Source organism: Microvirga lenta, from assembly GCF_020532555.1.
Classification (GTDB): domain Bacteria; phylum Pseudomonadota; class Alphaproteobacteria; order Rhizobiales; family Beijerinckiaceae; genus Microvirga; species Microvirga lenta.
Window position 1 is genome coordinate 1 of record NZ_JAJBBR010000007.1, and the last position, 226386, is coordinate 226386.

Genomic DNA, 226386 nt, shown 5'->3' on the forward strand with positions numbered 1-226386 from the left:
GCCTGTTCGGACACGCCTTCTCCTGGCGCGACCTGATCCTGATCGGAGGCGGCCTCTTCCTCGTCTGGAAGGCCACGAAGGAGATCCACCACAACGTCGACCCCACCCCGAACGAGGACGTCTTCGACACCGCGAAGGCCACGATGACGTTCGGCTCAGCGATCACCCAGATCCTGCTGCTCGATCTCGTCTTTTCCCTCGACAGCATCATCACGGCCGTCGGCATGACTGACGTGGTGATGATCATGGTCATCGCGGTGGTCGTCGCGGTGACGGTGATGCTGCTCGCCGCCAATCCGCTCGCCAACTTCATCCACCACAACCCCACCGTCGTGATGCTAGCACTCGGGTTCCTCCTGATGATCGGCATGACGCTGATCGCGGAAGGGTTCGGCGCCCACGTTCCGAAGGGCTACATCTATGCCGCGATGGCCTTCTCGGCCCTGATCGAGGGGCTGAACATGCTCTCCCGCCGCGCCAAGCGGAAACCGGCTCCGGCCGCTTCGGAGAACTCTCCGCGCCACTGACGCCTCTGTTCGCATCGAAGAAAGGCCCTGCCGGTTTTGGACCGGCAGGGCCTTTTTCGTTTTCCAGGCGATTTGTTTTTCAGACGAGGAGGCTGGCGGCGAACCGGGCGCAGACCAGGAGGAGAAACAGCCCGAAGGCCACCTCCAGCCGGCGCTTGGACAGCCGGTGCGCCAGCCGCGCCCCCACCGGCGCCAGCCAGGTGCTGGTGGGAATGAACAGCAGGAACCCCACCAGCGAGATGTAGCCCAAGGCCAGCGGCGGCTGCAGCGCCACCACGTCGGGAAACTGCGCCGCCCGCGGCCAGCCGGCATAGACATAGCCGATCGCCCCCGGGATCGAGATCAGAATGCCCAGGCCCGACGAGGTCGCCACCGCCTGATGGATCGGCCGGTTGTAGAAGGTCATGAACAGGTTCGACAGCTGGCCGCCGCCGATGCCCATCAGGGCCGAGAGCACGCCGATGACCCAGCCATAGACCACCATCACGGCCTTGCCCGGCATGTCGAGGCCCAGGCGCCAGGTGTCCTTGCCGAACAGGAGCCGCACCGCCGAGATGCCGGCCACCGCCACGAACACCGCCTTGAACAGGTCGGCCGGGGCATGGCGGGCGACCAGGCTGCCCATGACCACCCCGACCACCACCGGCACGGCCCAGACCCGCAGGATCGACATGTCGACGGCGCCCTTGGCGCGGTGGGCGTTGAAGGAGCGGATCGAGGTCGGGATGATGATGGCCAGCGAGGTGCCCACGCACAGGGGCATCCTCACCTCCTCGGGCACGCCCACCAGGCGGAAGAGCTCGTAGAGGATGGGCACGGCCACGGCGCCGCCGCCGACGCCGAAGACGCCGGCGAGCAGGCCGGTGAGCGCGCCCGCCAGCAGCAGCGCCACCGCCAGCCACGCCAGATCGAACAGGGGTATGCCATACATCGCGATTACTTCTCACGGCACAAAAACGGCCGCTGAAAAAGGCAGGAGCCTCCCCGGCGGGAGGCGGTTCAGGGAGTTCAGGCGGAGACGGAGTTCGTCGCTTGCGCGCGCTCCTGGATCTCCCGCGCCCGCTGGTCGATCCAGCTCCGGTCCGTGATGCCGCCCGGATTGGTGCGGGTCGCCATGGCGTCCATGAAGGCGAGGTAGCGCTCGTGCGCCACGCCGTAGAGCCGCCGCAGCTCCTGCAGCGGCTCGGCGTGATCGTCGACGCGCAGGTCGAGGATCGGGTAGGGCTCCGTGCGCCAGATCTTGAGAGCGGCCGATTGCTTGCCGCGCTTGTCGCCGCCCTCGGCCTGGCCGGCATCGAGGGCCGCCATCAGACGATCCGGCAGGCGGAGATCCTTGCGGCGCTTGAAGGTGTCGAGGGTGGCCTCGATGACCGATGCGCCGGCGAGCATGTTGCCGGCCACCGAGACGCCCTCGTCCGTCAGGTGCCCGCACCAATCGACGCATTCGCGGCCTGTATGGGCGGCGGTGCGCCCCTCGCGGTCGATCACATGGAGCTGACGCGCCTCCCGGCCGGGATCGCCCGCCGTGAGGATCGCCACGATGTCCTCGGCGCTGCGGCCCTCCGCCAGCAGCTTGAGACCGTCATAGCCGTAGAGCGGATTGACGAGCGCCTGCGTGGCCAGCGCGCCGATGTGGGCCGCGCCGTAGGGGCAGAGCGCCCCCACGGCGAAGAACTTGGTGGTGACGGCGACGCCATATTCGCCCGTCTGCGGGTCCTTGGCGATGATCGACCAGGTCATGGCAGCACCTCCTCAGCGACCGATCGCATAGGCCTGCATGAGGCGCGGCGTGGCCGCACCGTGCAGGAGCCCGTCCTTGTCGCGGCTGGCCGCCACGAGGCGGCCCACCGTCCAGGCAGGCGCGACCTCGACGTCGTGGCCGCGGGAGCGGAGGTCGTCCAGCACCTCTTCGCCGAACGTCTCCTCCGCCATGAGATGGCCGGGCTTCTGCTCGCGCGGATAGAACGACGACGGGAAATGCGCCGTGTGCGACATCGGCAGGTCGATGGATTCCTGCAGGTTGAGCCCGTGATGGGCGTGCCGCAGGAACAGAAGAAGCTGCCACTGCTCCTGCTGGTCGCCGCCTGGGGAACCGAAGACCATGTAGGGCTCGCCGTCCTTCTCCGCGAGCGTCGGCGTGAGCGTAGTGCGGGGACGCTTGCCGGGCTCCAGGCTCGCCGGAAGCCCGGGCTCCAGCCAGAACATCTGCGCACGGGAGTTGAGCATGAAGCCCAGTTCCGGAATGACGGGCGAGGATTGCAGCCAGCCGCCGGAGGGCATTGCCGCGATCATGTTGCCGTGGCGGTCGACCACGTCGATATGCACCGTGTCGCCGCGCCGCGCAGAGCGCATGGAGGCGAGGGTCGGCTCGCCGCCGGAGACCTTGCGGTCCGTGGTCGAAAGCTCCCGCAGGGCCTTGAGCGTGCGCTCGACCTGAAGCTCGTACCCGTCGATGCGGCCGGGGCGCAGCTCCAGGGAGGCCTTGTCGGTGATCAGCTTGCGGCGCTCGTCCGAATAGGCGTCCGAGAGCAGCGTCTCGATCGGCACCTTCACGAAATCCGGGTCGCCGTAATAGGCCTCGCGGTCCGCGAAGGCGAGCTTCATGGATTCCGTCACCGTATGGATGAACTCGGCGCTCGTCGGGCCCATGCTCGCCAGATCGAAGCCCTTGAGGAGGGCGAGGGTCTGCAGGAAGACCGGGCCCTGCCCCCATGGCCTGATCTTGTTCACCCGGAAGTTATGGTACTCATAGGTCTGCGGCGCGTCGTAGCTCGCCGACCAGGATGCCATGTCGTCGCCGGTGAGCACGCCGCGATGGCGCGAGCCGCTCTGGTCCATGGCCTCCGTCTTGCGGACGAAGTCGTCGATCGCCTCGGCGACGAAGCCCTTATAGAAGGCGTTCCGCGCGGCCTCGATCTGCGCCTCCCGGTTGCCGCTCTTGGCTTCCGCCTCGCGCAGGATGCGCCTCCAGGTTTCCGCGAGCTGCGGATTGCGGAAGAGTTGGCGCGGCTTCGGCGCCTCGCCGCCGGGCAGATAGACCGCGGCGGAGGTGAGCCACTCGGTCTCGAAGAATTCCTTCAGGTCCTTGATGGTGTTGGCGACGCGGGGCAGGAGCGGATGACCCTGGTCGGCATAGTAGATCGCCGGCTCCAGCACGTCCCTCAGGGACAGGGTGCCGTGGTCGCGCAGAAGCAGCATCCACGCGTCGAACGCGCCGGGGATGACGGTGGCGAGCAGGCCGTTACCCGGAATCAGCGTCAGGCCCTCGTTTTTGTAGTGCTCGATCGTCGCGCCCTTCGGCGCCGTGCCCTGGCCGCAGAGCACTTCGACCTTGCCGGTCTTGGCGGAGTAGAACACGGCCGGGACCTCGCCGGACGGCCCCACCAGGTGCGGCTCGACCACCTGCAGCACGAAGCCGGTCGCAACGGCGGCGTCGAAGGCGTTGCCGCCCCTTTCGAGCATCGCCATGCCGGAGGCCGAAGCCAGCCAGTGGGTCGAGGTGACGACACCGAAGGTGCCGAGGATTTCAGGCCGTGTGGTGAACATGCGTTTCGTCCGGGGTTGGAGTTCTTATTGTTCGCGGGGATCGAGCGCGTCGCGCAATCCGTCGCCGAGGAGGTTGAAGCCAAGCACGATGAGGAAGATGGCCGAGCCGGGGAAGATCGACATCCAGGGGGCCTGATCCATGAAGTTCTTGGCGGTGTTCAGCATGGAGCCCCAGGAGGGGTTGGGTGGCTGCTGGCCCAGCCCCAGGAAGGACAGGCTCGCCTCCGCGATGATGGCGGTCGCGATCGTCAGCGTCGCCTGTACGAGGATCGGCGGAAGCACGTTCGGGAAAACGTAGCGCAGCAGGATCCAGAAATCGGGGAGCCCGATGGCCCGCGCGCCCTCCACGTAGTCCTCCGCCTTGACGGTGAGCACCTGAGCGCGGGTCAGACGGACGAAGATCGGCATGGCGGACAGACCGATGGCGATCATCGCATTGGTCAGGCTGGGCCCCAGGAAGGCCGCGAGCGCGATGGCGAGGATGAGGAACGGAATGGCCAGCATGGCATCCGTCGCGCGGGAGATCACGGCATCGACCCAACCGCCGAAATAGCCGGAGATCAACCCGAACGGCACCCCGAGCACGACCGCGATGGCCACCGACACCACGCCCGCCATGATCGAGGCGCGGGCGCCCAGGAGCATGCGCGAGAGCATGTCGCGGCCGAGTTCGTCCGTACCGAACCAGTGGAGGGCCGATGGAGCCTTCCGGATGGTCGTGAAGCTCGGCTTGATGGGGTCGTACGGCGCCAGATAAGGGCCCACGATGGCGGCGAGGACGAAGAAGAGCACGACGGCGCCGCCGATGACGGCGCTCTTGTTCTTCAGGAACTTCGAGAGGACGCGGCTGCGCTTCTTCGGCAGGGCGACGTCGTCGGCAACGGCAATGGCGGCGGTCATGCTGCGTGCCTCAGGCGTGGGTTGACGAGAACATACAGGACGTCGGCGAGCAGGTTCATGAAGATGAAGCCGACTGCGGTGCAGAGCACGACGCCCTGCACGACCGCGTAGTCGCGGTTGAAGACGGCATCGACGATGAGCTTGCCGAACCCTGGAATGGTGAAGATCTGCTCGGTGAGAACGGCGCCGGCCAGGAGTTCGCCGAAGAGCAGGGTGGACAGGGTCACGATGGGCACGAGAGCGTTGCGCAGAGCATGCTTGAGGATCACGGTCCGGGAAAGCAGGCCTTTGGCCTTGGCGGTGCGGATGTAGTCGGAACGCATGACGCCGAGCATGGCGCTGCGGGTGTGGCGCATGAGGCTGGCCGCCAGCGCCGTGCCGAGCACGATGGACGGCATGATCATGGTCTTGATGTTCAGCCAGAGATCCTCCGTGGGCGGCACGTAGCCGGAGGCGGGGAGGAGTTGCCAGCGCACCGAGACCAGCATGATGAGAATGATGCCGAGCCAGAAATTGGGGATCGAAAGGCCGGACAGCGCGATCACGTTCGTGGCGTAATCGACGGTCGTGCCCTTCCTCACGGCGGAGATGATGCCGGCCGGAATACCGATGGCCAGCGCCACGATCATGGCGAAGATGGCAAGCTCGATGGTGACCGGAAGCTTGCTGAGAACGAGTTCGAGCACCGGAATGTCCGTGCGCAGGGAAATACCGAGGTTGCCCTGCAAAACCTCGCCCAGCCAGGTGATGTACTGCACCGGAATCGGGTCGTTCAGGCGGTACTTCTCGCGCAGATAGGCGAGCACTTCCGGGTCCCGCTCCTCGCCTGCCATGGTGAGGACCGGGTCCCCGGGCAGAAGCTGTTGAAGGGCGAAGACCAGCACCGACACGATGAGGAGCGTCGGAATGGCGATCAGGATACGTCGAGCAATGTAGCGGAGCATTAAGCCGGCCACCCGCAATGTGAGAGGGCAGTGCGTGCCCGGATCTCGCCGGGCACGCGGGTTTTCAAAGGGTTAGGAGGCGAGCTTCACACCCTGAAGACGGATCATGCCGTCCGGGTAGGGCTTGAAGCCCTGAACCTTCTTGGAGTGGGCGAAGGGCCAGGTCTGGTAGTAGACGTAGATGATCGGCAGTTCGTCCTGCAGGATCGCCTGGGCCTGGTCGTAGAGCTGCTTGCGCTTGGCCTCGTCGTTGGTGACGCGGGCCTCGTTCAGCAGGCGGTCCACTTCCGGATTGCAGTACCGGCCGTCGTTGAGGCCGCCCTTGCAGGTGACGAACTGGTGGATGTTGCCGTCGGGATCGACACGGCCCGACCAGCCGATCTGGTTGACGTCGAAGTTGCCGGCCTGAGCCTCCTTCTGGAGCGCTGCGAACTCCGTGGGGCGCAGGGAGATGTCGAAGCCTGCCTCAGCCGCCATGGCCTGCACGATCTCATTGACCTGCTGGGTCGTCGTGCTGTTGCCGAAGGCGATCTCGAACTTGACCCGGTCGACCCCGGCCTCCTTCAGAAGCTGCTTGGCCTTCTCCACGTTGCGCTTGCGGGCCGCATACTTCTCGTTGTTGTAGATGCTCGCGAGCGGGAAGGGCTGGCCGGCGGGCGTGAAGATGCCCTGTCCGACGACCTCGTTGATGACGTCACGATCGATCGAAAGCTCGAAAGCCTGACGGACGCGCTTGTCCTGGCCCAGGGGCCCCTTGGCGCGCTCGCCGTTGTTCGTGTTGATCGTCAGTCCCTGATAGCCCAGGCCGGTAACGGGGGCGAAGACCAGGTTCGCGTCGCCCTTCACGGCCGGGATGTCGCTCGGCGCCAGGCGCTCGAGCATGTCGAGGTCGCCGGAGCGCAGGTTGGCGAGACGGACGGTCGTGTCGGGAATGGGCGTGAAGACGACCCGGTCGAAATGATAGTCCTTGGCGTTCCAGTATTCTTGGAAACGGTCGAGAACGATGCGGTCGTTCTGGACGCGCTCGACGAACTTGTAGGGGCCCGAGCAGACCGGCTTCTGCGCGAAGTCGGCGCCGGCGATGGCCTTCGGCGACATGATCATGCCGGCACGGTCGGAGAGCTGCGAAAGCAGCGTCGCGTCCGGGCGGGAGAGGTTGAGCTTCACCGTCAGATCGTCCACGACCTCGACGCTTTCCACCGAGGTGAGCTCGCTCTTGCGCAGGCTGTCCGGAAGGGTCCGGGCCCGGTCGATATTGGCCTTCACGGCTGCAGCATCGAGCTTCTCGCCGTCATGGAACGTCACGCCCGGACGGAGCTTGAAGGTGAGCGCCTTGCCGTCGTCGCTCCAGCTCCACTCGGTCGCGAGCTGGGGGGCGAATTTCAGCTCGGGCGTGATGTCGACGAGCTTGTCGCACAGCGAGGTGAAGACGATGCGCCCGACGAAGGTGCGTGCCCGGTGCGGATCGAGCACGTCCGGGTCCTCCTGCAGGCCGATCCTCAAGGTTTGCGCCGAGGCCGCGGTGCTCATCAGGAGCCCGGCGGCCAGCGCCATCAAAGTAAGACGCTTCATTGTTCTAGTCCTCCACTTCTCTCTGGATCATGGGCTCGGCGCGACGGCAGTGTCCTGTCGCTCGCGCCAAGTTCGGTACAGAGCCAGGCGCTTGCTCAGCGCCGGGCTCGGGGGCGGGGCGGTAATCGAACCGGCGCCCGCTCCCTGGATTTCTCGCCAGAAATGACAGGCCACCTTCCGGCCGTCCGGAGTCGTTTCCAGCGCAGGATGCTGATCCCGGCAGACCGGTCGGGCGTGCGGACAGCGGGTGTGAAAGCGGCAGCCGGAGGGTGGGGCGGCCGGGCTCGGAATGTCGCCCTGAAGCAGTGCCTTCGGCTGGCGGCGGGCCGGGCTCGGCACCGGGATGGCCGCGAGCAGCGCCTGCGTATAGGGGTGGAGCGGGTTGTCGAAGAGCGCATCCGTCTCTGACAGCTCGACGATCTCGCCCAGATACATGACCGCGACCCGGTCGCTCATGTGCCTGATCACCGCCAGGTCGTGGGCGACGATGACGAGGGTGAGGCCGAAGCGGTCTTTCAGGTCCTCGAGCAGGTTGATGATCTGGGCCTGGATCGACACGTCGAGCGCCGAGACCGGCTCGTCGCCGATGATCAGCTTCGGATCGCCCGCCAGGGCGCGGGCGATGCCGATGCGCTGGCGCTGGCCGCCCGAGAACTCGTGCGGATACCGGTCGGCATGGGCCGGCAGAAGACCGACCGTGCGCAGAAGCTCCGTCACGCGCTCGCGCTTTTCGCTGCCCTTCGCGAGGCCGTGCAGCCAGATCGGCTCGGCGACGATGTCGCCCACGCTCATGCGCGGATTGAGCGAGGCGAACGGGTCCTGGAAGATGATCTGCAGCTCGCGGCGCAGCTGGCGCAGCTCGCGCTGGTTCAGGCCCAGGATCGAACGGCCCTTGTAGAGCACGTCGCCGTCGGTAGGCTCGATCAGGCGCAAAAGCAGGCGCCCAAGGGTGGACTTGCCGCAGCCGGACTCGCCCACGATCGCGAAGGTCTCGCCGCTTTGGACCGCGAGCGAGACACCGTCGACGGCCCGAACCACCGTCGAGGACGACAGCAATCCGCCGCCCCCGAAATGCTTCACCAGGCCGACGCCTTCCAGGATGGTGTCGTTGGACGGGGTGTTCGCGCTCATGCGGCGGCTCCTCGTTTTTCTTCGAGCGGTGCGTACCAGCACCGGGCCCGGTGTCCCGGCCTGATCTCCCCGAGCGGAGGCGGCTCGTTGGCGCATTTGGCGTCGGAGAAGGGGCAGCGCGGGGTGAACCGGCAGCCCTTCGGCATCAGCTCGACCGGGGGCACGGTGCCGCGGATCGTGGCGAGGCGCCCCTCGCGACGACCGAGCGATGGCACCGACCCCATGAGGCCGATGGTGTAAGGATGCTGCGGGTCTTCGAAGATCGCCTCCACGGGACCGGTTTCGACCACTCGGCCCGCATACATGACGGCCACCTCGTCGGCGACCTCCGCCACCACCCCGAGGTCGTGGGTGATCATGATCATCGCCGTGCCCGTTTCCTCCTGCAGGCGCTTAACCAGGGTGAGGATCTGGGCCTGAATGGTGACGTCGAGGGCGGTCGTCGGCTCGTCCGCGATCAGCAGCTGAGGATCGTTGGCGAGCGCCATGGCGATCATCACGCGCTGACGCATGCCGCCCGACATCTCGTGCGGATAGGCGCGAAGGCGCTTTTCAGGGGCCGGAATACGCACCTTGCGCAGCATCTCGAGCGCCCGTTCCATGGCCTCGGCCTTCGAGACCTTGCGATGGCGGACGATGCCCTCGGCAATCTGGTCGCCGATGGTGAAGGCCGGGTTGAGGGAGGTCATCGGCTCCTGGAAGATCATGGCCATCCGGTCGCCGCGAAGGTCGGCCCGCTCGCGCTCGCCGAGCTGCAGGAGATCCTGCCCCTCGAACTCGGCCGTGCCGGAGACGATCCGGGCCGGGGGCGTCGGCAGCAATCCCATCAGCGCGAGCGCCGTGACGCTCTTGCCGCAGCCGGATTCCCCGACGAGGCAGAGGGTCTTGCCCTTTCCAACCGAAAAGGAAACGTCGTCGACCAGATTGATATCCTTGGGGGTTCCGTCGAACCGGATCGACAGCCCCTGGACATTCAGGAGCGGCTTCTCGACCGAAGGCGAAAGCTGGCCGGAGCCGCCCACCTCCCTCGCATGCTGAAGCGTCGCCTCATGTGCCATGTCGAAGCTCATCCTTGGTATCGTTGAAATCATTTTGCGAAAGCGAGCCGTCGGGCTGCGCCGGACGTGTCATCACCGTCAGAAGACTTTGCCGCACGAGCTCCAGATGCTCGCGCATCGCGCGCTCCGCCGCGTGGGCCTCGCGCTGGGAAATGGCCGCGATGACGCGCCGGTGCTGCTCCACATAGCGGGACAGGCGATCCTTGGAGCGGGCCCGCTCGCGCAGCACCTGCCAGTTCACGTCCTGACGGATGCGGTCGACCATGTCGAAAATGGCCAGGAGCAGGCTGTTGCCTGCGGCCTCGGCAATGGCGCGGTGGAGGGCGCTGTCCCACAGCTCGTACCCGTCCGCGTCCGAGCTCGATGCGGTCTTCTCGGCCAGATGCAGGAGGCGCTCGACATCCCCGTTGGAGGCGCGCAGGGCTGCGAGGCGCGCAAGGATCGGTTCGATCTCCAACCGCACATCCATCACTTCGAGAGGATTGGTGCGGCTCGACAGCTCCTCCAAACCAGTCTGCGGATCGACCGGGCGCGGTCCGACGAAGGTCCCCTTGCCCTGGTGGCGCCAGATCCGCCCCTCCGCTTCCAGCACTTCAAGGGCCCGCCGCAGGGCGCGCCGGCCGATGCCGATCTGCGTCGCCAGGACCCGTTCCGGCGGCAGCCGCTGGTCCGCCGCGAAGCGACCATCGTCGAGGAGAGCGCGCAATCGCCCAAGGGCGAAATTCGAGCTGTCCGATAAGGTCTCGATCTTGGTCATTCCGGTCCTGCTGGGCGCGATCCAATCTTGCGATTGGTCCGCAAGATTATGAAAGTTTGTTGCTAATTCCGGCATATCCACGAAATCAAGCTAACTCACACCCGAACCAATTTGCAAATGGTTTCATGCCGAATGATTGGACAGGGGTGCGGATTTGATGTGCAGGGCGGTCCCTCGCGAGGCACCGGCACGCGGCGGCGCCGATCCGGGCGAAGGGCCGGCGGCTCTCATGATCAGGGCAGTTTTCGGGAGGTGGCCAGTGCCGGATGCGCCTCGGCCTTCGCCAGTATTTCCGCTGATGCAGTCCAGGGGAGCGAGTGGCGAGGCAGCGTTCAAGCGCTTGCTCGAATGCAGAAGTGTCCGCCACCCGCCGCAGCTTTCAAAGCGCGGCCGGTGGCGGGTCGGCGTTTCCTCTGTCGGTTTTTTTGTTCTAGGCCGCAAACGAAATGCGGTGCTGCTGCTTGCGGAGTTCGGTCAGGAGATTGATGTAGGGCTCGCGCCGCTCCCGATGTCTCGCCAGCAGTTTTTCCTTGATATAGTTCTTCAACTCGTCGTCGGTTGTGCTGTGCTTCAGCTTGTCCATCTCGGCTTCATGCTGGAAGTCGATATTCGCCAATGTTCGCAGGAGTTCCTGCATCATGTTCTGAAGATTGGGCGAATACGTGCGGTACTCTTTATTGCGTTCTTCGGCGTTAGTGTCATGAGCTGGATTCGTCAGCATAACCCCTCCGGTTGCGAATCGCATTACGTAGCGTAAGCCTTGTCTCCGATCGGCCGTCCCGGATCACTTCGTAGAAATACTACGGACGATACCGCACCTGCTCAGGGAGCGCCTGTTTCTCCTGCGGGTGCGCAGGTCGTCCGCCACAGAAGCTATGATGTGTGGAGCGTATTCCGGATGGTGCAAAGTGAATCATGTTGCTGGAGCAGTATGTTCTGGAGCTGCGAGCCGGTCATCAGGCAGAAATTTCTTACGATCTAGAAGAATGTGATAATAAGCCCTCCTGCTGATAAAATCGTCCTACAAAATCTTATAATCTACTCCCTAAGAGTTGTTACCGCACGTTCTGCCCCATTCAATAATCTTCGCATTGCAATGCGAGGGTTTTGATGGTGGCTGTTGTTCCGGTCGAGCCTACCGGCAATCAGGATATTGACGGTCTTCTAACGGGGCTGCGGTGGAGCAGCCTGAATCTCACCTACAGTTTTCCGACGGCGGCCGCCCTCTACGGCGCCGGTTACGGCTGGGGAGAGCCCCTCAGCAATTTCGCAGGGCTCAACCCGGCGCAGGCCGCGGCCGCGCGCGCGGCTTTCGGCATGATCGCATCGGTCACGAATCTGGACTTCGCCGAAGTGACGGAGACGGCGCGCGCTCACGCGGATCTGCGTCTGGCGCGGTCGGATACGCCCGGCTCCGCGTGGACCTATACGCCGGACGGCAGCCATGAAGGCGGCGATACCTGGTTCGGCAATTCGGTCGGCTGGTATGACGCTCCCGTGCCGGGGGGGTACGCCTTCTACACCTTCCTGCACGAAATCGCCCATGCGGTCGGACTGAAGCACGGGCATGAGGCCGGTGGGCTGGGGGTGATGTCCGCGGACCGCGATTCCATGGAGTATTCCGCCACCACCTACAGATCCTATGTGGGCGCTGCGGGTCAGTACCTCGAGAACGAGGCGAACGGGCATGCGCAATCCCTGATGATGTACGACATCGCCGCCCTGCAGCACATGTACGGCGCCGATTATTCCACCAACAGCGGCAACACCTCCTATTCCTGGAGCCCTGCGACAGGCGAGATGTTCGTCGGCGGCCTCGGACAGGGGGCGCCTGCCGGAAACCGGATTTTCCTGACCCTTTGGGACGGGGGCGGGCTGGATACCTACGACCTGTCCAACTACAGGAGCGACCTGACCATTGATCTGCGTCCTGGCGCATGGACGAAGACATCCGGCGAGCAGACGGCCTATCTCGGAGGAGGGAACTACGCCCGGGGCAACATCGCGAACGCGCTCCTCCATCAGGGCGATCCTCGATCTCTGATCGAGCAGGCCCTCGGGGGATCCGGTGACGACCGTATCCTGGGCAACACGGCAGCCAATCTTCTGGCCGGCGGAAGCGGAGCCGATTGGCTCTACGGTTTCGAAGGCAACGATGTCCTGCTGGGAGGGCGAGGCAACGACGTTCTCGCGGGAGGGGCGGGGAGGGACAGCTTCCTCTTCGACACCAAGCTTCACAGGAGCGCCAACAGGGACCGGATCCTCGATTTCTCGCCAGCCGACGACACGGTTCGCCTCGACAACTCGGTCTTCACCAAACTCGGCAAGACCGGCAAGCTCCCTTCGTCAGCGTTCTGGACGGGCAAGAGCGCTCATGACCCCAGTGATCGCATCGTTTACGACAAGGGGAAGGGCGCCTTGCTGTACGATGCCGACGGCTCGGGCCGGAGCGCTCCGGTTGTGTTTGCAACGCTCGACAAGAACCTGAAGATCACGAGCGCGGATTTCCTCGTGGTCTGATCGGCGCAGATCCGTCGTACGGAAATGGAAACGGGGACGGCGGTACATCCGCGCCATCCCCGCTTGGTGAAGCCCAGCCTTGAAGCGGGCCTGATTCATCCTGGGCTTTCGTGGTTGATAAAACGTTAACGCCCCGGTTTTTCTGCCCTAGCGGAAGGGGGCGGAAAACTGCTTGGCCGTGGCGTCTAGAGCGACGGGGTGATGCCGATCTGCCGCGCCTCTTCCGCCTGATGCAGAAGGGCAATGGCCGCGCGAGCGTATTCGCGGAACGGCTCCTTGAGGACCTCCGGCTCCCGGTCCCACCCACGGGCGCCGTCCTGCAGATCGTAGAAGGCCTTGGCCACGGCCTCGACCGGATTGATCTTCTCGTTCATGGGATGCCCCGGCTGTTTCTGTTTGGTCTTATTAACAATATAACCATACATTACAGAGCTTGCCTAGAGCTTGCGCCATAAGGTCCCGGTTGCCGAAACGCTATTTTGGGTGAGGTGCGGGTGCGACCCTAAGCCGGAAGTCTAGTCCCTTGCAGACGGTCTCCGGTTCGGGTGCGTCATTGTAGGCAGAAAGGCCGCCGGTTCGTCCGCTTTGGCAGGCGGCGGCCGCAGCGGGATTGCTCACCCGTACGGGGAGCGGATCGAGACATCCGTGGCTTGAACAATCGGGGCGACGATCAGCGTGCGGCCGGGCTCCGCCTCGACCGCGATCGCCGCAACAGCCTTCCGGTGCACATGCTCAGGAAGCGCCGATCACCTGCGCCGTGCCGATGCCATGAGTCCGCAGATGCATCCTCTCCCGTTCCATAGGGGCGAGCCCGTTGCTCTCAGGATGATTTTGCGACGGAAGGGCCACTTGGTCCGGCAACCGTTAACATAGTTAGGTTCGTGCTCGGCCGAAATTGTAAAGAATCGGAAAAACGGATCGCAAAACCTCCCGCCTTCTCTGGGGCCGCACGGCTCTACGGATGTTCGTACATGAGGGGAATTGATGCCTCGTACAGCGCCGCAGGATACCAGGTTGACCGTGCTGGTGACCGAAGACGACGCGATTATCGGATTCGATCTGACGGATGCGCTCGATGCTGCCGGCTATGCGATTGCCGGTCCCACAAGCACCTGCACGGCTGCGTTGGCGTGGCTCAATGACAATGCTCCCGATCTCGCCGTTCTCGACGTGACACTGAAGGATGGTCCCAGCACCGAGATTGCACGGGTGCTTCGAAGCCGCGGTATTCCGTTCGTAGTCTATTCGGGGCGCAGGCAGTGCGAGGCGGCACCTGAATTCCGGGAGGCGCTCTGGCTGGAGAAGCCGTCAGCCCACCGGGACCTGCTGTGTGCGCTGCATCAACTTCTGGCGCGATCGGAGTTGTAAGAGCCTGAAGATAGTCGGAACAAGAGGAGCGCACCGTCGTTCAGATGTGGCTTCAGGAAACGGTACTGCCACATGAAAACTTTGCTTTCGGTTCTCTTGCTCGCCGGTGCAGGAACTTCTGCATATGCGCAATCCGCCGGAATGACCCAGGCCATGAGCTGCAACGAGGCCGCCGGCCTCGTGCGTTCGCAAGGCGCTGTCGTCCTCCATACCAGTCCGACGACGTATGACCGTTATGTCAGCGGACCCGGCATGTGCCTGCTGGACCAGACCACCGAACCGGCCTGGGTGAGAACCGCCGACTCGACCCAGTGCTTCGTCGGCTATCGCTGCCGCGCGATCGAGCTCGAAATCGGCCAGTGAGGGCATGACATTCGGAGCGCCCCGGTGGGGGCGCTTGAGCCGGCCGGTGCCTGACCTGCGCCTCAGAACCCTTCTTCCCTCTGCAGTGCCGCCCGCGTGATCCTGTCGGCTCCGATGTCCTCTGCCTCCTCGATCCCGAGGATCTCGGACAGTCGGGTTCGGGCGCGATTGATCCTGCTTTTGATCGTTCCCACCCTCGCTCCGCAGATCTGCGCGGCCTCCTCGTAGCTGAAGCCCTCCGCAGCAACGAGAAGCAGCGCCTCGCGCTGGTCGAAGGGGAGTTTCGCAAGGGCGGTCTGGAGATCTTGGATGTCCAGCCGGCCGTTCTGCTCGGGAGGGCTGCTCAGCCTGCTCGCCATGGCGCCGTCCGGATCCTCCACCTCCCGCTTTCCTTTGCGGTAGTTCGTATGGAACTGGTTTCGCAGGATCGTGAAGAGCCAGGCCTGAATGTTGGTTCCGGGCTCGAAACGGTGGAGGTTGCTCAGACCGCGCAGAATAGCCTCCTGCACCAGATCGTCGGCCTGGTCGATGTTTCCGGTGAGGGAAATCGCGAAGGCGCGAAGGCTCGGGATCGATTTCAGGATATCGTCGCGCAGCTCGGGGGTTAACGTCATTGGCCGTCGTCCCGCTGCGGCTGATCCAGCTTCTTGAGCAGTTCGAGTAGATGGTCCGGGATCGGCTCCGCCTTCAGGCTGTCGTACATGGCTCTGAGGCCCTGGCCGATGACTTCCTGGATACCGGGACCGACCTGGGGCTCGTTGCCTGAGGATTGAGTCTTGCCCTGCTGTTTCTCAGGGTAGTCCGATTCATCTTCAGCCATAAAAGGTTCCGGCACAGATCGCTCACAGAAATCACAGGGAACTCGAAGCAGGGGCTGTGGGCTCTCCACACCGACACTACTAGCTATTCCCGACGGCTGGAAGTGCATTCACATAGGTTAACCTTCGGGGCGAGGAAGGAGCGTGCGTCCCGGGGAAAAGGGGATCAGGATCCTGAATAAAACCAAAGCCGTATTACTATTTTCCTAAGGCTGCTCCAGGATCTCTCCAGGCGTCACGGTCCCGGACAACGCTCCCGGAGGCACGTGCCTTAACCCGGCATTCTTGACAATGCCTGCGCTCACCGTAGATCAGCCAAGGCCCCCGATCCCAGAGAACCGCCCTTGTTTCTCACCGCCACACGCGAAGCCGTCACTGTCTCGAAAGCCGGTTCGAACAGCTTCCCGAGCCCCGGCACCTTAACCGGCTCCTGTGTAGCGGGCCGGAATGCCCGCGATTGCGGCGATGCTTGCTGGCCGGCGCTGCCGGCATGCTCACGGGCCTGCCTGTGAATCCCGTTCTCAGGGCCCGCGATGTTCTCGCAGGCGGAGGCGAAGCGGGGGCGTTGATGCGGTCCATCGACTGGGCCGCTTCGCCCGTCGGGCCGGTCGAAACCTGGCCTCAGAGTCTTCGCAGCGTCGTGAACCTCCTGCTGCACTCCAAATTCCCGATGTTCGTGCTTTGGGGCCCGGCGCGAGTGTTTCTCTACAACGACGCTTACGCGCCGATCCTCGGCAGCAGGCATCCCGATGCCATGGGACGTGCTTTCTTCGAGGTCTGGCCGGAGGTCAGATCCGAGATCGAGCCGATCATCGACAAGGCCTTCGCCGGTGAGGGAACCTACTTCGAGGACATGCCGGTGGTCCTGGAGCGGGACGGTTATCCGGAGCTGACCTACTTCACCTTCGCCTACAGTCCCGTCCACGGCGAAAACGGCGCTGTCGCGGGTGCATTCTGCACCTGCAGCGAAACCACCACGAAGGTGCTTGTCGAACGGCGGCAGACATTCCTGCTGGAGCTCGAAGGCCGTCTTCGCCTCCTCTCCGATCCGCTCGATATCATCGCCACGGCCGAAGAGGCTCTGGGGCGGCATCTCGAGGTGAGCCGCGTCGGCTACGGCGACGTGGACGAGGCGGCCCGGTTCTTCACCACACCGCGGAACTGGACCGACGGAACCGTTGCGCACAGCGCCGGCACTCACGATCTGGCAGCTTTCGGCGACGAGATCCTCGATGCCATGCGCCGGGGCGAGACGCTGGTCGTGGGAGATGTGAGAGCCGATACCCGCTGCAACACGCCGGAGCGGCTGGTGGCGTTCGACTTCATCGAGGTCGCGGCAGTGGTCACCGTCAGCCTGATCAAGAACGGTCGCCTGACGGCAGCGATGTATGTCCACAACAAGCTGCCGCGCTGGTGGACACGAAGCGAAATCAAGCTGATCGAGGATGTGGCCGAACGCACCTGGTCCGCAGTCGAGAGAGCTCGTTCCGATACGGCACGACGGGCGGCGGAAGCGCAGGTCGCCCGGGTTCTGGAGAACATCACTGAAGGCTTCGTCCTTCTGGATCGGAATTTCAGAGTTCTGCAGATCAACGAGGCGGGCCTCAGGCTCGAAAGGCGGCCGGCTTCCGAAATCGTCGGCCGTACCCATTGGGAGGCGTGGCGGAATTCCGAGTCGAGCGAGGTCGGCAGGCTCTATAAGAAAGCCATGGCGGAGCGCGTTCCGGTGAGTCTCGAGCACGGCTACACCTATCCGGATGGCCGCACCGTCTGGGTCGAAATGCGCGCCTACCCGTCAGGAGACGAACTCGCGGTCTTCTATCGCGATGTTACCGAACGGAAGATGGCGGAGGAGAGGCTGCGCGAGAGCGAGGAGCGGCTGCGCACGCTGGCCGACAATCTCCCGAACGGAATGGTCTACCAGGCCGTCCGCGACCCCGATGCGACGGTGCGCTTCACCTATGTCAGCCAGGCAGTCGAGCGCCTCCACGGGTTGAGCGTGGAGCAGGTGCTCGCCGACCCCGCCGCGCTGGACAGGCAGGTTCTTGAGGAGTTTCGACCTCACCTCCACAAGCTCCGGGAGGACGCCGACGAGGACAAGAACTATATCAGCATCGAACTTCCGATGCGCCTGCCTTCCGGTGAGATCCGCTGGTTTCACCGGTCCGCGGCTCCGCGGCGGCTGCCCAACGGACAAGTGGTGTGGGACGGTGTCGAGCTCGACATCACGGAGATGAAGCGGGCGGAGGAGGCCCTGCGCGAGAGCGAGGACCACTATCGCCATACCGTGGAACTGAACCCCCAGGTCCCCTGGACCGCCACGCCGGACGGGCTGCTCGATCATGTGGCAAGGCGCTGGTTCGAGTTGACGGGAACGAGCGGTCTCGGCTCCACCTGGGGCGAGGCTATCCATCCCGAGGATCTTCAGCCTTCCATTGACGCCTGGACGCGCTCATTCACCACCGGCGTTCCCTATGACATCGAGCACAGGGTGCGTCTGCGCAACGGCGAATACCGATGGATGCGTTCTCAGGCCTTCCCCCGTCGCGATGCTCACGGCCGCATCGTCAAATGGTACGGGACCACCGAGAATATCCACGAGCGCAAGCTCGCCGGCGAGCACCAGCAGCTTCTGATCAACGAACTCAATCATCGGGTGAAGAATACCCTCGCGACGGTTCAGTCCATCGCATCACAGACCCTTCGGAACGCTCAGTCGGTCTCCGAGGGGCGGGAGGCCATCGAGCAGCGTCTGATCGCGCTCTCGCGTGCCCATGACGTTCTCACCAAGGAGAACTGGGAAGGTGCTTCCTTGCGGGAGATCATCGCGCAGGCGCTGGAGCCCTACCGAAGCTACGGCGAGGGCCGCATCCGGCTGGACGGTTCCGACATCAGGCTGTCCCCGCGCATGGCGCTGGCGCTCTCCATGGCCTTCCACGAACTTGCGACCAATGCGGTCAAGTATGGCGCCCTGTCGAACGACACGGGGCGAATCCTGATCGAGTGGTCGATCAGGGCCGACCGGACGCCCTCGCGCCTGCTCCTCCGCTGGGAGGAGAGCGGCGGTCCCCCGGTCCAGCCTCCGACCCGGCGTGGGTTCGGATCGCGTCTCATCGAGCGCAGCCTTGCGCACGATCTCGGCGGGGCCGTGAAGATCGATTTCGCTCCCTCGGGCATTCTCTGTTCCGTCGATGCGCGTCTGGGGGACGAAGACCTCTTCGGCTAAATGGCCGGGTACTTCTCGATCACGACCCGAACAACGCTCCCGTGGTCAGGGCTCCCACCAGAGCGCCTCCAAGCAATGCGCCGTCATGGATCCCGAGGAGCCACCGGGAGGGTGTTCCATTCCTGTGGATCCACAGCGTGGTGCCGAGGGTCGCAAGCGACCAGCCGATGCCGAGGAGGATAGCCGAGGTGGAGAACGCCCCCGTACTTCCCGACAGAGCGAAGACAAGAGTCGCAAAAGCGAGGAGAACACAGCCGACAACGACGGTCGGAACGGGATTGGCCGATCTCGGAAGACAGGAGAGGACCAGGGACGGGGCATACATGGCCATCACGTGCCAGGCGACGGTTCCCGAGACCGCTTCCGACAGGCCGCATCCGATCATCGCGATGGGAGTTGCTCCCATCAGCCCCGCCATGAGAGCCCAGGCGAGGGCGCCAATGGCGGTCGGAAGAGCGATGGCTCGCCAAGTCTGCGGATTTGTACCGTGTTCGAGCGGTGCGCGCAGACGCCGATAAGGCAGAGCCGAGGTGCAGGCGAGGGCCGCCACATGGGCCAGGGCCGCAGCGGCGGCCATGCCGACGAAGGCGTGAGGCGTGGCAAGCCATTCCGCTTGGGTCGCAACCGTCGGGGCGGCCAGCGCGGCCAACGTGGCCGCCCCGAAGACGGCCAGCATACCGCTCCTGCCGCTGCCCCCCATGGGGACGGCGGCATGGCGGTAGAAAAGGCTGAAGCCGTTCGCGATCCCCAGCCAGAAGGCCCCGAGCGTCAGCGCGCCGAAATGGAGGTTCAGGAGAGCCCAGACGAGGACCAGGCCGCCCGCGACGCCAAGGCTTGCGCCCAGGGAGAAGGCCGCCCGGCGCCCGAACGAGTCGAGCAGGAGCGACGCCGGCAGGCTGGCCATGGCGGCGCCTGCATAGAAGGCGGTGAAGGGCAGGGTCGCCAGGGCGCTGTCCGGAGCGAGAGAGAGGCCCGCCAGCGGCAGGATGCTCAAGGTGAGCACCTGCGACAGGATCGAGAGCGCGAAACCGGCGGCAAGGAGCGCCACGCCCGTGCGGTCCGAAGCCGTGCGCTCGAGGCCACCGGGTTCGCAGACACAATCGAGCCTGCCGGCCCGAGGGATGGCGGCGGATGCGGTCACGACCGGAGATCGTCGTCAGAGAGGACGCGGACCGCCGCACCCTGTACGTCGTCGTATTGGCCGTTCCTGAGCGACCAGAGAAAGGCGGCGAGCCCGGTAAATCCGAGCACCAGCGCCATGGGAACGAGGTAGATCAGCACGTTCATGGGTCAGGCTCCTTGCACGGCCAGCTCTTGCGGCGGGGCAGCGGGTTCGGCAGGGGCGCTGCGCCCCCGCGCCCGGAGGGCATTGAGGGTCACGATGGTCGACGAGCCCGACATGGCGAGGGCGGCGACGAGCGGCGTCACGTATCCGAGGAAGGCGAGGGGCACTGCGATCAGGTTGTAGACGAGGGCGATCTTGAGGTTCTGCTGCATCAGGCGGTTCGCCCGTCGGGAGATCTCGACCGTATCGAGGACCGGCTCGAGCTTGTCTCCCAGGAAAACCGCATCCGCCTGCGCCTGGGTCAGATCGGCGGCCGAGATGGGGGAAAGCGACACATGAGCGGCTGCCAGCGCAGGCGCATCGTTGAGGCCGTCGCCCACCATGAGAACCTTGCGGCCTTCGGCCTTCAAGGCATCGAGCGCCTCGATCTTCTCGGCCGGGTTGCAGCCGCCGCGCCACATGTCGATGCCCAGCGCCTGCGCGATGGGCGCCACCGCCTCCGGCCGGTCGCCCGAAAGGATCCGGCAGTCCAATCCCTGTTCACGCAAGCTCTTCACAACGGCGATCGCATCGGGGCGCAACGCCTGGCGCACCAGCAGGATCGCTCTTCTCTCTCCCCAGGAAAAGGCGATGAGGGAGGCGTCGGCACGCTCGCGCACGGCGTCGTGCGCGAGCGTGGTCGCGCCGCAGAAGGCCGGGCTGCCGAGGCGCATCTCCAGGCCGTCGACAATGGCGCGGACACCTTGGCCTGCCTCCTCGACCGCACCATCGAAGGGGCGGCGGTCACGCGCTTCCTGGGCGACCGCGGCCGCGAGGGGGTGATGGCTCGACAGACCAAGACGTGCCGCCGCTTCGAGGAGATCGGGCGCGATCCCGCCCGCGTTGACCACGCGCATGTCCGGCAGCGTCAGGGTGCCGGTCTTGTCGAAGACGATCGTGTCCGCCGTCGCGAGGCGCTCCAGGGCGTCGCCCGCATTGAGGAAGACGCCGGCCCGGAAGAGAGCCCCGGACGCCACCACCTGCACCACCGGAACGGCAAGGGCGAGGGCGCACGGGCAGGTGATGATGAGGACCGCAACCGCGGTGATGATCGCATCGTGAACTGTGGCGCCCGTCGCGATCCAGACGATGGCGGTGAGCGCCGCAGCAAGGTGAACGACGGGCGCATAGGCGCGCGCCACCCGGTCCGCCAGCTGGACGTAGCGGGACTTCGCGGCGGCGGCGTTCTCCAGAAGGCGCTCGACCTCGTCGAGCAGGGTACCCTTGCCCGCCGCGGTGACCTGCAGGGTCAGGGTGCCGTTGTAGTTGAGGCTCCCCGCATAGACCCGTCCGCCGGTCGTCGCCGCCTTGCGGGCGGTCTCTCCCGTGACGAGGCTTTCATCGATCTCCGATGCGCCGGATAGGACCACGCCATCGACGGCGATCCGCTCGCCGGGGCGGACGAGAACCCTGTCGCCGGCATCGAGCGCCGCGGTGGGCACGAGAACGACTTCCCCGGTCTCGCCGATGCGGTGGGCCACCTCGGCCTTCAGCGCCGCCAGATTGCCGGCGACCGCCCGCGTCTTGCGGCGCATCGCCTGGTCGAGATATCGGCCGCAGAGCAGGAAGAACAGGAGCATGACCACCGAGTCGAAATAGGTGTGCTCGGCATGATTGATGGTTTCCACCACCGACATGACGAGGGCGAGCATGATGCCGATGACGATCGGCACATCCATGTTGGTCCGGCGGTTGCGCAGGGCGCCAAGGGCGCTCTGGATGAAGGGCTGCCCGGCATAGGCCACCGTCGGCAGGGCGATGAGCGCCGAGAGCCAGTGGAAGAAATCCCTGGTTTCCTGGGTGATGTCCGTCGCATTTCCGGACCATACGGAGACAGCCAGGAGCATGATGTTCATGGAGGCGAAACCGGCCACGGCCAGGCACTTCAGGAGCCATTGGGCCCGCCGGGTCTCCTCCTCCTCCACCAGGCGGGACTGGAAGGGGTGTGCGCGGTATCCGAGCCGGCGCAACTCCTCCACGACGGCGGAAGGGGCGATTTCGCCGTCGCGCCACTGCACCGAGAGGCGATGATTCGTGTAGTTGAGGCGCGCATCCACGATGCCCGGGAGGCGCTCCAGCCCGTCCTCGATCTCGTCGATGCAGGCCGCGCAGTCGATGCCCTCCACCGCGAGATCGAGATGTGCCGTCCCGTCGTCCTGACGTTTGACGAAGACGGAGAGGTCGATGGTTTCACTCATCGCAACATCCTCAGAGCGTCACGCGGTTTCTCGACCGGAACAGGGTTGCGCCGTCGCGGCTGAACTCGATCACGAGATCCCACTGGCCCTCGGTTGCGGCAGCGAGGCCTTCGAACCGTCCCGGGGCGGTCTCGGCGAGGTCGAGCACCACGTCCCGTCGCTTGTCCGTGGGGTGGGAGAGGCGCGCCGAGCTGACGAGACCCTGCACGGGCTGCGAGCCCGCATCGCGTGCGGTCACCACCACCCGGGTGGCGCCTCCCGCCTTCCGAAGCCCCGCCTCGACGGTCCAGTGCAGGGCATCCTGCGCCTGGGCGGCGGCGACGTCGTTCTTGAAGGCCAGCCCTGCCTTGTAGGAACTCTCCGTCTCCACCCCGCCGAAGCTGGACAGTGCCACGCGAACCAGCACGACGTTCATGGCGAGGATGATCCCGAAGAAGGTCAGGAGGCAGGCCAGGACCATCCGTCCGGTGATGGGGCGCGGGGAGCGCCCGGCAGCAAATGAGGCCGACATGAAATTGTCCTCTCAGGGAGCCTTGAAATGATCCCTCGCGCGGGCGGTTTCGCCGCTAGCGAGATCGGTGAGGATGAAGCGCAGGTCGGTCGAGGAGGCAGGCGCATCGCCTGCCGCCGTGACGAGGACGCGCATTTCCAGGGTTTGATCCGGTCCGACCGACAGGATGGGCTGCCCATCCTGGTCGATGCGCCCGCCGACGATGTCGAGCCTGGCGCCGTCGAGGCCTTCCACGTTCAGGGTGTAGCGGCGCTCTTCGAGGTGCTTGTTCGCCATACGGATCGTGTAGGCGTTGCGGATCGACCCGTCCGAGAGGCGCACGAAGATCGGGTTGCGGTCGTGCATCACGTTCAGATCGATGTTCTGGCGCATCGCGAGCGCGGCGATCATGACGATGCCCACCAGCGCGATGAGCCCTGCATAGAGGATGGTCCTGGGCCGAACGATGCGGCGGACCTCGGGCTTGCCCTCGATCCTGGCCTGCACGTTCATGTCGGTGTCATAGGCGATGAGGCCGGTGGGACGGCCGATCTTCGTCATCACCGAGTCGCAGGCATCGATGCACAGGCCGCACTGGATGCAGTCGAGTTGCAGGCCCTTGCGGATGTCGACCCCGGTCGGGCACACGGCGACGCATTGCACGCAGTCCACGCAGTCGCCTGCGGGCAGCCCCTGCTTGCGCAGCACCTCGGCCTTCTTCACCGAGCCGCGCGGCTCGCCCCGGTCATAGCGGTAGGTGACGTTGAGGGCATATTCGTCGGTCAGGGCGGCCTGAATGCGGGGCCAGGGGCACATATAGGTGCAGACCTGCTCGCGCATGAACCCGGCGAGGGTGTAGGTCGTGAAGGTGAGAATGCCGATCCAGATATAGGCCATGGCGGGAGCCTGGAACGTTGCAAGCTCCTTCACGAGAGTCGGCGCGTCCGCGAAGTAGAGGACCCAGGCGCCGCCTGTCCACCAGGCGATGAGGATCCAGATGGAGTGCTTGAGAACCTTCTGCGCGAGGATTTCGAGGGTCCACTTTTCCTTCGCCTTCTTCATCCGCTCGCGCCGGTCGCCCTCGATCAGGCGCTCGACGGCATAGAAGAGATCGGTCCAGACGGTCTGCGGGCAGAGATAGCCGCACCAGACGCGCCCCGCGACGGCGTTCATGAGGAACAGCACGAGGGAGGCCAGCACGAGGAGGCCCGTGAGGTAATAGACCTCCTGCGGCCAGATTTCGATGAAGAAGAAATAGAAGCGGCCGTTGGCCAGGTCGACCAGGATGGCCTGATCGGGCGCGTTGGGGCCGCGGTCCCAGCGGATGAAGGGCAGGAAATAGTAGATGCCGAGCGCGATGGCGAGCACGACCCACTTGATCGTCCGGAATCGGCCTTTCACGGCCTGGGGATAGATCTGCTTGCGCGGGACGTAGAGAGGCGCCTCCTCGGCGGAGGCAGGTGCCGGAGCTGCAAGAGATTTGGCAAGGGGGGCGTCAGCCATCGAATCCGCCGCAATCGTTCAGGATCGGTTATGCTTCCTCCATACGGAGCAGGTCGGCCGAACGCCTTGATTTGGGTCAAAGCAAAGCAGCCGGCGGATGATCCGCCGGCTGCGTGCCGTTGCTCCCCAGGAGGTGCCGTCAGTGCGGCTGAGCGCCTCCCAGCGAGTTCACGTAGAGGGTGAGGGCCTTGATGGTCGTGTCGTCCAGACGGTCGTTCCAGGCAGGCATCACGCTGCCGCGGCCGTTCCAGAGCCCGTCCATGATGACGACCTTGTCCGACCCGTAGAGCCAGATCTGGTCCGAGAGGTTCGGCGCGCCGAGTTCCCGGTTGCCCTGGCCCTTGTCGCCGTGGCAGGCCGCGCAGTTGTCGGCGAAGATCTTCGCGCCGCCGGCAATGTTGGCGCCCTTTTCCACCGGCAGCCCGGAGAGGGACCGCACGAAATCCGACACCTGCGAGAGCTCCTGGCGCTTGAGCATCCCGTCGCGGCCGAAGGCCGGCATGGTGCCCTGATGGCCCTTGTCGAGCGAGGCGCGGGCACCGAAGCGGATCGTCTGCTCGATCTCCTGGAGCGAGCCGCCCCAGAGCCAGTCGTCGTCGTTCAGGTTCGGATAGCCCTTGGCCCCCGCGCCGCCCGCGCCGTGGCAGCCGGCGCAGTTGTCGCCGAAAGCCGCCTTGCCCTGAGCCCGGGCGAAGGCGAAGAGCTCGGGATCCTGGCGGATCTCGTCGAGCGAGGCCTGCGCCAGTTTGGTGGTCATGCCGGAGCGCTGCGCCTTCAGGGCATCCAGGTCCTGAACGATGGCCTCCCGCGAATGCCACCCGAACACGCCGGTGGTATAGGAGGAGACCAGGGGCCAGGCCGGGTAGGCGATGCAATAGGCGATGGCCCAGACGATGGTGGCGTAGAAGCTCCAGAGCCACCAGCGCGGCAGGGGGTTGTTGAGCTCCTGGATTTCGTCCCAGCTATGGCCCGTCGTGCTGACGCCCGTGACGGCGTCAATCTGTTCGTGGGTGTCGTGAGCCATGGATCAGTCCTCCTGGAGAGGCATGTGGGCGGCCGCGTCGAAGCGGCTCTTCCGCGAAGGGGCGAGGGCGTAGACCAGGACCGCCAGGAAGACGGTCACGAAGTAGAGCAGCCCCCAGGTCTGGGCGAAGCCGGCGAGGAATTTGTAGGTTTCGAGCATCTTTCTCTCCTCAGCGCACGTTCGCCTTGTCGTCGTAGAGCTTGAAGTCGACCTGCGTCCCGAGCATCTGGAGGTAGGCGATCAAGGCGTCCGCTTCCGTGATCCGGTGCGGGTTGGCGTCGTAGTCCCGTGCCGCGGCCTTGGGATAGCGCTCGGCAAGCGCAGTCGCGTTCGGGTCGTCGTTGGCGGCCTGGGTCTTCAGGTCGGAAGCCGCCTTGGCGATCATTTCGGGCGAGTAGGGCACGCCGAGCGTGGCCTGCACCTTCATGTCCTCGGCGACGCGGGCGACGTCGATCTCCCGTTCCGCCAGCCAGGGGTAGCTCGGCATGATCGATCCGGGCACCACCGCGCGGGGGTCCTTCAGGTGGTCGCGGTGCCACTCGTCGGAGTACTTGTTGCCGACGCGGGCGAGGTCGGGGCCGGTACGCTTGGAGCCCCACTGGAACGGCCGGTCGTACATGCTCTCGGCTGCCAGGGAGTAGGGGCCATAGCGCTCCACCTCGTCGCGCAGCGGCCGCACCATCTGGCTGTGGCAGTTGTAGCAGCCCTCGCGGACATAGACGTTGCGGCCGGCCAGCTCGAGCGGGGTGTAGGGCCTGATGCCCTCCACCTTCTCGATGGTGCTCTTCAGGTAGAAGAGCGGCACGATCTCCACGAGGCCGCCGATCGCGATGACGAACAGCACGCCGATGATGAGGATGATCGAGTTGGTCTCAAAGATCTTGTGACGGGACCAGAGTGACATGTTCGTTCCTTTACTCCGCTGCGATGAGCACGGGCTGAGCGGGAAGGGCGGCTTCTTCCTGGATCTCCTCGGCGCTGGAGATCGTCTTCCAGACGTTCCAGGCCATGATCAGGCTGCCGGCCACGAAGAGGGCGCCGCCAAGTGCGCGGATGACGTAGAAGGGATGCATCGCCTCGACGGTCTCGATGAACGAGTATTCGAGGAAGCCCAGGCCCGTGTAGGCGCGCCACATGAGGCCCTGCAGGATGCCCGCGACCCACATCGACGTGATGTACAGGACGATGCCGAGGGTCGAGATCCAGAAGTGCCAGCTGACGGCCTTCATCGAGTAGAGCTCCTTCTTGTTCCACAGCCACGGAACGAGGCAGTAGATCGCGCCGAAGGAGATGTAGGCGACCCAGCCCAGCGCACCGGAATGGACGTGTCCGATGGTCCAGTCGGTGTAGTGGGAGAGGGAGTTGACGGCCTTCACGGACATCAGCGGGCCCTCGAAGGTCGCCATGCCGTAGAAGGCGACGGACACCACCATGAGGCGCAGCACCGGATCCGTGCGGAGCTTGTCCCAGGCGCCCGAGAGGGTCATGAGGCCGTTGATCATGCCGCCCCAGGAGGGCATCCACAGCATGATCGAGAAGGTCATGCCCAGGGTCTGCGCCCAGTCGGGCAGGGCGGTGTAGTGCAGGTGGTGCGGACCGGCCCAGATATACATGAAGATCAGGGCCCAGAAGTGGATGATGGACAGCCGGTAGGAATAGACCGGCCGCTCGGCCCGCTTCGGGATGAAGTAGTACATGATGGCGAGGAAGCCGGCGGTCAGGAAGAAGCCGACAGCGTTGTGGCCGTACCACCACTGCACCATGGCGTCCTGCACGCCCGCCCAGACGATGTAGCTCTTCGGCGAGAAGACCGAGACGGGAATCGTCGCGTTGTTGCCGATATGCAGGACGGCGATGGTGAGGATGAAGGCGAGATAGAACCAGTTCGCCACGTAGATGTGGGGCTCCTTGCGGCGCATGACCGTGCCGAGGAAAACCAGGAAATAGGCGACCCAGACGACGGTCAGCCAGAGATCCGCGTACCACTCGGGCTCGGCGTATTCCTTGCCCTGCGTGATGCCGAGCAGGTAGCCCGTGCCCGCGATGACGATGAACAGGTTGTAGCCGAGCACCACGAACCAGGGGGCGAGATCGCCCACGAGCCGTGCGCGGCAGGTGCGCTGGACCACGTAGAACGAGGTGGCGATCAGCACGTTGCCGCCGAAGGCGAAGATCACCGCGGATGTGTGCAGCGGGCGCATGCGGCCAAAGGACAGCCAGGATGTGTCGAAGTTCAGCGCCGGAAAGGCCAGCTGCAGGGCAATCAGAAGACCGACAGTAAAGCCGGCGATGCCCCACACCACGGCGGCGATGGTCCCGAACTTGACCGGCCCCATGTTGTAGTTCGGCTTGCCGTTGATCGTCAGGGGCGGCAGCGCCGCCGGGCGGTCGTAGTACCGATCGACGATCTTGAAGGCGGCTGCCGCGAAGGCAGCCGTAAAGAGATAGGCGTGGAAGGCGTATTCGGGAGTATGCGCCTTCGCTGCAATGATGAGGCTTAGGAAAGCCAGGACTGCAAAGGCGAGGGTGGAGCCCGCCTCGCCGAATGTCATACTTTTAGGGGCTGCTGCCGCGTGAGCCATAGGCCAGAACCTTCTATGGGGGGAGCAAGGCAGAAAGCTTCGCTCTTAAGAAAAGGCTCTAGGAGGCAGGGGGTGGAGCGGCATTGATTCAGATCAATCCACCCCTTCCGGGTCCTCGGGCTTTCAGGGGAGCAGCCCGAAACCGCGGCTTCTGCAGAGGGCGTTCCGACCGGAGCGGAACATCTTCAGGGTGTCGGGGCTTTCCGCTGGGAGATTTTCCATCCCGCGACCAGGATCTTCCCATGGCCCTTTTTTCCACGAAACGCTCTCGAAGCCCGGATGTCGTGGTGATCACCGGAGCCTCGAGCGGCATCGGGAGAGCGACTGCCCACAGCTTTGCCGCACGGGGCGCCCGTCTCGTCCTCGCCGCAAGGCGGGCGCAGATCCTCAGGGAGGTGGTCCACGAGTGCGAAAAGCTCGGAGCGGAAGCGATTGCGGTTCCCACCGACGTGACGGACGCCGAGGCGGTATCGAACCTCGCCCAGGCGGCCATGGACGCCTTCGGGCGGATCGACGTCTGGGTCAACAATGCCGGCACGGGCGTGTTCGGCCCCTATACGGAAGCTCGAATCGAGCTGCACCGGCAGGTGATCGAGATCAACCTGTTAGGCACCATGTACGGTGCCGCGGCGGTCGTGCCGATCTTCCTGCGGCAGGGGCACGGGGTGCTCATCAACAATATCTCGATGGGTGGCTGGGCGCCCACCCCTTTCGCGGCGGCCTACACGGCGAGCAAGTTCGGCCTGCGGGGCTTCACGGCGAGCCTCCGCCAGGAACTGAAGGACCACGCGGACATCCATGTCTGCGCGGTGTTCCCCTCGATCATCGACACTCCGGGCTTCGTCCACGGCGCGAATGTGTCCGGCCGGGCCCTGGAGCTCAGCGGGGTCGTCTATCCTCCCGAGGACGTGGCCGAGAAGATCGTCGGTCTCGTCGATTGGCCGAGGGACGAGGTCGCCGTCGGATGGCCGGCGCGGGCGGGACAGGTGGCCTATGCCCTGCTTCCGGGGCCGACCGAGCACATCATGGGCGCGGCGATGCGCCGGTTCCTCCGGCACGCTTCGCCCGCCCCTCGGACGGAAGGTGCCGTAATGCGGCCCGTGGACCGGGGCGCGACCGTGAGCGGGGGATTGCGGGCAAACGGTGGGGCGCGCGGTCGAGGCGGCCGCTATCTGGGCCTGGCGCTCGCCGCAGCCGCGTTGGGCATCGGGGCCGCCGTGACCGCCGGAGCCCTGCCGGCACGCCAGCGGCGGTAGCGGTCAGGCGTGGAGCATCAGGCCGTGCGGGCCTGGGGCGCCGCGGCTTCGCCGCGCCATGCGTCGAGATCCTGAAGCGAGACGTTGGAGCCGCAGAGCACCAGCCCGACGACGGCATCCTGGGGCAGGGTGGGGGCGATGCGCTCGGCTGCGGTCAGGACACAGGCGGCGGCGGGTTCGCAGAGCACCTTCTCGGTTTGGAGAATCCAGCTCACATCGTCGATGACCGGCTGGTCTTCCACGAGCACGATCTGCTCGAGGAAGCTCTTGGCCGCAGCGATGGTGCGCGGCGTGGCGAAAGGGGCGCCGAGGGTGCGGGCCACGGACGTGGCGCGAATCGTCACCGGCTTGTCGGCCTTGAGCGCCTCGGTCATCGTCTGCGCTCCGACCGTCTCGACTCCATAGACGGTGAGGGCGGGTCGCTTCGCCTTCAGGGCCGCCGCGACCCCCGCCATGAAGCCTCCGCCGCCGATCGAGACGAAGACGTGGGTGAGGTCGGGAATATCGTCCAGAAATTCGAGGCCGAGCGTACCGTGCCCCGAGATGATCGCCGGATCGTCATAGGGGTGGACGAAGACCTTGCCCTCGCTCTGATAGGCTTCGGCCTTGGCGAAAGCTTCCGCCGCATCGTCGCAGAGCTCCACGCGCGCGCCGAGCTTGAGCGTCAGGTCCACGTTGAACCGGGGCGTGACCTTCGGCATGAGCACGAGGGCATCGATCCCAAGGGTGCCGGCCACGTTCGCGACGGCGATGGCATGGTTGCCGCCGGAGACCGTCACGAGACCGCGCTGGCGCTCGGCGTCCGTCATGGTCATGACCTTGTTGAAGACGCCTCTGACCTTGAAAGAGCCGGCCATCTGCAGCGCTTCCAGCTTCAGGGCCGTGCGACGTCCGAGCCGGGCCGACACGTCCGGGCTGGCGAAGGCCGGAGTGCGCCGCACCTTTCCGGCGATGCGGGTGCGCGCGGCTTCGATGTCGGACAGGGTTACGTCAAAGGCGGTCATGCGGTTTTCCGTTCTGCAAAGGCGATGCACTCGATTTCGATGCGCATTCCGGGAGGAAGTCGGCCGATCTCGATCGTCGAGCGCGCGGGGTAGGGCGGGGCGAAGTTCGCGGCATAGATCTCGTTCATGGCGGCGAAATCGTCGATGTCGGTCAGGAAGACGGTGGTCTTGACCACTTGGTCGAGGGAGGCTCCGGCTGCGTCGAGAATGGCGGCGATGTTGTCGAACACCGCCTGCGTCTGCGCCCGAATGTCGCCCTCTCCCACGAGAGCGCCATTCGCGTCGAGCGGCAGCTGTCCCGAAACGAAGACGAGGTCGCCTGCGCGGACGGCTTGAGAATAGACACCCTTGGGCGGAGCGGCGCGGGCGGTGAGAACAGCGTTGCGTGTCATGAGACCGATGATGAAAGGCGGCAGATCATTGTGGGGTGAACCGCCCGCGTCAACCGATCTTGTGCACTCCACGCCCAGAAATGAAGCTTGACCACCTGCTCCCGAGAATCGGATGCTGCGGGCCCTTCAAGGAGGTTTCTCGATGTCCCTGTCCTCTCGCGAGATGCTCGCGCGTTTGATTGCCTTTCCGAGCGTCTCGACCAGCAGCAATCTCGATCTCATCCACTTCTGCCGTGACTGGCTGCAGAGCCATGGGGTGGAAAGCACCCTCGTGATGAGCCCCGAGGGGGACAAGGCCAATCTCTATGCAACAATCGGTCCGCGTGTCGAAGGCGGCATCGTGCTGTCCGGCCATACCGATGTGGTGCCGGTCGAGGGGCAGGCATGGACCAGCGATCCGTGGACTCTGACGGAGAGGGACGGCCGCCTGTATGGGCGTGGCACCACCGACATGAAGGGCTTCGATGCCCTGGTCCTGGCTCTCGTGCCGGACATGGTGCAGGCTCCGCTGAAGCGCCCCATCCACATCGCCCTCTCCTACGACGAGGAGCTGGCCTGCCGCGGCGCGCCGTCGATGGTGCGGGCCATGGCGGACACTATTCCCACTCCGGCTGCCGTCATCGTGGGCGAGCCCACGCGCCATGCGGTGGTCACCGGACACAAGGCTTCCGTGCAGTTGCGCACCCATGTGACGGGATATGCCGTCCATTCGAGCCGCATCGATCAGGGCGTCAGCGCCGTCATGAACGCCGCCCGCCTGATCACTTGGCACGAAGATGTGATGGAGGAGAACAGGCGCCGGGTCGATCCCGCGAATCCGTTCGAGCCGCCCTATACGACCCTGCATTGCGGCATGATCGTCGGCGGCACCGCCGCCAATATCGTTTCGTCCTCCGCCTGGTTCTTCAGCGACATCCGCGCCATCCCGACCGAGGATCCGGTGGAGTACATGGAGCGCTATAAGGCCTATATCCGCGACGTGATCGAGCCCCGGATGAAGGCCGTCGTTCCGGAGACCGGAATCGCCGTCGAGCTGATCGCCGAGGTGCCGGGCCTACGGCCCGAGACGGACGGCGAGGCGGAGCGCCTCATGCGGCGCCTGACCGGCGACAACGGGACCCATGTGGTCTCCTACGGCACCGAGGCGGGCCTGTTCCAGAAGGTCGGGTGGTCCACGGTCGTCTGCGGCCCGGGGGACATCGCCCAGGCGCACCAGCCGGACGAATACATCGAAATCAGCGAGTTTGCGGCCGGTGAGCGGGTGTTGCGCCGCCTGGTGAGCGACCTTTGTGCCTAAATCCTGACCAAGATATTCAAAGTCAGGGCTAGACCATGGCACCTTTTCCTGCCTAACCTTGCCCTCCCGGGAGGAGACTGCCTCAGGCCGAGCTCCTCCATGAATAAAGAACATCGCGCAACGACGCGGGACTTCCAGTGGAGAACGATACGCAATGACGATGCGAACCAAAATTCTTGCAGCCACCGCTGCCGCGCTTCTGGTGGGCGCAGCTGTGCCGGCCATGGCCGTGACCCTGCGGTACGCCAACCAGGGCGACCTGAAGTCGCTCGACCCCTATACGGTGAACGAGACGACCACCAACGCCCATCTCGGCCACGTCTACGAGGGCCTGACCAAGCGTGGCAAGGACCTCGCCATCCAGCCCGGCCTCGCTGAGCGCTGGGAGGTCAGCGAGGACGGTCTGACCTGGCGCTTCTTCCTGCGCAAGGGCGTCAAGTTCCACAACGGCAACGACTTCACGGCCGATGACGTGATCTTCTCCGCGAACCGCGTGCGGGCGCAGGGCTCCAACTTCCAGACCCGCGTGCCGAGCAATGCCGAGTTCGTGAAGGTCGATGACCACACCATCGACGTCAAGCTCAAGACCCCCAACCCGATCCTGAACTCCCAGTGGGATACCTGGTACATCCTGGACAAGGAATGGGCGGAGGCGAACAATGCGACGGCTCCGACGCCGGCGGCGGCCACCACCCCCAGCTACGCCGCTCTGAATGCGAACGGCACCGGTCCGTTCAAGATCGAGAGCCACCAGCCGGGCGTGAAGACCGTCTTCAAGGCCAACAAGGAGTGGTGGGACAAGCCCGAGCACAATCTGGACGAGATCGTCTTCACCCCGATCGGCTCCGATGCGACCCGTGTCGCCGCGCTGCTCTCAGGCGAGGTGGACGTGATCGAGCCGGTTCCGCTGCAGGACATCCAGCGCGTGAACAGCAGCCCGAACGCCAAGGTTCTGTCCGGTCCTGAACTGCGCACGATCTTCCTCGGCATGGACCAGACCCGCGACGAGCTCCTCTTCTCGAACGTCAAGGGCAAGAACCCGTTCAAGGACAAGCGCGTCCGCGAGGCGTTCTACAAGGCCATCGACGTCGAGACCATCAAGTCCCGCGTCATGCGCGGCTTGGCTACGCCGTCGGCCCTCATGATCGCGCCGGAACTCTTCGCCCATTCCAAGGACTTCGAGCGTCCGAAATACGACCTCGAAGGCGCCAAGAAGCTCCTGGCCGAAGCCGGGTATCCGAACGGCTTCGAGGTCGGCATGGATTGCCCGAACGACCGCTACGTCAATGACGAGGCGATCTGCCAAGCCGTCGTCAGCATGCTCGCCCGTGCCGGCATCAAGGTGAACCTGATGGCCCAGCCGAAGGCGCAATACTTCGCCAAGGTGCTGAAGTCCGGCAACTACAACACCTCCTTCTACCTGCTGGGCTGGACCCCCGGCACCTTCGACAGCCACAACGTGCTGCACGATATCGAGGGCTGCCGCGACAACCCGCAATCCGCTCGCGGCGAGTCGAACCTCGGCAACTTCTGCAACAAGAAGCATGACGAGCTGACCGACAAGATCCTGGTGGAGACCGACAAGGCCAAGCGCGATCAGATGATCAAGGAAGCCTTCCAGATCACGTTTGACGAGTACGGCTATATCCCGCTGCACCAGCAGGCTCTGGCCTGGGGCGTCTCCAACAAGGTGAAGCTCAACCAGCGTGCGGACAACTCGGTGCTGCTCTACTGGGCGCAGAAGACGGAGTAATCCGCGCCTGATCGCTCGTCCCGGGCAGCGTGCTGCCCGGGACAATTTATTGGTGGACGCTCGAGCCAAACGGCTTGGCTCGCGGCGCTGCGATCAAGAGACCTTTCATGCTTGCTTTCATCGTCCGAAGGGCTCTCCAGGCCATCGGTGTTCTTCTGGCTGTCGGCATCATCGCCTTCGCGATGTTCCGCTTCGCCGGCGATCCGGTGAACCAGATCGTCTCCATCGATACGCCTGCGGCGGAACGGGAGCAGGTGCGGCGCTCTCTGGGCCTCGACGATCCGGTCCCTGTCCAGATGGCACGTTATCTGGTCCGGACGGCCCAGGGGGATTTCGGCGTTTCCTACCAGTTCCGCCAGCCGGTCTCGGATCTTCTGGCCGAGAGAATGCCGGCCACCCTCGAACTGGCGCTCTGCGCCACGATCTTCGCGACGGTGTTCGGCGTGCTGATGGGCGTCTATTCCGGTCTGAAGCGCGACAGCGTCCTGGCGAAGGTCTTCCAGACGATTTCGCTCATCGGCATTTCGCTGCCGACATTCCTGATCGGCATTCTGCTCATCTACCTGTTCGCGGTCACGCTGGGATGGCTCCCATCCTACGGACGGGGCGACACGGTGCAGCTGGGCTGGTGGTCGACCGGGCTCCTGACGGGTTCGGGCCTGAAGGCGCTCATCATGCCCTCCATTACGCTCGGCCTGTTCCAGATGACGCTGATCATGCGCATCGTCAGGGCCGAGATGCTCGAGGTGCTGCGCACGGACTACATCAAGTTCGCCCGGGCGAGGGGGCTCACGACCCGCGCCATCCACTTCGGCCACGCCCTCAAGAACACCCTGGTTCCGGTCATCACCATCGTGGGCCTCCAGTTCGGCTCGGTCATCGCGTTCGCGATCATCACCGAGACCGTGTTCCAGTGGCCCGGCATGGGGCTCCTGTTCGTCCAGGCCGTGCAGAACGTCGATATTCCGATCATGGCGGCATACCTCATGCTCGTCGCCCTGATCTTCGTGGCGATCAATCTCGCCGTCGATATCCTCTACACGGTAGTGGACCCGCGCCTGAGAACCACCATCCGTCAACCGACCTGAGGAGAGTACTTTGGCGGAAGCAATCCAAACGGCGCCCACGACACCATCGGAGCCGGCCTCCTGGGTCGGCCGGTTCCTGGACAGCGATGTCTGGGCGAGTTTCAAACGCTCCAAGCTGACGATCGCGGCGGCGTTCCTGACGGTGCTCTTCATGGCGGCGGCCGTTCTCGCAGGGGTCCTTGCGCCGCAGGATCCCTTCGATCCGGCTCAGCTCGACCTCCTGAACAGCCGCCTGCCTCCCATCTGGAATGCGGAGGGTATGGCGCCGTTCCTCCTGGGGAGCGACGAGCAGGGGCGCGACATCTTCTCGGCCATTCTCTACGGTCTTCGCATCTCCCTTGCGGTCGGCATTCTCGGTGTCGCCTTCTCGGCCACCCTCGGGATCGCGCTCGGTCTCATCGCCGGTTATGTCGGCGGAACCGTCGATGCCGTCATCATGCGCATCGCCGACGTGCAGCTCACATTCCCGGCCATTCTGATCGCCCTCCTGGTGGACGGGGTCGTGAAGTCGGTGCTGGGCGGGCAGCTCGATGCGGGGACGACGCTCTCGGTTCTGGTCTTCTCCATCGGCCTGAGCTTCTGGGTGCAGTATGCCCGCACCGTGCGCGGCTCGGTGATGGTGGAGAAGAACAAGGACTACATCGCGGCCGCGAGGCTCATCGGCCTGCCGGCTCCGGTCATCATGTTCCGGCACGTTCTGCCCAACGTGCTGGGTCCGGTCCTCGTGATCGCCACCATCAACCTCGCACTGGCCATCATCACCGAGGCGACCCTGTCGTTCCTGGGCACCGGCATGCCCGAAACCATGCCGTCCCTCGGCACCCTGATCCGCATCGGCAACAACTACCTGTTCTCGGGGGAGTGGTGGATCGTCGCGTTCCCGGGTATCGCTCTGGCGCTTCTCGTCCTCTCGATCAATCTATTGGGTGATTGGCTGCGCGACGCACTCAATCCACGGCTGAGGTGAGGGAGAAAGCCATGTCAGTACTGCACCCGGTTCTCTCCGTCCGCGACCTGCGCGTCGAGTTCGTCACCCGGCGCGGAATCCTCAAGGCGATCGACGGGATCTCCTTCGATATCGCCAAGGGCGAAGTGCTCGGCGTCGTGGGTGAATCCGGCGCGGGCAAATCGGTCACGGGTTCCGCCGTCATCGGCCTCATCGACCCGCCAGGTAGGATCGCCGGGGGCGAAATCCATCTCTCGGGCATGCGGATCGACAACCTTCCGCCGGAGGAGATGCGCCGGGTGCGCGGCAAGCGCATCGGCATGATCTTCCAGGACCCGCTGACGAGCCTCAATCCGCTCTACCGGGTCAGCGAGCAGCTGATCGAGACCATCCGCACCCACACCAATCTCTCGGCCTCGGCGGCCCGCAAGCGCGCCATCGACCTGCTGGCCGAGGTCGGCATTCCGGCGCCGGACAAGCGGATCGACAGCTATCCCCACGAATTCTCGGGCGGCATGCGTCAGCGCGTCGTCATCGCCCTTGCCCTCTGCGCCGAGCCGGAGCTCATCATCGCCGACGAGCCGACCACGGCGCTCGACGTCTCCGTGCAGGCTCAGATCATTTCGCTCCTGAAGCGTCTTGGGCGGGAGCATGGAACCGCGATCATGCTGGTGACCCACGATATGGGCGTCATCGCCGAGACGGCGGACCGGGTCGCCGTCATGTATGCGGGGCGGATCGCCGAGATCGGGCCCGTGCGCGACGTGGTGCAGAATCCGCTCCATCCATACGCCAAGGGGCTCATGGGGGCCATTCCGTCTCTCGAGAACGACTCCTCGGAGCGTCTCGTGCAGATCCCGGGCTCCATGCCGCGCCTCTCGGCCATTCCTCCCGGCTGCCCCTTCAATCCGCGCTGCCCCAACGTGTTCGACCGCTGCAGGGTCGAGCGTCCGGACCCGATCCAGCACAGCGAGCACCGGGTGGCCTGCCATCTCTACGATCAATCTCCCGTCCGGTCGGAGGCTGTTGCGTGACTGAGCGTCCCTATGTCGAAGTCAAAGACCTGCGTCGCGTTTTCGACGTGTCGAAGCCATGGCTCAACCGGGTCCTGGAGGGCGGCGAGAAGCAGTACCTGAAAGCTGTCGACGGCGTTTCGTTCAACATCGCCAAGGGTGAGACATTCGCCCTGGTGGGCGAGTCCGGCTCCGGCAAGTCCACGGTTGCCCGCATGGTCGTGGGCCTGCTGCCGCCGACGAGCGGCGAGGTCATGATCGACGGCATCTCCATGTCGAGCCAGGCCGCGTCCAGTGAGCGCCAGCGTCTCCGGCGCCGGATCCAGATGATCTTTCAGGATCCCTATGCCAGCCTCAATCCGAGGTGGTCGGTCGACAGGATCGTCGCCGAGCCGATCCGGGCCTTCCGCCTGATCGAGGACGAGAAGGACATCAACGCACGGGTCGGCGAGCTTCTGTCCTTCGTGGGGCTCCATCCCGCCGACGGCAAGAAGTATCCGCACGAGTTCTCCGGCGGCCAGAGGCAGCGCGTCGCCATCGCGCGGGCGCTTGCATCCGATGCCGAGTTCATCGTCTGCGACGAGCCGACCTCCGCCCTCGACGTGTCGGTTCAGGCGCAGATTCTCAACCTCATGCGCGATCTGCAGGACCGCCTCGGGCTGACCTACCTGTTCATCAGCCACAACCTCGCCGTCGTCCGCCACATGGCGAGCAGGATCGGCGTGATGTATCTCGGCCGCATCGTCGAGATCTCGGAGGGGCGCGAGCTCTTCACCCATCCGAAGCACCCCTATACGCGGATGCTTCTGGACGCGGTGCCGGACGTGGGCATGACCGGCCGTCAGCGCATTCCCGTGAGCGGCGAAATCCCCAATCCCATCAGTCCGCCATCCGGCTGCACCTTCAATCCGCGGTGCCCCTTGGCCAACGAGCGGTGCATCGAGCAGGCGCCGCCGCTGCTGGGCGGCGTCGCATGCCATGCGGTGCACGAGGGACGGACGACGACCCACGCGGCGGCTTGATCCAGATGATGCACGGTGCGGCCACGACCGTGCATTATACTTAATATCGTGGGATATCGTTTCCCGGCCGCTTGAGGGAGCGGGGAAGGTGTGATCAAAGATTAACCCGCGTTAACGTTTTCGTCGGGTTGTCGGATGAAGCCGGTCGGTTCCAGAATTCCAGGCGTTGGCAGGCTGAATCTCCGGCGCACGAGGCGGATGCGGGTGCTTCAGCAGGCGAAGATCGTCATCGGCACCGAGGTCATGCTTCATTGCGAAGTGCGGGATCTCTCGACCGGCGGCGCAAAGATCGCCATCAAGCAGCACGTGGCCCTGCCCGAGCAATTCGACCTTTTCATCTGCGCGCACGACATCCGGGTTCACCGGGCGCGTATGCGCTGGCGGCAGGGTGATTTCGTGGGCGTATCCTTCGGTGCCGACGAGGCGGATGAACAGCCACTTGCTCTCCCGGCGCCTCAGTCCGCCCCGGCTCAATCCTATCCCGTTCTCGTCCAGTCGAACTCCGTCGGCGCCAGGGGCTCGGAACCGCGCCATCTCCGCCCGGCGTCGGGTGAAGCCGGGTTTCTCATCGTGGAGGGTGACCGCGTTCCCTCAGCCGAGTTGAGGCCGGCGCGAACCGTCATCCGGACCGGGCCTTATGGCTGGGAGCGAAGGCGGTTGAGAGGCCGTCGAAGCGCCGTTTAGGGGCAGGTCGCTCTCCTGCAAGAGTTCCCCGCCTGACACGCCCGGCGCGACGGATCCAGCTCAGGCCGAGACGGGGGCTCCGATGGAGCTCTTCCGGAATGCGTCTGCCTGGTGGATGCGCCGAACCAGTTCAGTCACGTCTTCCGGCGTCTGATAGATCCCAAATCCTAGCCTGAGCCGGTTTCCCCTGACATCGGTGACGACCCGTTGGGCTTTCAGGCGGTCATAGACGGCCTGAGCATCCGGCCTCTCGAATGTGAGAAAGTTCCCGCGCCTCGACTCCCGGACAGGCACCACGAGCGATGACGGGTCGAAGCCGGCGCAATGGGCCGCCTGCCGCACGAGGTCCTGCTGCAAGGCCGTGACATGGTCGTGGATTGCTTCTGCCGTCATGCTTGCGCCGACGAGCCACCGCATCACGGCATTGAAGCGATAGAGGCCGGACGGGTCGAACGTGGCTCCCATGAAGCGCCAGCCGTCCTCGCTATAGGCAACCTGGCCGCCCTGCGCCTTTGACAGGTCGCCGAAGGCGGCAAACCAGCCGGTGTCGCTTGGCCGTGCTCCCCATCCGGGAGGGCAGTGCATGAAGCATGCGCCTTCGCCCGCCATGGCGTATTTGTACCCGCCCGCGACATAGAAGGCCCGGTTGGCCAACCCGCTCAGATCCGTCGGGCGGGCCATGAACCCGTGATAGCCGTCGATGACGAGCATGGCATCGCCAGCAATCTCTGCGATCCGTTCGATGTCGGCGACAAAGCCGGAACTAAAGAAGACCTGGCTGACGAAGACGAGGTCGTGCCCTGCTGCCGCCGCTTGCTCGAACCGGTCCTCAAAGCTGGCAAGGGGCTCGACCGGAACGCGGGTCACAAGAACATCGCCGTCTTCTTCGAGCCGCGCGATCTGCCGGCTGAACGAGTGGAATTCACTGTCGGACGTCAGAATCCTGATGCTCCGCCCGGCCGGGAAGCATGAAAGGATGCGTTTCAGGAATTCATGGGTGTTGGGTGCCACCGCAAGGGTTGTCGAATCCGGCAGGCTGAGATTTCGCGCCACATGCGACCTGAATTCCTCCAGCACCGGCCCGAGGACATGTTCCCACTTGTCGTCCATCAGGCGTGCCGCGTCGTCCCACGCCTGGAGATGGGCGTCCCGGGTCACGTCGGGCCATGGATGGTGGCTGTGAGCCGCGAAATGGAGACGACCGGGTTCTGTGTTCAGGAACCGGGAGAAGTGAGCGCGCAGATCGAGCATGGAACCTGTTTCGTTAGAGCTTCGTCCGGACCGACCAGAGTTCGGGGAAAAAGGATTGTTCGAGAGCCCTGCGCAGGTACGCGACCCCGGCGCTGCCGCCGGTGCCCTGCCGCATGCCGATGATGCGTTCGACTGTTTTCATGTGCCGGAAACGCCATTGCTGGAATGCGTCCTCGAGGTCGACGAGTTCCTCGGCGAGCTCGTAGAGGTCGAAGCGCTCGTCCGAATGCCGGTAGATCTCCTCCCACACGGCCTCGACGGCCGGATGGGCTTCGTAAGGCCGCGTCACGTCGCGGGTGAGGATTTCGGCCGGAATGGCATATCCGCGCCTTGCAAGCAGGCGCAACACCTCGTCGTACAGGCTCGGGGCATGGTAGACCCCCTCCAGCAGATCCGCGATTTCGCCACGATGCCGATGGGGGGCGATCTTCATGGCATCCTTCGCGCCGAGCTTGAACTCCACGAGGCGGTACTGCCATGACTGGAAACCGGAGGAGCGTCCCAGAGACGGCCTGAACCTGAGATAGTCCGAGGGCGTCATGGTCGACAGAACCGTCCAGGCCTGGATCAACTGCTCCTGAATGCGGTTGATGCGCGCGAAGCACTTGAAGGAGGGCTGAAGCTCGTCCGCGCGTATATGGGCGAGTGCCGTGTCCAGTTCCCGGTTCAGGAGCTTCAGCCACAGTTCCTTCACCTGATGGATGACGATGAAGAGGAGTTCGTCGTGCTCGTCGGAAATAGGGCTTTGGGCCGAGAGCAGGACGTCTAATCTGAGGTAGTCGCCGTAGCTCATGCCTTCGGAGAAGTCGGTGTGTATGTCGTTCGTTTCTGTCGACATGCCATCATCTCCTTCTTATCGGCTGCCAGGTCTTCGCCCTGAGAGCATTATGAAATTCGAGCGAAGATATTTCAACCTTAAAGCAATTGCATGTGGTCAGCGGCCCGCGGGCGGGTCGGGTGCCGGCTCGAAGAAGGCCCGGAAGTTCTCGAGCCAGGACGCCAGCCACAGCTCCATGGCTCTCTTGGCGGCGCCCTCCGTTGGGCCGTAGCCCCAGGCATCCTCCTGGAGCGGGCTCGACCAGATCCAGAACCGGTTGCTGCCGTCGTATTGAACGGATCCGACCTCGACGGTGCCGACGAACCCGACGTGCCGCTGAAGCGGCACCCCCGCCACGCTGTCCTGCTCCCATGATATCCGACTCATCGACCTCGAATCCGAAAACGTTCGCGCCTGCGCATCTAGGGCAGGGAGGGGGCGTTGAAATGGCGCCCGCGACGAGACTAGAGTTGCGGCGGCAAGGAACCTACGAAGCGAGCGCCTGATGTCTTCCCTCACCGCCATCGGGTTCGATGCCGACGATACCCTCTGGCAGAACGAGACCTTCTATCGGCTTACCGAGGAGCGCTTCACATCTCTGCTCGCGGAGCATGGAGAGGCGCAGGATATCTCCCGGCGGCTGCTCGATGCCGAGAGGCGGAACCTGCGCATCTACGGCTTCGGCATCAAGGGATTCACGCTTTCGATGATCGAGACGGCCATCGAGGTGACGGACGGCAAGGTGTCTTCACTGGTCATCCAGCAGATTCTCGCGGCTGGCCGCGAAATGCTCAGCCACCCCATCGAAACCCTCCCTTATGTCAGAGAAACCCTGGAGCAGCTCTCGGGTCAATATCGGCTGATCCTCATCACCAAGGGCGATCTCTTCGATCAGGAGCGCAAGCTCGCCCAGTCCGGCCTGGGCGACCTGTTCGATGCAGTGGAAATCGTCAGCGACAAGAATGCTGCGACTTACGAGCGGATCTTCTCCCGCTACGGCGACGGTCCAGGGTGCAGCATGATGGTCGGCAATTCTCTCAAATCCGATGTGGTTCCGGCGATACGGGCCGGGAGTTGGGGCGTATATGTTCCCCACGATCTCACCTGGGCTCTGGAGCATGACGAAGAGCCCGTCGGAGAGCCACGCTTCCGGCGTCTCGGCCACCTGGGCGAACTCGTCGATCTGGTTGCTCGGCTCTAGGGCAGTGGTTGGCGTGCCTCCTCGGCTCCCGACAGGGCAGTCGGGTTGAAGGCTTGCGAATGCGACCGCCGGTGTTATTGCGCCGCCTGTCTGGCGACGGCTCTGATGTCGGCGCGGCCGATCCCGAGGTCGGTGAGGTCGCGGTCGTCCAGACGGTCGAGTTCGCGAACCGTCTCCCGGTAGATAAGCCATTTGCGGAAGCGGTTGAGAGCGAGCGTGATCAACATGGAAAGCCTGTCTTCTCGGGTGGCAGGGCGCATCCAGCAGCATCAGGTCGAGTGAGCCGTTTGGCCGTGCCGCCTACGAGCGGTTCACTGCGACACCCGACACAGGCATGGGGCACCCCTTGATCGTCGTTGGCGGTAATCCCGAGCATTCCCGATTTTGTTCTTGATGATGAGTGTGCGAGCTTTCGCTGCGCTGCGGAATATGGGTCAACGAATATGACCTATGCGCGGGTCGCAGGGAACCTGCAGCAATGACTGAAAAAGCGGCTTCGATTTCGGCCTCCCTTCGGAAAGAGTAATCTCTTCAGATTCTTAATGAGCGACAGAAAGGGCGGATGGGCCTGCCTGCTAAATCAGCATCGGGCGAACTTGCTAATTGTGCAATGCAGCATAAACTTCTCCATCTCATGAGCAGCGATGGAGGCTCCTGTGCAGTCCGTCTTTTCCGTGGGGCAGTTCGTGCGCTTCAGGAAGCTGACCGGTGGAATCTACGAGATCGTCCGCGTCCTGCCTCTGGTTGACGAGGGCGCGGCCCTGTACCTTCTCAGAAGCACGCAGGGTGCCGAAGCCATTGCCCGGCACCATGAAATCGAGAAAGCTTGAGCGGCAGGGGAGCGCTTCCCGTCGCCGCCAGAGCACGCGTTATGTGCGGACGGATCTGCCACGCACCCGCTAAGGCTACATGGCGCCTCTTTTCTTCAACCAGGCCTGCATCTCGGCAATCTCGCGCTCCTGCTCGCGGATGACGTCGGTTGCCCATCTGCGGACTTGCTCATCCTTGGCATGATCGAGAGCAATCTTCGCCATTTCGATGGCGCCCTGGTGGTGGGGAATCATGCTGCGGACGAAGTCGACCTCCGCATCTCCCGTGAACGGGATATCCATGCCTCGGTGCATTTTGGCGTTCGCATCACGGAAGGCCTTCGTTGCGGGCGCCTCGGTGGTCTGCGCAGCCGCCGGGGGCGTGGCATGGCCGGAATGACCACCATGATGGGCACCCTGCGCCGATGCGAAGTTCGGCAGGACGGCCATTGCGAGTCCCAGGGCGAGAACGGGCACTTTCATTGAAATTCTCCTTCGTCAGGGTAACGGGAAAGGGGGGATATGAGCGGTGTGGCTCTACTGGGCGTTAGGTTGTACCGGCTCAGCGGGGTAACCTGCCTGACTGAGAGTGGTCAGGAGAGCGGATTCCGTGGCCTCTGACGAAACGTCGATCTCGCGGGTGTCGAGGTTGCCTTCGATGTGAGCCGCGGGGTCGATGCTCCGGATGGCGCGGGTGACGGCGCCCAAGCAGCCGCCGCACTTCATGCCGGGCACGTGAAAGCGATGCATGGTGAGGATCCTTCTTCATCAGGGTCCCAAAGGGTTTAGAGGTTCCCATGGTGGTAAGGTCAAGCCGGAAAAATGCGGACGGCCTTCAAGGCAGGATCGACTGTCCTTGTTCTTTGTAAAGAACGAAACGATTGACATAAAGCACGTGTCGCGGCATCTGTGTCGGATCTCGGATAGGGCCGATCCGTAACGGGCAGTGCCTGCCCGAACCAATCCTGTTCGTCCTGACCCTAGCCCTCGTCTCCGAAAGGCATATTCACATAGGTTGGCATAGCGATGACTCAGCGCATCTTTCCTGTTCCCTCCGCTTTGGAAGCGGCAGCACACGTGAGCGCTCCGGTTTATGAGGAATCCTATCGCCGTTCCCTCGACGATCCGGAGGCCTTCTGGCGCGAGCAGGCACAGATCCTGGATTGGAGCCACCCCTTCTCCCGGGTGAAGAACACGCGCTTCTCGCCGGACGACGTGACCATCGAATGGTTTGGCGACGGCAGTCTCAATGCCTCTTTCAACTGCCTCGACAGGCACGTGGCGCGGCAGGGGGACCAGCCTGCGATTCTCTGGGAGGGCGATACTCCTGGCGACCGTCGGCAGGTCACGTGGAGAGAGCTGCAGCGGGAGGTCTCCCGCCTTGCCAACGTTCTGAAGGAACTGGGCGTTCGCAAGGGCGACTTCGTCAGCGTCTACCTGCCGGTCATTCCCGAGGCGATTGCCGCAATGCTGGCCTGCGCCCGCATCGGCGCCGTTCACTCGGTCGTCTTCAGCGGCTTCTCGGCAGAGGCCCTGGCAGGTCGGATCGAGGATTGCCGCTCGCGTGTTCTCATCACCGCCGACGAAGGAATGAGGGCGGGGCGGCGCGTTCCGTTGAAGGGGAACGCAGACGCCGCTCTCCAAGGCCTGCCCTTCGTCGAGCATGTGCTCGTGGTGCGGAGAAGCGGCGCGGCCGTTCCCATGACGGCAGGTCGCGACCGCTGGTACGACGAGGCTCTCGCCGCAGCTTCGCCGGACTGCGCGCCGGTCGAGGTCGGAGCCGAGGATCCGCTCTTCGTGCTCTACACATCGGGCTCGACCGGTAAGCCGAAGGGCATGCTCCACACGACCGGCGGCTATCTCGTGCACGCTGCTGCGAGCTTCAGGGCGATGTTCGACTATCGGCCCGGCGACATCCATTTCTGCACGGCGGATGTCGGCTGGGTGACAGCCCACACCTACCTGATCTACGGCCCCCTTGCGAACGGAGCCACGATCGTGCTGTTCGAGGGCGTGCCGAGCTGGCCTGATGCGTCCCGGTGGTGGCAGATCGTCGAGGAGTACAAGGTCAACATCTTCTATACGGCTCCGACGGCGGTCCGTTCTCTGATGAGGGAGGGCGAGGCACCGGTGCGGAAGCACGATCTTTCGTCGCTGCGTGTCCTGGGCTCCGTAGGCGAGCCGATCAATCCGGAAGCGTGGCTCTGGTATCACGAGGTCGTCGGTGGCGGGCGCTGCCCCATCGTCGATACCTATTGGCAGACCGAGACAGGGGCGGTTCTCCTTTGCCCGATGCCCGGTGCGATGGCCCTGAAGCCGGGCTCCGCCGCAAAGCCGTTCTTCGGCGTTCGTCCGGCGCTGCTCGCGGGCGACGGGAGCGTGGTCGAGGGTGAGGGGACGGGCAATCTGTGTTTTGCCGATTCATGGCCAGGACAGGCAAGGACGATCCTGGGAGACCGCGAGCGCTTCCTGAACACCTACTTCAGCACGTTCCCGGGATTCTATTTCACAGGCGACGGCGCACGCCGGGACGTGGATGGCTATTATTGGATCACGGGTCGGCTGGACGACGTCATCAACGTCTCGGGTCACCGGCTCGGAACGGTGGAGGTCGAGGCGGCCCTTGCCTCCCATGCGTCGGTCGCAGAGGCGGCCGTGGTCGGATTCCCCCATAAAATCAAGGGCCAGGGCATTTTTGCCTTCGTCACCTTGAAGGATGATGCGCAGGAGACGGAAGAACTTCGGGGGGAGCTCGTGCAACTGGTGCGCACCAGGATCGGCCCCATCGCTACGCCCGACCGTATCGAATGGGCGCCCCAGCTTCCCAAGAACCGTTCGGGCAAGATTCTGCGCCGGATCCTCACGCGCATCGCCGCCGGTGATTTCGAGAACCACGGCGACACCTCGACGGTTGCCGATCCGACCGTTGTCGCGGATCTCGTCAGAAGGATGCGGCCCTGACGCCCCTGTCACGGTGATAGCTGAATCCCGAACCGGCTACAGCGAGAGATGCACGGGCACGGCAGCCTTCATCGAGCGATCGGGCCCGAGCTCCTCGCGACCGACCCTCAGCAGTTTGGCGAGGGTGCTGCGGGCGCGATTGACCCTGCTTTTGATGGTGCCGATATTGGTGCCGCAAATCTGTGCCGCCTCCTCGTACGACATGCCTTCGGCCGATACGAGGAGGAGGGCCTCGCGCTGGTTGAGCGGAAGCTCGGCTAACGCACGTTGCAGGTCGCAGAAGTCGAGATGCGACTCCTGAGAGGGTGCCACGGCGGCCAGCTGAGCCCAGACGCCATCCGGGTCCTCCACCTCACGCTTGCGCTTGCGATACTCCGTGCGGAACCTGTTGCGCAGGATCGTGAACAGCCACGCCTGGATGTTTGTGCCGATCTGGAAGGTGTGGATCTTGTCGATCCCTGTCAGCAAGGCTCCCTGAACAAGGTCGTCCGCGCGATCGAGATCTCCCGTGAGGGAGACGGCGAAAGCGCGTAGGTGCGGAATAGCAGCAAGCATCTGCTGCTCCAGAGAGGCCTCAACCGGCACGCATCACCTCCACGTCGATCTCAAGACTTACAGGGAGCCACGAGAGGAGGAGGGATGCATTAACCTATGATGAGATGAAGACGTTTCAGCTCAGAATGCGGGTGGCTTCAGCAATTTATCTCGCCACCCAATAATTGCCAAGTTTCGAGATCGACAAACAACAGACGCAATTGTGGAACTACAGGGTAGATCTCCGCGATTGGCTACGTTTGTTCCGTGTCTATCCTGTTGTTCTGTGCAAATCCGTGCCATCTCCAGCCCGTTGCGTTACTGATTGCTCCCAACGCCCGGCTGTGGCGGAGCCTTTCCGGTCCGCGCGGGATCGGTTCCCTGCGGAGCGTCCTCTGCCGGTTTCACCTCATCCGTGTTCGTAATTCCATGGCTGGCGGCCTCGCGCGACGGCAGGTCCCCATGCGGTGGAGCGCCTGCCACGGCCGCTCCTGCCATGTACGAGGGCGGATCGCTTGCGGGAAAGGAATATTCCGAGCCGGCATCGACCAGGTCGTCCTCTTCTTTCTTCACGCTCATCAAACACCTCCCGTTCCGGATCAGAATCCACATTACAAGAATGCGCCACGAGGCTGCCTGTTCGGCGAAGCGACAAATATTGCTGAAGAGCCGAGCGGGTGTACGGCTGTCGTCGCCCGGATCTTCGGTGAACGGTGCGCCTCGCGTCGGCCTCTTGGCGAGGAACAGGATGCCTAAAAAATCAGCTCAAGCCGGCCGCAGAACTCGCGAACTTTTCATCTGACACATTGTTGAGCTTACAGGCTGGCGGGTCCCGAGAACGCTTTTCCGACAAGGAGACAAGCATGGAACACAGGCCCCTGTCTGAGCTCAGTAGCGTCGCGGATCTGAAGAAACCCGTTCGAGTGCTGTCGAGGCGAGAGCGCCTGGACCGTTGGGCCGAACTCCTGGAGCGCGAGCCGGATCGCCTGCTGAGAACGCTCGACGAGATCGAATGGAAGCCGAAAGCGGAACGCCGTGCCTTGCGGGCCGACGATTCGGCCCTGACCATTGCCTTCAACGACCCGGTGCTTCGGTCCGACGGCTTGGGAAGCGACAGGTTCGGCGACGCTGTCGATTTCTTCCAGATTTCCGAACACGACGCTCACATCGTCCTCTGCTCGTGTCACGGGGGCGAATCCATGAGGTCCGAGGAGGCTGCACGCCGTGTCCGCGGGATCCGGTCGCCCAGCCTGTGGGCGCTCTATTTCGGCTGGTTCCGGTAGTCCGCAGCCGGTCTCGCCGGAACCGTGACGTGGTGGGCGGGGCCCCCGCACATGGGTTGATGCGCGCCGGCCGACTTGAACCTCTTGCCGCTTGGACCCACTGTGCCGCAAAGAAGCGGTGCTGAGGTTCAGGTGGCAAAGGGGTAGGCGACATGATCGTGGTATTCGGGTCCATCAACATGGATCTTGTCGCGAGGGTACGAACCATCGCGCGTCCTGGGGAGACGGTCCTGTCGCGTCGCGCCGACAGTTTTTACGGCGGCAAGGGAGCCAATCAGGCCGTTGCTGCGGCACGGATCGGACGCGGTGGACCGGCGGCGGTCGCCATGGCAGGCGCCGTGGGAGCCGATCCGTTCGGGAGCGCTTGCCTCGACAATCTTCGTGACAATGGAGTCGATGTCGAAGCCGTCAGGATCCTCGACGAGCCGACAGGGTGCGCCTTCATTACCGTCGACGAGAGCGGCGAGAACGCCATCACGGTCGCCAGTGGCGCGAACATGGCCGTTCGTGCGACCGATATGCCGGAACAGCTTCTTGCCCGGGCGTCGGTCCTCGTCCTGCAGATGGAGGTGCCTGTTGCTGAAAGCCTCGAAGTGGCAAGGCGGGCGCGCCGGAGCGGAGCCGTCGTCGTGTGGAATTTCGCGCCTGTCCCAGCCATCGAAGACCATGCCCATCTGGTTGAACTCCTCGCCGCCACGGACGTGCTGGTGGTCAACGAGCACGAAGCCATTTCCGTGGCGGAAGCGCTGGGCGAGGCAGTGGCGGGAGAGTATCTGAAGGCGGCCGGCGTTCTGGCGCGATCCTATGGCCCCGTCTGCATCGCCACGGCAGGAGCGAGGGGCGCGGTTGCCGTCAATCCCGACGGTACACAAATTCATGCCGCCACGCGGCCGATTACGCCCGTCGATACGACGGGCGCAGGCGACACCTTCGTGGGCGTGCTTGCCAACGGTCTCGCGGAGGGACTGGAGGTCGGCGAGGCCATGCAAAGGGCGTGCCTCGCAGCATCCCATGCTTGCCTCACCGCTGGTGCGCAGGCGGGGATGCCTCTGAGACATGAACTCGAGAAGGCCCGCGCGCAGGGCTAAGGGGTCTCGCTTTCCTGCTGGATGACCCGGGTCAGACTGCCCGTCGAGGGAAAGAGCGGGATCAGACAGGCCTGAAGGGCGTGATAGAGATCCGGCTTGCCCGTGAAGAGGGTCGTGGCCGGCTGCAGGTCTTCCGAAAGCTCGGGATACCAGCCTCCATGACGGTGATCGATCAGGTGGCGATCCGCGAAGCCCCAGAGATAACGATACCAGGCCTCGTGAAACTCGCTGGGGCTATGCTCGGTCAGGAAGGACGCAGCGCCGATTGCCTCGGAACATGGCCACCAGAGCTTCTGGCGCAGAACAGGCTTGTTGTCCCAGTCGAGGGTATAGAAGAAGCCTCCCTTCTCCTTGTCCCATCCGAGTTCGACCGATTGCCTGAACAGCGCGCGCGAGGCCTCGGGGAGCCAGGCGTGGCGCTTGTCGCCGAGGGCCCAGAGCTGGAGCAGCAGCCGCGCCCATTCCAGCCAGTGACCGGGCGTAAGGCCATAGGGACGGAACACGTCGTAGCCGCGGTAGTCCTTGTCGAGCGCCCAGTCGGATGTGAAATGCTCGGCGACCCGGTGGTCGAGCGCGGCGGCGTGGCGGCCGATGATGAGCGATGCGATGCGCTCAGCCTTCTCCAGATAGGATCGGTCGCCCGTCGCCTCGAAGGCGGCCATGAGGGCTTCCGTCAGGTGCATGTTGGAATTCTGCCCGCGATACTGGCTAACGGGCGACCAGTCCCGGGCAAACTCCTCGGCCACGGCACCGTGCTGGTCTTCCCAGAAACGCTGTTCGAGAACCTGGGTGATGTCTTCCAGAACCCGATCGGCGAGCGGATGTCCGACGACCTTCGCGCTGGATGCCGCCAGGAGGACGAAGGCATGGCCATAGGCCTGCTTCGTGTCGTCTTTCGGACCGTTGTCGTCGAGAGACCAGACATAGCCGCCGTGCCTGGTGTCGCGATGGCCGTTCCAAAGGAACTCCATTCCGTGGTCGACGATGGCATCGCATCCCGGACGGCCCAGCAATGTACCGATGGCGAAGCAGTGCACCATACGGGTCGTGTTGTGAATCTGGCGGACGGGATTGCCGTCGTCCGTCCGCTGTCCGGTTTCGTCCAGATCGAAGAAGCCGCCCGCTGGATTGATGAGCCGGTGCTGGAAGAAGTCGAACAGGTTGTTCGCTTGGTCGGCCAGCCATTGCCGATGAAACGGCCGTGTCCGCCAGCTCGAGCCGGTGGGAGGAAGATTGGGCTGGTTGGCTTGCATGTCGAACTCCGGATCTTTCGAAACTGGCTTGCGGTTCCAGGAATGGGCGAGCTGCTATCGCGCCTTCATGAAGCTTTCCACCTCGTCCCAAGTCGGTGGGTTTGCGCCCCGGCGGGTGCAGACGATTGCGGCCGCCGCAGCCGCGAAATCGAGAGCTGCCTCGACCTGGGCGCCGTCGAGGCGGGCAACCTGCTCCGGCGTCAGCAGGGACTGGGCATCGAGCCAGGCGAGAAGAGCGGCATGGAACGTATCGCCGGCCCCGACCGTGTCCACGACCTGGATCTGCGGCGCCGGACGCTCCAGAACGGATCCGTCGAACACGGCCATGGGGCCTTCCGCACCGCGGGTGATGACGACGAGCTTCGGGCCTTGCTCAAGCCACTCCCGGGCGACGGCCACGGGCGCCTTGCCGGGGTAGAGGAGTTCCACGTCCTCGTCGCTGGCCTTGATGATGGTGGCATCGGCCAGAAGCCTCTCGAAACGCTGCCGGAATGCTGAGAGGTCCCCGACCACCCGTGGCCGGACATTGGGGTCGAGCGAGATGACCCGCGACCCGGCCTCGCGCCGGATAAGGGTCTCTATGGCGGTGGAAACGGGCTCCACGCCGAGGGAGTAGGACCCTGCCGCGATAGCGTTGACCGTCGCCGGGAGCGTTGAAGGCAGAGCGTCTGCCGTGAGCGCCCGGTCGGCGCAGTTCTCTGCATAGAAGGAATATTGGGGCGCTCCGGCCGCATTGGTCGCGATCACGCTCAGGGTTGTGTGCTTGGGGCTGCGGTGCAGAAAATCGGAGCTGACGCCGGCTTCGTCCAGACGGCTCGCGAGAAAGGAGCCGAAAGCGTCTTCCGAGAGCGTCGAAAGGAAGCCGACGGGGCAGCCCAAGCGGCCGATGCCGATGGCGACGTTGAAGGGCGAGCCCCCCGCCACGGCCTCGGCCGGCAGTCCTTCCGGCGAGGTCGCTCCGATGAAAAGGTCGATCAGGGCTTCGCCGCAGACCAGGATCATGGGAGGCCTCCAGGCATGAAGATGTTGGGCAGGACCGATATCATGCGAAGCCTTCGCAATTAAGCGGGAACCGGATCGGCAGGAACGGGCTGGGAGGGCATTGCTGCGATCCGTTTGAGATCGCGCAGCACGTGATCGAGCGAAACGGGGCCGCTGGCGCCGCCGAAACCGAAATACAGCTTCCTGTAGATGGCGAAGAGCTGCTCATACGTATCCCGGGTGGCAGGGTCCGGCTCGAAAGTGCGGAAGGGAAGGCAGATCGCCTCCTGAGCCTGGTTCAGGTCCGGATAAGACCCGGCGGCGAGGCTTGCGAAAATGCTGGAGCCGAGACCGGTCGGAATTCCTGCGGGCACCAGAACCGGCCTCCCAAGCACGTTTGCATAGACTTGGTTCAGCACATGGTTGTGCTGCGGGATGCCGCCCGCATTGATGACGCGCTCGACGGGGACGCCTCCTTCCGCGAGACGTTCGAGGATGATCCGGGTGTGGAACGCCGTTCCCTCGATGGCCGCGAAAAGCTCGTCCTGGGCCGTGTGCAGCAGGTTCCATCCCAGCGTGATGCCGCCGAGATCCGCCTTGACGAGAACCGTCCGGTCGCCGTTGTCCCAGGTCAGGCGCATGAGGCCGGTCTGGCCGGCGCGGTACTGCTCCAGCCCCTTCGAGAGCTCTTTGATGTTCGTATTGGCGCGGCGGGCGATGGCCTCGAAAATGTCGCCCGTCGCGGAAAGGCCCGCCTCGATGCCGACCAAGTTCGGGTCGACGCTTCCGGGGACCACTCCGCAGACGCCGGGGATGAGGCCCGTCTCAGGGGCCATCGCAATGATGCAGGTGGATGTGCCGACCACGTTGACGACGTCGCCCACGCGGCATCCGGCCCCGATGGCATCCCAGTGCGCATCGAACGCCCCGACCGGAATGGGAATGCCGGCCGAAAGGCCGAGGCGCTCGGCCCAGGCGGGGGACAGATGGCCCGCGACGACGTCGGACGTCTGGTAATCGCCGGAGAGCTTGTCGCGGATGCCATCGAACAGGGGATCGACCTTCGACAGGAAGTCCTGTGAGGGCAGTCCTCCCCAACGAGGATTCCACATCCATTTGTGGCCCATGGCGCAGACGCTGCGCTTGACCTCGCGCGGATCGGTCACGCCGGTCAGTGTCGCTGCGGCCATGTCGCAATGCTCGAGAGCCGTGACCAGCCGGTCGCGCTTTTCAGGGTTGTGCCGCAGCCAGTGGAGCAGCTTGGCGAAGCCCCATTCGTGCGAATAGACCCCGCCGCACCATTGGATGGCCTCGAGGCCCTCTCGGTGCGCCAGTGCGGTGATCTCCTCTGCTTCCGCCTTGGCCCGGTGGTCGCACCAGAGATAGTAATCGTCCAGCGGTTCGAGCCCTTCGCCGACCATGACGACGCTCGATCCCGTCGTGTCGATGGCAAGCGCGGCCACATCCTCGCCTCGTACGCCCGCGGAGGCCAGGGCGCCCCGCACGGCCTGCGCCAAGGCGTTCATGTGATCCGCGTGGGACTGCGTCGCATAGTCCGGGTCGTCCCGCCGCCTGTGGAGAGGGTATTCCGCCGTCGCGAGCCCGAGGGGCCCCTTGCGGTCGTCGACCAGGGTGACGCGTACGCTGAGAGTGCCGAAATCGGCGCCCGCTACAATGGCCATCTGAAGACCTCGTGAGACTGCTCAAGGAGTGGCTCAGGGAGCCAAGTTCTATGACCCGGACTGTCCATAGGTCGCCGTTTGGCCATGCTTCCTGAAGTAGTGCCTGTCAAGAAGGGCCTGAGGCACGCCGGATTTGTCGGGATGGAGCGAGAGCGTGTAGGTCGCCATGCGCGCGACCGCCTCGAGCACGACCGCGTTGTGAACGGCGTCGTCCGGGGTCCTTCCCCAGGCGAAGGGGCCGTGATCGGCCACCAGGGCCGCCGGAGCTTCCATGGGATCGCGATTGCCGAAGCATTCGACGATGGCGACCCCTGTCGCACGCACGTAGTCGCGGTCGATTTCCTCGGCCGTCAGCTCCCGTGTGACCGGCACGGGTCCGTAGAAATAGTCGGCGTGCGTGGTTCCCATGGGAGGAATCGGACGGCGCGCCTGAGCCCAGGCGGTCGCGAATTCCGAATGGGTGTGCACGACCCCGCCTATTTCGGTGAAGGACTTGTAGAGGTGAAGATGGGTCGCGAGGTCGGAGGAGGGGCGAAGTTCGCCCCACACGACCTTCCCGTCGAGGTCCGTCACGACGAGGTCGTCAGGGGTCATGCGCTCGTAAGGCACCCCGCTGGGCTTGATGACGACGAGGTTCTCGTCGCGGCTGATGCCGCTGACATTGCCGAACGTGTAAAGAACAAGCCCGCGGCGGACCACTTCCAGATTGGCCTCCAGAACCTGCTCCCGCAGCTGCCTCAGCATCGAATGCCTCCAATGCCCGATTGCCGGGCCAATTTGAAACGGCGGCCGCAATCCATCGATTGCGGCCGCCGCCTGTCACGTGGTTTTAGCGAACTGCCGTCCAGCCCTGGTACTGGCCGACATTCTCGGAAGTGATGAGCTTCGGCTCGAGCAGAATCACGTTCTTTTCGGGCTTCTTGCCGTTGAGGATGCCGGCCGCGAGTTCAAGCGACTGACCCGCCATGGTGTAAGGATCCTGGGAGGCGGACGCCTTGATCAGCGAGTTGCCGGACTTCAGCTCCTGCTCGATATCCGGTGCGCCGTCGACGCCCGTGATGATGAACTCGCTCCGGTTGAGCTGCTTTGCCGCCAGATTGACGCCGATCGCCGTCGGGTCGTTCACTGCGAAGATCGCATCGACCTTCGGGAAGCGGGTCAGAAGGCTCTGTGCGACGGCGAAGCCGCCCTCGCGGGAGCCCTTGCCGTCCTGGTTGTCGGACAGGACCTTGATACCGGGGTTCTTGTCGAACACGGACTTGCAGCCCTTCACCCGGTCGACGATCGACGAGACCTGCGGGCCGTTGACGATGATGACATCGCCTTTGCCCTTCAGCTGGTCGACGATGTACTGGCAGGAGAGCTCACCAGCCTTGACGTTGTCGGTCATGACGGTCACGTCGGCGCCTGCCGCGGCCACGTCGAAGGCCGCCACGACGATGCCGGCCGCTTGCGCGCGCTTCACGGACGGCTCGATCGCAACAGGATCGACCGCGTTCAGCATGATGACATCCACGCCAGAGGCAATGAAGTTGTCGATCTGCGTGAACTGCTTGTTGAGGTCGTAGTCGGACGAGACGGCGGTGACCCTGACGTTGGGATTGATGCCTTTCGCCTTGTCCTCGATGCCCTTGATCGTCGCGACGAAGAAGGGGTTTCCGAGCGAGCCGACGGAGATGCCGACGTTCTGGAGGTCCTTTGCGTAGGCAGGGCTCGCCAGTGCGGCCATGAGAGCAAGGCCGGACGTCAGTCTTGAAAGTTTCATTGCTTCCTCCTGGTATTGGGTAACCTATGACGCTTCGAAAGCGGGTCCGGCCTTCGAAGCTGCATATACGAGCGCCCGGATCCGGGCGCTGGTATTCCTGATCAGGTGCGCGTTGATCCCTTGAGCCGGTAGCGGTCGAGCGCCACGGCCCCGATGATCACGAGCCCTTTGATGATGAACTGCCAGATGTCGGACACGCCGACGAGGATCAGGCCGTTCGACAGAATGGCGATGATGAGCGCGCCGATGAGGGTGCCCCATATGGAGCCGATGCCGCCGACGAAGCTCGTGCCTCCCAGAATGACCGCCGCGATGGCATCCAGTTCGTAGGACTGCCCGAGCTGCAGCCCGTTGGCGGCATAGAGCCGGGCGGCCGACATCACGCCGCCCAGCCCGGCGGCGAGGCCCGAGAAGCAGTAGACGAACAGCAGGACCGCCCAGACCTTGATGCCCGTCAGCCGCGCCGCATCCGGATTGCCGCCGACGGCGTAGATATGCACGCCGAGCACCGTGCGTCGGAGGATGAACCAGGAAATCAGCACGACCGCGAATGCGATCCAGACCAGCCACGGTAGCCCGAAGAGGGTGCCGTTGCCGATGAAGGCGAAGGGGAGCTGCGGATTGAACTGGGTGGTGTCGCCGCCCAGAAGGCGCGCGAGACCGCGCACCGCCGTGAGCGAGCCCAGCGTGACGATGAACGGGGGCAGGCGGCCGAATGCGATGAGGGCGCCATTCACGAAGCCGAGGATGAGGCCGGCCAGGAGGGCGGCTGGAATGCCCATCATGCCCCATTCGGGAATGAGCGAGCCGAGAATGGCGACCATCGCGGCGGCGGCCAGGATCGAACCCACGGACAAGTCGATGCCACCGGTGAGGATGACGAACGTCATTCCGGCGGCAAGGACGATGTTGATCGACGCCTGCTGGGCGACGATGGACAGGTTCTGGAAACTCATGAAGCGGCCGGACATGAGCTCGAAAACGATGGCCAGGATGATGAGCACCGGCAGCATGCCGAGCGCCTGCAGGGTCGAGCGCCATGCCATGCGCCGCTGGTTGCTCTGCGCGAGTGCGTCAGCGCTCACCGCTCCGGTCCCTTGAACTGTCGTGCTGGTCTTGTCCGCGGGGCTCATGCAGCTGCTTTCCTCACACCTGTCGCGATTGCTACGATGTTCTCTTGCGTGATCGGCGGATGATCCGTTCCTCCGACCTCTCCCTCGATCCTGCCTTCGCGCATGACGAGCACGCGGTCGCACACGCCCACGATCTCCGGCAGCTCGCTGGAAATGACGATGACGCCGACACCACGGCGTGCCAGGTCGTCGATGAGACGATAGATCTCGGATTTGGCGCCGATGTCGACGCCACGGGTCGGCTCGTCCAGGATAAGGACGCGGGGCTGCGTCTCCAGCAGGCGAGAGAGCAGGACCTTCTGCTGATTGCCGCCCGAGAGGCTTCCGACGTTCACGAGATCGTTGCTGACGCGGATCGCCAGCGCCCGAATGGCCTCGATGGCCCGATCCTTGGCGGCCTTCAGGTTCAGGACGCCTCCGGCACGGGCGTCTCTTCCGAGGACGCTCAGATTGACGTTCTCCCTCACCGTCATATCGAGGAAGAGACCGAGGTGCTTTCGGTCCTCCGTCAGGTACACCACGCCTGCATTGATCGCGTCTTCCGGCCTGTTGATCGAGAGCGGTTGCCCATTGAGGAAGATTTCCCCGCTGGTCCGGCGGTCTGCCCCGTAGATGAGGCGGGCAAGCTCGGTTCTGCCTGCTCCGACCAGCCCGGCGATTCCGAGGACTTCGCCCTCATGCAGCTCGAACGAGCAGTGATGCACGCGCTTTCCGTCGCCGACGTCGCGAACCGCGAATATCACGGGCCCCCGGCTGCCATGAGCATTGTGCTCCTTCTTGTAGAAGGAGGACAGGTCGCGTCCCACCATCATCTGGACGAGTTTCTCGGCCGAGATCTCCTCCTTCGCGAGAGTGCCGACATAGGAGCCGTCCCTCAGCACGGTGACCCGGTCGGCAAGCTCGTAGATCTCGGCCATGCGATGGCTGATATAGATGATGGCCAGCCCGTCGGCGCGAAGCTGGCGGACAAGGCCGAACAACGCTTCGGTTTCTTTGGAGGAGAGGGAAGTCGTGGGCTCGTCCATGACGAGGATGCGCGAATTCGCGATCAGTGCCCTTGCGATCTCCACGAGCTGACGCTCGGCCATGGATAGTTCGCTGACGAGTGTCGTCGGCTTGAAGTCGACATTGAGCCGGTCGAGAACGGCACCGCAGGCCTCCTCCATGGAGCGGCGATCCACCATCGGACCGCTCTTGTGCTCCCTTCCGAGCAGCATGTTCTCGGCCACCGAAAGGTTGGGCGCGAGGGAAAGCTCCTGATAGATGATGGAGATGCCGTGCTGCCGTGCCGTCAGAGGGCCGTCGATAACGACTGGGCGGCCGTTGATGCGGATTTCTCCTCCCGGGTCGGCTTGGTAAGCCCCAGAGAGGATCTTCATCAGGGTCGACTTCCCGGCGCCGTTCTCTCCCATCAAGGCGTGGATTTCGCCGGGATAGACGGTGAGGGACACGTCCGTGAGCGCTTTTACTCCTGGGAATGTCTTTGTGATGCCGCGCATCTCAAGGATCGGGGAGGGTCCTGTCATGGACGGTTCCCCAATGATATTTCATTTAGATTGGGATCTAAACTTTCATATTCCCAAGCGGATATCATGCCAACGGACCATACTCGGACAACAACTGGGTCGAGTTCCCAAAATGCAGCGATGATGGCAGGTTTCAAGCCCTGACCGTTCTCGGCATGGCTTTGATGCACAACCTTTCCTCCCTGATATCAGCGTGTTGGGCGGTCACGGCTTTTCATTCAGGATAGTCAAAATACTATCGTTACGTTACGTCCTGTCAATTGAAGCAGCGCGGCCGAACTCCGGCTTCAGGGCCGAGTACAATCTGCGGAATGCCTCGATCCTCGGCCGGTATGAATCGACGAGATGCGCCTCGGGCTCGATGGTCTCGATGATTGCCGGTCCGGTGCAGACCTCCTCCGGACGTTCGCCCGTTGCCGCAAGCCGAGCCAGCCGGGCTGCGCCGAATGCAGGCCCCTTGTCGCTTCCCTCGTAGCGGATGAGCGATAGGTCGAGGACATTTGCAAGGATCCTGGTCCAGAAGGAACTGCGTGACCCGCCGCCGATCAGGCCCACATGGGACAGGGTCGTGCCTGCATGTTCGAGGCATTGCTTGGCATCGGCAAAACTGAACGCCACACCCTCGAGAACGGCCTGAACGAGATCGGTTTGTCGTGTCTCCGGAGACAGGCCGAAAAATACGCCTCGGGCGTAAGGATCGTTGTGAGGCGTGCGCTCACCGGTCAGGTAGGGCAGGAAGAGCAGGTCGGCCGGCTTCCGATAGGCAGCCTCCGTGCGCTGCAGGAGGTCCGCGATGTCGCCGCGGAGCAGGCCCGCGGCCCAGGCGAGGCAACTCGCTCCGTTCAGCATGGCGGCCATCTGAAACCAGCGGTCCGGCACGGCGTGACAGAAGGAATGGATCAGCGCTTCGGGCGCAGGGCTGAAGTTCCGGGTGGTGACGAAGAACTGTCCGGACGTGCCGAGGGAGATGAAGGCCGAACCGTCCTCGATCGCGCCCAGTCCGACGGCGCCTGCTGCCGCATCGCCTGCTCCTCCCGCGACGATCACATCGCTCCGCAACCCCCACTCCCGGGCAATCTCGGACCGTACGGTGCCGGAGGGTTGCGATCCTTCGATGAGCGTCGGCATCTGCGTGCGGTCGAGCCCCGTCGCTGCAAGAGCTTCGTCGGACCAGGAGCGTGCCGCCTCGTCCAGCCACCATGTGCCGGCAGCGTCCGACATGTCGGTTTCCCGGATGCCGGTCAGCTTCAGGCGAATATAGTCCTTCGGCAATAGGACCTTACGCACGGCGCGAAACGTCTCGGGCTCGTTGCGCGCAAGCCAGAGCAGTTTCGGAGCCGTGAAGCCCGGCATCGGGATCACGCCCATTACGCGCGACAGGCTCGAGTATCTGCTTCCAAGCTCTTCCGCCTCGCGGAAGGAGCGTCCGTCGTTCCAGAGGATGGCGGGACGGAGGGGTTTATCACTCTCGTCGAGCAAGACGGCACCGTGCATCTGGCCGGAAAGGCCGATGCCGCGAATGTCGGCGACGGCCGATGGCGCCTTCGTGCGCAACTGTTCGACGGCGGCGCAGACCGCCTGCCACCATGCTTCGGGATCCTGCTCGGACCATAGGGCCTGCGGTCGGGAGACGAGCAGCGGAATATCCGCTTCGGCAAGGACAACCTGCCTCTCATCCACGAGGATGGCTTTGACCGCTGAGGTTCCGACGTCGATTCCGAGATAACCAGGCACACTCTCGCTCCATGCGGGGCTGTCAGGCCGATGCTCCGCGCAGCTTGGCAATCTAGATCGGCCTCCCGGCTTGGCAATCTCGTCGGAGGATGACGTTACGGCAAGTGCAGGCGTGCTGTGGGCCTGGGGATATCCCGGTTCATGGGCGGGCAAGCGCTATTCGGGCAGGGTTTTGAGCCTTCTGCGGGTTGGAACCTCGGTCAAAGCGGGCTGTTGCTACTGGCAGCGACAGGAGGATGACGATGGTGGATACGCGCCAACGCAAGAGAGGTGTGTTCAACGACGATAACGGCTATGGCGATGTGCCGTCGGGTGCTGTCGGCGTGCGCGGTCTCCGGGGCCGCGAATACACGGGCGGTTACGGTGACGATACCAACGAGTTTACAGGCGGCACGGTCGATGACGGCCATGGCGGCCCGCCGGACGACGCCGGTTTCGCCCCCCGCTACAGTCACAATTCTGGATACGGCGCCTTCGGAACGACGGATCGGGACAGCGAGAGCCGGTCCGGCGAGGGGCAGCATCGCGGACGCGGCCCCAAAGGGTATCAAAGGTCGGACGAGCGGATCCATGAGGATGTGTGCGAACGCCTGACCGACGATCCTCTCATCGACGCGTCGGAGATCGGGGTTGAGGTGAAGGAGCGGGAAGTGACGCTCTCGGGCTCTGTGGCCTCTCGCGGGCTCAAGCACCGGGTGGAGGATATCGTCGAAACCGTCTCCGGCGTCAGCCACGTGCAGAACAACCTCAGGATCCGCAGCGTGCCGTGAGACTGCCCCGTTCGGGAGATTGCGCGCCCATAGACGTGTCTATGGGCGCGTTTCTGTTCGGGTCGACTCATGCTGGAGACGAGACGCCTGCAGCAGGCAGGGTTCGTCAATCCTTGTCCCGTTCGTGCTTGAGATCGTCGATGCGCTTCGAGGCCTCGGCCTTGTCGAGTTCCGGATCAAAAGCATCCGGGTGGTGCGTCTGTTCGGACAATGTCTTCAGGTAAGAGGCTTGGGCTCCGGTCATGGGTTCATCGCCGCTGACCCATTGATCCGGATCCTTGATCTGGTTGGACTCGGGGGAGGGCGTTGCCTTCGGGTTGGTGGCGCGAGCGTCGTTGTCACGGCGCGTCATGGCATCTACTCCATAATGTTCCTACTTTGTTCTAACGCCGGCAAGCGGAAGGCGTTCCGGTTTCTGGCGCCCGAGCGGTGAGAAGCGTTAGCGGGTCCGCTAGCGGACCCTGATGGAATGCGGGGTTAACCGGAGTCGCTCGTCGGTCGCTCGTGCACGAGCCGGGCGATCCGGTCGAGGTGGCGGTCGCGAATTCCGAAGCCTTCCAACCCGTGAATCGTATCGAAAAGATAATCGCGGCAGGAGCCCAGGATGCCAGAAGCGTCCCCGATGACGCGCGCCGTATCGGCCTCCGATGTCGGGCGCACGTAGTTCGGGGCTCTGCGATTGATCGTGAAGGCAATGGCATAGGTACCGGCAGGTACGCCGGAGCCCTGCAGCTCGACCCACCGAGGAACATAGGCGCCTGTCACCATTTCCCGGCGCCAGACCAGCTCCAGTTCCGTCTCCGCCTCGGATGCCGCAATGCGAAAGGCTACGCCCCGGCAAGAGCCGCCCCGGTCGAGGCCGAGCACGAGGCCCGGCCTGTCGGGAGTTCCCCGCCCGATCGGCGTGGAGAGGCAAAACTGCCGGTGCCATCCACGGATCAACACCGTTTGCTTCTCGACATAATGAAAGGCCGGGTTCCAGATCAGAGAACCATAGGCAAACAACCAGACATCCCCGGTCGACGGCCGTGCCGCCAGCGTTCCCTCAAGCGACGCCTGCCTCTCCTGATCTGTCAGGAGAGGCAGGGCGCTACCTGAATTGGCAATCATCTTGTGCACGAAGCCCTCCCGCAATGCCTCGCGGGTGAGGAGGTGTTCCCGTCTCTTCGTGCCTGATGCTTCCATCTGGTTCTCCGGCTCCGACGCGCGGTCTACCCGTGCTAAAGCTCGGCTTCCGGGCCGCGCCTCGATCGAAGCTTAGCTGGCCGGGCGGAAGGTCTGGCCGTCAAGGGTCTGGCAGGAGTTCTCAACCGACTCGAGAGTGAAGCCTTCACCCGATTCCACCAGACGGCAGCGCATCGGGAAAGACGCACCGCTCACGTCTCCGGTCGGATTCTGGAACGTCACGACGCCGTTGGCCATGGAGTACTGGCCGCTGACCTGCCCGGAGCCCTGGTTCTGGGTCATCTCGAAGTTGCCGCCGGGGTTGAGCGTGAGCGAGATGGCGCCGCTCGTGTAGGGGCGGCCCTGATAACGCTGCAGAGCCGCGTTTTCACCGCCGACCGCTCCCGTGGTCTCCGAAGGAGTTTCGCTGGGAGCCGTTGCATTGGCCGGAGGCATCGTCATCGTCGCCGGAGGCGCAGCATTCGGCTCGGCTGCCGTGACTTCGGTCGGAGGCGGAGCAGTGGTCGTCGCGGGTGCTGCCGTGGTGGTCGTGTCCGTGGTCGCGACGGGAGCCTCCGCGGTCGTAGGCTCTGCAGGCTGCTGTGCGACTTGATCTTCGCCGCAGGCAGCAAGACCGATGACGAGTAGGGGCGTGGCTGCCAAGAGCTTGAGCTTGGTCATGGTTCACCTCGTTCAGATAGTGATCGTGGGTTCTCCTACGCCAACGCATCAGGCTACGAGGCGTTCAGGTCCAAAATTTCCTCGATCCGTGTGGCGATCAGGGCGTGGACCGGTTTTCCCAAGCACGGCCTGGGTTTCAGCCTTGGCGGAAACGTACGGATTTTTCGGCAGGAGTCCGGTGGCGGAACCAGACGGCGGTTTGCACCTTTTCAACTGTTTGGTTGTTTGACGCGGAGGCCATCGCCCGCATGATCGCTGTCGGAACACTCATTTTTGTTCTGTTTTTGTCCCTTATCGTGGTCCGCATTGCTGCCGAAGCCCTCATCCTCACGGGTGTCTCGCGAGAGGCCGCGCGCTTTCAGGCCCGCTCCGCCTGGACCGGAACCGGCTTCACCACGTCCGAGGCCGAGCAGGTGGTGAACCATCCCGTGCGGCGGCAGATCGTCAGCTCCCTCATGTTCCTGCGGAGTGCAGGTCTGGTGACGGCGGCTTCGACACTGATGCTGTCCTTCGTCAGCGTCGAAGAAAGTGGCGATGGGTTGGTCCGGCTGCTCTTCTTGATCGTCGGCGTGGCCGCGCTCTGGTTCTTCGCCAAGAGCCGCTGGATCAGCTACTGGATGTCGCGCGTCATTGCCCGGGCTCTCAAGCGGTACACGGATCTAGACACGCGTGACTATGCGGGGCTGCTCCATCTCGCGGGCGAGTATGCGATCATGGAGCTGAAGGTTCAGGAGGGGAGCTGGCTTTCGAACCGGGCTCTGCAAGATCTGCGCCTCACCGACGAGGGTGTGCTCGTGCTGGGGGTCACTCATCCTGACGGCAATTATGAGGGCGCTCCGAGAGGGAGCTCGGTCGTGCACGTCGGCGACACTCTTGCTCTTTACGGGCGCTCCTCCGAATTGGCCAAGCTCGGCCAAAGAAGGGCTGGCGCGGAGGGCGAGCAGGAACGCAAGGTTGCCGTGGAGGTCGAACGCGGCATCGAGGGTGAGGCGTCGCAGGGGCAGCCACAGGAAAAGCTTGCCGGCCGGTCCTGAGGCGATAGTCACCTGTTCAATCTGTGGGAATGGGCAGTGGAGTCACTGAATGGCAAGCAGCAGGGCCGTATAGACGCCAGCGCCTAGAGCGAAGGCGGAGAACCAGCTCTCACGCTCCTCCGGCAGCTCCTCCTTGAGCACGTTGAGCACGATCCCGCCGGCCAGAAAGGCGAACAAGGCTGCAACTCCGAGAGCCGGAATCGTTGTTGCCGCCCCGATCCACCAGCCGATCAGCGGAGTCACGGCCAGGAGCCATCGCCCCTGCTTGTCATAGGTTGCGCCATGACTTTCCCGCAAGCCCTGATCGTTGACCAGGAAGTGCAAGCCCAGGGCGATGCCGAAGATCACCAGCCCCTGCCAGCTCGAGTCCTCCCGATGAAGGAGGAGGTAGCCGATCAGAACATTATAGATCGCAAACGAGCCCAGATGGACCCAAAAAGTTCCCTTCGAGGGCCGCCGCTCCCGACCCGCCGCCAGCTCTCTTCTGGCCGATCCACGGGCAAGGCGCTCAAGACCATAGAAAACCGCAAGGCCGATCAGGGCGATCAGGTAGGTGTGACTCTCGAGTTTCGAGAGCAGACTGGAGCTCTCCTCGGCCTTTTGCCGAAATGTCTCCTGATGCCTCGCGAGATGGGGCAGGAGGTGGACGAACACGTAAGCCACGGAAACTCCTCCGGCTATGGACAGCCAGGCGCTCCGTGGCGTGCGCCGGAGGAAATCCATGTTCTTTCCAAGGATGTGAATCCCCGCAAAGCCAAGGGCGATTAAGAATGACAAGACTGTCTGAGACAGCATCGGCTCCTGTCCGGACGTGAAATCATGTAACTCGGCAAACGTTCCGGCAGGGAAGAGGTTCTTAGATCCGCAGACAGACCCCTCTTCGGGAGGAGACGCGGAACAGCATGTCCGTAAGGCCGTTCACTGGCTAGGCGATTCAACGGATAGGAGACTCACGATGGACCTGTGGCAGATGGTTCTGGCAGATCATGCGAATATCAGGGAACTCTGCCGTGAGGTCCTGCATGCCACGGGCGGCGGGCCGAACAGCCGTGCTCACCTCTTCGAAGAACTGGACATAGAGATCGAGCGGCACTTCCGGGCAGAGGAAAAGGTTCTTTATCCGGCTCTGGCTCAGGACCAGCGCACGGAGCAATATCTCGACGAGCTCGAACAGGAGCATGACGAGATCCGTCGCCGCCTCGACGAACTTGCCTCCCGCCCCGACAAGGACAGCCGTAGCTGGGGGCTGAGCTTCAATGAACTCACGAGCACGATCAGGCTCCACTTCAGCCTTGAGGAAAACGGCATTTTGACCGTGGCCCGCGGCGTCGTGGACGCCCGCGAGGCGGAGGAGCTTCGGCGCGCCTATGAACGCGAGAAGATTGCCTCCATACAGGCACGTCGCTGGCACCTTCCGGCTGCCATTGTGCCGGAACGCTACGGTATTTCCACAGGCACTGCTCTCGGCGTACTCGCCGGCCTCGGGGCCTTGTGGGGTGTCGCTCTCGCGTGGCGCATGAGCCACCAGGGTCAGAAGCGCGCCAGCGCGATACGTCCCGTCTTTGTGCAGCCGGAACCACCATTCCCCCTCAGAAGCCGGATCGAGAAGCTCGGCGAGCATGGCGCGGCAGGCTCCTTCGCAGGCCGCCAGGCGGCGCAATCCACGACCGGGCCTGGAGGTGCGGCGGCATCGCACCAGGCCGCATCCGGTGACAGCGCGGACGGCTCGTCTCCCAACAACTGGTTTTCCTCGGCCAACCCGCCGCGGGCGCCTTCCGGCATCAGCTCGGGCTTGCAGCCGGGTGGCGTCGTTCCCGGCGGCGGACCAGGGGCTTCCGTAGGTTCAGTCGGGACAGGCGGAGCTCAGACCGAGAACCGGGATAGCGGCTCCCTGAAGCGGGACGGTCGTTAGCACGCCGGACGAGCTGCGGTGCCTGATGGGCGGATCCTCCGTCCGGTCGGCGTTTCACGCCCATCAGACCTGCGGGAAGAACCGCTCCGATGCGTGTCACGGTCTTCAGTGCCAAGCCTTACGACCGTCGCTTCCTGGGCAGGGCCGGCGACGGTTCGGGGCATGAATTGTCCTATCTCGAACCCCGCCTCTCCCTGGAGACCAGCGGTCTCGCGGCCGGTGCCGAGGCGGTATGCGCCTTCGTCAACGACGAAGTGAACAGGGACGTGCTCGCCAGCCTCCCGTCCCAGGGCGTCAGGTTGGTGGCGCTGCGTTCCGCCGGATTCAACAATGTGGATCTGGAGGCGGCTCGGGATCAGGGGATCACTGTCGCTCGCGTTCCCGCCTACTCGCCTTACGCGGTCGCCGAACACACCGTCGCGCTCATCCTGACACTGAATCGCAAGACCCATCGGGCCTATAATCGGGTGCGCGAGGGCAATTTCGCCCTCGATGGTCTCCTGGGTTTCGACCTGGCCGGCAAGACCGCCGGCGTCGTGGGGACCGGCAAGATCGGGGAGGTGGTGTCGAAGATCCTCCTGGGGTTCGGCTGTACCGTACTCGCCTACGACCCCCAGCCCAACCCGGTCTGCGAAGGCATGGGCGTCCGTTACGTCCCAATGGAGGAGCTTCTCTTCTCCAGCCATATCGTCTCGCTTCACTGTCCGCTCACGCCGGCGACGCATCATCTGATCGGTGCAGAGGCATTGCGGCACATGAAGCCCGGCATGATGCTCATCAACACGAGCCGTGGCGCCGTCGTCGATACACGCGCCGTCCTGCGGGGTCTGAAGGAGGGCATCATCGGGAGCCTGGGGCTCGACGTCTATGAGGAGGAGGGGGACCTCTTCTTCGAAGATCTCTCGCAACGCTTCATCAGCGACGACGTTTTCGCGCGTCTTCTGACGTTCCCCAATGTCCTGATCACGGGGCACCAGGCCTTCTTCACGGAAGAGGCCCTGACCAATATCGCGGAGACCACCATCGCCAACATCACGTCGTTCGAGCGCACGGGCCGTGCGGTGCACGAGGTCTCCGTCGAGAGGATCGCCCGGGAGGGCAAACCATCAACAGGTACGGCCGCATAGCCGTTCGACGGGTCTTGTTCCCGAAGCCGGCTTGGTCTTGAGTCCATGATCTCAGGTGGGCACGACCCCGCTTGTTGATGAAAGCGAGACGGAGACGAGGACCAGCATGAAGCCGATCGTGACATTGACCCTCAATCCGTCGATCGACGGCTCCAGCGAGGCGGAGGTTGTGCGTCCCATTCACAAGGTGCGCACCACGAATGAGCGCTACCACCCGGGTGGAGGGGGAATCAACGTCAGCCGCGTCGTGCAGGAGCTCGGCGGCCTCTCACAGGCATTCTACCTGGCGGGTGGGGCTACGGGCAACGTCTTCGAGAACTTGCTGACGACACGGCGCATCATGGGGCGGCGGATCGCCATCGAGGACCATACCCGGGTGAGTCACACGGTCTTCGAGCGTTCCTCGGGGCTAGAGTACCGCTTCGTTCCCGAGGGGCCGGAGATCCGATCTTCGGAGTGGCAGGAATGTCTCGAGGTGCTTGGCGGGATGGAATGCGACTATATCGTCGCGAGCGGCAGTCTGCCCCGCGGTGTGCCGACGGACTTTTATGTGCGTGTGGCCACGATGGTCCGCGCGAAGGGCGCCAAGCTCGTGCTCGATACCTCGGGCCCGGCGCTCAAGGAGGCCCTTTCCGCAGGCGGCGTTCATCTTGCAAAGCCCAGCCTCGGCGAATTCGAGCGGTTGGTCGGGCGCGAACTGAAGGATCCGGCGGCTTTGGAGGATGCAGCCAAGGACTTCGTCCGAGCGGGGCGGGTCGAACTGCTCGCCATCACGATGGGGCACGAGGGGGCGCTTCTTGTCCACAAGCACCGGGTCTCGAGATTGCCCGCATTGAATGTCGAGGTGCGGAGCGCGGTCGGCGCCGGCGACAGCTTCGTTGCCGCCATGACGCTAGCACTGGCGCGTGGCTCCGACGCTGAGGAAGCCTTCCGATGGGGCGTTGCTGCAGGAACGGCGGCCGTACTCACTCCCGGGACGGAGCTCTGCAGGCGTGCGGATGTGGAGCGGCTCTACAGCGAGATCGCCGGTGAGACCGTCTGATTTTTGATCCCGTCTCTCGCCTTCCTATATAGCCCCAAGCGAAAGCCAGGAGGGCACTGCTCTCAGGCTGGTCCCAGACCGAGACGGGAGGCGAAGCATGCTGGAGATCATTCCTGCTTCAGATCAAGTCGTAGCAATGCGCGCATCCGGGCGGATCGACGAGAGCGATATCGAGAGAAGTATTGCGGCCGTCGAGGCCGCACTCGCCCGCCAGGATCGCATCGCGCTCTATGCGGAGATCGACATTGCCGGAATTACGCCTGGGGCGCTGACGCGGGATATCGGCTACGGCTTGGGTAAACTGCGGGAGCTCCACCGGTTCCCCAGGGCTGCAGTTGTCACGGATCAGGAGTGGGTTCGCTGGATCGCCCGGGTGGAGCAGGCTATCCTGCCCGGCGTCGAGGTCAGGATTTTCCCGCCCGCAGAGAAGGACGCGGCGCTGGCATGGGCGTCGGAACCGATACCTCATTCGGCATCCGAGCTAGAACCAAGCGAGCCGTCGATCCGGCCCATCGGCACGACGAAACCGGGGGTCATTGCTTTCGAAGTGGGCGGCAGGGTAGGGGCCGACGATACGAGGCGCCTGATTACGCTCTTCAACGAGGCCATGGACGGCCACGAACGGTTGAGGGTTCTCGTGCGTGTCCGCAACTTTGACGGCGTTACCCTCGAAGCGCTGCGCCAGGAGGGCCTCATTGAGGCCAAGATGAAAGGCTGGCAGAGGGTGGAGCGTTACGCCGTCGTCGGAGGGCCTGCGTGGATGGAGGGATTGGCGCGAGGCGCTGCCCCATTCGTCGGAATACAAACCCGTCACTTCAAGCCGGAAGACGAAGCCCAGGCTTGGGATTGGCTGGGAGCGAAACCTTCCGGGCAGGCCGCCGGCAATGAAAATCGCTGAGCGACCTCGAATGCGGATTGTCGCTGCTGCCATCGGCATGGCGATTGCCCTGATCGCTGCCGCTGGCGTACCGGGCGCCGAGGCTGCGGCATCGCCTGTCACGATTCAGGAGCCGGAAGGAGAGCGCCTCGTCGAGCGCCTTCGCCGCGGAGGTCTCGTGCTGTTCTTCAGACATGCCGACACGACGGGGATGCCATGCGACCGCTCGTACAGGATCGGAGAGCGTTCGGGACAGCGCAATCTCTCGCCTGAGGGGCGTGAACAATCGCGCCGGATCGGTGAAATCCTGTCGGCTTTGGGTATTCCGATCGCCGAGCCAGTTCTTGCCGGTCCGGTTTTCCGGGCGCGCGACACGGCGGAAATCGCCTTCGGGCCGGAGCGTGTCCGCGTCACCGACAGTCTCCTCGCCGACGACTATTCCGGCAATCGACTGCAGTGGGTTCTCGCCGAGCACCGGCGGCTTTTCTCAGATCCTGTCCCAAGCGGCTTGAACCGTGTGCTGGTGGGCCATCGAACGCCGGCGATCATGGTGCTGGGGCCGGGCGTCGGCGGGACGGCACTGCCGGAAGGGGCGGCGGTCGTCATCGATCCGGAGCGTGGAGATCCCAGGGTCCTCGGCATTCTGGCACTGGCCCCGCTTCCAGATCGTGGCTTTCACAGCTGCTGAAACATTCGCCGAAGGCGTTCCATAGCACGCGCGATTTCATCGGGCCAGCCTCTTGTGGAACGTGAACCTGCCCCCCATATCCCACTTACCCCAGCGGACATGATGAGGACTTCGAAGCGGCAGGCGTCACTGCCCTGCTTCGCTGTGATCGTGGTCAGGACGGATGAACTCCGGCTCGATCTGTTCCTGCGCTTGCCTGACGATGCGAGCGCCCGTCCACTGGTACCGTTCAGCCCAGGCCCGTAGCTGGCGAGGAGTGGGACGCGAAGGCGTCTCGTCCTTCGCCCCGGAGCCTGGGCTTTTTCATCTTGGATGGCGTCAGTTTTCCGCCGGCGGATCTATCTCGCACGGGATTCAGGATGCGCATCTCGATGCGACCGGGCAGATGCATGACTACCGAACAGGTGCGGACATCGTGAGCGCATGTCGAGCAGGGGCGATGTTGCGGAACCGAGCTGAACCCCGCTCGTTACACCGGCTCAATCGGACATCTCCCATGAAAAAGCCGAGTGCCGGATCAGATACTCCCAACCCCCAGCAGGATACCGTGCCTGTTCTCGAAGAAAGCGTTCTTTCGGAGCGCAGGCCCGTTTCCGAGGAGGTTATTCCTCTGGCGGAGGAGATCGCGCGCGTCGAGAAGCGGGAAAAGGTTTCCGGAAAGGTGAGGGTGCGGACTCTGGTCGATACGGTGGAGGAGTTTGCCCGTGCTGCCTTGAAAACGGATGTCGTCGAGGTCAGCCGTGTTCCCAAGGATCAGGTCGTTGATGCGCCCCCCTCAATCCGCACGGAAGACGATGTCGTGATCGTGCCGGTGTTCGAGGAGGTTCTTGTGTTCGAGAAGCGCTTGGTTCTGAAGGAAGAGCTGCATATCCGGCGTAGTGTGACGACGGAAAACGTCGAAGTGCCGGTAAGCCTCAGAAAACAGCGTGCGGTCGTCGAGCGTGTCGATCCCGATGAAGAGAGCGACAAGTAGCATACGCTTACACCAGGAAAACGCGACGTCATGTGGAAGCCCGGCCGATCGGCCGGGCTCATTCTGCTACTGAAGTTAGCGCTTGCGCTCGGGGGATCCCGACGTGCCGGTCAATCGCCCGTCACGATCATCCTCGACATCGACTTCCGTGCTGCGGACGGTATCCGAGATGGTTTCGGTGCGTTGCTCCACATCCTTCCGAACGACGAGTTCCTCCTTCACACGAGCTTCCTTCGAGACGACAGCCTCTTCGTCGTGCTCTTCGACCTCGATAGTGCGCTCCTGGAAGGGATCGCCGCTGACCGATCCGGTCCGAGCGCCTCCGGAAACCGGACGGCGTTCGACCTCGAGAGTCTCATCGCGCAGGGTAACCTGTTCCTGAACAGGCCTCTCGACGACGTGGGAGTGAATGCGCACGCGGCCGTGACTGACCTCGCGCTTGCCGACGTGGAGCTCTTCCTCAGCGATCGGGATCACCTCATCGCGACCGCTCATCCCGGTCATGCCGCCGGTTCCGCCGGTGCTAAGGCTCCGGTCCTCCGTGGATCCCTGGCCAAGGCTCGCGATCGATCCCGTCATTCCCTGCCATCCCTCCGAGCGCCAGCTGTTCTGCTGCTCATCGAGATCCAGAGCGCCGTCGCCGTCCAGGATGCTGATCACCCGGTCGACTTCATCGTCCTCGCACCGTACGGCAATAAGGCTGCGACCCCGGCGGACGCCCTCGGCATAGGCATGAGCATCGGAGCGCGGCACGCCGGCACCTTCGAGTGCGTCGGACACATTGTCGGAGGCATCCGAGTAAACGGTAACGTCGCTGCGCGACAGGCCAGCCTGTTCGAGGCGGCTCACGATAGCCGACGCGGCACTGCGATCATGAAAGAGCGAGGTGACGGTTTTGGTCATTGAAACAATCTCCTGAATCGGCATGACATCAAACGGGTCATGACATCTGGATGAGCTGGAATGCTCGGCAGCAGAAGCTACCTAGAGCATATATGAAACGGCCGGATCGAACGCTCGGCCGAAGAAGCATGCGGCTCAACCTACTGGTCCTATAATGAGTTGTACTGCTGGGGGTTCCAGGCGTTAGAAGGCACTGGAGAGGACGATGCCGACCCTTCGTGCGCTAGCTAGGCAGCTTTGAGTCGTAGCGGGATTCCGTAGGCGAACATGAACGATGGAGCTTTCAGTGACTGGACCTCACCTGATTTATGTCGCTGACCCGATGTGCTCATGGTGCTGGGGATTCTCCCCCGTCATCAGTCAGATCACGCAGCAGTTCGGCAGCAGCCTTCCCATTCGGCTCATCATGGGCGGACTGCGGCCGGGTACGACCGAGCCACTCGACGAAAAGGGCAAGCGTACGATCCGCGAGCACTGGGACCACGTGCACAGCGCTTCCGGGCAACCGTTCGACATGGCATTCTTCGACCGTCAGGGGTTCGTCTACGACACCGAGCCGGCCTCTACGGCCGTGGTTGTCGTCCGCCGAAGCGGAATGGACGGAGCGCTGGCTTACCTGGAGAGAGTTCACCGCGCCTTCTATGCCGAGAATCGGGACGTCACCTCCATTGAGGTGCTCACCGAACTGGCGGAGCAGGCAGGAGCCGACCGAGAGGAGTTCTCCGATGCACTCCGGAGCTCGGAGGCGCAGCAGGAGGTCTGGAGCGATTTCACTATTTCGCGACAGGCTGGTATCACGGGGTTTCCGACGCTGCTGGCCGGTCCAGGAGGGAACGCTCCGTACGGTATTGTTACGCAAGGCTTTCAGCCACCGGAGCGAATCCTGCCAGTGCTCGCGCAATGGCTTGACAGGATGGAAAGCCCGCAGCCGAGCAGACCGGAGGAATGAGAACCGCCCCCTTAAGCAGCACCAACCGATCCTGTGGGCGGCGGAGCGGTAACGGCGCCAAAAGGGGTGCCGTTCATTTAGCTTTCTTGGCCGAACGCCGCGGACTGACCTCAAGAGGTGCCGAGACGAGCGTCTTACCCGTGCGCGGAATGGAGAGACTGAGGTAAACCGAGCCTTTCTCCGCCCATTCCGGGAGACGGAACGTCGTGCGCAGTTCACCGCTCCCATTCACACGGGCGCCTCGTAGAATAAGGTGATGCTTCGGCGAGCGGCTCTTGCCTCCCTTGATCCAGACGCGCATCCGGGGCGGCAGATCGGAGACCTCGATGGCGACCCGGTGCCCACGATCCGTCTCGGTCAGGCTCGCGACGATGCCGTCGCCCGTCTTGCTGGCCGTCTTGGTCGTCGCCTCGTCGTCCCCTGAATTGGGGAGAGCGAGCCTCGTCCCGACCTCGACGAGATTGGGATTCCTGATGCTCGGGTTTTCCCGAAGCAGATCGGAAACGGTTGTGCCACAGCGTCTGGCGAGCGACGACAGGGTGTCGCCGGGGGCAACCTTCACGGATTGCCCGCATTCCTCGCTCCGTTGGCTTGCCGCTTCGGCCGAGGGTGCTGCTGCCATCAGCTTCAGCACAAGCAAGCCATACGCGCCAACCCGTATGGTGGAGGCGAGAGCACGCCGGCAGGATTCCCTTAAGCTGAACTCTGATACGCTCATATCTTGGCAACGAGAGGAGTTCGCCGCGGTTCCGGAGCCTCACCGCCCATGGAAGGGCTCATGCAGCGGATTGCCGCTTTGCCGGCAGCGCTGCAGCCGACCCCCACAAACCCTCTGACAATGGAGAATGCCGGTTGATGAGGTACCTTTATTGCACGGCTATGATCTGCCTGTGTTCGCCCGTCAGCCTTGCTGCCGATGTCACGATCGCCCTTCCTGGCTCGTCGCCTGTCGAAAGAAACTATGTTTCGTACAAATGCCAGGGAGGTCTGCAGCTAAAGGTTGAATACATCAACGCGGGCCCGAACTCCCTTGCAGTGGTGCCTGTCTCAGGTAGCGTTCTGGTCTTCGCCAATGTCATGTCCGGGTCTGGAGCGCGCTATGCGGCAGGACCTTACATCTGGTGGACGAAAGGCACGGGGGCGGAACTTTACGATCAGCGCCAAGGCGGTGGATCCAAGCCGATCGCATGCACGGAAGTCGGGAGCCCTTGAAGGTTGCAGTGCCGGCGGAACTCGCGCTCCGCACGGGCGGAGCCATGTCATCCGGCGCCTGGGTTCCCTCCTGAGATGCGAACAGGTCTACAATAGGTCTGTCGCCATGTTCTTCATTTTCCCAGCATCTGCAACGCTTAGCGGATGAATTTGCCGATATTCGGTTGATTAATACGTGCCGCCGTCACCCAAATTCCCCCAGTTGTACCTGTATATTCTCCGAAGGTGGGGCTTCTGCTCCAACTTCCGGTGAACTATTCTGGCTGAATGAAACTGCGTCGCCCGATCGTTTCGGAACTAGCGAGAAAGAGAGACCATCGGGCTAATCGGCTCCTTGCCGCTTTGGAGCCGGAAGATCTGGCCTATTTGGCCCCGCACTTGGAAATCGTGGCCCTGCCGAAGGGGACGATTCTCTACCAGGCGGGCGAAACCTTGCGCTACGCCTACTTCCCACATGACACGATCGTATCGCTCGTCGCCGATATGAGTAACGGCAGTTCAGCCGAAATGGCGGTTTTCGGCTGCGAGTCCATGGTCGGTCTCATTAGCGCCTTCGTGACCCGACAATCGATCGGGCGGTATGTCGTGCAATTTCCCGGCGTGGCATCGCGCATCTGTCTGGATCGGATGCATGAGGCGATCAACGTCCGCCCCAGCATCCGGCAGCTGATCCTCCGCTTCACGGAGGCCCTCCTTTCCCGGATTCTTCAGAACGTTGCCTGTAATGCCATTCATAGCGTCGAGGCTCGATGCTGTCGCTGGATTCTCAGCACTCACGACCGCCTCAACCAGGATACGCTGCCCCTTACCCATGAGTTTCTAGCCGAGATGTTGGGCGTGCAGCGCTCGACCGTCAGCATTATCACGCGAGCGCTTCAGGCGGAGGGGCTGATCCAGCAGGGCCGCGGGTTTATAGCGGTGACGGACCGGTCGGGACTCGAGAGGGCCAGTTGCGAATGCTACGGAAAGGTCCGCCGGAATTTCGAGCGTCTCCTGCCGCACACCTATACCAAGACATAGCGCTTCCGCGCTCCCCTTTCCTGGTAATGCTTAAGCTTCACGGGAATGTTATCTCACTAACCCTTAAGGGGAGAGGAGCCGCCGGCTCTCTGTCGGTTTCCCGACAGACGGAGTACGTCGCTCTCGCTATCCTGAGCTTCTCTTAAAGCCAGGAGGAGGGACATGGCCAACTTGCAAAAGTGGACCTTACGCGAGACTACGCACAAATCTCCTGACCCGAGTGGCTGCACCCTGTCGGCGCGAGAGGCCGACATTCTGCGCTCCGTGATGGAGGGAGCGTCGCGTGGAACGATCGCTTCGGAGTTCGGTGTTTCCGAGCGCACCGTGAGAGATCACGTTAAGTCGATCCTGAAGAAAGTTCAGGTCATGCATTCAGATGCGGTGGTTTCAGAGGAGAAGGTCGTTAGCGCCTGATTGATTCGGCACGACTCCGCCAGGTCATGCAGAGCCGAGGAGGGGACTGGCCACTGGTGCAAAGAGGGGCTGCCAGACATGCCTCTCAGAAGAAAAAAGGCCGCTGTTGCCAGCGGCCCGAAGTCTAGGGAGGAAACGCCCAAAAGGGCAGCGATACGACGACGCCGTCGCCATATCGCACTAAGATAATTAAGGCTTGCGGCTTTCTCGAGCAAGCAGAAAAGGGCAGCATTGCTGCCCTTTTGCGTCTGAACAGGCATGCGTTCCATGCATGGTTTTGCAGTCCGACCTGCCCCGATGGAGCGTCCTCTCCGGCGGGCTCATGGATCTGTCGGCGTGAGCTCCAGGACGTTGTAGATGGGAATGGCTCGGCTGAGACCCTTCAGGGCCACGTCGCCGAGAGGGCGCAGAACTGCCGTTCCGTCCAATTGCGAGGCAACTCGTTGCGTGACGAGAATCTGGTTGTCTCGCGCCTCTGAGCAGAGGCGTGCCGCCACATTGGTAACGGTGCCGATGGCCGCATAGTCGAAACGCCCTTCGAACCCGATTCGGCCAAGGGTTGCGTACCCTTGCGCAATGCCGATCCCAAACCCGATCGAGTACCCACGAAGCTGCCAGCTCTGTGCCAGCGCGGTGGTGCGATCCCGCATTGCGATGGCAAGCCGGACGGCTCGTGCCGCCGGATCCGGGCAAGGAATAGGATCGTTGAAGAAGACCATCATTCCATCCCCGGCGAATCGCTCGAGAGTGCCCTCGGCCTGGTACACGAGCGGGCCAAGAGTTGCGTGATAGGCATTCAGAAGGTCCATGACCTCCTCAGGCTCCGCGAGCTCCGAGAAGCTGGTGAACCCGCGCAAATCGCAGAAGAGAACGACAATCTCGCGACGATGATGTTCCAGAATTCCAGCCTGGACTCCTTCGGAGACGATCATGTCGGCGACTTGTGGCGGCAGAAACCGCCTCAACTCCCGCATTCTCTCCAGTTCCCGCACCTGTCGCTGGATCCGCTCCTCCAGGGTTCTGTTCAGCGCGGCCAGTTCAGCGGCTTGGCGTTGAACAGTGTCGTAGAGTGTCTTGATCCGCAGGAGAGAGCGCACTCTCGCCACGAGCGTCGTGGGTTCGAAGGGCTTGGTGAGATAGTCGTCGCCACCGGCGTCCAAACCCGCCACGACATCCTCGACGCTGGACTTGGCCGTCAAAAGGACGATCGGGATCGCCCGCAGGGCTTCGTTTCCCTTGAGGCGGCGGGTCACCTCGATGCCGTCGATCCCAGGCATCATCACGTCGAGCAGGATCAGGTCGGGAAGAATCCGGGATGTTTTTTCAAGAGCCTCGTGACCATTGCGGGCCGTCTCGACCACGTATCCTTGAGCCTCAAGCCGTACTGTAACGATCTCGAGGTTCTCTTCGACGTCATCGACGACCAGGATGAGAGGGCGCTCACGCATGCAGGCTTCCCGGTTCAGTCCAGGAGTTCGCGAACCGTCGCGAGCAACTGGCGAGGGCTGAAGGGCTTCGCAACGTACCCGTCGCAGCCAGCCGCTCGCGCTTTCTCCCGGTCACCCGACAGGGCATAGGATGTGACGGCTATGATAGGAATGGGGTGAAGCGCGGTATCGGCTTTGATCTGGCGGATCGCCTCGTACCCATTGAGAATGGGGAGCTGAATATCCATCAGTATGAGGTCGGGCCGGAATTCCGCCGCTGCTGCGACAGCCGAACGCCCGTCATGCGCCTCCACCAGGTCAAAACCCGCGTTGGTGAGAAGGTCGCGCAGGATTTGCCGGTTGTCTTCGGTGTCCTCTACGATCAGGATCCTCTTTCGCTTCATGCGGCCTCCGTCACATCGCTCTGGCCGAGAGGAAGATCGATCACGAAGGTCGACCCACATCCGAGAGCGGAACGAAGGTCGATTGTTCCACCATGTTTCTCTACGATGCGTTTGGAGATGGCGAGCCCGAGGCCGGTTCCACCCTGCCCGTGAGTGGCTGGATTGGAGCCTTGCTGGAAAGCCTCGAATATTCGCCTTTGGTCCTCCGGCGAGATCCCGATTCCCGTGTCCTCGATAACGATCCTCAGCCGTCCATCCTCGACCCTGACGACGATGTCGATCGATCCTGCCTCGGTGAACTTGACGGCATTTCCGGCAAGATTGACCAGCACCTGCGTAAGGCGCCGTTCGTCACCGCACCCGGCGGGCAGTCCTTCGGGAACCGATGTGCGAAGGGTCAGACCCTTGGCCCGGGCGAGTGGTTCTATCGTCGAGACGGCAGCCTGCACCAGATTCTGGATTGAGTAGGATTCGGCCGCAATCGACAATTCTCCCGCCTCGATCTTCGAGAGATCGAGAACGTCGTTGATCAGGGAAAGCAGGTGACGACCATTCGCCTGTACGCGGCCAAGAACATTCTGCGCTCTGTCGGGCATGGAGCCGTAGAGGCCGTCGATCAGTAGTTCCGTGTATCCCAGAACCGCATTGAGGGGAGTTCTCAGTTCGTGACTCACGTTGGCCAGGAAGCGGGATTTTGCCTGACTGGCCTCTTCGGCGTGCTGCTTGGCTTGACGCAGCGCCTCGTCGCGGGCATGGCGCTCCGCAATATCCCGTACCACGCATATCAGGCCGCCGCCCTGGATCCGCGTCAGTGAGATGTCTTGGGGGAAAGTGCTCCCGTCCCGCCTCAGCCCTACAGCCTCACCGCTCCAGCGACCGTGCTGGAACACCGTCGGCATGGCGTCCCGCTCGATCCGGGCGCGCTCCTCGTCAGTGTAGAGTTTTCGCCAGCTTTTGCCTACCAGTTCGGAGGGATGCTCGTAGCCGAAGATCCGGAGATGGGCTGCATTCAGATATTCATAGGTCTCGTCGGGGGCGAGAATGGCCATACCATCCATCGCCGCCTCCATGGCGGCGAGATGACGGCGGAGAACCTCTTCGATTCGCTTCAGCTCGGTAATATCGAAGTAGGTGAGCATACGCCCTCCGTCGGGGAGCGCGGTGCATTGATACTGGATGATCCTACCGCTTCTGAGGCGCATCTCGCTTGGCGTGACATGGCCTCTTCTGATCTCGGCGATACGGCGCTCCTTGTAGGCCTCCCACTCATCATCCTGAATGTCGTAGATTTGGGAAACGCGGCTCTGCTCCATGTCCTCTTCGAGATTTCGCAGACAGTCATAGAACTCTGCCGGCATCTGCCACAATTCGCGATACGCTCTGTTGGCCAGGCGGATCCGAAGGTCGGGATCAAGGAAGAGGACGCCGTACTGAATGGTTTCCAGGACGGCATTGAGGTCGCGTAGTGCGGCTTCGGTTTCCTTCTTTGCGAGTTTCAGTTGCTCCTCGCGCTTCTTGAGTTCCGATATGTCGTTGAAGGAGGCTAGGAGCGCCGGCTGTGCCTCGTAGTCGGCGATGGCGGCGTTGATGAGGGCCCAATGCTTCGTTCCGTCAGGGCGCCGCATGACGATTTCCATGTCGCTGATGCGACCGTCGCGCGCCAGGATTTCGAATATGCGGGTTCGATCCGCCGGGTTGGCATAGTAGTCGAGTCCGGACGTTCCCTTCATTTCCTCGGGCGAGAGGCCGGTGACTTCCGCCGTGCGGGCATTCGCGTACAGGATCCGTCCGTCTGATAACCGGGTCACTGCAAGTGGGAATGGGGCGAGTTCCAGGAGGCGCCGCTGGCGCTGCTCGGCTGCCGCAATGGCATCGAGAGCTCGTTTCTGCTCCGTGATATCGACATAGGTGAGCATCCGCCCGCCATCGGGGAGGGAGACGCAGTTATAGCGGAGCACCCGCCCGCCGGGAATCCGGATTTCGACAGGTGCCTCGTCGCAGCCGCGAATGCGCTCGACGATATGAGCCATGCTCGTTTCGGCGGTAGATGGATCCACCTCCATGATACGGCAATGGTGGGCGACGAGATCGTGGATCGGTGTTCCATTGGCGATCAACCGATCGGGCGTATTCCACATCTGCTTGTAGGCGCGGTTTCCAAGCCGGATCCTCAAGTCGGGGCTCAGGAAGAGGATTCCGTAATCGATGGTGTCGAGGAGGGCGTTGAGCTCCCGGTGATGAGCCAATTCGCGCTCGGCCCGTTCGCGCTTGGTCAGTTCATGCGCCAGCTTTTCGTTGAGCTTGGAGAGGCTCGCACTTCGCTCGTTCAGCGCGGATTCGCGGGCGTCGATCTGCCGTGCCATCGCCGTAAAGGCTTCTGCCAGTTCTCCGATCTCATCGTTGCGGCGGAAATCGAGCGACGTGTTGAAGCGCCCCTCGGCGACCGATCCGGTGGCTCGCACGAGTTGGCGTAAGGGGATGGCGATCTGCGTCCTCAGGGTCGAGCTCAGAATGAAGAGCTCGAACAGGAGGGCCAAAGCCCCCATGATGAGGATAAGGCGTGCGGTATCCCAGGCGCTCTCAGCGGCAAGGGAAAGAGGGAAGACCGTTGCCAGCGTCCATCCCGGGCCGCCAAGCTTCGTGACCGCAACGACCTCATTGTGCTTTCGGTTGCGCACGACCGTCTGACCGGGATCGCGCTCGCGCACGAGTTCGTGGATCTGCTTGAGATGAGCGTCGTTCGTCTCAGCGACGGGAAGGGAGCCGCTCTTTGCCTGAATGGCATCCATATATCGGGGATGAGCGATGATCCGTCCCTCATCGGAGAACAGAACGTTGTATGTCCCGCCCGTATCAGCGCTGGCTGCCCGTCCGATCAGGTCGTGCATGAGGATGTCCTGGCCGATCTGGATGAGGGACCGGTCCTCGACAATGGTGGGGCGGGTGACCGAGACCAGCCAATCGTTGATACCGTAGTCGAAGTAGAGCTCGGACCAGCGCTCCCGGCCGGACACGAGTGCGGATCCGGCATTGGCGCCAGCGACGACGACAGCGTCCTTCCTGTCCGAGAGCAGGCTCAGCTTGCCTGAGATTTCCCAATCTCCTGCTCGCAGGGCCCAGGGCTGCCCCGGCCAATACATGATGACGGCGCCTTCCGGGGCGATGGCATAGAGGTTGGCAAATTGACTCTGCCAAGCCGGGCCGAACTGGGTGATCAGGTCGAAGGCGGCGATAAGGCGGCGCTTCAGGTCCCGATCTGCGACCACATGCTTGCCGATGAAGCCTGTTACTCCGTATGTGCGAAAAACGTCCTCGCTGAGCCGTGTGGTTCCATCGGGGTGCTGCTGGAAGAGGGCTGAGAAACGCTGTTCGGCTCCCTGAGGGTCCAGTTGGCTGATTTCGCGTTTGTACGCGTCCGCAAAGGTGCGGATGTTGCTGCTCGCAAGATCGAAGATCGCACTCTCACGCACTCGCCTTTGCTCGACGTAGCGCTCAAGGTTTTCCGTTGCCTGCTGCTCAAAGCCGGAGCGGACATGCCAGTAGCTCAGGATCGTAGCGATCGCGACAACGATGCTGATGCGTATGGTGATCTTGCGGAGCGTCTCGCGCGTGACCGAATGTTTCGGTTCCGTCGGTGACGACAGATGCTCATCGGTCGTGGTCATGGAACGGCTCGCGCAAGGGGAGGGGACGCCTTGATCCCCAACTGCTTGGCGATCCGCGCATTGAAGAAGAGTTCCCCCTCTCGATTGTAGGACAGCGGTATGTCGCTGGGCTTGGTTCCCTCCAGAATGTGGAGGCTTGCCTGAGCGACCCAGCGGCCCTGCTCTTCCGGGCTTTTGACGACGCCGAGGAGACTGACCTCCGTCAGCCATTCGAAATCGGTGCCGCTTGGGATTTCGCTGTGCTCTTCGGCCAAGCGACGGGCATCGGCCGGATCCCAGTCGGCGATGGCTCCGACGCCGAGGATCATGAGCATGTCGACTTCCTGCTGGGCGCGCAGGAAGGCCGCCTTCCACTCCGCATACGAGTTGACGAAATAGGTCTTCTCGTACCTGATCCCGAAGAGGCGCTCGTGATAGGCAAGTTCCTTGCGCTTGACGTCCGTGTCCTCCGAGAGGAAGCCGAGCCTTGGCCCGCGAGCATTCTGGCTCATGAGCCGGAGAATCTGCGGGATTGGCGAAACCTCGACCATTCCTGTGGTGTTGCGGTAGGGCAAGCCGTAGATCGAGGCGTCCCAATTGAGACCGCAGAACACGACCGGAACCGAGAAATTGCGCAGGTAGGGCTGAACCAGGTGCTGAGCGGCAGGATCGTCGCTGACGGTAATGACGTCGGGTTTGAACTCCTCGATCACCTGCCTGGCATTGTGAACGGAAGCGCTGATTTCTTCGTCTGCAGGACGTCGTTTGGTATCCAGATGGAAGACCCGCAGCTCGATGTCCCTGTCCTTCAGACCGTCGCGGAGCGCTGCCACGATGCGGTCGTTCCATTCATTTCCAGCATGATAGGAGTCGACATGAAGCACCTTTCGCTGGGCCTGCACCGGCTGACTGTGGATCAGAAGCGCCGCAATGCCGAGCAAGATCAGGTAAAGGATATATGGAATGCGTGGCATACACACCTCCCCATGCGAGGCATGGCCCAATGCCGGCGGCTTGCAACCGAACCGCGGCGGCGGGAAGGGCCCTCCAAGGATGAAGTGCGGTCGAAACGCTGAGGCATGGTGCGAACAGTCCGTGCGAACGTTCGGCTGCCTTAGCGGGAGGGTTGTTTCTCGGGCAGATCGCCTTGGACTTATGCCTCACTGCTGAGCTTTGCTTCACGCACCATAGTATGCGCTCATCCACCCGCGCTCAACTCTTTAGCATGTCGCAAGCCCCTTAAGTGGTACGAACAGGATGATCTTCCTGAATATTGAATTCGGTTTCCGAAACCTTCTCCATGGCAGCGGATCGCTGGTCCGGCTACCGCTCGGCCTTGATCATCGCAAAGGTAACGACGAGCCTCTCGACGACAGGTTTCCTCAGACCAGCTCAGCGGATGGTGCCGCATCAAGTGGGGCGCACGCTTCACAGATGGCTTGAATGTGCGTGTGGTCGGTTCCGCAGCAGCCGCCGATGACGCACAGATGCTTCATCCTCTGCCGGAGGGCTCTATAGTGGCCTCCCAGAGCGGCAGGATCTCCAGGATCCAGCTCCGTGGCGACGTCGAGTTCCGCGTGGCTTAATTCTGAGGCATTGGCCCGCAGACCGCGGATCCGCTCGATCCATGCTCCCGACGCATCGATAACGCTTTCGAAGTGGCTCGGGTGAGCGCAGTTGATCATGTAGTAGGCGGGGCCGCTGCCTGTCGCGGCATCAACCTGTTCGATGGCGCTTTCGAGCGTGTCGCCGGAGGGAAGCCGTCCATCGGTTTCCACGGTGAACGAGATTGCAACCGGCAAGCCATTGGCCTGTGCGCTTCGCACGATGCCGATGGCCTCCTCGGGATATGTAAGTGTCATGGCGGTTACCATATCTGCCTCCGTATCCCGGAAGACATCAATTTGTGCAGAGTGATACCGTTGGGCCTCTTCAGGACGCATTCTGGCGCCGACCCTATAGCCGTCGCCGCGCGGCCCCAGGATGCCGTTGATGACGATTGGGGTGCTGGGCGTCGTGTACCTGTCCCGCACATGGCAGGCGAATGCCACCGAACGCCGCTGAATATCTGCAAGATCGTCGGCCGAGTAGCCGATTTCGGCGCCCCAGTCCGCATTCGCCCGCCACGTGACCGTATCTAGAATGAAGCCGATGCCCTGCCGTCGAGCAATCGCCAAATATGGCCTGAAATAGTCATGAAGGATCTCCTTTCCGCGCTCGCTCATGATGAGGGGAAAGGCGGCAAAGCAGGGTAGGTCCAGACCTTGATGAAACACCAATGTGGTCTCGAGCCCGCCATCCGTGAGGAAATCGCCACGGGACAATTGCGGCAGCTTGGGTCGATGGAAAGCCATGACTGCTCCTCCTTTGCAGGGTATGGCGCAAGATTGGAGTGCCGGCTTCCTGGGGTCTGTGAGGGGAATCACACTGTCCCGTCCGGCTTCGTCCCGTCCTCCGAAGGTGTCGACAGGCGCGACGGCTGCAGGACACGGATGCGGTTGCGGCTCAGTTCCACCAGTCCTTGGCGCCGCCAGGTCTGGAGTTGCCGGTTCACGCTCTCGCGGGTCGCTCCTATGAAGATGGCAAGCTCCTCCTGGCTGACGTGCAAGTCACAGCCATAGTCTTCGCTGAGAGCCACCAGCCGGTGAGCCAAGCGGATCGGCAGTGGCAACAGAGCTCTCTCTTCCATCTGCCCGCTCATCCAACGGATGCGTTCGCACAGAAACTCGATGATACGAACCGCCACGTCAGGCTTGGTGGCAAGAAGATCGAGAAAGTCCCGGCGGCGAACCACATAGAGTTCGGTCGGCTCCGTTGCTACGGCGTCTGCCGTCCGCGGCCTTCCATCGAGAAGAGCGACCTCGCCGAAAACATCCCCGGGGCCGAGCAGGTTGAGAGTGAGGCGCCGCCCGGAGGCAAGCCCGGTGCCGATACGGATCTGTCCGCGGCGCACGGCATAAAGAGCATCGCCCGCATCTCCCTTGAAAAAGAGCACTTCTTCCCGATCGAGGTGCCGCGTCAGGCAAAGCAGGGCTATTGCTTGGATCGCCTCGGAACCAAGGCTGGCAAAGAACGGATTCGCGCCCAGCAGAGCAGTGAGGTTGCGCGGCTCAGCCATGGAATATGCCCTCCGCTTTGGGTGCCCGAGCTCGCGTGATCCTCGTCACAGACCGCGGGCGGCAAGTGCAGCAGTCTCGCCGGTGACACGGGCCGACCACACTGACGGCCTTCGTCACACCAGGGCCGAGCCTGCGGCCGGCCCATTCTAGCAGCCAACATGATTGGAGGCACGCTATGACGTACTTCACCGGTCTACTGATCGGCCCGGAGCGATCCGCTTCCCGATGGAATGTGAGAATCTCCTCGGATTATCTCAACCTTCTAAGGAGCCCAATCGCGCTCGTTCGCGGCATCATTGCCCGGGATCGAACCCGTCGCCAGCTGCTGGAGCTCGATACCCGCCTCCTTCGGGACATCGGCCTTGAGCCGTATGAGGTCTTCCACGGCTGGGCTGAATCCAAACATTCCAAGCGGTGAAACCGGGAGGAGCGGACCTTCGAATTGCACTCTCCCGAGCTGGGTCTTCAGGATCTGCATTCACGACAGAGGACAGTCATGAATCTTTATTCTCGCTATATCGGGCCGAAATTCGTCAGCTGTCTCTGCTCGATGAAGGACATCGAGGCTGAGCGGGAGCGGGTTGTTCCGCTGGCACAAGGGGTCGTTCTTGAAATCGGGATCGGTCCTGGGCTGAACCTTCCTTTCTACAATCCGGGGCAGGTCACGAAGGTGATCGGCGTCGATCCGAGCAGAGCCTTTCTCAATCTGGGCGAAGTGCGCCACCGGGCGAGCCGTGTACCGCTCGAAATCATCCGTGCCCAGGCGGAGGCGCTCCCACTTGGGGATGCCTCCATCGATACGGCCGTGGTCACCTACACGCTCTGTTCGGTGCAGGATCCGGTCCAGGCCCTTCGAGAGGTCAGGCGTGTGCTGAAGCCGGAGGGCCGGGTCCTATTCCTCGAACATGGTCTGTCACCAGAGCCCGGCGTGGCGCGCTGGCAATATCGGTTGAATCCTATCTGGCGCTCGCTCGCCGTGGGATGCAATCTGACGCGCCCGGTAGCGGAACTGCTGAGGCAGGCCGGCTTCCGGTTCGAGAACGTCGAGGAATATTACGTGGATGGTGCTCCCCGGCCAATCGGATTTCACTGCCGAGGTGTCGCCAAGGTCACCTGACAGGAGTGATCAGGCCATCCGGTCCAGACCTATGCAGTTGGCTTGCCTCCGCCGGCGGGGCAGTGCCGAGAAGGTAATTGAAATAATGTATCTTTTGGTTGCGTCGTCCCCCCTTGAAGCGACCTGGAGCCATTGGACGCAGGCAGGATTTTGCACCTAGTGCTTGCAAGGACTCAATGGAACGGTCATGGTTAATGAAAGCCTGCGTGATCCGCATCGAGGGTGCGCTGGGGCCAAGGGGGATGAGATGGGCGAGAGGCGCAAGTGCCGTGTCCTGATCGTGGAAGACGAGGCCATGATCTCGATGCTGATCGAGGACATGGTTCTGGATCTCGGATGCGACATCGTCGGTCCGGCCGCCCGGCTCGATCAGGCTCTCACGCTTGCGCTGCAGGCGGAAATCGACGTCGGATTGCTCGACATCAACGTTGATGGCTCCGTCGTCTTTCCGGTTGCGGACGTGCTGCGCTTTCGCGGGATCCCGTTCATTTTCTCGACGGGATACGACGCCCGCACTCTTCCGGAGCGTTTCAAGGGCACCCCGACTCTGACGAAGCCATTCCTTCACCAGAGCCTTGCCGAGATGCTGACGACCGCCCTGGGAGATGCAGTATCTCCCGAGCCGGCCTCGCTGGCCGGATAAGCTCCCGTTCGGGCGTGGAAAGTTCAGGCGTCTGGGCAGATGATCCCGATGGGGCGATCTGCCCCGCCGGTGCAAGCAGTTGCATTGCGTCAGCGGCGCTCGCCATGTGCCCGGAACCATCTGAATCCATATGGCTCCAGCTTGATCGGTGATGCAGCTTTCTTCATAGACCGATCGTCTTCGCTGCTGAGCAGGGGTCTCATCTGATCGATGCCATCAAGCTGCAGGCGGGCTTCGGCGGGGCGGTCGGCGAGATTGTGGAGGGTGATGACCGTGGCGCCTTCCCAATCGTAGCGAATCGCAAGCAGGCTTGTGTCTTCCGTCTGCAGTATCTCTCCCCGAGCCCAGCCGACTTCCGGGCAGGCACGGCGAGTGCGAACAAGCCGCTGCAGATGAGACATCAGCGACCCGTCCAAATCTCTCTGGGAGGCGACGTTGACCCGCTGATAGGCGAAGGGGCCATCGGATATCACGGGACGAACGAGTTTGTCGGCGGAAGCCATCGAGAACCCGGCATTCGGCTCATCGGCCCATTGCATGGGCGTTCTGACGGCATTGCGCTCTTTGAGAGAAAGATCCTCTCCCATGCCGATCTCGTCGCCGTACCAAAGGACCGGTGTTGCCGGCAACGCGAACATAAGGCTGAATGCCAACTTGAGCCATTGCTCATCGCCGTCGAGCATCGGTGCGAGCCGCCGACGAAGACCACGCCCGTAGAGTTGCATGTCGGGGGCGGGTCCAAATCTGGAGAAGACCTCCTGCCTTTCTTCATCCTTGAGGCGGCCGAGATCGAGTTCATCGTGATTGCGTAGAAAACTTCCCCACTGGGCCTTTAGCGGGATCTCCGGCGTATCTCGCATGATGTCGCGGATCGGCTTCGCATCGCCTCGGGCGAGACTCAGGAACACATGCTGGTTGAGCATGAAGTTCAGGATCATGTGCATACGCTCGCCGCTTCTGCCGAAATACTCGTCGACCTGATCCATCGTGATGTTCGCTTCGGCCAGCATAACGGCCTCGGCACGACGCCAGGACAGAACATCGCGCAGCTCGCGCAGATATTCGTGCGGGTCATGCTTTGGTCTCTCTCGCTCCGGGAGCCCCTTGTACTCGATCAGGAAGGGAACGGCGTCGAGGCGAAAACCGGAGACTCCTAGCTGCAGCCAGAATCCCATGACCTTCTCGATCTCCGCCCGGACTTCCTCATTGGCGATGTTGAGATCGGCTTGGTGCTTGTAGAAGCGGTGCATGTACCAGGCTTCGGCGACCTCGTCGTAGGTCCAGATCGAATCCTGGACGCCCGGGAAGACGACGCCCTCGTGGATGTTGTCGGGCTTTTCCTTGGACCAGACATACCAGTCCCGGTAGCGCGACTGAGGATCTCGACGAGCCTCCTGGAACCAGGGATGATCGATGGAGGTGTGGTTGGCGACGAGGTCGACGATGACCCGTAACCCCCGGTCTTGAGCGGCATGAGTGAAGGCGACGAAATCTCCAAGAGTGCCGAGGCGTGGATCGACGCCGTAAAAGTCCGTCACGTCGTATCCGTTGTCTCGGTTCGGAGACGGATAGAAGGGGAGCAGCCATATGCAGGTCGCGCCGAGTTCCTCGATGTGATCGAGGCGGTCGGCGAGCCCTTGGAAGTCGCCCACGCCATCGCCGTTCGAATCCATGAAGGTTTCGACATCGATGCAATAAATCACGGCGTTCTTGTACCAAAGGTCGAGCATCGAGCGTCCTGCCTTTGTCCTGCTATAGGGTTATGAAGACTCACATCCAAATGTGCATTTCATGGCCCTCAGGAAACGCTTGGCCATGGCAGAGCGACGTAGAAATATGTCCTGTCGCCTTCATCTCCTCCTTCTAGCAATATTTTCAGCGCCTCGAAGAGAAAGCGCTGGAGAGCCTTCGGTTCCTCAAGGTAGGATTCTTCAGAAGGCGACAGACCCTGTCCCCTCCGGCGTCATGGCCGGAGGGCGGAACCATCACCAAGGGCAAGCCATTGGCATTTGATCCACTTTCAGAGGTGTACGGACCACAAGAGCGAGCGGAGAGCATGTCCATGCCTGAAACCACCTGGTGGAAGCGCGGAATCGTCTACCAGATCTATCCCCGTTCATTTCATGATACGAACGGCGACGGCATCGGCGATCTTCAAGGGATCTCCCAAAGGCTCGATTACCTGCAATGGCTGGGAGTCGATGCTATCTGGATCTCTCCGATCTTTCCGTCCCCGATGGCTGATTTCGGCTATGACGTTTCAGACTATTGCGGCATCGATCCGATCTTCGGCACTCTCGACGATTTCGACAGGGTCCTTGAACAGGCACATTCCCGAAACCTGAAGGTCATTCTGGATTTTGTCCCGAACCATACATCCGACCAACACCCATGGTTTCTTGAGAGCCGCTCGTCGCGAACGAATCCGAAGCGGGATTGGTATATCTGGCGCGATCCGGCTCCGGGCGGCGGAGTGCCGAACAACTGGATCAGCAATTTCGGCGGACCTGCCTGGGAGTGGGACGAGGCGACGGGGCAGTATTACTATCATGCCTTCCTGAAGGAGCAGCCGGACCTCAACTGGCGTAATCCGGAAGTCAGGGAAGCAATGTTCGATAGCCTGCGCTTCTGGCTCCGGCGCGGTGTGGACGGCTTCCGGGTCGATGTCATCTGGCACCTCATCAAGGATGCCGAGTTCCGGAACAACCCTCCCAATCCCGGCTACCAGTCGCATCAGGCGGAGATCAACAGGTACCTCCAAGTCCACTCGGCCGACCAGCCGGAGGTCCATGACGTGATCGCTGCGATGCGCCAGGTTTTGGAGGAGTACGAAGACAGGGTGCTGATCGGCGAGATCTATCTGCCCCTGGAGCGCCTTGTTGCCTATTACGGTAAGGACCTATCAGGAGCGCATCTCCCCTTCAACTTCCAGCTGATCCAGACCGCGTGGAACGCGCACGTAATCGAAAAGCTTGTCAACGAGTATGAAGGGGTCCTGCCCGACGGCGGATGGCCGAATTGGGTTCTCGGCAATCACGATCAGCCGCGCATTGGTGCCAGAATCGGCAAGGCGCAGGCCCGGGTCGCGGCGATGCTGCTGCTGACCCTGCGGGGAACGCCTACCATGTACTACGGCGACGAAATCGGTATGACGAAGGTCGAGATCCCGCCCGAATCCGTGCAGGACCCATGGGAGAAGAACGAACCAGGTCTCGGCCTCGGTCGTGATCCCGCACGCACGCCAATGCAATGGGATTCCTCTCCGAATGCCGGTTTCACCCCCGGCGAGCCGTGGCTGCCGCTCGCGCCGGATTTCCAGACCTGCAACGTGGAAGTGCTGTCCCAGGATTCAGGCTCTATTCTATGTCTCTACCGGCGCCTCATCGATCTGCGCCGTCGCCACCTGGCCCTCAGCATCGGACAGTATTTGCCGGTGCAATCCGGTGGGCAGGTCTTCGCGTATGAGCGCCGACATGGAGCGGAGCGGTTGCTCATCGCGCTTAATTTCGGCCATGTATCTCAGGCTATCGACCTGCCTGACAGGGTTGGAAAGGCGCGTGTGCTGCTGTCGACGGTTCGGAGCGGAGAATGGCATGTGGAGGCCGGCTGCCTGGATCTGGCTCCGGACGAGGGGCTAATCGTTGCTCTTGAGGAAGGATAGGGCAGGGGCGGCCGCTTGGGCGCCTACGAGCCTTTCCAACTGCCCGATCCTCTCGTCGATATAGCGCTCCATCAAGCCGGGAGCTGATGTTCCGAACATCCTGATGCGGCCGGTATGCGCCAGAAGGAGCATTCCGGCCGCATGAGCGAAGGTGTCGACCATCATGAGGTCCGCCTCTTCTTGAGAAGCTCCCATTGCGCGGGCTGCTTCCGCGATCGGCAGAAGTGCGGCTGCGAGGCCGGCATTGAGCTGCTCGTCACGCTCGCGGCCCAGTCCCTTCGGCTTCATGCCTCCCCGGAACAGGTAGAATCCGAGGTCGAGATCTCGTGGATTGTCCGCATAGTACTTGAAAAAGGCCATGGCTGCGGCCCTCAGGCGTGGGGCAGGGCCATTGGTGTTGGCGACCGCCGTGGCCACGGCCTCCCTCAGATTGTTGAGCGAGGCCTGAAGCACTTCTGCATAGATCGCCTCCTTGGACTCGAAATGGAAATACAGCGCCGCGGGCGTGTAGCCCGCTTCCGCTGCGATGGCACGGAGCGAGGCGCCATCCAGACCTTCGGTCTCGAAAATCGTCCGCGCGGCCTCCAGGATAAGGCTGCGCTTCAGGTCTCGAACAGCCTGGGCTCGCCCTCGTTTGCGCGGTTCCGCTGTCATTCCGGCCTACTTTCGTCGATGCTTGACGGATTTTTCTAACACTGTTCAAATACCACAACAAGCTCAGAGGAGCCCGCCATGCTGATGAATGCCGCCGAGTACCGGGAGTCGCTACGTGCTTACAAGCCGCGCGTCTTCGTCAACGGGAGCGCTGTCGAGAGCGTTGCGGACGAGCCTCTTCTTGCGCCAGGAGTGAGCGCGGTCGGGATCACCTACGATCTGGCTCACAGGGTGGAGCATCTGCCGATCATGACAGCGCGGCAGGGCACGTCCGGCAAGATCGTCAACCGGATGCTACACATCAACGAGAGTTCGACGGATCTGCTTTACAAGCTTGAGGCGGTCCGACTGGTCTGCAAGATCTCGGGATGTGCCCAGCGCTATCTCAGCCACGATGCTCTCAACGGCATTTACCAGGCGACCAAGCGGACCGATGAGGTTCATGGCACCGATTATGCCCAGCGTTTTCTCAACTATCTTCATGAAGTGCAGGATCGAGACCTGACACTCGGTGTCGCCATGACGGACGCCAAGGGCGATCGTTCGAGGCGGCCGGGTCAGCAGGTCAATCCCGATGTGTACGTTCATATCAAGGAGCGTCGCCCGGACGGCATCGTGATCCGCGGCACCAAGGCTATCGTGACCGGTGCTCCTTACATGCATGAGTTCCTTGTCATGCCATGCCGGACGCATACGAGCGAGGATGCCGACTTCGCGGTGTGCTGTGCGGTGCCTGTCGATGCGCCCGGAGTGACTATCGTAGCGCGCCCTGCCGGTCGCCCGGGTGAGGCGGCCGCGAAGTTCTCCGCAAAATACGGACAATCGACCGGCGTGGTGATCTTCGATGACGTGTTCGTGCCCCATGACCGGGTGTTTCTTGCGGGTGAACATGAGGAGGGCGGCTTTCTCACCACGTCCTATGCCACCCATCACCGTCATTCCTGCATCGGAGCCCGTGCTGGCTTCGGGGACCTTCTGATCGGCGCCGGTGCGCTCATGATCGAGGCGAACGGCCTCGACCCCGACAGGCACGGGCATATCAGGGAAGCCATGGTCGATCTCATCACGATCACGGAGGGATTTTATGCCTGCGGTGTGGCCTCCTCCGTCTACTGCGTGAAGGATCCGGGTGGTTCCGTGATGCCGGATGCGGTGTTCTCCAACATCGGAAAGCTCCTGCTCGCCACGAAGATCTACGACATGCACAAGCTGGCTCATTATGTGTCAGGCGGGCTGATCGTGGCCTTGCCGGGCCCGGACGAGGACCACAATCCCATGACCCAGGCCTCCTTGTCGGCTGTTCTGGGCGGGCGGCCCGACATCCCGATGGAGCAGCGGATGGAGGTTTCCCGTCTGATCGAGGACCTGACCGTTTCCCACCAGGCGGGCTGGTATTCCGTGATTTCCTTGCACGGGGGCGGCTCGCCCGAGGCGATGAAGCGCGAGATCTGGCGCAACTATCCCGTCATGGAGAAGATGGAGCTGGTCGAAGGCCTGCTGGACCGCGGCGTTCTCGATGAAGGCAGGCGCATATCGAAACAGCCGGGACGCTGCTGCGCAACCGGCTGCGAGGTGCCAAGCGTGCCGACAGAAGGCTCAAGGATTGATGAACAGGTTCCTACGGCCGCCGAGTAAATAGTGGCACCTCGAGAGAGGGGCGGCAAGGGCACACGGATAGGGCCGTATGATAACGGCCTTTGAACCTTTGTCGGTGATGATGGCCGAGGTAGCGTGGGCCCTCCCGTCCCGAACAGGGGCACAAGGCCCGCAGGAGGCCGGCCCTCGGCCATCTGGCCTGATCGTGCAAGGAGCCGAACATGAACGATGACGCGGAATCCGTCGCGACGCGGCTATGGCGCGACCGCGCTCAGATCCGTGAGCAGGAGCGCGACGACGCGATGGCCCGCCTCCGGATCGCCGAGGAAAAAGTGGCGATTCTCCTGGCCGAGAATGACCGGCTCGCCTCGGAAAATGCCCGGTTGCGCGCGCTCTCCGGTCCTGACAGCGGCCAGGGCGAGACCGAACTGCAGATGGAGGCTCTGAGGGGCGCTCTCCTGCCTCTGCTGTCCCAACACGGCGGGATCATGAATTCGTAACGCTTTTCCTTCATATAGCGGTGCACTGGTCGAGGATACTCCTTTTGCGCCAAGCCCCATTAACCTTCCGCTAACCATGTTGGTCGTGAACTGATGTGCAGCGATACGTAGCAGTCGCGATAGCTGCAACCGGCTTCCGTCCACCAATCCCGCTCGCGGTTCTGCGCAGGCCGGCTGGTGATGCAGTCGCAAGGACAGCTCTAGACCCTTAGCGGGAGGATGTGGATGGCAAAGGTTCTCGTTGTGACGTCAGGCAAGGGAGGAGTCGGCAAGACGACTTCGACGGCGGCTCTGGGTGCGGCGTTGGCGCAGAACAACCAGAAAGTCGCTGTCGTCGATTTCGATGTCGGACTGCGCAACCTGGACCTGATCATGGGCGCCGAACAGCGGGTCGTTTTCGACCTGATCAACGTAATCAAGGGCGATGCGAAGCTGTCCCAGGCGCTGATCCGCGATAAGCGGATCGATACTCTCTCGCTTCTTCCCGCATCCCAGACCCGGGACAAGGACAACCTGACCGAGGAGGGGGTCGCCCGCGTCATCAGCGAGCTGCGCGAGCAATTCGACTGGATCATCTGCGACAGCCCTGCCGGAATCGAGCGAGGAGCCACTCTGGCGATGCGGCATGCCGATGTTGCCGTTGTCGTAACCAATCCGGAAGTCTCCTCTATCCGGGATTCCGACCGGATCATCGGTCTTCTCGACGCAAAGACGGAGAAAGCGGAGCAGGGCGACAGGGTGGAGAAGCACCTTCTGCTCACCCGCTACGACACGGCTCGCGCCCAGCGTGGCGAAATCCTGAAGGTCGACGACGTCCTCGATATCTTATCCATACCGCTGCTCGGCATCATCCCGGAGAGCCCCGATGTGCTGCGGGCATCCAATATCGGGGCACCGGTCACGTTGGGAAGTCCGAACAGCGTCGCGGCCCGCGCCTATCTCGATGCCGCAAGGCGTCTGAGCGGTGAAGTCATCGCTCCGCAGGAGAAGCGGGGCCTGCTGAGCAAGTTGTTTACACGGAGAGCCGCATGAACATCTTCAAATTCCTCAACCGCCGGACATCGGCGCCTGTCGCCCGCGAGCGTCTCCAGGTCCTGCTGGCGCACGAGCGCACGATCGTGGGAGGGCAGGACGATCTCGTCGCAACGCTCCGGGAGGAGATCCTGGCGGTGATCGCCAAGCACATGGCCGTGGAGCACGACAACGTCCAGATCAAAATGGATCGTGGCGCTTCCGTCTCGACGCTCGAGGTCGATATCGAAATCCCGACGGCTAAAACCGGAATGCGCCCGGCAGCTTGACCGAGGGCTCCTCACGCGGGGCCCAATGGAGGGGACCGGCGTGCTCCGGCCGGTCTCCCTGTTGGATCTCACATGTCGAATGATTGAGCGGCAGCATCGAGGCCCGTGAGTCATGGGGGGATGAGACTGCTGCGCAAGCTTGACCTGTGGATCCGGGAATGGCTCCACGCCTGCTTGAAATTCCTCTTGATCGTTGTGCGGAACTCCTGATCCGACGCGGCGTTAACGTGCCTTTCCAAATGGATTGGCGATGGCTCTTCTCGATTATGCCGGCTATGCCGCGGCGGTTTGCACGACCGGCGCATACATCCCCCAGGTGCTTCGCGTCTGGCGCACCCGATCAACTCAGGATATCTCGCTCAAGATGTTCCTGGTGCTGGTGACTGGCCTGTCTCTCTGGCTCGTCTACGGCATCTGGAAGAGTGAAATCCCGCTCATCATCGCGAACAGCATCACGCTCATGCTTGCGAGCACCATTCTCTATTTCAAGCTCAAGCATGGCTAAAAAGCTCCGCTTGCCTGCTCTTTCTGGTCAAAGCATTTCTCAGGAGCGCCAATGATCAAGGCGGTGATATTCGACGTTGACGGTACGCTGATCGATACCGTCGATCTGCATGCGGCAGCATGGGTTGAGGCACTCAAGCATTTCGGCTTCGAAGTGGCATTCCAGGACATGCGGGCACAGATCGGAAAGGGTGGCGATCAAATCCTCCACGGGCTTCTCCCGCCTGATCTCGTGAGCGAAAAGGGAGAGGAGATTCGGGAGTTTCGCACCAACCTGTTCAAGAGCGACTACCTGCCCAGGGCGCGAGCTTTCCCTGGCGTGCGGGATCTGTTCGAGACCCTCAGGGACAGGGGAAAGCGGGTCGTGCTCGCCTCGTCCGGCAAGGAGGACGAGGTGGAGCACTACAAGGAGATCGCCAATATCGCCGATCTTGTCGAGGACTCCACCTCATCAGACGATGCGGAGCGCTCGAAGCCTTTTCCGGACATCTTTCGCGCAGCCTTGGCTAAGCTCGGACCCCTGACGGCGGAGGAGGTCGTCGTTGTCGGTGATACGCCTTACGATGCAGAAGCAGCCCGTAAGGCGGGCATCAGGTCGGTGGGGGTTCTGTGCGGAGGCTTCCCGGAGGATGCTCTCCGGGCCGCCGGCTGCATTGCGGTCTATGATGGCCCGGAAGACCTCCTGGTCCGCCTGGACCGATCCGTGCTTGCCGATCGTTGAACGCGTTGCCGGACGCGGATGGGGAGCTACAATAGGCATTCATGCCATTACCGATCGTATCACACCCGGCCTATCAGGCTGCGCTTCCCGACGGGCATCGGTTTCCGATGCGAAAATACGGGCGCTTGGCCGAGATTTTGCACGGGAAGGGGCTTGCCTCCCATGGCTTTATCGTACCCGATGAGGCTGGGGCGGATCTCATCGCGCTTGCTCATCACCCGGTTTATGTGGATCAGGTCTGTACCTGCTCAGTCCCGCGCGAGATCGAACGCCGGATAGGCTTGCCGGTGGATGAGGGCGTGGTACGCCGCGCGCGAGCCTCCGCTGGCGGTACGCTGTTGGCCTCGAAGCTCGCCCTTCAACATGGCTTGGCCGGGAGCACGGCGGGTGGCAGCCACCATGGACAGCGCGAAACCGGAGCGGGCTTTTGCGTGTTCAATGATGTCGCCATTGCGGCTAAAGCCCTGAAACATGAGGGGCGGATCCATCGAGCGCTCGTGGTCGATCTCGACGTTCATCAGGGTGACGGCACGGCCGATTGCCTGCGTGACGATGCAGACTTGTTCACCTTCTCGGTTCACGCCGAGAAAAACTACCCGGTCCGCAAGATTCCGAGCGATCTCGATATCGGCCTTCCTGACGGCGTACAGGATGATGCGTACCTCGATGTGCTACGGGCGCATCTGCCACGGCTGCTCGATGCTCTTGCGCCCGATCTCGTGTTCCTGAATGCGGGTGTCGATCCACACCGCGACGACAAGCTGGGGCGCCTCGCTCTCTCCGACGAAGGCCTGCGCCGGCGGGACAGCTTGGTCATCGAAGAGACGCGCACCCGCGGCATCCCGTTGGTGGCGGTCATCGGAGGTGGCTATTCGGCCGATATTGATGCCCTGGCCCACCGTCATGCGATCGTGTTCGAGGCGATGGCGACCTGGCACGAAGCCAGCGCCTGAGGTCAGGACTCCGGATTTCGGATCGGACCTCCGCTGTGAAAGCGCAAAGCCACCCCGGCTTTCCTATGCTCGAAGCGCTTCCGGCTGCCGGGTGTCGAGAACGACCGCCTCCGTGGCGAGGCGCTTTACGCGCTGTTCGACGTCTGACTTGACCTTCTGTATCGCGGCTTCCTTGACCGGCCCATAACCCCGGATCTCCATGGGAGCCCTGGCAATCGCCACGAGATCGGGAAGGCGATCTGCGCTCAACCTGTCGAGGAACATGTCGATCTGCTTCTCGTACCATGCGATCAGCGCCCGCTCCGTCCGTCGCTCGGCCGTGTATCCGAAGATATCGAACGGTGTGTTTCGCAGGACCTTCAGGCGCGCCAGGACTTTCATCGGCGTTTGAACCCATGGCCCGAAAGCGTGCTTTCGCGGTCGCCCGCGCGCGTCGCGCTTCGTGGGCAGGAGCGGCGGCGCCAGGTGGTACTTCACCTTGTAGTTTCCGTCGAACTCCCGCTGCAACTCGTCAAGAAAGCCGGTTTCCATATGAAGGCGCGCGACTTCATACTCGTCCTTGTAGGACATCAGCTTGAACAGGGAGCGTGCGACCGCGTCGGTCAATGCCTCCGATCCGAGGGCGGCCTCGGCCGCGCGAACTCTGGCGACGGTGTCCGCGTAGCGTGCAGCATAGGCCGCATCCTGATATGCAGTCAGGAAGTCGATCCTTCGTGCGATCACTTGGTCCAAGGTCTCCGGTTCTTCCGGCCTGTCGCCGGCCGCGTGCCGCACGAACTCCGGATCGGCGCTGAAGAGACGGCCCCAGGCGAACGCTTCCCGGTTTTTCTTGACCGAGACCCCATTGAGCTCGATAGCCCGCGAGAGCGCCTCGAGGGAAACGGGAACGAGGCCCTGCTGCCACGCGAAGCCCAGCATCATGACATTGGCGTAGACCGTGTCGCCGAGCAGCGTTTCGGCCAGGGCATTGGCATTGATTGCCGCAAGGTTGCCGGAACCCAGTACCCGCTCCATCGACCGCAGGCGTGTCTTGCTCGCGAGGTCGGCATCTCGGAAGCGCACGACATCGCCTGTCGGCATCTCGGCCGTATTGACGACGGCGCGCGTTCCAGGACGATAGGTTCCGGAAGCCTTGGGCGAAGAACTGACGACGAGATCGCAACCGATCAGAGCATCCGCCGCCCCCTGGTCGATACGAACCTGATGAAGCTCGTCGGGACGTGCGGCAATGCGGATGTAGCTGAGAACCGGCCCGAATTTCTGGGCGAAGCCGGTAAAGTCGAGAACCGAAACTCCTCTGCCCTCAAGATGCGCAGCCATGCTGATGAGCGCCCCGACAGTGACGACGCCGGTTCCGCCTACACCTGTGACCAGCAGATCGAAGGGCTTCTCGAGAGACGGCAGGGCAGGGGCCGAAAGGTTCATGGCGCGTGCGCCGGCGTCTATCCCGCTCGTGGTTCTGGCGCGGCGCTTGGCTCCCTCCACTGTGACGAAGCTCGGACAGAAGCCGCCGAGGCACGAGAAGTCCTTGTTACAGGTCGAGAGGTTGATCTTGCGCTTGCGGCCGAACGGCGTTTCCTTCGGCTCGACGCTGAGGCAGTTCGAGGCGACGGAGCAATCGCCGCAGCCTTCGCAGACCAGATCGTTGATATAGGCGAAACGGGCGGGATCCTCCATTTGACCCCGCTTGCGACGGCGGCGCTTTTCGGTGGCGCAGGTCTGCTCATAGATCAGCACCGTGACGCCCGGAATCTCCCGCAACTCCTTCTGCACGGAATCGAGATCGTCCCTGGAATGGATGGTGACCCCGCCGGGCAAATCCGCAGGCACGAATTTGGACGGATCGTCCGACACCAGCGCGATGCGGGAGACGCCCTCGGCGCGCACGCTGTGGGCGATGGCATAGACGCTGACCGGGCCGTCGACCGGTTGGCCGCCGGTCATGGCGACGGCATCGTTGAACAGGATCTTGTAGGTGATGTTGGCGCGCGCTGCGATGGCTTGCCGGATCGCCATGGAGCCGGAGTGATAGTAGGTCCCTTCGCCGAGGTTCTGGAAAATGTGACCTTTCCCTGTGAACCTGGAGGACGCGGCCCAGTTCACGCCTTCTCCGCCCATCTGGATCAGCGACGAGGTGTCCCGATCCATCCAACTCGCCATGAAGTGACAGCCGATTCCTGCGAGCGCCTTCGATCCTTCCGGCACCTTCGTGGATGTGTTGTGGGGGCAGCCGGAGCAGAAATAAGGGGTGCGGGTCGCGCCCTGCACGGAGATCACCCGTTCGGAATCCGGTATGAGCGCTGCAGCGCGGTCTGCAAGGTTGAGGTCGGGAAAGATGGGATCCAGCCGCTTGGCCAGGACGCCGGCTAGGAAGCGCGGAGACAGCTCGCCCGTCCACGGGATCAGGCGCGCGCCGGTCTCGTCGTGCTTGCCGACCATGCGCTCGGGCTTGGAGCCCGGATAGTCGTAGAAATACTCCTTGAACTGGCTTTCGATGATCCCGCGCTTTTCCTCGATGACGAGGATCTCGCGCTTGCCCTTCACGAATTCCATCGCATCGTGCAGCGGGAGCGGCCACACCATTCCGACCTTGTAGATATCGATCCCGTGCTGCCGGCAGGCTCCTTCGTCGAGCCCGATCAGCCGGAGCGCCTCCATCAGATCGAGGTGGGCCTTGCCCGAGGTGACGATGCCGTATGTCGCCCAGGGGATGTCGTAGATGCGACGGTCGATCGGATTGGCCTTGGCGAAGGCATAGACCGCGTGCTTCTTGGCCTCCATCCGCTCCTCGATCTGGGGTCCGGGCAGATCCGGCCAACGATAGTGCAGGCCGCCGGGCGGGGGCGTGAAGTCCGGCTGGAGAAATGTCCGGGGAGGGCGCAGTTCGACCGAGGTGCCGGATTCCACAATTTCCGAAACCGCCTTGAAGCCGACCCACATGCCGGAGAAACGGCTTAACGCATAGCCGTACTCGCCGAATTCCAGATACTCGCTGACGCTTGCAGGATGCAGCGTCGGCATGAACCAGCTCATGAAAGCGACGTCGGATTGATGCGGCATCGATGAGGACACGCATCCGTGGTCGTCTCCTGCTACGACCAGCACGCCGCCGTGCGGCGACGATCCATAGGCATTGCCATGCTTCAGCGCATCGCCCGAGCGGTCGACGCCGGGGCCCTTGCCGTACCAGAGGCCGAAGACACCTTGGACCTGCCGGTTTGGGTCGGTCTCCACCTGCTGGGAGCCGAGTACGGCCGTCGCGGCGAGATCCTCGTTGACGGCTGGAAGGAACTCGATCCTGCTCGCTTCCAGCTGCTCCTTGACGCGCCAGAGTTCGAGGTCGAGGCCGCCGAGCGGCGAGCCCCTGTAGCCGGACACGAAGCCTGCGGTGTCGAGGCCTGCCGCCCTGTCCCGCCTGGCCTGATCGAGGAGGATCCGAACGATAGCCTGGGTCCCGGTCAGGAAGACCCGGCCCTTCTGGCGGGCGTAGCGGTCGGTGAGTTGATAGGCATCGAGCAACTGACCTGTATCCATCGACCTACCCCGGAACTATGAGCGAGCGTTGAGCTCGACAAGGATAACTCTGAACGCCTGGTAGGTGTTTCCTATTCTTTCCGCTCCGGAATGCCGATTTGGTAGAAAGATGCCGTGCGCTGCTATAGATGGTAGAAAATTCCAGAATCAGAGGATTTCATGATCGAAAAGCAGGACGAGCACATCCTTGCGCAGCTGCAGAAGGAGGGGCGGACGACGAACCAGCAACTGGCGGAAGACGTCGGCATGTCCACTTCGGCTTGCTGGCGGCGTGTGCGGGCTCTGGAGGATTCCCGGGTGATCGTTGGCTACTCGGCTCTGGTGGACCGCGAGAAGGCGGGGTTCGCCACCTCGGCAATCCTGCACGTTTCCCTGGAACGGCACGATGCGAAGTTCGTGGACGAGTTCGTTTCGCGCGTGACGGCGCGCGCCGAGGTTCTGGAATGCTTCGCGACGACCGGAGACGCCGATTACCACCTACGCGTGGTCGTGCGGGACATGAAGGCCTACAACGAATTCCTCGACGAGTTCATGTTCCGGCTGCCCGGTATCCGCTACGTGCGCACCAACGTAATCCTGAAGGAGATCAAGACCAGCGTGGCGCTGCCGTTCTGAAGAGCGGCCGGAGCCTTCGCTACTTGCCGTCGGGAAGCAGCGCATAAGCAAGTTGCGCCATGGCGACAGGGCGGCCATCCCCATCCGTCCTGAGCGTGACGCTGCCGAAGGCCATTGTGCGTCCGAGGCGGATGACCCGCGCCTCCGCAAGCACGTCCGCATTCGCAGCGGGGCGAAGGAAATGCATCGTCTGGTCGACCGTCGTCATGGGCCTGTAGGCCCTGGCTGCGGAGGACACGGCAAAGACCATCGCGGTGTCCGCCACGCTCATGAGTGCCTGTCCGCAGACCACCCCGTTGTCGCGACAGAGCTTATCGGAAAACGGCATGCGGAGAACGGCGCCGTCGGATTCCAGGCTTTCGATGCTCAGATCGAGATCTTGAATCCAGCGGGCAAAAACGCTGGTCAGCATCTGCTCCGCCGCCGCGCGGTCGAATTTGGTCATCGTTGCCCCCCTTTGTGATTTATCCGCCAAGGCTTCGCGCCTCATTCAATCGACATCCTTTGATGTCCCCGACGATAGCATCGTCAGAGCTTTTTCGAAGAGATGCCCGATCGCTTCGGCTAGCCGGCAATCTCGTTGATCTGCATGATCGGCTGGACATTGGTGAAGTTCGCGATGTCGGCGAAGATCTCCCGTCCGTGAGCTTTGCCCGCGTCCTTGAACTGCTGCAGAGAGCCGAATGTCAGCAATGCGATCATCCGGTACATCGGCGGATTGCCGTTCGGTTGTCCGACGCCGCTCAGGATCTGGACATCGGTCAGTCCGAGCTCGGTCCAGCGCTCCTTCACGAGCGGGATATGCTTTTGAAGGTAGTAATCCCTGTCGAAGGCGGCCTCCGCATCATTGGGATACATCACCGTAACCAGGATCATTCGCTTCCCCACCCGGTGGCATGGTTGTGATCGGCCGCCGGCGGGGCTCGCCCGTTCCGGCTGCCATGTTCATAAACCCCGAACCTAAACCGCTTCCAAGGTCAGGGCGATGCCTTGGCCGACACCGATGCACATCGTGGCCAGGGCGCGCCTGGCATTGCGGTGTCTCATCTCGATGGCCGCCGTAAGAGCCAGACGTGCCCCGGACATGCCGAGCGGATGGCCCAGCGCAATGGCGCCGCCGTTGGGATTGACGTGCTCCGGATCGTCCGGAAGGCCCAATTGGCGCAGGCAGGCCAGAGCTTGTGCCGCGAAAGCCTCGTTCAGCTCGATCAAGTCGAAATCCGAGACCTTCAGCCCCTGGCGCTCCAGGAGCTTGCGGGTTGCCGGAACGGGGCCGATGCCCATGATGCGGGGCTCGACGCCAGCCGTTCCGAGGCCGGTGATCCGAGCCAGCGGACGGAGGCCGAAGCGCTCGACCGCCGCCTCGGAGGCGACCAGAACCGCCGCCGCTCCGTCGTTGACGCCTGATGCGTTGCCCGCAGTGACCGATCCGTCCTTGCGAAACGGAGTCGAGAGCGCAGCGAGCTTTTCGAGGCTTGTCTCGCGGGGGTGCTCGTCCTTCTCCACAATGACGGGATCGCCCTTCTTTTGTGGAATCGACACCGGTGCGATTTCCTCGGCCAGTCGCCCGCTCCGCTGTGCGGCGGCGGCCCGTGCCTGGCTGCGGAGCGCGAAACGGTCCTGATCCTCACGCTTGATCTGGAAATCCTCGGCGACGTTCTCGGCCGTTTCAGGCATGGAATCGATGCCGTACTGCGCCTTCAGCACGGGATTGACGAAGCGCCAGCCGATGGTGGTGTCGTGGATCTCGGCCGAGCGTTGGAAGGCCTCCGTCGCTTTGCCCATCACCAGCGGCGCCCGGGTCATGGATTCCGTCCCGCCCGCGATGGCGAGGTCTATCTCGCCCGCCTTGATCGCACGCGCGGCGGCTCCTATGGCGTCGAGGCCGGAGCCGCACAGGCGGTTGATCGTCGTGCCAGGCACGCTGGTCGGCAGGCCGGCGAGCAGCGCGCACATGCGCGCGACGTTCCGGTTGTCCTCTCCGGCCTGGTTCGCACAGCCGAAGATCACCTCGTCGATGGCGTCGGACGCGACGGATGACTGCCTCTTCAGCAGTTCGCGGATGACATGCGCTCCCATGTCGTCCGGCCGCACTGAGGCAAGGCTGCCGCCATAGCGGCCGATCGGCGTCCGCACGCCGTCGACAAGATAGGCATCGGCCATGGTCCTAGCTCCTTCGTTGAGGTTTTCCGTATTAGGAATAGAAGCGTGCGCCCGAGGAGGCGCGGCTAACGAGGCCGGCAGCAGGCTCCCATCCCGGACCGTCCTGAGCGGCCCGTTCGGTAACCTTGTCGAGAATAGCCTGCAGACCGACGCGATCGGCCTCGAACAGAGGTCCGCCGCGCCAGGCAGGGTATCCGTAGCCGTGCATCATCACCACATCCACATCGAGCGGGCGCTCGACGATGTGCTCGTCGAGAATCTTGCTGGCTTCGTTGACGATGGCGGCCCGGATGCGCGCCTGAATCTCGTCGGCAGAGATCGGGCGACGGGTCAGCCCGCGGCGCCGCGACGCGTCTTCGACCAACTCCGTCACGAACGGATCGGGGATCCGCTTTCCGCCTTCGTAGCGATACCAGCCTGCACCGGTCTTGCGGCCGAAGCGGCCCGCCTCGCAGAGACGGTCGGCGACATCCACGTAGCGCTCGCGCGGGTCGCGCGTGGGCGCGAGGCGTTTGCGTCTTGCCCAGGAAATGTCGAGACCTGCCAGATCGGACACCGCGAACGGTCCCATCGGGAAGCCGAACGCTTCCATTGCCGCGTCGACCTCATGCGGCAGGGCGCCTTCCTCGATCAGATACTCCGCCTGCTGGCGATAGCGGGATAGGATGCGGTTGCCCACGAAGCCGTCGCAGACGCGGCAGACCACGGGCACTTTCCGCAAACGCTTCGCGACGGCGAGGCCCGTCGCCACCACGTCGGGCGCCGTCGTATCGGTCTTCACGATCTCGAGGAGCTTCATGATATTCGCAGGACTGAAGAAGTGCAGTCCCACCACGTCCGCCGGCCGTGTCGTGGCGTCGGCGATGGCACCGACGTCGAGATAACTGGTATTCGTCGCCAGCACCGTCCCGGGCGGGAGGATCCCGTCGAGATCGCGGAAGAGGGTGCGCTTGACCTCCATGTCCTCGAAAACGGCCTCGATCACCAAGTCACGGTCCGAGAGGGTCGCGAGGCCGACATCATAGCTGATCGAGGCCAGACGTTCGTTGCGGGTGGCGTCCGTGAGGCGACCGCTCGCAACCTGCTTGTCGTAAATGTCGGCAACCCTGGCGCGACCTGCCGCTAGGGCTTCTTCGCTCGTCTCGACCACCTTGATGTCGAAACCCGCATCCGCGAAGGCAACGGCAATTCCGGAACCCATTGTTCCGGCCCCGATGACCCCGACCTTTTGAACCGGGCGAGGTTCGACATTGTCGAGACCCGGCACCCGCGTGACCTCGCGCTCGGCGAAGAAGGCATGCCGCAGGGCGGCAGACTGCTCGGAGGAGCGGAGCTCCAGGAATGTTTCGCGTTCGCGCGCCATCCCTTCGTTCAGCGGAACGTCGGCGGCCAGCAGGGCAAGTTCGGCCGCCCTCACGGGCGCTTCTGCGCCTCTCGCTTTCCGGCGGATCTCGCCGAGTTTCGCGGCTGCGGCCTCTGCGCCCATTCGGGTCGCGGGCACGCCTCCCGTTCGCCGGAGCGGCTTGCCGATCAATTCCCGGGCGAGATCCATCGCGTCGGCGCGAAGATCTCCGGTCGAGATCCGGTCGGCCAAACCGAGATGCAAGGCCTCCGCAGCCTTCACGTTCCGGCCGCTCGAGACGAGGTCGATGGCGGCTTCCGTTCCGATCAGCCGGGGGAGCCGCTGCGTGCCGCCGGCACCAGGGACCAGGCCGAGCTTCACCTCGGGCAAGCCGAAGGACGCTTTGGCATCGACCACGCGCCCATGGCAGGCGAGGGCGATCTCGCATCCTCCACCGAGAGCCGTGCCGTGAAGGGCTGCGACGACAGGCTTGGAGCAGTCCTCGATCGCGTTGATCACGTCAGGCAGGTGCGGCTCGCGCGGGGGCTGTCCGAATTCCCGGATATCCGCGCCGGCCACGAAGGTGCGGCCCGCGCAGGCAATCACGGCAGCTTCGATCTCCGGGTCGAGATCGACCTCCCGGATTGCTTCGAGCAGGCCCGCCCGAACGGCCTGCGACGTCGCGTTCACGGGCGGATTGTCGATCTCGATCACGGCGACAGGTCCCGTCCGGAAGAGCCGAACGGGTTCGCTTGCAGTCCCGTCGGCTTGAGCAGGCGAGGGGGCTGAGATTGTCGTCATGGGCGCACCGCATTCATCGTGAGGAGCTCATAATTCGCGACTGTCTCGTCCTTGTCGGTCGTGATCTCCACGTCCCACCGCACCTCGCCATATTGCTCGTTGCGCGGCGACTTCGCCTTCGCCGTAAGACGCACCTTGATGGCCTCCCCCGGCTGCACGGGCTTGATGAAGCGCAGCGAGTCCAGCCCGTAATTGGCGAGAACCGGCCCCGGATCAGGATCGACGAAGAGACCGGCCGCGAACGACAGCAGCAGATAGCCGTGGGCCACGCGGCCCGGGAAGAACGGGTGGTCCTTCGTGGCTTCCTCGCTCATATGAGCATAGAAGGTATCGCCTGTGAATTCTGCAAAGTGTTCGATATCCTCGAGGGTGATCGTCCGCAGCTTTGAGACGAAGGTCTGCCCGATTTCGAGATCTTCGAAGTGGTAGCGGAAGGGATGCCGGTCCTTCTCGATTGCCGGCGCGCCCTTGATCCAGCTCTGCGTCACTTTGGAGAGCATGCCCGGCGAGCCTTGAAGGGCCGTACGCTGCATATAGTGATGCACGCCGCGCATGCCGCCCAGTTCCTCGCCGCCGCCGGCCCGGCCCGGACCGCCGTGGACCATGTGCGGCATCGGTGAGCCGTGGCCCGTCTGCTCCTTGGCGCAGTCGCGGTCGATCAGGACCAGGCGCCCGTGGAAGGCGCCGACGCCGAAGACGAGATCCGCCGCCGCGCCGGGGTCATAGGTGTAGAGCGATGCCACGAGACTGCCGTCGCCGCGGTTTGCCAGGGTGACGGCTTCGTCGAGCCCGTCATAGCCCATGACGGTGCAGACCGGGCCGAAGGCCTCGACCCGATGAACGTTGGTGGCGCGGATCGGATCCGGGCAGTGCAGGACGAGGGGAGGCATGAAGGCGCCGCGCTCGCGGTCCGCTCCCTCGACATTGAAGTTCTCCAGGTCCCCCACCACGATGTCGGCCTCGGCGCGGAGTTTCTCCACTTGGGCCAGCACATCACGCCGCTGTCCCAGACCGACCACGGGGCCCATGCGAACGTTCTCGAGTTCCGGATTGCCGATCTGAACCTTCGACAGACGCTCGCGCAAGGCGTCGATGACAGCCGGTACATGTGCGTTCGGAGCGATGGCACGGCGGATGGCCGTACACTTCTGGCCCGCCTTGACGGTCATCTCCTTCGCCACCTCCTTGACGAAGAGGTCGAATTCCGGCGTTCCGGGGCCTGCGTCGGGAGCAAGGATGGCGGCATTGAGCGAGTCGCGCTCGGCGATGAAGCGAACGGCCTCGCGCGCGATGACCGGGTGCCGCTGGAGCTTCTGGGCCGTGTCGGCCGACCCGGTGAACGAGACCACATCCTGACAGGTCAGGTGATCGAAGAGGTCGCCGGTGGATCCGATGACGCATTGAAGGGCGCCCTCGGGCAGAATCCCGGACTCCGCAATCATGCGGACGAGAGCGTGCGCTACGTAGGAGGTGATCGTCGCCGGCTTCGTGACTACGGGCACGCCGGCGAGCAGGGCCGGGGCGAGCTTTTCCAGCATGCCCCAGCACGGAAAGTTATAGGCGTTGATATGAACCGCGACTCCGTTCAGCGACGTCAGAACGTGCTGGCCGACGAAGCTTCCCGCCTTGGAGAGGGGCTCGACAGAGCCATCAAGAAGGAAGGTGGAGTTGGGCAACTCCCGCCGGCCCTTGGAGGCATAGACGAAGAGAGTGCCGATGCCGCCGTCCACGTCGATGAAGTTGTCGGATCGCGTGGTGCCGGTTTGGTAGGAAATCTTGTAGAGTTGCTCCTTGCGCTCGGTCAGATAGATCGCGAGACGCTTCAGAAGCTCGGCTCTCTGATGGAACGTTAGCCGCCGCAGATTGGGGCCGCCGACCTGCCGGGCATAGGCGAGGACCTCGCCCATATCCAGGCCGCCGCTGACGACCTGCGCGACGACGTCGCTCGTGACGGCGCTGCGAACTTCGGCCAGTTCCTGACCGGGAGCGGTCCAACTTCCGCGAACGAAGCTCTCAAGTCTCATATCGATACCCTGAATTGGTGTTCCCGCGCCCATGTGACGGCTGCGCTGTTTTCCGTATTATTAACCGACCGACCGGTTAGTCAAGGAATATTGGAAGCGCGGCTCCGGCCGTGCACGGCTCGACAGAGAAGCGCGGAAGAGGAATAGGTTAGCTGTGCAATATGCGAAAGGGCGCATGCCGCCCGAACCTGCAAAGGAACTGGAGTAGACCGCATGGCAGCGTTCGTTGAGGCCCTTCTGGATCGGTTTCACGAGAGGACGCCGATCAGGGCCGGTTCACTGATCGTGACGGTCTTCGGGGATGCGGTCGTTCCCCGCGGTGGGGTTCTGTCCCTGACCTCGCTCCATGAAATCATGAGGGCGTTCCGCATCAGCGACACGCTCGTACGGACGGCCTTGTCCCGCCTCGTCTCGGACGGCTGGTTCGAGCGGTGGAAGGTCGGGCGCAACAGCTATTACCAGCTCACCAGCCAGGGGCGGGGGGCCTTCGCCCAGGCGACGCAGAGGATCTATGCCGATCCGCCGCAGGATTGGCGGGGGGGCTTCGACCTCGTTCTGCTCGAGAACGCGCAGGATCGGCAGACTGCCAGGGCCAAGCTGTCGGAGGCGGGATATGGAGCCCTTGGACCCGATCTGTTCATAGCGGCAGCGGCGGCCACTGGCGGTGAGGGGGCGTTCCTGCGCCTGGCCGCGACACCGGCCGACCTGCCGACCGCCCGGCGGCTGGTGGAGCGGGCATGGCCGCTGGAGGAGATCGAAAGCCGTTATACGCGCTTCACCAACACCTATTCGGGAACGCTCAAGGCTCTCCAAAGCGGGGCCCCTTTCACCGATCTTGATGCGTTGCTGGTGCGGATCCTCCTGATCCACGACTACCGCCGGGCCGTTCTGAAGGACCCGCTGCTGCCGCCGCCGCTTCTGCCGGAACCCTGGGCCGGAACCGCGGCCCGGGCGCTCTGCGGGACGATCTACAAGACGTTGCTTCCTGCTGCGGAGCGCTGGATCGACGCCCATGCCCAGTACGACGAAGGAGCACTTCCGGAGGCTGACGGAGGTTTTCGCCAGCGCTTCGCAGCCTTCCCGGCGATTGCCGATGCGGGACTTCTCGGCTAATCCGTTACACAAATCTCTTGCATATCGTATTTTTTGTGACATATTGAGAGGGTTCGTAAGGTGCTCAAGCTCGGTTTGCTGTTCAATGTGGGCGCTGACGACCGAAACCGCGTTGTATTTCAGCCCTTGCGGGCACCCGCTCGATGCTGCCCGGGACCCGGTGATCTTCAACGGGGTCGTGGGGTGCGAAGTGAGGTGGCGACAAGGCAACGAAGGCAGGGAGAAACGCCATGTATGCACAGATGGTGAAAACGGGCGTCGATCACATCCAGTCCAAGGAGGAGATGTCTCCGGAGGAGCGCGCCTTCCAGGAGCGTGTCGACGCGGATATCAAGATCGAGCCCAAGGAATGGATGCCTGAAGCCTATCGCAAGACCCTGGTCCGGCAGATTTCCCAGCATGCCCATTCCGAGATCATCGGCATGCAGCCGGAGGGCAACTGGATCACGCGCGCGCCCACCCTGGAGCGGAAGGCGATCCTGCTCGCCAAGGTGCAGGACGAGGCAGGGCACGGCCTCTATCTCTATTGCGCCGCCGAGACCCTCGGCGTGACCCGTGATGAGCTGATGGAGCAGCTCAACAGCGGGAAGGCCAAGTATTCGAGCATCTTCAACTACCCGACGCTGACTTGGGCCGATATCGGGGCCATCGGCTGGCTGGTCGACGGCGCCGCGATCATGAATCAGGTGCCGCTGCAGCGGTGCTCCTACGGTCCCTATTCCCGCGCCATGATCCGGATCTGCAAGGAAGAGAGCTTTCATCAGCGGCAGGGCTACGACATCATGATGAAGCTCGCGAGCGGAACGCCCGAGCAGAAGCAGATGGCTCAGGATGCGCTGAATCGCTGGTGGTGGCCGTCCCTCATGATGTTCGGCCCGTCCGATGCGGATTCGGTGCACAGCGCCCAGTCGATGCGGTGGAAGATCAAGATCAACTCCAACGACGAGCTGCGCCAGAAATTCGTCGACCAGACGGTGCCTCAGGCCGAGTATCTCGGCCTCACCGTGCCGGATCCCGATCTCACGTGGAACGCGGAGCGCGGACACTACGATTTCGGCAAGATCGACTGGGACGAGTTCTATCAGGTGATCAACGGGAACGGCCCTTGCAACCGCCAGCGGCTGCGGACGCGGGTGAAGGCCTATGAGGAGGGGCGCTGGGTACGCGACGCGGCCGATGCCTATGCGGCCAAGAAAGCGGCGCGCGCCAAGGCTCAGGCTGCCTGAGCGGGAGGTAAATCATGACCGACAAGAAAGAATGGCCTCTCTGGGAGGTTTTCATCCGCAGCCAGCACGGCCTCGCTCACCGGCACGTCGGCAGCCTCCATGCTCCCGACGCCGAGATGGCGATCATGAATGCCCGCGACGTGTATACGCGTCGCAACGAGGGCGTCAGCATCTGGGTGGTTCGCGCATCGGACATCGCGGCCAGTTCGCCGAGCGAGAAGGGGCCGCTCTTCGAGCCTGCCAACAGCAAGGTCTATCGCCACCCGACCTTCTACGAAATTCCGGAAGAGCTGGGGCATATGTGATGGCCGAGCAGGAAGCCCTCTTCGAATATCTCCTGCGTCTCGGCGACAACGCCCTGATCCTGGGCCACCGTCTGTCGGAATGGTGCGGACATGCGCCGGCGCTGGAAGAGGATCTGGCTCTGTCCAACGTGGCCCTGGATCTGATCGGCCAGACGCAGCTCTGGCTGAATCTGGCCGGGGAGGTCGAAGGAAAGGGGCGGGACGCCAACAACCTTGCCTATCTCCGCGACGCGCGGGATTTCCGGAACGTCCTGCTGGTGGAGCAGCCGAACGGGGACTTCGCCGTCACGATGGCGCGGCAGTTCTATTTCGATGCCTGGCATTACCTGCTGCTGCGGGAGCTCATGAATTCCACTGACGGCCGCGTCGCCGAGATCGCCGCGAAAGGGCTTAAGGAGGTCACCTATCACCTGGAGCGGAGCCGCGAGTGGGTCGTCCGGCTCGGCGATGGGACCGAGGAGAGCCATGAGCGTATGCAGGCGGCTCTCGACGATCTCTGGATGTTCACGGGCGAGCTGTTCGAAGCCGACGAGGTGGATCAGGAAATGGTCCGCAGGGGGGTGGGGCCGGACCTCGGCGCCCTGCGCGAGCCGTGGCTCGGCCTGATGCGGGCAACCGCCGAAGAGGCCACTCTGACGCTGCCGCAGCCCGGATGGGCCCAGCGCGGCGGAAAACGCGGGATCCACTCGGAGCATCTCGGCTATATCCTGGCCGATCTTCAATTCCTGCAACGGGCCTATCCCAACGCCACGTGGTGAGGAGGCGATGACGAGCATCCTGGCGCGGCCGGACCCCGATCGGATCAAGAGCTGGCTGGAAGAGGTTCCGGATCCGGAGGTGCCGGCCGTCTCGGTCATGGATCTCGGTATCGTCCGGGATGTCCAGTGGGACGGCGATGAGCTCGTGGTGGCGATCACGCCGACCTATTCCGGCTGCCCCGCCACCAGCGTCATCGCCTTGGACATCGAGACAGCCCTGCGGGCGCGGGGGATCGAGCGACTTCGGATCGAGCGGCGCCTCTCGCCCCCCTGGACGACCGACTGGATCACGGAAGGCGGCCGGCGGCGGCTTGAAGCGTATGGTATTGCGCCTCCTGCGGAGAATGCCCGCACTCCCTCGCCCTTCGATCGCTTCCTGCGCAGCACGCCGCTTGTGATCGCCTGCCCGCGCTGCCGGTCCGAAAACACGTTCCGCGTCAGCGAGTTCGGGTCCACGCCGTGCAAGGCGCAGTATCAGTGCCGCGATTGCCTCGAGCCTTTCGACTATTTCAAGTGCATATGAAACGAGCGGACGCTCCATGACGAAGTTCTATCCGGTCACCGTCTCCGACATCAGGCGCGAGACCCGCGATGCCATCATCCTGACCCTCGACGTGCCGGAGGAGCACAAGGAGGCGTTCCGCTTCTCCCAGGGTCAGTATCTGACGCTGAGGACCAATATCGACGGAGATGAGGTCCGTCGGTCCTATTCCATCTGCGCCGCGCCGACGGATACCCGTCTGCGGGTGGGCATCAAGAAAATCGCGGGCGGCCTGTTCTCGAACTGGGCCAGCGAAAACCTGGCCCCCGGCCAGATGATCGAAGCCATGCCCCCGATGGGCAATTTCTTCGTTCCCCTCGACGAAAAGCGGAAGAGGCACTTCGTCGGATTCGCGGCGGGAAGCGGAATCACGCCGCTGCTCAGCATCGTGAAGGCGACGCTTCAAGCCGAACCTCAATCCTCGTTCACCCTGTTCTACGGCAACAGGGCTTCCAGCTCGATCATGTTCCGAGAGGAGCTCGAGGACCTCAAGAACGAGCACCTTGAGCGGTTCAGCCTCATCCACATCCTCAGCCGCGAGCAGCAGGATATCGACCTGTTCAACGGGCGCCTGAACAAGGAAAAGTGCGACCAGCTTCTCGACCATTGGATCGATGTATCGTCCATCGACACCGCCTTCATCTGCGGGCCGCAGGACATGATGCTGGGCGTTGCGCAAAGCCTCGAAGAGCACGGCCTCGACAAGCGCCAGATCAAATTCGAGCTCTTCGCCACCTCGACCCCGAGCCGCCGGCAGCGCAGGCCCGAGGAGGCGCAGACCGAGGACCGCAAGAATCTCTGCGAGGCGACGGTCATCATCGACGGACGCGCCCGGACCTTCTCGTTCGAGAAAGGCACGGCCTCGGTGCTCGATGCGGCAGCGGGCGAGGGGATGGAGCTTCCCTATGCCTGCAAGGGCGGCGTCTGCTCCACCTGCCGGGCGATGCTCGTGGAAGGCGAGGTCGATATGGACGCCAATTTCGCTCTGGAGGACTACGAGGTCGCCCGCGGCTACATCCTGACCTGCCAGAGCTACCCGGTGACTGACAGGATTCTTGTCGATTTCGACAAGTAACCGAGGGAGGATCCCATGGTCGATGAAGAGAGCCTCGTCAGCTTCGTCGCCGGCGGCGGTCGCCTGAGCGCTCCGGACAACGTGACGCCGCGCTACCGCGGCGAGCTCATGCGTCTCATGGCGATCTTCGTCGATTCTGAAATGGCCGGCGCATCCGGCTTTGCCGATTGCATCAACCTGGCTCCCGGTCTGAAGGAGCGCATCACGGCGACACGCATCGTCTTCGAAAAGTTCAATCATGCCCGTCGCGTTCTGGAGTTGATGGAGCAGTTCGGCGCCAATACCAGCCAGTATATCGGGGCGCATCCGTGGTCCTCGCGGCTCGACCGGAGCGTCAATCTCGGCACCCGTCGAATGGATGGGGACATGCGCCTCAACGTGTTCCATTACCCCATCAACGGTTGGGTCGACGCGGTGGTGATGAACTGGCTCATGGGGCAGGCGACCGTCGTGCAGATCGACGAGCTGACCCGAGGCTCCTATCAGCCGCTGGCCGATACGCTGTCGGAAATACTCCCGGTCGAGAAGCGCCATGCCGAACTCGGCGAGGAGGGGCTGCAGGTTGCCCTCGGCAAGGGGCACGACAAGGTCGATGCGCAGGCATCGGTGAACTACTGGTACCCGCGGGTGGCCGACACGTTCGGCCGCAGCCAGTCGGATCACTTCGACCAGCACCGGAAATATGGGCTGCGGCAGAAGAGCAGGGAGGAACTCCTCGCCCGGTGGCAGGAGGCCGTGCACCCTATCCTGCGCAGGCTCGAACTGAACGTGCCGCAGATCCGAGAGCCGGAAGAAGGATCGCCTCCTCCGAGGCAGCGGGTTTCGGCATAGGAGCCGACGCAGTCGCCGCTTCGAAAGCGTTACTCGGCCGCACTGGCGCGCTGAAGCATGCCGAACTGCTCCACATGGAGGTTGCGGGTGCCGTCCACGATCAGCTGCGCGACGATCTCGGCATAGTCGGAGCGGGTCACGTCTCCGTTGTTCTTGAACCATAGATAGTGCCAGTTGATCATGCCGAAGAGAGACATGGTCACCGGCTTGAGGAGCTTGGTTCTCTTCAGCTGGGGTGCAACGCCCGCCACGGCGTCGGAAAAGATCCGCACCAGGTCCCGCTCCATGGCCTTCAGCTCCGCCTGGCGTTCGGTCGGCAGCAGACGCAGGCCGTTGATCTGCACATTGTGCTGCGCATCCGCGTCGCGATAGGCCTCCAGCAGCGCAGCGATCAGCTCCTTGAGACGGGGTCCGGCCTCCAGCTCCGGACGGTCGGCCGCCTCGACCACCTCGAGCAGTTCCTCGAGATGGAAGCGGATGACGTCGAAGAGGAGCTCTTCCTTGTCCTTGTAGTAATGGTAAAGGTTCGCCTTGGAGACGCCGCAAGCCTCGGCGATTTTGCTCATCGACGCGCGGTCATAGCCGTGCTCGGCAAAGAGTTCGGCCGAGCGATCGAGGATCGCCCGGCGCTTGTCGTCGTAATCGTTGGCGCGTGTGCGTGCCATGTGGATCTTCTATTCTTTCGGTCTGCGGTCGATAACACGTCTCGCCTTGCCGAGCGAGCGCTCGATACCTTCGGGATCCAGCACATTGATCCGGGCCGTAATCCCGATCGTGTCCTTGATCGCCTGGCCGAGCCGGTCCGCAGCAGCCTTGCGGGTCTCTTCGTAATCCGCCTCGGGACGGATCTCCGCCCGGATCTCCATCTGGTCCATCCGTCCCTCGCGGGTCAGCACGATCTGGTAATGGCCGGACAGGGCCGGGATGGTCAGGAGCTTTTCCTCGATCTGGCTGGGGAAGACGTTCACGCCGCGAATGATCATCATATCGTCGGTGCGGCCCGTGACTTTCTCCATGCGGCGCATGGCTCGCGAGGTGCCGGGCATGAGGCGCGTCAGATCGCGGGTGCGGTAGCGGATGACCGGCATGGCCTCCTTGGTGAGGGAGGTGAAGACAAGCTCGCCCTCTTCACCGTCGGGAAGGACCTCTCCGGTGTGGGGGTCGATCACCTCGGGATAGAAGTGATCCTCCCAGATGTGCAGGCCGTCCTTGCTCTCGACGCACTCGCAGGCAACGCCCGGCCCCATGACCTCCGAGAGGCCGTAGATGTCCACGGCATGGATGTCGAACGCCTCCTCGATCTCCGTCCGCATGGCGTTCGTCCAGGGCTCCGCACCGAAAATGCCGATCTTGAGCGAGGATTTGCGCGGGTCGAGGCCCTGCTTCCGGAACTCGTCCAGGATGGCCAGCATGTAGGACGGCGTGACCATGATCACGTCGGGCTGAAAATCCTGGATGAGCTGGACCTGGCGCTCCGTCATGCCTCCGGACATGGGAATGACCATGCAGCCGAGACGCTCGGCGCCGTAATGCGCACCCAGGCCGCCGGTGAAGAGCCCGTAGCCGTAGGCGACGTGGACCTTCATGCCCGGGCGTCCGCCGCTCGCGCGGATGGAGCGGGCGACGACGTCGGCCCAGGTGTCGATATCGCGCTTGGTGTAGCCGACAACCGTCGGCTTGCCGGTCGTTCCGGAGGAGCCGTGGACGCGGGCGATCTGGTTCTGAGGCACGGCGAACATGCCGAACGGGTAATTGTCCCGCAGGTCGGCCTTGGTGGTGAACGGGAATTTCGCGAGGTCGCTCAGATCCTTGAAATCGTCCGGATGAACGCCTGCCGCATCGAATTTGGCCTTGTAGTGCGGCACGTTCTCGTAGGCATGGCGCAGGGACCACGCGAGGCGCTCGCGCTGCCATGCAGCGAGCTCGTCGCGCGATCCCAGCTCGAAACGGTCGAGTTCGGTCGGCTGGGGCTTGAGTTCGGAAAGCTTACGAAGCGGAATCTGAAGCAAGGGAACCTCCCATTCTCGATTTTTATCTATTGGCTATCGGCGGCATCGGTCGCGAGCAGCGTGCCGGCGATGGTTCGGGAATGTCCGCGGAATTCCGCGACCGTCCCGCCCTGGCCGTCGCGGACCGTCACGTCATAGATGCCGGAGCGGCCGGTGCGGGTGCGCTCCACCGCATGTGCCGTAAGCTTGTCGCCGCGGCGGCCGGGCTGCAGGAAGGTGACGGCGCAGTGCTGGGCCACGGTGCGCTGGTTGTAGGTGTTGCAGGCGAAGGCGAAGGCCGAATCCGCGAGGGTGAAGATGAAGCCTCCGTGGCAGATGCCGTGTCCATTGGTCATGTCGGGGCGGATCGTCATCGAGACCACCGCCTCGCCCGGCGCGACCCGCTCGACCACCATGCCGAGGCCCTGGCTCGCCTGGTCGTCCGCCCACATGGCGTCGGCACAGGCTTGTGCGAGCTCGTGCGGGGCGTTTCCGGAAAGCGTCCGTTGCGCGTCCATCACGCTCTCCCGGTGAATTTGGGCTGTCGCTTCTCAAAGAAGGCGGTGACGCCTTCGAGATAGTCCGGTGTGCGCCCTGCCTGTCCTTGGAAGTCGCGCTCGAGATCCAGCTGTTCGTCCAGGTCGTTCGTCTCGGAGGCGTCGAGTGCCTGCTTGATCAGGCCAAGTCCGACGGTCGGCTGTGTTGCGAAGTGGGCGGCAAGGCGGTGCGCTTCGTCCATTAGGCCGCCGTCATCGACGGCTTTCCAGATCATGCCCCAGGCCTCCGCCTGTTCGGCCGGAACGGGCTCGGCGAGAAGGGCGAGGGCGCGTGCGCGCGCCGGTCCGATGAGCCGCGGCAGGAACCAGGTGCCGCCCGAGTCCGGGACGAGCCCGAGCTTTGCGAAAGCTTGGATGAACTTGGCGGAGCGTGCTGCCAGAACGATGTCGCAGGCGAAGGCGATGTTCGCGCCGGCGCCGGCCGCGACGCCGTTCACGGCGCAGACCACCGGCATCTGCAGATCGCGCAGCTTGCGAACGAGAGGGTTGTAGAGCCGTTCGAGGGTGGAGGAGAGATCCGGCACCTGGCCGGGGCTGAAGACCCGATCCGAAAGATCCTGCCCGGCGCAGAAACCGCGTCCGGCGCCGGTGAGGACGAGGGCCCGGCAATCCTTGTCCGCCTCCGCATCGAGGAGCGCGGTCATCAGTGCCGCGTGCATGGCCTCGTTGAAGGAGTTGAGACGGTCAGGTCGGTTGAGGGTGATGACGCGATATCCCTCTCGCCTGTCCGTGAGGATCGGATCGTTATCCAACGTGGCCCTCCCGATTTTCGATTGCGAGCAGCCGCTCGTGGTGCCTCTTTACTATTGACCAACCGTCCGGTCAATTATATTGATGGGAGGAACAGCGTCAATCAGCGCTCGGGCCTAAGCTCAGGTCGCAGCGGTCGGCAGATCTTCAGTGGCCTGGCCCGCTGTGCAATAACAAGAAAAACACTCGCCAATTCAATCAGGAGGAAACAGATGAAGTCACCGTCCACCCTCAAATTCGTACTGGCCGCCAGCGCGCTCGGCTTCTCCTTCGCCGGCGCCGCGCAGGCCCAGGAAACGATCAAGATCGGCTCCGTTCTCTCCGCCACGGGACCGGCCTCGTTCCTCGGCGAGCCTGAAGACAAGACGCTCCGGCTCTACGTGGACAAGATCAACGAGGCCGGCGGCATCAACGGCAAGAAGATCGAGCTCGTGGTCTACGACGATGGCGGCGACGCCAACAAGGCGCGCACCTTCGCGACGCGCCTCGTCGAGGACGACGAGGTGGTTGCGATGGTGGGAGGCACCACCACCGGAACGACCATGGCGATGATCCCGGTCTTCCAGGATGCGGAGGTGCCGTTCATCTCCCTGGCGGGCGCCATCGAAGTCGTCGATCCCGTGCGCGAATACGTGTTCAAGACCCCCCACACCGACAAGATGGCCTGCGAGAAGATCTTCGAGGATCTGAAGAAGCGCAACCTCACCAAGATCGGTATGATTTCCGGCACGGACGGGTTCGGCGCTTCCATGCGGGCGCAGTGCATCAAGGTCGCGCCCAATTACGGCATGGAGATCGCCATCGACGAGAGCTACGGCCCGCGCGACAGCGACATGACGGCCCAGCTCACCAAGATCAAGAACACGCCGGGCGTGCAGGCGGTCGTGAATCCGGGCTTCGGACAGGGCCCGGCCATCGTGACCCGCAACTATGCCCAGCTCGGCATGACCGGAACGCCGCTCTACCAGAGCCACGGCGTCGCCTCGAAGAGCTTCATCGAGCTTGCCGGCCCCGCTGCCGAGGGCGTTCGCCTTCCTGCCGCTGCACTTCTGGTCGGCGACAAGCTGCCGGAGAACGATCCGCAGAAGAAGGTCGTCACGGACTACAAGCAGACTTACGAGAGCGCCACCAAGCAGCCGGTCTCGACCTTCGGCGGCCATGCCTATGACGGCCTCTTCATCCTCGTGGAAGCCATGAAGCGCGCGAACTCCACGGATCCCCAGAAGATCCGCGACGAGATCGAGAAGACCAAGGGCTTCGTCGGTACGGGCGGTATCGTGACCATGTCGCCGACGGACCATCTCGGCCTCGACCTCTCCGCCTTCCGCATGCTCGAGATCAAGAACGGCGACTGGAACCTGGCGCAGTCGGGAAGCTGATCCCTCGCCTCGATGCCTCCGGACCGTCACGGGTCCGGAGGCATCGCTCCCGTCTCATCACGATGGCAGGCTGCCTCCCGGCAGCCGGCTTCGCAACCAGGGGCCGCGAGACCGCGCAATGGCCGAGTTTCTTCAGTTCCTCATCTCCGGACTGACGGTAGGAGCCGTCTATGCGCTCGTCGCGCTCGGCTTCACCTTGATCTACAACGCATCGGGAGTGGTGAACTTCGCCCAGGGCGAATTCGTCATGCTCGGCGGCATGGTGACGGTCTTCACGTTCGCCGCCGGAGTTCCGCTGCCGCTGGCGGCGCTTTTCGCCATCGTCGTCTCAATCGTCGTCGGGCTGCTGCTCCATCGCCTCGCCATCGAGCCTGCCCGCGGCGCCTCGGCCGTGACGCTGATCATCATCACCATCGGAGCCTCGATCCTGCTGCGGGGCGTCGCGCAAATCGTCTTCGACAAGCAGTTCCACAAGCTTCCCGCCTTCACGGGAGATGCGCCGGTCGACATCATGGGCGCGGCCGTTCAGCCCCAGAGTTTCTGGGTTCTGGGCGGGGCAGGCGTCGTCGTTCTGGGCCTCTACGTCTTCCTTGAGCACACGGTTCTGGGCAAGGCGGTGCTGGCGACTGCCGCGAACCGGCTGGCCGCGCGCCTTGTCGGCATCAACACGACGACCATCATGGCGCTTGCCTTCGGCGGGTCGGCCGCCATTGGTGCCGTCGCCGGCATCCTCGTGACGCCGATCACTCTGACCAGCTACGACGTCGGGACGCTCCTCGCATTGAAGGGCTTCGCGGCGGCGATGCTGGGCGGCATGGGCAATCCGCTCGGCGCCGTCGTCGGCGGTCTTCTGCTCGGTCTTCTGGAGGCCTTCGGCGCCGGATATCTCAGCTCGACCTACAAGGACGCCTTTGCGTTCCTGGTCATTCTCATCGTGCTGTTCGCCGCCCCGCAGGGGCTGTTCGGACGGCGTGTCGTCGAGAGGGTCTGAGAATGCGTGCTTTTGCAAACCATCGTTTCCTGACCCTCGCGATCCTGGCGGCGGTGATTGCCGTTCTCCCGCTGGTCTTCCCGTCCAGCTACTATTTCCGCGTGGCCTCCCTCGTTTGGGTATCGGCACTCGCGGCCATCGGCCTCAACATTCTGATGGGGCAGGCGGGTCAGGTGAGTCTCGGCCATGCGGCCTTCTTCGGCATCGGGGCCTATGCGGTCGGCATCGGGCCGGCGCATCTGGGCATTCCATCATGGGCTGCCCTTCTCCTCGGCGCGGCGCTCTCCGCCGTTCTCGCCTATCTGGTCGGGCGGCCGATCCTGCGCTTGAAGGGGCATTATCTTGCCATCGCCACGCTCGGCCTCGGCGTGCTCGTGGCGCTCGTCATCTCGACGGAGAGCGGCTGGACCGGCGGCCCCGACGGTATGCCGGTTGCGAGACTGACCCTGTTCGGCTGGCGCGTGAGCGGATCCGACACCTGGTACTGGGTGACGGGCGGCCTCCTGCTCGTCGGAACCTGGATCGCGCTGAATCTCGACGAGACTCCGACGGGAAGGGCCTTCCGCGCCCTGCACGACAGCGAGGTCGCGGCGCAGGTGGTCGGGGTCGATATCGCCCGCTTCAAGTTGCAGGCCTTCGTCATCGCGGCCGTCTATGCCTCTCTGGCCGGTTCGGCGCTCGCCTTCATGAACGGCTTCATTACCCCTGATCAGGCGGGCTTCCTGCACTCGGTGGAACTCGTCACCATCGTGGTGCTCGGCGGGCTCGGCTCCGTGGTCGGCAGCATCGTCGGAGCGGCTGTCCTGGTGACGCTCCCTCAGGCCCTGACCGTGTTCCATGAATACGAGCATCTCCTGCTCGGTCTCATCATCATCGTGTCGATGATCTTCATGCGCAACGGCATCGTGCCGAGCCTCTCGGCCCTGTTTTTCCAGAGGGCGCGCTCATGACAATCCTGACGGCAACGGATGTCGGCATCTCGTTCGGCGGCGTGAAGGCGGTCGACGGGGTCAGCTTCTCGGTCAGCCCCGGCCAGATCCTCTCGATCATCGGGCCGAACGGCGCGGGGAAAACCACGCTCTTCAACGTCGTTTCGGGCGTCTACGCCGCCGGTCGCGGCAAGATCCATCTGTCCGGCGAGGACGTGACCGGTCTGCCTCCTCACGAGCTCGCGGCGCGCGGCCTCTCCCGCACCTTCCAGAATCTCCAGATCTTCCAGCGGATGACGGCCTGTGAGAATGTGATGGTCGGCCGTCACCTTCGCGAGAAGTGCAGTCTGCTGCCGGCTCTGTTCAGGACCCCTGCGGTGACGCGCCAGAACCGGGAAACCAGAGCCGCGGCGCTCGATCTCCTGGCCTATGTAGGCCTGAAGGATTCCGCCGATGTGCTTGCGGGCTCGCTCCCCTATGGCGCCTGCAAGCGCCTGGAGATCGCCCGCGCCCTTGCCGCCGAGCCGAAGGTGCTCCTGCTCGACGAGCCGGCGGCGGGATGCAACGCCGTCGAAACCGAGGAGATCGACCATCTCATCCGTCAGGTTGCGGATCGCGGCGTCGCGGTCGTTCTCGTCGAGCACGACATGAAGCTCGTCATGAAGATCTCGGACCGGATCCTCGTTCTCGAGCGCGGTCGCCCGTTGGCCGAGGGCACCCCGCGGGAGGTGCGGGACAATCCGAAGGTCCTGGAGGCTTATCTCGGACATCACGGAGCACGGGAGGCTGCCCGTGCTTGAGGTCAAGGGATTGCGAAGCGCCTATGGGCGGATCGAGGTGCTCAAGAGCGTCGATCTGGAGGTTCGCGCCGGTGAGGTCGTGGCCCTGGTCGGCTCCAACGGCGCAGGGAAGACGACGCTGCTGCGGTCCCTTTCGGGGGTCCAGCCGATTACCGGCGGCGAGATCCGCTTCAACGGCGAGCGCATCGACCGCTTGTCTCCGCACCAGAGGGTGGAGCGCGGCATCACCCAATCTCCCGAGGGGCGGCAGGTGTTCGGACCGCTCACGGTCGAAGACAACCTGCGGCTCGGCGCCTATCGACGCCGCGATAAGGAGATCGATCAGGATCGGGACCGCATCTATGCCATGTTCCCCATCCTGGCCGAGAAAAGGCACCTGCTCGCCGGAGGATTGTCCGGCGGCCAGCAGCAGATGCTGGCGATCGGCCGCGCCCTTATGGGGCGCCCGAAGCTTCTGCTTCTCGATGAGCCCTCGCTCGGGCTGTCGCCGCTACTGGTCGACCAGATCCTGGACGCCATCGTGTCGCTGAGGCGCGACGGCATCACGGTGCTGCTCGTCGAGCAGAATGCGAGCGCCGCTCTCGGCATCGCCGACCGCGGCTACGTGCTGGAGACCGGAAAGGTCGCGCACAGCGGTGCAGGTTCGGCGCTCCTGGCCGATCCTCAGGTCAAGGCCGCCTATCTCGGCATCGAATAGCCGAGATCCGGCTCCAGCACGATAGAGCGCGTAGGGCGCTGTTCAGCCGGACACCGCCTCCGGCTGCGCCATGCTCTGCTTGGCCAGGGCGATTGCCTCCTGGAGGACGGCCTGATCGCCGATATGGTTGGCGAGGATCAGCACCAGATGGCTGTTGAGGGCTGCGCTCTCTTCGTCCGACAACCCGCGATGCGCTTCGATGAGAGCCCGGTAGGCCCGGTCCGGGTCGGGGAAGCGGCTCTCGGTCAGAAGTGCGGTCATGCGTGTCCTTCCTCTCGACCATGCAGGCGGCGCGAAGCGCTCTCGATTGCCGAGGCATGCGGGTGCCGCCAGCGTGCGGCCAGGTGCTGATCCGGCCGAACGAGATAGGTGCTGCCGGGGCGTGAATCGAAGCGCTGTGCGAAGAGGCCATTCTCGTCGATGAGGTCCTCTCCGACGACGAGGGTGCGAGGGCCCGGCGGCGGCGGAGCGCCGTTCGGCACATGAAGCACGGTTTCTCGGTCGCCGAGCGCCTCCAGCAGCCACACCTGCCTGCCGTGGCGATCCCGCATGGGCGCATCGGGAAGGGGGGCTCCGAGACGAGCCGATCCGGCCCAGACGTCCTGGTCTGGGGTCGAGAGCGGAGACTCGTAGGTCGATGGCATTGATAGCCTGCCGGAGTTCACCATCCTTTTCGCAAAGGGCGTGTGGCGCGCCAGTGCAAGTGCCGCATTGCGGAAGCGCAACTCCTGAGCGGAGCGGGGCGCGATGAAGTCGGTCGAGCGGGTCGAGTGGCCGATATTCTCGTCGGCGGCGGCGGAGCGTTCGAGATCGTAGGTGTCGATCAGCCGCTCCGGAGCCTCGCCCTTGAGGACGAGCGCGAGTTTCCAGGCGAGGTTCTCCGCATCCTGAATGCCGGAATTCGCGCCCCGTGCGCCGAAGGGCGATACCTGGTGGGCAGAATCCCCGGCAAAGACGACGCGCCCGTGCACGAAGCGTTCGAGGCGGCGGCACTGGAACGTGTAGACCGAAACCCATTCCAGCGAGAAATCGTCATGTCCCAGCATCTGCCGCAGCCGCGGCAGGACGCGCTCCGGGCTCTGCTCGGCTTTGGCATCCGCATCGGGACCGAGCTGGAGATCGATGCGCCACACGTCGTCCGGCTGCTTGTGGAGGAGGGCCGAGCGGCCCTCGTGAAAGGGCGGATCGAACCAGAACCATCGCTCGGTCGGGAAATCGCCCTGCATCTTCACGTCGGCGATGAGGAAACGGTCCTCGAACACCTCGCCCTGGAATGCGAGGCCGAGTATTCCGCGCAGACCCGAGCGCGCCCCGTCGGCCGCCACCACCCAGTCCGCGTCGAGATCGTACGGTCCTTCGGGTGTTTCGATGGAGAGCGTCACCCCGTCGTTACGGCGCGTGAGGCCGCTGACCTTGTTGCGCCAGCGCAGTTCGAGGTTCGGCAGCTCAGCGGCTCGCTCCACCAGCGCGTGCTCGAGATAATACTGCTGGAGATTGATGAAGGCGGGCATCTTGTGCCCGTCCTCGGGCAGCAGATCGAAGGCGTAGAGCAGGTCATGGCGCTGGAACACCTTGCCGACCTTCCACGTCACTCCCTTGGCGAGGCAGGCCTGCGCGACCCCGAGGCGGTCGAGAATTTCCAGGGTTCGCTTGGCATAGCAGATGCCGCGCGAGCCTTCGCCGATCCGGTCCGCATCGTCGAGCAGCGCCACGGGCACGCCGCGCTGCGCCAAATCGATGGCGGTGCACAGACCGACGGGCCCGGCCCCGACCACGACGACAGGGTGATGGGCCGGGGAGGGGCGGTCCTGGTCCGGACAGCGGCGATAGCCGAATTGATAGAGGGCTTTGCGGGTATTCATGGCGTCTCCCTTCCCCTCGCGCTCGATGGCCGCCTATCCCTGGAGCGATGCCCACATTTCGCGATCCCGCTCCGCCGTCCAGATCACCGGATGGTCGATGCCGGACGCTTCGTCGAAGGCGCGGGAGACGTTGAAGGGAAGGCAGTGTTCGTAGATGGCGAAATCGCCGAATTTCGGGTCCATGACCTCGCGCGTCGCCGCGAATGTCTGCTTCAGGTTGCGCCCGCGCGCCACGGACAGTTCGGCTGCTCCGTAAAGCGTCGTCACGAAGTCGCGTGTCATCGCCAGGGCTTCGCGCACCATCTGCTCCCCCTGGAGAGCGTCCCCTCGTCCGGGCACGATGGCCTTGGGCTGGAAGTCGCGAATTTCCTCCAGGGTGCCGGGCCATTCCCGCAGGTGGGCATCACCGCAATAGCAGGCGGAGTGGTATTCCACGAGATCTCCCGAGAACATCACCTCCGCATCGGGAACCCAGGCGACGATGTCGCCCGCCGTGTGGCCGGCCCCGAGGTGGAAGAGTTTGACCTCGCGCTTGCCGAGAAAGACGGACATGCCGCTCTCGAAGGTCATGGTCGGCCAGGTCAGCCCTTCGGGAATCGTGTCCTCGCCGCGAAACAGGCGCGGGAAACGGCAGATCTCGGAGGCCTTGTCCTGCTCGCCCCGCTCCACGATGAGGTCGTAGGTCGCGTTCGAGGCGATGATTCCCTGCGCATTGTAGGCGGAGGCGCCCAGCACGCGCACGGCGTGATAGTGGGAGAGCACCACGTACTTGATCGGCTTGTCGGTCACCTTGCGCACGCGTGCGATCACGTCCTCCGCCATCGCCGGGGTCGCCTGCGCGTCGATCACCATGCAACCGTCATCGCCGACGATGATGCCGGAATTCGGGTCTCCCTCCGCCGTGTAGGCGTAGAGATCCGGACCTATCTCGGTAAAGGAGACGGTCTTGTCGGCAGTGTCGGCGGTGGAGGCGAAGGCCTTCTCAGCCATGGCATTTCTCCGTGGTGCGACGGGTGGCTGTCGTCTCCTCTCCGGTGCCGGAAGGCGGCGCCGGAGCCGACAGGTTCAGGGCGAGCGGGTCTGCGAACATGACAGGTCGTCCGCAAGTCGGCCTTGCGTAACGTTCTCTGAATATTGGTTGCATTAGCAACGGTTGTCAACGACCGCAAACAGCCTCGTCTCTCAGCTGTAGCGGCGGTCTCGGTCAATATTCGTCCGTCGCCGCAGGAACGATGGCAGTCGCGAAGAGTTACGGCTCGAGTGCGAGGCCGAGACGCCGCCCGGCGCCCTCCATTTCATCCTTGAGGCTCTCGCCGTGTGATCGAGCCGAACGGAAGGTCGATCACGAGTTCGAAATCCGGTCGATTTTCAGTCGGCAATCATTCCGAGAGGATAGAATCATGGACCCGAAGAATCCCACTGCGCCCCCGACACGCCGCCACATCGTGAACGGGTTGGGGACAGGACTGGTTGCTGCGCCTGCGCTGTTGGGCGTGGCGCAGGCACAGCAGGGGAATCCGCAGGGCTCCTCGGGTCAGGCCACAAGCCCGCCGCTGCTCCAGAACCCCACCGACAAGTATCCCAAGCCGCCTTTCCCGCCCCAGCAGCAGGACTGGCCCGGCCTGACCTCGAGAATGGAGCCGAGGCCCGATCACGGCGAGACGAGCTATCGTGGATCCGGCCGGCTCACCGGTCGCAGGGCGCTGGTGACGGGCGGGGATTCCGGCATCGGCAGGGCCGCGGTCATCGCCTTCGCCCGCGAGGGGGCCGACGTCGCAATCAACTATCTCCCGGAGGAGGAGCCGGATGCCCGGGAGGTGATCGCACTGATCGAGGCGGAGGGCCGCAAGGCCGTTGCCATTCCCGGCGACATCACTGACGAGGAGTTCTGTCGGCGTCTCGTCTCCGATGCCGTGCAGCAACTCGGCGGCCTCGACATCCTCGTCAACAACGCCGCGCGGCAGACCGCGCAGCCCTCGATCGAGGACATCACGACCGAGCAGTTCGACGCGACGATGAAGACGAACCTCTACGCGATGTTCTGGATCACGAAGGCCGCGCTGCCGCACCTGCCCCCGGGTGCGACCATCATCAACACGGCATCGGTGGTGGCTTACAACCCACCGGAGTCGATTCTCGACTATTCCTGCACGAAGGCCGGAATCGTGGCCTTCACCAAGTCGCTGGCAAAGCAGCTCGCGAGTCGCGGGATCCGGGTGAATGCGGTCGCGCCCGGCCCATACTGGACGCCCCTGCAGCCGAGCGGCGGACAACTGCCCGATGCGCTCCCTACCTTCGGCGCCGATTCCCCTCTCGGACGTCCAGGGCAGCCTGCCGAGATCGCCTCCACCTACGTTCTCCTGGCGGCGCCGGACTCGAGCTACACCACGGGCAGCGTCCTCGGCAGCACAGGCGGCAATGTCGGGCCGTGAGGTCCCGCAGCCGATAGGCCCGCTCCGACAGGGGCCTTCCAAGCGGCGGCCTAGTGCCGCCGCTTGATTGCCGCGCCGGGCGTCTGTCCGGCAACCGGTGACGACGCACGGGCGGATGGACGAGCCGTCATGCCTTCCCCGTGGGCGCTCCTCGCCATCCCGTTACCTCCGCCTCGGCCGAAGAAGAATTCAAGGCTGCCTTGCGGCCTGCCTCGCCGGGTAAACCGCGCGGAGTGCGCCGACACACGCCCGGTGCCTCGATCCGGCAGCTGTCTATGGACGGCGCCGGACGGGGTCCGCTAAAACACACATATCTCTGCCCGAACCTCTTGGAGCGCGACCCGCCGTGGAATTGCCAATCATCCTGTCGGTGCTCGCTGTCCTTCTGGTGGTAATCAGTCTGGCCCAGCCCCTGGCAGGCATCGTCCGGCTGCCCTTCAGCGTTCTCCTGGCGGTGATCGGCATCGTGATCGGCACGGGCGCCACCTTCCTCTGGTATACGGAGCTCACCGACGCCTTCAACGAAGTCGCCCGCGCGGTCCTCGACTTTCCGGTCGGCTCGACGGTCTTCCTCTATGTCTTCCTGCCGACCCTGCTGTTCCAGACGGCATTGACGCTCGATGTGAGGCGCATGGCCCCCGACTGGGTTCCGATCCTCGTCCTGGCCGTGTTCGCGGTGCTCATCGCGACCGTCATCATCGGTCTCGCCCTGGTGCCGTTCGCCGAGCAGCCGCTTATCGTCTGTCTCCTGCTGGGGGCCATCGTCGCGACCACCGATCCGATTGCGGTCGTCGGCATCTTTCGCGACATCGGAGCTCCCGCTCGGCTCGGGCGGCTCGTCGAGGGCGAGAGCCTCCTCAACGACGCGGCGGCCATCACCCTCTTCAGCGTCTTCCTGGCGGTGCTGGTGGCCGCGCAGCCGCTGAGCCTCGTCGAAGCGAGCCTCAGCTTCGCCCAAACCCTCTTCGGCGGAGCGTTCGTCGGCTATGTCGGGGCCCGCGCCGCGGCGTGGCTCATCGGCTCGATCCCGGACCACCGCCCCGCCAAGGTGTCGATCAGCTTCGCGCTGCCCTATCTCGTCTACATCGTCTCGGAGCAGGTTCTCGGCGTCTCCGGCGTCATCGGCGTCGTGATCGCGGGCATGACCCTCAACCTGCTCGGCCCGGCACGGGCCTCTCCGGACGGATGGAGCTACCTCACCGGCATTTGGGAGCAGGTCGCCTTCTGGGCCAGTTCTCTGGTGTTCGTGCTCGCGGCCATCCTGGTGCCGAGGCTCCTTGCGGATCCCACCTGGCTCGATCTGGCTCTCATTCTCGTGGTGGCCGCCGCGGCGTTGCTGGCGCGCGTCGTGGTGCTGTTCGGAATCCTGCCGCTCCTGACGGCCATCCGCCTGTCGCCGCCCGTCAGTCCGCCCTACCGCCTCGTGATCCTCTGGGGCGGCCTCAGGGGCGCCGTCACCCTGGCGCTCGCGCTTGCGGTAACGGAGAACTATGCCCTGACGGGGGAGGTGAAGCGGTTCGTGGCCATTCTGGCGACAGGCTTCGTGCTGTTCACTTTGCTCGTTCAGGGCACCACGATGCGCTGGCTCATCCAGTGGCTCGGACTCGACCGGCTGTCGCCCCAGGACCTGGCGTTGCGCGGACAGGTTCTGGCCGTGGCGCTCGAGAACGTCCGGGAGGCGGTCGAGGACGTGGCCGAATTGTACAAGGTCGAGTCGGCGACAGCCCTTGCCGAGGCCCGCCGCTACGCCGAGAGGATCGATCAGGCTGCGGCCCAGACAGAGCAGGGGCAGGAACTTTCGGATCGCTCCCGCCTCTCCCTGGGGCTGGTGACCCTGGCCGGACGCGAGCGCGACGTGGTTCTGGAGCATTACAGGGCCCGGACGGTCTCGGCAGGGCTCGTCCAGCCGCTCCTGGCACAGAGCGAACTGCTCCTCGACCGCGCCCGGAGCGGTGGCCGAACCGAGTTCCAGCGGGCAGTGAAGCAGACGCTGGCCTTCAACTGGCGCTTCGACATCGCCCAGTTCCTGCATCGCCGGATCGGCATCAGCGGTTTTCTGGAGCGCCTCCTCGCGAGGAGGTTCGAGATGCTGTTCGCAACCCGGATCATCGTGGAGGAGCTGGTTCCGTTCGTCGACCGCAAGATCGCTCCGATCCTCGGATCGAGGGTGGGCGAGGTGCTGGGAGAGATGGTGGACAGGCGCCGGGAGGCCATCGACCGCGCCCTTGAGGCCCTTCGTCTCCAGTACCCGACCTATGCCGAGTCTCTGGAGCGTCGGCTTCTGCGCAAGACCGCGCTGAGGCAGGAGGAGCTGGAATACGACGTTCTTCTCGCCGATGGCCTTATCGGCCCGGAGCTTCACGCCAACCTCCGCCGCTCCGTGGAGGAGGAGCGTCGCAAGGCCGAGATTCAGCCCCGGCTGGATCTCGCGGTGAATGCGCGGGAGCTTGTGGCGCAGTTGCCCCTCTTTGCCGAGCTTTCCGAGGCACAGATCGGAGCGCTGGCCAGGTTGCTGCGCCCGATATTCGCCGTGCCCGGCGAGCGTCTGATCCGGCGCGGGGACCCGGGAGACGCTGTCTACTTCATCTCCTCGGGGGCTCTGGAAGTGAACGCTCCCGGCCAGAAGGTGCGGCTGGGCCGCGGCGACTTCGTCGGGGAGATTGCCTTGCTCACGGGGCTTCCGCGCCAGTCGGACGTGTATGCGATCGGCTACTGCTTCCTGCTCCGTCTGGATGTGCGCGCCTTCCAGGCCTTCCTGGCGGATCACCCGGCCATCCGCCGACAGATCGAAGAGGTTGCCGCCCAACGCGTCGAGGCAAACGCTAGCTTTGAGCGGCCTGTGAGTCTGCAGCCGTCGTAGCGGGCTGCGGCTGGCGCTCCGAATGGCCTCGGCGAGGCTGGGGCGCTGAACGAGGAACATCCTCCATCTGCGCAGGAGCTCGTCTGCGCCGGCCTGCCGACCTGTACTCTTTCCTCCGGAGCGGCCGCTGGACCCGGGTCCGGACATGCTCGTGCGCGCTCTGCGGTTGCCCGTCCAGCGCTTTCACATGCGGCAAGGGAGGCGCATCGGGATAGCGCATGGACATCAGAGAGTGAAAAACCGGCGGGAAGGAGAGGACCGCGAGTCCTCCGGGCACCATATTCCCCAGAATGAACGGGACCAGTGTCCTCTGCATCTCCGGACCTCTCCCTGGTGATTGGCAACCGGCGAGACGAGCCGGTTCCGGATCGCTACAGTCTCGGAACCGCCGGGAGCTCTTCCTCGCGCAGGTTGAGGATCTCGATCAACCGGCCGACACGGCCCGATGGGATCGACCGGCCCTCATTCAGCATCGCCTCCTCGTTCTCGACCCAGGCCTGCGCCTCGGCGATTTCGGCAGGGCTGGGATCGAGGCGCAGGATCTCCGCCACCGTTCCGTCCTCTGTCGCTCCGATGAGAGCCTCCACTTCGCGACGCGTCAGTCTTTCCGCCATGTGAGATCTCCATGGTTGCGTGGAAGTCGCCCCAAATTTGGGATCGTTTCCCCGCCTATCAAGGTCTCTGAATGGGTGATCGGACCCTTGCCCGTGCAGCCAAATCGAGCTTCGGGGCGACCATTTCCCTGCTCAGCTCGAACCGGGTGACAAGACGCCGGTTGCCTCTCTACCCTGAGCGAGCGCTCGGGACCGTCGCTCCCGCGACATGAGCTGGAGGTGCCATGCCGGGCTCCCGCGGCACGGCGCATCATGAGGAGTAGAGCTTGGACGACTATCTCGACGATCTGAGGCGGAGTCTCGAACGGGATCTGGGCCTGGTCCCTTCCGATAAGGCACAGGACCGGCCCGCTGCGAAGGATGGCGTGTCGCTGATCATTACGAAGGAGCAGCGCGCCAGACTGCACGAGCGGGGTTTCTCCGAGGGTGAGGTCCGCAACATGACGCCGGCCCAGGCCCATCGGCACCTGGGGATCACCCATACCGACGAATAAGGGGCCCGGAACGCCGGATCGGCAAGATTTCGGTGACTTCCTTCGAACCGAACCTGCGTTTGGAAGCTTGTTCTCCAAGGCAAGAGGCACGATCTCAGCATGCCTTGGATGAAAAGCTGCCCATGACAGTCCATTTCCCGTTCAACAACACCTACGCCCGGCTGCCGGATCGGTTTTACGCACGGGTGGCGCCCACGCCTGTCTCGGGACCGAAGCTTATTCGGCTGAACCGCGAGCTTGCCGTGCAGCTCGGCCTCGATCCTGACCGGCTCGCCAGTCCTGAAGGTGTGGAATTCCTGTGCGGCAGGCGCGTGCCGGAGGAGGCCGAGCCCATCGCCATGGCCTATGCCGGGCATCAGTTCGGACATTTCGTGCCGCAACTCGGCGATGGCCGCGCCATTCTCCTCGGCGAGGTGGTCGACCGGGATGGCGTCCGCCGCGATATCCAGCTCAAGGGCTCGGGACCGACTCCCTTTTCGCGCCGTGGCGATGGCCGCGCCGCGCTGGGGCCCGTGCTGCGCGAGTACCTCGTCAGCGAGGCGATGGCGGCGCTGGGAATTCCCACGACGCGTGCGCTGGCCGCGGTACTGACGGGGGATGTCGTCGCGCGCGAGATGCCGCTCCCCGGAGCGGTTCTCACCCGTGTCGCCTCGAGCCATGTCCGGGTCGGGACGTTCCAGTTCTTCGCGGCCCGCCAGGATGTGGAGGGACTGCGCCTGCTGGCGGACTACGTCATCGGCCGCCATTACCCGCAGGCCGCCGGGAGCGACCGGCCTTATCGCGCGTTCCTGGACCTGGTCATCGCCGCTCAGGCGGATCTCGTTGCGCGGTGGCTGCATGTCGGCTTCATCCACGGCGTCATGAACACCGACAACATGTCCGTTGCGGGCGAGACCATCGACTACGGTCCCTGCGCGTTCATGGATGCTTACGATCCAGCCACGGTCTTCAGCTCGATCGACCAGCAGGGCCGCTACGCCTATGGCAACCAGCCGCGCATCGCCCTGTGGAACCTGACGCGGCTGGCGGAGGCGCTTCTGCCGCTCCTGTCCGACGACGAGGAAAAGGCGGTTGCCGAGGCGAACGAGGCGCTCGGTGCGTTTCCTCGGGACTTCGAGACCGCCTACCATGCAGGGCTCAGGCGGAAGATCGGATTGGCAACAGAGCGGGAAGAGGACCCGGCGCTGGCGGGAGATCTTCTGAAAGCCATGGCCGAGAACGGGGCGGACTTTACCCTGACGTTCCGGCGGTTGAGCGATGCAGCGGCCGGCCCTGAAGGCGACGAGGCCGTCAGGAACCTCTTCATCAATCCGCTTGCCTACGATGCCTGGGCCGCGCGGTGGCGGGAGCGGCTTGCTCAGGAGCCGCAGGACGGGGCAAGCCGCCGAGCGGCGATGCGGGCCGTCAATCCGGCCTTCATTCCTCGCAACCACAAGGTCGAGGCTGTCATTCAGGCGGGCCTCGAGCACAACGATTTCGCACCTTTCGAGGAGCTGCTGGCGGTCGTTTCCAAGCCCTATGACGACCAGCCTTCCCTTGCTCGTTATGCGGAGCCGCCGGAGCCGCACGAGCGTGTCCTGCGGACATTCTGCGGGACGTGAGGCGGCTGCGAGCCGTCCGGCCGGAAGGTAATCACTCGAACCGGAGGAACGCCTCTTCGCCGGAGGCGTTCAGTCCTCTTCAGGACACGCGGCACGGACCCGAAGGTGCAGCCCCGGGGGAGACAGCTTCATGAATCAGCTTATCGCGTCGATTGCGTTCGTCTTCATGGCCGCGTCCGCTGCTCGGGCGCAAGCTCCGGCAACTCCCGGTTCGCCTCCGGCCACTGATCCTACCGAAGTCGGACAAACCGGCGGCATCACGGACTACTGGTGGATCATCCTGCTGGTGATCATCGTCATCGGCGCAATCTGGTACTTCTCGCGCCGGAACAGGCGGACTTAGGAAAGCAGGTCCTGCAAGGGTGGGCGAGGCGCATCCGGGCCAGGGCGGAAGCAGCATGAAGTCTCGATTTCCAAGGGGGGTAGCATCATGCATCGCCTTGTCTGTTCCCTCATCGTCGCCGCAGCATTCACCCTCATGAGCTCATCCGTCCATTCCCTGGCAGCCTTCGATCGGATCGTCGTCTTCGGAGACAGCCTGTCCGACAACGGCAATGCCGGACGGGCCTCGAACGGGCCGGTCTGGGTCGAGCATCTGGCCGAACGGTTCGGCCTGACCCTGAAACCGAGCCGGACGGGCGGATCCAACTATGCCGTTGGCGGGGCCCGTCTCGACCCACGGTCCGGCAACACCAGCCTGCGGGCGCAGGCCAGCGCGTACCTGCAGGCGTCCAAGGCGCGCGGGTCGACGCTTCACATCGTGTATGGCGGGGGCAACGATCTGCTGGCGACCGTCGGTCAGCCCCAGGCTCATCGGATCGTGGACGCCGCCGTCGCCTCCCTGAGGAGTATCGTGGCCGATCTGGCAGGCGAGGGCGCGACCGATATTCTCGTGCCCAATCTGCCGGCCGTCGGGATCACTCCGGCGGTGCGCGCCCATGGCAGGCAAGCCGTTGAGGCCGCGAACACGCTCGCGGCACATTTCAACAGCGCCCTGGATCGGGCCCTCTCCGAATTTGCCGGCCGGGCCGGCCTGCGTTTGCACCGCCTCGATGTGTGGCAGATGGCGGAGCAGGTGGTCAGCGATCCCGCAGCCGCAGGCTTCACCGACATTGCCGCCCCTTGCGTTCAGAACCGGCGCTGCGAAGGGCACCTGTTCTGGGATGGCATTCATCCGACAACACAGGCGCATCGGCGTCTGGCGGAGGCCGCCATCCGGGTGCTGGAGGCGCAATAGAGCGGGAAGCGCAGGAGGGCCGGGAGGCGCCTTCGCCAGCTTTTCTGCGGATGCCGGGCCGCAATCGGCCCTGCGCCTCGAAGTTCCTCTCGGGTCGATAGGAAACAAGTTTCGCGGCCAGCATTGATATTCAGACAGGCACATAGGAGCGATCATGACCCAGGAAAAAACTGGTCCGGATGCAACACCCCGCATTGGCCTCGATCTGGGCCGTCAGGTGCTCGAAGGCCCGGGTGGTGGCGGCCGGGAGGAAAACGCGGGTGCGAGCGAGGAGATGATCCGCCAGAAAGCCTATGAGATCTGGGAGAGGGAGGGCCGCACGGGCGACCCGCAGGATCATTGGTACAGGGCGGAGCGCGAGCTGAGCGATGCCGCGCAGGAGCGCACGGCGGCAACCGTCGAGGATGCGCCTCCCGTGGCCGCCGTGAGCGCGAAGGAGGCGGTCAGCGATCAGCCCGCCGAAGAGGCCACGAAGCGGAAGAGGACCCAGAGGAAGGGCTGAGCCGGCGGCGGGAAAGCCAGCCGCCTGCGCCCGAACGGTTCAGGTCCTGAGATGGGCGCTGGCGGCCGCCAAGCCGGCCTCCGCCTCCGAGACGGAAATCGCGCCCGGCTTGAGCTTCTCGCGCACCATCCTGGCGCTCAACTCGACGAAATAGGCATTGGCCGGAACCGGCACCCCGTGGAGGCGGCCGAGCAGCACGATCTCGCCGTTGAGATAGTCGGTCTCGACGGAGCCGGCTCCGCGGGCGAGACTCTGCGTCGTCGAGCCGCCCGAACGGTCGACGCCCGGAATCGGCTGGTAGCGCATCAATTGCTCGCGGCGCGGATCGGAGGCCCCGATGTCCCGCCAGGGGATTCCGGCCGCCGCGAAGACTGCTTCGGCCTCGGCGCGGAGCAGGGCGCCGAAGTGCTTCAGGTCCGCATCCAGGCCGAGCGCGGCTTCGAGGATGTTGCGGAGGTTGAGCAGCAGCTTGCCGTACTTGCTCTGCATCACGTCGGGCGTGACGAAGGCGGCGATGTTCGCAGCCTCCAGGGCCTCGGCGAGATCGGTGTCGTGCCTGTTGCTGCCTCCCGGATAGCGTCCGATGTCGAATATGCCGTGACGCGGGGTCGAGAAGGCGCTGACCTCGCCGGGAGCCGAGATCGTCGCCGGCATCATGACGGTCACGCCATGGACCTCGGGGAAACGGCGCAGGGCCAGGCGCTCGTTGGTGACGCCGTTCTGAACGCAGAAGATCGGCTGCTCGACGACGCCCGCGGCACGAAGCCGTTCCAGGGCGGCGAGGGTGTCCTGCGTCTTCATCGTCAGCAGGATCGCGTCGTCCGCACGGAAGTCGATCTCGGCGGGATCGGACACGCATGGGGAATGGGCTCGCGCGGTCCGGTCGGGCGACCGGAGCAGCAGGCCGTCGGTTCTGATCGCCTCGAGCTGAGCGCCGCGGGCGATGCCGATCACCTGCTGGCCGGACAGCGCGAGGGCCGCCGCGACCGTGCCGCCGATTGCGCCGACGCCATAGACGATGATCCGCATGATGTTCCCCCCTGAGTGCCGGTGCCGTCGGGCCCGAAGTTGGGCCGCTGCCCCTCATAGCGCGCCGGATGCCGTTTCGGAAAGGGAGCTTGTCCTTGCGTGGGATCTTCCTGGATTCCCGGCCGTTAGGATCCGGTGGGCATCACCCGGAATCCTGACACGACAGGAGCCTGCTGCCTGGCAGCGGGCTTTTTGCTTTCCGGTTTTCGTTCGACACTGAGGAGGATTGGCATGAGCCGCGGATTTCCATCCATGACCGCCCTGTTGGGCCTGCTCGCGATTGCGGGATACCAGAACAGGGACGAGCTTGCCGAAATGCTCGGCGGGCAGGGTTCGAACGGCCCGGGGGGCCAGGGCCCCGGCGGTCAGCAGGGCCACCAGCAGCAGGGAGGGCTGGGCGGCCTCCTTGGCGGCCTGGGCGGCATGGCGGGCGGCGCAGGTGCCGGCGGATTGCTGAACGGCGGCCTCGGCGAGCTGGTGGAGCGCTTCAAACAGAACGGCCAGGGCGAGGCGGCGGAATCCTGGGTCGGCCACGGACCCAACAAGGAGATGTCGCCGCAGGAGCTCGAACAGGCCATCGGCCCCGACGTGCTGGACGACCTGTCCCAGCGGACGGACCTGCCGCGGGACGAGCTGCTCGCGAGGCTCTCGCGGGATCTGCCCAAGGCGGTCGACAGCTACACGCCCGACGGACGGCTGCCCGCATAGGACGGCTTCCGCCGCTGCCGACGAGGGCGGCGTCGGGCTGCAGGTCCTGGATCGGCCCTCGCGGCCCGGCTCCTGCCGGAACGGCCTCGGCGCCATGGCGTTCCCCTCCGAGGAGGATGCCATGCCGACGAAACTGCCAGACGAAAGACAGGTCCGCGAACCGGGGTCGATGGAGCTCGACCCCACGGGCGAGGGCATCGCCGTTGAGGAAACGCGGCGCCTGATCGCCTCCAGCAAGGTCGAGGGCACCCCGGTCTACAACCGGACCGGCGAGGAGCTCGGAACCGTGTACAACTTCATGGTCGACAAGGTCTCCGGACAGGTCGCCTATGTGGTGATGAGCTTCGGCGGCTTTTTGGGGATCGGCGAGAGCTATCATCCGCTGCCCTGGCGCTCGCTGACCTACGACACCCGGCTGGGCGGCTACGTGGTCGACATCGACAAGGACCGGCTTGCCGAGGCTCCGCGCTACGGGGCCGACGAGGATCCGTTCACCGACGACGAGTACGGCGCGAGGGTCGACGCCTACTACAGGACCACACCCACCGCCTGAGCGAAGAGAATTCGGCAGCACGGGCCGCGGCCCGGGACGTGAGTCATGACCAGGCATCACATCGGCTTCGGCGGCAGGCGTGTCGGTCTGCCGCGCTCGCGTGCCCTTCGGATCGGGCTCGGCGTTGCGCTCGTGGCGGCGGGCTTCGTCGGCTTCCTGCCGATCCTGGGATTCTGGATGATCCCTCTGGGCGTGGCCATTCTCTCCATCGATCTGCCGCTCGCGCGCAGGCTTCGCCGCAGGGTCGTGGTGTGGTGGGAGCGCCGCCGCCGGCCGCGTCCGGTCCGGACTCCGATGCGCCGCTAGAAGCGGCTCCGAGCGGCAGGCGGCTTGCCGGCATGGCGCTCATGCAAAAAGAACACTCGCGCCTCCCGGCCGCGACGGGATAAGGCGTCTCTTCACCTCGTCCGAATTCCGCCCTAGTTATCAGAGCGATAGGCGAGAGTGTGTTGGAGCACGTGTGGCGTGAATATGGGCGGGGATCAGTTCTTTGCGATCGGGATTTTGGCTGTGGCCCTGGCTCTGGGCCTGGGGCTGCTCTTCCTGATCGTTCTTCTCGGGCGAAAGCTGTGGGCTTGGATGACCGGTGCGCGCCGGCCGGCGCGTGACGAACCTCCTTCGAACCCGGCTCCGGCCGCTGCGGGCGACGGGGCCTATGCCCCCTCGCTCCTCGCGTCGGACCTCTACGCGATCCGATCCAACCTCAATGCCGTTTCCCGGCAGATCGAGGATCTGGAGCGCAAGCTCCGGCTCGGCTCATCGAATGCCAGCGTCATCGGCTTGAAGCGCAAGTAGTCCGCTGCCGTGCCGCATTTCGGGCGGTGCCGGCCGGCCTGACCCGCGCCCCTCTCCGCCGGCTGCCCAAGCAGCCGCCCCTCCCCACAAGGGGGAGGGAGGGGCCCGGGCCATGAACGGCAAGGGGTGGAGAGCCGGTCCGCTCGCGGCGCCTAGGACCTGCGCCGGCGACCGGGTCAGGTGCGGTTGATCGAGACCCCGCCATCGACCAGAAGGGCGGCCCCCGTCGTGAAGCTCGACGCGTCGGACGCGAGGTAGAGCGCCGACCGGGCGATCTCCTCGGGGCGCGCCCGCCGCTTCAGCGCGTGGAGACCTTCCACGAAGGCCCTCGCCTCCGGCGTGCTGACCCACGCCTCGGCCATGGGGGTGTCCGTGCCTCCGGGGAGGAGCGCGTTGACCCGGATGCCCTTGGGGCCGAACTCGGCCGCCAGCGATTTCGTGAGCCCGATCAGCCCGGCCTTGCTGGCCGCGTAGGACGCCACGCCCGGCATCCCGACCGTGTGGCCCACGAAGGTCGAGGTGAAGATCAGCGAACCGCCTCCACGGTCGAGCATGGCCGGGATTTGGTGCTTCGCGCCCAGGAAGGCGGCGGTGAGGTTCACCGCGAGCGCCTCGTTCCAGCCCTCCAGCGAGACCTCGGGCGTCGGGCCCATTTCGCCGTTCGTGCCGGCATTGTTGAACGCGATGTCCAGGCCCCCGAAGGCATCGACCGCCGTCTCGACCAGGGCGCGGGCAAGCCCCTCGTCCCGCACGTCGCCCGCGACCGCGACGGCCCTGCCGCCCGCCTGCTCGATCTCGGCGACGAGCGCGTTCAGCCCGTCGGCCCGGCGCGCCGCCACCACGAGGTTCGCGCCCTCGCGGGCGAAGAGTTTCGCGGTCGCGTAGCCGATCCCGGAGCTCGCGCCGGTCACGATGGCGGTCTTGTTCGTGAGTGTCGTCATGGATGGGTTCCTCTTTCGCATGGGCCCGATGCCCGGGAAGGAGATCCCAAATGGCGGCCTGCGGCGCGACCCGTTTCCGGCGCCCGATTTCTGTGGCGCAGCCGAACGGGGCGGACCCGCCGATGAGACAGGCCGCGGGCGGGCAGGGGCCTCCGGCCCCCGGCGCCGGGTCGCCGCGCACGCGCCCGCCACCGCTTGCCGGTGGATCGCCCCATCGCCCCGTGCTAAGCCTGACCGTAGAGCCGGGCGCACCCGGCTCCGGGGCGTCAGAACCTCTCCGCAAGCGGTCGGCATCGACCGCTAACGATGCCTCCCTCGCCTTAGGGCCGGGGAGGCGCTGTCGCATGTCCAGGGCGAAAGCCTAAAGGGCAGCGCGGTCGTCTTGCGGCGACTTCTGAACTCCCCGGCCACCAGGGCTCCTGGTGGTCGTCTCACCGGAGGAGTTCGTCATGGACCAGCCCTACAGCGTCATTGCCGATTGGCTTTCGAAGTTTCACACCTGGCCCGAATTCATTCAAGGAATGTGGCTCGTCGCCGTGCCGGTGACCGTGCTCGGCGTCACGTGGATCGTGATGCGGGGCCTGCGCGACCTCGCCGCCGCGTGGCGCGGGCGAGGGGAGGCGACGCTCTACGGCATCCCAAGAGATTGGCCCGGCCCGCCGCTGACCTATCGAGGCGGGAGGTTGCGGATCGCGGAGGGCGAGACGCCCCCGCCGCTCCCCGCGCCGTCCGCACCACCCCCGTCATTCCGGGGCGGTCCGCAGGACCGAGCCCGACCCGAAGGGCCACGCGAAGCTGGAAACCCATAGCCGCTGACGATGCCGGATAAGCCGCGACGAAAGCCGCAGCGCTCAATTCGGAGCGCGTCGTGTTTATGGTTTGCCCGCTTCGCGCGCCCCTTCGGGTCGGTTCCGCTACGCGGCCCCGGAAGTACGGAGCAGCGCACCCCGTCATGCCCGGCCCCGTGCCGGGCATCCACGCTTTGGAACCTCGGCGCCGAAGGAGACGGAGGCCGGGACGAGCCGGCCCCTCTGTCGACGACGAAACTGCTGCGCGGAATGTCAGCGATGGCAGTGGCGGTCGCCTGTTTTACGGCTAGTGTGGCAGCCATTCCTTTCGAGCCCGCCCCCCTTGGCAAGAGCAGAGGTGACAAAAATAGCCGTCAGAATGACGGCAAGCAGTGCTTTCATTAGTATGGGAGTCCATTGCCGTTGCCGGTACCGCCTATACTGTCTGTTATTGGTAACGAGTCCGGTGGCTATTTGGACTGGTGGGTCTCAAACTACGCTGAGCCCTACCCTCATTACTCGCCGTTACTGGCAGTTGGATCAACCTTAATCACTCTCCGCTTCAACTTCGACTTCCTGAGCAACAAGCGCGCTCTCGACATTCTCCGCCATAATGCGCCTGAACTCGTTGTAAGTATCTGCACCTGGGTCTAACGCCTCTAGCACCACTACGAAGCTCACCTGAGCCTGATGTTGGCGCATGAAGTCGTCACTATACTGGAACTGGTTTCGCCAAAACATACGAGCATAAACTTGCAATTCTGGTTGAGGACCAGTGAGCCTAGGCCCATTGTTAGCGGTAAACTCGCCCGAATAGACGCGAACAGGATCCCATTTATGATCGAGAACGCGCGCATCTAGCTCTCTTTCATTCGGGTTCACACATCCAAGCATCGTCGCATTTCTGAAGCCGCCACTTGGCTGTAACCGCCTATATTGAACCCCAGCTTCTAAGCGCGTAGAAATGTAATGGTGGCCCTCCAGCTGAGTAGTCGGGCTCAGGATCGCAACCATTTTAGCGCGTCCGACAAATCTTCCATTCTGGATTAGGCTTTGCGGCACTCTAATTCCTGTCCAGTAGTACCGCTGCATGGCGCTAATATCAGCTGTCCAAGCAATCACTGCTGCATTAGACGGGCAGGTCCAAGGCAGTTCTGGACGGATCGGTGAACCAAATCCTAGCTCATGGCTGTAAGCAGTTAGATCGCAAGAGCTGAGCAGAAGGGCTTTAACTAAGTCAGGAGATGGATCTGCGAGATTGTCCCAGGTGTGTGCGGCAAGACGTGAAACCAAGGGTGCGGCAAAGCTCGTACCCCGATCAGTACCACCTCCTAAAACTCTGTGCTCTGAAAACCAGCTTGTTTCTGGTTTAAGCATACCCTCAGGTCCGAGGCCCACACGAGACAACGAACATGGCTCTGAAGGATTGCCATTCTCATCATGTGTTCGGCCGCTGACGATTATAGCCGCTTCGCAATCTGCAGGTGGAGCAAGCCGTTCTGTCTCTGAACGATTACCGGCAGATATGACAAGGAGTTTGTTATAGCGACGGGAAAGCTCTGAAAGGCCATGCCCAAGACCACTTACATCGTACTCATCACATTCGCGATTAAAGTTCGCAGATAAGTTCCATTCTGGATGCTCAATGAAGGCTCGCTCGATATGAGCGAGCAGAACGCGATCTGGAACGCTGAAATTCGCACCTATTTCAGGTACTGCTTGAACAATCCCAAGCCTGCAATGAAGCTGAGGAAGCTGGAGCTGATTACTCCATAGGTGCCCATCGACTAAGATAGACGCGACTTTATTACCGTGTGCGCGGGCAGCAAATCCGTCTGATGCCAGCGGCTCCATTTCCCAAGCCACAGCGCCACGGTAGCGTGTGGCATGATAACCACCGTCGATGACACCAACAATCGGTTCATCATCAAGTGCCGGCAATACCAGTTCGGGCTCTGGTCCGACTCCAGGATTTGTAGGGCGCAAAGGGGCAACGGGCTCCCACCGGACAATAGCTCCGGAAGCCACCAATTGGTGAAGGACATCATTATCCCGGATGCCAACAGGCAAACTAGGGTTTGCCTGTGCGAGAGCCCTTGCGCCTTCAGCAAATCGAGATGCCGGAAGCCACTCATGTACCGCAGGAGAAGCAGTCTGCTCATAGCTCAAGAGATCCTCGCGCACGGCAAACGCTGGCAAAGCGACGCGATCTTCTTGAGCAAATCGGGCTAAAGTTTCGATGACTGAAGACTGTGCTTTATCAGATAAGAATCCTGGCAAACGAACGTTAAATGTTCGACGCCCACTATTGTCTTCCGAAGCTAAGGACCACGCAATCTCAATGCGGCTGGTATCCTTTAGTACATTTGCAAAGAGATCTGCGGCCTCAATCCGAAAAATGTCGCAGCGCTGAGGATCGGTCGATGGGTTTTGAAGACGCTTCCGAATCCGATCAAAAGCAGAAGTTGTAAACTCAACGATGTAGCCACTGCGCCAAGCCGCGATTAGTTGAGCGCCGACCTGTTGATTGAAGAGATCATGGGGTGTGTGCGTAGTCGCTTGAGAGGCTTTGTCCATCCTCACCCAAAGCAAGACCCTATCGCCGTGTGTAGCGGCCGCCGTCTCAGGTGCGTCCTTTATAGCAGCAAGGCTCGCTAGGAGGCTTTGACGCCGGCGCTGGTATACGTCGGGTTTGATTTTGCTCGCATCCTTTGAACGGCCTGTAATCCCCTGGCGGACAGGCGTCGTTCGCAGTCGAAGCAATGGATTTAATAGAACGTCACCCGTCCCAGGCATATTAACAGGCCCTTCTTACTCGCTATCGACGTTTCTCCTACGCCTCAGAGTTGCAATGACAGCCTGTTTGCTGACGCCAGTCAACCGCCCAATTTTTTCAAACGTTAATTCGTAGTCATCGCGAAGGCGCTTTTGAAGGAGAGTTTTGGTTTCTAGTTCCAGATTGGAAATAGGCGGCATATGCAACTTGCCCTCACGGCTGCCGATCACAGCCCAAGCCAAGCCTGCGAAGTCTATGCCACTACCTGTAAGTACTGCCGTGCGCCGTGCCGCTATAGCTAGTTCTCTAATATCAGAACAAGACAGCCCCTTAGAAATTACACTTAGTATGGCCGCTTCAGTACAATCCTCGGCACGGTCCAAATAAAGACGCCATAATGCCTCTCTCAAATCAAGCTCAGGCAAGCTAACCTCGATTTGATAAGGGAATCGACGAAATATTGCAGGATCAAGCAAATGGGCGTGATTAGTAGCTGCTACGATAACAGTTTTATCATTGATTAAGTCTAGTCCCTGAATAAGTGTATTAACGACGCGCTTAATTTCTCCAAGCTCTCTTTGGTCGTCGCGACGCTTAGCTATTGCGTCGACCTCATCAAGAAATAGAAATCCAGGACCATTTGATGCAAATTCAAATAAAGCGCGTATATTCTTTGCTGTATCGCCTAAAAGTGATGATACAACTGTGTCTAATCTGACTGTGTAGAATGGAAGACCTAAGCGCGCAGCAATATGCCCAGCTATGAATGTCTTGCCTGTGCCTGGCGGCCCAGAAAGTAAAAGATTTAATCGTGAGCCAAGGCCTGCCTCAGAAAGCTGTTTAGAATTTGCCGCCTCTGCAACGAAGCGCGACAGAGCAGCCCCGGCCTGCTCGTCTAGCAGGAGCGGCATAGTTGGCCAAGGCTGCTCTTCAATGAGGGGAACCCTTGATTTCTCATCGACTGGGAGCTGACTTACAGAACGTACATCATTGAGGGACACTAATCTGCGTTGAATCGCAGAACTGATCCTGCCCTGGACTTCACGTCTGTCAGGTCCACGATACTCACGGGCAAATAGGCTCCCGATGTGTCGGATTGCGTCTTGATTACCTGAGAGAGCAACGTCTACCAGGTCGGCAAACCACTTACCGACAGAAGGCGAATTTTCCGGCACATCAGGAGCATAGCTAGGCTGAAGCACATTACGGTTCATTTCGCCCTCCCAAACCGAATGCCCGGGAATCCTTTTCTGGTTACCGGGCAACATATTTCGCTTGGAATTTGCCATTATTGGCCTCCGCCGGCAACCAAAATGGTGCCTTGGGGTAACGTTCTTTGGTATATTTGGTTGCCATAGACCAGGCCAAGGCTTGGGTCCAGACTCTAGGACGCGACTACTTCACGTTGAATAGCTTTGGGAGTCTTTGGCGGCGCAAATCTGATGCAAGCTCTGTGCTGGGGAGGCAAGCACAGATGGAGAGGGCGTATTATCTTGATCTTCGCGAACGAGTGTTGCCCGTGTGCTGGCGGGGGAGCGTCGTGAACCAGTCGCAGCGGTATCGGACGGCTGCGAGCGCGGCTCCGAAGCCGATGGACTACGGTGCTGGCTTGCCCTGGCAGTCGAGCGTGCCTAGCTTTTGGGATGCAGCGCTCTCAAGCGATCTGTAACACTGCACTAGCCGCAGAAGTCGGCGGATTGCGACGTCGTAGTCAGCTATGTAAATTGACTCAATAATTTTCACCAGGGGCGGCTAAAACCCTTATTTTCTGGGACCTGACTTCAGCCTCTGACGCACTACCTCTTCGATTTGACTCACCAACACGTCATCGATTTTAGCCTCGAACGGGAACCCGGCACCCATCGTCAAGCCAACAAAAAGCCCCCGAGGAACTCCTCGGAGGCTCGCCGCCTGATCGTTGTGAGTGCGTTTAAGTCATGCGGGGACCGCGTCGCGCCGGAACAGCAGTGTCCTTTTCGCGGCCTCTATCACGATGGCCGGCTTTATGCCGCGCGCGGCAAGCATCCTTTGCAACGCCTCGCGCGACTGTTGCCGCTCCCGGGCAAGCCGCGACAGGGTGACGGTCTCGGTCTCGAACCGCGTCATCTCCGCCTCGGTCACCACCGTCTGGGGACAGCGGTTGACCGGGTTGACGGCAATCTCGGTTGCGAGATGCCCGCCCTCGATCAGACCCCTGATGGCGGAGGTGTGAACGCCGAGGCGCCGCTCGACCGCGCGCAACGAGAGGCTGCCGTGATCCGGACGGCGCACCGCCGCCCGGACTTCCTCCACATCCACAAGCACTGATAGGTAGCCGCGCGTGTCCGTCCTCTGGCCGACGAACGACAAGCGCCCCTCAAAGATCGCTGTCACGATTTCCCGCGCTGAGCAGTTCGCCCGCTTGGCGGCGTCGGGAATGGTGGCCATCCCCTCCAACGGCGCGGTGACCAGCTCGGCGTCGGCGAGCAAACGGGCGAGGAAGCAATCAAGCTCGGCGCGAGCAAACATCGGGCGCAGTTCCGAGCCCTTGCCGGAAAGCGGCTGGATGAGGCCGGCCTCATGCAGCAGTGCCATCTGCACCCGCGGCGCATTGAGGTAGTGACCGGCCCGCTTGAGGCTGAGCGCCCCGCTCACCTCAAGCGCCAGGTTCGCGGCAGCACCCGCCAGAAACACCACACGGTCATCGGACAAAGCGCGGCTATCGTCATCGATAAGTCCGTGACGCAGAAGCAGCTTTCGCAGGCGCTTCGGGTGCTCGCCAGTTTCCTGCGCCAGGGTGCGGATCGAGTGCAGGCGTCGCTCGGCGACGGGCATGCCGAAGATCTCATCCCCGGGACCGATCGCCGTGGTGGCGATCAGGTGACGGGCGATCCTGTCCCTGATGGCGGCGTAAGCGGGATCCTTCTCCTCGCTCGAGAGCCACTCGTACAGGCGGCCGAACTTGCGCCGGGGCCGTCCGTCCTCAACCGCCTGCACCTGATCGCGCAGACGGGTCAGGAGGTTCGTGAAGGCCTCGTCTCCGGCCACCGCGATGCGGTAGCCCTCGTCGCCGGCTGCGCGCCACTGCATCTCGCTGAGACGGCTGCGGCGCACCCGCGGGCCATGCAGGGATACGGCGCCGACCATCTCGCACGCGCGGGCGATTGCGTACCACGGCAAGCCATCGAGCATCGGCACGGTCGGTGCATGGCCCCACATCCGTGCGAGCAGGTCAGCCTCGAACGGCGAGGCCGGAAGCTCCTCGCCCTTGATCCGTTCCGTCGTGATCATCGCCCAGTTCGCCTGCACAGCCGCGGCGAAGTCGGGCACGCCCGGCTTCGCATCGGGCACAGGCAGACAGGTGAGTGCGAGCCCGTGCCGCGCGCAGGTCCGGACTGAGGCCAGCGTCCAGGCGGCGCGGCCATAGGGACGAAGGCGGTCGGGGCCGGAGCGGCTGTCGAGATCCTCGGCGAGACATGACAGGCACACGCGCACCCTGGAGCGGAACAAGCTCATGGGCCGTAGCACCTGCCCGTTGAGGCTGAACACCTGGGCCTCGCCCTGCGGCTCCTCGCGCCTGAGCGAGAAGCGGCGCAGAGCCTCGAGATCGGCTCCCGTTGCGGCACTCAGACGGGATAAGGCCGCTTCCTCACCGCAGGCCAGGCTCACGGCATTGACACGCAGGTCGCCGCAGAAGGTACCGAGGTCCAGACCGTACATGGCACCGTTGAGCGAGCCATGGCTGATCGCGGTCTCGCCGAGACCGAAGTCGACGGTGTAGCGCAGGCGCTTCGGAAGGGGCATGTGAGCACTCATGCGCGGCCTCCCTTGCGGCGGGAAGGCGTGGGGGCCTCGGGCTGCACCGCGGTAGGAACGAACCCGGACGCCACGAACTCCCAGTCGCGCACGGTGAACAGGTTTTCGTCCGGCGCGCAGCCCGTGCCGGCGGCGTAGGCGGATGCGAAGTGCTTCGGGGTAAGCTCCTCCGCTCCGGTTCTGATCGCCTCCTCGGCCGCCGCGCGGCAGATCTGGATCACCAGCCCGAACTGACCGCCCGCCGCCCGGCACAGGCGCGCCAGGAACTCGTCACCGAGGAGGTCGACAGGCGTCAATTCGGCGAGGCCTTCGCTCACCGTCCTGACGATCAGGCGCAGACCATCGACGTCCTCGGGGAACGAGAGCGGGGTGAAGCGCACGAAGCGGCAGCGGCGCTGAAGCTGGACGTCGGTCTTGACGAAGTCGACGAGCGCCGGCAGCCCCGAGAGAATGAGCGAGACTGGGTTCTCGGCATGCTGCATCAGATTCTTGAGCGTGTCGGACAGCTTCTGCATCTCGTGCGCGTTGTTGGCACTGAGCGCGTGCTGCATCTCGTCGATGTGGACGATCCTTACCTGCCTGACGCGGAGCTGCTCGCGCAGGCGGCTGTAGGCGACGTTCTCGCGGATGTCGCGCACCATGCCGTAGCCGAGACCCTGGTTCATCACCTCCATGGCCAAGGCCCGCGGGGTGAAGGGCGAGGGCGCGGTGATCGACACGATAGGCACAACGGGACCAACGGCGAGATTGCGCGGCTGGAGCTCGACCTGCGAGGCAATCAGGCGCGCGATCGCCGCCGACTTGCCGGCGCCGCTGTCGCCGACCACGACGAGGGCGCGGCCCTCGACACGGCGACCGGAGACGTTGAGCCCGTGCAGGTCCTTGAGGCGGGTGATCTCATCCTTGAGTACTTCGTACATGCCTGTGCGGATGAAGCCCGCGTTGAGCCGCTCGATGCGTGCGATGATGCGCTCGTGGCCCAAATCACGCAGGATCGTGATCGGACCGGACCTGCTCACACCTTGCGTGAGGTCGAGCACGGGCTCGGGCAGGATCTCCGTCGTGGGGAGGGTATCGGCGAGAGCGCCGCCCTCGCGCAGCGGCACGATGTTGTCGGAAACAGTAGCGGTCTGGGTCGTCATCGGTGTCTCGGTCTCCTGGTGCGGGGTGGCGGGGAAAGTCGTGGACGAGGTCATGTGCAGGTCTCCTGGTTGGGAAGGATCGGTCACGGAATGGCTTCTCTCGGGTGGGGGCATGCTTGGGTCTCCTTGCAGGGGTGAAGGGGTGTCCGGCTCACTTGTCGCTCTCCACGGTCCAGGTGCCGGCGGGGCCGTAGGGGGAGGCCGGAGCCGGGGCGGCGTCGCCGAGGATGTCGGCGTCGGCGCCCTCGGCAGCCGTGCCGGCGGTCTCGTCCTCGCCATCGGTCAAGCCGAGCAGGTCGTCGTGGCTGGCCGCGACAGCAGCGCTCTCGCGGATGCTGAAGGTGCGGAACAGGTCGCGCTCACAGCGGTTGAGCTCGGCGTCGGTGGCTTCCGGCGGCGCGATGCCACAGCGAGCGCGGGCTGCGTCACCGATGGCGCGGATCGCCGCGACCGCCTCCAGCACGATCGGGCGGGCAAGTTTCGCCTGGGTGGCGAAGCGATGGCGCAGGCGCTCGCCGGTTGCGATCCAGTCGCTCATGATCAGCCCTTGCGCGAAGCTCTCCACGCACGGCACCGCGATCCAGCGCTCCCCCGGCACCTTGACTGAGATCGCGCCGAGATCCTGGGCGTCGACCTTGATATGCACCTTCTGCTGCCGCACGAGACGGCGCAGGCGCTGAAGCTCCAGCGACTGGTAGCGCAGGCCGAGGAAACGCACGCCCTCCTTGCCGATCTTGCGCTTGACGACGCGTCCGAAGACCTCGCGCTGACGGCGCGGGCCAGGCTCGGGCGCCACCGCCCATTCCCGCGACAGCCGGGCCCAGGCGTTCGCCGGCGTCTCGCCTTTGAGCCCTGCATGCGGGGTCTGGTGGTAGATGTCGGCCACCGCCCGCACCGCGCACTGCAACAGCTCGTCGGCGGTGACGCACGCGTTGGCCCCCGGATCGTAATCGGCGCGGTCGACCGGATTGGCGAAGGTGCGCCCGCTCAGATCCGCGAGTGTGATCCCCTCCAGGGTATCGAACAGGCGCTCAATGGTGCCGCGCAGTTCGGGGTGTCCGCCGGGCGCCTGCTCGAACGGAATGCCAAGCTGCATCAGCAGCTCGCAATAGGCAGGGCCGAACGCGGGGCCTTGGTCGGTGACGATCAGGGAGGGCTTGCCGCGGTACGGCCACAGCATGCGGCAGCCGGCGGATTGGGCCAGCGCCGACTTGTCGGACATCATCATCCGCAGGGCCGCCGAACTGCTGTCGCGGGACGGCGCGTGGATCGACATGTGCAGGGCGAGGATGACCCGCGAGGCGCAGTCGATCGCTGCTGTGATCCAGCAGCGGCACTTTTGCAACTCCTCGCGCTGCTTGTCCGTGAACGTCGCCCACAGCTTGGTGCCGGCCAGCACCGTGACAAGCGGCACCTCCCACTCGTCCATCTCGACGCGTTCCAGCAGGCGCGTGACGGTCACGCCTTGGTGCACCACGTAGAAGTGATGCTTGGCGTAGGCCGCGCCCTTGCGCGCTGCCATGACCTTGAACGGGTCGAGCTTGTCGATGGCGCGGTAGACAGTGCGCAGGTTGGGCGCCTTGAGTTCGGGCTCGCCCTTGCCTTCTGCCTTGCGCTTGTCGTTCTCCTGGCCGATGCGCCGCTCGATCTCGATCAGCAGCTTGGGAGCCGAGGGCCGCAGGTTGCTGGCATAACCCTTGACCACATCGTTGAGGATCTCGCGCACCTTCGCGTCGAGACGGTCGGTGCGGTAGCCGCGGCGATGTTTGGCGTCCATCAGGCACGAGATGTCTCCATCGGTCTCCTGCCAGCGCTTGAGCCAGCGGCGCACCTGCCACGGTTCCGGCAGTTCGGGACGCTCCGGCTTGTCCGATCCGGGGCCGCGGCTGTTCTTGTAGTAGGCCTTCTCGTGCTTCCAGCGCTCGCGGGCTTCCCGGGTCAGCTCCTTGTCGATCATTTCGAGGACGTCGCGCAGCTTGTCGTCGGCGAGGCTCGGAGCCTCGCCCCTAGCGCGCTTCTCGATCAGGCGCAGGATGAACTGCTGGCGGGTGAACACCACCGCCTGATCGTCTTCGGGAAGGTCGAAGACGGTGCGGGCGCCGTGGATCAGGCGCAGGTTGGCCCTGTTGCGGGCGAAGTAGTTGCGCTCGACCTCGAGGCGGTCGGCCTCATGCAGGCCCCAGAGCTGGGCATGGGTGAAGGTCTGGTGCAGGCCCGCGCCGTCCATGCTCTTGAGCAATACGAATTGCGGGCGGATGTCGAGGCAGCGGTGCGGGGTGCCGTCGACCAGGACGCGGTCGTCGGGGAACAGCGCCATCATGTCCGTGCGGGTGGATTCCGGCAGCGGGGTGGTTTGGGAATTCGTGAGCTTCAGGGCAGTGGACATGCAAAACCTCGTGTTGGGGTGAATCGGAAGGGTTCAGTGGGCGCGAACGGGAATGACGGAGGCGCCCATGGTGATGCGGCCGTGGCGCGAGAGCGTGAGGAGGCCGTCGCCGATCAGGCAGGCGATGGCCGGCAGGGCATGACCCTCAAGCCCGCTCGCTTCCACGAGATCGGCAATGCGCACCGCGCCGGTGACGTCGTCGAGCAGGCCCAGTACCCGAGCGAGATGGGCCTCATCGCGGCGCTGGAAGGCGTCGAGGATCATGGGGGCGTTGTGCACCCGGTCCGCCGTAATGTGGGCTTCCGTGCGCAGCACTACGCTGGTGGCGAAGGCGGGATCGAGCTGGGCCCGGATGAGTTCGAGCACGCGCTCGATCCCGGTGCTTGCCACCTTGATGGCGGGCTTGACCGCAAACGCGATGCGGCGCCCGTCGTGCAGGACGGCGAGGTAGTCGAAGGTGTGCTCGTGCACGACGCCGTCCTCGTCGACGTATTCGACCGGCGGCGGCTGGTCCCAGATCCAGGCGACGCGCGGGTCGGTGCGCAGCAGCAGGTAGAAGCCGCCCTCAAGACCGCTTTCGCCGGTGACGACACGGTTGATCACCGGATCAGGGATGAAGGCGTGGAAGGAGCCCTTGAAGTTGCGCGGCAGATTGCGCGAGGCGACCGACGCCTGCGGCGGCGTCCAAGCGTCCGGGAAGGGATCGTTCGGGGCGGGCGCGGGCGGCTGGAAGCGCAGCGACAGCGGCTTGGTCCAGTCGGGCAGGTGGGCAGGGGTCTCGGGCGTGCGGTGGGGATTGGGCAGGGACAAGGCAAAGCTCTCCTGTGCTCCGGCGCGGCGCTCCGGAGCGATGGCAGTGGGATGGGACGAGGAGCGGCCGCTGATGGGCCGCGTCAGGTCAGGCCGCTATTCGGCGGAGAGCGCAGCCGAGGTCGGGAAAGGCCAATGTTGGGCGCTGGGGTGAGGCTGAGCGCATGGCCTGCTTCGACTCCACATAGTCGTCTGTCACCGCGGCAAAGACCGCGGCGGCAGAGACAGCGTGGGCGGAAACAGGACGGATCATCAGGGGCCTCGTTGAAACGGTCGTCCGCCTTTGCCAGGTCACGAGGGATGGCGTCAATCACGGCGGATGAGTCCTTGGAAGAGCCGATCACGAAGTGTTCCATGCTGGGTTCAGATGGCGGGCGAACCCTTCGCGGGGCCTGATTTTGCTGAAGTTTTCGGGCGCCTGCGGCGCGTGCCGGACGCGTCGACTGCGTTCGTCCCGGGGGCGGCGTTGAGGATTGGGTCGGGCCTGTGCGCTTGCACAATGGCGACGATGTCGCGAAAATGGATTTCACCTTTGTTCGCAAGCGCTTCCGTCAGCTCGAGCAGCGCCGCGCGGTGGCCGGACAACAGGGATTCGGCCTTTTCTCGGCAAAAGTGGAGAATGTTGTCCACACGCTCCCGCAATGCGGCGTCCGCGTTCAGCAGGTCGAGGAAATCCCGGTCCTGCATGCTGCCGCGATAGACGAGCGACGCGCCCATGCCGGCCGCGACCTCCAGCGCCAGCGCCCGCAATGTGGCATGGTGCAGGTCCGAGCCCACGCGGCTGCCCGAGCCGTCGCAATGCTCGCCCAGCAGCATCGTCTCTGCCGCCATACCGGCCAGCAGCGCCGCAATATCGCCGAGATAGGCCGAGCGGGTCAGCGGCACTGCGACCTGTCGCCCGAAGATCGTCTCGCCGGCAGGCAGTCCGGGCGGGGACACGCGGATCACCCGCGCCATCAGCGGCGGGTTGCTCGTCTCGGACATGACCAGGCAGCCGACGAGCGCATGCGCCGCCTCGTGCAGGCAGGTACGGTGATAGGCGTCCTCCGAGAGCGCAATTAGCCGCGGCGTCGAAGCATTCAGATCGTCGAGGGTTACCGGCCGCTTCTCCAAGCGTGCCTTGCGCCTAGCATCGCGCACGATCTTCTCGAGATCGGCGCCGGACAGGCCCTCCAGCCGCCGGCTCAGGGGCATCAGGTCGGCGCCTCCGAGAAGCTCAGCGAGATGGAAACGCAGGATCGCGGCGCGGGCCGTGGCATCGGGGAGCGGGATCGCGATCAGGCGTTCCAACCGTCCCGGACGCAGGATCGCGGGGTCAATCTTGTCGGGGTAGTTCGTCGCCCCGATGACCACGACGCCCTCGCGGCCGTCGGCGCCGTCGAGACATTCGAGGAGGCCGTTGATCACCTCGCGGCGATACTGCTCGTTGCGGGCATCAATGAGTTGCGACCGGTCGCCGAAGCTATCGATCTCGTCGAGGAACGGGATGCAGGGCGCGTTCCGCTTGGCCTCGTCGAAAGCCTTGCGCATGGCCTTCAACAGATCGCCGAGATGGCCCATGGCCTGCCAGCGGGCGAGCGAGTGGATGAAGATCGGCACGTTGCAGGATCTGGCGATGGCCTTCGCGGCGGTGGTCTTGCCGGTGCCGGAGTTGCCGTGCATCACCACGCCCTTGGGCATCTCGGCCCAGGTGATCTCCTTCGCCTGGTAAGCCAGCCAGTCGACGACGAGCGACTGCCCCCACTCGGCAACCTCTCCGAGACCGGCGAGTTCGGCAAGGGTCGGATCTGTCCTGGTATCGCGCACAGACTCGGTGGGAACCACGGGGGCTTGCGCCACGCGGCTTAAAGAAGCCAGCGCCCGGGACAGGCTGGCGCGGGTGCGCAAGGCCGCGGTGACCGCGGTGATCGACAGCCCGCTCACGTCAGGCAGCTCGTGGGTGGCCGGTGCCTGCCCGAAGAAGGCATACAGCACGCCGCGCAAGGCATGAGAGTCGCAGGGCGCGAGCGGCACCACTGCCTCCGCCGCCTGTCGGAAGAAGGACGGGATGTCGGCGTCCTCGGTGGCCAACACCAGCACGCGGCGGTGCTTGGCCAGCAGCGCCGCAGCGTCGGCATCCTTCCACCGCAGTTTCTCCTCAATGGAGATGATCCTCACGGCATCCGCATTGCGATCCTCGATGACCAGATCGAGGTTGTTCCATTCCCTGCGCGCCCGCAGCAGGAGCGTCTCGCTGGCTTCCTTGACGAGAGTAAGATCCTGGGCATGCCGCACGATGAGGGCGATTGCGCCGCTGCCGCCGCGCAGGAGGTTGTGCGCGCCGGCCTGGCGCACGGCGCGCACGATCAGATCCATGGCAAGACGCTTAGCCGGATCGGTGACGGGCGACAGGGCCTTGCGCTTGCGCCGTAACGGCTTGTCGGCGGGCTTGGGTTTTGGCGTGTGACGGAGGCGGCAGGATCGCTGCATGGACGAGCGGGACGAAGAAGGCATGGATCATCGTTCAGGCGCGCGAGGCTGCCTGTCCTTTGTGGGGTTCGGGATGGGTGGTAAGGGGGAAGGGCGCGAGCCGGCGCGATGCGGCCGGCCCGGCAATGGTGGGCTGTCAGCCCGCGGCCAGGCCGAGCGCGTAGAAGCGGCTGAGAGTGCGGGCGTAGCCGAGTTCGGGTGCGAGCACCCACAGGCCGCTCGTGACGGCGGGGCGCAGGTCGGCGATCTCGGGATGACCCTCGACGACCCCCGTCAGGCACGGCTCCGTCTGCAAGGAGAGTGTCCAGCCGTTGAGCAATGGAGCCCCGTCGAGAACGTCACGCCCGGGATGCCGGCCTGCCGCGATCGCCTCCATATCGGCGACGAGGCGCTTGAGGCGTGCGATCTCCGGTAAGAGCTGCGGCGCGGGGCCGTCACGACGCACGATCATGCTCATGCCCGGTTCTCCAGCCAATCAGTCGCTGTCGGCTCGGCCCTTCGAATGCGGGTCCAGGGATCGAGAGGGCCGGCATCGAGATCGGCGACGATGACGCCCTTCACGATCAGGGCGGCGAGCACTGCCACCGGTTGAGCACTTTCTCTCAGCACATGTAGACAGCCAGTCACGGGCAGCGAGCCATACTCGTCGAGGCAGGCGAGCAACAGAACGCGCTCGTGCAGCGCAACCGGATGATCGGCGTAAGGAAGAAGCTCGTCACGGGCTTCCTGGCAATTGGGCAAAGGCCAGGGTTCGCCGTCGCGGCCTGCGACGGCGGGAGAGGGCATGGGCATGGTCAAAACACTCAATCTGCGGGGACGACGCCCCTAGTGACGCTCAAGGTGCAAAAGACGATGCGCACCTTGCTCCTCCGATCCGTAAGTATCCGCCGGAGGCCTCTCAGGGCCGAGGGAATATTGATGGCATCGGAAAGCCTTCAATTGTTAGGATTTAATTGATCCAAAAGGCAATACGCGGAAGCGGCTTAAAATCTGATGCGGCAATCGTGCCGGCATTTGGGACATTCCGGCGGATAGAGCGCGAATTGTTGACAAGAACCTTGCAACATCCTGTGCGAATTCTTACGCCTACCACTTCGACGAGGATCCAATCCTGCCCAGGCAATTCGAGGCGCAGGATTCGTAGCGTGCGGCCGTGCCGGTGCGGTTGGGGCAGAGCATCGCGACGATCGGCGCTCCCGCCGAATACAAGCGGAAAGCGACTCGTAAAGAAAGTTATCCCGGGGCTGAGGCCAACCATGGTTAAAATTTTCTGCAAGCCCCTCGCTCAGCAGCGTTATTCGGCATTTTAGGGATGTGGATAATCCACAAGTGCGCAGGTGGCACGATGGGCGGGAATGGGGAGATCGAGAGGGTGTTGACCGGAGATCCAGCTTCGTCCCAGGTTGCCCACGTTGCATCACAGAGGGTGTGCGAGGCCGGCAATCTGGTCGGGCAAGGCTGCGGTTCGCACAACCTGCCAAGCCGCGTTGGCGCTATTTATCGCGAGATTAGCCCAGTTTTATCGAAGTTCGCTAAACCCGCCGGAGCGGCAACCGATGCCAAGCCTCCCCTTTCGCAGTGATCAGGGTATGGTCACGCAACCCTCGCCCTGGAATGCCTCGGCGGCTGAACGCCAGGGCCGGTGTGGCCCTGGCTCAAGCGTATAGGGAAGGCTCAAGCCGCCTTCCTCGACCCGATCCTCAGCTTTGCGATGGGAGCGTGCTCATCCTGCGGATCATCGTTCTCGTAAGCCTCGGTCATCTCCTTCGCCAAGTCCCGCATCCGCTTTTGCCGCGGCAGGTCGCGCCACTCGGCATGCATCCGCAGGGACAGCCGGATGTCCGACTTCACCGAGGCTGACAGGCCTGCGAATTCCTTGTTCTTCTCCAGCAGAGCGAGTTCGAGGTCAATGTCGGCTAGCATGCGCCCGTTCAGCAGCTTGCGGCCGCGGTTGAGATAAGTTTTGCGGTTGCGCAGAACCTGACCTTTCGCTTTCTTCGCCTTGGTCAGCCAAGTGACGAAGTCCGTCTCAATGGCTGGAATGCTGTGGCCCTCATCCCGTGCCTTGATGATGCGGCCGAGCGCTTCCGCCAGCTTCACCGGCACGGCATTGGCGATCATTTGGGCCTTGTTCTTCTTGGTCAGCCCACTCCAGTCCCAAGACTTGGGGAAGCCCTGGATCAGGGAGAGCTCGTCGACGGAGAGCGGTGGCACATCCTGCCCACGGGCGAGATCCTTCGCATGCTTGATATAGCGGCTCGATGCCGGTTCGTGCGAGGTCGTGATGATTGTGGGACATGGCAGATCGATCGAGCGCACGCCAGGTTGTAGGCTGAACGGGCGCATGTAGTAGACGCGGGTTTCGGGCGGGGACTTGCCGTCACCCGGGTGTACGCCGACGTCGTCGCCGAGCAGGTCACGTACGCTCATCGGCTTGTCGCTGCGGGACTCCACCAAGGCGCTGTCGAGGAAGCCATCGGCTTCGTCCAACCTGCCGATGACAATGAAGCGGCGTCTGGCCTGGGCGACGCCGTAGAAGCTGGCATCGACGATCTGCTCGGTGAGGCCGTAGCCAGCCCGCTTGAGGATCTTACGTGCGCGCTGGTAGGCCTTGGACTTCTTGGCCTCCGGCACGTTCTCCATCAACAGCCAGCGTGGTCGCAGGGCCACGACAAAGATGGCAAACGCCAGGGTAACGTCGGCTCGACTGCCCTCGATGCGCGCGCCGGCGGAAGAGAAATCCTGGCATGGAGGCGATCCCACGATGATATCGCACGACTTGGTGAGAGCTTCCGGCACCACCGCAAGCAGGTTGGCCAGATCGCCCTGGACGGCGTGACGGCCCGGACGGGCGAGCAGCGAAGGCGACTTGATGTTCTGGCGATAGATCTTGACCGCTTCGGACCAGAAATCGATGGCCAGTCCTATTTTGAATCCTGCCTTCCTCAGGCCCAGCGACATGCCGCCGGCCCCACAGCACACTTCGACTGCGTTCATCCTCAAAGCCCCCGAGTTCTTCATTGTCGAATCATTCGCGTCTAGGATGTTTCCGTTACGGAAGTATTGATGGGTGCCGCAGCAAGGATCTGCGGGCACACACACAACGGCGAAAGTCGCCTTCGGCGCCCATGTCCCCGCAAACAGGCCCGCAGTTCCCGGGGGGCTCAAAACAAGAACATTGCCCCTTGCAATCCAGGAACATGATCCTCATTTCTTGGCGAGCGTAGCAATAGAGATGATCGGTTATGGCTGGCTGGGACGAACAGGTCGAAAGTTTTCTTCAAGCCCTTGTTGAGGAGTTGGCGATACCGGAGACGCGGTATCAGCAGGCCGAGACCAGCTACAAGTCTTTGGGCGACTGGTTCCACCGGGACGACAGCCGCATCCGAGACTTTGATCCGGTCGTTCATGTACAAGGCTCATTCCGGCTCGGAACGGCGATCCGCCCCATCAACGAAGCCGAGGAATATGATGTCGACTCAGTGTGCGAGCTGCGAAAGCTCACCAAAGCCCACTTGAGCCAGTTAGAGCTGAAGCAACTGCTCGGGCACGAGGTTCATGCCTATCACGATGCCAAGGGCATGACCAAGCCCGTCCGCGAGGGACGGCGCTGCTGGATCCTCGACTATGCGGATGGCGCCCAGTTCCATATGGACATCGTCCCGGCGCTCCCGAACGGCGCCGAGCAGAAAGTTCTCCTCGAGCGGGCGCAACAGGATGCCCGCTGGGCCCTGACCGCGATTGCGATCACGGACCGCGAGGAACCGACCTACAGGTTGCGGACGCCTGACTGGCCCCGTTCGAACCCCAAAGGTTATGGTGAGTGGTTCAAGTCTCGCATGGCCGCCGTCCTGGCTCGCCGCAAGCGGATGCTTGTCGAGAGCCTCCAAAGCCGTGGCGTGAGGGCGAGCGTCGAGGCCATGCCCGATTATCGCGTGCGGACGCCGTTGCAGGCCGCGGTGATGCTCCTGAAGCGGCATCGCGACAGCATGTTCGTCCGCGATCCCGACCTCAAGCCGATCTCCGTCATCATCACGACCTTATCGGCGCATGCCTATAACGGCGAGGAGACCATTGCCGGAGCGTTGCTATCCGTTCTCGAGAACATGGATCGGTACATCCTTCGCAGTGAGACCAAGTACGTCATCCCGAATCCGAGCGATCCGCTCGAGAACTTTGCGGACAAGTGGGAGAAGGATCCTCGTAAGGCGCAGGCCTTCTTCCAGTGGCTGCGGCAGGCTCGTGAGGACTTCGGTCGAGCCGCTCGGGCGACAACGCTTCAAACCATGAACGAGGCCGTCTCGGTCCGAATGGGCACCGGCCTAACGGATCGCGCGGTGAGGCGAGTCGGCGGAAACGGCGGCCGATTGCTGCGGACCGCCTCGGTTGCCCCGGTCGCTGCAACTCCGGCCTTCGGCAATACACCCCGGGTTCCGTCGACGCCGAAGGGCTTTGCGTGATTTGGTGGCTCAGAGACACCGCCCGCGCCAGGTCCGAGCAGATTGCGCTGGCACAGTTGGATGAGCAGGCCGGCTGGCTGTCGGGCCTGACCTGGAACATGGGTGATAACCTTCAGCTCAAGGTCGAGTTCGACATCGCGCATGACGGGGAGATCTTCGGCCTCTCCATGGCCTATCCTACGACCTTCCCGGACACCCCGCCCATGATCAGCCCGCGGGACGGGGAACGGCTGTCCCGGCATCAGTACGGCGCCGGAGGCGAACTCTGCCTCGAATTTCGGCCGGACAACTGGGATTCCTCGATCACCGGATCGATGATGGTCGAAAGCGCCTACCGTCTCCTGTCGGGTGAGCGGCCCGTGGGAGACGACGGAGGCACCGTGCCATCCGCTCACCAGGCTTCGATCGGGCGCGAGCTGCGTAGCGAGACCATGAGGTTCGTGGTCGCCCGGGAGGCGGTCGATGTCCTAAGGGTCATTCCTCCCGAAGCAACTCTGCCGATCGATGCTTGGGAAAGGGGCGGTAAGTCGCTGTGGACGGCCTCTCTCGCCAGCATCGGTGACGAAGGCGCCCCGCTCTGGGCGGGGACCGCCCCGACCCCATCCGGTTCCTTCAATGCGAAGGGATTCGTTCTGCGCACCTCTCGGGATGTGGAACGGTTCCGTGACAAGGCCGATGGTTTTGCCGATGCGCTGCCGTCCGAATTTCCGGAGCTGGCCGAGCAGCTTCCCGAGAATCCGTTCACGGGCTTCATCGTGCTGGGCGAAGGTGATCGCTGGATCGTGCTGTATCTCTTCCCGTATAAAGGCAAACAGGCGGTCCTCCCATATAAGATGATCGTGGCTCCCGAGACGGTGAGACGGCTTCCGCCCGGCCACGACACGCTCGCCGACAAGCGCGTGGCCATCGTCGGATGCGGTTCCGTCGGGTCGAAGATCGCCGCCATGCTGGCCCGATCCGGCGTTCGCCGCTTTACGCTCGTCGATGACGACGTCTTCTTCCCTGCCAATCTCATCAGGAATGAACTCGACGCGCGTGCCATAGGGCTGCACAAGGCCGAAGGTTTGACGAGCCGTCTCGAGGACATCGCCTCGGACCTGGATATCACGAAGCGGCGTGTCGCGCTCGGCCAGCAGGAGAGTGCCGGATCCACCGAATGGGTCATGGAAGACCTGGCCAAGGCGGACCTGCTGATCGACGCGACAGCCGATCCACGGGCGTTTAACCTAGTTGCCGCGATTGCTCGCCGCCAGTGTAAGCCGATGGTCTGGTGTCAGGTCTATTCCGGAGGGATCGGTGGACTTGTGGCGAGAGCGCGCCCAAACCTCGATCCGCCGCCGATTCAAGCCCGTGCCCAGATCCAGGCGTGGTGCGATAGCCAAAGCATGCCCTGGACGGGATCTGCGGAAGCGGATTACGGCGCGCATTCCGGCAGTGGCGCGCCGCTGATTGCCGATGACGCGGACGTCAGCGTCATCGCTGCGCATGCTGGCAGGATGGCGTTGGATATCCTGACCCGGGATCATACTATCTTCCCATCCTCCGCCTATCTGATCGGGCTGGCGGCCGAATGGATTTTTCAGGCGCCGTTCGATACGTGGCCAATCGATCTGCGTCCGGATGGGGCATGGGGCAACCCGCAGGAAGCAGCGTCGACCGAGGAAATTATCGATTTGATGATGACGCTGTTCCCAAAGGGCGGCCAAGAGTGATCCAAGTCTCCCTGCCATTGCCGATACAGGACCGCATGCAGCAGGCGCTCAGGCGTACGCGGCAGCGCGAGATTGGCGGCATCCTGATGGGACGGCAGATCGCTGCCGGACGATTCGAGGTCGTCGACTTTTCGCTGGACGAACTCTCGGGAGAACGCGCGCACTTCGTCCGCGATGCCGATCATCACCGCGAGGTGCTGGAGCGCTTCTTCGAGCGGACGTGCCATGAGTACCAGAAATTCAACTACCTGGGCGAATGGCACTCGCATCCTGGTTTTCCTGCGGCGCCGAGCCTGACGGACCTACGGTCGATGCAGGAACTTGTCGAGGGCGAGCGAGAGATCGATTTTGCCGTGCTGCTGATCGTGAAGCTGGGATTCCTCCGCAGGTTCATCGCATCGGCAACCCTGCATAGGCGCGGACTCGCGCCTGCACCCATCCGATTGATTTCGACTGAAGAGAGCCACCCATGACCCGGGATACCCTTGACTTCGCAAGCCGCTCGGCCGTGGCGTGGTTGTTCCGATCCAGGAATGCGGAGAGCTGGATTTTCCGCGGGGCTGTGACCGTGCTCGTGATCTTGCACGGGGCGAACTGGTTCTTCAGGTACAATGGATCATTCGAGGGACGTCCTCTCTCCGTCGAGTTCGGGACGGCAGGAGCGATTCCGGAAAGCCTTCTCTTGGGCCTGTCAGGGCTGTGCGCCCTGCTGATGGCTGGGGCGGCCGGGTGGGCATGGACGCGATACGCGGCCGAGCAGCGCAGGTTGTCACGCAAGAAGGTCTTCGTGATCGAGGGACGCGGGTTGCGGGACGATGACGGCTCGCCCTTACTGGCTGCCGTTCCCGAGACGATCCCCGGCACCCGGGTCCCCTATCTTCTCGACCTTCGCCAGCGCAAGGACGGCGTTCTCGTTGAGCCAGGCGACCTGCTCCGGCCGGTCGAGGCAATGAAGATCTGGCTTCACCAGATGCAGAAGGGCAACGACCGGAGCGACCTCACGACCGTCTATGGTGGACTGACGGCCGTTCCCTTGACTTTTCTGACCGGGGTGCTCCTTGACGACGAAGGCGACATCGTCGTCATGGATTGGGACCGTACGAGCGAGCGGTGGAAATCGCTCAATGGACCCGACGATACGATGCGGTTCGAGGTGTCCGGACTGGAGATGGCCGCTGGTGCCTCGGAGGTCGTGCTTGCGATTTCTGTGTCGTACCCCATCCTTTCGGACAATTTGGAGACCACGTTCGCGTTCCCCGTGATCCGGATGACCATGCCGGACCTCCAATCGTCTCATTGGTCGAAAGTCAAGCAGGCCGCGTTGGCGGATCAGTTTCTGGGTACGCTGAAACAGCTCGAAGGCTTGGGCGTTCACCGAATTCATCTTGTGCTGGCTGCGCCAAACAGCGTCGTCTTCAATTTCGGACGACGGTACGACAGGAGAAATGTGCCTGCGGTAACGGTCTACCAGTTCGAACGCGCCCAGGATCCTCGGTATCCATGGGGAATCGAAATGCCCGTTGCCGGGGTCGATAGCGCCCGAGTTGTGTATACGACAAGATCCGTACCCGCCTCGCCATGATATGCTGCGACAAATCCGCGTGGCCGTAATCGGTGCACGATCAGACGCCACGAACCGGCTGCGACCCTAAACGCCGCAGGACCTGACTGCCCGAGACTGCATTAACTTCCGCATACAGTCCGGTGGCATCTACGCTTGAGAATTCGAGAGAGACGGTCTTGGATCGAAGGTGCGGGGCGACGGGCAGCGCGTGTTCAACAGTACCCTTACAGCTTCTGACGTAGCGGTGGCTGGATAGGGTCTGGTTTGCCTACTCGTGGATCAAGTTCAAGCGCGGGTCCTGCTGATGGACTTCTCGTCCAAGTGCTCGCCGGCTGGTGTCCGCCCCTCTCTGGCTATCACTTGTACAACCTAAGTCGCCGGCAGCCCACGGCGACCTTCATCCTGCTCGGGCAGGCGCTGTAGCATCGAGCGCGGAAGCCTTCATCATTCCACCGCCGGGTATCTCCCTATGGTTGCGAAGGGATTGAGCCAGATCCGAAGAAAGGCCTCTCCTGGCAGACATGCAATGTAAGAACTTGGTCCGCTTCGACACTGGATAGCTGACGTTCGTTGAGTGGTCGGAAGGTGATATTTTGACCCTGAGCAGCCCTTCAGCAGGCTGCGGACGTGCTCCGATATCAAATGAAAGCTCGGGGGAGCGGGAGCGAGCGTGTCACTAATAGGCAACACCCGAGTCCGTTGTACGCCTGAGACTCCAAAAAGAGACGCTCAGGACATGCATGTGAGATACCCAGCAAGGGCCTATAGGTGTTTTATGCTATGGGCGAATGAAACAAGAGGAGTCGCTTAGAAGGCTCCTGACGATCGTCAATGATATTCCGGGGCAATAATGATACATTCACTCCATTCACGCCGTCAGGATTTCCTGGGCAGCACAGCCATTGTGACGACGTTGCCATTGTTCAGAGCGCTGCCTGTTGCTCTCATTGCCTCTGGCCTGGCACTTGCAGCTCCGGCTCAAGCTGCCGACGTAATCATCACAGCACCAGGAACCACCATCATCGCTCCAGGGCAATCCGTTGAGTTCCAGGCGGAGAATGGAGCAACGAGCGGGAGCATTGCCCAAGTTAATGGTGGAGTCGTCATCGGAAGTGTCACTGCAACGGCTGCTGGTGTTGGCGTCCTCAACTTTGTGGGCGACGGAGCAGGTGTCGACGGCAACGTCAGCAATACGTTCCGTGTGACCATTGGCGGCACCGGCAGTATGGCCATCAGCGGCACAGTGACGGACACAGGAGCCTTCTATAGCCAAGCCGCAACGCTGACCATCGGCGGCGATTTCCAGAACTCCTATGTCAATTTTACCAGCAATCGGGATGGCACTCTGATCCTGAACGGCGCGAACAACTCCATCAGCACTGTTCTGACGACAGGCAGTACGGGCATTCTCGGCACAATCACACTTGGGACCGGAAGCAGCACGACGTTCACAGGGGCTGTCGGTGGAACGGCCAGAATCAAGCAGCTGAATCTCAACGGCACTCTCGCCACGTTCAACGGCAATGTCGCCGCGGCTGCTGTGAACTTCGGCGCCGATGGGATTGCTTCCATTCGCGGATCGACCTTCAACGCCTCTGTTACCACCTCGACTGACGGCGCGGGTACACTCAGCTTCCAGCCTAATGCCCAGACCACTGTGAACGGCACGATTGGCTCAGCAAGCCATGGGTTGAAGCAGATTCAGATGAATAGCGGGACTGGGTCCATCGTCCGCCTCACCCAGGCCGCCTATGCCGACCAGATCGCAATCAACGGCCTGGGCACCCTGATCCTCGATCCCGCATCGCGGCTCGATACCTCCGCCGGCAGTGCCAATGCCGCGACAGGAACTGCCGTGAGCTTCGGTGCGGACGGGTTGCTGTCGATTTCCAGCCCGGATGTCAGGATCGGGAAAATCACAACTTCAGGAGGCACAGCGGGGCAAGGCCGAGTAGCATTCTCCGGCAGTGGCAGTTACCTCCTTGGTGCAGGCATCGGCACCGAAGCTGACCGGCTGAGGCAGATCTCAATCAGCAACGCCGGGGCAACCGTCAGCACTGCCCCATTCTCATCCAACTACGTCTCCTCTGTGCGCTTTTCAGCCGATGGAGCCTTCCATCTCACCGAAGGAGCCAGTCTGACCGGCGATGTGACCACCGCCACCAATGGACGAGGAACGCTTGTCTTTGACGGCGGGAACGGCGCAACGATCAAGGGCGATGTGGGCTCGGGAGCAGCACAGATCAAAGAACTCCGGTTTGGTGCCTCCGGGAACGGAACCATCGACGGCAGCATCTATGCCCAGACGACTTCCTTTGCGAGTGACCCCAGCCGTGAACTGACCATATCCGGCAACATCTTCGGCGAGGTCCAGGGCGCTCCTGGCGGAGGCGGAAAGCTCACCTTCAGCGGCAACACATCGACTGGCGGCGACATCGGCTCGTTGTCGCCGCTGGGCTCCGTTGCGTTCAGTGGCACGGGTGTCTCCACGCTGCGGCACGATATCAATGCGAGCGCCGCGACCGGCTCAGGTGTCCTGATCGCGAACCCAGGAACGACGCTGCGGGTTGGTGCAACCGGCAAGACCATCACAGGGGCGCTCAACAACCTCGGCACCTTGGACGTGGGTGCCAATACACTCAACGTGAACGGGAATGTGAGCTTTGGCTCGGGCTCCACGTATGGAGTGCGGACGACCGCAGCCGGCGCTTCGGGACGCGTGGCGGCCACCGGTGCCGCGACTCTGTCCGGAGGTACCGTGGATGTTCTGGCTGAGGATGCCACCTATCTTCCCGGCCTCACCTACAGCATTCTCACCGCTCACGGGGGCGTGAGCGGTGAGTTTACGGATGTAAGGTCGAATTTCGCCTTTCTAACGCCGAGCCTCAGCTACGACGCTAACAAGGTGAACCTGACGCTGGTTCGCAAGACTGAGCCACAGCCTCCGACGCCAGACACCCCACAGCCTCCGACGCCAGACACCCCACAGCCTCCGACGCCAGACACCCCACAGCCTCCGACGCCAGACACCCCACAGCCTCCGACGCCAGACACCCCACAGCCGCAACCTCTGGAACCCAAGCCAGTGTCGTTCGACTCGGTGGCTGTGTCGAGCAATCAGGCCAGCGCCGCCAAGGCTGTTGAGGCTCTTGGCTCAGGCAGCCCCCTGTTCAATGCGGTCATTGGCCAGAGTCTGGCAGGGGCACGACAGGCCTTCGACGCACTCTCGGGTGAGGCGCATGCCACCGCGCCGGCAACGGCTGTCGTTGGGGCGGGGCTGGTGCAGACAACGGTGATTAGCCGTCTGCGCAATGCTCCAACACCAAGCTTTGCTCAGGTGCAGGGCACATACTCAGCCGCTTATGCCGCTGATGCTCCTGGGGTGGTCCCTGAGCCGGTGACAATTACAGTGCCCACCTTTGACCCGCGCCGCTTTGCCCTGTGGGGTCAAGGCTTCGGCACCTGGGGCACGGTCAAGGCCAGCCCCAACCTCGCCGGACTGGACACCTCCACAGGGGGCTTCATCCTGGGAGCTGAGGCTCGCATCGATCAGACCTACACTCTCGGCATCGCAGGCGGGTTTACCCGCACCACGTTCGAGGCAGATGCGCGTCTCTCGTCGGGCACCACAGATACATTCTTTGCGTCTGTGTATGGCTCGGCCGCTTGGGGCAATCTGAATGTGCGGCTGGGTACTTCCTACGCTTGGCACGACATTGACGCGAAGCGATCCATCCGCTTCCCCGGCTTTGCCGATGAGGCTCATGCCTCCTATGGCGGCTCAACCATTCAGGCCTTCGGCGAGGTGGGCTATGTCTTCAATCTTGGTCCGACCAAACTGGAGCCGTTTGTGGGTGCATCCGTGCTGCGCGTGAGCACTGACGGCTTCCAAGAAGAGGGTGGGCCAGCAGCACTGACCGGCTATGCCCAAAATCAGGATCTCGCCACCACCACATTTGGGTTGCGTGCTGAAGCACGACTCAGCAATGAACTGCCGTTGACCGCGCACGGCATGCTTGGATGGCGGCGGGCTTATGGCGACATCAACCCGACCGCTCTAATGGCATTCTCTGGTGGGGCTTCGTCTTTCACCGTTGCGGGGACGCCCGTGGATCGGGATGCGCTTGTAGGTGAGGCTGGGCTCGATTGGCAGGCGGGCCGTGATATCAGCCTTGGTATCTCATATGAGGGTCAAATCGGCTCTCGAGCGCAGGAACATACGTTGAAAGGCAGCTTCGTCTGGCGCTTTGGGACGCGCTGAGCATCACCGTCGCAGGCTTGCTGATGAGTGCAAGCCTGCGACTTCAAGGCCGTGCCCATGGCACCGCCTTGATTTTTCGTCTCTCATGAAGCGTCACTGCGAGGCTTGGAAGGTCGCCTCATGGCAGGTAGTGTTGATAAAGTCCAGAATATGGCTGAGGCGATCAACACCTAGTGTTAGCCCAGCGGACTAGGCCCAACATTCGGTATGCTGAGCAGGCAGAAAACGGAGCTTGCCGACTTTTTCAGCATTGGGTAATGGGGCGGCTCTCCCTGGATGCCGATAACATCGGCTGGCCACGTGCACAGGAGAGAACAGCCATGGACTACTATGCTGGTTTAGATGTCTCGATGAATGAGACCCACATCTGTGTGGTCGAGCGGGACGGGAGTGTTGTTCTGGAGGCAAAGGCCTCCAGCACCCCAGAAGCGATTGCCGCCGTGCTGGAGACGGCGCCCGCTTGCGAGAAGATCGTGCTCGAGACCGGCCGTATGGCGCCCATGCTCTTCCATGGCCTTGCCGCCCGCGGGCTCGCGCATCTGGCCCGAACCGGCTTCTTCAAGCCCGTCCACGTCAAATCGCTGCCGGCCCATGCGGTGCGCGCTCTGATCATCGCCCGCAAGAAGCTGGTCGGGCAGCGCGTCACCCTGGAGAACCAGATCCGCGGCCTGGCCGTGGTATTCGGGGTCCGGTTGCCGCGCGGGTTGAGCCCGCGCTTTACCGAGCAGGTCATCCAAGCCAGCTAGGGGATCGCAGGTTTGTCAGGGGCCATGCAGGGCCTGCTTGCGGCCCGCAAGGCCGTTCTGGAAGCGGTCGAGGCAATTGACCGTGATATGCGCCTGCTGGCCCGCTCGTCTCAGGCTTGCCAGCGGCTGATGACCATTCCCGGTGTCGGCCAGCTCACGGCCCTGGCGTTTGTCGCCACCATCGACGCGCCGGAGCGCTTCCGCCGCTCGCGCGATGTGGGAGCCTATCTTGGCTTGGTGCCACGACGCTTCCAGTCGGGCGAGGTCGACTATGTCGGCAGCATCTCCAAGTGTGGGGACCGGCGGGTGCGGACCCTGTTGTATGAGGCCGCCAACGTCATGCTGACGCGTTATCGCGGCGCCCTGGCTCTCAAGGAGTGGGCGCTGGGAATTGCCCGACGCTCAACGATGAGGAAGGCCCGTGTGGCGCTGGCCCGCCGGTTGGCGATCATCATGCATGCCATGCTCCGGCACGGCACCCCATTCCAGGCAGCCTAGGAGGAGCAGCGGAAACAGGTCGAGACGAGCTCCCGAGCGGAGCGACGCCCAAGGGAGGGTGTGGATTACGACGCCGATTCTGTCGCATGCGGCCTGAGAGAAGGGTCGACAGCGGTTTCAACCAGGTCGCTCCACTCCCACTGACCCCATCAAGTGCCCTGGAGCACGCAGAGAACGCAGACACCCTTTGGCATCGCAAATCGCTCAGGATCGGAGGGCTGCCCCTTGACCCATTAGAGAACACTATCGGCACAACCCGGAAGTACACTCATTGTCAGCTCTGGCAGCGGATACCGGACGTTCCTGAATAGCGAGGTTATGACGGTGTCTTAAACATTGGATGCATTTTGCGATGGAGCCTCGTTAAGGTTCCACTTGACCCGGTCGGCGCGCATAGATCCATCCGCACGGCACCTTCGCAATGGAGGGGGCTAGTCGTACACTTTGAATGTGTTGTAGCCGACCGAGGGCCTGGGCAACACGAATACCTTCGTGACCTCCGTTAGGATATGAGATGGCCCAGCAGCGCTCGCCGCCTTGGCCTAGGCCCATCGCGATCTTTCTGATTGAGCGGGAGTGCTCATGCTCGACTAGGGGAGGCTTTCTGCTTCCTGCGCAGGCGATGTAGCGACCCGCGTTCCGCAGGCGTCATCGCCCGCCCGTACTTCGGGGGACGCCCACGTCTTGTCCTTGGGGCCTCCGGTTCGTCCTCTACCATGATGCTCCCGTTCGGTTCGACCCAAGACCGCGGAGGCACTCTGGGTGTTGGAGGAGGATGCTTAGGAACGATTGGTTCTTCCCAGATAGGTTTGGGCTTCAAAGGAACGAGCGAAGGGAGCTCCCGCTTCAATCCATCAGGAACCCGAGGAACGACACCTGAGGCGGCTCCCTCGTGAAACAGGTGCCTGACTTCGGCCCCGTCGCTTATCCCGAGCAAGCCCGGGGCGATGTCGAACGTCTCGGCATGCTCCTGGCGGGTGAAGACGATGGATGCTTTCCGAATACCGAAGCGATCCTCGCGGTCGAGCAGCCAGTAGCCCACAACCTGTCTCAGGATCTTGGCAATCCCCTGCGGGCGAAGCATGGCCTTGAACTCGTACAGCATGCCATCAGCCACCAAGTCGAAATCCGCATTGCCCACGATCTCCGATGCGTCAAGGCTCTCGCCCATAAATACGGTCTCGGCCTTCTCGATCACGTCCTCATGGCAAGTCCGGAACCCCTTCGCCAGTGCGGTCACGTCCGCCGCAACGGCATCCGGAACGCCTGAGAGCATCGATTCGATGTTCGGGCTGGCGGAAAGGTGGAGCAACCATGGAGGAGAAAACATCGCGGAGACGCGACTGCGGTTGAACGCATCGAGCTGCGCGAACCAGAAGCAGAACCTTGCGAGGCGATCCTCGCTGGCTTGATCGAGGGAAGGCGTCCGCAGATCGATCGAGACAATGAAGTCCTCATAGGCTTGAACGAATGCATCGGCGAGGGCGAACCCCTTCCTGGGCTTCCATGGGTTCCTGAATCCCGGCCATTGGGACATCTGGCAGTACCGCAAGCCTTCCTGCACCATAGCGCACCGGTGCACAGCGGGATCGAAAAACGCTCGAAGCCGATAGTCGGACGCAGTGCCGACTAGCATGTAGAGGTTCTTGGTTTCGTAGTTGACGGGATGGATCAGCGGGCTCGCCCGAAGCCGGCTGGCCATCGCCCGCGCAGCCTTGGGGAGATCGGGGAACCAAGCATCCATGAACTGCCGGACATAGCTGTCCTTGTTGTCGAGTTCTTGGGTCAATGACATGGAATCGATAGGTCCAAGGCAATCGGATGAAGCGAGATCATCGATAGGGCTTCGGGAACTGATGTCCAGCCTGTACTTGCGGGTCACAGAGGGCCTGAAGCCCTCAAAAGGCTCCTGGCAGCTATGAGACGTTGGCGAGTCAAATTTGAGAGCAATTCGTGCCGTAGAGGCGCTAATGGAGTCAAATTATAAGCTATTGCGTGCGGTATCTCCTCAATCCCGAGTATGCTTCAACGTGAGACAATCACGCTCTATGTAACGCACCTACGGAAAAAGCCCACCTCTGAGGGGTGAGGCGGGCTTCAGCTTCATTTTGAGGCGCTCTTTGGGCGGATTATGGCCGTCCTTTGCGAGCGTCCTCAAGTCTTTTGGCAGCGAATCACGAACACCCTGTCGTGCTGCCGCACGTGTCGCACTTCAGGCACGTCCCGTTGCGCACCAGCGTGAAGTTCGCGCATTCGGGGCAGGCTTCGCCGACATAGCCCTTCATCTTGGCCTCGGCGCGCTTGTCCGCGATGGACGGGGCTGCCGGGGCGGTGAAGGGGAGCTTGGCGAGATCGGCTTCGCCGACCTTCTGCTCCTGCGGCTCCTCCTTGAGGGCGGTGGCTCCCATGGTGAGGGCGCCCGCGGCGCGCTGGCCGCCGCCGCCTGGGATCAGCATGAGGCGGTCGGAATTGCCGCGCACGAAGCCGCGGGAGACGACCGCCGTGGCGGGAGCGGGCTCCGGCGCCTTCGACTGGGCTTCGCCCTGGCCGATGGTGGTGGGGCCGAGCTCCGACGGGTCCACATGGGCGAGGTCGTTGCGGCCGAGATAGGAGACCGCGAGCTCGCGGAACACGTAGTCGAGGATCGACGTGGCGTTCTTGATGCGCTCGTTGCCCTGGACGAAGCCCGCCGGCTCGAAGCGCGTGAAGGTGAAGGCCTCCACGTATTCCTCCAGCGGCACGCCGTATTGCAGGCCGAGCGAGATCGCGATGGCGAAGTTGTTCATCATCGCCCGGAAGGCCGCGCCTTCCTTGTGCATGTCGATGAAGATCTCGCCGAGGCGGCCGTCGTCGTACTCGCCGGTGCGCAGGTACACCTTGTGGCCGCCCACGACCGCCTTCTGGGTGTAGCCCTTGCGGCGGTCGGGCATCTTCTCGCGCTCGCGGATCGCCACGACGCGCTCGACGATCTTCTCGACCACCTTCTCCGAGAGAGCCGCGGCCTTGGCGGCGGCGGGGAGGGCGGTGAGAGCCTCCACGGCCTCGTCCGCCTCGTCCTCCTCGTCGGCGATGAGGGCGGAGTTGAGCGGCTGCGAGAGCTTGGAGCCGTCGCGGTAGAGGGCGTTCGCCTTCAGCGCCAGCTTCCAGGAGAGCATGTAGGCGTTCTTGCAATCCTCGACGGTGGCGTCGTTGGGCATGTTGATGGTCTTGGAGATCGCGCCCGAGATGAAGGGCTGCGCCGCCGCCATCATGCGGATGTGGCTTTCCACCGAGAGATAGCGCTTGCCGATCTTGCCGCAGGGATTGGCGCAATCGAACACCGCGTAGTGCTCTTTTCTCAGGTGCGGCGCGCCTTCCAGCGTCATCGCTCCGCAGATGTGGATGTTGGCGGCCTCGATATCGGCCTTCGAATACCCCAGGAACTGGAGCAGGTCGAAGGACGGGTCGTTGAGCCTCTCCGCCGGGACCTTGAGGGTGTTGACGAGGAAGTCCTCGCCCACGGTCCACTTGTTGAAGACGAACTTGATGTCGAAGGCCGATTTCAGGCCCTTCTCGACGGCGTCGATCTTCTCGTCCGTGAAGCCCTTGGCGCGCAGGGAGCCGGGGTTGACGGCGGGGGCCTGGCGCATGGAGCCGTGGCCGACCGCGTAGGCCTCGATCTCGGCGATCTCGGATTCGCGGTAGCCCAGGGCGCGCAGCGCGTCGGGCACGGCCCGGTTGATGATCTTGAAGTAACCGCCGCCCGCGAGCTTCTTGAACTTCACCAGGGCGAAGTCGGGCTCGATGCCGGTGGTGTCGCAATCCATCACGAGGCCGATCGTGCCCGTGGGCGCGATGACGGTGGCCTGCGCGTTGCGGTAGCCGTGCTGCTCGCCGAGCTCCAGGGCCCGGTCCCAGGCGGCCTTCGCATGGGCGATGAGGCCCGCGTCGGGGCAGGAGGCGTGGTCGAGCGGCACCGGGTTGACCGACAGGCCCTCGTAACCCTCGGCGAGGCCGTGGGCGGCGCGGCGATGGTTGCGGATCACGCGCAGCATGTGCTTCGCGTTGGCCTTGTAGTTCGGGAAGGCGCCGAGCTCACCCGCCATCTCGGCGGAGGTGGCATAAGACACGCCGGTCATGATGGCGGTGATCGCGCCGCCGAGCGCGCGGCCTTCCGCCGAATCGTAGGGCAGGCCCATGGTCATGAGCAGGCCGCCGATATTGGCGTAGCCCAGGCCGAGGGTGCGGTACTGGTAGGAGAGCTCCGCGATTTCCTTGGACGGGAACTGCGCCATCATCACGGAGATTTCGAGCACCACCGTCCAGAGGCGGCAGGCATGCTCGAAGGATTCCGCGTCGAAGGTCTTGGCGGCGCGGTCGTAGAACTGCAGCAGGTTGGCGGAAGCCAGGTTGCAGGCCGTGTCGTCCAGGAACATGTATTCCGAGCAGGGGTTCGATGCCCGGATGCGGCCACCGGCGGGGCTGGTGTGCCAGTCGTTCATGGTGGTGTTGAAGTGCAGGCCGGGATCGGCGGACGCCCAGGCCGCGTGGCCGATCTGCTCCCACAGGTCGCGGGCCTTGAGGGTCTTCACCGTCTTGCCGTCCTTGCGGGCGGTGAGCTTCCACTCGCCGTCCGTCTCCACGGCGCGCAGGAAGTCGTCGGTGATCGAGACCGAGTTGTTGGAGTTCTGGCCCGAGACCGTGAGGTAGGCGTCCGAATCCCAATCGGTGTCGTAAATGGGGAAGTCGATATCGGTGTAGCCCTGGCGCGCGAACTGGATGACGCGCTTGATGTAGTTGTCCGGGATCATGACCCGGCGGGCCATCTTGATCTCTTTCTTCAGAGCCGGGTTCTTCTCCGGGTCGAAGCAGGCGTCACCCTCGGCCTCGCAGTTCACGCAGGCCTTCATGATGGCCTTGAGGTGCTTGTTGCCGAGCTTGGAGCCGGTGACGAGGGCGGCGACCTTCTGCTCCTCCTTCACCTTCCAGTCGATATAGGCCTCGATGTCCGGGTGATCGACGTCGACCACCACCATCTTGGCGGCGCGGCGGGTGGTGCCGCCCGACTTGATGGCGCCCGCCGCGCGGTCGCCAATCTTGAGGAACGACATGAGGCCGGAGGAGCGGCCGCCGCCGGAGAGCTTCTCGCCCTCGCCGCGCAGCTTGGAGAAGTTGGAGCCGGTGCCGGAGCCGTACTTGAACAGGCGCGCCTCACGGACCCACAGGTCCATGATGCCGCCCTCGTTCACCAGGTCGTCCTCGACGCCCTGGATGAAGCAGGCATGGGGCTGCGGATGCTCGTAGGCCGACTTGGACTTGGTGAGCTTGCCGGTCTTGTAGTCCACGTAGAAGTGGCCCTGGCTCGGGCCGTCGATGCCGTAGGCCCAGTGCAGGCCGGTGTTGAACCATTGCGGGGAGTTGGGCGCCACCATCTGGTTGGCGAGCATGAAGCGCAGCTCGTCGAAGAAGGCCTGAGCGTCCTCTTCCGAGGAGAAGTAGCCGCCCTTCCAGCCCCAATAGGTCCAGCAGCCGGCGAGCCGGTCGAAGACCTGCTTGGACGACATTTCGGAGCCGTAACGCTGGTCCTCGGGAAGCTCGGCGAGGGCGGTCTCGTCGGGCACGGAGCGCCACAGCCAGGAGGGAACGTCGTTCTCTTCGACCTTCTTCAGGCACGCAGGCACGCCGGCCTTGCGGAAATACTTCTGGGCCAGAACGTCGGAGGCCACCTGGCTCCAAGTCTCGGGAACCTCGATGTTCTCGAGCTTGAACACGACCGAGCCGTCCGGATTGCGGATCTCGCTCGTGGCGAGCCGGAAGGCGAGGGAGGAATAGGGCGACTGCCCCGGTTTCGTGTAACGCCGCTCAATCCGCATCGGTCAATTCCTTCGTTCGAGGACAATAGTCCTCTGACCACGATGATCCTTCGTGGCACCCCAGCCCATTTTTGTTCGACGCCCTGCGGTCCGTTTTTGAGGACCGCTCACGCAACACGTCCGAGTTTCGGCAGATCCCCGGACACCACGAAGCCCACGGCTGAAAAGTTGCCGTGCGGCTCATACGCAAGTCCTTCGGGGATACTGAACCGGCCTTTTCAGCCCGGCTGCCGGTCTCGGATCGGCACCCTGTCAGGCTAGTCGCGATGTGAGCCTCACGTCAAGAACTAGTGTCGGTGCCGGTGGTTCCGAACTAGATGTTGTGTGTGGCTGTGTGAACTGTGGATAACCGGCTACCCTTCTGCTAAGCCTCGGAGACTCCTTTCAGAATCCAAACGCACTTTCTTCAACGGCCAAGCTTCGGCGGCTATCGACCGACCCCCGATGGTGGCCGATCGGCCACAAGAAGCTTTCCCGGCGCAACATCCGGCAGGAAGTTTCTTGACGTTTGGGAATGGGTTGTTCTCGGGGGCGAAAAGCGCGGGAAAACCAGGAAATTCCGCCTCTCCGGCCGCCCATGATCCATGGGAAGAGAATCGGTCCCGCCCATGCGCTCACGAGGCTGGACTTCCCGACGGCCAAAAGCCATATTCCGCGCGAACTTCATGAACCCCTTCAGTGGCAGCGATGAAACAGTTTTTGGCGCAGTTCTTCACCTGGTGGAACGGGCAGACCCTCGGCACGCGATTCTACACGTGGCGCAAGGGGCAGTTCGTGGGTGAGGACGAGTTCGGCAACAAGTACTACCGTCACACCCAGGCGGAGGCCATCGATCCGAACGTGGGCGCCGAGCGCCGCTGGGTCGTCTACAACGGCGAGGCGGATGCCTCGAAGGTGCCTCCGGGCTGGCGCGCCTGGCTCTGCCACAACGGCGACGTGCCGCCGAGCGAGGAGCCCTACCAGCCCCATCCGTGGGAGAGGCCCTACATTCCCAACATGACCGGCACCCCCCATGCTTATCGGCCGACCGGATCGTCGCTCTCGACCGGGCAACGCCCGGCCGCGACCGGAGACTACGTACCCTGGACGCCGGGCGAGTAAGGACTTGGCCATCGAAGGACGGATGCCGACATGCTGAACAAGCCGCAGCACCGGAACTGCGTGGAATGCGGCCTGCCTTTCGGGCATCCCGATTTCGCCTATCATGCGGGCCGCATCGAAAACGGCCCGGCCTATTGGTCCGACCAGGGCCTCCTGTGCTCCCATGGCTGCTCCACCGCCCATTTCGAGAAGCGGGACGAGCAGGGCGCGCCGATGATCGCGCCGGCGCCCAACCCGTTCGAGCGGGAATTCCCGTCCTCGTAGAGACGGCGTCGAGCCTCCGGACCCGGGGCCGAGGAAAGGCCTCCCATTGCCCGCTCGCCCCACTCAGACGCGATGCGTCAGCAGCGGCCGGGCTTGGGATGAAAGTAGGACTGGCGCCGCACGATGCCGTCCGAGAACAGGCCGAAGGCCTGGATCACGTGTCCCTGAGGGAGTTCCAGGTTGCGGGCGACGCCTGCGCCCTTCAGCACGGCTCCGCGCTCGTCCGGTTCAGGGTGGCGATGGCTTCCGCCGGAGCCGAGGCGGCAGTTCTGGCATCGAATCGGTCCCAGGATCTGCGCTCCGTCACCGATGTGGTTCGTGGATGCGAGGGAGCCGCCGCCGAGAAGGCGGGCCTCGCGCCCGATCTCAATGGTCGCTCCGGCTTCGGCCTTGATCGTGAAGCCGCCTTCCTCGCCGATTTCAGCGCCGGTCCCGATCCGAACCTCGCCGTCCGAGGCCAGGATGCGGCTGCCGGGGAACAGGACCGTGCCTGCGCCGACCACGATGCGTCCGGCTCCCCGGATCTCCAGAATTGTATTGGGCCAGAGGATCACGTCCTCGCCCAGGTCAGCGCCGGGGGAGACGAGGACGGAGCGGGGATCCGGCATCAGAACCCCGCGCTGCGCCAGGGCCAGGGTCTCCTCCAGTGCGAGAAACCCCAGCCGCCGCCGTGCGGCATCCGGATCCAAACGTTCTGCTTCCATCACCCCCTCCAAGCGGGCCGGCAGTTTATCACCGCCGAAAGACCCTGGCGCCGTGCCTTGCCCTTTTTCCAACATGGTTCGCGTGTTATCGCGTTGCCGGAACGCGAAGTCGGCCATGCTCGGCCGGTCATAACATGGCGTGGACAGGCGATATGACATTCGGATGGACGCGGGCCGCCTTGGTGCTCGCATCGGTAATCGGTGGGGCAACCGTAGCCCATGCGGATCGGATCAAGAACCCGACTGCGGTCTTCTCGGGTCTGGACAAGATTACCGGACGAATCGTGTCGTTCGAGGTGGCGGTGGACGAGACCGTACAGTTCGGCGCCCTCCAGATGCGGGCCCGCGTCTGCTTCACCAAGCCCCCGACCGAGACGCCGAACACGACATCCTTCGTCGAGGTGGAGGAGACCGGTTCCGACGGCGCGAGCCGGCGGGTCTTCTCCGGCTGGATGTTCGCCGCGAGTCCGGGTCTGCATGGGCTCGAGCATCCGGTCTACGATATCTGGCTCGTCGACTGCAAAGGCGGCACGGAGGTCATTGCCGAGCCCAAGGAGACGCCCGAGGAGCTGCCTCCGATCGAGCAAGGCGCTGCCGGCCAGCCGGGCGAGGGCGGACGGCCCGGGGACATCATGAGCCCCGCATCCGTCCAGCCTGTTCCGGCGCCTCCGCCGGTGAGAACCGCACCGCTGCGCCAGCCGAGGCGGGCTGCGCCGCCCGCCTGGGGGCAGGCGCCGATCATCAACAACGAGAATCCGAACAACTAGCGATCTGCGGGCAGGGACGCGCCGAGGGCGGCGAGGGCCTCTTCGCCGCTCACGGCCGTCCCGCGCGGCCAGACATGCCAGTCGGCTTCCTGGTCCATCGCCGCGCGGAGCATCTGCTTGTAGCTGCGGCGGGAGACCTCGATCGCGCCGAACTGAGCCAGGTGCGGGGTGACGAACTGCGTGTCGAGCAGGGTGAAGCCGCCGCGCCGCAGCCGTGCCACGAGATGCACGAGGGCGACCTTGGACGCATCCCGCTCCGTATGAAACATGCTCTCCCCGAAGAACGCGCTGCGCAGGCGCACCCCGTAGAGACCGCCGACCAGCCGGTTGTCCTGGTAGACCTCCACGGTATGGCAGTAGCCCGTATCGAAGAGCTCTCCGTAGAGCCTGCGGATGCGGCCGTTGATCCAGGTCCGCTCCCGGTCGAAGCCGGGGGCGGCGCAGCCGTCGATGACCGCATCGAAATCCTGATCCACCCGGACCTCGAAATGGTCGGAGCGGACCGTGCGGGCGAGGCGCTTGCCCACATGGAAGCGGTCGAGGGGAATGATCCCCCTCTCCCGAGGTTCGACCCAGAACAGTGACGGATCATTCGCATCCTCCGCCATGGGGAAGATGCCCGCCGCATAAGCCTTGAGCAGGATCTCAGGCGTGATTTCGAACTGGTCAGCCCTCATCCCGCTAAAGGTAGCACGCCTTCAGGCTTCCTCAATGCCACCCGTCTTCAGGAAATTCTCGAGCCAGTGAATGTCGTACTGGCCGTTCTGAATGTCCGGATTGCGCACGAGGGTCCTGAACAGGGGCAGGGTCGTCTCCACGCCGTCGACCACGAACTCGTCGAGGGCCCGGCGCAGGCGCATGAGGCACTCGTTGCGGGTGCGCCCGTGAACGATGAGCTTGGCGACGAGCGAGTCATAGTGGGGCGGGATGCGGTAGCCCTGATAGGCCGCCGAATCGACGCGCACACCCAATCCGCCCGGGGGGTGGAAGTAGCTGATCGTGCCGGGCGAGGGCCGGAAGGTCGAGGGATGCTCCGCATTCACGCGGCACTCGATGGCATGGCCCTCGAGGTGGATGTCCTCCTGGCGGACCGAGAGCGGCGCGCCCGCCGCGACCCGGATCTGCTCGTTGACCAGATCGATGCCGGTGATCATCTCGGTGACGGGATGCTCGACCTGAATGCGGGTGTTCATCTCGATGAAGTAGAACTCGCCGTCCTCGTAGAGGAACTCGATGGTGCCGGCGCCCGCATATTGCAGTTCCTGCATGGCCCGCGCCACGACGCCGCCGATGCGCTCGCGCATCTCCACGTTCAGGGCCGGCGAGGGACCTTCCTCCCAAACCTTCTGGTGGCGGCGCTGGAGCGAGCAGTCGCGCTCGCCGAGATGGATGGCGTTGCCCTTGCCGTCGCCGAGGACCTGGATCTCGATGTGCCGGGGCTTCTCGAGGTACTTCTCGATATAGACCGCATCGTCGCCGAAGGCGGCCTTCGCCTCGGTCTTGGCCGTCTGGAGGGCGTGGACGAGGTCTTCCTCCGTCCGGGCCACCTTCATGCCGCGCCCGCCGCCGCCGGCGGCCGCCTTGATGATGACGGGATAGCCGATGTCCCTGGCCACACGCTTGGCCTCGGTCTCGTCGGTGATGCCGCCTTCGGAGCCGGGGACGCAAGGAATGCCGAGGCGCTTGGCCGTGCGCTTCGCCTCGATCTTGTCGCCCATGATGCGGATGTGCTCCGCCTTCGGGCCGATGAACGCGATGCGGTGATGATCGAGAACCTCGGCGAAGCGCGCGTTCTCGGACAGGAAACCGTAGCCGGGATGGATGGCGTCGGCGCCGGTGATCTCGCAGGCGGCGATCAGGGCGGGAATATTGAGATAGCTGTCGCGGGCCGCAGGCGGGCCGATGCAGACGCTTTCGTCGGCGAGGCGCACATGCATCGCATCCGCATCGGCGGTGGAATGCACGGCGACCGTGGCGATGCCGAGTTCCTTCGCAGCCCGCAGGATGCGCAGGGCGATCTCGCCGCGGTTGGCAATGAGGATCTTGTCGAACATCGCCGTTACTCGATGACCAGCAGCGGCTCGCCGTATTCGACCGGAGTCCCATCCTCGACATAGATGGCGGTCACGGTGCCGGCGCGGGGCGCGACGATCTCGTTGAAGGTCTTCATGGCCTCGACCAGGAGAACCTTGTCGCCGGCCTGGACCTTGGAGCCGACCTCCACGAAGGCCTTCGCATCCGGCGAGGGCTTGCGATAGGCGGTGCCGACCATCGGCGAGAGAACCGCGCCAGGATGGGGAGCCGAAGCCTTGGCGGCGGCTGCCGCGGCGTCCGCGACGGACGGCGGCGGCGCGATCACCGGGGGCGGGGCGACGGACGGGGCCGAGACGGGAACCGTCACGGCTGCCGTCACGGTCCGGGCCACGCGGATGCGAAGGTCGCCCTTCTCCACTTCGATCTCGGTGAGATCGGTATCGGCGATCAATGTCGCCAGCTCACGCACGAGATCGGGATCGAAAGGGTTGTCCTTGGCCATGGGGCTCACCTCTTATTCTTGAGGAACTAGTGTTTGGAGGGCGGCGCCTTCTGCGCCCGCTCGGCCAGCACGCGGTGGATCGCGTCCAAGCCGAGCAGATAGCTCATGGGCCCGAAGCCGCAGATCACGCCGACGGAGACGGGCGCAACGAGCGAGCGATGGCGGAAGCCCTCGCGAGCATGAACGTTCGAAAGATGGATCTCGACCGTGGGGGCACCGCTGCCAGCAATGGCGTCCCTGAGCGCGATCGAGGTGTGGGTATAGGCGCCGGCATTGAGGACGATGCCCGCTCCCTGGGCTCCTGCCTCCTGGATCCAGTCGACAAGCTGTCCTTCGTGGTTCGACTGGCGGAAGACGATGTTCATGCCCAACGCTCCGGCCCTGTCGCGAACGAGACGCTCGATCTCCGTCAGCGTGACGCTGCCGTAGATCGTGGGCTCCCGTTGGCCGAGCAGGTTGAGGTTCGGTCCGTTGAGGACGTGGGCGGTGATCATCGCGTAGGAGCGTTCCGGATGGCCCCGAGGGGTGGAGCCGACTGGCCCTCTTAGCCAAAAGGCGGTCAAGGGGAAAGGGGAAAACCGGGCCTTTCCAAGGCATGCTTGCGCATTCCCTGGGGAGATGCCGCCGGAATCGTCCCTCGGAACCCGGATTCGGACCGGTTCCGTTTCGGAAGCTTTATCGGAAAGCTGCGCCCGAACCGGGCGGAAGGGGCGCCGCTGGAGAGAGGCTTGCGATCAGCAGGTGGCCTTGCCGCACTGGCGCACGTTGGCGACCACCTGCTTCAGGGGTTCGAGGCCGACGGCGCCGGGGATGACGCTGTCGCCGACGATGAAGGCGGGGGTGCCGGTCAGGCTGAGCTTGTCGCCCAGTTCCATGTTTTCCTGAAGGGCTTTCTGGATGTCCGGGGACTGCATGTCCTTCTGCAGGCGGGCCATGTCGACGCCCATCTCCTTGGCGGTGGCCAGGGCCTTTTCGCCGTTCACCCGGCCGCGGGTGCCCATGAGCTTGGTGTGGAAGTCGAAGAGCTTGTCCCCCTTGAGCTGCTTGCCGACCGCGAGGCTGACGCGGCTCGCCTCGACGGAATCGGGGCCGAGGACGGGGAAGTCCTTCAGGACGACCCGCAGCTTGGAGTCGTTCTTCACGAGGGTCTGCACGTCCTCCATCGCCCGCTTGCAGTAGCCGCAATTGTAGTCGAAGAACTCGACCAGGGTGACGTCGCCCGAAGGGTTGCCGACCACGAAGGAATGGGGGGCGTTCAGGAGCGTCTCCCGGGTTTCCTTCAGGGCGCCGGCCTGGGCGACCTGCTGCGCTTCCGCCTGGCGCTTCTCCAATTCGCCGATGACCTCGGTCAGAACCTCCGGGTTCTTGAGGAGGTAGTCCCTCACGATCTCGCCGATGGCCTGGCGCTGCTGGTCCGTGAAGGGTGCATTCTGGGCCATCGCCGCGGGGCCGATGGCCAGGGCGCCGATCAGGGCCGCAGCCTGACAGGATTTGAGAAGCGGGATACGCATGGTCGGTCCTTCTGAGGAGCCCGGGCGGAAAGCCTGCCCGGAAATCCGGTTATTCGAGAGGTTTGGGGCATTCGGATGGGCCTGGGAGGCTGTCGCGACACCCTCCCGATTCGGCCGCATTTGAGCCCCGATCCTCGTTTCATCGGGCGGAGTTAGCGGGTTTCGCGAGACACCGTCAATTCACGCCTTCGTTGATGCGAGAAATCGCCTTGAGGCCGGCAACCCGAGGAGCTACGAGCCTCATCATGACAAAGCCAGCCGCATCCTCCGCTCTTCCCCTCGTCGCCCGCCGCATGGACCGGGTCTCCTCCTTCCTCGCCATGGACGTGCTGAGCGCCGCCGCCGCCAAGGAGCGGCGAGGGGACAGCGTCATCCACATGGAGGTCGGTCAGCCCTCCGCTCCCGCTCCCCGGGCCGCCCGGGAGGCGGCCAAGGCGGCGCTGGAGGCCGGGCGCATCGGCTACACGGAGGCCCTCGGAACGGCGGCCCTGCGGGAGCGCATCGCCCGGCACTACCGGGATACCTACGGGGTGAGCCTGGCGCCCGAGCGGGTGATCGTCACCACCGGGTCCTCGGCCGGGTTCGTGCTGGCCTTCCTGAGCCTGTTCGATCCCGGCCAGCGGGTGGCGATCACCGCGCCGGGCTATCCGGCCTACCGGAACATCCTCGAGGCGCTCGACCTCGAACCGGTCATCGTTCCCCTCAGCAAGGCGGACGGCTGGATCATGACGGCGGCGAGCATCGAGAAGGCTCACGCCGAAAAGCCGCTGCACGGCATCCTGGCCATGAGCCCGGCCAACCCTTCGGGCACGATGATCGGCCGCGAGGCCCTGGCCCGGCTGGGCGAGACCTGCCGCCGGCTGGGGCTGTGGTTCATCTCCGACGAGATCTACCACGGACTGACCTATGGCGAGGCCGCCTCGACGGCCCTCAGCTCGGACGACGACGCGGTCGTGATCAACTCGTTCTCGAAATACTATTGCATGACCGGCTGGCGCATCGGCTGGATCGTGGTGCCGGAGCGGCTGGTGCGGCCGATCGAGCGCCTGGCGCAAAATTTCTATATCTCGCCGCCCTACCTGTCCCAGGTTGCTGCGCTTGCGGCCTTCGATGCCACCGAGGAGCTGGAGGCGGTGAAGGCGGGCTATGCCCGAAACCGCGCCTATCTGCTGGAGGAACTGCCGCGGATCGGCATCACGGACATGCACCCGGTGGACGGCGCCTTCTACATCTATGCCGACATCGCCCGCTTCACCAACGACTCCATCGGCTTCACGAAGCGGATGCTGGAAGAGGCGGGCGTGGCGGCGACGCCCGGCCTCGATTTCGACCCCATCGAGGGCTCGCACTACCTGCGCCTGTCCTTCGCCGGGTCCGAAAACGATTGTCGCGAGACGGTTGCCCGCCTCGCGACATGGTTGAAGTAATTTCGTCAAACCCGTGAGGATCTTAGCTTAAGATCCTCACGATCCGCTCAAAACCGACTTGGCCTTGGACCACCAGCCGGCGCGCTTGGGCCGGTCCGGGTCGGGCGGCGTCAGCACCACGGCGACGGGCTCCGGCTCGGGCATGGCCGGCGCGGGGGCGGCGGGCTCCTCCGCCGGCTGAGAGGCGACGATATCCTCGCGCTTCGCTTCCTCCGGCTCCGGTGCAGCCGCGACCGGCTCGTCGGCGGCGGGGAGAGGCTCCTCGGAAGCCATGACGGCGGCGACTTCGCGCTGGGCGACGATTTCCTCGTCGTCGTTCGCGACCTCGACAGTCTCCTCGCGGCCACGGCCACGGCCGCCGCGGCGTCCGCGACGACGACGGCGCCCGTTGCGCTCCTCGCCTTCGGCCTCGGCCGACTCGGAGGTCTCGAGCTCCTCCGGCGCCTCTGCGCCTTCGGCGCCCGCCTCGGTCTCGGTGCCTTCCTCGTCCTGGTCCTCGCCTTCCTCTGCCGAGGCTTCGCCTTGCTGGGCCTCGCCCGCGAAAGACTCGCGGTCACGGCCACGGCGGCGGCGGCGGCGGCGGCGGCGGCGGCCATTGCCGTTGCCCTCCTCGCCATTCTCCTCGCCGGTCCGGGACTCCCGGGTCTCGACGGCGGTCTCCTCGTCGCCCTCGGCCTCGATCTCGACGTCGTCCTCCACCTCGGCGGGCTCGTCGATCGGCACGATGGCGTCGATCTGGATGCCGGTCGCGGCGGATTTGTGCTCCAGCCTCAGGGCCGGCTCACCCCTGTCGATGGCGTAGTTCGTGGCGCCCATGAGCGTGTCGTCGGCGACGATGGAGATGGCCACGCCGAAGCGGGTCTCCAGGTCGCGCAGGTGCACGCGCTTCTGGTTGAGGATGTAGAACGCGGCCTCGGTCCGGGTGCGGACGACGAGGTTGTAGCCCGAGTTCTTGATGAGGGTTTCCTCGATCGAGCGCAGCACGTGCAGGGCGACCGAGGGGGTCGAGCGCACGAAGCCCGTTCCCGCGCAGTGCGGGCAGGGCACGGAGGAGGATTCGAGCACGCCGGTGCGGATGCGCTGGCGCGACATCTCCAGCAGGCCGAAGGGCGAGATGCGGCCCACCTGGATGCGGGCGCGATCGTTCTTCAGGCACTCGTTCAGCTTCTTCTCGACGGCGCGGTTGTTCCGCTTCTCCTCCATGTCGATGAAGTCGATGACGATGAGGCCGGCCAGATCGCGCAGGCGCAGCTGGCGGGCGATCTCCTCCGCGGCTTCGAGGTTCGTGCGGAGCGCCGTGTCCTCGATATTGTGCTCGCGGGTGGAGCGGCCCGAGTTCACGTCGATGGAAACCAGGGCTTCCGTCGGGTTGATGACGAGATAGCCGCCGGATTTGAGGGTGACGTTGTTCGAGAACATGGCGTCGAGCTGGGCTTCGACGCCGTATTTCGCGAAGAGGGGCTGCGGCTCGCGGTAGGGCTGGACGATCTTGGCATGGCTCGGCATGAGCATGCGCATGAAGTCCTTCGCCTCGCGATAGCCGTCCTCGCCCGACACGAGGACATCGTCGATGTCCTTGTTGTAGAGGTCGCGGATGGCGCGCTTGATGAGCGATCCTTCCTCGTAGACGAGGGCAGGGGCCGAGGAGCTGAGGGTCAGCTCGCGCACGCTCTCCCACAGGCGCATCAGGTATTCGTAGTCGCGCTTGATCTCCGGCTTGGTGCGGGAGGCGCCGGCCGTGCGGAGGATGATGCCCATTCCCTCCGGAACCTCCAGATCCTGGGCGATTTCCTTCAGGCGCTTGCGGTCCGCCGCATTGGTGATCTTGCGGGAGATGCCGCCGCCGCGGCCCGTATTGGGCATGAGCACCGAGTAGCGGCCGGCCAGGGACAGGTAGGTGGTCAGCGCCGCGCCCTTATTGCCGCGCTCTTCCTTGACGACCTGGACCAGCAGCACCTGACGGCGCTTGATGACTTCCTGGATCTTGTACTGCTTGCGGGGCAGCCGGGGACGCTGCGGAATATCCTCGAGGGCGTCGCCGCCGCCGAGCTGCTCGACGGCTTCCTCGTCGTCCTCGCCGGATTCGTCGTCCGCCTCGTCTTCGTCCTGCTCGTCGTCTTCGGCGCTTTCAGCGACGTCTGCGGAGGCGTCCATGTCCTGGTCGGCATCGGAATCCCGGGAGGCCTCGACCGGCTCGACGCCGACATCGTCGGAGACGCCGTCGGCGCTTCCCTCGAAGGCCGGAGCCTCGTCCGACCCGCCTGCCTCGGCGGTCTCGGAGCCTTCCTCCTGCGAGGCGCTCAGAGGCTCGGAGGCCTCACGGTCCTCGGAGGCGTCGTTCGCGCCCTCGGATACGGCCTCGGCGGAAGCGACAGTCTCGTCGGCCTCCGTGCGCTTGGGAGCGGAGCGGCGGCGACGGCGGCTGCGCCGTTCCTCCTCGCGCTCTTCCTCGCGCTGGGCCTCGGCCTCGGCTTCGAGCAGAGCCTGACGGTCGGCGACCGGGATCTGGTAATAATCCGGATGGATCTCGCTGAATGCGAGGAATCCATGGCGGTTGCCGCCATATTCCACGAAGGCCGCCTGAAGCGACGGCTCTACGCGGGTCACCTTGGCGAGGTAGATATTGCCTCGCAGCTGTTTCCGGTTAGCGGATTCGAAGTCGAATTCCTCGACCTTCTGACCACGTACCACCACGACCCGGGTTTCTTCCGGGTGGGAGGCATCGATGAGCATCTTGTTTGCCATGTTGAACTCTCGACATGGCGATCGAGGGCAGGACCTGAGGCAGAAGCCGCATTGAGGGCGGGCGGCCGCGCCGCGAAACGAGACGGCGGGCTGGAATTGCGTTCGGAGTGCTGTCGATCGCCATCGTGCGCCTCTGAGGGGCGCATTCTGGGTTAAATCGGGCCGGTGCCATGCTGAGCTGATCGGGGCATGGGCAAACGCGAAATTGATCGCGCGAAGCGAAAGGTGCTGTGACGACAGTCAGGACTGACTTCGCTAGCGCAACCATTCAACGACGGCCCTTTCGGATTCGATGAGCCGGATTGAGCCGGCCACCGCATAAAGGCGATGAAACATCGCTATTCGACCTGTCCGGCAGCCTGTCGAGCGTGACGGGTGTCCAGCGGATCGGTCAACACAACCGTCTCCACGGACCCGCCGTCAGATTCGGCCATAGCGGACAGGGTCAGCATCATTACAGATCGTTTGGGGTGTTTGGCAAGATGCCGCGAGACTGTGCCTTCAATGCAACAGAGTCTCAATATTGGAGCTTTAAGCGTGAGGTTTCGTTAACCATGCAGGCCCTATGAGGTAGGACGGGCGAGCGAATCCAGCCGGCGACCGGGATACACATGACGCCTTTCTCACGCCTATTGCACCTGTGCCTCCTGGCAACGCTCCTCGTTGCCGGATCCGGCCGCGCGTGGGCCGTGGGCGCCGAGGCCAAGACCGAGACCCCGATCATCGCCGCCGCCGTCGCCGTCGAGGCGGCGGAGGGCAGGACCCGCTTCAAGGTCACTCTCTCCAAGGCCGTCGTGGCGCAGGTCCACCTCATGGAGGCCCCGGACCGCGTGATCGTCGACCTGCCGGAGGTCGCCTTCCATCTGCCCGCCGATACCGGCCGCAAGCAGGAGGGGCTCATCGCCTCCTACCGCTACGGCCTCTTCGCGCCGGGGCGCTCGCGCGTGGTCATGGATCTCGTCCAGCCGGCCGTCGTGTCGGCCCTCCATGTCGAGCAGGGCCTGCCCGGAGGCGCGGCGCTCCTCGTGATCGAGCTGTCCCGGACCGACCGGAACGAGTTCCGCCGGGTCGCGGCGGAGAATGCCCCCGGGGCGCGGACCGAGGTGGCTCAGGCTCCCCCGGGCGAGGTCAAGGATGCGCGGCCGGTGATCGTCATCGATCCGGGCCACGGCGGCATCGACCCCGGCGCGGCGGCCGTTTCCGGCGTCTCGGAGAAGGATCTCGTCCTGTCCTTCGGCCAGCTCCTGAAGAAGAAGCTGGAGGCCGGGGGGCGCTACCGGGTGCTGATGACCCGCGACGAGGACGTCTTCGTCTCCCTCGGAGACCGGGTGCGCGCGGCGCGCAACGCCAAGGCCGATCTTTTCATCTCGATCCATGCGGATTCGATCTCGGGGGCGCAGGAGGTCCGCGGACTGACCGTCTATACGGGGTCCGAGCGCGCATCGGACGCCGAATCCGCCCGGCTCGCCGATCGCGAGAACAACGCCGATGCGGTCGCCGGCATCGAATCGGGGCAGGGGGCCGACGAGGTCCTCGACATCCTGCAGGATCTGACCCTGCGGGAAACCCGCACCTTCTCGCACAGCTTCGCCAACGGTCTCGTCGGCCAGCTGGACACGGTGGCCCGCCTGAACAAGAACCCCCGCCGCGAGGCCGGTTTCCGGGTTCTGCGGGCCCATGACGTGCCCTCGGTTCTGGTCGAGCTGGGCTATCTTTCCAGCAAGCAGGACCTCGATCTGATCATGTCCGACGCATGGCGCGGCAAGATGGTCTCCGCCATGTCCGCCGCCATCGACCGCTTTTTCGCCACCAGGCTGGCTCGCCAGGGCGCTGCCGCAGTTTTACCATAGATAGAGTGTGGATACCCGTAGCGGGGTGGCGATTCCTCGGCTACAGGCAGGTCGGCTGAAACCTTTCCTGCCCGGACCGGGAATCGGCGTTTGCATATCGAAACAACGGTGCACTTGGCGCCGATAACGGAAATTACCTTCGGATGCGCTTTATCCTACGATTCTTCGGCTTCCTGTTCAGCGTCGGGGCGATCTTCTTCCTGATCGGCGCTGCAGGTCTGGCCTACGGATACTGGTACTTCTCGAAGGACCTGCCGGATCACGCCCAGCTGGCGGATTACGAGCCTCCGATCATGACCCGCGTTCACGCGTCCGACGGCAGCCTTATCGCGGAATATGCCCGCGAGCGGCGCCTCTACGTGCCCATCGACGCCACTCCCAAGCTCGTGATCAATGCGTTCCTCTCGGCCGAGGACAAGAATTTCTACAAGCACATGGGCATCGACCCCGAGGGCATCGTGCGTGCGGTGGTGGCCAATGTCCGCTCCGGCGGCCGGCGGGAGCAGGGCGCCTCGACGATCACCCAGCAGGTGGCCAAGAACTTCCTCCTCACCAACGAGCGGACCTATGAGCGCAAGATCCGCGAGGCGCTGATCGCCCTGCGGATGGAATCGACCTTCTCCAAGGACAAGATTCTCGAGCTCTATCTGAACGAGATTTATCTCGGCCTCGGCAATTACGGCGTGGCCGCCGCGGCGCTGAACTATTTCGGCAAGTCGGTGCATGAGCTCGGCGTGGCCGAGGTCGCCTATCTGGCGGCCCTGCCGAAAGCGCCCAACAACTATCACCCCTTCCGCCATCCCCAGGCCGCCGTCGAGCGGCGCAACTGGGTCATCGACCGCATGGTCGACAACGGCTACCTCTCCGCCGAGGCGGCCGCCGCGGCCAAGAAGGAGCCGCTGACGGTCAACCCGCGGGTGGTGTCGCCCAACAGCATCGCCTCCGGCTACTTCGCCGAGGGCGTGCGCCGCGACATCGCGGAGCGCTACGGCGAGGAGACCCTCTACGAGGGCGGCCTTCTCATCCGCTCGACCATCGATCCGAAGATGCAGGCCATGGCGCGCAAGGCGCTCGTGGACGGCCTCGTGCGCTTCGACGAGGCGCGGGGATGGCGCGGGGCCCAGCAGAAGCTGAACCTGACCGGCCGCGAATGGGGCCTGGCCCTGGCCGAGGTTCCCGCCCTGGGCGACGTGCAGCCCTGGCGCCTCGCCGTGGTGCTGGAAGTCGCCGGCGGCCGGGCACGGGTGGGCCTTCAGCCGAAGAAGGAGGCCTCGGGCCAGGTCTCGGCCGACCGGGAGACCGGAACCGTCGCCGCGGACGGGGTCAAATGGACCCGCCGCAGCGTCGACAAGGCCCTCTCCGTCGGGGACGTGGTCTATGTGGAGCCCCTGGAAGGCAAGAGCGGCCAGTTCCGCCTGCGCCAGATCCCCGAAATCTCGGGTGCCATCGTGGCCATGGATCCCTATACCGGCCGTGTGCACGCCATGGTCGGCGGCTTCTCCTTCGACCAGAGCGAGTTCAACCGGGCAAGCCAGGCCATGCGCCAGCCGGGTTCCTCGTTCAAGCCCATCGTCTATGCCACGGCCCTGGACAACGGCTACACCCCGTCGAGCCAGGTCATGGACGCGCCCTTCGTGCTCGATATGGGTCCCGGCCAGCCGGCATGGGCGCCGTCGAACTACGACGGCAAGTCCGCCGGTCTGCGGACCCTGCGCTACGGAATCGAGCATTCCAAGAACCTGATGACGGTCCGCCTCTCCAACGAGGTCGGCATGCCGCTCATCGCGGAATATGCCCGCCGCTTCGGCGTCTACGACGACATGCTCCCGCTTCTGTCCATGTCGCTGGGCGCCGGCGAGACCACGGTCATGCGCATGACCGCCGCCTATTCCATGTTCGCCAATGGCGGGCGCCGCATCAAGCCGACCCTGATCGACCAGATCCAGGACCGGTCCGGCCGCACGATCTACCGCCACGACGACCGCAAGTGCACCGGCTGCGATGCCGAGACCTGGGACGGCGGTCCGCCTCCGACCCTGACCGACAACCGGGAGCAGGTGCTCGATCCGCTCACGGCCTATCAGATGACGTCGATCCTGGAGGGCGTCGTGCAGCGCGGCACCGCGCAGAGCGTGAAGGCGGTCGGAAAGCCTCTCGCGGGCAAGACCGGCACGACCAACGACGCCAAGGACGTGTGGTTCGTCGGCTTCTCGCCCGACCTCGCCGTGGGCGTGTTCCTGGGCTACGACCAGCCGAAGTCGCTCGGCAACGCGGCCACGGCCGGGCAGTATGCCGCTCCGGTCTTCCGCGACTTCATGCAGATGGCCCTGAAGGACAAGCCGGCCACGCCGTTCCGGGTGCCGCCCGGCATCAAGCTGATCCGCGTGAACGCATCGACCGGGACCCGCGCCTCGGGCGAGGGCGGCGGCGTGATCCTCGAGGCCTTCAAGCCCGGAACCACGCCTCCGGAATCCTATTCGCCTCCGGCCGAGTATTTCGACGGGCCCCAGGCCGAGTATCCCAGCGGAGCCCGGCAGGTCGGAGCGGGCACGGGCGGATTGTATTAGGCCCCTTCCGCCCCCATATGAGCGGGGCTCTCCGGAACATGGATGTCGGTGGCCGCGAACGGACAAGATCGCGGCTTCCGATCCTTCGGGCGGAGCTCCTTTACACCACGCGGTGCTCCTTTTAAGACCCGCATTCCCAAGGCACGGACTTCAAAGAGACAATGCGCGCCGAAATCGAACACCTCGTAGATGAGACCAAGCAGTCAGTCGGGCTGCTGAGGAGGCATCTTTGACTGGGACAATGCCCAGCGCCGCCTCGCCGAACTGAATTCCTTCACGGAGAACCCGGACTTCTGGAACGATGCCGACGCCGCGCAGAAGATCATGCGCGAGCGCACGTCGCTGGAGGACCAGATCGCGGCGATCAAGCGCCTCGAGCAGGAGCTCGACGATGCGATCACCCTGATCGAGCTCGGCGATGCCGAGGGCGACGAGGCGACCATCAAGGAAGGCGAGGAGACGATCCGCGGCCTCCAAGCCGAGGCTGCGCGCCTGCAGGTCGAGACGCTTCTCTCCGGCGAAGCCGACGGCAACGACACCTATGTGGAGGTGCATTCCGGCGCCGGCGGCACGGAAAGCCAGGACTGGGCCTCCATGCTGCAGCGCATGTACGCCCGCTGGGCCGAGCGCCGGAAGTACAAGGTCGAGCTTCTCGAGATCACGGACGGCGAAGAGGCCGGCATTAAGAGCGCCACGCTTCTGATCAAGGGCCACAACGCCTATGGCTGGCTCAAGACGGAATCGGGCGTGCACCGGCTGGTCCGCATCTCGCCCTACGATTCGAATGCGCGCCGGCACACGAGCTTCGCCTCGGTGTGGGTCTACCCCGTGGTGGACGACCGGATCGACATCGAGATCAAGGAATCCGACTGCCGCATCGACACGTTCCGCTCCTCGGGCGCCGGCGGCCAGCACGTCAACACCACCGATTCCGCGGTGCGCATCACCCACATCCCGAGCGGGATCGTGGTGGCCTGTCAGCAGGAGCGCTCGCAGCACAAGAACCGGGCCACTGCCTGGAACATGCTGCGCGCCCGTCTCTACGAGGCCGAGCTGAAGAAGCGGGAGGAGAAGGCCAACGCGGAGGCCGCCGCCAAGACCGATATCGGCTGGGGCCACCAGATCCGCTCCTACGTGCTGCAGCCCTATCAGCTCGTGAAGGACCTGCGCACCGGCGCCCAATCCACGAGCCCGCAGGACGTGCTCGACGGCGACCTCGATCCCTTCATCGAGGCGTCGCTCGCTCAGCGCATCAACGGCGGCGCGGGCGAGGCGGTCGAGGATATCGACTGAAGCCGGAAGGCCCACTCGATTGCGAGCGGGCCTTTGTTATTGCAGGTGATCGGACCTACACGATGCGGAAGTCGTCGTAGTGGATCGATACCCTTGCCGTGAACTTTACGAAGCATATGGCCGGAGCGGGACCGGAGCCGTCCGGGTCGTAAGAGAGGGATCGTTCATCCCTGTCGAAGAGGATACGGTCATCCGCATCTGCAGCCACTGGCCCTTCCGCAAATGCGGTCCAGAGTAATTCGCCTTTCGCGAGATTACCGAACACGGTCGAGGACAGGGCGATCCGATCCCGATTGTAGCCGAATTGGAAATCCGTGATCTGGTCGATATCGTCGACCCCATTGAACGGGGTGTCGAAAACGAACAGATCACTATCGCCTCCCCCAGTCAGGATATCGCTGCCTGCGCCACCCTGGAGGGTGTCTCGGTCATGTCCACCGCTTAACGTGTCATTGCCGCTGTCCCCTGACAAAGTGTTGTACCCGTCACCGCCGTCCAAATCGTCTTTGCCCACACCTCCCTGCAGGAGGTCATCGCCTTCTCCGCCTTTCAGGACATCGTCGTCAAAGTCACCGTGCAGAATGTCGTCGCCGTCCCCGCCGTCCAGGACATCGCTGCCTGCGCCGCCCTGCAAGCTGTCCTTGCCATCTCCGCCGCTCAGGGTGTCGTTGTCGCTGTCTCCGGACAGAGTATCGTCGCCATTCTCGCCGTTCAGGACATCGCTGCCTTGACCACCCTGCAGGGTGTCCACGCCATCTCCGCCGTTCAAGGTATCGTTTTCGCTGTCTCCCGACAAAAGATCATCGCCATTCTCACCGTCTAAATGGTCGTCGCCTGCGCCTCCATGCAGGATGTCATCGCCAGTTCCACCCTTCAAAACGTCGTTGTCGAGGTCTCCGGACAGCATGTCGTCGCCGTACCCGCCGCTTAAGGCGTCAATGCCTGCGCCGCCCTGCAACGTATCGTCGCCGTACCCGCCTCTCAGGACATCGTTGCCGACGTCTCCGTGAAGGGTGTCATCGCCGTCGCCGCCGCTCAGGAAATCGTTGCCGGCCTCGCCGTATAGAGCGTCCTTGCCTTCGAAACCGTAGATCTTGTCATTGCCCTTGCGGCCCTTGACGACATCCTTCACGGCCACCCCATAGACGACGTCCGCCTTGCTCTTGCCGATCTGGGTCAGGGTCTGCTTCTTCTTGCTCCAGCTCCACTTGGCGACCTGCTTCCCGTCTTGCGAAGGTTTGCCGTAGAGGGCGCGGATCGCCTGGATGTCCAAGGCGCCGAGCTTGGCCGACTGCATGTTGATGTCGCCCCCCGTGTAGCTCATCACGGTATGCTTCACATCATCCAGGCCCGACTTCAACAATTGCCTGTTGTGGTCCATCTTGTGAAAGGGGTGCTTGAGGCCGAGTGCATGGCCGATCTCATGAAGCAGAATGTAGAGCTTGAACGGCTTGTGCTTCGACAATTCGGAACGGTGCTGGGTGTTCAGGTAGATGTTGCCGCCCATGAAATCCCGAACGAGGCCCTCATCGATATCCCGGTCGACTTCCGGAAACTCCGCCCGCGCACTGTGGTCTCCCCAGTCCGACCGCCATTGGAACTTCAATTCGGCATCGGCTTTCTTGACCTCGATGAATCGGATGCCGCAGGCATCTCCCCACATCTTCAGCGCTTTGCGCGCCATGGCCTTGTCCGCACTGTCGAACTTCGACGAGCCCCATTGCGGACCATTGAAGGTGTAGGTCAGAAAGACGGGTTTCTTGCTGATCCTAAGACTGGACAGGGCATTCCAGCTCTGGCCAGAGAGAATGGCTTTATAGTTCGACATTCAGCTGAGCTTTGGTCGGAGGTACGGGTAATTGATGTAATGATATAATATATAATCATAGTTGCAACCTGCTATCGCGTCACGAGTGAAGAGCCTTCGCCGCCTCCAGCACCTCCTTCGCGTGATCGGGAACTTTCACCTTGTTCCAGATCCGCACGATCCTGCCGTCGCGGTCGATGAGAAGCGTGGTTCGCTCCACGCCCATGTACTTCCGGCCGTACATGCTCTTCTCGACCCAGACGCCGTAGGCTTCGAGCATGGCCTTCGTCTCGTCGGAGGCGAGGGGGAAGTCCAGGCCGTGCTTGGTCCGGAACTTGTCGTGGCTTTTCACGCTGTCGGGCGAGACGCCGACGATCTCCGTGCCGGCTGCGGCGAAATCCTCGCGCAGAGCCTGGAAGTCTTGGGCTTCGCGGGTGCAGCCGCTGGTGTCGTCCTTCGGGTAGAAATAGAGCACCACCTTCCGGCCCTTGAGGTTTTCCAATGATATTTCCTGCCCGTCGGTGGCGGGCAGGGTGAAGGCCGGGGCCTTGGTTCCGATGGTCAAGGTCATGGCTCGCCTTTCTTTCGGCGGGTTGTGATGTTTCGACACGCAGGCGCGATTGACGGAAAGAGACGGTCGCAGACCGGGTGCAACAGGGCTAAGGTCTCCCATCTGATTCCCTCATCGGCGCGATAGTGCAAGAACCCGGTTGCCCGACGTCACAAGAATGAAGCGACTCATCAGCACAAAGCCGCGCCGGCGCAATCCGGCGAAAAGGAGCGCGCTCAGGCGTGCGCTCCGCGGTGCGCTCTACGTCAAGCTTGCGCTCGTTCTTGTCGCCGGGCTCGGCATCGGAATGCTGTATCTGCGCCTCTCGGCCGGACCGCTGAGCTTCGGCCGGTTGCCCGAGCAGGTGGCCGAGACGCTCGCCGCCCGGATCGGTCCCGGCTGGACCGTCACCTTGCGCGACACCGCCATCGAACTTCAACGCGGCTCTCCTGCCCTGCGGGCGAACGGCCTCGACATTCGGGCGCCGACCGGAGAGCTCGTTCTGCGCGCCCCGTATGCGGTGGTCAGCGTCGACGGCTTTTCTCTCCTGGGCGGGAGCCTGCAGCCGAAGTCGGTGGAGTTCAAGGACCTGCAACTGCGGGTCCTCGTCAACCGGGACGGTTCGCTCACCTTTTCTCCCGGCAGTGCCGAAGGCGCCGAGACGGTGGCGACGCAGGAGCCTCAGGTCAGCCCGTCGCAGGAGGCAGCGGCGGCCCTGCTGCGCAGTTCGCAGGGGCCCTCCCAGGTCTCCGGCGTCGTCGGGTCCCTGTTCGACCTGATCGTCGGCCCCAAGAGCGCCCTCAACTCCCTGGGCCAAGCCCGCTTGACCAATGCGAGCCTCGTCTTCGTGGACGCGGACCAGAAGGTGCGTGCCCGGTTCAAGCGGCTCGACGCCACGTTCGACTGGTCGGAGGACGGCGGGCGTCACTTCGCAGCGACCCTCGACGGGCCACAGGGCGTCTGGCAGCTCGACGGCGACGCCAAGGCGGACGGCCATGGCGGCTACCGCGCCAGCATGGTGGCGGACCGGGCACCCATTCAGGACATTCTCCTGCTCGCCGGGCTCTCGGCTCTTCCAGCGACGACCGACCTCGAATTCTCCGGCCGTTTCGATGCCGCTTATGCGGGTGGACGGGTGACCGAGCTGACCGCGAAACTCGACAGCAGTGCAGGGTTCCTGCAGATCGACGACAAGGACACGTCGCCCCTCCAGGTTCAGCAGTCGAGCATCGACGTTGCATGGGACGAGCCCGGCAAGGCGCTGGATCTGCGAATGCTCGAACTGGTCGGCGGCGACACGCGTGTCCGGCTGCAGGGACGCCTCGCAACGCAGACGGGTGCCGACAACTGGCGTCTTTCGCTTCGCGGCAAGGATGCCACCTTGGCCGGTGCGACGGTGGGCGACAAGCCCGTCCGGATCGGCGAGATCGCCGCCGAACTCTCCGGGCCAGACGGCATCGGAATTCGATCCCTTAAGCTGCGCGGTCCGGAACTGTCGGCCGACATCAGCGGCGTTCTGGGCAAATCCTCCGATCCGCACGGGCTCGACCTGACCGTCGATGCGGCGAAAACCGACCTTCGGGCTGCGCTGCGCATCTGGCCCGAAGCCGTAGCGCCGCCGGTGCGCCGCTTCCTCGTCGCGAATGCCAGAGGCGGCATTCTGGAATCCATCGCACTCAAGGTGAAGATGACGGGCGCGGACGTCGCGAAGGCCGTCGCGGGCGGGCCCATCACGGACGATTCGCTGAAGATCGACTTTGCGGTCTCCCAGGGCGTCCTGTCCGTGGCCGAGGGGCTCGCGCCCCTGTCCCGGATCGATATGACAGGGCTCGTGACCGGCACGAAGGTGATGCTGCGCGCCCCGACGGGGCGGATCGACATGGCCGGCCCTTACGGCCTGGACGCCTCCGGCGGCACATTCGTCCTCGACAATTATTGGAAGGACGGCGCCGTGGCGCAGATCGACTTCCGTCTCGCCGGTCCGGCGGACGGACTGGGCGCCCTGCTGCAGCAGCCGCTGATCCGCGAAATCGCCGGCTTCGACGTGGATCCCGCCACCATGAAGGGGAGTGCGGACCTCCGCGTCGGGATCGGCCTTCCCGTCGACGACATCCCGGCCTTCGCCGATCTGCCCCTGACCGTGAGGGGAACGGTCAGCGACCTGGGAATAGACAAGGTCTTCGGGAAGGACCGGCTCGAGGGGGCCACCCTTGCCGTCGCTTACGAAAAGGGCAGTCTCGCCATCAAGGGCGAAGGCAAGCTCGGTGGAGGGCCGGCCTCCATCGACGTCCAGAAGACCCACCAGGGGGGCGAGGCCAATGTGTCGTTCATCCTCGACGAGGCGGCAAGGAACAAGAGAGGGCTCTCCTTCGGCTCCCAGCTGACGGGCGCGTTTCCCGTCAAGGCCACGATGCCCCTGGGCAAGGACGCGAAGCCGGGCATCCGCATCGAGGCGGACCTGACCAAGGCCGCCGTCGACCAGATCATTCCCGGGTGGGTCAAGCCCACCGGACGGCCGGGGAAGCTGTCCTTCGTGTACGTCGAGGGGCCGACCGGCGAGATCCACGATCTCCAACTCGACAGCGGCTCGACGCAACTGCGGGGAAGCGCATCCCTTTCGAACGACGGAAACCTGGAAAAAGCCGAGCTGACGACCTTCAAGCTGTCGCCGGGCGACGACATGCGGGCGCAGATCGAACGCAGCAACGGGGTGTTCAAGGTCACGGTACGAGGCAATGTGGGCGATGCCCGGCCCTTCACGAAGACCGCCACCGCATCGGCCCCCGGCGCGCGCAATGCGCAACGAGAGAGCAGGGATTTCGACCTCGATCTCGTGCTCAACATCCTCACGGGCTACAACGAGGAGGCGATCACCAATGCGTCGATCAAGGCCTCGCTGCGCAAGGACAACATTCGCCAGCTGGATCTGAAGGGGCGCCTGGGAGCCACGAACATCATCGCGCGGACGGCGCCGCAGCCTGCTGGGAACCCCGTCATCACGCTCCAGGCGGAGGATGCAGGCGCGCTGTTGCGCTTCCTCGACGTCTACAAGCGGATGACCGGCGGCGAGCTCATCATTCAACTTGCCACCGGGGACGGTCCGCAGGCCGGGATTCTGAACCTGCGCTCCTTCGCCCTCAACAACGAACCGGCCCTGCGCCGGATCATCCCGACCCAGACGCAGTTCATCCCGGGTCAAGACCGGGCGGGCAATCCGCAGGCAGTGCGGGTGGACGTGAACGAGGTCGTCTTCACCAAGGCCCGGGTGGACTTCACGCGCACGGCGGGACGCCTGGACTTCAAGGATGCGGCGATCTTCGGAGGCCAGGTCGGCTTCACCCTCGGCGGCTATATCGACTACGCGCGCGACCGGATGGACATCGCAGGCACCTTCGTGCCGGCTTACGGGCTGAACAATGCCTTTGCGCAAGTCCCGCTCTTCGGACCGCTCCTGGGCGGAGGGCAATACGAGGGGTTGTTCGCGGTGAATTTCCGCGTTTCGGGAGAAGCGAGTGCGCCGACCCTGACGGTCAATCCGCTCTCTGCGGTGGCGCCGGGCTTCCTGCGCAAACTGTTCGGCGTCGGCGGAGCACCGCAGGCAGGGGCCCTGCCGACGGTGCCCGAGCGATAGGGCGGATCAGACCGCCCGCAGCAGCACGTGCTTCTTCTTGCCGAAGGAGAGCTTGATCACCCCTTCGGCCGTGAGGTCCGACAGCTTGAGCACGCCACGGTCGTCCGTCACCGTCTGATCGTTCACCTTCAGACCGCCGCTCTTCACCTGGCGCCGCGCCTCGCTCATGGAAGGCACGAGCTTGGCGTAGTCGGGCCCGAAGGCCGCCAGCACGCCGAGGCCTTCCTCGAGTTGGCCCGATGCGATCTCCACCGTCGGCAGCGTCTCCGCCAGGGCGCCCTGCTCGAAGGTCTTGCGCGCCGTCTCGGCCGCGAGCTCCGCGGCCTCCCGGCCGTGGAGCAGGGCGGTGGCCTCGGTCGCAAGGGCTTTCTTGGCTTCGTTGATCTCGGCGCCCTGAAGGGCTCCGAGCCTGTCGACTTCGTCCAAGGGAAGAGTGGTGAACAGTTTCAGGAACCGCACCACGTCCGCGTCCTCGGTGTTGCGCCAGAACTGCCAGTAATCGTAGGGGCTCAGCATGTCGGCATTGAGCCAGACGGCGCCGGAGGCGGTCTTGCCCATCTTGGCGCCGGACGCGGTGGTCAGGAGCGGGCAGGTGAGGGCGTAGAGCTGGGCCGTGCCTTGGCGCCGGCCCAGATCGATCCCGTTGACGATGTTGCCCCACTGATCCGAGCCGCCCATCTGAAGAATGGTGCCGTAGCGCTTGTGCAGCTCCACGAAATCGTAGGCCTGGAGGATCATGTAGTTGAATTCCAGGAACGACAGCTCGTGCTCACGCTCCAGGCGGAGCTTGACGCTGTCGAAGGAGAGCATCCGGTTGACCGAGAAGTGCCGGCCCACATCCCGCAGGAACTCGATGTAGTTGAGCTTGGTCAGCCACTCCGCATTGTCGACCATGACGGCGTCGGTCTTGCCCTCGCCGAAAGCGATGAAGCGGGAGAACACGCCCTTGATGCTCGTCTTGTTGTCCTCGATCTGCTCGACCGTGAGGAGCTTGCGGCTCTCGTCCTTGCCGGACGGGTCGCCGACGCGGGTCGTGCCGCCGCCCATGAGCGTGATCGGCTTGCCGGCTCCGGTCTTCTGCAGCCAGTGCAGCATCATGATCGAGAGCAGATGCCCGACATGGAGCGACGGCCCGGTGCAGTCGTAGCCGACATAGGTCGTCAGACGCCCCTCCAGCGCAGCGGTGTCGATGCCATCGAAATCGGAGGTCTGATGGATGTACCCCCGCTCGGTGAGCACTTTCAGGAATTCGGAACGTGGCGCGTTCATCGCGGCTCTCGTGTCTCTCGTCAAAGAATTGGAGAAAGGGCTCTAGCAGCTTTAAGCCCGACTTTCATCCGGCAAGTTCTCAATCGAGAGTAGAGGCGCTGCGCGCCCTGCGTGTCAGGCGCCAAGCCCTTGACAACCTTAACAATTGGTACACAATGTTACTACGTTTCAAAAAGGAGAGCTGCCTATGTGCTATGCATGTCTCGCTAGAAGCGAAGTAACTTCCTGGGCAAGCTTTGGGCACGATGCTGGATCGATGTCGCAAGCAGGTGGGGTCTGGGCAGAGAATTCGCAGTCTGACCATGGCCCCGGGCAGGATATCGCCTATGCCGCGAGCATGGCCGCGGGAGCTCCCTTTTTCAGCACCGTTTTTAACTGGGTCGAGACCCAGTACAACAAAGTGTATGATTGGGTTTCCAACAACGTTTCTGCAGCTCCCCTTGGATTGTTCTCAATGCTTGAGTCCATGTATCCAGGTGGAAGATCCGGTGTTGTCCAGTACCATACCCCTACAGGGCTCGATAATGATGTGCTTGCACTCTTCTCCGGCTCGCAATGGGGTACCAACATTATTCGGTACAGCTTCCCGGATTCTCGATCGGACTATCAATCGGTCAATCCGAGCGCTTCAACAGGGTACAAGCCATTGCACTTCAATACGGAGCAGGCTGTTCGGCATGCTCTGGAGGGGTGGAGCCCCTATAGCGGTGGGCCTAGAATGGGCATTACCTCCGTCGAAGGTGTAACCAATTTGTGGTTCGACTACGCGGGTCGCAACCAAGCGGAGATCCAGGTTTCCGGTTTCAATCCTAGCAGCGTCATCAACCGGAGCCATGCATTCTACCCGGGCGTGCCGAGCTTTAGTGGTGACACGTGGCTTGAGTTCGACAGTGGTCTGCCGGGTTCCTACAAGCACTTCATTACGATGCATGAGCTCGGGCATGCCCTGGGTTTGAAGCACCCTCATGAATCCGGCGGTCGGGTTCCCAAGATGAGTGCCGCGCACGACTCCCCCGAATATACAGTCATGTCGTACAAGAGCTTCTCAGACAAGCCGCAGACCTTCATGCAGTACGACGTTGCGGCGCTCCAGGCGATGTACGGCGCCGACTTTGCCGAGAACAGCGGGAACACGGTCTATAGTTGGTCTCCGAACAGCTCCGAGACCTTCGTCAACGGCTACGGGCAAGGCACGGGTTTCATCAACAAGATCTTCCTTACGATCTGGGATGGTGGCGGTACTGATACTTACGACTTCTCGGCCTATTCCGAGGGGGCTCTCATCGATTTGACGCCTGGAGGCAACTCGCGCTTCTCTACAGAGCAGCTCGCCCGTAAGAATAGCAGTGGCTATGCAAAAGGTAACGTCTACAACGCGCTGCTGTACAAGGACGATCCACGATCTCTGATCGAAAATGCTTTTGGCGGGGCCGGCAGCGATAAGATCAAGGGGAACAATGCCGCCAACCTCCTCAAGGGCAATAATGGCGCCGATCAACTGTATGGCTTCTATGGCAACGATACTCTACAGGGCGGTGCCGGCGACGATACTCTGACAGGCGGTACAGGTTCGGATTATCTCGACGGAGGCGCAGGAAGCGACACGATCAACTATTCCGACGCGACAGCTTCGATAGTCGTTCACTTAGAAACACAGCAAATGTCTGGCAGTACGGCGTCTGGTGATCGGTTCAGCGGAATCGAGAATGTGTTCGCGGGCACGGGGAACGACTTCCTGTACGGTGATGCAGGTGCCAACATCCTCAATGGTCACTATGGCAACGACTACCTCACTGGTGGCGCCGGGGGTGACATGCTGTATGGGGGTGAAGGCGATGATATGCTGATGGTCACAGGAGATTTTGCTCACCTGACCGGCGGAGGAGGCAACGATCTGTTCCGCGTTCTCCCGGGTGCTAGGGGGCTGATCTGGGACTTTAGCGCCGGCGCCGGGATCCAGGACCAGGTCCAGATCAACAGGAGCGTCTTTGCAGATTACAACGACTTACGCGCCGCAGCGGTCCAGAGCGGTAACGATGTGGTCATTACCAAGGGAACCTTCAGACTCGATTTCATGAACCTGAGTCTATCGGCCCTTCACAGCGATGACTTCGCTTTCATCTAGTTGACCTGACGCCAGTCCAAGACCGCTGCGCATTCCAAGTGCGCAGCGGTCTTCATTTATGGGATTTTACTGGCATGTCTGACACGCAGTCAGGACAGGACGCATCCTTTTGAGGATGCGGCCCCTGAGAGCAGCCTGACTATAAGGCTCGAACTTCGACTATCGGCTCCAACCCATTCCTTGCTTGAGCCCGCTCACGCCGCCTCTTCGTCGTTCGTTCCGAGGCGCTTGTCGAGGTACTGACCGACGGCGGCCATGAGTTCGTCGACCTTGCCGTCGAAGAAGTGGTTGGCGCCTTCCACCACCGCGTGCTCGAGCTTGACGCCCTTCTGGGTCTTCACCTTCTCGATGACGCTGACCACGTCCTTGACCGGGGCGACGCGATCTTCCGAGCCGTGGACGAAGAGGCCGGAGGACGGGCAGGGGGCCAGGAACGAGAAATCGTAGCGGTTCGCCATGGCGGCAATCGAGATGAAGCCCTCGATCTCCGGGCGGCGCATGAGGAGCTGCATGCCGATCCAAGCCCCGAAGGACACGCCGGCGATCCAGCAGGCGCGGGCGTCGGGGTTGATGGACTGCACCCAGTCGAGGGCGGCGGCCGCATCGGAAAGCTCTCCCTGGCCGTGGTCGAAGGCCCCCTGGCTGCGGCCGACGCCGCGGAAGTTGAAGCGCAGGACCGAAAAGCCCCGGTTCACGAAGTCGTAGTAGAGATTATAGACGATCTGGTTGTTCATCGTGCCGCCGAATTGCGGGTGCGGATGCAGCACGATGGCGATCGGGGCCCCTTTCTGCTTGGCAGGCTGGTAGCGTCCCTCGATGCGGCCAGCGGGACCCATAAAGACGACTTCAGGCATGAAGCGAACCTCTTCTCGACCTCTCCTTGGGAGAGGGAAACCCGAACGCCTTGACTTTCGGCCCCGGATCTCTCAAAAAATAGACTTTAGAATTATTCTAAAGTCGTCCATGTCGGGGCGCAGACGGCCGGAATGGCCCGTTCGGCGCGGTACGACGTTATGTGGTTGTGGTGCTTTAACACGGCAACCCAGGTCGATTGCAAGGATTTCGTGAGGCTTAGGCGAGGGATATGGCGGCAGCCCAACGCACGTACCTGGATTACAACGCAACATCGCCCCTGCGGCCCGAGGTTGCGGCTGTGATGGTGCGCGCGCTGCAACTGCCCGGGAACGCCTCCTCGGTCCATGCGGAGGGCCGCGCCGCGCGGGCGGAGATCGAGGATGCCCGGCAGAAGGTCGCAAGGTTCGTCGGCGCCAAGGCCAAGAACGTGATCTTCACCAGCGGCGGCACGGAAGCCGCCAACATGGTGCTGAGCCCGTCCCTGCGCCGGCTTGGCCAGCCCGACGCGACCCTGCTCTTCGTCGGGGCGACGGAGCACCCCTGCGTGCTCAACGGCCACCGTTTTCCGGCCGATGTCGTCGAGACCGTCCCGGTGGACGGGCAGGGAATCGTCGATCTGGCCTGGCTCAAGGCTCGCCTCGAGCAGGCGAGCGAGGAGCGGGTCCTCGTGTCGATCCTGCTCGCCAACAACGAAACCGGCGCCCTGCAGCCGGTTGCGGAGGTGGCGCGTCTCGTTCACGCCCACGGCGGGCTCGTCCACACGGACGCGGTCCAGGCGGCGGGCAAGGTTCCGGTCGATATGGCCACGCTCGGTGTCGATGTCCTGACGCTCTCGGCTCACAAGATCGGTGGACCGAAGGGAATCGGAGCCGTGGTGCTCGCCTCCGACCAGATCGAGATCGCCGACCGGCTGATCCGGGGCGGCGGGCAGGAGAAGGGATACCGGGCGGGCACGGAGAATATCGCCGCCATCGCCGGTTTCGGCGCCGCGGCGGAAGCCGCCCTGGCCGGGCTGGACGAAGAGGCCGCCCGCCTGCGCGGGCTGCGGGACGAGGCCGAGGCGCATCTGCGCCGGGTCGTGCCGGATGCCGTTGTCATCGGATCCGAAGCTGAGCGGTTGCCTAATACCTTCGCCTTTGCCATACCCGGCCTGAAGGCTGAGACGGCCCTCATTGCCTTCGATCTCGAAGGAATCGCCCTTTCCTCCGGTTCGGCCTGTTCGTCCGGGAAGGTGAGGCGGTCGCATGTGCTCGACGCCATGGGGGTCGAGCCGACCCTCGCCGAGGGAGCCATGCGTGTCAGTTTGGGGTGGAAGACCACAAAAGAAGACGTAATCCGCTTCGCGGAGACGTGCGAAAAGGTGGTCGGCATCCTATATAAGCGGAAGGCAAGTGCGGCCTGATCGGCCACGCTTGCATTTCCATGTCATCAACCCGCGGCCCTTGAAGCCGTGAGCGGTGGGAGAGACAGATGCCTGCAGTGCAGGAGACCATCGATCAGGTTCGATCGATCGACGTCGACCAATATAAGTACGGCTTCGAGACCGAAGTCGAGATGGAGAAGGCGCCGAAGGGCCTCTCCGAGGACGTGATCCGTTTCATCTCGGCCAAGAAGGGCGAGCCCGAATGGATGCTCCAGTGGCGCCTCGACGCCTATAAGCGTTGGCTCACCATGCGGGAGCCGAACTGGGCACGCGTGTCGTACGACAAGATCGACTACAACGACATCTATTACTATGCCGCGCCGAAGAACAACCCGGCGCCGAAATCCCTCGACGAGGTGGATCCGGAGATTCTCAAGACCTACGAGAAGCTCGGCATTCCCCTGCGCGAGCAGGAGATCCTGGCCGGCGTGGAGCCGCAGAACCGGGTTGCCGTGGACGCGGTGTTCGACTCGGTCTCCGTCGCCACGACCTTCAAGGAGGAACTGGCGAAGGCCGGCGTGATCTTCATGCCGATCTCCGAGGCGATCCGGGAATATCCGGACCTCGTGCGCCAGTATCTGGGTTCGGTCGTGCCGGTGACGGACAACTACTTCGCGACCCTGAACTCGGCCGTCTTCACCGACGGATCCTTCGTCTACATCCCGCCGGGCGTCCGCTGCCCGATGGAGCTGTCGACCTATTTCCGCATCAACGAGAAGAACACCGGCCAGTTCGAGCGCACGCTCATCATCGCGGACAAGGGTTCCTATGTTTCGTATCTCGAGGGCTGCACGGCCCCGAAGCGGGACGAGAACCAGCTCCACGCGGCGGTGGTCGAGCTCGTGGCGCTCGACGATGCCGAGATCAAGTACTCGACGGTGCAGAACTGGTATCCGGGCGACGCCCAGGGCCGGGGCGGCATCTACAACTTCGTGACGAAGCGCGGCGATTGCCGCGGGCGCAACTCGGTCATCACCTGGACTCAGGTCGAGACCGGCTCCGCCATCACCTGGAAGTACCCGTCCTGCATCCTGCGCGGCGACAATTCCCGCGGCGAGTTCTACTCGATCGCGGTGTCGAACGGCATGCAGCAGGTGGATTCCGGCACGAAGATGATCCATCTCGGCAAGAACACCACCAGCCGGATCATCTCGAAGGGCATCGCGGCGGGCAAGTCGGACAATACCTATCGCGGCCTCGTCTCGGCGCACCGCAAGGCGACCGGCGCCCGCAACTTCACGAACTGCGACTCGCTCCTGATCGGCAACCAGTGCGGCGCACACACCGTCCCGTACATCGAGTCGAAGAACGCCAGCGCGGTGTTCGAGCACGAGGCGACGACGTCGAAGATCTCGGAAGATCAGATGTTCTACTGCCAGCAGCGCGGCCTCTCGGAAGAGGAGGCGACGGCGCTGATCGTGAACGGCTTCGTGAAGGACGTGCTGCAGCAGCTCCCCATGGAGTTCGCCGTGGAGGCTCAGAAGCTGATCTCGATCTCGCTCGAAGGCTCGGTCGGGTAACGGACAAGCGTCATCCCGGCCGCAGCGCAGCGAAGAGCCGGGATCGCGAAAGCCAGTTCAATTCGGATAACGATCCCGGATCGGCCCGAGGCCGTCCGGGATGACGTGGATGGAATTCTACAATGCTCGAAATCAAAAACCTTGTTGTCCAGATCGAGGACAAGCGCATTCTCAACGGGCTGAACCTCACCGTGAACAACGGCGAGATCGCCGCCATCATGGGCCCGAACGGCTCCGGCAAGTCCACGCTCTCCTATGTGATTGCCGGCAAGGAGGACTATGAGGTTCTCGACGGCGAGATCCTGCTCGACGGCCAGAACGTGCTGGAGATGGAGCCCGACGAGCGCGCCGCCGCCGGCATCTTCCTGGCCTTCCAGTACCCGCTGGAAATCCCCGGTGTCGCGTCGATGACCTTCCTGAAGGCGGCTCTGAACGCCCAGCGCAAGGCCCGCGGCGAGGAGGAGCTGACCACGCCGGACTTCATCAAGCGCGTGAACGCCGCCGCCCAGCAGCTCGAGATCCCGAAGGACATGCTCAAGCGCGCCCTCAATGTCGGCTTCTCCGGCGGTGAGAAGAAGCGCATGGAGATCCTGCAGATGGCTCTGCTCCAGCCGACCTTCTGCATCCTGGACGAGACCGATTCCGGCCTCGACATCGACGCGCTGCGCATCGTCTCCGAGGGCGTGAACGCGCTCCGCTCGCCGGACCGCTCGTTCCTGGTCATCACCCATTACCAGCGCCTGCTGAACCACATCGTGCCCGACACCGTGCACGTGATGTCGTCCGGCCGCATCGTGAAGTCCGGCGGCAAGGAACTCGCCCTCGAACTCGAGGCGAACGGCTATGCCGATTACCGGACAAGCGAGGCCGCATAACATGGCCGACGTCACTCTCATGAAAACGCCGGCGGAAACCGCGCTGGCGCAGGCCTACGAGTCCGCGAAGGCCATATTGCCGGGCAATGTGGAATCGCGCGCCGAGGCTTTCGAGCTCTTCACCAGGAGCGGTCTTCCGCACCGCCGGGTCGAGGAGTTCAAGTACACGGACCTGCGCGCCCTCATGCGGGAGGCCGCCCCCTTCGCCGGCACGCCCACGGCCAGCGAGGCCAAGGCCGCGCTGCAGAGCGCGAAAGCTCTTGCCGGCGTGGAGGCCCTGCAGGTGCCTTTCGTCAACGGCCACTTCGTGCGCGACGCGGTCGATTTCGGCAGCCTGCCGGAAGGTGTCGAGATCGTGCCCCTCGCCGAGGCGCTCGCATCCGGCCATGACTGGCTCGCCCGCTTGAGCCCCGTGGCCTGGGCGCGGCAGAACCCGGTCTATCAGCTCAACACCGCCTTCATGGCGGATGGCGTGATGCTGCGCGTGACGGGGCAGGTCGAGACGCCGGTGCATCTGCGCTTCGTCACCGCGGGCAACTCGGCCGTTGCCACGGCCACCCGCGTGCTCGTGCTCGTGGAGGAGGGCGCCTCCGTCACGCTGCTCGAAAGCCACGAGAGCCCGAACGGCGCCAACCACCAGCCCAACGACGTGATCGAGATGGTTGCGGGCGACCGCTCCAATGTCCGCCACGTGCGCCTCAACGCCGAGGGCGACGGGGCGCTGGCGCTCTCGACCCTGACCCTCAAGGTCGGGGCCGAGGCCGAGTTCTTCAGCATCAATGTGGTGGCCGGCGCAGCAACCTCCCGCCATCAGGTCTTTGCGATCCTCGACGGCGAGAACACCAAGGCGCGCATCAACGGCATGACCATGGTCAAGGGCGGCCAGCACGCGGATTCGACCCTCGTGGTCGAGCATGCGGCGCCGAACTGCGAAAGCCGCGAGCTGTTCAAGACGGTGATCGACGGCGAGGCCACGGGCGTGTTCCAGGGCAAGATCATCGTTCCGCATCATGCCCAGAAGACCGACGGGCGCATGATGTCGGCAGCCGTCCTTCTCTCGGAGGGCGGCACGATGAACAACAAGCCGGAGCTGGAAATCTTCGCCGACGACGTGCAGTGCGCCCACGGCGCCACCTGCGGTCAGCTCGACGAGGACCTGCTGTTCTACCTCATGGCCCGCGGGATCCCACGCAAGGAAGCCGAGAGCCTGATGGTCCAGGCCTTCCTCGGCGAGGCGGTCGAGTTCGTCGAGCACGAAGGCGTCCACGACGCCCTCGTCTCGGTGGTCGAGGGCTGGCTGCGGGCCAGGGCCTGATCTCCCTTCCCCTCGCGGGGAGGGTGGCTTGAGTGAGCGTGAGCGAACGGAAGTCGGGCGGGGGCTAGGCAGGATCGGGCGCTTCGTGTGCCTCCTGCACCGCCCCCACCCCCAACCCCTCCACGCAAGGCGGAGGGGAAAGAGGCAGTTATGAACGCACCTTTCGCGCCCTATGACGTCGAGGCGGTTCGGGCGGAATTTCCGATCCTGAGCCAGCAGGTCTACGGCAAGCCGCTGGTCTATCTCGACAACGCCGCCTCGGCTCAGAAGCCGCGGGTGGTGATCGACGCCATGGTGCGGACCATGGAGACGGGCTACGCCAACGTCCATCGCGGCCTGCACTACATGGCCAACATGGCGACAGAGGGCTTCGAGCGCGCGCGCGAGACGGCCCGGGCGTTCCTGAACGCCGAATCCGTGGACGAGATCGTCTTCACGAAGTCGGCGACGGAGGCCTACAACCTCGTCGCCAGCTCCTTCGGGCGCATGGAGATCGGGGAGGGGGACGAGATCATCCTCTCCATCATGGAGCACCACTCCAACATCGTGCCCTGGCACCTCCTGCGCGAGCGCAAGGGAGCCGTCATCCGCTGGGCGCCTGTGGACGACGAGGGCAATTTCCTTCTCGACGAGTTCGAGAAGCTGCTGTCGCCCCGCACCAAGATCGTCGCCATCACCCACATGTCGAACGTGCTCGGCACGGTGACGCCGATCAAGGACATCATCCGCATCGCCCATGCCCATGGGGTGCCGGTGCTGGTGGACGGAGCCCAGGGAGCGGTGCACCTCGAGGTGGACGTGCGCGACCTCGACGCCGATTTCTATGTGTTCACCGGTCACAAGGTCTACGGGCCGACCGGCATCGGCGTTCTCTACGGCAAGCGCGAGCTTCTGGCGAAGATGCCCCCCTATCAGGGCGGCGGCGAGATGATCCGCGAGGTCCGCCAGGAAACGATCACCTACAACGATCCGCCGCACCGTTTCGAGGCGGGCACGCCCGCCATCATCGAGGCGATCGGCCTCGATGCGGCCCTGACCTTCATGATGAAGCTTGGCCGGGAGAACATCCAGGCGCATGAGGCCGCCCTGTCGGCTTATGCCCATGAGCGGCTCGGCGCCATGAACTCCGTGCGGATCATCGGCCGGGCCAAGGGCAAGGGCGCCATCATCGCCTTCGAGATGAAGGGCGCTCATGCCCATGACGTGGCGACCGTCATCGACCGCCAGGGCGTCGCCGTCCGGGCAGGAACCCATTGCGCCATGCCGCTGCTCGAGCGTTTCGGCGCAACCTCGACCTGCCGCGCGTCGTTCGGCCTCTACAACACCATGGAAGAAGTCGATAAACTCGCCGACGCCTTGCAGAAGGCCGAGGCCCTGTTTGCTTGAGGAAGAGACCTGTGAACGCTGCCAATCCGATCGACGATGCGCCGAACGCGCCGCAGGTTTCGCCAGGCTCGGCGATTCCGCCCGAAGAGCTCGACCGCATGACGGACGACATCATCGCGGCGCTGAAATCCGTCTACGATCCGGAAATCCCGGCCGATATCTATGAGCTCGGCCTGATCTACCGGGTCGATATCGACGACGACCGCAACGTGACCATCGACATGACCCTCACGGCTCCGGGCTGCCCGGTGGCCGGCGAGATGCCGGGCTGGGTCGAGAACGCGGTGGCCTCGGTGCCGGGCGTCCAGAACGTCAAGGTGAACATGGTCTTCGATCCGCCGTGGGATCAGAGCCGCATGTCCGACGAGGCTCGGGTCGCGCTCGACATGTGGTAAGCTTGGCGGGTCCGAAGACGCCGCTTCGGATGTCTGGAGACCCGACCATGGATACCACGCCCGACCAGACCCTCCGGGTCCGCTGCTGCATCGCCGGCGGCGGCCCCGCCGGAATGATGCTGGGGTTTCTCCTCGCCCGCGCCGGGATCGAGGTTCTCGTCCTCGAAAAGCATGCCGACTTTCTCAGGGATTTTCGCGGCGACACGATTCATCCCTCGACCCTCGAGGTCATGAGCGAGCTGGGTCTCCTGGACGAGTTCCTGAAGCTCCCGCACCAGGAGGCGCGGCAGGCCACGATGACGATCGGAGACACTCCGATCAAGCTGGCCGATTTTTCCCATCTGCCGACCCGCTGCAAGTTCATCGCCCTCATGCCGCAGTGGGATTTCCTCGATTTCCTGGCCGATCAGGGGCGGAAATATCCGCATTTCCATCTTCGCATGCAGGCCGAAGTGACCGATCTGATCGAGGACGGCGGCAGGGTCGCGGGCGTCAGGGTCGACACGCCCGAGGGGCCGCTGGAGGTGCGGGCGGATCTGGTGGTCGGCGCCGACGGGCGGCGGTCCATCGTCAGGGACAAGGCGGGCTTGACCGTCGAGAACATCGGCGCGCCCATGGACGTGCTGTGGATGCGCATTCCCCGCGCGCCGAGCGATCCGGATCAGCTGCAAGGCCGTATCGGGGCGGGGCAGATGCTGATCCTGATCGACCGCGGCGCCTATTGGCAGTGCGCCTACGTCATTCCCAAGGGCTCCCTGGACAAGGTTCGCGAGAAGGGGCTCGAAGCCTTTCGCGCAAGTCTTGCCAAGCTTGCGCCCTTCCTGGGGGAAAGGGTGCGGGAGCTGCAGGACTGGGACGACATCAAGCTCCTGACCGTCGCCGTGGACCGTCTCGAACGCTGGTCGAAGCCAGGCCTTCTCTGCATCGGCGATGCGGCCCATGCCATGTCTCCCATCGCAGGCGTCGGCATCAACCTTGCGATCCAGGATGCCGTTGCCGCGGCGAACATCCTGTCGGGACCCTTGGCGAAGGGGGCTCCGGAGCCGGAGCGGCTGGAGGCGGTTCAGAGGCGCCGGGACTTTCCAACCCGCATGACCCAACGCGTGCAGGTGCTGCTTCAGAACCGCCTGATCAGCCGGGTCCTGGCGGGCACGGGGCCCATCGCGCCGCCCTGGCTCATGCGGGCCGTCTCCCGCTGGCCGCTGCTGCAGCGCCTTCCGGCCCGGATGATCGGAATGGGCTTCCGGCCGGAGCATGTGCGTTAGGCTCCGCGGTTCCGGCCTCCTACGGACCGAAAAAGCGCGGGGCATCGACCGAATGCCGATGGATTTCGGCCTCAAATCTCGACGTCCGGCCTTCGATCTCCTATCTTAGGAGCAACCCACTCGTTCTGCCCGGGCCTTGAACCCGGCTGTCAGGAGAGAAATTTTATGGCTCTACCCGGATTCAAGGTCGTCACCTTGACCGATGCGGCGGCAAGCCGCGTCAAGGACATCATCGCCAAGGCCGAGCGGCCCATCGTCGGCGTCCGCGTCGGCGTGAAGAACGGCGGCTGCGCCGGCATGTCCTACACCATGGAATATGCCGAGAGCGTGAACCCCATGGACGAAGTGGTCGAGGACAAGGGCGTCACCGTCCTGATCGACCCCAAGGCGGTGCTCTTCCTGCTCGGCACGGAAATGGACTTCCAGACGACCAAGATGTCGTCCCAGTTCGTGTTCAACAATCCGAACCAGACCTCGGCCTGCGGTTGCGGGGAATCGGTTGCGATCACGCCCGCCACACCCCAGGCGCATCAAACCTCCCCCTAATCCATGGACGCGGAAGCCATAGGCGATGTGTTCCGTGTCTTCGGGCCTGTTCGGATCCGCAGGATGTTCGGAGGGCAGGGGGTCTATCGGGGCGAGCTCATGTTCGCCCTGGAGGCCTACGGCGAACTGTACCTGAAGGCCGATTCCGAGAGCGCGGAGCTGTTCCGCAACCTGGGTTCCCGCCCGTTCACCTATACGGGGCGCGATGGCCGGACCGCTACGATGAGCTACTGGCTCATGCCCGAATCCGCCCTCGACGATCCGGACGAGGCTGCCGAGTTGGCGCGCCTGGCCTTCGAGGCTGCTCTCCGGGCCAAGGCCGCAGGCAGCAAAAAGGGCGGCAAAGCATCGCCGCCCCGAAAATCCCCGAAGCCCGCTTAGCCGGGACGGTTACTTCGCCTTCTTGATCGGAGTCGGCCGCAGCAGGAAGGCCGGCACATGGTCGCCCAGCCCGACCACGGGAGCATCGTTGTCGTGGTCGTGACGGGAGCGGCCTTGGGGAGACCTGGCGGGCCTGTTCTCCCGCTCGGGCCTCGGCGCGCGCGGGGCCTGCTCCTGGCGAGGCTGCTCCTGGCGAGACTGCTCCTGGCGAGACTGCGGCGCAGCTTCCTCCTGTCTCTCCGGCCGCCGCTCCTCGCGGCCCTCCGATTGCGAGCGCCGTCCGCCCTTGCGCCCGCGGGTGGAGCGTTCCTCGTTCCGGACGCGGCGGCGCGACGGGCGCTCGCCCGAAGACGGCATCTCCGCCAGGCTGGGACCTTCCCATTCGATCGGTTGGCCGATCAGCTTCTCGATGGCTGTCAGGGACTTCTCGTCTCCCGGACCCACGAGGGTGAAGGAGTAGCCGGTTCGACCCGCACGGCCCGTCCGGCCGATCCGGTGGACATAATCCTCCGCGTGGTGGGGGATGTCGTAGTTGAACACGTGGCTCACGGCCGGGATGTCGAGGCCGCGGGCGGCCACGTCGCTGGCGACGAGGATCGGCATCTCGCCGGTCCGGAAGCTGTCGAGGGCCGCCATGCGGGCGTGCTGGTCCATGTCCCCATGGAGCGCGGCGGCCGCAAAGCCATGCTTCTGGAGCGAGCGGTGGAGCACCGCCACGTCACGCTTGCGGTTGCAGAACACGATGGCGTTCTTCAGGTCCGTGGCTCCGCGGATGAGGCCGCGCAGCGTCTCGCGCTTCTCGTAATCCTCGGACCCGGTCGCGACGAGGCGCTGGGTGATCGTGGCGGCGGTCGAGGCTGCCCTGGCGACTTCGACCTTGACCGGGTTGTGCAGGAAGGCGTCGGCGAGCCGCTGGATCTCGGGCGGCATGGTCGCCGAGAAGAACAGCGTCTGGCGGGTGAAGGGCACGAGCTTCACGATTCGCTCGATATCCGGGATGAAGCCCATGTCGAGCATCCGGTCGGCCTCGTCGATCACGAGGAGCTCGACGCCGCTCAAGAGGAGCTTGCCGCGCTCGAAATGGTCGAGCAGGCGGCCGGGCGTGGCGATCAGAACGTCCACGCCGCGCGTGATCTTGGCATCCTGGTCGCCGAAGGAGACGCCGCCGATGAGCAGGGCCACCGACAGGCGGTGATTGATCCCGTACTTGTCGAAGTTGTCCTGGACCTGGGCCGCGAGCTCGCGGGTCGGCTCGAGGATGAGGGTGCGGGGCATGCGCGCCCGCGCCCGGCCGGTCTCGAGCAGGGTCAGCATGGGAAGGGTGAAGGCCGCTGTCTTGCCCGTGCCAGTCTGGGCAATGCCCAGAACGTCCCTGCGCGCGAGCACGTGCGGGATCGCCTGCGCCTGAATGGGGGTCGGCTCCGTGTAGCCCGAGGCTTCCACGGCCTGTTGTACTTTATCGCTAAGTCCGAGTTCGGCGAACGACATGAATGGTATTACCGTTGAGGGCTGGTCGCGCTCTCAGTGCCGGCCGCTCGATACGGCAACAAACAGGCGCAAGACTGGTTTCACCTGAGACGTCTACTCAAGTTGATGTGTGGCGGGACCATAGGACAAGCGTCAGGCTTGTCAATCCAAGGAAAACACTTGATGGTCGAAACACTTGTCATGATCCCGGGGCTCGCGACGACCGCTCGGCTCTATGAACCGCAAATCTCCGCGATCGGTCCGGACCGCGAAATCATCGTGGCGGATCACACCCAGGACGATTCCATCCCTGCCATCGCGGCCCGGTTGCTGCGGAATGCTCCCGAGCGGTTCGCCTTGGCCGGGCTCTCCATGGGCGGCTACGTGGCCCTGGAGGTCCTGCGGCAGGCGCCGGGGCGGGTGGAGCGGCTGGCCCTGCTGGACACGAGCGCCCGGCCCGATACCCCCGAGGCCAGCGATGATCGCGAACGGCTGATTGCCCTGGCGAAGGCGGGACGATTCGACGACATCGCCGCAAAGCTCTGGCCCCGCCTCGTTCATCCCCAGCGGCAGTCGGACCCGGAATTGAGGGCCGTTGTCGTCGACATGATGAGGGAGACGGGAGCCGAATCCTTCATCCGGCAGCAGAGGGCGATCATGGCGCGGGCCGATTCGCGGCCGATGCTCCCGGGCATCGAGATCCCGACCCTGGTCCTGGTGGGGGAGGCGGACGCCATCACGCCGCCGGCGATCGCGAGGGAGATGGCCGAGATGATCGAGTGGGCCTCCCTGGTCGTCGTGGCCGATGCCGGGCACCTCGCGAATCTCGAGAGGCCCGACGAGGTGAATCGGGCGCTGCGGCTATGGCTGGAGCTCGATTGACCGAGCCCACTCTCCGGAATTTTTCCCTGATTGGATAAGATGGTCAATCAACGGTTAGCGGGAGGGGGACATATTAATTCTCCCGCAATTCCTTCGCTATCCCACGACAGTAATTGAGCTATTTCCGGTCCGGCTCGCGGAGGGCAGGGCGATTTCGTGTCGCGAAACCTGACGTTACGATATGATTCAAAGGTCCACCATCCACAGCGTGGCGCTTCCCTTAGGGTATGTTGCACAAAAGTGACAGACCTGCCCGGTGGTCTCGGCTATTAGCGTAGCCGGATCCCACGAAACGAACGGACCAAAACAGTGAAAAAGATTCTCCTCTCTTCGGTTGCTTTCCTCGGCCTCACCGCTGGCGCGATGGCTGCTGACCTTCCGTCCCGCGTTGCTCCGCTCCCGGTCATCGCTCCCGTTCCGGTGTTCACCTGGACCGGCTTCTACGTCGGCGTGAACGCTGGCTACGGCTGGAGCACCAATGACAGCGGCTACTACGTCGACCCGACCACCGACCTCATCGTCCGCGGCGGTTCGGATGAGGGTGGCTTCGTCGGCGGCGCTCAGGTCGGCTACAACTACCAGATCGGCAACTTCGTTCTCGGCGTCGAGACGGACATCCAGTACGCCGACATCGGCGGCCGTGACCGCGGCGCCTTCGACGGCATCGCTTTCCGCGACAGCTCGGACGGCAACTGGTTCGGCACCGTGCGCGCTCGCGCTGGTGTGGCCTTCGACCGCGCCCTCATCTACGTGACCGGCGGTCTCGCCTACGGTGACGTTGCTCGCGGCAACAGCTTCTATGTCGACGCCGACGGCGACTTCATCTACGGCTCCAGCGACGACGTGAACACCGGCTGGACCCTCGGCGGTGGTGTCGAGTACGCCTTCACGAACAACCTGACCGCCAAGGTCGAAGGTCTGTACGTGAACCTCGACACCTCGAACGACGATTTCGGCTTCTATGCCGACCGCAACAACGCCGAGTTCGGCGTGGTTCGCGCCGGCCTGAACTTCAAGTTCGGCACCTACTAAGATCTTTCGCTTCGGCGAAAAGGAAGGCCCGGGGAAACCCGGGCCTTTTTGTTTGGCCAATCTCCTGGAGCATGGTGCTCCCGTGAGGGGCCGGTCCTTACTCGACGATGGTCACGACCTTGCGGGTCTGCGGGTCGACGAGGACCACGTTGTCGTCGTGCACGAAGTAGCGGTAGCCCTTCACGGTCGGAATATCGGCCACGATCGTGTCCGGAACGGTTTGCAGCTCAACGGATTCGGGCACGGTCCAGCCCACCGAGACCTCCTCCTTCACCGTGACCGGGCTCGACGTGCTCAGCCGCTCGCGGATGATGGTGCGCTTCTCGGGAGCGATGGTGATCGAGCCGGTGGTGGACGGCGAGGTGGTCGTCGTCGTGGTCGTCACCGAGGTTTGCGCATTGGCCGGAGCGACGGCCAGCAGGCCGATGGTCGCGGCAGCAGCAACGAGTAGCGATTTCATCGTCAGACCTCCTTGATTCCTGACCCAGGCGCCGTGCCGGGTCATCGCAGTCCAACTAACTCAATATGATTATAAGCCGTTCCAGCTTGGCCTTTGCATCCGGGATCCGCTGCCGCCAACCCCTTCCAAACAAACAAAAAACCGGAGCCCTTTCGGGCTCCGGCGGAGGAAGACTGCATCACCGCAGTCGGGAGGAAGTCGGCTTCCTGCTCAGCAGGAATAGTACATCTGGAACTCGACCGGGTGCGGGGTCATCTCGAAACGGGCGACCTCGGTCATCTTCAGCTCGATGTAGCTGTCGATGAAGTCGTCGTTGAAGACGCCGCCGGCCTTCAGGAAGGCCCGGTCCTTGTCGAGGCTGGCGAGCGCTTCGCGCAGCGAGCCGCAGACGGTCGGGATCTTCTTCAGTTCGCGCGGAGGCAGATCGTAGAGATCCTTGTCCATCGCTTGGCCGGGATCGATCTTGTTCAGGATGCCGTCGAGACCGGCCATCAGCATCGCCGCGAAGGCGAGATAGGGGTTGGCGGTCGGATCGGGGAAGCGAACCTCGACGCGCTTGGCCTTCGGCGAGGTCGTCCACGGGATACGGCAGGAAGCGGAGCGGTTGCGGGCCGAGTAGGCCAGCAGAACCGGGGCCTCATAGCCGGGAACGAGGCGCTTGTAGGAGTTCGTCGACGGGTTGGTGAAGGCGTTCAGGGCCTTGGCGTGCTTGATGATGCCGCCGATGTACCACAGGCACTCCTGCGAGAGGTCGGCATACTTGTTGCCGGCGAACATGGGCTTGCCGTCCTTCCAGATCGACTGGTGGACGTGCATGCCCGAGCCGTTGTCGCCATAGACCGGCTTCGGCATGAAAGTCGCCGTCTTTCCATAGGATTGCGCGACGTTGTGGATGCAGTACTTGTAGATCTGCATCTCGTCGGCGGTCTTCACGAGGGTGTTGAACTTCGTGCCGAGCTCGTGCTGGGCGGAGGCCACCTCGTGGTGGTGCTTCTCGACCGTCACGCCCATGGCCGCCATGGCCGCCAGCATCTCGCCGCGCATGTCCTGGGCCGAATCGAGCGGCGGAACCGGGAAGTAGCCGGCCTTGGTCTGGATGCGGTGGCCGAGATTGCCGCCTTCATAGGCGGTGTCGCCGTTGGTCGGCAGCTCGGCGGCGTCCAGCTTGAAGCCCGTGTTGTACGGGTCGGCCATGAACTTCACGTCGTCGAAGATGAAGAACTCGGCCTCAGGGCCGACGAAGACGGTGTCGCCGATGCCGGTCGAGCGCAGGAAGGCCTCGGCCTTCTTGGCGATGCCGCGCGGGTCGCGCTCGTAGGGCTCGCCCGTGGCCGGTTCGAGAATGTCGCAGACGATGGAGAGGGTCGAAGCCGCGAAGAAGGGGTCGACCTGGGCCGTCGTCGGATCGGGCATGAGAACCATGTCGGATTCGTTGATCGCCTTCCAGCCGGCAATCGACGAGCCGTCGAACATCACGCCGTCGGCAAACAGGTCCTCGTCGACCATGGACACGTCGAACGTGACGTGCTGCCACTTGCCGCGCGGATCCGTGAACCGGAAATCGACATACTTGATGTCGTTGTCTTTGATCGCCTTCAGCACATCCTTGGCGGTCTGCATGGTCTTATGGTCCTCTTCTGGCCTTTAAGAATTGTCCTCGGCGTGGAGCCTTGGTCCGGTCGGGCAAGCTCAGATCGCGTCTGATCCGGTCTCGCCAGTTCTGATGCGAACGGCTTCCTCGATCGTCGAAACGAAGATCTTGCCGTCGCCGATGCGTCCCGTCTGGGCCGCCTTGCGGATCGCCTCGATGGCGCTCTCGACCATGTCGTCGCCCAGGACGATTTCGAGCTTCACCTTCGGCAGGAAGTCCACGACGTACTCGGCACCGCGGTAGAGCTCGGTGTGGCCCTTCTGGCGCCCGAAACCCTTTGCCTCGATGACGGTGATGCCCTGGAGACCGACCTCCTGAAGAGCTTCTTTGACTTCATCGAGCTTGAAAGGCTTGATGATGGCTTCAATTTTCTTCATCCGGATGAACCGCTTCATTTCGAGGTTTGCCGCTTTTAGCACCACCAGGAGGCGCCTTCCATGCCCTCATCGTTCCAAAGTGGGCAGTTCTGCCGCTCGGGAAGGCATGGCGTGATTAAAGTTTGTGCAGTTGCATCTTTCCCGATCTTCGCCCCTCCAACCTTGGCTGAATCCGCATCGTGCCTGCCCCTGAGCTCGTTCTGACTCCTCACGAAATGCGGCAGGCCGATGCTGCGACCATCGCCGCCGGCACGTCCGGACTCGAGCTGATGAGGCGGGCAGGCCTCGCCGTCGCGAATGGGGCTGAACAGATGGTGGCCGAAGGCGGCCGGATCATCGTCGCGGCCGGTCCCGGCCAGAACGGCGGCGACGGGTTCATCGCGGCGGCGGCTCTGGCCGAGCGTGGATATCGTGTGTCCCTGATCCTGCTCGGCGAAATGCACGTGCTCAAAGGGGATGCGGCGGAAGCGGCGCGGGAATGGAAGGGCGAGGTTCTGCCCGCCGACGGCGCCTCCCTCGGCGATGCCGATCTCATCATCGATGCTCTGTTCGGCACCGGCCTCACCCGGGATCTCGAAGGGCAGGCCCGCAAATTCGTCGAACGGATCGACATGGCCGGGAGGCCTGTCCTGGCCGTCGATCTTCCATCCGGTCTGGACGGCGGGACGGGGGAGGTCCGTGGGGCTGTGGTCAAGGCGACGCGGACGGTGACGTTCGCCGCGCGCAAGCCGTGCCATCTGCTGATGCCCGGACGGCTCTACAGCGGTGCCGTCAAGGTGGCGGATATCGGCATTCCAAGGGAAACCCTCGCTACATGCGGAGGGCGCCTGTTCGCCAACGGTCCGGCCCTCTGGAGCAGTCTTCTGCCGAGGCCGGGGCTCGCCTCGCACAAGTACGACCGGGGCCATACCCTCGTCGCCTCGGGAGGGGCGACCCGAACGGGGGCCGCCCGGCTTGCCGCCAAGGCAGCCTTGCGGATCGGCTCCGGCCTCGTCACGGTCGCGTCGCCTCCGGAGGCGCTGGGGGTGAATGCGGCGCATCTCACGGCCGTCATGCTGCGGGGCTGCGACGGCCCGGAAGGGCTGCACGGTATCCTGAAGGACCAGCGGTTCAACGCACTGGTCCTAGGGCCCGCTCTCGGGGTGCATGCTGGGACCCGGGCCATGGTGGCCGTTGCCGTTCAGGCGCAGCGCAGTCTCGTTCTCGATGCGGATGCCCTCACGTCCTTCGAGGGAATGGCCTCCGAACTGCACCAAGCCTTTCGCTACGCGCCGACCGTGCTGACTCCGCACGAGGGCGAGTTCAAGCGCCTCTTCAAGGACCATCCGGACCTGCTTGATCCGCCGTCCAAAATCGAGCGGGCGCGGAGAGCCGCGGTCTATACCGGAGCGGTCGTGCTCCTGAAGGGGCCCGATACCGTCATCGCCGCACCGGACGGCCGGGCGGCGATCAACGAGAACGGCACGCCTTACCTGGGAACGGCGGGATCCGGCGATACCCTATGCGGCATCATCGCCGGGCTCATGGCCCAGGGCCTGCCCGCCTTCGAGGCCGCCTGTGCCGGAACATGGATTCATGCCGAGGCGGGCGCCGGCTTCGGGCCGGGCCTCATCGCCGAGGATCTGGCCGATCTCCTGCCGGGCGTCCTGCGCCGGCTGCTCACGTAACTTCGATCCAGGTCCAAAGGCCCTGGTCGAACCGCTCCATGACCGTGGAGGCCAGCAGCCACTTTCCGGGGTTGTCGGCCACGAAGGCGATGCGAATGGTGCGGTTCTCCGGCACCTGCACGGTATCGAGGAAATAAGGCTCCCAGCCGTCGTCGAGGGGGTGAAGCAGCCGGAAGACATGGCCGTGGAGATGCATCGGCTGCACGAAACGGGTCTGGTTGGTGAGGGCCAGCACGACGGGGGTGCCGCGCTTCACCCGGAGCAGCGGGGGCGCAGAGGCATCTCCCGTCGCGCCGTTGAGGGTCCAGGCCGTTCCGGCTTGGCTTGGCGAGGCCGCAATGGCGATGTCCTTGCGGGCGGCGTCCTGAAGCCGGATCTGCTGCGGAAGCTTTGGGTTGGGCGCCAGGGGAGCGACGGCCGGAAGGGCCGGTCGCTTCTTGTCCGTGCCCCCGATCTCCACCAGCGGAAACCCGTTGCCGATGAGAGCCATGACTGTGCCGCCTGCCCCCGGCTCGGCGGGCAGATCGACCAGGACGTCGTAGCGGGTGCCGGGAGGAAAGGGCAGGGACGCCTTGAGGGGTTCGAACGTATCGGTCGGCTGGCCATCCACCGCGATGACGGTGGTCCTGATGCCGTCGAAGCGCAGGCGCATGGCGCGCGCGTTGCAGGCATTGGCGAGGCGAAGCCGCACCCGCCCGCCCTGCGGCCCTTCGACCCGGTGGGGTGTCGCCCTGCCGTTGATCGAGAGGAAGTTTCCGAGGCGGCCCGCCGGATTCTGCTCTCCGTCGAAGGCGGCGAGAGTGCCGTCCTCGTTCAGGCTCCAATCGTCCACGAGGATGGCGAAGTCGCCATCGACCGTCGGTGGGGTCTCCTCCTCGACGACGAGAATGCCGGAAAGGCCGCGCTCCAGGGGCTCGGCGCTTCCGCCGAGAATGCACGGGCGGATGAGGAAGGTGCCCGCGTCGGGAGGGGTGAACCGGTACTCGAGGCGGCCGCCCGGCGGCACCGGTTCCTGGGTCAGGCCGCCGACGCCGTCCATGGCATTCGGGCCGCGAACCCCCTGAAAATGAAGGGATAACGGTTTCGGCGTCTCGTTCCGAAGGGCAAGACGCAACTCCGCTCCGTGCTTGAGACGGAAAACAGGGCTCAGCACCCCGTCGAAGGACCAGGTCTCAGCCTGCGCGGATGCGTCGGGGCGCAGCTTCTGGGTTTGGGGCCTTGCTGTCAGGTTCAGACCGTCCTCGGCCTGGGCGCCGGGTGTGGCCGCCTGCCCTGCGGAAGGCTGGGCCGCCGCTCCTCGCGTCAGGCTGACGAGGGACGTGGCGAGACCGGCGACGGCGGCGCGGCGAGTGATCATCGGAAACTCGATCCAGAGAGGAGGGCGGGAGCCGGATTACAGGGGTCAACGCCAATGGCCAAGGTCGGTTGCTTTCCCACGGAGAACACGAACTTTTTTGATGCACGGGCCGCTGACCGTGTTATAGAGCCGCGTCCGGACGAGGGGCGCGTGCACCGCGCCGCCTCCCGCGCGGGCGTGGCGGAATTGGTAGACGCACTGGATTTAGGTTCCAGCGGCGAAAGTCGTGGGGGTTCGAGTCCCTCCGCCCGCACCAATCCGCTGAGATTGGTATCCGGATGGCTCCTTCGGCCTGGTTGACGGCTTAGTGTCGCATCGGCCGGAGCCTGGGACATAGATTCTTTCGAGGAATGAAGGCGAATAATACCATGCAGGTGACGGAAACACTGTCCCAAGGCTTGAAGCGAGAATTCAAGGTCGTGCTGCCCGCAACCGAGCTGGAGCAGCGCCTGAACAGCGAGCTGGCGACCCTCAAGGATCGCGTTCGCATCAATGGTTTCCGCCCGGGCAAGGTGCCCGTGGGACACCTGCGCCGGGTCTATGGCCGTTCCGTGATGGGCGATGTCGTCCAGAACGCCGTCAACGAGGCGAATCGCAAGATCGTCGAGGACAACAGCCTCAAGCTGGCCTTCGAGCCGCAGATCAAGTTCCCGGAGAGCCAGGACGAGATCGAGAAGGCGATGGACGCCAAGGGCGATCTGGCCTTCACGGTCGCTCTCGAGGTCCTGCCGACCTTCGAGCTGGCCGACATCTCCGACGTCGAGGTCAAGAAGCCGGTGGTCGAGGTCACGGACGCCGAGATCAACGAGTCGCTCGAGCGCATGGCCAAGCAGAACCGCTCCTTCGAGCCGAAGCAGGGTAAGGCCGACAACGGCGACCGCGTCGTGGTCGATTTCGTGGGCCGCATCGACGGCACCGAATTCGAGGGCGGCAAGGGCGAGGACATCCGGGTCGAGCTCGGCTCCAACACCTTCATCCCCGGCTTCGAGGACCAGCTGGTCGGCCTCCAGGCGGGCGACACCAAGCTCGTGAAGGTCACCTTCCCGGCGAACTACCTTGCGCCCCATCTGGCCGGCAAGGACGCCGAGTTCGACGTGACCGTGAAGGAGGTCGAGGCTCCCGGCGAGCTGAAGATCGACGATGAGCTGGCCAAGGGCTTCGGCATGGAGTCCCTGGACAAGCTCAAGGACGCGATCCGCGACGCCATCAAGCGCGATTTCGACGCCCAGTCCCGCCGCAAGGTGAAGAAGGAGCTCCTGGACGCGCTCGACGCCAAGTACAGCTTCGAGCTGCCCCCGAGCCTCGTGGAGCAGGAATTCGCCGCGGTCTGGTCCCAGGTCGAGGCGGACATGAAGTCCAACAACCGTACCTTCGCCGACGAGGACACGACGGAGGAGGAGGCCCGGGCCGAGTACCGCAAGATCGCCGAGCGTCGCGTGCGCCTCGGGTTGGTCCTTGCACAGATCGGCGAGAAGTCCGATATCAAGATCTCCGACGATGAGGTCACCCAGGCTCTCATCGAGCGGGTCCGCCAGTATCCCGGCCAGGAGAAGCAGGTTTGGGAGTTCTACCAGAAGAACCCGCAAGCTCTGGCTGAAATCCGGGCGCCTCTCTTCGAGGAGAAGGTCGTCGACCAGATCCTGTCCCAGGTGAAGGTGGTCGACGAGCCCGTCACCAAGGAGGCGCTTTTCGGCGACGACGACGGCGAGGAAGCTGCTTCCGAGTCGGAGACGTCCTCGAAGGGCGGAAAGAAGGCTGGCAAGAGCGAGTAACGCCCTTTCAAGCGTCTCGCCGCTAGCATCATCATTACGGCCGCGCGTCCGCGCGGCCGGACTTTTGGAGCAGTGAGACGATGAGAGATCCGGTCGCCCTCTTTAACAATACGCTCGTCCCGATGGTGGTCGAGCAGTCGAATCGCGGCGAGCGCGCGTTCGACATCTATTCGCGCCTCCTGCGCGAACGGATTATCTTCCTCACCGGGCCGGTCGAAGACTATTCGGCCTCGCTGATCGTGGCGCAGCTCCTGTTCCTCGAGGCGGAGAACCCGAAGAAGGAAATTTCCTTCTATATCAACTCGCCCGGCGGCGTCGTGACCTCGGGCCTGTCGATCTACGACACGATGCAGTTCATCCGCTGCCCGGTTTCGACCCTCTGCGTCGGCCAGGCGGCATCGATGGGTTCGCTGCTTCTGGCCGCCGGCGAGGCGGGCCAGCGCTTTGCCCTTTCGAATGCCCGAATCATGGTTCACCAGCCGTCCGGCGGATACCAGGGGCAGGTGACCGACATCATGATCCACGCGCGCGAGAGCGAAGCCCTCAAGCGCCGCCTCAACGAGATCTACGTGCGGCATACGGGTCAGGATATCGATACCGTCGAGCAGGCCCTGGAGCGCGACAAGTTCATGACCGCGGATGCGGCCAAGGAATTCGGTCTCATCGACCAGGTCCTCATGAAGCGTCCCGAGGCGGCCGCTCCTGCCACCCCGACGGCCTAATCCCTAAAACCTGGGGACAAATTCCTCCCGGATGCGTCTTTTTGGCGTGCGGCCGCGTTTCTATTGATCGCACGCCCTTCGCGTGTTTGCATGCGGATTCGGGAGGCGAGATAATTTTGGTGGCTCAAATTCTTGGCGCTGGAACCTTTCATTAGCTCCGGCGCTCATAAACTAAAGGGGTGCAGGGCCGGCAGAGGCCGACCCGGTACCGATTGGAGATGTGATTATGACCAAGGCTGGCGGCAACGACTCCAAGAGCACGCTGTACTGCTCCTTCTGCGGCAAGAGCCAGCATGAGGTTCGCAAGCTGATCGCTGGCCCGACGGTTTTCATCTGCGATGAATGCGTCGAGCTGTGCATGGACATCATCCGCGAGGAGTCGAAATCGTCGCTCGTGAAGTCGCGCGACGGGGTTCCCACTCCCAAGGAGATCAGTCGCGTTCTTGACGATTACGTGATTGGGCAGGAGCACGCGAAGAAGGTGCTCTCGGTGGCGGTTCACAACCACTACAAGCGCCTCGCCCATGCGACGAAGCACAATGACGTGGAGTTGGCGAAGTCCAACATCCTGCTGATCGGGCCCACGGGCTCGGGCAAGACCCTCCTGGCTCAGACCCTGGCCCGGATCCTGGACGTCCCGTTCACCATGGCGGACGCCACGACCCTGACCGAAGCGGGCTATGTCGGCGAGGACGTCGAAAACATCATTCTGAAGCTGCTCCAGGCCTCCGACTACAATGTCGAGCGGGCTCAGCGCGGCATCGTCTATATCGACGAGATCGACAAGATCTCCCGCAAGTCCGACAACCCGTCCATCACCCGGGACGTGTCGGGCGAGGGCGTGCAGCAGGCTCTCCTGAAGATCATGGAAGGCACGGTCGCGTCCGTTCCTCCCCAGGGCGGCCGGAAGCATCCCCAGCAGGAGTTCCTGCAGGTCGACACCACGAACATCCTGTTCATCTGCGGCGGCGCCTTCGCCGGCCTGGAGCGGATCATTGCCGGCCGCGGCAAGGGTACGTCCATCGGCTTCGGGGCGTCCGTCAGCGCGCCTGACGACCGCCGCACGGGCGAGATCTTCCGTGAGGTGGAGCCCGAGGATCTCCTGAAGTTCGGCCTGATCCCCGAATTCGTCGGCCGCCTGCCGGTGCTCGCCACCCTCGAGGACCTGGACGAGGACGCCCTGAAGAAGATCCTTCAGGAGCCGAAGAACGCCCTGGTGAAGCAGTACCAGCGTCTCTTCGAGATGGAGAACGTGAACCTCACCTTCCAGGACGAGGCGCTGTCCATGATCGCCCGCAAGGCGATCGAACGGAAAACCGGCGCCCGCGGCCTCCGCTCCATCATGGAGGGCATCCTCCTGGAGACCATGTACGACCTTCCCGGCCTCGACTCGGTCGAGCAGGTGGTCATCGGCCCGGAGGTCGTGGAAGGCAAGGCCAAGCCGCTCTTCATCCATGGCGACCGCGGGGAGCAGACCGCGAGCGCCAGCGCCTGAGGACCTTTGCAAGGATCCAAATGAAACCGTGCATGGCGGGCATATTCTTGAAACATTGTGCCCGCCACGCCACATAATCTCTGACGTGAACGTCGTCAGCTCAGCATGCGAGGGATGACGCCACGTACCGGACGCAGCAGATAAAAAAAGCTTGAGCGTTTCGGTTTTTCGTCCGCGGGCCTGCTCATCGGAGGGGCTCTCCGGGCGCAGTTAAAAGGATGTCGTCTCATGACACAATCGAAGCCACGTCAGCCTGTCGTTCCAGGCTCGACCGGAACCTATGCGGTTCTGCCTCTGCGCGACATTGTCGTCTTTCCGCACATGATCGTGCCGCTCTTTGTCGGCCGCGAGAAGTCGATCCGCGCGCTTGAGGAGGTGGTCAAGGGGGACCGTCACATCCTCCTGGCAACCCAGATCGATGCGACGGATGACGATCCTGCCACGGATGCGATCTACAAGGTCGGCACCCTGGCCAGCGTGCTCCAGCTCCTGAAGCTGCCCGACGGCACCGTCAAGGTGCTGGTCGAGGGGGCAAGCCGCGCCAAGGTCAAGGCCTATACCCAGACCGACGAGTACTACGAGGCCGAAGCCGAGGTCCTGCCCGACGCGCTCGGGGACCAGATCGAGGCCGAAGCTCTCGCCCGCTCCGTCGTGTCGGAATTCGAAAACTATGTGAAGCTGAACAAGAAGGTTTCCCCGGAGGTCGTCTCCGCGGTGACCCAGATCGACGAGCCGGCCAAGCTCGCCGACACCATCGCTTCGCATCTCGCGATCAAGATTGCCGACAAGCAGGCGATCCTGGAGATCCCCACCGTCGCCCAGCGCCTGGAGAAGGTGCTCGGCCTGATGGAGAGCGAAATCTCCGTCCTGCAGGTCGAGAAGCGGATCCGCACCCGCGTCAAGCGTCAGATGGAGAAGACGCAGCGCGAGTACTACCTCAACGAGCAGATGAAGGCGATCCAGAAGGAGCTCGGCGACGACGAGGGTCGCGACGAGCTGGCCGAGCTCGAGGAGAAGATCGAGAAGACCAAGTTCACGAAGGAAGCCCGCGAGAAGGCTCTGGGCGAGCTCAAGAAGCTCCGTCAGATGTCCCCGATGTCCGCGGAAGCGACCGTCGTGCGCAACTATCTCGATTGGCTGCTCGGGATTCCGTGGGGCCGCCGCTCGAAGATGAAGAAGGACCTCAAGGTCGCCCAGGACATTCTCGATGCCGATCACTACGGCCTCGACAAGGTCAAGGAGCGCATCGTCGAGTACCTTGCCGTGCAGCAGCGGGCCAACAAGCTCACCGGCCCGATCCTCTGCCTCGTCGGCCCTCCGGGCGTCGGTAAGACCTCCCTGGGCAAATCAATCGCAAAGGCGACCGGCCGCGAGTTCGTGCGCATGTCGCTCGGCGGCGTGAGGGACGAATCGGAGATCCGCGGACACCGCCGGACCTATATCGGCTCGATGCCCGGCAAGATCATCCAGTCGATGCGCAAGGCCAAGACGTCCAACCCGCTCATCCTGCTCGACGAGATCGACAAGATGGGTATGGACTTCCGCGGCGACCCGTCGGCGGCTCTGCTCGAGGTTCTCGATCCGGAGCAGAACAGCACGTTCAACGACCATTACCTAGAGGTCGATTACGACCTGTCCAACGTCATGTTCGTGACGACGGCCAACACGCTGAACATCCCGGCGCCCCTGCTCGACCGTATGGAAGTGATCCGCATCGCGGGTTACACGGAAGAGGAGAAGGCCGAGATCGCCCGTACGCACCTGATCCCGTCCGCCATGAAGAAGCATGGCCTCGAGGTGAAGGAGTGGGAGATCGGGGATGAGGCCCTGCTCATGCTGATCCGGCGCTACACCCGCGAGGCGGGCGTGCGTAACCTGGAGCGTGAGATCGCCAACCTCGTCCGCAAGGCCGTGAAGGAGATCCTCATCTCCAAGGTCAAGAAGGTCGAGGTCACGACCGCCAACCTGCCCGACTTCCTGGGCCCGCCGCGCTACCGCTACGGCGAGGTCGAGGCGGAGGACATGGTCGGCGCGGTCACGGGCCTGGCCTGGACCGAGGTCGGCGGCGAGCTGCTCACCATCGAAGGCATCATGATGCCGGGCAAGGGCAAGATGACCGTCACGGGCAACCTCCGCGACGTCATGAAGGAATCGATCTCGGCTGCGGCATCCTACGTCCGCTCCCGTGCCGTCGATTTCGGCGTCGAGCCGCCCCTGTTCGATCGTCGGGACATTCACGTGCACGTACCGGAAGGTGCGACGCCCAAGGATGGTCCGTCTGCCGGCATCGCCATGGGGACCGCCATCGTCTCCGTCATCACGGGTATCCCGGTTCGCCGCGATATCGCCATGACGGGCGAGGTGACCCTGCGGGGCAGGGTGCTTCCCATCGGCGGCTTGAAGGAGAAGCTCCTCGCGGCGCTTCGCGGCGGCATCAAGAAGGTCTTGATCCCCGAGGAGAACGCGAAGGATCTGGCCGACATTCCGGCGAGCGTGAAGAACGGGCTCGAGATCGTCCCCGTTTCCATGATGGACCAGGTGCTGCAGCACGCCCTCGTGCGCATGCCCGAGCCCATCGAGTGGGACGAGGCGTCGGTGCTCAAGACTCCCAAGACTCCCGGCGTAGAGGATGATTCGGTCGGCGTCGTCGCCCACTAAGTCTGACGTTACGTCATCTTATCCAAAGCCCCCGGATGCCGAATCCGGGGGCTCTTTTTTTGTTCTGGATTGTCGAAAACCCCCATATTTCAGCCAGTTCGGGGCTTGCGTACGGACCAGCTTTGAGCCAGAGGGGAGGTCCCTGAAACGGTGGCACACTTGTCTTGATGCCGCCGTGATCATTGGAGGACAAGAAGATGAACAAAGGCGAGCTCGTTGCGGCCGTCGCCGATAAGGTGGGGCTGACCCGGGGCCAGGCTGGTGAGGCGATCGACGCCGCCATCGAGGCCATCACCGGAGCTCTCAAGAAGGGCGACGAGGTGAAGATCGTCGGCTTCGGCACGTTCGTGGTCACGAACCGCGCCGCCGGCGAGGCGCGCAACCCGCGCACCGGCGAGAAGGTGAAGGTTCCCGCCTCGAAGACCCCGAAGTTCCGCGCCGGCGCCGGTCTGAAGGACGCCGTGAACGCGTAACAGCCGCTTTTTCAGCGATGATCGCATAAAGAAGGCCGGCAGCGCTTGCGTTGTCGGCTTTCTCTTTTTATGTGAAGCGCACCGGGCGGTTAGCTCAGCTGGTAGAGCATCGGTTTTACACACCGCAGGTCGGCGGTTCGATCCCGTCACCGCCCACCATTCAAGCTTTCCGAGATTGATTTTCGGATCGGGTGCACGGAACGCTTGACAGGGGTCGGAGGCCCTCGTAAACCCGCCTCCACACCGCTTCGGCGGTCCGATGCGCGGGCGTAGCTCAGTCGGTTAGAGTGCCGGCCTGTCACGCCGGAGGTCGCGGGTTCGAGCCCCGTCGCCCGCGCCACTTCTGCTCCGAAGAGCAGTGATCCTCCCCACCAAAAGCTGGATGCCGTCCGTTCGCGCTGCCGTCGCTTGGGGGCTTTCTCGCATCCCAGGGCAATCCCTCCGAGTTATGCGCTGCCGGCGGGGGTGGCGAGTCTCAGGAGCATGTCGCGCCGCCTGCTTGCAACCGGTCCGTTCTTCCTTGCGGCGGGTTATGGCTGCCGAGGCCAGCTTGGCCGGGATCGTGGAGCTGAACGGGCGTCTATTATGGCCAAAAATAGACGAAAACGGTGCCATGGGGCGTCGGGAGCGGGTCTGAGGCCAAGGCGGCCCCTCACGCCGAACAGGCTATATCGTAGTTTAGAAGTCTTCTTTCCCGATGCCGCAAACACTTGTCAGGGAAGGGGATCTCGGTTAAGCCTCGCCCCGCAATCTGCATTGTCGCAGGGCCTTTTAAGGGGCCTCGCTGCGGCTTAAATGCATGACTGTTGCCGGCTTTTGCCGTGCTCCGTTTCTTTAGGTGTCGCATGACGAATCTCCTCGCCGACTACCTGCCTCTCGTGATCTTCATCGGCGTGTCGCTCGTGATCGGGCTGGCGCTGCTCGTAGCGCCGTTCATCGTCGCCTACAGCCGTCCTGACACGGAAAAGTTGTCGGCTTACGAGTGCGGGTTCAATGCCTTCGACGATGCCCGCATGAAATTCGACGTGCGGTTCTATCTCGTCGCCATCCTTTTCATCATTTTCGATCTCGAAGTGGCGTTCCTGTTCCCCTGGGCCATTACCTTCGGTTACCTCGGCTGGTTCGGATTCCTGTCCATGATGATCTTCCTGGGCGTCCTAACGGTCGGATTCGTGTATGAGTGGAAGAAGGGGGCCCTCGAATGGGATTGATCTCCGATAACCGGTCTACCCTGGTCGCTCCTGCTCCCCGCGGGATCATCGACCCCAATAGCGGCCAGCCCGTAGGCTCCACGGATCCGTATTTCGTCGGGATCAAGGACGAGCTTGCGGATAAGGGCTTTCTCGTCACCTCGACCGAGGACCTCATCACCTGGGCCCGCACCGGCTCGCTGATGTGGATGACGTTCGGTCTCGCCTGCTGCGCGGTCGAGATGATGCAGATGTCCATGCCGCGCTACGACGCCGAGCGCTTCGGTTTCGCGCCCCGCGCGTCGCCGCGCCAGTCGGACGTGATGATCGTGGCCGGCACGCTGACCAACAAGATGGCGCCTGCTTTCCGCAAGGTCTACGACCAGATGCCGGAGCCGCGCTACGTCATCTCCATGGGCTCCTGCGCCAACGGCGGCGGCTATTATCACTTTTCCTACGCGGTGGTGCGCGGCTGCGACCGCATCGTGCCCGTCGACATCTACGTGCCGGGCTGCCCGCCCACGGCGGAGGCACTGCTGTACGGCGTGCTGCTTCTGCAGAAGAAGATCCGCCGCACGGGCACCATCGAGCGCTGAGCAAAGGTCATCGTATGAGTTCTGAGCTCCAAGCCCTGAGCGATCACATCGCCTCGTCCCTCGGCGAGGCGATGACGGCGCGCGCCATCACGTTCGACGAGCTGACGATCGTCGTGCGAGGCGAGGACATCGTGCGGGTGGCCACCTTCCTGCGCGACGACCCGCAGTGCCGGTTCGTATGTTTCATCGACATCTGCGGCGCTGACTACCCCGGCCGCGAGAGGCGTTTCGACGTCGTGTACCATTTCCTGGCGCCGCATCATAACCGGCGCATCCGGGTCAAGGTGGAGACGGACGAGGTGACCCCCGTCCCCTCGCTCATCGGCGTCTTCCCGGCCGCGAACTGGTTCGAGCGCGAGGCCTACGATCTCTACGGTATCCTGTTCTCGGGCCATCCCGACCTCCGCCGCATCCTGACGGATTACGGTTTCGAGGGCTTCCCGCTGCGCAAGGACTTCCCGCTCACCGGCTACGTCGAGGTCCGCTATGACGAGGCGCAGGGCCGGGTGGTCTACGAGCCGGTGAAGCTCAGTCAGGAATTCCGCAACTTCGACTTCCTCTCGCCCTGGGAAGGCACGGACTACGTGCTGCCCGGCGACGAGAAGGCCAAGGCCTGAGGGGCGGAGAGGATCTTCCATGGGCGAGCATAATATCCGCAACTTCACGATCAATTTCGGCCCGCAGCATCCGGCGGCGCACGGCGTTCTGCGCCTCGTGCTGGAGCTGGACGGCGAGGTGGTCGAGCGCGTCGATCCGCATATCGGCCTGCTCCATCGCGGCACCGAGAAGCTGATCGAGTACAAGACCTACGTTCAGGCGAACCCCTATTTCGACCGGCTCGACTACGTCGCGCCGATGTCGCAGGAGCACGCCTACTGCCTCGCGATCGAGAAGCTGCTCGGCATCCAGGTGCCGCGGCGCGCCCAGCTGATCCGCGTGCTGTTCCTCGAGATCAGCCGTCTGCTGTCGCACCTTCTCAACGTCACCACGCAGGCCATGGACGTGGGAGCCCTCACGCCGCCGCTGTGGGGGTTCGAGGAGCGCGAGAAGCTCATGATCTTCTATGAGCGCGTCTCGGGCTCGCGCATGCACGCGAACTATTTCCGCCCCGGCGGCGTGAGCATGGACATTCAGCCCGAGCTGATCGACGACATCGAGGCGTTCTGCGACCCGTTCCTGAACGTGCTCGACGATCTCGACACGCTCGTGATGAACAGCCGCATCTTCAAGCAGCGCAACGTCGATATCGGCACCATCACGCTCGACGATTGCTGGGCCTGGGGCTTCTCCGGTCCGCTCGTGCGCAGCTGCGGCGTTCCGTGGGACCTGCGCAAGTCGCAGCCCTACGAGTGCTACGAGGAACTGGAATTCGACATCCCCGTCGGCAAGAACGGCGACAACTACGACCGGCAGGTCATCCGCATGGAGGAAATGCGCCAGAGCGTGCGCATCATGCGTCAGTGCATCGCCAAGCTGCGTGCGCCGGACGGGCAGGGGCCCGTCGCCACCCTCGACGGAAAGGTCGCGCCGCCGTCCCGCAAGGACATGAAGCGCTCCATGGAAGCGCTGATCCATCACTTCAAGCTCTACACGGAAGGCTTCCACGTCCCCGCGGGCGAGGTCTATGCCGCCGTCGAGGCTCCGAAGGGCGAGTTCGGCGTGTACCTGGTGTCCGACGGCACCAACAAGGCGTATCGCTGCCGGATCCGTGCCCCGGGATTCGCCCACCTTCAGGGCATGGACTTCATGTGCCGCGGCCACATGCTGGCCGACGTCGCAGGCGTCCTGGGTTCGCTCGACATCGTGTTCGGCGAAGTGGACCGGTAAAAGTTCAGCGCCAGCCCGACGACCGGTCTGGCATCCGCGCCCGAAAGGCGAGGCAGAGAAGTTCAAGTCGTGGATGGCCGGGCCTGTGCCCGGCCATGCCGATGAGGAGAAGAGTGAATGGCCGTTCGTAAGCTCGCGCCTGAAGAGTTGCAGCCCAAGAGCTTTGCGTTCTCGCCCGAGAACGAAGCTTTTGCGGATCAGCAGATCGCCAAGTACCCACCGGGCCGTCAGGCTTCGGCGGTGATCGCACTCCTGTGGCGCGCCCAGGAGCAGGCGGGCGGCTGGCTGCCCCGGAAAGCCATCGAGGCCGTCGCGGCCAAGCTCGACATGGCGCCGATCCGCGTCATGGAAGTGGCGACCTTCTACACGATGTTCAACCTGGAGCCGGTTGGAAAGTATTTCATCCAGTTCTGCGGCACGACCCCCTGCGCCCTGCGCGGCGCGGGCGAGATCAAGAAGGTGCTCCAGGCCCGCGTCGGCGATTCCGGCCACGTGTCGGCGGACGGCAACTTCTCCTGGCTCGAAGTCGAATGCCTGGGCGCGTGCTGCAATGCGCCGATGGTGCAGATCAACGACGACTACTACGAGGATCTGACCCCTCAGAACTTCGAGAAGCTCCTCGACGACCTCGCCGCCGGACGCCCGGTGAAGACGGGCTCCCAGATCGGACGCCGCACCTCGGAGCCGTACGAGGCCGTCAACACCCTTCAGGATCCGTCGCTCTATGACGGTTCCGTCGTCGGGGCCTGGCGCAAGCGTTTCGAGGAGACCGCGCAGGAAGGCCCGACGGAAGCCCCGGGGCTCGAGCAGCGCGCTGCCGAGAATCCGCGCGCCGGAAAGCCGGACTCGGGCCGGGCCATCGGCCGGGTGATCGAAACGCCTGCCAATCGCGTCGCCGAGGGCAAGCCTCCGATCGACGAGAAGGACCGGGCGGATGCGGCCTCCAAGGACCGGGCCACGGCCGTCGAGCCGCGGAAGGACGAGGCCGACAAGCCGGCTCCCCAGAGCAGCAAGTCCTATGTGGCGATGCCGTCGAAGCCGGAAGAGGGTGCCCCCGTGGCCGAAAGCCCGACCACGCCGATCGCCGGAACGCCGCCTTCACACGCCGAGACCCGTCGCGACGGCAGCGAGAGCAAGCCGGACGTGGTCGTCGACAAAGACAACAAGACGTCCTGATGGAGTGATCGGGAATGCTTCAGGACAGAGATCGCATCTTCACCAACCTTTACGGTTTCCACTCGCCCGACCTTGAGGCCGCGAAGATGCGCGGCGCGTGGGACGGCACGAAGTTCCTGCTCGAAAAGGGGCGGGACTGGATCATCGACGAGATGAAGGCGTCGGGACTGCGCGGCCGCGGCGGCGCGGGCTTCCCCACGGGCCTGAAATGGTCCTTCATGCCGAAGAAGTCGGACGGACGCCCGCATTACCTCGTGGTGAACGCGGACGAATCGGAGCCGGGCACCTGTAAGGACCGGGAGATCATGCGGAACGATCCGCATCTCCTCGTCGAGGGCTGCCTCCTCGCCTCCTTCGCCATGGGCGCCCATGCCGCCTACATCTACATCCGCGGCGAGTACATCGCCGAGCGGCATGCGCTCCAGCGCGCGGTGGACGAGGCCTATGCGGCCAGGCTCATCGGCAAGGACAACATCCACGGCTATCCCTTCGACCTTTACGTCCACCACGGCGCAGGCGCTTACATCTGCGGCGAGGAGACGGCGCTCATCGAGAGCATGGAAGGCAAGAAGGGCATGCCGCGCCTGAAGCCGCCGTTCCCGGCCAATATGGGCCTCTACGGCTGCCCCACCACGGTCAACAACGTGGAGTCGATCGCCGTCGCCGGCACCATTCTGCGCCGCGGCGCCGCCTGGTTCTCCGGCATCGGCCGGCCGAACAACGTCGGCACCAAGCTCTTCTGCGTGTCGGGCCATGTGAACAAGCCCTGCAACGTGGAAGAGGAGATGGGCCTCACCTTCCGTGAGCTGGTCGACCGCCATTGCGGCGGCATCCGCGGCGGCTGGGACAACCTGCTGGCGGTCATCCCCGGCGGCTCCTCGGTTCCGCTGGTTCCGGCCGAGCAGATCGTGGACGCGCATATGGACTTCGACACCCTGCGCGGCCTGCGCTCGGGTCTCGGCACCGCGGCCGTGATCGTGATGGACAAGTCCACGGACATCGTCCGCGCCATCGCCCGCATCTCGTACTTCTACAAGCACGAGAGCTGCGGCCAGTGCACGCCGTGCCGCGAGGGCACGGGCTGGATGTGGCGCGTGCTTACCCGCATGGCCGAAGGCCGCGCCCAGAAGCGCGAAATCGACATGCTTCTCGAGGTGTCGACCCAGATCGAAGGCCACACCATCTGCGCCCTCGGAGATGCGGCGGCCTGGCCGGTCCAGGGCCTGATCCGGCACTTCCGGCACGAGATCGAGAAGCGCATCGACGACTACGCGGCGAACCCGCATTCAGAATCCGTCATGATCGCGGCGGAGTGAGAGAAAGATGGCGAAAATCATCGTTGATGGCGTCGAGGTAGACGTTCCTGCGGAATACACGCTGCTCCAGGCCGCCGAGGCGGCCGGGGCGGAGATCCCGCGTTTCTGCTTCCACGAGCGGCTCTCGATCGCCGGCAACTGCCGCATGTGCCTCGTCGAGGTGAAGGGCGCGCCGAAGCCGGTCGCGTCCTGCGCCTGGGGCGTGCGCGACTGCCGTCCGGGTCCCAACGGCGAGCCGCCGGAGGTCCTGACCAAGTCGCCGACGGTCAAGAAGGCCCGCGAAGGGGTGATGGAGTTCCTGCTCATCAACCACCCGCTCGACTGCCCGATCTGCGACCAGGGCGGCCAGTGCGACCTGCAGGACCAGGCCATGGCCTATGGCGTCGACACCAGCCGCTTCCACGAGAACAAGCGCGCGGTGACCGACAAGTATCTCGGCCCGCTCGTGCGCACCTCCATGAACCGGTGCATTCACTGCACCCGCTGCGTCCGCTTCACCACCGAGGTGGCGGGCGTGGAGGACCTCGGCGCCCTCTGGCGCGGCGAGGACATGGAGATCACCAGCTATCTCGAGAAGGCTCTCGGCTCGGAGCTTCAGGCCAACGTGGCCGATCTCTGCCCGGTGGGCGCGCTCACCCACAAGCCGGAATCCTACCATTACCGCCCGTGGGAGCTGACCAAGACCGATTCCGTCGACGTCATGGATGCAGTGGGCTCCTCCATCCGCGTCGATTCCCGTGGCCGCGAGGTCATGCGCATCCTTCCGCGCATCAACGAGGCGGTGAACGAGGAGTGGATCTCCGACAAGACCCGCCAGATCGTGGACGGCCTGCGTCTCCAGCGCCTGGACCGCCCCTTCGTGCGCGAGAACGGCCGCCTGCGTCCCGCCTCCTGGCAGGAGGCGTTCGGCGTCATCGGCAACCGTCTGCTGAACACCGACGCCAAGCGCATCGGCGCCATCGCAGGAGATCTCGCGGCGGTCGAGGAGCTTTATGCTCTCAAGCTCCTCATGCAGAGCCTCGGCGTGACGAACACGGATGCGCGCCAGGACGGCACGGTCCTGTCCCCGGCCTATGGCCGCGGCTCCTATCTCTTCAACTCCACCATCGCGGGCATCGAGGATGCGGACGCAATCCTGATCGTGGGCGCCAACCCGCGCATCGAGGCGTCGCTCGTCAACGTGCGCATCCGCAAGCGCTGGCGCGTGGCTCCGCTGCCCATCGCCATGATCGGCGAGAACCCGGACCTCACCTATGACTACGAGTATCTCGGGGCCGGCCCCGAGACCCTCTCCGATCTCCTGGGTGGCCGCCACAGCTTCGCCGAGAAGCTGAAGGGCGCCGAGCGTCCGCTCATCATCGTGGGGCAGGGGGCGCTCATCCGTCCGGACGGCCTTGCGGTGCTCTCCCTCGCGGCCCAGCTCGCCCAGAGCATCGGCGCGGTGAAGGAAGGCTGGAACGGCTTCTCGGTTCTCCACACGGCGGCGGCGCGGATCGGCGCGCTCGATCTCGGCTTCGTGC

Annotated in this window: 203 protein-coding genes, 3 tRNA genes and 1 pseudogene (1 of these 207 only partly in view); 108 read left to right on the plus strand and 99 right to left on the minus strand. The window is 63.8% G+C overall.

The annotated features are described in order from the left end of the window. A partial coding sequence (locus tag LGR44_RS11410) for a TerC family protein (protein WP_226740497.1) occupies window positions 1-527 on the plus strand: 527 nt, incomplete at its 5' end. A 79-nt stretch (window positions 528-606) separates the two neighbouring features. On the opposite strand, the gene LGR44_RS11415 is transcribed toward LGR44_RS11410, so the two are convergent. The 10 genes from LGR44_RS11415 to LGR44_RS11460 form a co-directional block, all read right to left on the minus strand. After that, a complete protein-coding gene (locus LGR44_RS11415; RefSeq protein WP_226740498.1) occupies window positions 607-1458 on the minus strand; it encodes a sulfite exporter TauE/SafE family protein in 852 nt (283 codons plus the stop codon). A gap of 77 nt (window positions 1459-1535) precedes the next feature. Continuing rightward, a complete protein-coding gene (locus LGR44_RS11420; RefSeq protein WP_226740500.1) occupies window positions 1536-2267 on the minus strand; it encodes a DUF1028 domain-containing protein in 732 nt (243 codons plus the stop codon). Window positions 2268-2279: 12 nt separating this feature from the next. Then, window positions 2280-4073, minus strand: coding sequence for a gamma-glutamyltransferase family protein (locus LGR44_RS11425; protein WP_226740502.1), 1794 nt, complete (start codon window positions 4071-4073; stop codon window positions 2280-2282). Window positions 4074-4097: 24 nt separating this feature from the next. Continuing rightward, window positions 4098-4973, minus strand: a complete 876-nt coding sequence (locus LGR44_RS11430; RefSeq protein WP_226740504.1) for an ABC transporter permease — start codon at window positions 4971-4973, stop codon at window positions 4098-4100. Continuing rightward, a complete protein-coding gene (locus LGR44_RS11435; RefSeq protein WP_226740506.1) occupies window positions 4970-5917 on the minus strand; it encodes an ABC transporter permease in 948 nt (315 codons plus the stop codon). Before LGR44_RS11435 ends, LGR44_RS11430 begins: the two co-directional genes overlap by 4 nt. A gap of 72 nt (window positions 5918-5989) precedes the next feature. Continuing rightward, window positions 5990-7489 carry an ABC transporter substrate-binding protein gene (locus LGR44_RS11440; RefSeq protein WP_226740508.1) on the minus strand — a complete coding sequence of 500 codons (1500 nt, stop codon included), beginning with the start codon at window positions 7487-7489 and terminating at the stop codon, window positions 5990-5992. A 27-nt stretch (window positions 7490-7516) separates the two neighbouring features. After that, on the minus strand, window positions 7517-8620 hold the full coding sequence (locus LGR44_RS11445) for an ABC transporter ATP-binding protein (protein ID WP_226740510.1): 1104 nt from the start codon (window positions 8618-8620) through the stop codon (window positions 7517-7519). Continuing rightward, window positions 8617-9678: an ABC transporter ATP-binding protein gene (locus LGR44_RS11450; protein WP_226740512.1), complete on the minus strand. Its 1062-nt coding sequence runs from the start codon at window positions 9676-9678 to the stop codon at window positions 8617-8619. The genes LGR44_RS11445 and LGR44_RS11450 overlap by 4 nt, the downstream gene beginning before the upstream one ends. Beyond that, window positions 9668-10435, minus strand: coding sequence for a FadR/GntR family transcriptional regulator (locus tag LGR44_RS11455; RefSeq protein ID WP_226740514.1), 768 nt, complete (start codon window positions 10433-10435; stop codon window positions 9668-9670). The genes LGR44_RS11450 and LGR44_RS11455 overlap by 11 nt, the downstream gene beginning before the upstream one ends. 430 nt (window positions 10436-10865) lie before the next feature. After that, window positions 10866-11156, minus strand: coding sequence for a hypothetical protein (locus LGR44_RS11460; RefSeq protein ID WP_226740516.1), 291 nt, complete (start codon window positions 11154-11156; stop codon window positions 10866-10868). A gap of 389 nt (window positions 11157-11545) precedes the next feature. Here LGR44_RS11460 and LGR44_RS11465 point away from each other — a divergent pair, with 389 nt between their 5' ends. Then, window positions 11546-12955 carry a M10 family metallopeptidase gene (locus LGR44_RS11465; protein WP_226740518.1) on the plus strand — a complete coding sequence of 470 codons (1410 nt, stop codon included), beginning with the start codon at window positions 11546-11548 and terminating at the stop codon, window positions 12953-12955. Window positions 12956-13140: 185 nt separating this feature from the next. Here LGR44_RS11465 and LGR44_RS11470 read toward each other — a convergent pair whose 3' ends face one another. Further along, window positions 13141-13329, minus strand: coding sequence for a hypothetical protein (locus LGR44_RS11470; RefSeq protein ID WP_226740520.1), 189 nt, complete (start codon window positions 13327-13329; stop codon window positions 13141-13143). A 646-nt stretch (window positions 13330-13975) separates the two neighbouring features. Here LGR44_RS11470 and LGR44_RS11475 point away from each other — a divergent pair. Beyond that, complete coding sequence (locus LGR44_RS11475; RefSeq protein ID WP_377035460.1) at window positions 13976-14323, plus strand: response regulator; 348 nt, start codon at window positions 13976-13978, stop codon at window positions 14321-14323. 72 nt (window positions 14324-14395) lie between these two features. After that, a complete protein-coding gene (locus LGR44_RS11480) occupies window positions 14396-14686 on the plus strand; it encodes a hypothetical protein (RefSeq protein WP_226740524.1) in 291 nt (96 codons plus the stop codon). Between the two features lie 62 nt (window positions 14687-14748). Here the strand turns inward: LGR44_RS11480 and LGR44_RS11485 are convergent, their stop codons facing one another. Both LGR44_RS11485 and LGR44_RS11490 read right to left on the minus strand, forming a co-directional pair. Next, on the minus strand, window positions 14749-15300 hold the full coding sequence (locus tag LGR44_RS11485) for a sigma-70 family RNA polymerase sigma factor (RefSeq protein ID WP_226740526.1): 552 nt from the start codon (window positions 15298-15300) through the stop codon (window positions 14749-14751). Next, complete coding sequence (locus LGR44_RS11490) at window positions 15297-15506, minus strand: NepR family anti-sigma factor (protein WP_226740528.1); 210 nt, start codon at window positions 15504-15506, stop codon at window positions 15297-15299. Before LGR44_RS11490 ends, LGR44_RS11485 begins: the two co-directional genes overlap by 4 nt. Window positions 15507-16072: 566 nt before the next feature. On the opposite strand from LGR44_RS11490, the gene LGR44_RS11495 reads away from it, so the two are divergent. Further along, window positions 16073-18730, plus strand: a complete 2658-nt coding sequence (locus LGR44_RS11495; protein ID WP_226740530.1) for a PAS domain S-box protein — start codon at window positions 16073-16075, stop codon at window positions 18728-18730. 19 nt (window positions 18731-18749) lie between these two features. Here LGR44_RS11495 and LGR44_RS11500 read toward each other — a convergent pair whose 3' ends face one another. The 9 genes from LGR44_RS11500 to ccoN all read right to left on the minus strand — a co-directional run bounded on the left by LGR44_RS11500 (window position 18750) and on the right by ccoN (window position 27821). Continuing rightward, window positions 18750-19871: an MFS transporter gene (locus tag LGR44_RS11500; protein WP_226740532.1), complete on the minus strand. Its 1122-nt coding sequence runs from the start codon at window positions 19869-19871 to the stop codon at window positions 18750-18752. Continuing rightward, window positions 19868-20017: a cbb3-type cytochrome oxidase assembly protein CcoS gene (gene ccoS, locus LGR44_RS11505; protein WP_226740534.1), complete on the minus strand. Its 150-nt coding sequence runs from the start codon at window positions 20015-20017 to the stop codon at window positions 19868-19870. Before ccoS ends, LGR44_RS11500 begins: the two co-directional genes overlap by 4 nt. A 3-nt stretch (window positions 20018-20020) precedes the next feature. Further along, window positions 20021-22252 carry a heavy metal translocating P-type ATPase gene (locus LGR44_RS11510; RefSeq protein WP_226740536.1) on the minus strand — a complete coding sequence of 744 codons (2232 nt, stop codon included), beginning with the start codon at window positions 22250-22252 and terminating at the stop codon, window positions 20021-20023. Between the two features lie 10 nt (window positions 22253-22262). Further along, window positions 22263-22763 carry a FixH family protein gene (locus LGR44_RS11515; protein WP_226740538.1) on the minus strand — a complete coding sequence of 167 codons (501 nt, stop codon included), beginning with the start codon at window positions 22761-22763 and terminating at the stop codon, window positions 22263-22265. Between the two features lie 12 nt (window positions 22764-22775). Beyond that, window positions 22776-24245 (minus strand): cytochrome c oxidase accessory protein CcoG, encoded by a 1470-nt coding sequence (gene ccoG, locus LGR44_RS11520; protein WP_226740541.1) that lies wholly within the window; start codon window positions 24243-24245, stop codon window positions 22776-22778. A gap of 139 nt (window positions 24246-24384) precedes the next feature. Continuing rightward, the gene (gene ccoP / locus LGR44_RS11525; protein WP_226740543.1) at window positions 24385-25269 is read right to left on the minus strand and encodes a cytochrome-c oxidase, cbb3-type subunit III; all 885 of its coding nucleotides are present in this window, start codon (window positions 25267-25269) and stop codon (window positions 24385-24387) included. Between the two features lie 3 nt (window positions 25270-25272). Further along, window positions 25273-25428, minus strand: coding sequence for a cbb3-type cytochrome c oxidase subunit 3 (locus LGR44_RS11530; RefSeq protein ID WP_226740545.1), 156 nt, complete (start codon window positions 25426-25428; stop codon window positions 25273-25275). Between the two features lie 10 nt (window positions 25429-25438). Beyond that, on the minus strand, window positions 25439-26173 hold the full coding sequence (gene ccoO / locus LGR44_RS11535) for a cytochrome-c oxidase, cbb3-type subunit II (RefSeq protein WP_226740547.1): 735 nt from the start codon (window positions 26171-26173) through the stop codon (window positions 25439-25441). Between the two features lie 10 nt (window positions 26174-26183). Further along, a complete protein-coding gene (gene ccoN / locus LGR44_RS11540) occupies window positions 26184-27821 on the minus strand; it encodes a cytochrome-c oxidase, cbb3-type subunit I (RefSeq protein ID WP_226740548.1) in 1638 nt (545 codons plus the stop codon). 272 nt (window positions 27822-28093) lie between these two features. On the opposite strand from ccoN, the gene LGR44_RS11545 reads away from it, so the two are divergent. Further along, window positions 28094-29107 (plus strand): SDR family oxidoreductase, encoded by a 1014-nt coding sequence (locus LGR44_RS11545; RefSeq protein ID WP_226740550.1) that lies wholly within the window; start codon window positions 28094-28096, stop codon window positions 29105-29107. 17 nt (window positions 29108-29124) lie between these two features. Here LGR44_RS11545 and LGR44_RS11550 read toward each other — a convergent pair whose 3' ends face one another. Both LGR44_RS11550 and LGR44_RS11555 read right to left on the minus strand, forming a co-directional pair. Further along, on the minus strand, window positions 29125-30111 hold the full coding sequence (locus tag LGR44_RS11550) for a threonine ammonia-lyase (RefSeq protein WP_226740552.1): 987 nt from the start codon (window positions 30109-30111) through the stop codon (window positions 29125-29127). Continuing rightward, the gene (locus tag LGR44_RS11555; protein ID WP_226740555.1) at window positions 30108-30503 is read right to left on the minus strand and encodes a RidA family protein; all 396 of its coding nucleotides are present in this window, start codon (window positions 30501-30503) and stop codon (window positions 30108-30110) included. Before LGR44_RS11555 ends, LGR44_RS11550 begins: the two co-directional genes overlap by 4 nt. A gap of 142 nt (window positions 30504-30645) precedes the next feature. Between LGR44_RS11555 and argE the strand changes: the two genes are divergently transcribed. From argE to LGR44_RS11590, 7 genes are all read left to right on the plus strand, one after another. Then, entirely contained in the window at window positions 30646-31800 is a 1155-nt protein-coding gene (gene argE, locus LGR44_RS11560; RefSeq protein WP_226740557.1) for an acetylornithine deacetylase, read from the plus strand. Between the two features lie 154 nt (window positions 31801-31954). Then, window positions 31955-33553 (plus strand): ABC transporter substrate-binding protein, encoded by a 1599-nt coding sequence (locus LGR44_RS11565; protein WP_226740558.1) that lies wholly within the window; start codon window positions 31955-31957, stop codon window positions 33551-33553. 107 nt (window positions 33554-33660) lie between these two features. Next, a complete protein-coding gene (locus LGR44_RS11570; RefSeq protein WP_226740560.1) occupies window positions 33661-34641 on the plus strand; it encodes an ABC transporter permease in 981 nt (326 codons plus the stop codon). A gap of 10 nt (window positions 34642-34651) precedes the next feature. Further along, window positions 34652-35608 carry an ABC transporter permease gene (locus LGR44_RS11575; protein WP_226740562.1) on the plus strand — a complete coding sequence of 319 codons (957 nt, stop codon included), beginning with the start codon at window positions 34652-34654 and terminating at the stop codon, window positions 35606-35608. An 11-nt stretch (window positions 35609-35619) separates the two neighbouring features. Continuing rightward, window positions 35620-36621: an ABC transporter ATP-binding protein gene (locus LGR44_RS11580; protein WP_226740564.1), complete on the plus strand. Its 1002-nt coding sequence runs from the start codon at window positions 35620-35622 to the stop codon at window positions 36619-36621. After that, window positions 36618-37622: an ABC transporter ATP-binding protein gene (locus LGR44_RS11585; RefSeq protein WP_226740565.1), complete on the plus strand. Its 1005-nt coding sequence runs from the start codon at window positions 36618-36620 to the stop codon at window positions 37620-37622. The genes LGR44_RS11580 and LGR44_RS11585 overlap by 4 nt, the downstream gene beginning before the upstream one ends. Window positions 37623-37757: 135 nt before the next feature. Continuing rightward, entirely contained in the window at window positions 37758-38306 is a 549-nt protein-coding gene (locus LGR44_RS11590) for a PilZ domain-containing protein (RefSeq protein ID WP_226740567.1), read from the plus strand. Between the two features lie 60 nt (window positions 38307-38366). On the opposite strand, the gene LGR44_RS11595 is transcribed toward LGR44_RS11590, so the two are convergent. From LGR44_RS11595 to LGR44_RS11605, 3 genes are all read right to left on the minus strand, one after another. After that, window positions 38367-39557 (minus strand): aminotransferase class V-fold PLP-dependent enzyme, encoded by a 1191-nt coding sequence (locus LGR44_RS11595; protein ID WP_226740569.1) that lies wholly within the window; start codon window positions 39555-39557, stop codon window positions 38367-38369. Window positions 39558-39570: 13 nt separating this feature from the next. After that, the gene (kynA, locus tag LGR44_RS11600; RefSeq protein WP_226740571.1) at window positions 39571-40395 is read right to left on the minus strand and encodes a tryptophan 2,3-dioxygenase; all 825 of its coding nucleotides are present in this window, start codon (window positions 40393-40395) and stop codon (window positions 39571-39573) included. A 96-nt stretch (window positions 40396-40491) separates the two neighbouring features. Beyond that, window positions 40492-40761, minus strand: coding sequence for a hypothetical protein (locus tag LGR44_RS11605; protein WP_226740574.1), 270 nt, complete (start codon window positions 40759-40761; stop codon window positions 40492-40494). Window positions 40762-40879: 118 nt separating this feature from the next. Here LGR44_RS11605 and LGR44_RS11610 point away from each other — a divergent pair, with 118 nt between their 5' ends. Further along, window positions 40880-41575: an HAD family hydrolase gene (locus LGR44_RS11610; RefSeq protein WP_226740576.1), complete on the plus strand. Its 696-nt coding sequence runs from the start codon at window positions 40880-40882 to the stop codon at window positions 41573-41575. Between the two features lie 74 nt (window positions 41576-41649). Here the strand turns inward: LGR44_RS11610 and LGR44_RS11615 are convergent, their stop codons facing one another. Further along, window positions 41650-41802, minus strand: coding sequence for a DUF1127 domain-containing protein (locus LGR44_RS11615; RefSeq protein ID WP_226740578.1), 153 nt, complete (start codon window positions 41800-41802; stop codon window positions 41650-41652). 429 nt (window positions 41803-42231) lie between these two features. On the opposite strand from LGR44_RS11615, the gene LGR44_RS11620 reads away from it, so the two are divergent. Further along, window positions 42232-42405 (plus strand): hypothetical protein, encoded by a 174-nt coding sequence (locus LGR44_RS11620; protein WP_226740580.1) that lies wholly within the window; start codon window positions 42232-42234, stop codon window positions 42403-42405. Window positions 42406-42480: 75 nt separating this feature from the next. Here LGR44_RS11620 and copM read toward each other — a convergent pair whose 3' ends face one another. Continuing rightward, window positions 42481-42834, minus strand: a complete 354-nt coding sequence (gene copM / locus LGR44_RS11625) for a CopM family metallochaperone (RefSeq protein WP_226740582.1) — start codon at window positions 42832-42834, stop codon at window positions 42481-42483. Between the two features lie 87 nt (window positions 42835-42921). Next, window positions 42922-43134, minus strand: a complete 213-nt coding sequence (locus LGR44_RS11630) for a heavy-metal-associated domain-containing protein (RefSeq protein ID WP_226740584.1) — start codon at window positions 43132-43134, stop codon at window positions 42922-42924. Window positions 43135-43410: 276 nt separating this feature from the next. Between LGR44_RS11630 and acs the strand changes: the two genes are divergently transcribed. Beyond that, window positions 43411-45345 (plus strand): acetate--CoA ligase, encoded by a 1935-nt coding sequence (gene acs, locus LGR44_RS11635; RefSeq protein ID WP_226740586.1) that lies wholly within the window; start codon window positions 43411-43413, stop codon window positions 45343-45345. Between the two features lie 36 nt (window positions 45346-45381). Here acs and LGR44_RS11640 read toward each other — a convergent pair whose 3' ends face one another. Beyond that, entirely contained in the window at window positions 45382-45930 is a 549-nt protein-coding gene (locus LGR44_RS11640; RefSeq protein ID WP_226740588.1) for a sigma-70 family RNA polymerase sigma factor, read from the minus strand. A gap of 267 nt (window positions 45931-46197) precedes the next feature. Then, entirely contained in the window at window positions 46198-46458 is a 261-nt protein-coding gene (locus LGR44_RS11645; RefSeq protein ID WP_226740589.1) for a hypothetical protein, read from the minus strand. A gap of 284 nt (window positions 46459-46742) precedes the next feature. Here LGR44_RS11645 and LGR44_RS11650 point away from each other — a divergent pair, with 284 nt between their 5' ends. Both LGR44_RS11650 and LGR44_RS11655 read left to right on the plus strand, forming a co-directional pair. Next, window positions 46743-47162, plus strand: a complete 420-nt coding sequence (locus LGR44_RS11650; protein ID WP_226740591.1) for a hypothetical protein — start codon at window positions 46743-46745, stop codon at window positions 47160-47162. 152 nt (window positions 47163-47314) lie between these two features. After that, the gene (locus LGR44_RS11655; protein ID WP_226740593.1) at window positions 47315-48250 is read left to right on the plus strand and encodes a ribokinase; all 936 of its coding nucleotides are present in this window, start codon (window positions 47315-47317) and stop codon (window positions 48248-48250) included. Here LGR44_RS11655 and LGR44_RS11660 read toward each other — a convergent pair. The 8 genes from LGR44_RS11660 to xylB all read right to left on the minus strand — a co-directional run bounded on the left by LGR44_RS11660 (window position 48247) and on the right by xylB (window position 58324). Beyond that, window positions 48247-49503, minus strand: coding sequence for an AGE family epimerase/isomerase (locus LGR44_RS11660; RefSeq protein ID WP_226740595.1), 1257 nt, complete (start codon window positions 49501-49503; stop codon window positions 48247-48249). The two genes, LGR44_RS11655 and LGR44_RS11660, sit on opposite strands and share 4 nt — an antisense overlap. 54 nt (window positions 49504-49557) lie before the next feature. Beyond that, the gene (locus LGR44_RS11665) at window positions 49558-50505 is read right to left on the minus strand and encodes a carbohydrate kinase family protein (RefSeq protein WP_226740598.1); all 948 of its coding nucleotides are present in this window, start codon (window positions 50503-50505) and stop codon (window positions 49558-49560) included. A 59-nt stretch (window positions 50506-50564) separates the two neighbouring features. Continuing rightward, on the minus strand, window positions 50565-52166 hold the full coding sequence (locus LGR44_RS11670) for a ribulokinase (RefSeq protein WP_226740600.1): 1602 nt from the start codon (window positions 52164-52166) through the stop codon (window positions 50565-50567). Between the two features lie 48 nt (window positions 52167-52214). After that, window positions 52215-52910: an L-ribulose-5-phosphate 4-epimerase gene (locus LGR44_RS11675; protein ID WP_226740602.1), complete on the minus strand. Its 696-nt coding sequence runs from the start codon at window positions 52908-52910 to the stop codon at window positions 52215-52217. An 85-nt stretch (window positions 52911-52995) separates the two neighbouring features. Beyond that, window positions 52996-53931, minus strand: a complete 936-nt coding sequence (locus tag LGR44_RS11680) for an ABC transporter substrate-binding protein (protein WP_226740604.1) — start codon at window positions 53929-53931, stop codon at window positions 52996-52998. Between the two features lie 101 nt (window positions 53932-54032). After that, window positions 54033-54977, minus strand: a complete 945-nt coding sequence (locus LGR44_RS11685; protein WP_226741077.1) for an ABC transporter permease subunit — start codon at window positions 54975-54977, stop codon at window positions 54033-54035. An 83-nt stretch (window positions 54978-55060) separates the two neighbouring features. Then, window positions 55061-56590, minus strand: a complete 1530-nt coding sequence (locus LGR44_RS11690) for a sugar ABC transporter ATP-binding protein (protein WP_226740606.1) — start codon at window positions 56588-56590, stop codon at window positions 55061-55063. A gap of 246 nt (window positions 56591-56836) precedes the next feature. Further along, window positions 56837-58324, minus strand: a complete 1488-nt coding sequence (gene xylB / locus LGR44_RS11695; protein ID WP_226740608.1) for a xylulokinase — start codon at window positions 58322-58324, stop codon at window positions 56837-56839. Between the two features lie 242 nt (window positions 58325-58566). On the opposite strand from xylB, the gene LGR44_RS11700 reads away from it, so the two are divergent. After that, window positions 58567-59094, plus strand: coding sequence for a BON domain-containing protein (locus LGR44_RS11700; RefSeq protein ID WP_226740610.1), 528 nt, complete (start codon window positions 58567-58569; stop codon window positions 59092-59094). 106 nt (window positions 59095-59200) lie between these two features. Here LGR44_RS11700 and LGR44_RS11705 read toward each other — a convergent pair whose 3' ends face one another. The 3 genes from LGR44_RS11705 to LGR44_RS11715 all read right to left on the minus strand — a co-directional run bounded on the left by LGR44_RS11705 (window position 59201) and on the right by LGR44_RS11715 (window position 60939). Further along, window positions 59201-59446, minus strand: a complete 246-nt coding sequence (locus LGR44_RS11705) for a DUF3072 domain-containing protein (protein ID WP_226740612.1) — start codon at window positions 59444-59446, stop codon at window positions 59201-59203. Between the two features lie 125 nt (window positions 59447-59571). After that, the gene (locus LGR44_RS11710) at window positions 59572-60279 is read right to left on the minus strand and encodes a gamma-glutamylcyclotransferase (protein WP_226740614.1); all 708 of its coding nucleotides are present in this window, start codon (window positions 60277-60279) and stop codon (window positions 59572-59574) included. Window positions 60280-60351: 72 nt separating this feature from the next. After that, window positions 60352-60939 (minus strand): hypothetical protein, encoded by a 588-nt coding sequence (locus tag LGR44_RS11715; protein WP_226740616.1) that lies wholly within the window; start codon window positions 60937-60939, stop codon window positions 60352-60354. 248 nt (window positions 60940-61187) lie between these two features. Between LGR44_RS11715 and LGR44_RS11720 the strand changes: the two genes are divergently transcribed. Further along, window positions 61188-61973 carry a TrkA C-terminal domain-containing protein gene (locus tag LGR44_RS11720; protein WP_226740618.1) on the plus strand — a complete coding sequence of 262 codons (786 nt, stop codon included), beginning with the start codon at window positions 61188-61190 and terminating at the stop codon, window positions 61971-61973. A 42-nt stretch (window positions 61974-62015) separates the two neighbouring features. On the opposite strand, the gene LGR44_RS11725 is transcribed toward LGR44_RS11720, so the two are convergent. After that, on the minus strand, window positions 62016-62636 hold the full coding sequence (locus tag LGR44_RS11725) for a hypothetical protein (RefSeq protein ID WP_226740619.1): 621 nt from the start codon (window positions 62634-62636) through the stop codon (window positions 62016-62018). Between the two features lie 292 nt (window positions 62637-62928). Here LGR44_RS11725 and LGR44_RS11730 point away from each other — a divergent pair, with 292 nt between their 5' ends. From LGR44_RS11730 to LGR44_RS11755, 6 genes are all read left to right on the plus strand, one after another. Continuing rightward, the gene (locus LGR44_RS11730; protein WP_226740621.1) at window positions 62929-63885 is read left to right on the plus strand and encodes a hemerythrin domain-containing protein; all 957 of its coding nucleotides are present in this window, start codon (window positions 62929-62931) and stop codon (window positions 63883-63885) included. A gap of 89 nt (window positions 63886-63974) precedes the next feature. Continuing rightward, on the plus strand, window positions 63975-65012 hold the full coding sequence (locus tag LGR44_RS11735) for a 2-hydroxyacid dehydrogenase (RefSeq protein WP_226740623.1): 1038 nt from the start codon (window positions 63975-63977) through the stop codon (window positions 65010-65012). Between the two features lie 106 nt (window positions 65013-65118). After that, on the plus strand, window positions 65119-66054 hold the full coding sequence (locus LGR44_RS11740; protein ID WP_226740625.1) for a 1-phosphofructokinase family hexose kinase: 936 nt from the start codon (window positions 65119-65121) through the stop codon (window positions 66052-66054). Between the two features lie 97 nt (window positions 66055-66151). Further along, a complete protein-coding gene (locus tag LGR44_RS11745) occupies window positions 66152-66952 on the plus strand; it encodes a SpoIIAA family protein (RefSeq protein WP_226740627.1) in 801 nt (266 codons plus the stop codon). Next, window positions 66939-67619, plus strand: coding sequence for a histidine phosphatase family protein (locus LGR44_RS11750; protein WP_226740629.1), 681 nt, complete (start codon window positions 66939-66941; stop codon window positions 67617-67619). The genes LGR44_RS11745 and LGR44_RS11750 overlap by 14 nt, the downstream gene beginning before the upstream one ends. Window positions 67620-68115: 496 nt before the next feature. Next, window positions 68116-68592, plus strand: coding sequence for a YsnF/AvaK domain-containing protein (locus LGR44_RS11755; RefSeq protein ID WP_226740631.1), 477 nt, complete (start codon window positions 68116-68118; stop codon window positions 68590-68592). A gap of 75 nt (window positions 68593-68667) precedes the next feature. Here the strand turns inward: LGR44_RS11755 and LGR44_RS11760 are convergent, their stop codons facing one another. Beyond that, complete coding sequence (locus LGR44_RS11760; protein ID WP_226740632.1) at window positions 68668-69495, minus strand: YsnF/AvaK domain-containing protein; 828 nt, start codon at window positions 69493-69495, stop codon at window positions 68668-68670. A gap of 274 nt (window positions 69496-69769) precedes the next feature. On the opposite strand from LGR44_RS11760, the gene LGR44_RS11765 reads away from it, so the two are divergent. Beyond that, on the plus strand, window positions 69770-70444 hold the full coding sequence (locus LGR44_RS11765) for a DsbA family protein (RefSeq protein ID WP_226740634.1): 675 nt from the start codon (window positions 69770-69772) through the stop codon (window positions 70442-70444). Between the two features lie 73 nt (window positions 70445-70517). On the opposite strand, the gene LGR44_RS11770 is transcribed toward LGR44_RS11765, so the two are convergent. Further along, entirely contained in the window at window positions 70518-71066 is a 549-nt protein-coding gene (locus LGR44_RS11770) for a LysM peptidoglycan-binding domain-containing protein (protein ID WP_226740636.1), read from the minus strand. A 257-nt stretch (window positions 71067-71323) separates the two neighbouring features. Between LGR44_RS11770 and LGR44_RS11775 the strand changes: the two genes are divergently transcribed. The 3 genes from LGR44_RS11775 to LGR44_RS11785 all read left to right on the plus strand — a co-directional run bounded on the left by LGR44_RS11775 (window position 71324) and on the right by LGR44_RS11785 (window position 73090). After that, window positions 71324-71656 (plus strand): MliC family protein, encoded by a 333-nt coding sequence (locus LGR44_RS11775; protein WP_226741078.1) that lies wholly within the window; start codon window positions 71324-71326, stop codon window positions 71654-71656. A gap of 267 nt (window positions 71657-71923) precedes the next feature. Then, a complete protein-coding gene (locus LGR44_RS11780) occupies window positions 71924-72676 on the plus strand; it encodes a Crp/Fnr family transcriptional regulator (protein ID WP_226740639.1) in 753 nt (250 codons plus the stop codon). Window positions 72677-72838: 162 nt separating this feature from the next. Next, complete coding sequence (locus LGR44_RS11785) at window positions 72839-73090, plus strand: helix-turn-helix domain-containing protein (RefSeq protein WP_226740642.1); 252 nt, start codon at window positions 72839-72841, stop codon at window positions 73088-73090. 320 nt (window positions 73091-73410) lie between these two features. Here LGR44_RS11785 and LGR44_RS11790 read toward each other — a convergent pair whose 3' ends face one another. The 6 genes from LGR44_RS11790 to LGR44_RS11815 all read right to left on the minus strand — a co-directional run bounded on the left by LGR44_RS11790 (window position 73411) and on the right by LGR44_RS11815 (window position 81683). Continuing rightward, window positions 73411-74538 (minus strand): adenylate/guanylate cyclase domain-containing protein, encoded by a 1128-nt coding sequence (locus tag LGR44_RS11790; RefSeq protein WP_226740644.1) that lies wholly within the window; start codon window positions 74536-74538, stop codon window positions 73411-73413. 14 nt (window positions 74539-74552) lie between these two features. After that, the gene (locus LGR44_RS11795; protein ID WP_226740646.1) at window positions 74553-74921 is read right to left on the minus strand and encodes a response regulator; all 369 of its coding nucleotides are present in this window, start codon (window positions 74919-74921) and stop codon (window positions 74553-74555) included. After that, window positions 74918-78586 carry a PAS-domain containing protein gene (locus LGR44_RS11800; protein ID WP_226740648.1) on the minus strand — a complete coding sequence of 1223 codons (3669 nt, stop codon included), beginning with the start codon at window positions 78584-78586 and terminating at the stop codon, window positions 74918-74920. The genes LGR44_RS11795 and LGR44_RS11800 overlap by 4 nt, the downstream gene beginning before the upstream one ends. Next, on the minus strand, window positions 78583-79539 hold the full coding sequence (locus LGR44_RS11805; RefSeq protein WP_226740650.1) for an ABC transporter substrate-binding protein: 957 nt from the start codon (window positions 79537-79539) through the stop codon (window positions 78583-78585). Before LGR44_RS11805 ends, LGR44_RS11800 begins: the two co-directional genes overlap by 4 nt. A gap of 408 nt (window positions 79540-79947) precedes the next feature. Beyond that, the gene (locus LGR44_RS11810) at window positions 79948-80919 is read right to left on the minus strand and encodes a homocysteine S-methyltransferase family protein (protein WP_226740652.1); all 972 of its coding nucleotides are present in this window, start codon (window positions 80917-80919) and stop codon (window positions 79948-79950) included. Window positions 80920-80987: 68 nt separating this feature from the next. Then, entirely contained in the window at window positions 80988-81683 is a 696-nt protein-coding gene (locus tag LGR44_RS11815) for a Crp/Fnr family transcriptional regulator (RefSeq protein ID WP_226740654.1), read from the minus strand. 176 nt (window positions 81684-81859) lie between these two features. Here LGR44_RS11815 and LGR44_RS11820 point away from each other — a divergent pair, with 176 nt between their 5' ends. The 3 genes from LGR44_RS11820 (at window position 81860) to LGR44_RS11830 (ending at window position 83444) form a co-directional block, all read left to right on the plus strand. Further along, on the plus strand, window positions 81860-82102 hold the full coding sequence (locus tag LGR44_RS11820) for a DUF1127 domain-containing protein (protein WP_226740656.1): 243 nt from the start codon (window positions 81860-81862) through the stop codon (window positions 82100-82102). Between the two features lie 78 nt (window positions 82103-82180). Continuing rightward, window positions 82181-82801, plus strand: coding sequence for a class I SAM-dependent methyltransferase (locus tag LGR44_RS11825; protein ID WP_226740657.1), 621 nt, complete (start codon window positions 82181-82183; stop codon window positions 82799-82801). Window positions 82802-83048: 247 nt separating this feature from the next. Next, complete coding sequence (locus tag LGR44_RS11830) at window positions 83049-83444, plus strand: response regulator (RefSeq protein WP_226740659.1); 396 nt, start codon at window positions 83049-83051, stop codon at window positions 83442-83444. 89 nt (window positions 83445-83533) lie between these two features. Here LGR44_RS11830 and LGR44_RS11835 read toward each other — a convergent pair whose 3' ends face one another. Beyond that, the gene (locus LGR44_RS11835; RefSeq protein WP_226740661.1) at window positions 83534-85174 is read right to left on the minus strand and encodes an alpha-amylase family protein; all 1641 of its coding nucleotides are present in this window, start codon (window positions 85172-85174) and stop codon (window positions 83534-83536) included. A 332-nt stretch (window positions 85175-85506) separates the two neighbouring features. Here LGR44_RS11835 and LGR44_RS11840 point away from each other — a divergent pair, with 332 nt between their 5' ends. Next, window positions 85507-87105, plus strand: a complete 1599-nt coding sequence (locus tag LGR44_RS11840) for an alpha-amylase family glycosyl hydrolase (RefSeq protein ID WP_226741079.1) — start codon at window positions 85507-85509, stop codon at window positions 87103-87105. Here the strand turns inward: LGR44_RS11840 and LGR44_RS11845 are convergent. Continuing rightward, window positions 87079-87759, minus strand: a complete 681-nt coding sequence (locus tag LGR44_RS11845; RefSeq protein WP_226740663.1) for a TetR/AcrR family transcriptional regulator — start codon at window positions 87757-87759, stop codon at window positions 87079-87081. The genes LGR44_RS11840 and LGR44_RS11845 overlap by 27 nt on opposite strands. Before the next feature lie 78 nt (window positions 87760-87837). Between LGR44_RS11845 and LGR44_RS11850 the strand changes: the two genes are divergently transcribed. The 7 genes from LGR44_RS11850 (at window position 87838) to LGR44_RS11880 (ending at window position 93334) form a co-directional block, all read left to right on the plus strand. After that, window positions 87838-89394 carry a 4-hydroxyphenylacetate 3-hydroxylase family protein gene (locus tag LGR44_RS11850; RefSeq protein ID WP_226740665.1) on the plus strand — a complete coding sequence of 519 codons (1557 nt, stop codon included), beginning with the start codon at window positions 87838-87840 and terminating at the stop codon, window positions 89392-89394. Window positions 89395-89576: 182 nt separating this feature from the next. Then, on the plus strand, window positions 89577-89855 hold the full coding sequence (locus LGR44_RS11855; RefSeq protein ID WP_226740667.1) for a hypothetical protein: 279 nt from the start codon (window positions 89577-89579) through the stop codon (window positions 89853-89855). Between the two features lie 225 nt (window positions 89856-90080). Further along, a complete protein-coding gene (gene minD, locus LGR44_RS11860) occupies window positions 90081-90887 on the plus strand; it encodes a septum site-determining protein MinD (RefSeq protein ID WP_226740669.1) in 807 nt (268 codons plus the stop codon). After that, window positions 90884-91156: a cell division topological specificity factor MinE gene (gene minE, locus LGR44_RS11865; protein WP_226740671.1), complete on the plus strand. Its 273-nt coding sequence runs from the start codon at window positions 90884-90886 to the stop codon at window positions 91154-91156. Before minD ends, minE begins: the two co-directional genes overlap by 4 nt. Window positions 91157-91406: 250 nt before the next feature. Next, on the plus strand, window positions 91407-91661 hold the full coding sequence (locus tag LGR44_RS11870) for a SemiSWEET transporter (RefSeq protein ID WP_226740673.1): 255 nt from the start codon (window positions 91407-91409) through the stop codon (window positions 91659-91661). A gap of 51 nt (window positions 91662-91712) precedes the next feature. After that, window positions 91713-92381: an HAD family hydrolase gene (locus LGR44_RS11875; protein ID WP_226740675.1), complete on the plus strand. Its 669-nt coding sequence runs from the start codon at window positions 91713-91715 to the stop codon at window positions 92379-92381. Window positions 92382-92422: 41 nt separating this feature from the next. After that, window positions 92423-93334 (plus strand): histone deacetylase family protein, encoded by a 912-nt coding sequence (locus LGR44_RS11880; protein ID WP_226740677.1) that lies wholly within the window; start codon window positions 92423-92425, stop codon window positions 93332-93334. Between the two features lie 63 nt (window positions 93335-93397). Here LGR44_RS11880 and LGR44_RS11885 read toward each other — a convergent pair whose 3' ends face one another. Next, window positions 93398-96868, minus strand: coding sequence for an indolepyruvate ferredoxin oxidoreductase family protein (locus tag LGR44_RS11885; protein WP_226740679.1), 3471 nt, complete (start codon window positions 96866-96868; stop codon window positions 93398-93400). A 159-nt stretch (window positions 96869-97027) separates the two neighbouring features. Here LGR44_RS11885 and LGR44_RS11890 point away from each other — a divergent pair, with 159 nt between their 5' ends. After that, a complete protein-coding gene (locus tag LGR44_RS11890) occupies window positions 97028-97483 on the plus strand; it encodes an Lrp/AsnC family transcriptional regulator (RefSeq protein WP_226740681.1) in 456 nt (151 codons plus the stop codon). A gap of 19 nt (window positions 97484-97502) precedes the next feature. On the opposite strand, the gene LGR44_RS11895 is transcribed toward LGR44_RS11890, so the two are convergent. The 5 genes from LGR44_RS11895 to paaZ form a co-directional block, all read right to left on the minus strand. Next, window positions 97503-97928 carry a PaaI family thioesterase gene (locus LGR44_RS11895; protein ID WP_226740682.1) on the minus strand — a complete coding sequence of 142 codons (426 nt, stop codon included), beginning with the start codon at window positions 97926-97928 and terminating at the stop codon, window positions 97503-97505. 119 nt (window positions 97929-98047) lie between these two features. Further along, window positions 98048-98359: an EthD family reductase gene (locus LGR44_RS11900; RefSeq protein WP_226740684.1), complete on the minus strand. Its 312-nt coding sequence runs from the start codon at window positions 98357-98359 to the stop codon at window positions 98048-98050. Window positions 98360-98443: 84 nt separating this feature from the next. Next, a complete protein-coding gene (pcaF, locus tag LGR44_RS11905; protein WP_226740686.1) occupies window positions 98444-99646 on the minus strand; it encodes a 3-oxoadipyl-CoA thiolase in 1203 nt (400 codons plus the stop codon). 31 nt (window positions 99647-99677) lie between these two features. After that, window positions 99678-101789, minus strand: coding sequence for a 3-hydroxyacyl-CoA dehydrogenase NAD-binding domain-containing protein (locus tag LGR44_RS11910; RefSeq protein ID WP_226740688.1), 2112 nt, complete (start codon window positions 101787-101789; stop codon window positions 99678-99680). Then, window positions 101786-103813, minus strand: coding sequence for a phenylacetic acid degradation bifunctional protein PaaZ (gene paaZ / locus LGR44_RS11915; RefSeq protein ID WP_226740690.1), 2028 nt, complete (start codon window positions 103811-103813; stop codon window positions 101786-101788). Before paaZ ends, LGR44_RS11910 begins: the two co-directional genes overlap by 4 nt. 213 nt (window positions 103814-104026) lie before the next feature. On the opposite strand from paaZ, the gene LGR44_RS11920 reads away from it, so the two are divergent. From LGR44_RS11920 to LGR44_RS11950, 7 genes are all read left to right on the plus strand, one after another. Further along, the gene (locus tag LGR44_RS11920; protein ID WP_226740692.1) at window positions 104027-104926 is read left to right on the plus strand and encodes a PaaX family transcriptional regulator C-terminal domain-containing protein; all 900 of its coding nucleotides are present in this window, start codon (window positions 104027-104029) and stop codon (window positions 104924-104926) included. A 230-nt stretch (window positions 104927-105156) separates the two neighbouring features. Beyond that, a complete protein-coding gene (gene paaA, locus LGR44_RS11925) occupies window positions 105157-106152 on the plus strand; it encodes a 1,2-phenylacetyl-CoA epoxidase subunit PaaA (RefSeq protein WP_226740695.1) in 996 nt (331 codons plus the stop codon). A gap of 14 nt (window positions 106153-106166) precedes the next feature. Continuing rightward, window positions 106167-106457: a 1,2-phenylacetyl-CoA epoxidase subunit PaaB gene (gene paaB / locus LGR44_RS11930; protein ID WP_226740698.1), complete on the plus strand. Its 291-nt coding sequence runs from the start codon at window positions 106167-106169 to the stop codon at window positions 106455-106457. Beyond that, window positions 106457-107215 (plus strand): 1,2-phenylacetyl-CoA epoxidase subunit PaaC, encoded by a 759-nt coding sequence (gene paaC, locus LGR44_RS11935; RefSeq protein WP_226740701.1) that lies wholly within the window; start codon window positions 106457-106459, stop codon window positions 107213-107215. The genes paaB and paaC overlap by 1 nt, the downstream gene beginning before the upstream one ends. A gap of 7 nt (window positions 107216-107222) precedes the next feature. Next, window positions 107223-107738 (plus strand): 1,2-phenylacetyl-CoA epoxidase subunit PaaD, encoded by a 516-nt coding sequence (gene paaD / locus LGR44_RS11940; RefSeq protein WP_226740704.1) that lies wholly within the window; start codon window positions 107223-107225, stop codon window positions 107736-107738. 16 nt (window positions 107739-107754) lie between these two features. After that, window positions 107755-108831, plus strand: coding sequence for a 1,2-phenylacetyl-CoA epoxidase subunit PaaE (paaE, locus tag LGR44_RS11945; RefSeq protein WP_226740708.1), 1077 nt, complete (start codon window positions 107755-107757; stop codon window positions 108829-108831). Window positions 108832-108846: 15 nt separating this feature from the next. After that, the gene (locus LGR44_RS11950; RefSeq protein WP_226740712.1) at window positions 108847-109662 is read left to right on the plus strand and encodes a Phenylacetic acid catabolic protein; all 816 of its coding nucleotides are present in this window, start codon (window positions 108847-108849) and stop codon (window positions 109660-109662) included. 29 nt (window positions 109663-109691) lie between these two features. On the opposite strand, the gene LGR44_RS11955 is transcribed toward LGR44_RS11950, so the two are convergent. From LGR44_RS11955 to paaG, 4 genes are read right to left on the minus strand one after another with little or no spacing between them, the layout of a single operon-like run. Continuing rightward, window positions 109692-110327, minus strand: a complete 636-nt coding sequence (locus LGR44_RS11955; protein ID WP_226740714.1) for a TetR/AcrR family transcriptional regulator — start codon at window positions 110325-110327, stop codon at window positions 109692-109694. Between the two features lie 9 nt (window positions 110328-110336). Beyond that, window positions 110337-111671 (minus strand): phenylacetate--CoA ligase PaaK, encoded by a 1335-nt coding sequence (gene paaK, locus LGR44_RS11960; protein ID WP_226740717.1) that lies wholly within the window; start codon window positions 111669-111671, stop codon window positions 110337-110339. Window positions 111672-111697: 26 nt separating this feature from the next. Further along, window positions 111698-112168 carry a hydroxyphenylacetyl-CoA thioesterase PaaI gene (gene paaI / locus LGR44_RS11965; RefSeq protein WP_226740719.1) on the minus strand — a complete coding sequence of 157 codons (471 nt, stop codon included), beginning with the start codon at window positions 112166-112168 and terminating at the stop codon, window positions 111698-111700. Then, complete coding sequence (gene paaG / locus LGR44_RS11970; RefSeq protein ID WP_226740721.1) at window positions 112168-112959, minus strand: 2-(1,2-epoxy-1,2-dihydrophenyl)acetyl-CoA isomerase PaaG; 792 nt, start codon at window positions 112957-112959, stop codon at window positions 112168-112170. The genes paaI and paaG overlap by 1 nt, the downstream gene beginning before the upstream one ends. A gap of 210 nt (window positions 112960-113169) precedes the next feature. Here paaG and LGR44_RS11975 point away from each other — a divergent pair, with 210 nt between their 5' ends. From LGR44_RS11975 to LGR44_RS11995, 5 genes are all read left to right on the plus strand, one after another. Further along, on the plus strand, window positions 113170-114336 hold the full coding sequence (locus LGR44_RS11975) for an ABC transporter substrate-binding protein (protein WP_226740724.1): 1167 nt from the start codon (window positions 113170-113172) through the stop codon (window positions 114334-114336). A gap of 118 nt (window positions 114337-114454) precedes the next feature. Beyond that, window positions 114455-115327 carry a branched-chain amino acid ABC transporter permease gene (locus tag LGR44_RS11980; protein WP_226740728.1) on the plus strand — a complete coding sequence of 291 codons (873 nt, stop codon included), beginning with the start codon at window positions 114455-114457 and terminating at the stop codon, window positions 115325-115327. A 2-nt stretch (window positions 115328-115329) separates the two neighbouring features. After that, a complete protein-coding gene (locus tag LGR44_RS11985) occupies window positions 115330-116277 on the plus strand; it encodes a branched-chain amino acid ABC transporter permease (RefSeq protein ID WP_226740731.1) in 948 nt (315 codons plus the stop codon). Then, window positions 116274-117056: an ABC transporter ATP-binding protein gene (locus LGR44_RS11990; protein WP_226740734.1), complete on the plus strand. Its 783-nt coding sequence runs from the start codon at window positions 116274-116276 to the stop codon at window positions 117054-117056. The genes LGR44_RS11985 and LGR44_RS11990 overlap by 4 nt, the downstream gene beginning before the upstream one ends. After that, a complete protein-coding gene (locus LGR44_RS11995) occupies window positions 117049-117753 on the plus strand; it encodes an ABC transporter ATP-binding protein (RefSeq protein WP_226740738.1) in 705 nt (234 codons plus the stop codon). Before LGR44_RS11990 ends, LGR44_RS11995 begins: the two co-directional genes overlap by 8 nt. Before the next feature lie 42 nt (window positions 117754-117795). Here the strand turns inward: LGR44_RS11995 and LGR44_RS12000 are convergent, their stop codons facing one another. Genes LGR44_RS12000 through LGR44_RS12010 form a run of 3 tightly spaced genes read right to left on the minus strand, consistent with a single transcriptional unit; the run spans window position 117796 to window position 120605 of the window. Next, window positions 117796-118014, minus strand: a complete 219-nt coding sequence (locus LGR44_RS12000) for a DUF2783 domain-containing protein (RefSeq protein ID WP_226740740.1) — start codon at window positions 118012-118014, stop codon at window positions 117796-117798. After that, the gene (locus LGR44_RS12005) at window positions 118011-119615 is read right to left on the minus strand and encodes an FAD-dependent oxidoreductase (protein WP_226740743.1); all 1605 of its coding nucleotides are present in this window, start codon (window positions 119613-119615) and stop codon (window positions 118011-118013) included. The genes LGR44_RS12000 and LGR44_RS12005 overlap by 4 nt, the downstream gene beginning before the upstream one ends. A 33-nt stretch (window positions 119616-119648) precedes the next feature. Beyond that, a complete protein-coding gene (locus tag LGR44_RS12010; protein ID WP_226740745.1) occupies window positions 119649-120605 on the minus strand; it encodes an MBL fold metallo-hydrolase in 957 nt (318 codons plus the stop codon). Between the two features lie 407 nt (window positions 120606-121012). Here LGR44_RS12010 and LGR44_RS12015 point away from each other — a divergent pair, with 407 nt between their 5' ends. Both LGR44_RS12015 and LGR44_RS12020 read left to right on the plus strand, forming a co-directional pair. Then, window positions 121013-122047: an SDR family oxidoreductase gene (locus LGR44_RS12015; protein ID WP_404809920.1), complete on the plus strand. Its 1035-nt coding sequence runs from the start codon at window positions 121013-121015 to the stop codon at window positions 122045-122047. Between the two features lie 346 nt (window positions 122048-122393). Further along, entirely contained in the window at window positions 122394-124907 is a 2514-nt protein-coding gene (locus LGR44_RS12020) for a cation:proton antiporter (protein WP_226740749.1), read from the plus strand. A 371-nt stretch (window positions 124908-125278) separates the two neighbouring features. Here LGR44_RS12020 and LGR44_RS12025 read toward each other — a convergent pair whose 3' ends face one another. Further along, window positions 125279-125521 (minus strand): hypothetical protein, encoded by a 243-nt coding sequence (locus LGR44_RS12025; protein WP_226740751.1) that lies wholly within the window; start codon window positions 125519-125521, stop codon window positions 125279-125281. 266 nt (window positions 125522-125787) lie between these two features. Between LGR44_RS12025 and LGR44_RS12030 the strand changes: the two genes are divergently transcribed. The 5 genes from LGR44_RS12030 (at window position 125788) to LGR44_RS12050 (ending at window position 129355) form a co-directional block, all read left to right on the plus strand. Further along, window positions 125788-126015, plus strand: a complete 228-nt coding sequence (locus tag LGR44_RS12030; protein ID WP_226740753.1) for a hypothetical protein — start codon at window positions 125788-125790, stop codon at window positions 126013-126015. Between the two features lie 122 nt (window positions 126016-126137). Next, the gene (locus LGR44_RS12035; RefSeq protein ID WP_226740755.1) at window positions 126138-127616 is read left to right on the plus strand and encodes a protein adenylyltransferase SelO; all 1479 of its coding nucleotides are present in this window, start codon (window positions 126138-126140) and stop codon (window positions 127614-127616) included. Window positions 127617-127746: 130 nt separating this feature from the next. Then, entirely contained in the window at window positions 127747-127959 is a 213-nt protein-coding gene (locus tag LGR44_RS12040) for an LPXTG cell wall anchor domain-containing protein (protein WP_226740757.1), read from the plus strand. 87 nt (window positions 127960-128046) lie between these two features. Further along, window positions 128047-128853: an SGNH/GDSL hydrolase family protein gene (locus LGR44_RS12045; protein WP_226740760.1), complete on the plus strand. Its 807-nt coding sequence runs from the start codon at window positions 128047-128049 to the stop codon at window positions 128851-128853. 154 nt (window positions 128854-129007) lie between these two features. Continuing rightward, window positions 129008-129355: a DUF2934 domain-containing protein gene (locus LGR44_RS12050; protein WP_226740764.1), complete on the plus strand. Its 348-nt coding sequence runs from the start codon at window positions 129008-129010 to the stop codon at window positions 129353-129355. 39 nt (window positions 129356-129394) lie between these two features. On the opposite strand, the gene LGR44_RS12055 is transcribed toward LGR44_RS12050, so the two are convergent. Continuing rightward, entirely contained in the window at window positions 129395-130384 is a 990-nt protein-coding gene (locus LGR44_RS12055) for a ketopantoate reductase family protein (protein WP_226740768.1), read from the minus strand. Between the two features lie 231 nt (window positions 130385-130615). Here LGR44_RS12055 and LGR44_RS12060 point away from each other — a divergent pair, with 231 nt between their 5' ends. From LGR44_RS12060 to LGR44_RS12075, 4 genes are all read left to right on the plus strand, one after another. Next, the gene (locus tag LGR44_RS12060) at window positions 130616-131092 is read left to right on the plus strand and encodes a YidB family protein (protein WP_226740772.1); all 477 of its coding nucleotides are present in this window, start codon (window positions 130616-130618) and stop codon (window positions 131090-131092) included. 121 nt (window positions 131093-131213) lie between these two features. Further along, window positions 131214-131645: a PRC-barrel domain-containing protein gene (locus LGR44_RS12065; protein ID WP_226740775.1), complete on the plus strand. Its 432-nt coding sequence runs from the start codon at window positions 131214-131216 to the stop codon at window positions 131643-131645. Window positions 131646-131690: 45 nt separating this feature from the next. Beyond that, window positions 131691-131951 (plus strand): PGPGW domain-containing protein, encoded by a 261-nt coding sequence (locus tag LGR44_RS12070; RefSeq protein ID WP_226740778.1) that lies wholly within the window; start codon window positions 131691-131693, stop codon window positions 131949-131951. Window positions 131952-132155: 204 nt separating this feature from the next. Next, a complete protein-coding gene (locus LGR44_RS12075; RefSeq protein ID WP_226740780.1) occupies window positions 132156-132440 on the plus strand; it encodes a hypothetical protein in 285 nt (94 codons plus the stop codon). Between the two features lie 176 nt (window positions 132441-132616). Here LGR44_RS12075 and LGR44_RS12080 read toward each other — a convergent pair whose 3' ends face one another. Beyond that, window positions 132617-133381 (minus strand): SDR family oxidoreductase, encoded by a 765-nt coding sequence (locus LGR44_RS12080; protein WP_226740783.1) that lies wholly within the window; start codon window positions 133379-133381, stop codon window positions 132617-132619. A 449-nt stretch (window positions 133382-133830) separates the two neighbouring features. Between LGR44_RS12080 and LGR44_RS12085 the strand changes: the two genes are divergently transcribed. Further along, complete coding sequence (locus LGR44_RS12085) at window positions 133831-134190, plus strand: hypothetical protein (RefSeq protein ID WP_226740786.1); 360 nt, start codon at window positions 133831-133833, stop codon at window positions 134188-134190. Between the two features lie 252 nt (window positions 134191-134442). Here the strand turns inward: LGR44_RS12085 and LGR44_RS22035 are convergent, their stop codons facing one another. The 11 genes from LGR44_RS22035 to LGR44_RS12140 form a co-directional block, all read right to left on the minus strand. Continuing rightward, the gene (locus LGR44_RS22035) at window positions 134443-134571 is read right to left on the minus strand and encodes a YHYH domain-containing protein (RefSeq protein ID WP_226740788.1); all 129 of its coding nucleotides are present in this window, start codon (window positions 134569-134571) and stop codon (window positions 134443-134445) included. A 144-nt stretch (window positions 134572-134715) separates the two neighbouring features. Next, window positions 134716-136746 (minus strand): S8 family peptidase, encoded by a 2031-nt coding sequence (locus LGR44_RS12095; protein WP_226740790.1) that lies wholly within the window; start codon window positions 136744-136746, stop codon window positions 134716-134718. A 234-nt stretch (window positions 136747-136980) separates the two neighbouring features. Next, window positions 136981-138234 carry an AAA family ATPase gene (locus LGR44_RS12100; protein WP_226740793.1) on the minus strand — a complete coding sequence of 418 codons (1254 nt, stop codon included), beginning with the start codon at window positions 138232-138234 and terminating at the stop codon, window positions 136981-136983. A 646-nt stretch (window positions 138235-138880) separates the two neighbouring features. Next, on the minus strand, window positions 138881-140740 hold the full coding sequence (locus tag LGR44_RS12105) for a TniQ family protein (RefSeq protein WP_226740796.1): 1860 nt from the start codon (window positions 140738-140740) through the stop codon (window positions 138881-138883). Beyond that, a complete protein-coding gene (locus tag LGR44_RS12110; RefSeq protein WP_226740799.1) occupies window positions 140737-141936 on the minus strand; it encodes a TniB family NTP-binding protein in 1200 nt (399 codons plus the stop codon). The genes LGR44_RS12105 and LGR44_RS12110 overlap by 4 nt, the downstream gene beginning before the upstream one ends. A gap of 97 nt (window positions 141937-142033) precedes the next feature. Further along, window positions 142034-144268, minus strand: coding sequence for a Mu transposase C-terminal domain-containing protein (locus LGR44_RS12115; protein WP_226740801.1), 2235 nt, complete (start codon window positions 144266-144268; stop codon window positions 142034-142036). A 33-nt stretch (window positions 144269-144301) separates the two neighbouring features. Beyond that, window positions 144302-145078 carry a Tn7 transposase TnsA N-terminal domain-containing protein gene (locus tag LGR44_RS12120; protein ID WP_226740803.1) on the minus strand — a complete coding sequence of 259 codons (777 nt, stop codon included), beginning with the start codon at window positions 145076-145078 and terminating at the stop codon, window positions 144302-144304. A 363-nt stretch (window positions 145079-145441) separates the two neighbouring features. After that, window positions 145442-147433: an AAA family ATPase gene (locus tag LGR44_RS12125; protein WP_226740805.1), complete on the minus strand. Its 1992-nt coding sequence runs from the start codon at window positions 147431-147433 to the stop codon at window positions 145442-145444. A 250-nt stretch (window positions 147434-147683) separates the two neighbouring features. Then, window positions 147684-147998 (minus strand): hypothetical protein, encoded by a 315-nt coding sequence (locus tag LGR44_RS12130; RefSeq protein WP_226740807.1) that lies wholly within the window; start codon window positions 147996-147998, stop codon window positions 147684-147686. Between the two features lie 2 nt (window positions 147999-148000). Then, window positions 148001-148339, minus strand: a complete 339-nt coding sequence (locus LGR44_RS12135; protein WP_190844397.1) for a hypothetical protein — start codon at window positions 148337-148339, stop codon at window positions 148001-148003. Window positions 148340-149221: 882 nt separating this feature from the next. Beyond that, on the minus strand, window positions 149222-150544 hold the full coding sequence (locus tag LGR44_RS12140) for a DNA cytosine methyltransferase (protein WP_226740810.1): 1323 nt from the start codon (window positions 150542-150544) through the stop codon (window positions 149222-149224). A gap of 248 nt (window positions 150545-150792) precedes the next feature. Between LGR44_RS12140 and LGR44_RS12145 the strand changes: the two genes are divergently transcribed. From LGR44_RS12145 to LGR44_RS12170, 6 genes and pseudogenes are all read left to right on the plus strand, one after another. Further along, window positions 150793-152007, plus strand: a complete 1215-nt coding sequence (locus LGR44_RS12145) for a nucleotidyltransferase domain-containing protein (RefSeq protein ID WP_226740812.1) — start codon at window positions 150793-150795, stop codon at window positions 152005-152007. Continuing rightward, on the plus strand, window positions 152004-153719 hold the full coding sequence (locus LGR44_RS21965; protein WP_226740814.1) for a ThiF family adenylyltransferase: 1716 nt from the start codon (window positions 152004-152006) through the stop codon (window positions 153717-153719). The genes LGR44_RS12145 and LGR44_RS21965 overlap by 4 nt, the downstream gene beginning before the upstream one ends. Beyond that, window positions 153635-154192: a Mov34/MPN/PAD-1 family protein gene (locus LGR44_RS12155; protein ID WP_264196485.1), complete on the plus strand. Its 558-nt coding sequence runs from the start codon at window positions 153635-153637 to the stop codon at window positions 154190-154192. Before LGR44_RS21965 ends, LGR44_RS12155 begins: the two co-directional genes overlap by 85 nt. After that, window positions 154189-155301, plus strand: a complete 1113-nt coding sequence (locus tag LGR44_RS12160) for an SAVED domain-containing protein (RefSeq protein ID WP_226740818.1) — start codon at window positions 154189-154191, stop codon at window positions 155299-155301. The genes LGR44_RS12155 and LGR44_RS12160 overlap by 4 nt, the downstream gene beginning before the upstream one ends. An 832-nt stretch (window positions 155302-156133) precedes the next feature. After that, entirely contained in the window at window positions 156134-159544 is a 3411-nt protein-coding gene (locus tag LGR44_RS12165) for an autotransporter outer membrane beta-barrel domain-containing protein (protein WP_226740820.1), read from the plus strand. Window positions 159545-159864: 320 nt separating this feature from the next. Continuing rightward, window positions 159865-160788, plus strand: a pseudogene (locus tag LGR44_RS12170) (IS110 family transposase). A gap of 580 nt (window positions 160789-161368) precedes the next feature. On the opposite strand, the gene LGR44_RS12175 reads toward LGR44_RS12170, so the two are convergent. Next, window positions 161369-162583: a hypothetical protein gene (locus LGR44_RS12175; protein ID WP_226740822.1), complete on the minus strand. Its 1215-nt coding sequence runs from the start codon at window positions 162581-162583 to the stop codon at window positions 161369-161371. Window positions 162584-162962: 379 nt separating this feature from the next. Further along, window positions 162963-166640, minus strand: a complete 3678-nt coding sequence (locus LGR44_RS12180) for a vitamin B12-dependent ribonucleotide reductase (protein WP_226740824.1) — start codon at window positions 166638-166640, stop codon at window positions 162963-162965. 687 nt (window positions 166641-167327) lie between these two features. On the opposite strand from LGR44_RS12180, the gene LGR44_RS12185 reads away from it, so the two are divergent. Together LGR44_RS12185 and LGR44_RS12190 are read left to right on the plus strand one after the other, a co-directional pair. Next, window positions 167328-167741, plus strand: coding sequence for an NADH:ubiquinone oxidoreductase subunit NDUFA12 (locus tag LGR44_RS12185; RefSeq protein ID WP_226740826.1), 414 nt, complete (start codon window positions 167328-167330; stop codon window positions 167739-167741). Between the two features lie 30 nt (window positions 167742-167771). Then, window positions 167772-168005, plus strand: a complete 234-nt coding sequence (locus LGR44_RS12190; protein WP_226740828.1) for a hypothetical protein — start codon at window positions 167772-167774, stop codon at window positions 168003-168005. A 77-nt stretch (window positions 168006-168082) separates the two neighbouring features. Here LGR44_RS12190 and LGR44_RS12195 read toward each other — a convergent pair whose 3' ends face one another. Further along, window positions 168083-168709, minus strand: a complete 627-nt coding sequence (locus LGR44_RS12195; RefSeq protein ID WP_226740830.1) for a hypothetical protein — start codon at window positions 168707-168709, stop codon at window positions 168083-168085. Window positions 168710-168861: 152 nt separating this feature from the next. On the opposite strand from LGR44_RS12195, the gene LGR44_RS12200 reads away from it, so the two are divergent. Next, a complete protein-coding gene (locus tag LGR44_RS12200) occupies window positions 168862-169476 on the plus strand; it encodes a DUF2155 domain-containing protein (protein ID WP_226740832.1) in 615 nt (204 codons plus the stop codon). On the opposite strand, the gene aat is transcribed toward LGR44_RS12200, so the two are convergent. The 5 genes from aat to LGR44_RS12225 form a co-directional block, all read right to left on the minus strand. Then, complete coding sequence (gene aat, locus LGR44_RS12205; protein WP_226740835.1) at window positions 169473-170153, minus strand: leucyl/phenylalanyl-tRNA--protein transferase; 681 nt, start codon at window positions 170151-170153, stop codon at window positions 169473-169475. The genes LGR44_RS12200 and aat overlap by 4 nt on opposite strands. Window positions 170154-170174: 21 nt before the next feature. Continuing rightward, window positions 170175-171530: an acetyl-CoA carboxylase biotin carboxylase subunit gene (gene accC, locus LGR44_RS12210; RefSeq protein ID WP_226740837.1), complete on the minus strand. Its 1356-nt coding sequence runs from the start codon at window positions 171528-171530 to the stop codon at window positions 170175-170177. 5 nt (window positions 171531-171535) lie between these two features. Next, complete coding sequence (gene accB, locus LGR44_RS12215; protein ID WP_226740840.1) at window positions 171536-172012, minus strand: acetyl-CoA carboxylase biotin carboxyl carrier protein; 477 nt, start codon at window positions 172010-172012, stop codon at window positions 171536-171538. 26 nt (window positions 172013-172038) lie between these two features. Further along, on the minus strand, window positions 172039-172506 hold the full coding sequence (aroQ, locus tag LGR44_RS12220) for a type II 3-dehydroquinate dehydratase (RefSeq protein ID WP_226740842.1): 468 nt from the start codon (window positions 172504-172506) through the stop codon (window positions 172039-172041). Window positions 172507-172746: 240 nt separating this feature from the next. Beyond that, window positions 172747-173523, minus strand: a complete 777-nt coding sequence (locus LGR44_RS12225; protein WP_226740845.1) for a DsbA family protein — start codon at window positions 173521-173523, stop codon at window positions 172747-172749. Between the two features lie 245 nt (window positions 173524-173768). Here LGR44_RS12225 and LGR44_RS12230 point away from each other — a divergent pair, with 245 nt between their 5' ends. After that, the gene (locus tag LGR44_RS12230; protein WP_226740847.1) at window positions 173769-174950 is read left to right on the plus strand and encodes a pyridoxal phosphate-dependent aminotransferase; all 1182 of its coding nucleotides are present in this window, start codon (window positions 173769-173771) and stop codon (window positions 174948-174950) included. Window positions 174951-174986: 36 nt separating this feature from the next. Here LGR44_RS12230 and LGR44_RS12235 read toward each other — a convergent pair whose 3' ends face one another. Then, on the minus strand, window positions 174987-177695 hold the full coding sequence (locus LGR44_RS12235) for an Rne/Rng family ribonuclease (protein ID WP_226740848.1): 2709 nt from the start codon (window positions 177693-177695) through the stop codon (window positions 174987-174989). A 611-nt stretch (window positions 177696-178306) separates the two neighbouring features. On the opposite strand from LGR44_RS12235, the gene LGR44_RS12240 reads away from it, so the two are divergent. The 3 genes from LGR44_RS12240 to prfB all read left to right on the plus strand — a co-directional run bounded on the left by LGR44_RS12240 (window position 178307) and on the right by prfB (window position 183405). Further along, on the plus strand, window positions 178307-179545 hold the full coding sequence (locus LGR44_RS12240) for an N-acetylmuramoyl-L-alanine amidase (RefSeq protein ID WP_226740851.1): 1239 nt from the start codon (window positions 178307-178309) through the stop codon (window positions 179543-179545). Window positions 179546-179688: 143 nt separating this feature from the next. Then, window positions 179689-182112, plus strand: coding sequence for a penicillin-binding protein 1A (locus LGR44_RS12245; RefSeq protein ID WP_226740854.1), 2424 nt, complete (start codon window positions 179689-179691; stop codon window positions 182110-182112). 161 nt (window positions 182113-182273) lie between these two features. Further along, window positions 182274-183405, plus strand: a protein-coding gene (gene prfB, locus LGR44_RS12250) for a peptide chain release factor 2 (protein ID WP_226740857.1) whose coding sequence is annotated in 2 segments (ribosomal slippage) — window positions 182274-182342 and window positions 182344-183405 — 1131 coding nt in all. Because the reading frame shifts where the segments join, the coding sequence is not laid out codon by codon here. A 55-nt stretch (window positions 183406-183460) separates the two neighbouring features. Here prfB and LGR44_RS12255 read toward each other — a convergent pair. Continuing rightward, window positions 183461-185233, minus strand: coding sequence for a matrixin family metalloprotease (locus LGR44_RS12255; RefSeq protein ID WP_226740859.1), 1773 nt, complete (start codon window positions 185231-185233; stop codon window positions 183461-183463). Window positions 185234-185312: 79 nt separating this feature from the next. Next, window positions 185313-185783, minus strand: a complete 471-nt coding sequence (gene bcp / locus LGR44_RS12260; protein WP_226740862.1) for a thioredoxin-dependent thiol peroxidase — start codon at window positions 185781-185783, stop codon at window positions 185313-185315. Window positions 185784-185940: 157 nt separating this feature from the next. On the opposite strand from bcp, the gene LGR44_RS12265 reads away from it, so the two are divergent. Further along, the gene (locus LGR44_RS12265; protein WP_226740864.1) at window positions 185941-189393 is read left to right on the plus strand and encodes a DUF3971 domain-containing protein; all 3453 of its coding nucleotides are present in this window, start codon (window positions 185941-185943) and stop codon (window positions 189391-189393) included. Window positions 189394-189399: 6 nt separating this feature from the next. Here LGR44_RS12265 and tyrS read toward each other — a convergent pair whose 3' ends face one another. Beyond that, window positions 189400-190662, minus strand: coding sequence for a tyrosine--tRNA ligase (gene tyrS / locus LGR44_RS12270; RefSeq protein WP_226740867.1), 1263 nt, complete (start codon window positions 190660-190662; stop codon window positions 189400-189402). Between the two features lie 256 nt (window positions 190663-190918). Here tyrS and LGR44_RS12275 point away from each other — a divergent pair, with 256 nt between their 5' ends. Then, window positions 190919-192787, plus strand: coding sequence for a M10 family metallopeptidase (locus tag LGR44_RS12275; RefSeq protein ID WP_226740869.1), 1869 nt, complete (start codon window positions 190919-190921; stop codon window positions 192785-192787). A 194-nt stretch (window positions 192788-192981) separates the two neighbouring features. Here LGR44_RS12275 and LGR44_RS12280 read toward each other — a convergent pair whose 3' ends face one another. Next, window positions 192982-193641, minus strand: coding sequence for an alpha/beta hydrolase (locus LGR44_RS12280; protein ID WP_226740871.1), 660 nt, complete (start codon window positions 193639-193641; stop codon window positions 192982-192984). A gap of 230 nt (window positions 193642-193871) precedes the next feature. Between LGR44_RS12280 and LGR44_RS12285 the strand changes: the two genes are divergently transcribed. From LGR44_RS12285 to LGR44_RS12325, 9 genes are all read left to right on the plus strand, one after another. Further along, the gene (locus LGR44_RS12285; RefSeq protein WP_226740873.1) at window positions 193872-195044 is read left to right on the plus strand and encodes a cysteine desulfurase family protein; all 1173 of its coding nucleotides are present in this window, start codon (window positions 193872-193874) and stop codon (window positions 195042-195044) included. 68 nt (window positions 195045-195112) lie between these two features. Next, window positions 195113-196585: a Fe-S cluster assembly protein SufB gene (gene sufB / locus LGR44_RS12290; RefSeq protein ID WP_226740875.1), complete on the plus strand. Its 1473-nt coding sequence runs from the start codon at window positions 195113-195115 to the stop codon at window positions 196583-196585. 122 nt (window positions 196586-196707) lie between these two features. Further along, window positions 196708-197460, plus strand: coding sequence for a Fe-S cluster assembly ATPase SufC (gene sufC / locus LGR44_RS12295; protein ID WP_226740877.1), 753 nt, complete (start codon window positions 196708-196710; stop codon window positions 197458-197460). Between the two features lies 1 nt (window position 197461). Continuing rightward, entirely contained in the window at window positions 197462-198775 is a 1314-nt protein-coding gene (gene sufD / locus LGR44_RS12300; RefSeq protein WP_226740879.1) for a Fe-S cluster assembly protein SufD, read from the plus strand. 150 nt (window positions 198776-198925) lie between these two features. Beyond that, window positions 198926-200161 (plus strand): cysteine desulfurase, encoded by a 1236-nt coding sequence (locus LGR44_RS12305; RefSeq protein ID WP_226740881.1) that lies wholly within the window; start codon window positions 198926-198928, stop codon window positions 200159-200161. Window positions 200162-200259: 98 nt separating this feature from the next. Next, window positions 200260-200556, plus strand: a complete 297-nt coding sequence (locus tag LGR44_RS12310; RefSeq protein ID WP_226741080.1) for an SUF system Fe-S cluster assembly protein — start codon at window positions 200260-200262, stop codon at window positions 200554-200556. Window positions 200557-200603: 47 nt separating this feature from the next. Beyond that, window positions 200604-201821 carry an FAD-dependent oxidoreductase gene (locus LGR44_RS12315; RefSeq protein WP_226740883.1) on the plus strand — a complete coding sequence of 406 codons (1218 nt, stop codon included), beginning with the start codon at window positions 200604-200606 and terminating at the stop codon, window positions 201819-201821. Window positions 201822-201986: 165 nt separating this feature from the next. Next, window positions 201987-202367 carry a Fe-S cluster assembly scaffold SufA gene (sufA, locus tag LGR44_RS12320; protein WP_226740886.1) on the plus strand — a complete coding sequence of 127 codons (381 nt, stop codon included), beginning with the start codon at window positions 201987-201989 and terminating at the stop codon, window positions 202365-202367. Window positions 202368-202370: 3 nt separating this feature from the next. Beyond that, the gene (locus tag LGR44_RS12325; protein ID WP_226740890.1) at window positions 202371-202748 is read left to right on the plus strand and encodes a TfoX/Sxy family protein; all 378 of its coding nucleotides are present in this window, start codon (window positions 202371-202373) and stop codon (window positions 202746-202748) included. 9 nt (window positions 202749-202757) lie between these two features. On the opposite strand, the gene LGR44_RS12330 is transcribed toward LGR44_RS12325, so the two are convergent. Next, window positions 202758-204236: a DEAD/DEAH box helicase gene (locus LGR44_RS12330; protein ID WP_226740893.1), complete on the minus strand. Its 1479-nt coding sequence runs from the start codon at window positions 204234-204236 to the stop codon at window positions 202758-202760. 162 nt (window positions 204237-204398) lie between these two features. Between LGR44_RS12330 and LGR44_RS12335 the strand changes: the two genes are divergently transcribed. Both LGR44_RS12335 and LGR44_RS12340 read left to right on the plus strand, forming a co-directional pair. Continuing rightward, entirely contained in the window at window positions 204399-205097 is a 699-nt protein-coding gene (locus tag LGR44_RS12335) for an alpha/beta fold hydrolase (protein WP_226740896.1), read from the plus strand. Between the two features lie 363 nt (window positions 205098-205460). Next, window positions 205461-206129: an outer membrane protein gene (locus LGR44_RS12340; RefSeq protein WP_226740899.1), complete on the plus strand. Its 669-nt coding sequence runs from the start codon at window positions 205461-205463 to the stop codon at window positions 206127-206129. 97 nt (window positions 206130-206226) lie between these two features. On the opposite strand, the gene LGR44_RS12345 is transcribed toward LGR44_RS12340, so the two are convergent. The 3 genes from LGR44_RS12345 to LGR44_RS12355 form a co-directional block, all read right to left on the minus strand. Continuing rightward, entirely contained in the window at window positions 206227-206589 is a 363-nt protein-coding gene (locus LGR44_RS12345) for a DUF1236 domain-containing protein (RefSeq protein WP_226740902.1), read from the minus strand. Window positions 206590-206799: 210 nt separating this feature from the next. Further along, complete coding sequence (gene glnA / locus LGR44_RS12350; protein WP_226740905.1) at window positions 206800-208209, minus strand: type I glutamate--ammonia ligase; 1410 nt, start codon at window positions 208207-208209, stop codon at window positions 206800-206802. Window positions 208210-208278: 69 nt separating this feature from the next. Next, window positions 208279-208617, minus strand: a complete 339-nt coding sequence (locus tag LGR44_RS12355; RefSeq protein WP_226740907.1) for a P-II family nitrogen regulator — start codon at window positions 208615-208617, stop codon at window positions 208279-208281. Between the two features lie 179 nt (window positions 208618-208796). On the opposite strand from LGR44_RS12355, the gene LGR44_RS12360 reads away from it, so the two are divergent. Continuing rightward, a complete protein-coding gene (locus LGR44_RS12360; protein WP_226740909.1) occupies window positions 208797-210284 on the plus strand; it encodes an NAD(P)H-hydrate dehydratase in 1488 nt (495 codons plus the stop codon). Here LGR44_RS12360 and LGR44_RS12365 read toward each other — a convergent pair. Further along, on the minus strand, window positions 210277-211641 hold the full coding sequence (locus tag LGR44_RS12365) for a multicopper oxidase family protein (protein ID WP_226740911.1): 1365 nt from the start codon (window positions 211639-211641) through the stop codon (window positions 210277-210279). The two genes, LGR44_RS12360 and LGR44_RS12365, sit on opposite strands and share 8 nt — an antisense overlap. 171 nt (window positions 211642-211812) lie before the next feature. Here LGR44_RS12365 and LGR44_RS12370 point away from each other — a divergent pair. The 15 genes from LGR44_RS12370 to nuoG all read left to right on the plus strand — a co-directional run. Continuing rightward, a tRNA-Leu gene (locus LGR44_RS12370) sits at window positions 211813-211897 on the plus strand. A 112-nt stretch (window positions 211898-212009) separates the two neighbouring features. After that, window positions 212010-213413 carry a trigger factor gene (gene tig, locus LGR44_RS12375; RefSeq protein WP_226741081.1) on the plus strand — a complete coding sequence of 468 codons (1404 nt, stop codon included), beginning with the start codon at window positions 212010-212012 and terminating at the stop codon, window positions 213411-213413. 80 nt (window positions 213414-213493) lie between these two features. Continuing rightward, window positions 213494-214135, plus strand: a complete 642-nt coding sequence (locus LGR44_RS12380) for an ATP-dependent Clp protease proteolytic subunit (RefSeq protein WP_226740913.1) — start codon at window positions 213494-213496, stop codon at window positions 214133-214135. A 226-nt stretch (window positions 214136-214361) separates the two neighbouring features. Continuing rightward, window positions 214362-215630, plus strand: coding sequence for an ATP-dependent Clp protease ATP-binding subunit ClpX (clpX, locus tag LGR44_RS12385; RefSeq protein WP_226740915.1), 1269 nt, complete (start codon window positions 214362-214364; stop codon window positions 215628-215630). Between the two features lie 228 nt (window positions 215631-215858). Then, window positions 215859-218288 carry an endopeptidase La gene (lon, locus tag LGR44_RS12390; RefSeq protein WP_226740917.1) on the plus strand — a complete coding sequence of 810 codons (2430 nt, stop codon included), beginning with the start codon at window positions 215859-215861 and terminating at the stop codon, window positions 218286-218288. Between the two features lie 197 nt (window positions 218289-218485). Next, window positions 218486-218761 (plus strand): HU family DNA-binding protein, encoded by a 276-nt coding sequence (locus LGR44_RS12395; protein WP_226740919.1) that lies wholly within the window; start codon window positions 218486-218488, stop codon window positions 218759-218761. A gap of 83 nt (window positions 218762-218844) precedes the next feature. Further along, a tRNA-Val gene (locus LGR44_RS12400) sits at window positions 218845-218920 on the plus strand. Window positions 218921-219024: 104 nt separating this feature from the next. Further along, window positions 219025-219101, plus strand: a tRNA-Asp gene (locus LGR44_RS12405). Window positions 219102-219606: 505 nt separating this feature from the next. Next, entirely contained in the window at window positions 219607-219972 is a 366-nt protein-coding gene (locus tag LGR44_RS12410) for an NADH-quinone oxidoreductase subunit A (protein WP_226740921.1), read from the plus strand. Continuing rightward, complete coding sequence (locus tag LGR44_RS12415; protein ID WP_226740923.1) at window positions 219963-220547, plus strand: NuoB/complex I 20 kDa subunit family protein; 585 nt, start codon at window positions 219963-219965, stop codon at window positions 220545-220547. Before LGR44_RS12410 ends, LGR44_RS12415 begins: the two co-directional genes overlap by 10 nt. A 14-nt stretch (window positions 220548-220561) precedes the next feature. Further along, a complete protein-coding gene (locus tag LGR44_RS12420; RefSeq protein WP_226740925.1) occupies window positions 220562-221164 on the plus strand; it encodes an NADH-quinone oxidoreductase subunit C in 603 nt (200 codons plus the stop codon). 19 nt (window positions 221165-221183) lie between these two features. Further along, the gene (locus LGR44_RS12425; RefSeq protein ID WP_226740927.1) at window positions 221184-222374 is read left to right on the plus strand and encodes an NADH-quinone oxidoreductase subunit D; all 1191 of its coding nucleotides are present in this window, start codon (window positions 221184-221186) and stop codon (window positions 222372-222374) included. 117 nt (window positions 222375-222491) lie between these two features. Further along, the gene (nuoE, locus tag LGR44_RS12430; protein ID WP_226740929.1) at window positions 222492-223550 is read left to right on the plus strand and encodes an NADH-quinone oxidoreductase subunit NuoE; all 1059 of its coding nucleotides are present in this window, start codon (window positions 222492-222494) and stop codon (window positions 223548-223550) included. 14 nt (window positions 223551-223564) lie between these two features. Next, the gene (gene nuoF, locus LGR44_RS12435; protein WP_226740931.1) at window positions 223565-224866 is read left to right on the plus strand and encodes an NADH-quinone oxidoreductase subunit NuoF; all 1302 of its coding nucleotides are present in this window, start codon (window positions 223565-223567) and stop codon (window positions 224864-224866) included. Window positions 224867-224873: 7 nt separating this feature from the next. Continuing rightward, window positions 224874-226386: the 5' portion of an NADH-quinone oxidoreductase subunit NuoG gene (nuoG, locus tag LGR44_RS12440; RefSeq protein WP_226740933.1), read on the plus strand. It continues 566 nt past the right edge of the window; 1513 of the gene's 2079 nt are visible here — the first part of the coding sequence; it begins with the start codon at window positions 224874-224876; its stop codon lies off the right edge, out of view.

Excerpts from the sequence above, each read along its gene's own strand:
- LGR44_RS11415 (WP_226740498.1), bottom strand. The coding sequence starts at position 1,458 with ATGTATGGCATACCCCTGTTCGATCTGGCGTGGCTGGCGGTGGCGCTG.
- LGR44_RS11420 (WP_226740500.1), bottom strand. The coding sequence starts at position 2,267 with ATGACCTGGTCGATCATCGCCAAGGACCCGCAGACGGGCGAATATGGC.
- LGR44_RS11425 (WP_226740502.1), bottom strand. The coding sequence starts at position 4,073 with ATGTTCACCACACGGCCTGAAATCCTCGGCACCTTCGGTGTCGTCACC.
- LGR44_RS11430 (WP_226740504.1), bottom strand. The coding sequence starts at position 4,973 with ATGACCGCCGCCATTGCCGTTGCCGACGACGTCGCCCTGCCGAAGAAG.
- LGR44_RS11435 (WP_226740506.1), bottom strand. The coding sequence starts at position 5,917 with ATGCTCCGCTACATTGCTCGACGTATCCTGATCGCCATTCCGACGCTC.
- LGR44_RS11440 (WP_226740508.1), bottom strand. The coding sequence starts at position 7,489 with ATGAAGCGTCTTACTTTGATGGCGCTGGCCGCCGGGCTCCTGATGAGC.
- LGR44_RS11445 (WP_226740510.1), bottom strand. The coding sequence starts at position 8,620 with ATGAGCGCGAACACCCCGTCCAACGACACCATCCTGGAAGGCGTCGGC.
- LGR44_RS11450 (WP_226740512.1), bottom strand. The coding sequence starts at position 9,678 with ATGGCACATGAGGCGACGCTTCAGCATGCGAGGGAGGTGGGCGGCTCC.
- LGR44_RS11455 (WP_226740514.1), bottom strand. The coding sequence starts at position 10,435 with ATGACCAAGATCGAGACCTTATCGGACAGCTCGAATTTCGCCCTTGGG.
- LGR44_RS11460 (WP_226740516.1), bottom strand. The coding sequence starts at position 11,156 with ATGCTGACGAATCCAGCTCATGACACTAACGCCGAAGAACGCAATAAA.
- LGR44_RS11465 (WP_226740518.1), top strand. The coding sequence starts at position 11,546 with ATGGTGGCTGTTGTTCCGGTCGAGCCTACCGGCAATCAGGATATTGAC.
- LGR44_RS11470 (WP_226740520.1), bottom strand. The coding sequence starts at position 13,329 with ATGAACGAGAAGATCAATCCGGTCGAGGCCGTGGCCAAGGCCTTCTAC.
- LGR44_RS11480 (WP_226740524.1), top strand. The coding sequence starts at position 14,396 with ATGAAAACTTTGCTTTCGGTTCTCTTGCTCGCCGGTGCAGGAACTTCT.
- LGR44_RS11485 (WP_226740526.1), bottom strand. The coding sequence starts at position 15,300 with ATGACGTTAACCCCCGAGCTGCGCGACGATATCCTGAAATCGATCCCG.
- LGR44_RS11490 (WP_226740528.1), bottom strand. The coding sequence starts at position 15,506 with ATGGCTGAAGATGAATCGGACTACCCTGAGAAACAGCAGGGCAAGACT.
- LGR44_RS11495 (WP_226740530.1), top strand. The coding sequence starts at position 16,073 with ATGCGGTCCATCGACTGGGCCGCTTCGCCCGTCGGGCCGGTCGAAACC.
- ccoS (WP_226740534.1), bottom strand. The coding sequence starts at position 20,017 with ATGAACGTGCTGATCTACCTCGTTCCCATGGCGCTGGTGCTCGGATTT.
- LGR44_RS11510 (WP_226740536.1), bottom strand. The coding sequence starts at position 22,252 with ATGAGTGAAACCATCGACCTCTCCGTCTTCGTCAAACGTCAGGACGAC.
- LGR44_RS11515 (WP_226740538.1), bottom strand. The coding sequence starts at position 22,763 with ATGTCGGCCTCATTTGCTGCCGGGCGCTCCCCGCGCCCCATCACCGGA.
- ccoG (WP_226740541.1), bottom strand. The coding sequence starts at position 24,245 with ATGGCTGACGCCCCCCTTGCCAAATCTCTTGCAGCTCCGGCACCTGCC.
- ccoP (WP_226740543.1), bottom strand. The coding sequence starts at position 25,269 with ATGGCTCACGACACCCACGAACAGATTGACGCCGTCACGGGCGTCAGC.
- LGR44_RS11530 (WP_226740545.1), bottom strand. The coding sequence starts at position 25,428 with ATGCTCGAAACCTACAAATTCCTCGCCGGCTTCGCCCAGACCTGGGGG.
- ccoO (WP_226740547.1), bottom strand. The coding sequence starts at position 26,173 with ATGTCACTCTGGTCCCGTCACAAGATCTTTGAGACCAACTCGATCATC.
- ccoN (WP_226740548.1), bottom strand. The coding sequence starts at position 27,821 with ATGACATTCGGCGAGGCGGGCTCCACCCTCGCCTTTGCAGTCCTGGCT.
- LGR44_RS11545 (WP_226740550.1), top strand. The coding sequence starts at position 28,094 with ATGGCCCTTTTTTCCACGAAACGCTCTCGAAGCCCGGATGTCGTGGTG.
- LGR44_RS11550 (WP_226740552.1), bottom strand. The coding sequence starts at position 30,111 with ATGACCGCCTTTGACGTAACCCTGTCCGACATCGAAGCCGCGCGCACC.
- LGR44_RS11555 (WP_226740555.1), bottom strand. The coding sequence starts at position 30,503 with ATGACACGCAACGCTGTTCTCACCGCCCGCGCCGCTCCGCCCAAGGGT.
- argE (WP_226740557.1), top strand. The coding sequence starts at position 30,646 with ATGTCCCTGTCCTCTCGCGAGATGCTCGCGCGTTTGATTGCCTTTCCG.
- LGR44_RS11565 (WP_226740558.1), top strand. The coding sequence starts at position 31,955 with ATGACGATGCGAACCAAAATTCTTGCAGCCACCGCTGCCGCGCTTCTG.
- LGR44_RS11570 (WP_226740560.1), top strand. The coding sequence starts at position 33,661 with ATGCTTGCTTTCATCGTCCGAAGGGCTCTCCAGGCCATCGGTGTTCTT.
- LGR44_RS11580 (WP_226740564.1), top strand. The coding sequence starts at position 35,620 with ATGTCAGTACTGCACCCGGTTCTCTCCGTCCGCGACCTGCGCGTCGAG.
- LGR44_RS11590 (WP_226740567.1), top strand. The coding sequence starts at position 37,758 with ATGAAGCCGGTCGGTTCCAGAATTCCAGGCGTTGGCAGGCTGAATCTC.
- LGR44_RS11595 (WP_226740569.1), bottom strand. The coding sequence starts at position 39,557 with ATGCTCGATCTGCGCGCTCACTTCTCCCGGTTCCTGAACACAGAACCC.
- kynA (WP_226740571.1), bottom strand. The coding sequence starts at position 40,395 with ATGTCGACAGAAACGAACGACATACACACCGACTTCTCCGAAGGCATG.
- LGR44_RS11605 (WP_226740574.1), bottom strand. The coding sequence starts at position 40,761 with ATGAGTCGGATATCATGGGAGCAGGACAGCGTGGCGGGGGTGCCGCTT.
- LGR44_RS11610 (WP_226740576.1), top strand. The coding sequence starts at position 40,880 with ATGTCTTCCCTCACCGCCATCGGGTTCGATGCCGACGATACCCTCTGG.
- LGR44_RS11615 (WP_226740578.1), bottom strand. The coding sequence starts at position 41,802 with ATGTTGATCACGCTCGCTCTCAACCGCTTCCGCAAATGGCTTATCTAC.
- copM (WP_226740582.1), bottom strand. The coding sequence starts at position 42,834 with ATGGCCGTCCTGCCGAACTTCGCATCGGCGCAGGGTGCCCATCATGGT.
- LGR44_RS11630 (WP_226740584.1), bottom strand. The coding sequence starts at position 43,134 with ATGCATCGCTTTCACGTGCCCGGCATGAAGTGCGGCGGCTGCTTGGGC.
- acs (WP_226740586.1), top strand. The coding sequence starts at position 43,411 with ATGACTCAGCGCATCTTTCCTGTTCCCTCCGCTTTGGAAGCGGCAGCA.
- LGR44_RS11645 (WP_226740589.1), bottom strand. The coding sequence starts at position 46,458 with ATGAGCGTGAAGAAAGAAGAGGACGACCTGGTCGATGCCGGCTCGGAA.
- LGR44_RS11650 (WP_226740591.1), top strand. The coding sequence starts at position 46,743 with ATGGAACACAGGCCCCTGTCTGAGCTCAGTAGCGTCGCGGATCTGAAG.
- LGR44_RS11655 (WP_226740593.1), top strand. The coding sequence starts at position 47,315 with ATGATCGTGGTATTCGGGTCCATCAACATGGATCTTGTCGCGAGGGTA.
- LGR44_RS11660 (WP_226740595.1), bottom strand. The coding sequence starts at position 49,503 with ATGCAAGCCAACCAGCCCAATCTTCCTCCCACCGGCTCGAGCTGGCGG.
- LGR44_RS11665 (WP_226740598.1), bottom strand. The coding sequence starts at position 50,505 with ATGATCCTGGTCTGCGGCGAAGCCCTGATCGACCTTTTCATCGGAGCG.
- LGR44_RS11670 (WP_226740600.1), bottom strand. The coding sequence starts at position 52,166 with ATGGCCATTGTAGCGGGCGCCGATTTCGGCACTCTCAGCGTACGCGTC.
- LGR44_RS11675 (WP_226740602.1), bottom strand. The coding sequence starts at position 52,910 with ATGCTGAGGCAGCTGCGGGAGCAGGTTCTGGAGGCCAATCTGGAAGTG.
- LGR44_RS11680 (WP_226740604.1), bottom strand. The coding sequence starts at position 53,931 with ATGAAACTTTCAAGACTGACGTCCGGCCTTGCTCTCATGGCCGCACTG.
- LGR44_RS11685 (WP_226741077.1), bottom strand. The coding sequence starts at position 54,977 with ATGGCATGGCGCTCGACCCTGCAGGCGCTCGGCATGCTGCCGGTGCTC.
- LGR44_RS11690 (WP_226740606.1), bottom strand. The coding sequence starts at position 56,590 with ATGACAGGACCCTCCCCGATCCTTGAGATGCGCGGCATCACAAAGACA.
- LGR44_RS11700 (WP_226740610.1), top strand. The coding sequence starts at position 58,567 with ATGGTGGATACGCGCCAACGCAAGAGAGGTGTGTTCAACGACGATAAC.
- LGR44_RS11705 (WP_226740612.1), bottom strand. The coding sequence starts at position 59,446 with ATGACGCGCCGTGACAACGACGCTCGCGCCACCAACCCGAAGGCAACG.
- LGR44_RS11710 (WP_226740614.1), bottom strand. The coding sequence starts at position 60,279 with ATGGAAGCATCAGGCACGAAGAGACGGGAACACCTCCTCACCCGCGAG.
- LGR44_RS11715 (WP_226740616.1), bottom strand. The coding sequence starts at position 60,939 with ATGACCAAGCTCAAGCTCTTGGCAGCCACGCCCCTACTCGTCATCGGT.
- LGR44_RS11720 (WP_226740618.1), top strand. The coding sequence starts at position 61,188 with ATGATCGCTGTCGGAACACTCATTTTTGTTCTGTTTTTGTCCCTTATC.
- LGR44_RS11730 (WP_226740621.1), top strand. The coding sequence starts at position 62,929 with ATGGACCTGTGGCAGATGGTTCTGGCAGATCATGCGAATATCAGGGAA.
- LGR44_RS11735 (WP_226740623.1), top strand. The coding sequence starts at position 63,975 with ATGCGTGTCACGGTCTTCAGTGCCAAGCCTTACGACCGTCGCTTCCTG.
- LGR44_RS11740 (WP_226740625.1), top strand. The coding sequence starts at position 65,119 with ATGAAGCCGATCGTGACATTGACCCTCAATCCGTCGATCGACGGCTCC.
- LGR44_RS11745 (WP_226740627.1), top strand. The coding sequence starts at position 66,152 with ATGCTGGAGATCATTCCTGCTTCAGATCAAGTCGTAGCAATGCGCGCA.
- LGR44_RS11750 (WP_226740629.1), top strand. The coding sequence starts at position 66,939 with ATGAAAATCGCTGAGCGACCTCGAATGCGGATTGTCGCTGCTGCCATC.
- LGR44_RS11755 (WP_226740631.1), top strand. The coding sequence starts at position 68,116 with ATGAAAAAGCCGAGTGCCGGATCAGATACTCCCAACCCCCAGCAGGAT.
- LGR44_RS11760 (WP_226740632.1), bottom strand. The coding sequence starts at position 69,495 with ATGACCAAAACCGTCACCTCGCTCTTTCATGATCGCAGTGCCGCGTCG.
- LGR44_RS11765 (WP_226740634.1), top strand. The coding sequence starts at position 69,770 with ATGGAGCTTTCAGTGACTGGACCTCACCTGATTTATGTCGCTGACCCG.
- LGR44_RS11770 (WP_226740636.1), bottom strand. The coding sequence starts at position 71,066 with ATGGCAGCAGCACCCTCGGCCGAAGCGGCAAGCCAACGGAGCGAGGAA.
- LGR44_RS11775 (WP_226741078.1), top strand. The coding sequence starts at position 71,324 with ATGATCTGCCTGTGTTCGCCCGTCAGCCTTGCTGCCGATGTCACGATC.
- LGR44_RS11780 (WP_226740639.1), top strand. The coding sequence starts at position 71,924 with ATGAAACTGCGTCGCCCGATCGTTTCGGAACTAGCGAGAAAGAGAGAC.
- LGR44_RS11785 (WP_226740642.1), top strand. The coding sequence starts at position 72,839 with ATGGCCAACTTGCAAAAGTGGACCTTACGCGAGACTACGCACAAATCT.
- LGR44_RS11790 (WP_226740644.1), bottom strand. The coding sequence starts at position 74,538 with ATGCGTGAGCGCCCTCTCATCCTGGTCGTCGATGACGTCGAAGAGAAC.
- LGR44_RS11795 (WP_226740646.1), bottom strand. The coding sequence starts at position 74,921 with ATGAAGCGAAAGAGGATCCTGATCGTAGAGGACACCGAAGACAACCGG.
- LGR44_RS11800 (WP_226740648.1), bottom strand. The coding sequence starts at position 78,586 with ATGACCACGACCGATGAGCATCTGTCGTCACCGACGGAACCGAAACAT.
- LGR44_RS11805 (WP_226740650.1), bottom strand. The coding sequence starts at position 79,539 with ATGCCACGCATTCCATATATCCTTTACCTGATCTTGCTCGGCATTGCG.
- LGR44_RS11810 (WP_226740652.1), bottom strand. The coding sequence starts at position 80,919 with ATGGCTTTCCATCGACCCAAGCTGCCGCAATTGTCCCGTGGCGATTTC.
- LGR44_RS11815 (WP_226740654.1), bottom strand. The coding sequence starts at position 81,683 with ATGGCTGAGCCGCGCAACCTCACTGCTCTGCTGGGCGCGAATCCGTTC.
- LGR44_RS11820 (WP_226740656.1), top strand. The coding sequence starts at position 81,860 with ATGACGTACTTCACCGGTCTACTGATCGGCCCGGAGCGATCCGCTTCC.
- LGR44_RS11825 (WP_226740657.1), top strand. The coding sequence starts at position 82,181 with ATGAATCTTTATTCTCGCTATATCGGGCCGAAATTCGTCAGCTGTCTC.
- LGR44_RS11830 (WP_226740659.1), top strand. The coding sequence starts at position 83,049 with ATGGGCGAGAGGCGCAAGTGCCGTGTCCTGATCGTGGAAGACGAGGCC.
- LGR44_RS11835 (WP_226740661.1), bottom strand. The coding sequence starts at position 85,174 with ATGCTCGACCTTTGGTACAAGAACGCCGTGATTTATTGCATCGATGTC.
- LGR44_RS11840 (WP_226741079.1), top strand. The coding sequence starts at position 85,507 with ATGCCTGAAACCACCTGGTGGAAGCGCGGAATCGTCTACCAGATCTAT.
- LGR44_RS11845 (WP_226740663.1), bottom strand. The coding sequence starts at position 87,759 with ATGACAGCGGAACCGCGCAAACGAGGGCGAGCCCAGGCTGTTCGAGAC.
- LGR44_RS11850 (WP_226740665.1), top strand. The coding sequence starts at position 87,838 with ATGCTGATGAATGCCGCCGAGTACCGGGAGTCGCTACGTGCTTACAAG.
- LGR44_RS11855 (WP_226740667.1), top strand. The coding sequence starts at position 89,577 with ATGAACGATGACGCGGAATCCGTCGCGACGCGGCTATGGCGCGACCGC.
- minD (WP_226740669.1), top strand. The coding sequence starts at position 90,081 with ATGGCAAAGGTTCTCGTTGTGACGTCAGGCAAGGGAGGAGTCGGCAAG.
- minE (WP_226740671.1), top strand. The coding sequence starts at position 90,884 with ATGAACATCTTCAAATTCCTCAACCGCCGGACATCGGCGCCTGTCGCC.
- LGR44_RS11870 (WP_226740673.1), top strand. The coding sequence starts at position 91,407 with ATGGCTCTTCTCGATTATGCCGGCTATGCCGCGGCGGTTTGCACGACC.
- LGR44_RS11875 (WP_226740675.1), top strand. The coding sequence starts at position 91,713 with ATGATCAAGGCGGTGATATTCGACGTTGACGGTACGCTGATCGATACC.
- LGR44_RS11880 (WP_226740677.1), top strand. The coding sequence starts at position 92,423 with ATGCCATTACCGATCGTATCACACCCGGCCTATCAGGCTGCGCTTCCC.
- LGR44_RS11885 (WP_226740679.1), bottom strand. The coding sequence starts at position 96,868 with ATGGATACAGGTCAGTTGCTCGATGCCTATCAACTCACCGACCGCTAC.
- LGR44_RS11890 (WP_226740681.1), top strand. The coding sequence starts at position 97,028 with ATGATCGAAAAGCAGGACGAGCACATCCTTGCGCAGCTGCAGAAGGAG.
- LGR44_RS11895 (WP_226740682.1), bottom strand. The coding sequence starts at position 97,928 with ATGACCAAATTCGACCGCGCGGCGGCGGAGCAGATGCTGACCAGCGTT.
- LGR44_RS11900 (WP_226740684.1), bottom strand. The coding sequence starts at position 98,359 with ATGATCCTGGTTACGGTGATGTATCCCAATGATGCGGAGGCCGCCTTC.
- pcaF (WP_226740686.1), bottom strand. The coding sequence starts at position 99,646 with ATGGCCGATGCCTATCTTGTCGACGGCGTGCGGACGCCGATCGGCCGC.
- LGR44_RS11910 (WP_226740688.1), bottom strand. The coding sequence starts at position 101,789 with ATGACGACAATCTCAGCCCCCTCGCCTGCTCAAGCCGACGGGACTGCA.
- paaZ (WP_226740690.1), bottom strand. The coding sequence starts at position 103,813 with ATGAGACTTGAGAGCTTCGTTCGCGGAAGTTGGACCGCTCCCGGTCAG.
- LGR44_RS11920 (WP_226740692.1), top strand. The coding sequence starts at position 104,027 with ATGGCAGCGTTCGTTGAGGCCCTTCTGGATCGGTTTCACGAGAGGACG.
- paaA (WP_226740695.1), top strand. The coding sequence starts at position 105,157 with ATGTATGCACAGATGGTGAAAACGGGCGTCGATCACATCCAGTCCAAG.
- paaB (WP_226740698.1), top strand. The coding sequence starts at position 106,167 with ATGACCGACAAGAAAGAATGGCCTCTCTGGGAGGTTTTCATCCGCAGC.
- paaC (WP_226740701.1), top strand. The coding sequence starts at position 106,457 with ATGGCCGAGCAGGAAGCCCTCTTCGAATATCTCCTGCGTCTCGGCGAC.
- paaD (WP_226740704.1), top strand. The coding sequence starts at position 107,223 with ATGACGAGCATCCTGGCGCGGCCGGACCCCGATCGGATCAAGAGCTGG.
- paaE (WP_226740708.1), top strand. The coding sequence starts at position 107,755 with ATGACGAAGTTCTATCCGGTCACCGTCTCCGACATCAGGCGCGAGACC.
- LGR44_RS11950 (WP_226740712.1), top strand. The coding sequence starts at position 108,847 with ATGGTCGATGAAGAGAGCCTCGTCAGCTTCGTCGCCGGCGGCGGTCGC.
- LGR44_RS11955 (WP_226740714.1), bottom strand. The coding sequence starts at position 110,327 with ATGGCACGCACACGCGCCAACGATTACGACGACAAGCGCCGGGCGATC.
- paaI (WP_226740719.1), bottom strand. The coding sequence starts at position 112,168 with ATGGACGCGCAACGGACGCTTTCCGGAAACGCCCCGCACGAGCTCGCA.
- LGR44_RS11975 (WP_226740724.1), top strand. The coding sequence starts at position 113,170 with ATGAAGTCACCGTCCACCCTCAAATTCGTACTGGCCGCCAGCGCGCTC.
- LGR44_RS11980 (WP_226740728.1), top strand. The coding sequence starts at position 114,455 with ATGGCCGAGTTTCTTCAGTTCCTCATCTCCGGACTGACGGTAGGAGCC.
- LGR44_RS11985 (WP_226740731.1), top strand. The coding sequence starts at position 115,330 with ATGCGTGCTTTTGCAAACCATCGTTTCCTGACCCTCGCGATCCTGGCG.
- LGR44_RS11990 (WP_226740734.1), top strand. The coding sequence starts at position 116,274 with ATGACAATCCTGACGGCAACGGATGTCGGCATCTCGTTCGGCGGCGTG.
- LGR44_RS12000 (WP_226740740.1), bottom strand. The coding sequence starts at position 118,014 with ATGACCGCACTTCTGACCGAGAGCCGCTTCCCCGACCCGGACCGGGCC.
- LGR44_RS12005 (WP_226740743.1), bottom strand. The coding sequence starts at position 119,615 with ATGAATACCCGCAAAGCCCTCTATCAATTCGGCTATCGCCGCTGTCCG.
- LGR44_RS12010 (WP_226740745.1), bottom strand. The coding sequence starts at position 120,605 with ATGGCTGAGAAGGCCTTCGCCTCCACCGCCGACACTGCCGACAAGACC.
- LGR44_RS12025 (WP_226740751.1), bottom strand. The coding sequence starts at position 125,521 with ATGGCGGAAAGACTGACGCGTCGCGAAGTGGAGGCTCTCATCGGAGCG.
- LGR44_RS12035 (WP_226740755.1), top strand. The coding sequence starts at position 126,138 with ATGACAGTCCATTTCCCGTTCAACAACACCTACGCCCGGCTGCCGGAT.
- LGR44_RS12040 (WP_226740757.1), top strand. The coding sequence starts at position 127,747 with ATGAATCAGCTTATCGCGTCGATTGCGTTCGTCTTCATGGCCGCGTCC.
- LGR44_RS12045 (WP_226740760.1), top strand. The coding sequence starts at position 128,047 with ATGCATCGCCTTGTCTGTTCCCTCATCGTCGCCGCAGCATTCACCCTC.
- LGR44_RS12050 (WP_226740764.1), top strand. The coding sequence starts at position 129,008 with ATGACCCAGGAAAAAACTGGTCCGGATGCAACACCCCGCATTGGCCTC.
- LGR44_RS12055 (WP_226740768.1), bottom strand. The coding sequence starts at position 130,384 with ATGCGGATCATCGTCTATGGCGTCGGCGCAATCGGCGGCACGGTCGCG.
- LGR44_RS12060 (WP_226740772.1), top strand. The coding sequence starts at position 130,616 with ATGAGCCGCGGATTTCCATCCATGACCGCCCTGTTGGGCCTGCTCGCG.
- LGR44_RS12065 (WP_226740775.1), top strand. The coding sequence starts at position 131,214 with ATGCCGACGAAACTGCCAGACGAAAGACAGGTCCGCGAACCGGGGTCG.
- LGR44_RS12070 (WP_226740778.1), top strand. The coding sequence starts at position 131,691 with ATGACCAGGCATCACATCGGCTTCGGCGGCAGGCGTGTCGGTCTGCCG.
- LGR44_RS12080 (WP_226740783.1), bottom strand. The coding sequence starts at position 133,381 with ATGACGACACTCACGAACAAGACCGCCATCGTGACCGGCGCGAGCTCC.
- LGR44_RS12085 (WP_226740786.1), top strand. The coding sequence starts at position 133,831 with ATGGACCAGCCCTACAGCGTCATTGCCGATTGGCTTTCGAAGTTTCAC.
- LGR44_RS22035 (WP_226740788.1), bottom strand. The coding sequence starts at position 134,571 with ATGAAAGCACTGCTTGCCGTCATTCTGACGGCTATTTTTGTCACCTCT.
- LGR44_RS12095 (WP_226740790.1), bottom strand. The coding sequence starts at position 136,746 with ATGGACAAAGCCTCTCAAGCGACTACGCACACACCCCATGATCTCTTC.
- LGR44_RS12100 (WP_226740793.1), bottom strand. The coding sequence starts at position 138,234 with ATGGCAAATTCCAAGCGAAATATGTTGCCCGGTAACCAGAAAAGGATT.
- LGR44_RS12105 (WP_226740796.1), bottom strand. The coding sequence starts at position 140,740 with ATGAGTGCTCACATGCCCCTTCCGAAGCGCCTGCGCTACACCGTCGAC.
- LGR44_RS12110 (WP_226740799.1), bottom strand. The coding sequence starts at position 141,936 with ATGACCTCGTCCACGACTTTCCCCGCCACCCCGCACCAGGAGACCGAG.
- LGR44_RS12115 (WP_226740801.1), bottom strand. The coding sequence starts at position 144,268 with ATGTCCACTGCCCTGAAGCTCACGAATTCCCAAACCACCCCGCTGCCG.
- LGR44_RS12125 (WP_226740805.1), bottom strand. The coding sequence starts at position 147,433 with ATGGATCTGATCGTGCGCGCCGTGCGCCAGGCCGGCGCGCACAACCTC.
- LGR44_RS12130 (WP_226740807.1), bottom strand. The coding sequence starts at position 147,998 with ATGATCGTGCGTCGTGACGGCCCCGCGCCGCAGCTCTTACCGGAGATC.
- LGR44_RS12135 (WP_190844397.1), bottom strand. The coding sequence starts at position 148,339 with ATGCCCATGCCCTCTCCCGCCGTCGCAGGCCGCGACGGCGAACCCTGG.
- LGR44_RS12140 (WP_226740810.1), bottom strand. The coding sequence starts at position 150,544 with ATGAACGCAGTCGAAGTGTGCTGTGGGGCCGGCGGCATGTCGCTGGGC.
- LGR44_RS12145 (WP_226740812.1), top strand. The coding sequence starts at position 150,793 with ATGGCTGGCTGGGACGAACAGGTCGAAAGTTTTCTTCAAGCCCTTGTT.
- LGR44_RS12155 (WP_264196485.1), top strand. The coding sequence starts at position 153,635 with ATGGGGCAACCCGCAGGAAGCAGCGTCGACCGAGGAAATTATCGATTT.
- LGR44_RS12160 (WP_226740818.1), top strand. The coding sequence starts at position 154,189 with ATGACCCGGGATACCCTTGACTTCGCAAGCCGCTCGGCCGTGGCGTGG.
- LGR44_RS12165 (WP_226740820.1), top strand. The coding sequence starts at position 156,134 with ATGATACATTCACTCCATTCACGCCGTCAGGATTTCCTGGGCAGCACA.
- LGR44_RS12175 (WP_226740822.1), bottom strand. The coding sequence starts at position 162,583 with ATGTCATTGACCCAAGAACTCGACAACAAGGACAGCTATGTCCGGCAG.
- LGR44_RS12180 (WP_226740824.1), bottom strand. The coding sequence starts at position 166,640 with ATGCGGATTGAGCGGCGTTACACGAAACCGGGGCAGTCGCCCTATTCC.
- LGR44_RS12185 (WP_226740826.1), top strand. The coding sequence starts at position 167,328 with ATGAAACAGTTTTTGGCGCAGTTCTTCACCTGGTGGAACGGGCAGACC.
- LGR44_RS12190 (WP_226740828.1), top strand. The coding sequence starts at position 167,772 with ATGCTGAACAAGCCGCAGCACCGGAACTGCGTGGAATGCGGCCTGCCT.
- LGR44_RS12195 (WP_226740830.1), bottom strand. The coding sequence starts at position 168,709 with ATGGAAGCAGAACGTTTGGATCCGGATGCCGCACGGCGGCGGCTGGGG.
- LGR44_RS12200 (WP_226740832.1), top strand. The coding sequence starts at position 168,862 with ATGACATTCGGATGGACGCGGGCCGCCTTGGTGCTCGCATCGGTAATC.
- aat (WP_226740835.1), bottom strand. The coding sequence starts at position 170,153 with ATGAGGGCTGACCAGTTCGAAATCACGCCTGAGATCCTGCTCAAGGCT.
- accC (WP_226740837.1), bottom strand. The coding sequence starts at position 171,530 with ATGTTCGACAAGATCCTCATTGCCAACCGCGGCGAGATCGCCCTGCGC.
- accB (WP_226740840.1), bottom strand. The coding sequence starts at position 172,012 with ATGGCCAAGGACAACCCTTTCGATCCCGATCTCGTGCGTGAGCTGGCG.
- aroQ (WP_226740842.1), bottom strand. The coding sequence starts at position 172,506 with ATGATCACCGCCCACGTCCTCAACGGACCGAACCTCAACCTGCTCGGC.
- LGR44_RS12225 (WP_226740845.1), bottom strand. The coding sequence starts at position 173,523 with ATGCGTATCCCGCTTCTCAAATCCTGTCAGGCTGCGGCCCTGATCGGC.
- LGR44_RS12230 (WP_226740847.1), top strand. The coding sequence starts at position 173,769 with ATGACAAAGCCAGCCGCATCCTCCGCTCTTCCCCTCGTCGCCCGCCGC.
- LGR44_RS12235 (WP_226740848.1), bottom strand. The coding sequence starts at position 177,695 with ATGGCAAACAAGATGCTCATCGATGCCTCCCACCCGGAAGAAACCCGG.
- LGR44_RS12240 (WP_226740851.1), top strand. The coding sequence starts at position 178,307 with ATGACGCCTTTCTCACGCCTATTGCACCTGTGCCTCCTGGCAACGCTC.
- LGR44_RS12245 (WP_226740854.1), top strand. The coding sequence starts at position 179,689 with ATGCGCTTTATCCTACGATTCTTCGGCTTCCTGTTCAGCGTCGGGGCG.
- LGR44_RS12255 (WP_226740859.1), bottom strand. The coding sequence starts at position 185,233 with ATGTCGAACTATAAAGCCATTCTCTCTGGCCAGAGCTGGAATGCCCTG.
- bcp (WP_226740862.1), bottom strand. The coding sequence starts at position 185,783 with ATGACCTTGACCATCGGAACCAAGGCCCCGGCCTTCACCCTGCCCGCC.
- LGR44_RS12265 (WP_226740864.1), top strand. The coding sequence starts at position 185,941 with ATGAAGCGACTCATCAGCACAAAGCCGCGCCGGCGCAATCCGGCGAAA.
- tyrS (WP_226740867.1), bottom strand. The coding sequence starts at position 190,662 with ATGAACGCGCCACGTTCCGAATTCCTGAAAGTGCTCACCGAGCGGGGG.
- LGR44_RS12275 (WP_226740869.1), top strand. The coding sequence starts at position 190,919 with ATGTCGCAAGCAGGTGGGGTCTGGGCAGAGAATTCGCAGTCTGACCAT.
- LGR44_RS12280 (WP_226740871.1), bottom strand. The coding sequence starts at position 193,641 with ATGCCTGAAGTCGTCTTTATGGGTCCCGCTGGCCGCATCGAGGGACGC.
- LGR44_RS12285 (WP_226740873.1), top strand. The coding sequence starts at position 193,872 with ATGGCGGCAGCCCAACGCACGTACCTGGATTACAACGCAACATCGCCC.
- sufB (WP_226740875.1), top strand. The coding sequence starts at position 195,113 with ATGCCTGCAGTGCAGGAGACCATCGATCAGGTTCGATCGATCGACGTC.
- sufC (WP_226740877.1), top strand. The coding sequence starts at position 196,708 with ATGCTCGAAATCAAAAACCTTGTTGTCCAGATCGAGGACAAGCGCATT.
- sufD (WP_226740879.1), top strand. The coding sequence starts at position 197,462 with ATGGCCGACGTCACTCTCATGAAAACGCCGGCGGAAACCGCGCTGGCG.
- LGR44_RS12305 (WP_226740881.1), top strand. The coding sequence starts at position 198,926 with ATGAACGCACCTTTCGCGCCCTATGACGTCGAGGCGGTTCGGGCGGAA.
- LGR44_RS12310 (WP_226741080.1), top strand. The coding sequence starts at position 200,260 with ATGACGGACGACATCATCGCGGCGCTGAAATCCGTCTACGATCCGGAA.
- LGR44_RS12315 (WP_226740883.1), top strand. The coding sequence starts at position 200,604 with ATGGATACCACGCCCGACCAGACCCTCCGGGTCCGCTGCTGCATCGCC.
- sufA (WP_226740886.1), top strand. The coding sequence starts at position 201,987 with ATGGCTCTACCCGGATTCAAGGTCGTCACCTTGACCGATGCGGCGGCA.
- LGR44_RS12325 (WP_226740890.1), top strand. The coding sequence starts at position 202,371 with ATGGACGCGGAAGCCATAGGCGATGTGTTCCGTGTCTTCGGGCCTGTT.
- LGR44_RS12330 (WP_226740893.1), bottom strand. The coding sequence starts at position 204,236 with ATGTCGTTCGCCGAACTCGGACTTAGCGATAAAGTACAACAGGCCGTG.
- LGR44_RS12335 (WP_226740896.1), top strand. The coding sequence starts at position 204,399 with ATGGTCGAAACACTTGTCATGATCCCGGGGCTCGCGACGACCGCTCGG.
- LGR44_RS12340 (WP_226740899.1), top strand. The coding sequence starts at position 205,461 with ATGGCTGCTGACCTTCCGTCCCGCGTTGCTCCGCTCCCGGTCATCGCT.
- LGR44_RS12345 (WP_226740902.1), bottom strand. The coding sequence starts at position 206,589 with ATGAAATCGCTACTCGTTGCTGCTGCCGCGACCATCGGCCTGCTGGCC.
- glnA (WP_226740905.1), bottom strand. The coding sequence starts at position 208,209 with ATGCAGACCGCCAAGGATGTGCTGAAGGCGATCAAAGACAACGACATC.
- LGR44_RS12355 (WP_226740907.1), bottom strand. The coding sequence starts at position 208,617 with ATGAAGAAAATTGAAGCCATCATCAAGCCTTTCAAGCTCGATGAAGTC.
- LGR44_RS12365 (WP_226740911.1), bottom strand. The coding sequence starts at position 211,641 with ATGATCACTCGCCGCGCCGCCGTCGCCGGTCTCGCCACGTCCCTCGTC.
- tig (WP_226741081.1), top strand. The coding sequence starts at position 212,010 with ATGCAGGTGACGGAAACACTGTCCCAAGGCTTGAAGCGAGAATTCAAG.
- LGR44_RS12380 (WP_226740913.1), top strand. The coding sequence starts at position 213,494 with ATGAGAGATCCGGTCGCCCTCTTTAACAATACGCTCGTCCCGATGGTG.
- clpX (WP_226740915.1), top strand. The coding sequence starts at position 214,362 with ATGACCAAGGCTGGCGGCAACGACTCCAAGAGCACGCTGTACTGCTCC.
- lon (WP_226740917.1), top strand. The coding sequence starts at position 215,859 with ATGACACAATCGAAGCCACGTCAGCCTGTCGTTCCAGGCTCGACCGGA.
- LGR44_RS12395 (WP_226740919.1), top strand. The coding sequence starts at position 218,486 with ATGAACAAAGGCGAGCTCGTTGCGGCCGTCGCCGATAAGGTGGGGCTG.
- LGR44_RS12410 (WP_226740921.1), top strand. The coding sequence starts at position 219,607 with ATGACGAATCTCCTCGCCGACTACCTGCCTCTCGTGATCTTCATCGGC.
- LGR44_RS12415 (WP_226740923.1), top strand. The coding sequence starts at position 219,963 with ATGGGATTGATCTCCGATAACCGGTCTACCCTGGTCGCTCCTGCTCCC.
- LGR44_RS12420 (WP_226740925.1), top strand. The coding sequence starts at position 220,562 with ATGAGTTCTGAGCTCCAAGCCCTGAGCGATCACATCGCCTCGTCCCTC.
- LGR44_RS12425 (WP_226740927.1), top strand. The coding sequence starts at position 221,184 with ATGGGCGAGCATAATATCCGCAACTTCACGATCAATTTCGGCCCGCAG.
- nuoE (WP_226740929.1), top strand. The coding sequence starts at position 222,492 with ATGGCCGTTCGTAAGCTCGCGCCTGAAGAGTTGCAGCCCAAGAGCTTT.
- nuoF (WP_226740931.1), top strand. The coding sequence starts at position 223,565 with ATGCTTCAGGACAGAGATCGCATCTTCACCAACCTTTACGGTTTCCAC.